We start from the raw sequence: 230,686 nt of genomic DNA on the forward strand, positions 1-230,686 counted from the left end.
GATTGGGAGCATTTTAAACCCCAAAACCGGTGGAGAATATTACGATAATAGACTCTACCAATCATTCCGGGAATTAAACCCCAGTAACATTGAAGTTATTACAGACAAATCTTTTTCAAAAAATAGATTAGAATTGTCAAAAGAATTGTACCGCAGAATTAATAATAGTGACAAAAATGACATTACAATATATAATACTGCAATTTTTCCTTATATAATATTTGCTCTTTTTAGAAATTCTTTATCGCGAAACAAAAAGGTCGTATTAGGGATACATCATCATTTTCGTTTTAAGGAACAAAGTGGATTTAAACGATTAATATTCTATATTTTAGAAAAGTTATGTTTGAAATTATCTACTGATATCATATGTCCCAATCCATATATTATAGATGGATTAAAAAAAATAGGGTGTAATAAGGTCACATATATCGGTCACCCATTTGAACATAAGGTACAATCTATATCAAATCACGAAAAATTTAAGTTCTTATATGTCGGTACTGTATATGAACGCAAAGGTCTTACTTATTTAATCGACGCAATAAATCTACTGCCGGACAAATTAAAAAAGGAAATAGAACTAAATATTGTAGGAGAGACCTCACATACACAATACGTTGACAATCTAAGAACCAAAATTAACGAATATAATCTTGACTCAACTATTTTTTTAAGAGGCAGAGTATCCAAAGATGACCTAAACAAATATTATTGTAACGCATATTGCTTTTTATTTCCCTCATTATATGAAGGATATGGGTTGGTTATTGAAGAAGCGATGTCATATGGCTTACCAGTAATAGCTTTTAATAATTCAGCGATTCCATACACTATCCATGATAAAGAAAATGGATTATTAGCGAATAATAGAGATTCACTTGATTTTGCTAGAAAAATTGAATTGGCAATTAATGACGAAACGTTATACGAAGTGATGTGCAAAGGAGCACTGCACTCTTATTCAAAATCACATTCTCTTACTGACTTCAAGAAGGAAATAAATACTTTATATACTAAATTACAGAAAACATATGAGTAAAATCGACATTATTAAAAGAGCGCTCATAGGAGAAAGCACTAAATTTAAGTGTAAGTTATTTTGGGACACAGAGCTCAATAAAATTCGTAAATCATCAACAAATAATATTATCCCCGTTTCTATTTCTTTAACGAGCTATGGAGAACGAGTTAATAAGGTTGTTCCATATACAATTATTTCCTTATTAAAACAGACAAAAAGACCAAAGCAAATAATTTTGTGGCTTGATGACGCTAATTGGAACAAAGATAATATTCCTTCCAAGTTGATCGATTTAGAAAAACTTGGTTTAAAAATCAATTTTTGTAAGGACATCCGTTCTTACAAAAAGTTAGTGCCTGCACTAACTTTTTGTAAGGGAGATACACTTATTACCGTTGATGATGACATATATTATTCACCAAAATTTTTAGAGGAAATTTATTCAGAGCACTTAAAGTCTCCAGATAAAATTATTACATTAAATTTTTGCTATCCAAAATTTGTAAACGGGACAATTGATACATACAGCAATTGGGATGAATATCATTATATTTCAGATGATAAAAAACTGTCTAAAATGTTAATATTTCCTCAAGGATTCGGAGGTGTACTTTATCCACCAAATTCATTGCATAAGGATGTAATAAATGAATCTCTATTTATGAAACTCGCACCCTATGCAGATGATATATGGTTTTATATTATGGGAATCCTTAATGGGACAAAAAAACAATGCGTCATTAACTCCAAGACACGATATTACTTTTTGGATTTATTTAGACAGATAAGAACACGAGACCGTCTACATGATTTAAATGTCGGAGAGTCTAAAAACGACCTACAATTAAAAGCATTACTGTTGCACTATAACCTATCACTCAAAGAACATGAATAAGATTGAGACTCTTGTTTACAATTTAGTAAGGAAAAATCCTGCTTTAAAACAGTTTGTAAGGAACTGTTATCAGTCTGTTTTTGATTTATTGCCAAGAGGTAACGAATTTTTCATCAACAAACCAGAGTATAAAAAAGGATATTTTTTTGGATTCCACGATGTATCACCCTTTTCACTTGATGAAACAAAACTTCTTGGTAACAAACTGGCATTTGATTTAAGAATGCCAAAGAAAAATGAACCGATTACTGTAGGATATTTTGATTTCAAAGAAGGTAAGATTGGCGAATTTCATGAAATTGGGAAATCTTATTCATGGAATTACCATAAAGGATGCCGTCTGCAATGGATTGATGAGTGCCGGGTAATTTATAACTCAGCCAAAGACGGCAAATTATGCTCAATTATCACAAATATTAACGACCACACTTCGACAGAAATTCCATTTCCAATAGACGCTGTGCATGGAAATCTCGCTACTACATTCAGCTATGAACGCTTAGAGCGATGTATGCCCGGATACGGATATCCATATAATGATGATGGTAAACTTGAACAGCCGGCACCGAAAGACACCGGGCTATTTCTTCTTAATCTCAAGAGCGGAGAGCGTACATTGCTTCTATCGCTAAATGAAATAGCCATAAAAGTAACTGGGACCATCGAGGATGAATATCTGCATTTTGTCACTCATACTGAATTTTCTAAAGATGGCAAATATATATCATTTCTTTACAGAAGAATCCCCAGGACCGGAGATTACATGAAACGAAGGAGCGTAATTGGTATTTATGATTTAGAGCAAAGGAAACTGCATATTCTTCCTTCTCAAGAATCTGGCTCACATTATGTCTGGAACAATAAAAACCAATTAATTGCCTCCTGCATCCTTAATGGTAAAAGTTGCCACGTCTTGTTTGACTCAAATAATCTTAATTTCGTTAAAGCGATAGCTCCTGAAAGATTAAATTCTGACGGTCATCAGTCATTCGTCACTGATGACAGTTTCATCACCGACACCTATCCAGACCGGCGACGATTGGCTCGGCTATATGCAGTGGACATCACAAATGGTGATGTAAAGCTGATAAGCAAGATATATTCTCCAAAGAAGTTCCAGACAAAAGATTTTAAATGCCATATTGCATGTGACTTACATCCTCGTGTCTCGCCATCAGGCAGATATGTCTGCTTTGATTCTCCACAAACAGGACAGCGGGGGCTATACGTCATGAAGATTAAATAAACCACTGTAATATAACTTTTATGAATGATTTAGGATTGGTGTCAATCATCACTCCCAGTTACAACTGTGCCAAATTTATATGTGACACGATTGAGTCCATTTTGGCTCAGACCTATCAAAACTGGGAATTACTGATTACTGATGACTGTTCGACCGACAATTCCCGCGATGTAATTTCAGAGTATTGTAAAAAAGATTCACGCATCCGTTTACTATGCCTTTCTGAAAATTCAGGCGCAGGCACTGCACGAAACAACTCCATAAAGGAGGCAAAAGGTAGATTCATTGCTTTCTGCGACAGCGATGACAGATGGTATCCCGAAAAACTTGAACGCCAATTGAAGTTCATGACAGAAAAAGACTGCGGGATGTCATACTCATCTTACATGACATGTGATGAGAACGGAGAGCCAATGGGTATAGTTGTGTGTAGGCATAGCGAAACATTGTCATCTCTAAGGCGTGATGACAAAATAGGGTGCCTTACAGTGATATATGATACAGAAAAAGTAGGGAAAATATATATGCCCACATTGAGAAAAAGACAAGATTGGGCAATGAAACTAAAGGTGCTACAAAAATGCAACGTAGCATTTGGTATCAAAGAACCTCTTGCCTACTACAGGCTAAGAGAAAATTCAATCTCTCACAATAAACGCGCACTCGTAAAATATAATATTGCTGTATACCAAGAAATTTTTGGATGGTCTAAAATAAAATCAACCCTATACTTCTTATTTGCATTCATGCCTACATATATTGTAAAAAAAGCCGGTCTAAAATACATCAATCAGTAAATTATCGGTCTATTCCCAATCCTATTTTAATTAATAGACCGATAAAAGAAAATGAGAAACAATTAATCGACATCCAAGCAACATTATGACTTTCTGGGGTTGACAATAATACACATCACAGGATAACAAATAGGCTGCTATTGTGAACTTGAACGATACAGCAAGCGCAGCGAGAAAAATGCCAAATGTGTCGCGTCGATTAAGCACGTATTGAACATTTCGCGCTGATTATTTGGATTTTACAACAAAAACACTTACTTTTGCGTTGTAACATTGAAACCATCAATTGCCTGAACATGAATACTTACATGAATTTACCGATTTGCAGCCCGGCTCTGGAGAAGGGGCATGGTGTGCTCAGTGAGCTTCACATGACGGCAGAAGAGATTAGAAGCCTTGAATTGCAGGGTTTTATAAAAAATGCGATTTCCGGCGACGAGTGTACTTGGGCTCTGACTCAGCATGGTAAAGATGTCAGAAACTATTTCCTTTCCAAGCGCTCCTTACTGACACGCATATACGACTGGGTTATGCATGACGTATTGCGCATGGACCTCACCATCTGATAAACGCTTAAACAAGAAAAAGATGATAACCAAGACATATAATCGAATAACTGATGTACCGGTTGATGAACTGGAGCGCATGATGGCTGAATACGGCCGGAGAAAGGCAAAGACGGTCAGGACATCACGCAATTATCTCCGCAGCATCGGTATGGTGATTAAAACTGATGGCACTGTGATTACATCTAAAACCACTGTTATTAAACCTTGATAACCGATTCCCGAAATTTAGTAATAGGCTATCATGGCTGTGAAAAAAGTGTTGCCGCCGATGTCATCTGCAACAGGACAAGCCTCGCGCCAAGTCAAAATGCTTATGACTGGCTGGGAAGTGGAATATATTTTTGGGAAAACGACCCGACAAGAGCATTAGAATTTGCTGCCGAAGTAAAACAATGTAATGAACCGTTTATTATCGGAGCGATTATTGATTTGGGATTCTGCCTTGACCTTACCTGCCGCAAATCGCTTAACGTGGTCAATATGATATGGGAAAAGGTAGTTAAAGAATCCTATGAACAAGGTAATCTTAGAGAGAATCTTCCCGGACGACGTGGTGAAACAGGGGAGCTTCTGCGCCGATATCTTGACTGCCATGTAATCGAGGCATTGCATAAATATAATGACGAAAACGGCTATGAACAATATGACTCGGTTAAAGCCGGTTTCTGGGAGGGAAATCCCATATATCCGACTGCGGGATTTTTTGATAAAAACCATATCCAGATATGTATCCGTAACTATGACTGTATTATAGGGTACTTTCTTCCACAGGGGAGCGAATTCAGTCTATGACAAGCGTATATCCCCGAGTGAATTATTAGTTGGAAAACATTACAACCGGTAATCGCCGGATTTTGATAGGTAAATTTATTTATTTCTCAATATTTATATTTAATGAAAGGAATTGTACTGGCCGGTGGGTCGGGTACACGGTTGTATCCGATCACGAAGGGGGTGTCGAAGCAGATGCTCCCGGTGTTTGACAAGCCGATGGTGTATTATCCGATTTCGACGCTGATGCTGGCGGGGATAAGGGATATACTGATTATCTCCACCCCGAGGGATCTGCCGATGTTTCGCGAGTTGCTCGGCGACGGCTCTGACTATGGAGTGAATTTCTCTTACGCCGTGCAGCCGAGTCCCGACGGGCTTGCCCAGGCGTTTATCATCGGCAGGGAGTTTATCGGCGACGACTCAGCGTGTCTTGTGCTCGGCGACAACATTTTTCATGGCGCGGGCTTCTCAGGCATCCTGAAGGAAGCTGTGAAGACCGCTGAGGATGATGGCAAGGCTACAGTGTTCGGCTACTGGGTCAACGACCCGGAGCGATATGGCGTGGCGGAGTTTGACCACGACGGCAACTGCCTTTCGATAGAGGAGAAGCCGGAGCATCCGAAGTCCAATTATGCTGTCGTAGGACTCTATTTTTATCCTAACAAGGTGGTTGACGTGGCGGCGACAATCAAGCCGTCGGCACGCGGCGAGCTGGAAATCACGACCGTCAACCAGGAGTTTCTGAAGGATGGCGAGCTGAAGGTGCAGACACTGCCGCGCGGCTTCGCATGGCTCGATACCGGCACCCACGACTCTCTCGCCGAGGCGTCGATCTATGTCGAGGTGCTTGAGAAGCGCCAGGGTCTGAAGATAGCGTGTCTTGAGGGCATAGCCTACCGCCAGGGCTGGATAAGCAAGGAGCGCATGAGAGAGCTTGCGCAGCCGATGCTCAAAAACCAGTATGGGCAATATCTTCTGAAAGTGGTGGAGGAGCTTGACCGCACCGGCGACAGCAATCTTGATTAGACAGTCACACCTCACCCTACAGTGAAATAGTATTTTTAAATCCTTACGTTTTCACGTTTTTACATTTTTATGTAAATTTGTAGAGACAACACCGTTTTTTTCCAAACGTCTTAAACCGACTGATATATGGAAGTGATAAAGACCGATATAGATGGCGTGGTTATAATCGAGCCACGCATATTCAAGGATTCGCGCGGATATTTCTTCGAGAGCTTCTCCAAGCGGGAGTTTGACGAGAAGGTGCGCCCTGTTGACTTCGTTCAGGACAACGAGTCGTGCTCGACCTACGGGGTCATGCGCGGGCTGCATTTCCAGCGACCGCCGTTCGCCCAGTCAAAGCTTGTGCGCTGCGTCAAGGGGCGTGTGCTTGACGTCGCTGTCGACATCCGCAAAGGCTCGCCGACCTACGGGAGGCATGTCGCCGTAGAGCTGACCGAGGACAATCACCGGCAGTTCTTCATCCCGCGCGGCTTTGCCCACGGCTTTGCCGTGCTTTCCGACATCGCCGTGTTCCAGTACAAGTGTGACAACTACTACCATCCCGAAGCCGACGGTGGCATCTCCATTCAGGACGCGTCGCTCGGCATCGACTGGATAATCGACCCCGCCAAGGCTGTGCTGTCTGACAAGGACCTCCGTCACGTCGTGCTCGCCGACTTCGACTCGCCCTTTGATTACGACACAGACCAGTATCAACAAAAGTGACCGTTTTTTGTTTAACCTACAAATAAGTCGTATATTTGCGGAATCAGATTAAATCCTTAAAGTCATGACCCAGCTTGTAATAAATATCGAAGACGCCTCAGTAAAGTCAGCACTCAAGCAAGCCCTTTTAAAAGTGATGAACAATTTTAAGGGGGTCACATTTGATGAGGAAGAGAATTACACGCTTGATGACGCCATTGAGGAAATCAGAAACGGAGACACCGTTACATACGAATCTGTCGACGATTTTTTATCAAGCATCCGCCGTGAAATACAGGATTGAAACACCGGCGTCATTTACAAAGGCGCTAAAGCGTTGCCTAAAAAGGGGCTTGAAATATGAAAATTTTGAGTATGTAGTAAAGATGCTCGCTAAAAGCGGGAATCTTCCCCCTAAGTACAGGCAACATAAACTATCCGGCAAATATGACGGACTGTGGGAATGCCACATACAGCCCGACTGGCTTCTGATATGGAGGCAGGATGATGAAAAGCTTGTATTAGTCATGATTAATACAGGCTCCCACAGCGACTTATTCTAAATTTCAGCTACTAATGAACATACTCGTAACCGGAGCCAACGGGCAACTTGGCAACTGCCTTCGCAAGGCTACATCCGGATCCAATGACAACTACATATTCACCGATGTCGCCGAGCTTGACATAACCGACGCGGGCGCAGTAAAAAAAATGGTCAGGGACAACGACGTGAACGTCATCGTCAACTGCGCAGCCTACACCAATGTGGAGAAAGCTGAGGACGACCGCGATTTTGCCGAGCTGCTCAACGCCACCGCAGTGCGCAACCTCGCCGAGGCCGCAAAAGCAAACGACGGGACACTCATTCATGTGTCGACCGACTACGTGTTTGGCAAGGAACCCTACAATGTCCCCTGCCGCGAAGACCAGAAAGGCACGCCCACAGGTGTCTACGGGCTCACAAAGCTCCACGGCGAGCAGGCGATTGCCGAGAGCGGCGTGAAAGCACTCATATTCCGCACGGCATGGCTATATAGCGAATACGGCAAGAACTTCGTCAAGACCATGCTCGACCTGACCTCGACAAAGCCGGAGCTGAAGGTCGTGTTTGACCAGACAGGCACCCCAACCTACGCGCAAGACCTCGCCGACGCCCTGTTTCATATCATCGATAACCGCCTTATGGACGGCAACGAGGGTGTCTACCACTACTCCGACGAGGGCGTATGCTCGTGGTTTGACTTCACAAAAATGATAGCCGAGATTGCCGGCAACACCTCCTGCGACATCCTGCCATGCCACTCCTCCGAGTTCCCCTCCAAGGTCATTCGCCCCTCATATTCTGTACTCGACAAGACAAAATTCAAGGAGACATTCGGCATAAAAGTCCCCTACTGGACCGACTCACTCAAAATCTGTATAAAAAACCTGAAAGAAAATGAAGCATAAGAATATCCTTATCACCGGCGGAGCCGGATTTATCGGCAGCCATGTCGTGCGCCTGTTTGTCAATAAATATCCTGACTATCACATAGTAAACCTTGACAAACTCACCTACGCCGGCAACCTCGCCAACCTAAAGGACATCGAGGACAAGCCCAACTACACCTTTGTCAAGGCCGACATCGCCGACCTTGACGAGATGCGCCGCATAATCAATGATTACAAAATTGACGGCATCATCCACCTCGCCGCCGAGAGCCATGTCGACCGCTCGATAAAAGACCCGTTCACATTCGCCCGCACCAACGTCATGGGCACCCTCGCACTGCTCCAGGCAGCAAAGGAATACTGGGAGTCGCTGCCTGAAAAATACGAGGGCAAGCGCTTCTACCACATCTCCACCGACGAAGTTTACGGTGCCCTTGAACTTACCAATCCCGAGGGCATCGAGTCACCATTCACCACAGCCGCGTCGTCGGAGCACCACCACGCCTATGGGACCGAGTTTTTCCTCGAGACCACCAACTATAACCCCCATAGCCCCTACTCGGCATCCAAGGCATCGTCAGATCACTTCGTGCGCGCCTACCATGACACCTACGGCATGCCCACCATCGTGACCAACTGCTCCAACAACTACGGTCCCTACCAGTTCCCCGAGAAACTGATACCGCTGTTCATCAACAACATCCGCCACCGCAAGCCGCTGCCGGTCTACGGCAAGGGCGAGAATGTGCGCGACTGGCTCTATGTCGTTGACCACGCCCGCGCCATCGACACCATCTTCCATGACGGAAAGATAGCGGAGACCTACAACATCGGCGGCTTCAACGAGTGGAAAAACATCGACATCATAAAAGTGGTCATCAAGACCGTCGACCGCCTGCTCGGCAATCCCGAAGGCTACTCCGACGAGCTGATAACCTACGTCACCGACCGCCTCGGCCACGACATGCGCTACGCCATAGACTCCCGCAAGCTCCAGCGCGAACTCGGGTGGGAGCCCTCCCTACAGTTTGAGGAAGGTATTGAAAAGACCGTGCGCTGGTATCTCGACAACCAGGAGTGGATGGACAACATCACCTCCGGCGACTACGAACGCTACTACGACGACATGTACAAAAACCGATAAGTACACAATAACCTCATAACCACTAAATGCCGGCTCAATCCATGACGCCGGCACTTTTTATTATGCAAGCAAACCATTCATCCGCAAATATCGTTGAATAACTATTAAAGCCCTACTGAATATGGTTGAAATTATAAATCTGTCATCACAACGGCTCAACACGCCGGAAGCATGTGCCGCCTCTGACATAGAAAATAAGGCATCCCGATACTTCTCTTCCCATCAGGGCATTAGCGGATTCTTGTTATTGATACCGTCAGTATACACATATAACGATATACATAATGACATAGATATTGCCATATTCGGAAAATTCAACGGACTCGAAACACCCGACGGCTACGCCATAGACTCATTTGCCGCAGCAATCGAAGTCAAGTCACATCCGGCAGAACGAATATACAAAGACCCGGGTCACCATTATCATGTGACATATTCCGACGGCGATACAGATGTTACCGTTCAGTCGCTGTCACAGGCTATAGCGTTAAAAAAGCACCTGAATAAGGAAGGCATAAAATGTGACTTTGTCGTCTCGACAATTTACTTCCGGTCAATAGGAGAGGATGCTCTTAATACCCTCAGAAACGGTATCAATGACTACTCCCTTTCTTATGATTTCACTTTTGAGCAAATTATTGAAATCATCAGGAAGCAACTGTCACCTAAAGCAAGCCACAATCCATTACACGCCAACAACCTAACGATTGACAACCTTACAGATGTGTTCAGCCACGTAACAGCACCTGTAACACTGCGAAACAAATTTGAGCTGATATGTTCAGAGAGCCTCGACCCGCTTCTTTCGGAAATTAAATCCAGAAATAAAGACATACTCATAAGCGGCAAAGCCGGAACCGGCAAAACCCTGTTATTGCTCAAGGCAGCAATGAATATCGTAGAGAATCCGGATTGCAATATCCTTTTTCTCACATACAACCACGCCCTGTTGACCGACATTAAAAAGCTTTTAAAGTATTTCCCGGGATGCCGATTGAAACCTGATGATTTCATGACTATCGAATCCTTCTTTCAAAGGCTTATGCGCAAAAATAAAATAATTTCAAGTTCCATAAATCCCACTCGCTCGGCCAATTACAACAAAGAGTATATAAAAGCGCTTGACAGGCTTATCAAAAAGGCAGAAGATAAAGAGATTATCTATTATCCCGCAACTCATTTTGTCCTTGACGAAGCACAGGACCTGCTCCAGCAGGAGGCGGATTTATTATATCAACTTTTTCCAGCGACCTCATTACTCCTCGCTGAAGGTATCGACCAGAAGATAAGAAACGAAAATCCGCCGGAATGGAAATCAGCTGAGACAATAAAGACACTGTCGTGCAAACGCATGTTCTCCAACGTGGCAATGTTTGTCAACCTGCTTGCAGAAAAGCTTGAAAGCGACTGGCATATCGACTGCACGGGAGCATTTCCAGGAGGTCGAATAATAATTCTTGACCACTACAGCCCTACGATTCATAAATCACTGTTACAGACACAACGACAACACGGATGCTGCAACTACGACATGCTGATGCTCGTTGACCCTAAACAAACATGTGAAAGCTTGGATGCAATCCTCGACAGCCTATATGATGGAAGAACATCTGAAAACAGAAAAAACGAGCCCGGCGATGACGAAGCCCGTTTATATTACTATCAATCATGCCGCGGAGTGGAAGGCTGGACTGTAGTATGCTTTGGGCTCGACCGTTACTACGAAGATGAGTATGACAAACGGAAATCAAAAATCGAACAGACCTACGATAGCGAAACACGAAACAACGCAATAAACGAAATCGCACTCAAAATGATGATTCCGCTTACACGGGCGATTGACAGTCTCGTGATAGTGTTGCAAAAAGAGCCAAATCACTTTAGCGACGCAATCCATACGGCAGCCTCCTTATGTAAAGACTTCACTGAATATGAGGTCAATGTTAATCAGCAAGATGCTGAAGCACATATGCGTCAACATAAGTCGAACAGCGTCTAAGCCACGACCTGAGCCTGCCACAGATTTTAAAGCCTGATTTCCTGAATACAGAAAGACTTGCACCATTATCTATTGCGACCACAGCCCATAATTGATGCATCTCGATAAACCGCCTGGCATACACGACCGCAAGATTCAATGCCCGGGAGCCATAACCCTTTCCCGAATGAGCCCGGTCAATCAGGATCCCAATCCCGGCACGCCTGTTGTCAGGATCGAAGTCATATAAATCAAGTGTGCCCACCGCCTCATCGGTCGATTTAAGCACAATCATGAGTCTCAACTGCTTGGCCGCATAAATATCAGGCGAATAATTTTCAATATAATCCCACAGTATTTTTCTGGAAAACGGAGCTATGCCACTCCCGGCTTCCCATAACTCAGTGTCATTCTCCCACTTGTAAAGCAGGTCAAGATCCTCGGGTTCAAGGGCCCGCAGGCGCAACACATCATCTTCAAGCAACCCTTTCATTGTACATCACGGTTAAAAGATTCACTGAAAAGAGTGCGATTGACAATAGATCTCCCCAAAGTAATCTCATCAGTATATTCAATCTCATTGCCGACCGACACACCACGTGCAAGTTGCGTTATCTTTACAGGCAGCGTGCCTAACTGACGATAAATATAGAAATTGGTCGTCTCACCCTCCATTGTCGCGCTAAGAGCAAGTATGACCTCACCTACCCCTTCCGTCTCCACCCGCTTTACAAGCGAAGCAATCTCCAATTGAGAAGGGCCTACACCATCCATAGGAGAAATCAGTCCGCCCAATACATGATACAGCCCGCGAAACTGTCCGGTATTCTCAATACTCAACACATCCTTCACACTCTCGACCACACATACGGTAGAAGAATCACGCATAGGGTTGGAGCAGATAGGACATCGCTCTTCCTCCGATATATTGTGGCATCTGACACAATAACGTATGCCCTTGCGAAGAGCCACGATTGACTCTCCGAGATCCACCCCCATCCGCTCTTCCTGACGCAATATGTGAAGTGCAAGTCTCAAAGCGGTCTTGCGACCTATACCGGGAAGACGTGAAAGCTGATTAACGGCATTTTCAAGAAGAGTAGAAGCATATTCCTGTTCCATAACAACCACATTTTCTACATGTAAAGTTACGCCAAAAGCATCATCCCTACAAGTTGCTTAACGCTATTTAATAAACGGCAAAACAAAGACAGGAGCCTACATTAGTGACTCCTGCCTTTGTTTTTGGTATCCTTCACAGCAAAAATGTTTTTTCATAAGATCGGAATTTTTCGCATGATAGCTATTGTTCATGTAGGTTTACTAGGCGAATTGTGCAAAAAAATGTATACCATTAAGTTTAATTTATGCAAACATAATCAATAAATTTAATATCTGCAAGTATTTTAAACGAAATATCAATTTTAACGCCCCTTTATCTCCTCAATATTCAGAAAAGCCCCGATTTATCCGAGACTTTCCAATACATGACGTATCTTCTCATAAGTAGTGATACGCGTCGGCACTAATGGCAGACGAAGCTCATTCTCGATGAATCCCATTGCATGCAACAGGCATTTTACTCCCGCAGGATTTCCGTCGACAAAAAGCAGGCTGAAAAGTTCCGTGAACCGATGATGAATCAGCAGCGCCCTCTCATAGTCACCATGCAGAGCCAGGCGCACCATACGGGAAAACTCCTTCGGAAAGGCGTTGCCTATGACCGAAATCACACCGACAGCGCCAAGCGTTATAAGAGGAAACGTAATACCGTCATCACCGGAAATCACCATAAAATCCTCTCGCTTGTTTTTTATGATGTCATCCATCTGCGATATATTACCCGATGCCTCCTTTACTCCAATTATATTGTCAAACTCTGCCGCAAGACGCAACGTGGTCTCCGCTGTCATGTTCACGCCCGTACGACCCGGCACATTATACAGAATGACCGGTATAGGCGAAGCCTCGGCGATAGCCTTGTAATGCTGATAAATACCCTCCTGAGAAGGCTTGTTATAATATGGCACTACAGAAAGCACTGCCTCAAACGGTGAAAGATCACTGCTTTTCAGCTCTTCAACAAGAGCCATCGTATTATTTCCTCCAATTCCGATTACAAGTGGCACACGCCCGCCCACCCGCTCAACGATAAAATCACGCACCGCGTGCTTTTCGTCGACCGACAGAGTCGCAGTCTCGGCAGTTGTGCCAAGCACCACCATGTAATCAACTCCATTCTTAATCTGATATTCCAACAAACGGGCAAGCGCATCAAAGTCAATCGACTTATCCTGCTTGAAAGGTGTGACCAGCGCCACACCCATACCCTTTAAATTAATACGTGCCATATAGGTATCGTTAGATGCTTTTGCTTCCACAAAGGTAGATATTATTCACAATACCGACAAAGAAAAAATCCAAATAAAACTCAATTGCCTTACAAACCTATTACCACATGTCAGCGTTATAAGATAAATATATAAAATATAATAGTGATGAGTGATTTTAATGATATTATCAAAGACAGCAAGCCGACACTGGTCGACTTCTTTGCAACATGGTGTGGACCATGTAAAATGATGCATCCGATTCTTGAACAAGTAAAGACAAAACTTGGCGACGAGGTGACAATAGTTAAAATAGATGTAGACAAGAATCAAGATCTATCCTCACAGTATCGCGTCCAGTCAGTGCCTACTCTCATCATCTTCAAAGACGGAGAGGTCAAATGGAGGGCTGCAGGCGTTCATTCTGCCGAAGACCTTGAAGCAAAGCTAAAAGAATTTGCCTAAAGAAATCGATTCACTTATTTGAATAATCAACGAAGACCGCCGACTAAAATTTAGCCGGCGGTCTTCTATGCTTAAATTGTCAATAGTCTAAAACTAAGCAAGACATAGCACCAATACCTGGGCGGCAACCACACGAAGGAACATCGTAAGCGGGTAAACCGTAGAATACGCTACGGCAGGCGCATCATTACCGGTGCTGTTATTAGCATAGGCAAGTGCAGGAGGATCGGTCATTCCGCCACCGAAGAGACCCATGATAGTGAGCAGATTTATCTTGTAAATACCGCGGGCGATGCAACCCACCACCAACAGAGGGATAAACGTAATCATAAATCCCCAGATAACCCACCACATACCTGTGCTGTTGAACACAGTGTCGGCAAATCCGGCTCCCGACGCAATTCCTACAGAGGCAAGGAACAGGCATATACCAATCTCTCTCATAAGAAGTGATGCGGAAGAGGATGTATAGGTCACCAGTTTTATCTTATATCCGAAACGGCTTATCAGAATAGCCACTACAAGCGGACCACCCGCAAGTCCGAGCTTCATCGGGACGCTTACCCCGGGGAATGCAATAGGAATAGAACCCACTAAAATACCAAGGAATATACCGACAAAGAGCGTAATCATGTTAGGCTCGTTAAGGCGCTTCATCGAGTTGCCGAGCTTTTCAGCAAGACGCTTGATATCAGCTTCCTGACCGACGACCGTCATGCGGTCGCCCACCTGAAGACGCAGACCGGGTGACGCAAGCAGGTCGACTCCGGCACGATTAACCCTTGTCGCATTAAGGCTGTAGCCCATGCGCAGACGAAGCTGTCCGATAGGCACTCCGTTAAACTCGCTCTTTGTCACAACTATGCGACGTGACACAACCGGACTCGGTGTCGCCTCCCAGTCCATATCCACCTCAGGACCGATTACCGCCTTAAAGCGCTCTTCATCCTGTGCCGACAATACGATATAAAGCATGTCGTCAAGATGGACAACTGTCTGAGAATTGGGGATTATAACATTGCCATCCTTGTCTTTAAGACGTGAGACCACAAAGTTACAAGAAATTATGTCATGCAGCTGTATAAGGTTTTTACCGTCAATAAGTACATTGGTCACCTTAAATGTCACGATATGAGGCTTCAACTGGCTGTTTGCCGTATCCTCTTCTATTTCCTGTATCTCTTTCTCTATCTTTACTCGGAAAATAGCACGGACAAGGAACATCGAGAGAATGATTCCGACAACACCGAGCGGGTAAGCGGCGGCATATCCCATAGCCATCTCCTCTGACTGCTGATAAGCACCCGGGTCCACCTGAAGTATAGCCTGCTGTGCCGCTCCGAGTCCGGGGGTATTGGTCACAGCTCCCGACATTATACCTACCAATGCAGTAATCGTAGTATTGCCATCGATATAAAAGATAGCAAGGACTATAGCCACATTAAGAGCAATGATAAGAACTGCCAATCCGTTAAGCAGCATGCCACCCTTCTTGAAAGAAGAGAAGAATCCGGGTCCTACTTGCAGACCGATTGAGAAAATAAACAGGATAAGTCCAAACTCACGGATAAAGTGAAGGACTTCAGGATTTACCTTATAGCCCAGATGTCCCATGACAAGACCTACGAAAAGGACAAATGTCACACCGAGCGACACACCGCCTATCCTGAGTTTACCAAGATAGACTCCTACAGCGATAACAAACGAATAGAGCAAAATGGTACTCGCCAATGCCATATTGCCCGGTGAAAGTAATTGTTGAATCCACTCCATACTGTTCAGCGTTAAAAACTGCCTTAGAAATTGAATTGCAAATTTACGACTTTTTACCGAACTCCCACCTTTACTCAGGCATTTTTCTCAATAAAAAATATCAACCTGTCGCAAAATAGTTTAAAGCCGATAAGAAAGCATGAGTATTATAATATTATAATTGTATCTCAGCTACGATATTCAATCCACAGCAATCGCAATATCCAGAATTGCATCGGTGGTATTGACGATATGGTCGGCATGATACGCTTTAAGTTCAGTCATCGGGCGAAATCCCCATGTAACACCTACAGAATCCACACATGCACGCCGGGCTGTCTCCATGTCGACGCCGGAATCCCCGACATAAAGCACCTCAGCCTTCGGAGTAGGCGACTTCGAGAGAATCTCAAATACGATTGAAGGATCAGGCTTTACCGGAATCCCCTCTTTCTGACCCTCCACGGCAGCCCAGTCTATGTCATGAAAATAAAAATCCACAAGTCTTTCCACCGCAGCCTGATACTTATTTGACGCGACAGCCACCTTTATGTCTCTTGCCCGCAATTCGGCAAGCAGACGAGGTATGCCGGGATAAGGCGCGGTGTGGTCGGTGCAATGGCTTTCATAATGCTCTTTGAAGAACACTCTCAGGCGCTCGACTTCCTCGTCGGTATCAAGCCCCGACGGCAGCGCCCTTTCAATAAGCTTCTTCACGCCGTTGCCGACCATCCCCGTATAAGCTGAAATAGGGTGAGACGGATACCCACATTTTTCAAGAGCATAGTTAGTCGCATGACCGAGGTCTTCTATCGAGTTAAGCAGTGTCCCGTCAAGATCAAAAATAACAAGTTTCTTCATTAGCTTAATAATAGTAATTTAAAAAGGATAACCCACAGAGAAATGAAAAGTTGCATCACGTCCCCATTTTGGATGTATCAGCGGCAGTCGCTCCTGATTGCGCGCAGGGTTGTAAGCTTTCATTCCCAAGTCAAATCGTAAAAGAAAATAATTGAAATCAAGGCGCAATCCGGCTCCGTAGGCCACAGCTATCTGCTTATAAAATTCACTGAACAGAAACTCTCCTCCGGGCTGATTCTCATATTTTCTTATTGTCCAGATATTACCGGCATCGATAAACAACGCGCCTTCAATCACCCAGAACAGCCGGGCGCGGTACTCCAGGTTTATATCCAGCCTGATGTCGCCACACTGGTTTATGAAATCAGTCACGGAATTTTTGGCATCATAGCTTCCCGGGCCGAGAGTGCGCACTCCCCATCCCCTCACACTGTTGGCACCTCCGGCATAAAAACGCTTCTCAAACGGCAGCATTGATGAATTACCGTATGGGACACCGATACCGGCTCCGACATGAAACGACAGAGAGTTGCGGAAATCAAAATTTTTGGTGTAAGAATAGTCGGCGTCAGCCTTTACATATTGCGCATATTGAATGCCAAACACCTTGTAAGCGCCCTCATCCTTATGCTGACCTATCGCCGATGATATTGCGTAAAGGAGATTACCGGCTGTCTCGACATTTGCACGGATTGTGTATATCGACGGCTGAAGCAGCGATTGCCGGAGCGAAGCTGCTGAAGGCACCCGCTTGTTGGTGTGGTAATAGCCATATCCGAGTCTCATTATAAAATGGTCCTCGTAGCTGTATCTCAACAGCGGGTTGGACGGTGCTATCTGATTGATAAAATCTATCGTGCTTTTAGGCAGATAGACATAATTGATGTCAATAAGGTCAAATCGGTGACGGCGGGTGTTGCCACGGTTTGCCCATCGGTATTTCCATCCTGCACCGGCGATTATACGTGTATACTCCGGACGCTCCTGATAGTTGAACGAAACGGCAAACTCCGTTGTCGCCCTCACTCGCTTTTTTAATCCTGAAGAAAGGAACGGAGCCTCAAATTCCGGAAATGTTATGCTCACTTCGCCGGCATATTCCATGTAACGGTTATTAATCAATCCGCTGAAATCACCGGAAAGGCTTTCATAGCTTGTACGCAATTTCGCCGTAAGCAATTCCGACCCGCGGGCAAGATTACGGTGCATATATGTCAGCCCTACACCAAATCCCAGGTCACCTTCCGAGTTAGTGCCTTCCAGTTCAAGCGAGACTCCTTGCTTTTTGCCCCTGGTAAGAAGGATATAAGCGTCAAGCCAATTCTTTCCGTCAACCGTCCCTACCCGCCTCATATCAATATTGACATACTTCAGGATGCCGAGACGCCCAAGCGCCTCGTAAGTCCTGTCGACCTGCCAGGCTTGATATTTTCCGCCTGCATGCATATAACAGGCATCAAACAGCACTTTCGGTCTAAGATACCGGTCATCGCCATAAAGGATAGTAACATCTTTATAGCGAACGGTGTCAGATGACCGATAATCATACGTGCCGTAATCTTCTCCGGGATTATAATCGGTGACAAAATATATGTTGCGAAGATAATATACCTTGTGGGCTACGGAATCAGAGAGCGTCTGCTGTCCACGCAGATGCGGCGGCCGAAGATTCATTGTCAGGTTCACCTCCCTTGAGCCCGCAGCCGTGTCGGCGGAAAATGTTATATATTCCTTATTAAACGTATAATAGCCATTGTTACGGAGCAGCTCTGTAATCCTCACCCTCTCTTCATCAAGCTTGTTTCGGTCAAGGAAATCACCCGGAGCGACCTGCAACACATTGTCATGGGAGTCAATAAGCGAGCGTATTGAATCGTCAGGAATATTATAGTCAAGCGTGGCTATGAAATGAGGCTTCCCGGTAGTCACATTATACGTTATATCTATCTTCTTCCCTTTACCGTGAATGACAGTGTCGGCAATGACACTTGCATCCATGTAACCACGGTTGACAAGAGCCTGCCTCAGCTGAAATTCCGACATGTCAGTAAGCTGGGGGTCATAAATGACCGGCGGCTGTCCGAGACGACGCACCCAGCGGTTAAACCACTTTGTCGTATCGGAGCCCGATATGTTGTAAGTGGCAAGCTGGAGTTTCATAAACCCAAGCACCTTATGGTTAGGTGTCTGACGCAGATAGTTGACAAGTTCCGACTCTTTTACTTCGGAATTGTCAACTATCTTTATGTTTACGTCATCGACAAGATATTTTCCCTGAGGCACATGCTTTGTCGAGCTACATCCCCATAAGGAGATAGCCAGACAAATCCCCGTCAGCCACAGGAGCAGCTTGTGACACGATACCGACATCAGGGAAAATGATAACCTGTTATGCATTCATCGAGCGGAGCAGCTCGTCGTTGTCACGAGTCTTCTCCATCTGGTCACGCATAAATTCCATCGCCTCTATCGATGTGCGGTCGCTCAGATAACGGCGCAATATCCACATTCGCTGCAATGTCTCCGGACGCAGGAGCAAGTCGTCGCGACGCGTGCTCGATGCCATGATGTCGACAGCAGGGAATATACGTTTGTTGGAAAGTTTGCGGTCGAGCTGCAGCTCCATGTTGCCGGTACCCTTGAACTCTTCAAAGATTACCTCGTCCATCTTGGAGCTTGTCTCGGTAAGCGCGGTGGCAATAATTGTCAGCGAACCGCCATTTTCGATATTACGTGCCGCACCGAAGAAGCGCTTGGGCTTCTGCAGGGCATTAGCGTCGACACCTCCGGAAAGAATCTTGCCCGATGCCGGCGACACTGTGTTGTAAGCGCGGGCAAGACGGGTTATGGAGTCAAGCAGAATGACAACATCATGACCACATTCAACCATTCGCTTGGCCTTCTCAAGAACTATGCTGGCAATCTTTACATGACGGTCGGCAGGCTCGTCAAAGGTCGATGCGATAACCTCAGCGTTTACGCTGCGGCTCATGTCGGTCACCTCTTCGGGACGCTCATCGATCAAAAGGATTATGATATATGTGTCGGGGTGGTTTTCGGCAATCGCATTGGCGATGTCCTTCAGAAGGATTGTCTTACCGGTCTTGGGAGGCGCGACAATAAGACCGCGCTGCCCTTTTCCTATCGGGGAGAACATGTCTACGACACGGGTCGAAAGATTGCAGGTGCGACCGCTGGTAAGGTCAAACTTCTCATCAGGGAAAAGCGGTGTAAGATGCTCGAAGTGCACGCGGTCACGGATAAACTCCGGTGAACGACCGTTAACCATCAGGACTTCACTCAGAGGGAAATATTTTTCACCTTCCTTCGGAGGACGGATATAGCCTTCAACGACATCTCCGGTCTTCAGCCCGTTAATCTTAATCTGCGATTGTGTAACATACACATCGTCGGGCGACGACAGATAATTATAGTCACTTGAACGCAGGAATCCATAACCGTCGGGCATAACTTCAAGCACACCTGAAGCGGTAAGCAGTCCGTCAAAATTATATTGAGGCATCTGAGGTTCTTGAACCGCAGGCTGCTGATTATTCTGATTGTTCTGGTTATTCTGATTATTGCGGTTTTTCTTATTCTTTTTCCCCTGACCCTGTTGCTGACGGTTATTGTTAGGTTGCTGCTGCGATTCCTGTCCGGGTTCCTGGATAATAATCGGAGCCGTGGCTGCCGCTTTTGCAGCTGCCGCTGCGGCTTCTTCCTTTTCACGCTGTGAGCGCGGCACAAACTTACGGTCGCTTCTGAAAAACGAGCCGAATGTCGAATCCTTGCCGGGACGGAAATCACGACGACGCTCTCCCTGATTAGGCTCTTCCTGTCGCTGACGGTCACCGGTGAGCGGCTCGTCAGACGGCTCACCTTGCTCGACCGCAGTATTGCTGTTTTCCGGGAGAAGACCCGCTACAGCTTCTTCTTTGTCAGCCAACGGCAGCGGAGCCATAAGTGTCAACTGGTCACGATGATCTTCCTCTTGCTCCTTAACCGGCAGCTCAGGCATGTCGTTGACAGCTTTGGGCTCGGAAACGTCAGCAGCCGCCTGCTCCCTATTTGCCGCCGCAGCCTCAGCCTCTTTCTGCTGCTTTGACGGGCGTCCGCGCTTGCGCCTTGGAGCCTCCGCCTTAGCCGGCTCTGCCACAGCCTCCGCCGCAGGGGCTTCCTGCTGAGATGGCTGAGCGCCTGAATCAACACTATCCTGAGTCTGTGCTTGAGGCTGCTTCTTTTTCTTCTTCTGCTGCTCAACCTGCTCGCCTTCACCTTTCTTCGCCTTGGGCTCTTTCACGCGACGCTTTTTTTCGCCTGCCGATGAAGCAAGGTCCTCGGCCTGCTTGTCAAGGATTTTATATACCAATTCTTCCAGAGGGAAAGAATCAGCTTTCTTAATGTTCATAGATTCAGCGACCGACTTCAATTGATTCTCGTCCATCGCATTAAGATCATCAAGCTTATACATTATTACTTTTGGGGTTATTATCATTTATTCATAGCATTGCCCCACTACAATATCACAAGATGCACAGGCATCACTGATGCAGGACAAGCCTTATTATTAATTATCAATATGGGAAATAATCGAAAACACGTAGTAAACTACCTAATTACGCATCGCTCGATTCAGATGTTGAAACTTTGCACAAAGATACATTCTTTATTCAATCCAAACAAACAAAAATATAAAAAGTTTACACGTATGTTGATAAAAAGCGATAAAAAAAGGACAAACAACCTATTACATTCCAAAGGTAAAGCCCATTATCTGACAAAAAGACAAAAAAGGGCGGGGCGACACAATGTCGCCCCGCCCTTTTAACATGACTTGCCAATGACCGTCATTGCATGCGGCGGAGTCCTTCCCAGCGCACATTCCATGTACCGTCGGAAGGAAATCCCGGATTACGTACCGTCTTGCAACCGTCCCAACCGGCACACATCATTGCCACTGCATTAAGCAGACTGCCGTTGCCGGGCAGATAAAGACGGAGACGCTTCGGCTCCTGATAATTATGTCCGCTTACAAGATATGTGTTTTTACCCTTGTCTATAAGCAACGCGTCGATAGCGGTATCAGCGCGTCCGAGACGCGCGGCACACATTGCGATCATGCCATAATCCCATCCCCAGGTAGTTTCCCAGTTCCAGTCAGCCATTACCCTGTCAAGGGTGCGTTCCATCATGTCACGGTCATAGTGACCCATGTCAGGGAGCAAGCCGCAGGCACCAAGCACTGCCGGATGGTCGCTTTTTGACTTCAGCAAGAAATCAGACTCGGAAATAGCAGAGCTACCCTTCTGCGCAGGTGACACATACGGGTCAAACACAACAGCACCACTCTTTTTATTGTCAAACTTTCCTACCGGTTCTCCCGATACGTATACTCCATCTTTTTCAGGCAGAGGCGACAGCCGGGCAATGATATTATCCCACTCCGCATTACGCTCAAGACCACGGCGCACACGCCACTGCTGTGCCACGTCAAGTCCATAACGCCAGTAAGCAAGTTCAAAAGGATGGTTACATGAAAAATCCTTTGACATGGATTCCTGCATCGCTGTGTGTCCAAACAGTTTTATGACTCCTTTCTTTCTTTTTGCCGGAGCGCATGCAAGCGCATAATCAGCCATGAATTCAGCTGTAGCCTCTACCTGCTCGCCATATCGTTCAAGAGTCTCACGAGAAGGGTTGGCTCGATACATCTCCTCGGCAAGATATATATAGTGAGGCTGCTGCCATATCAGGAATGAACCTGTATTGGAGGGAGCCTCGCCGGCAGCGGGATCGGTCATCTTCATCCATCTCACACCTGCAAATCCCTGGCGTGAAGCTATACGCCGCGCCTCCGGATAGGCTACGTCATTATACCAGTCGAGCATCTTGCCGACAACAGAAGGACGGTTCCAAAGCGCAAAATCCACAGCATGCCACCATGTCATCTCAAGATGAGGGCGACCAAACCATGAGTTTGTCGTAAGTCCGGTCTCCTGAGGAGGCATCGATCCTGCACAGTTGATTGCGGTAAGATACTGCGACAGCACTGTGCGGCGCTCAAGCTCCTTCGCCCTCGGGTCGGTACATTCCGAGAAATCGACTATCGCACCTTTTTTCCAAAATGCAGGCCAGCTTTTCATCACCGCTTTCAGCGCCTGGTCGTAAGAGAATGAAAATTCCCGCTTTTCAACAGGAACGGGAGCATACTCGACTGCAAATGTCAACACATTATCACTTGTCGACAGTGAAAAAAAATGAGGCGCCACTTCTTTAAATTCAGCGTCGCCCTCCCACTCTATCTTGACATAGTATTTTGTACTGTCCAGCGTTCGTTCGATTAGCGCACTGCGCGGATTCAATTCGATAATCTTGGAGTGATGGGCATCAGGACGGGAATAATCGCTTGCGTCATCAGCATGCACACCCGTCGGATATGGGAATCTAACCGTCACCGCCGCTTTACCGTCGGAAAGAAGCCGGCTTTTTATTCTGCCGAAAAGGCAGTCACGGTCCTGCATGCAGGAAGTGGTCACTTCCACACGTTCACCATCGGCATTAAATACCGACTCAATCTTGCCATCCCACAAAGCAAGCTCCTGACGGACTCCGGTAAGCTCCCCGAGTGTCAGCTGACGTCCTTTATCATCGGTTAGAAGAAGCCCTACATGTCCAAGGTTAAGACGATGGGGGTTGACACGGAAATATTCTGTAGCCTTTGCGTTACGGCTTCCGTCCTTGTACTCGACGGCATAGGCCTCCTTGCGGTTACGTCCGAGATCCATCACACGCTGCGACTCGGCAGGATTAAGCCCGTCGACATTGGGAAAGGAGTGCCACCCCCACTCCGACATAGCGGAGAGGGGCACACCGGCACTATATTCAACAGGATAGCTCTGCAGACCTGTCAGGTCGACAGTGGCAGCAAAGCTGCCATTGCCGACTGAAAGACTTGCAAGAGGATCATATTCACTTACCACAGGATTATTGCGCGTCACTACAGCCTGACGATCTATAGGCTGCATAACGTTGTCGGTAGTGAATCCCATATCTTCCATCTCAAGTGAAGCCCAGATGAACGGACCGATACCTTTGGCGTCATTGTCCCTCACAGGCTCGCTCAGATAATACTCATAAGAGCCGTCACGGCGACGGTTTTCCTTTACATTGGGAGCCGCTTTCTTAACCGACTCACTCATTCCCGGGCCGAGACCTGCCACAGCACAGCAATTGGTCAGCGAAATTGTGCTGTCGGGATTTACCTTAATGAAATTATTTATAATTCCACGATAAGCCTTTATTCCGGCATCACGGAAAGAGGCATCGACATAGCCCTTGTTATAAGACTTTAGCAGACCGTAGGCAAACATTGACGATGCCGTCGATTCAAGATAGTTGCCTTCACGACCGGGACTGTCCATCACCTGATACCACACCCCGGTATTCTTGTCCTGCCACTTGACAACATTGGCAAGCACCTTGTTAAGCAGTTCAATCGCCTCTCCGCGACGGGCATAATTCTCGGGCAGATTGTCAAGAAGCTCGACAATAGCCATTGTAAACCAGCCCTGTGCGCGCGCCCAGCAGTGCTGAGAAAGTCCGGTCTCGTCATCTGACCAGAACATGTCATGGTTCTCGTCCCAGGCATGGCGGTTAAGCCCTGTCTTGGGGTCAAGTGTACGCTCATAGGTTTTCTTCATCTGGTCAACGGCATCATCATATATCGCGGTAGCCTCTTTTTCCGGAAGAAACATTCCCGCCGTCAATGTCGACACCGGCAATCCCATGAATATACCGTCAAGCCACACCTGATAAGCGTAGATAGCCTTGTGCCAGTAGACACCTTCTTTTGTGCGCGGCTGGTTTTTCATCTGCTCCATGAGAGTATAAAGTGCCTTGCGGTTTTTCTCCTCCGGAAGAAGCTGATACATCTTGGCGACAAAATGACCCGTGCGCACATTGTCAAGATTATAGTCAGCGAGCTTATAATTGCGGATGGTTCCGTCAGGATTAATCATCGTGTCGGTATACATCTTGCAATAATCAAGAATCTCCTTGTTGCCATATTTCTTATATGTGTCAAGCATTCCGCCAAGCTCGATGCCCATCACGTAGCTCCAACGGGGCTTCTGGGCGAAATCAAGAAGAAACGACTTGGGAACACGCTTCATCTCCGAAGCAGTAATCCACTCGCTGTAGTGCTTGTAAGGATTCTTGGTAAGGCAGAGGCTGCCGTTGACATAGAAATTGTCATAATTGATGTCTCTCACCATTCCCTTGATGGAATTGCCGTCGGCAACACCGTTGAAATGACAATCCTTTACATTAATGTCATATACATTGACACAGGTGTCAAGCGCGATAATCTGAACGCCATACTTGCTCTTGTCGCAGGTCACGTTTTCAAGATTAACATTGCGCACTGTCGGCAGGAATCCTCTGCAACAGATTTCATTATGCTCATAGTCGAGATTAATCTTCAATACCGACTCGCCACACTGTCCTACCTTTATATTACGTGCATATATATTCTCAATGACACCTCCGCGGCATGTATTGGTCTTTATTCTTATTACACGGTCAAGATTCGGGCTGTCCATGATATTGTTTTCAGCAAAGACATTGCGGCAACCGCCGGAAATCTCGCTTCCTATCACGACTCCGCCATGACCGTTTTTCATTTCACAGTTGCGCACAATGATGTTTTCGCTCGGACGGTCCCAAAGCCTGCCGTCCATATTTCTGCCGCTCTTAATCGCGATGCAGTCATCACCTGTATTGAAGAAGCAATCTTCAATCAATACGCCGTCACATGATTCCGGGTCACAGCCGTCGCCATTAGGACCGTCGTTATTTATCTTGACACGTCTTACAATGACATTTTTTGACAGCAAAGGATGAATCACCCAGAACGGCGAACGAAGCAGAGTGACATCCTCGATAAGTATGCCGTCACAGAGATTGAAGTTAATCAACTGAGGGCGGAGTCCGTCTTCCGGGCCGAAACGACGGGCATCCATATCCACACCGTCTTCTGCCATCTTCAGGAGCTTGGCACGCGCTCCGTTACGCTGGCTGATAACGCCTTCCTTCCAGCCATAGCGCGGAGCTCCACACCACTTCCACCAGGTGTCGTTTGTTCCTCCGCCATCAATCACACCCTCTCCGGTGATAGCTACATCCGTAGCCTCATAGGCATATATACACGGAGAAAGATTCCAGCAGTCAAGCCCCTCCCATCGGGTCTTTACAATAGGATAAAGCTCAGGTTCAAATACAAACTCAAGTGTAGCGCCGCGCTCCACCACAAGATTCACGCCGCTCTTCAGGGTTATGGCGCCTGTAAGCCATGTCCCTTCAGGCACAACGACGCGACCACCGCCTTTTTTTGAACAAGCCTCAATAGCCTTATTAATTGCTTTTTGATTGACTGCGGCTGATGCCGTGGTCTTGGCTCCATACTTGGTAATAATGAATTCCCTTTCGGCAAACTTGGGTTGCCTGATGTTTTTTTCAATTTCCGGGTATTGCGTCGACCATCCGTCACCCCACGCAAGGAATGGCAACAGTATCGCCGCAATCAAAAGATAAAATTGCTTCATGGTTAGTAATAATGATTGTTATTTATGATTTTTATTATGCATGGCTTCAATCTGTACAAATTTAACACAAAATCTTGCAATGACAAAATCCGCCACCCTTCTAAACGACAAAAAAGACCAAACAACACAAATCAGGCATAAAAAGTTTGCACGAAATCATGTTTTAACAAAAATAAATTACCAAATTGTTGGTCACATGAAAAAAAGTGCCTAACTTTGCAGCGAATAGAGACATTTGTTGATTTTTCTTAGACTGAATAATTATTTTACGCAACATTTGATTTTACTCGGACTAAGGAAAAGGCAACAATTTTCAGCAAAGACGCTGGGAAGCGGACGAAGCTGGATAAAGTGAAGTAAGTAATACTTTCTCAACACTTTAAATCGCTATAAGACAACTATCTTTAGAATCACAGAATCATGCCTTTTGGCTTTAGTCCGGTTCCTCCCTGTTTGAAGGGAGGGGCGGGCAATTTTTTTATATCCACCGCTGTCGCTTACTCAAAATCATTTTTTCGCGACAATTGTTATCTATAATATAAATGAAATCTATCATGAAGAAATTAATTTTTTCACTGCTGTTCATTATGATAGCAAGCAGCGCGTTTGCTTTTTTCGACTCCTACACCATCAAGAGAGAAGAGTTGCCTGAAGAGGCAAGAGAGATGCTTGACAAGTATTTCCCTAAAGCGAAGATAGGAATGATAAAGGTTGACCGTCATCTGCTGAAGAAAACCGACTATGACGTAAGACTTGTAAACGGGACAACAATTGAATTTAAAAATTCAGGCAAATGGTCGTCGGTCGACTGCAAGTCGAGGGAGGTGCCTGAAGGACTCGTCACACGCCCGATAAGGAATTATGTCAAGAAAAATTTCCAAGGCGTCAAAATCGTCAAGATTGTGAAGAAATCTTCCGGCTACGAGATAGGGCTGTCGGATGGAGTCGAGCTTAAATTCAATCTGCTCGGACAGTTCAAAGGCGCAAAGATAGAAGAATGACACCCTACCCTGTCGACGCCCGGCGATAGAGCACTATCGCGATGATTATATATAAAAAGTTGGGAATCCACATCGCCACGAAAGGAGATGTGTAGCCGGAGACGGCAAAGGTGGACGTAACTGTCATGAACAGGATATAGCCGAAACTCAACACGAGCCCTACACCGATATTCACACCCATGCCTCCTTTTACCTTCTTTGACGATAGCGACATGCCTATTACCGTAAGGATAAACGCCGCGGCACACATGGCGTAGCGCCGCTCGTTCTCTATCTCAAATGCCTTGATATTGGCGACACCTCTCGCTTTCTGCCTGTCTATATACTCGCGCAGCTCGGCGGAGGTCATTGTCTCCTGGTCATTCTTGGAGATAAGGAAGTCGCGTGGCTCAAAGGGGATTATAGTGTCAAGGCGCTGCCCCTTTCTTATCGACTCTTTCATGCCCTCTATGTCGCGAATCATGTAGTCGCGCACCTGCCAGTGATACATCGAATCCCACCTGATGGTGGTAGCCGTAAGTCGCGACACAAGCTTCTTGCCGTCAAATTTATCAAGCGAGAACCGGTATCCCGTCTTGGTCGTATTGTCATATCGGCTCATGTAGGCTATCTCGCCGGGCGCAACCATCATCTGGATATTGTTGCCGTAGTCGACACGCTTGTTTTTGACATAGGTGTTTGTATATTCTATGCGCTTGACATTGGCGGGAGGGATTATATAGGCGCTGAGAATCCATGTAGAGGCGGCAATCACAGCGGCTGAAACCATATAGGGACGCATAAGCCTGCGGAAACTCACCCCCGATGACAGCATGGCGATAATCTCCGACTGGTCGGCAAGCTTTGAGGTGAAAAAGATGCAGGCAATGAAAGTGAAAAGCGGGCTGAACTGATTGGCAAAATAAGGAAGGAAGTTCAGGAAGTAGTCAAAAATGGTAGCCTTCAGCGGGGCTTTAAGAAAGGAGTCAAGTTTCTCATTGACATCAAACATGATTGTAATCGCCAGAATCAAGGCGATTGCAAACAGATAAGTGCCGAGAAACTTCTTAATTATGTACCTGTCAAGTATCTTGAACATCAATCCGATATTTAAAGACGCCGGGTGACCCGCTCAACCATTTCTGTTTTCCATGACTTGAAATCGCCGGCAATGATGTGACGGCGAGCCTCTCCCACAAGCCAAAGATAAAACGCGAGATTGTGAATCGAGGCAATCTGCATCGCCAGAATCTCATCAGCGACAAAAAGATGACGCACATAAGCTTTGGTATAGAACCTGTCGACATAGCTCGGTCCGTCTTCCTGCAACGGAGAGAAATCATCAGCCCATTTTTTATTACGCATGTTCATGATGCCGTGAGCGGTGAAAAGCATGCCGTTACGTCCGTTACGGGTAGGCATCACGCAGTCCATCATGTCCACACCGCGGTCTATCGCCTCAAGGATATTTGCCGGAGTTCCCACTCCCATCAGGTAACGAGGCTTGTCGGAAGGCAAAATCTCGTTAACCACTTCAATCATGTCATACATCACCTCGGCAGGCTCCCCTACGGCAAGTCCGCCAATCGCATTTCCATCGGCACCGAGATCGGCGACAAATTTTGCCGACTCCCGGCGAAGGTCAGGGTAAGTACAACCCTGAACTATCGGGAAATAAGCCTGGCTGTGTCCATAAAGACCTTCAGTCGATTTATACCGGTCCCAGCCGCGCTTTAGCCAGCGCAAAGTCAAGCCCAACGACTTCTTGGCGTAATCATAGTCTGACGTTCCGGGAGGACACTCGTCAAGAGCCATCATTATGTCAGAGCCGATTATACGCTGAATGTCAACTACATTTTCCGGAGTGAACAGATGCTTTGAGCCGTCTATATGGCTGCGAAACCACGCTCCTTCCTCTTTCAGTTTGCGGTTGGACGAAAGCGAAAACACCTGAAAGCCTCCGCTATCGGTAAGTATCGGCTTGTTCCATCCATTAAACTTATGAAGCCCGCCTGCCTTATGAATTATGTCAGTGCCCGGGCGCAGATAGAGATGGTAAGTATTGCCCAAGATAATCTGGGCATGTATATCATCGGCAAGTTCACGCTGATGTACAGCCTTAACAGTGCCGGCAGTTCCTACCGGCATGAAAATCGGGGTCTCAATCTCTCCATGATCGGTGGTGATGAGTCCCGCACGTGCATTGCTTGCCTTGTCAGTGGCTATAAGTTTAAAATCCATAATCTACCGCAAAGTTACCACTTTCGCCCCACAAAATAAAATCTGGCACTAATTATTCTCAACTCTCATTCCCGTTGATGTCGATTGTCCTTAATGTCATCACGCACCGGCGACAGCTATATTGAGCCGGTCAAGCGAAAGATAGCTACGTGCTACACGCACAAGTTCATCAGGGGTAAGCGACTTGACAGCCTCTACCTGCTGACGGAAATAACCTGACGGTATAAACGCTACAAGGAGGTTTATATAATAGTCCATAATGTCAAACGGTGAGTCAAGTGATGAGGCAAGCACTGACATCGCATGCTGCCTGAGTCTTGTCATCTCATCGGGAGTGAAATCGCCTGTCAAAAGACGTTTGATTTCAAGTATCGTCTCCTCGATAAGCGGATTGACTGTAGCGTTGTCGGTAGAACTGCTGATGCCTATTATACCACCTTCGGGATAACCGAGCAGATAAGAATTAATCCCATAGGTATAGCCCTTATCCTCACGGATGTTGCTCATGAGACGGCTGCCGAAGTATCCGCCGAGAGCCATCACAAGCAACCTTAACACAATATAATCGGGATGATTCCTGCCTATGGTCGGGATAAATATCCTTACCGCGCTCTGGAGCGCGCCCTCGACAGCCACCCGCTTTTCCGCTGCAGTGGCAGGCTTGAATTCGACTATATTAAAGGGCAGAGGCTCTGATTTAGTGACAGGCAATGCCCCAAACAGATTCTTAACAAGCCGCTCAATCTCCGGAGTGATTCGTCCGGCAAGGAATAAGGTCAGCGAGCTGTCGCCTGATTCACCCACAGCAATGTCGAACACCTTTTCATACCATGCCATAAGATCCTCTCTTCTGTAAGCGCGAATCTGCTCAGGAGTATCGGTACGGGCGAGCGGATGATTCTCCCCCATCACCATGCGGTTTATCTCGATTGAAGCCTGAGTCTCCACCTTGGCAAGCTTTATCTCTTCATTTTTTGCCACTTTCTCCCTCAACACCTCAAGATTTTTCTCCGGGAACACCGGGTCAAGCATCATCTCAGGCACAAGCGGAATCACCTCGGCGGCACGCGAATTTAGCGTGTAAAGCTTTAACGTGGAGAAATGAGAGTCGGCGGAAACAAACAGTTTAGCTCCGTTAAACTCAATAATATCGGCAATCTCCTCCCCGGAATGTACTGATGTGCCTTCTCTCATCATTGAAAGCACGAGCGCAGGTATAGCCTTCGCCTCTGATTCAGCCACGCCACCACGCCACACACATGTCAGACAGCAGGCTTCCTGACAACCGTGGTCAAGAAGATAGAGCGGGATGCCATTATCCAGCACAGTCTTTTTTACCTCAGGCATGTCAAGATCACCAAATTCTCTGATTGACGGAGCCTTTGTCCGGTCAAGATTCACTTCCGACATGGCTTCTATTCACTTAATGATTTACACAACGCGATAGCTCTTTCAAGGTCGGCAGGCGTATCTATCCCTATTGTCGGACAGTCGGTTATGCCCACCTTTATCTTATAGCCGTTTTCAAGCCATCTCAATTGCTCAAGCGATTCAGCGAGTTCGAGGCGACTCTGCGGAAGCGATGTGATGGCAGTAAGCGTAGCGGCACGGTAAGCATACATGCCTACATGGGTATAATACTGTATCCCTGCAAAAGGATCGGATGGAGTCCGATTTCTGGCATATGGTATTACCGAACGGCTGAAATAAAGCGCATTCATGTCATTATCAAACACTACCTTAGGGGAGTTTGGATCACTCAGCATATCATATCCGCATGACGGGTCAAAGGGACGCACCAGCGTTGCAAGCTCGGTAGAAGCATCATCAAAACACTGTTTTAGCGATGCTATCTGCCTCGGGTCGATAAACGGCTCGTCACCCTGGATGTTGATTATGACATCAGCATCCGACCCTACATTAACATAAGCCTCACGGCATCGGTCGGTACCGCTTCTATGGTCGACCGACGTCATGACAACATTGCCGCCAAAACCCTTAACCACAGCGGCAATACGCTCATCATCGGTTGCGACCCAAACCTCGTCGAGTTCCTTTGACGCCTGACGGTAGACGTGCTCAATCATTGTGATGCCGCATATGTCGGCAAGTGGTTTTCCGGGGAAGCGAGAAGACGCATATCGTGCCGGTATTATTCCTATAAATTTCATGACTTAGTCGATTTTTCTATTTTATTATTATTCTTTGGTGCAGTCAACATAGACGGGGCAAGAAACACCCCGACTATCAAATATACATAATATGTGATTATTCGCCAGAAAAGGGCTATTATAAGAGCGATACTGCCATTATGGAGCATGTCACCGTAATACTCGGTAAACAGCCATTCACTGACACCGCTTCCTCCCGGTGTAGGGCTTACCATAAGCACAACCCACACCACAAACTGACGCCCAAAGACGACAAGCTGGTCGGCGCCGGGCACAAAACCAAGAAACAGGGCATTCACGACAAGATAACGCGATGACCATGTTAACGCCGTGGCGCCAAACGCATCAAGCCACCACCGGAAAGAGCGGGTGCGCAATGTCTTGGATGTCGCGACCATGTTGTCGCCAAGCGCCGCCACGCTTGACTGCCATCTGCGTAACAGCCTCAACCGGAAGATAAACATAAGCGCCCGCCTGATGCCTTCCGGCTTGACAATTATACCGAGAAACAATATCGCTGTCCAGACACACAACACGGCATATACACACCAGAACACCCATCTCAGCCCCATCATGAACGAAGACGATGAATCAAATCCGAAAAGCTCGTCATAAGGGATTATTGCCACGATTATCGGACATGAAACAACGAAGAAAAGCTCGTCAAGAAACAAGGTTGTCATCATCAGCGTGGTAGCACGCCCGAGATTTATGCCTTCATGATGAAGAAAGATCATACCGAGCGACGACCCTCCCACTGCCGATGGTGTAATCGCCGAGGTAAACTCACACATGAAGTTTACCTTTATAGCCTGCCACCAGGTTATATCCTTGTCGGTAAGCGCCCGGAAACGCCATGTCAAGCCAAAATCACGACCCGCCATAAACAGCCATGCAAGCCCGATACACAATATTACATGAGGGTCAAAGTGAACCTGACGCCACACATCAGGATTAAACTCCTTGTGAAAAAGCCACGCAACGACACACAGCCCTATCACGACCGGAAGAGCCACGCGCCACCATATCGAACGGCGAGACTTGTTTTCTGTATTATCGACTTCTGCCATAGCGTTCAATTATTTCATCATATCTACCGACAACCTCCTCCATGACCTCGCGCCATGAGCGTGTCAGCGTCGACGACGCTCCGCGTGCCGCAGTTTCAACCGACTGCCGGTTTTCATAGAGGCTTCTTATCTTTGAGGCATAACTCTCCGGCGATTCTGTCACGAGAAATCCGTTATAGCCGTCAGTAACCACCTCTGCCGCAGTAGAGCCCTCAATAAGCAACGCCGGCACTCCCATCATCGCCGCCTCCCTTACTACGAGGGGCGCATTATCATAACGCGAAGGAAACAAGAACAAGTCGGCGGCGGCATAATAAGATTTAAGAATATCACGGTCACTTATGACCCCGTGCAGGGTTATCTTGTCGTCAAGGTGCAAGCTGCGTATCAACGCTTTCATCTCCTCTACAGCGTAACCTGTACCTACAAACTCCATACTTACAGGAAGGTCGCGCAATTTGTCAATCGCCCTGATTATCAGCATCACGCCCTTTTCCCTTATATGCTGCCCGACAAACAGCAGCACCATTTCATCAGGCGACATGCCGAGTTTCACCCGCTGTTCTTTTTTGAACCGCGTTATTTCATCAAAGTCGGACATCTCGATGTCGATGCCATTTTCAACGACCGTCAGTTTTCCTTTATACCCGTATTCCCTTACCGTCTCCTCAACCTTTGCCTGAGGAATCCACACCTCGTCAGCCGCATCAAAAAAGTCCATGACGCGACGCATGATACGTTTTACCATCCAAGGCGGAAGGGAGTGTTCGAGATCAGTCCTGTACTTTGAGTGAAACGTAGCGACAAGCGGCACATGCTGCTTGCGCGCCGCATATACCGCAAGTCGTCCTGAGGAAAAAGGACAATGGGAATGGACAAGCGCAAATGGCACAGTGCGCATTCTGCGCCATATAAACGGATCAAGTTTAGGATAACCGTAACGGTAAGGCTTGCGCGAGGCTATTGAAAGCGAGAAATACCTGTAAAGGTCAAAGCCATCGTGAGAAGGCATCACGGGATTCCAGGGGGTAACGACACATGCACGGTGTCCGAATGCAGTCAGCCAGCGTACATAGTTCTGCACCGTGAGCGTAACGCCGTCAAGCACCGGTGGAAAACTGTCGTTAAACAGCCCGTAAACTTTTTCAGATATTTTCATACGATGATATCTCTTCCATCAAAACATCTGCAAAGGTAGGTGGTTTAACGTAAATAGTAAAATTTATCGCCCTTTTAATTTTTAAGCGAAACCTTGAAACTCTTCATTGAGCCGTCGGCATATTTTACAGTTTTTATATAGATGCCTCTTCCCGGATCATTCACCACGCGACCCATAAGGTCAGTGTACACCTCACCGACAACATTGTCAGCAACCTCGGGAACATCAATCGAGGCAACTGCACCTTCTACGAGTCGCGACTCATAAACATTCCCGTTGACGACATTGTAGCTCTTGACGCCCACCGACTCTATGCCTTGACCAAAGAGGATGAACGTATGGAGCGAACCCTCAATCGTAATGTCTCCGTTACGACCATCACGAGCATCGGTAAAATCATATGGCAGGTCAGTTATCGGCTCATAAAGCATCTGATATTCATCAGGGTATAACGTGAATTTTTCACCGTCTACATAAATGTTGTAATACATGTTTTTCGTGTCAAGCACCATGCCGTCGACATTAAGCATCGGTATGTCAAACGATACATAACCAAATCCCATCGAGTCGTAGAAACGGAATGCCTTAATCGACGGATCGGCTGGTGTATAGTCGGTCAGACTGTTCTCTCGCAACACGGGATTCTGATACAGGTCCATATACCAGAAATACTCATTGTCAATATCCTTGAACGGAGTAAACAATGCCGCTGATTCAGAGTAATAGGCACCATCTTTACCAAGCGAGAATGTCAGGTTCTCTTCCCTGATAAACGAAGTTATATATTCATCATAGACTTCATCATATACACGATTGAGCTTCCCGGCATGGAAATATGTCAGATAAGAGTCTTCCTCATTTACTCCAAGATACTGACCTGACGGAAACGTAATCGTGTCACCTGATTTTACCCCAACGACAGGAGCCATTACACCGGCATCGGTGTGCATAAAGTCGCCAAGATAACACTTGTCTCCGTCGTAAGCCATGTGTACAGCATGTCCGAGACCGTCATATGTCATTATCCAGTCACCTGCATCCTCTGCATTATCAGGAATCACAGCCATTACATCGTCAACAGGGTCATAACGCATGTTCAATTCACCAAATCCCTGCCACATCTTGTCGTCAAGCGTAAGTCCAAGTATCGCATCACCCCTCATCACCCACGACTCTCCATCAAGTTCAAAAACCAGGGTCTGATCCTCAACGGGCGACAATCGAGTCCCGTCGTCAGAGAAGTCAAGAAGATAGGCATAGAGTTCAAAGACTTCACCCTCATCCTCCAGTGAAGCGAAGTTCTGAGGCAAATTTACCGTTATACGGTCATTGTCAATCTCTCCTTTAAGATATGTACCGGTCGGGAACTGTGAAAACGGGTTTTTGAGATAAACATCGCCTTCTTCGCCAAACAAAATGACTCCGGCAAAACCATAATCCTCAGTTTCCATAGGAAGATCGCCAAAGGGCGCTATCGCGATAGAACTCCGCGAGTAAACTCTTTCCTCCCCTATGGGGTCTTCATTAGCTGAAGGTGCAAGACATGTCTTGCCGGCAATATTTGACCGGTCAAGTATTTTTATAGCCGGCATCTCGACAGGCACACGTTTTACCGGACGCACGTCCCGATTATACGCGCCTGAAGAGAGCGGGATAATAGCTGCGAATGTAATAGCTGCAATCTGTGATAATCTAATTAATTTCATTAGCTTGGTTTCTAAGTGTATTGCAAATATACAGATTTAAAATTATTTTTCAAATATCAACACTATTAAATGATTTTACTACTTTTGCAAAATAAAAGCAAAAAAACTAATACCATGACCATAAATTCAATATTGCATTTTGTAACCGCAGGCTGCATCCTGATGTCGGCAAGCCATGCTGTCTCAGCGCCGAAAAACAAGATACTTAGAGAAACCGACAAGGAATTTTTCTTAACAGATGAAGCAAAACGAATCGGTGACCAGGTATTGTTGTACCAGCGCGTGACAGGCGGATGGGCTAAAAATATAGACATGGCTAAACCGCTTGAAAAACATCAGGTAGACAGCGTGATAGCTGAAAAACAGCGACGCGATGACTCTACAATTGACAACAATGCCACTGTCATGCAGATTTCTTATCTTGCGCGTCTTTATCAGGCAACCCATGATCAACGCTACAAAACAGCATTTGCCGACGGCATCGGCTATCTGCTGAGCGGTCAATATGACAACGGGGGATGGCCTCAGTTCTGGCCCGGCCCGACAGGCTATCAGACTCACATCACATTTAACGACTACGCAATCACAAATACGCTGAACCTGTTTCATGAAATAATAAACGGGAAATATCCCTACGATGGAAACCTTGTCGACCCGGCAACAACAGAGCTGGTCAGAACATCATTTGACAAGGGAATAGAATGTATACTTGCCACTCAGATTGTGGTTGACGGCAAGCCGACTGTGTGGTGTCAGCAACATGACCGTGACACATATGAGCCGGCCGGCGCACGCACTTATGAACTGCCGTCGTTCTGCTCCCAGGAAAGCGCGGCAATCGTGAAGCTGCTTATGGAAATCCCGTCACCTGACAAACGCATCAAAGATGCTGTCGACGGGGCGATGAAATGGTTTGACAGCAATAAGCTCACCGGAGTCAGGCTTGAACACAGAGGCACACGCGGCTCTGATGATTTCGACACATTCCTTGTTGAAGACGCGGAAGCCGGCCCGATATGGGCAAGATACTATGATCTTGTCAATTGCGAGCCCTATGTATGTGACCGCGACGGTGTGCCACGCAAGAATCTGCATGAGATAGGCAGAGAACGCCGCAACGGCTACAGTTGGTACAACTCCTATCCGGCAGAGCTTGTGCCACAATATGAATCATGGCTGTCGGAAAACAGCGACTGAACATTTCCTGCCTCAAGCCCAAGCAACATGCCCTTGGCGGAAATTCCTCCGGCATATCCGGTAAGCTGTCCGCCGGAACCTATTATGCGATGACACGGCACTATAACAGATATGGCATTTGCACCGACAGCATTTGCGACAGCACGCACCGATGTCTGACGCCCTATCATCCCGGATAGACCGCCATATGTCATCGAGTGCCCGTAACCAATGTGGCAAATAGCATTCCACACGATTTGCTGAAAGGCAGTGCCCGGCATCAATAACGGGAGGTCAAACACCTTGCGTCTTCCCGTAAAATACTCTTTAAGCTGAGCTATGGCATTGTCGACAACTTCGCTCTCAGCCTCTGTCATCACGGCGTCAAGGCTCCGTGAAAGACGGCTGATGACACTGTGCCGACCCCAGTCACACATACACAGTCTGTCACCAAATCCACCCAACACCAACTCGCCGCAAGGCGACTGCCACCGTTGTATCTTGATTACATTCATTACCGGATAATCTTTCTTACCGCAAATTTAGCAAATTATTTGTTATATTTGGGATGACGTATCCCTACCCTGAATGAAGATTATCCTTAACAATATAATCCCCTTTGGAAGTTTCGGCGCGATAAACCTGTTTGGAGTGCTGTTTGCCAAACCCAATATCCGGCTCACCGATGAGGTGATAAATCATGAGGAAATCCACACCCGACAGATGCGCGAACTTCTTTACCTGCCCTTCTACATCCTATATGTCTTCGAGTGGATGCTCAGGGTAATAAAAAATCGTGGCAACCTCCTGAGAAGTTACCACGAGATATCTTTTGAGCGGGAAGCATACACTTACGGGCACGACTTGCATTACCTGTCACGCAGAAAACCGTTTGCCCAGTGGAGAGCGCCTCATCACTCCAAAGTCCAGTAATCGAAATTGAAGAGTTCGCCTTCCTCTCCCTGAAACAGCATGTAAACGTCATGTACACCCGACACCGGCAAGTCTTCAGGATGGGCTATTTCCGCCGATTGAAGCTGCCAGTTTTCAACACCACCTGTAGGCTTGACCTCAATTGTCGCAAGAACAGGACCGGCAAGGGCGTCAAGTCGCAATTGAATGGCTCCGCCACTCTTCTCCGAGGCGACATTTGCCACAAACCTGCGAGCCTTCCTGTCACCAAAATCGACTGCACGCACTCGCAGCCAGTCACCGTTGTTGATTGATGTAAGGTAATGGTCATCACCTGCCTTGCGATCGGTTTTCAAGCCAAATCCGGCTGCCATAGTCTCAGCTTCGACTCGCTTGTAAGGGTCGAGATTAGTGACCGGTGTAACCACACCCTCTTTTGTAAACGGAATAAAAGGTATGGAGCCATCGTCATTAAACCGGAATTCCTCCACGCAGGTAGAGCGACGGAAGCCCCCGCCATTCGGCAGCAACCCATTATGATAAAACATGAAATCACGACCGGCAAAATTAATCGAACCTCCGTGAATAGTAAAACTATTTGGCGACTCATCCATGATTCTGCCCCGATATACCCACGGACCGTCGATATTGTCGGATGTAGAGTAAGCCATATGCTCCGGCACACCGCCGGCAGCATATACCAGATAATACGTGCCGTTACGCTTGAACACCCAGGGACCTTCCTCATAGTTGGTCTTGAGCATTTGCTTGTTAAGCTTATAGTCACGTTTCATGACAAGCTTTCCGAAGGCATTCTCGTCATTTAGCGATGTCACTTCAATAACATCGCTTGCAAGCGACACCATGTCATCGTTAAGACGTGCATACCAGAGCCCGTTGTTGCCCCAGAAAAGATAAGCCTGACCGTCATCGTCAATAAACACTGACGGGTCTATATATCCCCATCCCGCAGGCACAAGCGGCTTGCCGAGTACATCGCGGTAAGGACCTGACGGCGAGTCGGCAACTGCGACACCGATGGCATCAAGACCGCTCGCAGCTTCCTGGGCACATATGTACCAATACCATTTACCGTTACGTTCAACCGCCTGCGATGCCCAGGCCTTGTCGCCCTGCGTCGCCCACTTGAAGGTAGCAGTTGAAATCGGCGTGCCGCGATAAGTCCAGTTAACCATGTCGGTAGAGGAATACAGCATCCAGTCTTTCATCTTGAAATACTGTGCGTCATCCTCGTCATGGTCGACAAAAAGATACACGGTGTCATTATGCACATAGGGCGCCGGATCAGGAGTAAACCATGTTGAGATTATTGGGTTTTGAGCCATTGCACCGCTTAACGTGGCGGCGGCAAGAGTTGCGATAAGAATCTGTTTCATATACTGTGTTTTTTGGTATATGCAAAAGTACAAAATCGCCTCATCACAGCAACGCTGTCATGTAACACATATCACCATATTTCGTAACACGCCGGCACGCGGATGTAACATCATCCTCTTTTGGCGTAACAACAGCCGACGTCAATCTCCCGGTCAGATATTCTCGAAGATAATCATGTAGGATGCCTCAAACACCTTTCCGGGTGCAAGAGTGTTGACATATTCACGCTCAGAGAACTCGCCGTCAAATGCCACGCGGTCAGCCCTGCCATACCAAGGCTCGACACAGATGAACGGAGCCTCAGGCGACGGCGACCATATCCCTACTACAGGCGCGCTGAACAACAGCGACAGATAAGGATTGCGGTGCTTGTCAAGAACCGACACTCTTCTCACCTGACTGTCGGCAAGTATAATCGTGTTTATGTCAAATGTATCGGCGGTGACAGGCAGCATCACATTGTCATCCAAAGTCACGGGCATCACCTTCTCGCCTATACACCCTTTTTCCTCAATCAACTGAGAGATGAGTTCGTTACGGTCAAATGCGAGGTAAGCATGCACCGGATCGGTCGCTTTAAAATCGGGATAGTTGAAAGCCGGATGGGCTCCAATCTGAAATGACATCTCCTTATCACCGGTATTGGTCACACGCCACATGACACGCAGCCGTTCCCCGACGAGCTGATAGCCTATCTCAAGACGGAAGTCACGCGGGTAATTGCTACGGGTCTTTTCGCCTGACTCCAGCACAAACCACGCTTCATCCTCAGGAGCATCCTCCACTACGGAAAAGTCGCTGTCGCGGGCAAAACCATGCTGCCCCATTTCATACACTTTTCCGTCCATCTGAAACCTGCCGTTCCACACCGACCCTACAATCGGGAATAGCACCGGGGAACGCCGCCCCCAGAACGGGCTGTCGCCATGATAGAGGTAATCATGACGCGTGCGGTTGTCTACTATGCTCTGTAATTCAGCTCCGAGAGAGTCAATCTCTACCGTAAGCAGATTGTTTTTCAATGTCTGTTTCATATATCTAAATATATCAGGATATGCCTGACCGGTCACAAATTTACAAAAAATCAGCAAGTATAATCAGCCAAAACTCACTTTATGCATCAGTGTATCAATGTTAATAAATTTTTATTCACTTTTTTTGACCGCTCATGAGCGACAAATAACCATACGTTCTCATTTCCAATCAATTTTACTGACAGCACCGATAATCCCTGTTTTCACGCAAGCCACATTCTATGTATATTTGTATCTGTAACTAAATTTAACCTGCGGAGAGATATACCCCCTCCCTCTCCGAGAGATTAAAGTAATGGAAAAAGGCTTTGCCGCAGGAGGGGCGGAAAGGCGAACGATAATAATTATGAAAAAGTTCAAGAGTTTTTTTATGACAATGCTTGCAGTCGCAGTGTGTTGCGGATTCACTGCATGCGGTGACGATGACGATAATGACGAACCGGGAAACGACGAACCGGGATGGACTCCGGGCTCCACTGACATGACTGGCATACCTACTGCAGGCACCACCCCCAACGCCCTTCTTGGCGAGTGGGAGTTCTCGGAAATTGACGAAGACGGTGACCCGGTAACCATGACATTCCGGTTTAAGCACAATGGAGTATGCTCGGTAAATATGGATGACTCTTCATCAACACTTGCCTCATGCAACGCCTCTGGAAACAATCTCAGAATTGACATGGGCTATATGGTTTTTGACGGCTCATATTCAATCTCCGGCGACAAGCTTACCTACAATGTAAAAATGAGTTACATTGACGAACCAGGTTCTTTCACGACAAAGATTACTTTATATAAAGTATCTGATAACACCGGTTATGAACCTGCAAAGGTATCGGGAGCCATACTTGGCGCATGGTACAATTCCTTTGAAGAAAATCTCAATGGCGAGTATTACTATATAGGACATCGCATAACTTTCCTGTCAAACGGACTCGCACAGTATCTACAGACAGAGAAGCAAGGGAATGGCGATGAAGAATTGATTCCGTTCTATTTTGCATATTCGGCCGACAACGGCGTCATCTCTACTTACGATGCAAACGGCAACGAAACTAACATGTTCTTAAACGGAGCTTACTCAATAAGCGGCAACGAGCTGACCTTTGCTTCCTCCGGCTACACATTCACTCGCAAGTAATCAGCTTAATCGACATTAATAAACATGACAGCGGGACACCCTTCAGGGCATCCCGCTGTTTTTTTATCCTGAGCATGGAATTACCCGGCAAGCGGATTCCAGCCTTGTGCCTTCAACGGCATCTCGACATCATCACGGGTAATCATGGCACACCCAAGCTCAGGCTTGGTAATATGCCCTATCACCTTTACGCCCGGCAGTTTTGACACCTTCTCATGGTCGGTCAAAGGCACTGTAAACAACAGTTCATAATCTTCACCACCATTAAGAGCAGCCGTCACAAGATTCATGCCGAGTTCCTCAGCCATCACGGCAGTCTGATAGTCGATAGGAATGCGGTCCTCATATATGCGGCAGCCTGTATGACTCTGTTTGCATATATGAATAAGCTCGCTTGACAAGCCGTCAGACACATCCATCATCGCCGTCGGCTTAATTCCCGCCTCTGCAAGCTCACGGATTATATCCTTGCGCGCTTCCGGCTTCAGTTGTCGTTCGACAAGATACTCCTTGCCCTCGAAACGCGGCACAAAATCCTTTTGTCCGGCCGAGGCGACTTTCTCCCGTTCAAGCAGCTGCAACCCCATATATGCCGCACCAAGGTCACCGCTCACACATATCAAATCAGTGTCACGCGCACCGTCACGACATACAATACTGTCTTTAGGGGCGTCACCGATACAAGTTATCGATATTACAAGTCCCTGGCGCGACGATGTCGTGTCGCCGCCGACAAGGTCTACGCCATATATCTCACACGCCTTCCTGATTCCGGCATACAGCGACTCCATATGCTCGACAGTAAAACGCTTTGAAATGCCAAGCGACACGGTAATCTGGCGCGGGGTGCCGTTCATCGCATAAATGTCACTGAAATTCACTACCGCCGATTTGTAACCGAGATGCATCAACGGGACATAGGTGAGGTCAAAGTGTACTCCCTCAAGAAGCAGGTCGGTAGTCACAAGCACCTCTGTGTCCTTGTATTGAAGAATGGCGGCGTCATCACCCACACCTTTCAAGGTGGAGCTGTTTATATTGGAAAGTCCCTCGGTCAAGTGGTCTATAAGACCAAACTCGCCAAGCTCGGCAATTTCCCTGTGGTCACGCTCGTCCATGATTATTCCTCAAAACGGTTCACAAGCTCGGTCATAATCTCCATCATCTTGGGCTGAGCAGCCTGAGCAGCCTTCTGTACCTCTTCATGAGACACTTCCTCAACTATGCCCTCGACTCCAAGGTCAGTGATTACCGACACGCCAAACACTTCGATGCCGGAATGACGCGCAACGATAACCTCAGGCACCGTGGACATGCCTACGGCATCACCACCGATTATATGGAAATAACGATATTCCGCAGGCGTTTCAAATGTGGGACCCTGAGTTCCGACATACACGCCATGCATCACGCGTATGCCCTTTTCAGCGGCAATCTCGGTAGCCTGCTTTACAAGACGGCGTGAATAAGCCTCGCTCATGTCGGGGAAACGCGGTCCCAGCTCATTATAGTTCTTGCCGCGGAGCGGATGCTCGGGAAACAGGTTGATATGGTCAGTGATAATCATTATATCGCCTATCATAAACTCAGGATTCATGCCTCCCGCAGCGTTGCTGACAAAGAGAGTCTTGATGCCGAGAGCCTTCATCACCCTGATAGGGAACGTCACCTGCTTCATCTCGTAACCTTCATAATAGTGAAAACGTCCTTGCATCGCCATCACCCGCTTGTTGCCGAGCTTTCCGAATATAAGATTGCCGGAATGTCCCTCCACGGTCGACACCGGGAAATTAGGAATTTCCGAATACGGGATATATTGTTTATCTTCAATATGGTCGACAAGCGCACCAAGTCCTGTGCCAAGAATTATCGCAGTCTTAGGCATCTCACTCACTCGTGAACGGATATACTCTGCCGTCTGATTGATTTTTTCCAGCATATTTACTTGAATTTATTAAGATGTTAAGATATTATAGTAGTTAAAACACTTTACAATACAGCATAGTTGCCTAAGCCTTATCAGAATGTCTGTTTATAAGACTTCTCAACTCTTTTTCAAACGAGTCGGAGCCAAGCGGCATCTTGTGGGGCAGGAACTCCACTTTTATAGGAAGGTAAAACGTATTTGCCTTTAACTCGTGAGGATAATACGGACTGTTGGCTATGCGCACGGCATCTTTCTCCGTAGTGACAATATACTTGTTTCTACCCGACATCTGGGTGTAGGCTTTCCTTATTTCATCAAAATCCTTTCGTGAAAAGCTGTGGTGGTCGGGATAACGTTTCACCGAGACTTTTGCACCGAAATTACGCAGATACCTGACCAGCGGCTTAGGATTGGCAATCCCTGACACGACAAGCACGGAATCATCATCACCGAGCATGGCAAGATCAGGCATATACCTTACATCGTCGGGGAAAACACTTACAAGCCCACCGTACACATAATGGGAGAAATACACTTTCTGATATGCAAAAAGACCGAGATGCTCATATATAAGACGCACATCCAGCGAGCGAATCTCACCGGGACACTTAGTCACCACGACAATATCGCTCCTCAGCAATGCGCTCTGCGGTTCGCGCAGCCTGCCAAGCGGCATAAGGTCGTCATTGTAAACCGGACGGCTCCACTCAGTCAGCACAATCGCCGCCTTGGGAGCGACATAACGGTGCTGGAAAGCATCATCAAGCACAATGAGATCAATCATCGGATCGATACGCAGAAGCTCATCAATGCCCTTGCACCGGCTTTCACAGACCGCGACTCTCACATCGGCGCCATATTTCTGGAATATCTGATAAGGCTCATCTCCGATGTCCCACGGCGACGAGCGCCTGTTGGCAAGTACAAATCCCTTTGTGTGCCGCTTGTAGCCACGGCTGAGCACTCCGATATGATACTCGTTCTTCAGAAGCTCTATCACATACTCTGTGTGAGGGGTCTTGCCGGTACCGCCTACGGCAATATTGCCGACGACAACAACAGGCACGTCAAACCGACGCTGCTTCAATACGCCCCAATCAAAAAAGCGATTACGCACCCTTACCACCGCACCATATATCCAGGACATAGGGCGCAATAGTGCTGTATCGACAAATTTATTGTGGCGCATGGCTTTTATTGACTAAAAATTATTCAATAACAACCTCTTCCATGCGGCACTGGACATGTTCAAGCCGCTCCATCTTCTTCATCATGTTATAATAAGGATAGGCGTCTCCAAGCTCCGACTTGATTATACGCTCCTTGATAGTGGTCGATGAGAGCAATATCTCCTCCCACCATTCACCTCTCGGCTCAGGATATTCAGTAATCTTATAGTCGTCAAAGCCACACTCTTCGGCAAGGTCGGCAATACAACGGTCAAGATCGCCAAGCTGATCGACGAGTCCTATGCGCAGGGCTGTCTGACCGTCCCATACACGTCCCTCGGCAATCGCCTTTATAGAGTCGACGGGCAGGTCACGACCGGCGGCACAACGCCCCACAAATGTCTCATAGCCCCTGTCAATCATAGCCTGCATCGAGGCACGCTGTAACGGAGTCATCGGGTCGATAATTCCGATGTTGGCCTCCGGATTGGTGGCTATGGTAGCCACATTCACTCCGAGCTTGTCGGTAAGAAGCCCCTTGATGCTCGGGATAAGACCGAATATACCGATAGAACCGGTGATGGTGACCGGCTGACAATAGATGCGGTCAGCGCCACACGAGATGTAGTATCCGCCGGAAGCCGCTACATCACCCATCGATACATAAAATGTCTTTCCTGTAGCCTTGAACTGTTCAAGAGCCTCCCATATCTGTTCAGAAGCAAAAGCGCTTCCTCCTCCGGAATTCACTCGCAACACAAGCGCGTCGACATCATCGTCTTCAGCAAGGTCAAGGATAAGCGGCGCCATTTTTTCACCCACGATTCCCTCATTGCCACGGTCGACAATATCTCCTACCGCATAAAGCACGGCGATATTGTTTGACGATTTTTTCGGCTTGATTGTCTTTACATATTTTGAAACCGGGACAAGACCAAGACGGTCATCCTTGCCGGTCTTGCCGGTCTGCTCCTTCATCCAATCCTCCGCTTCATGACGGTAAAGCAAAGAAGTCACCACCCCGTCACGCAACAGGTATTCTTGGCTTCGTGTCATCAAAAGGCTGTCAGCCCACTGATTGACAGCCTCGGACCCTACTCCGCGAGAAGTGCCGATACCGTCACAGAAATAGTTCCATATGGGAGTTATGTAGCCTTTGATTTGCTCCTTGTTTGCCTCACTCGGAGCTGTGAGGATATAAGGCTCTACCGCACTTTTATAAGTACCCACCTTTATCACCTGCATCTCCACTCCAAGCTTATCAAGCAATCCTTTATAAAAAGGCAATGTCCCTCCAAGTCCGTGAATATCAACAACTCCCTGAGGATTAAGCCACACAGAGTCAGCCACCGAGGCAAGATAATAATTGGACTGGGTGTATGCGTCGCCATACGCCACAATCCATTTCCCGGAATCCTTGAAGCGCTCCAGGGCGTCTCTTAAATATGCCATTGTGGCGGCTCCTCCGCCACCACCCATGCAGTCAAGGTAGATGCCTTCTATTTTTGAGTCGTTTGCCGCATTATCTATCGACTTGATAAGGTCATTCAGGGCAATAGCGTTGTCGCCCATCCCCTGAATCTCGTCCATAAGACTTCTACCCTGCACACGCTCTTCAACAGGACCGTCAAGCGAAATGTGAAGTATTGAATGTGACGGCACCTTTGGCGCGGGCGATGCCATTCCGGCAAACATCATCATGAGTGACATCAGGAACATCCCTACTGTCGCAACCATCATTGTGATAAAAATTCCGACGATAGTCGCCAGGACATAAATAAGAAACTGCTTCATTATTGATTGTTCTATGTTAATTCTTTTTCCTTTTATAATCTACGCACCATAAACAAATTCTTTGGCACAATACAAAGTTACACCTTTGCAACCACAACTGCAAATAATTATTAAAAACTTTGTGTTCCGTTAACAAATCATCAAAATTTGACCGTATATTCCTCACGATGACATCCAAAATTCACGCAACCGCTTGCATAATAACGCAAGGCTGACTAACTTTGCCAAATATAACTCAGCTATTTATGAATAGACATCTGACATCACTTATTGCCTTGGGTGCATTTGTGTTCAGCGCCAACTGCGCACAGCTTACCCCCGAGGAAGCAATCAACCGCCTTGTATCGGAAGGAGGCGTCACACGTAAAGTAGTATCAACAGGGAAACTTAAACTTGCCTATACGGCATCTACGGGCGACATTAACCAGTTTTATGTGTTCAGCAACCCGGACGAAAAAGGGTTCTCCATAGTCGCAGCCGACGATTGCGTGGCTCCGTTGCTGGGATATTCCGCCGAATCTTCGTTTGAACCTGCCGACATGCCTGACAACATGAAAGCGTGGCTCGAAGGCTATCAGCGACAGATCGACTGGGCGATAGCCAACGGCATGACCACGACCCGCACAGCAGCAAAAGTAAAACGCGACGACATAAGCCCTCTTATCCAGACCCGCTGGGACCAAAGCGACCCCTATAACATGCTCTGCCCTACATATGGCGATAACGTAAAATGCGCGTCAGGATGTGTCGCAACGGCAATGGCTCAAATCATGAATTACCATGAATGGCCGGAAAAGGGCAAAGGATCCAACAGCTATTCTTGCTACAATCCAAGCATCAGCACTAATTTCGGAACGCTGGCAATGAATTTTGCCAACACGACATTTGACTGGGCAAACATGACCGACCGCTACAATTCATCCTCGACCGAGGCTCAGAAAAATGCGGTAGCCACACTGATGTATGCTTGCGGCATATCGGTCAACATGATTTACGGACCGTCAAGTGGAGCGCAATCCACCAAGGGAGCCGCCGCCTTTGTCAACTATTTTGACTATGACAAAGGGACGACTTACTACCTGCGCGACTATTTCAGCGGTTCGGAGTGGGAAAAGATGATTTATGACGAACTCGCAGCCAAGCGCCCTGTCATGTATGACGGAGTTACCGGCAACAATGAAGGACACGAATTTGTATGTGACGGCTACAGCGACGGATATTTCCATATAAATTGGGGCTGGGGCGGCATGAGCGACGGCTACTTCCTGCTGTCGGCTCTTGACCCCGGAATGCAGGGCACAGGAGGAGGATCGTCAGGATTCAACTTTCTTCAGGGCGCAACCCTCGGAATACAAAAGCCGGTAGCAGGCTCGGAAAACAAGTCCACCCTCGTAGGAGCCAAAGAGTTCTATACCGACAGGACAACATATACCCGCAGCGGAAGCATCCGCATACTGAACCGTCAATATATCTATTATCCTGCCGACGGGACTATCGATGTCAGACTGGGGCTCAAGCTTATCGACGCCGATGGCAATGAAAGATACATCTTCAGTCCTGCCGAAGCCTCTACCATAACAGGCATGTCCACTGCGATACAATCATACCCCATTGATGGTTCCAGCTTACCGCAAAGCGGCACTTACACAGCGAAGCCGGCATACTACAACACCGCGACTGAACGGTGGAGCGACATCCTTATCCCCATCAACTGCAGCCAGGGCTTCACTGTGACAATTGACGGAAACAGCATCACATTCACCCAGCTCCCCTATAATCCGCAGCTCACAATCAGCAATGTAAACATACTTACACCGCTGTATGGCAACGCCAATTTCCATGTAACCGCCACAGCGACTTCAAGCAACGATGAATATTACGGGACAATCAGAGCCGCACTATGCCGCCCCGGGACTAAATCCATCGTCAACAGAAGCTCCCAGATGCAGATTGACGTGGAGCCCGGCACACCCCTTGAAATAGACATGATCGGCGAATTTACCCGATCTACGACAGTAGGCGATTATGATTTCGTATTCATTGACGCATCAGACAACATTGTCAGCGAGCCTGTTTCTGTAAAGTATCTTGGCAACCTCACGTCAAAAGGCTCGATAGAAATAATCAGCTTTGAACCGGAGGCAAGCTCGATGCCACAGAATAACATCGTCCTTAACGGCACAATCAAATGCACATCGGGCTACCTTGATGAACCGCTCTATATATATCTTTTTGAACCGGGCAACAATTACTCGGTAACGACTTGGACAACCGAGACTTTATGGCTCGCCGAAGGAGAGTCGGCCGACTTCACAATCAAAGGAGAATATCTTGACGGAAAGACCGGTCTGTCACAATACACGGCGTGCATATCATATGACGGCGATCTGCTTGAACCGTATGCCCGCTTCCGTCTCAAGAAAGCGACAACCGGCATAGACGAGACCGCGGTCGCTACAGCGGCAATCACGCCTAATCCCGCCGACAATTACGTGACCGTCACAGCTGAATCCATTGACATGGTAAAGATTTACTCTCTTGCAGGAGTATGTGTATTATCGGCTGACGGTGACGGAAGTGACTCACTCGGCATAGATGTGTCACATCTTGCGCCCGGCAATTACATCGCCACAGTAAATGGCGCTGACAGAATAACAACCCTGAGACTTATCAAACGATGAAAGCAATAATGACGGCAATCGTGTCGTTTTCATGCATGCTCACCTTGGGCTGCGCTTCTTCCCGACAGGCAAAGGAAGCGCAGTCCGACGCTTTCTCTATCAAGAAAAGTGAAATGACGATAAACGACAAGATACTTGGAGGAAATCAGGCGGCAATGATACCCCTCGCCATTGTCTACAAGACCAACGGCAATTTTAACGACAATGTACCGGTTACGCTGAGCGCCGACCGCAAAGATATAGTGTCATTTCCCGCTCCCGGCGACATCAATCAGGAGTCGGCACCGCTTCCTTTGACCGAGGGATTCCTGCTCGACCGCAGAGGTATAAACGAGAACTCGGCATTTACCCGATATACATATGAAGAATACTCTGCGCTGCGTCAAGCCCCGTCAATAGAGATGCTGAAAAGCTCAATCATAGGAGGCGCGGAAGTGACAGAGATAATACAGTTGCCGATTACCGCGGCAGAAGCGGCAAATGACACCGCGAAGTGCAATAATTTTATCAGAAACGGCTTCCCCGACTGCAACATGCTGCTTCAACGCCGAGCAATCCAGATTACCCCGCAATGATACTCTTCCCTAACGCAAAAATAAATCTGGGACTCAATGTCGTAAGACGCCGTCCCGACGGGTATCATGACCTTGAGACCCTGTTCTATCCGGTGCCGTGGCGGGATATACTTGAAATTGTCCCGGGCAAAAATGACACCGCGACGCTCACTGTCACCGGAAGACATGTAGATTGCCCCCCGGAAAAGAATCTTGTCATGAAAGCCTACATGGCTCTCAACAAGATTTCACCACTGCCCCCGGTTGACATATATCTTCACAAAGTAATACCCGACGGTGCAGGACTCGGAGGGGGAAGCGCCGACGCGGCATTTACCCTTGCAGGACTTGACAGCATGTTCAATCTCGGACATTCCAGAGAGGAGCTTGCCGACATAGCCACCACGATAGGTGCCGACTGTCCGTTTTTTATCTACAACACGCCGATGCTCGCCACCGGAATAGGAAATATATTCACCCCTATGCCGCTTGACCTGTCATCAATGACGATAGCGATTGTCAAGCCCCGCGTGTCGGTTTCCACCAAAGAAGCCTACTCGGGGGTAAAGCCCATGATACCGGCAACCGACCTCCGCTCGACACTCCTCGACCCTGTTGAGTGCTGGAATGGAAATCTGAAAAATGACTTTGAGGAGTCGATATTTCCTCTTCATCCTGAAATTGACAGAGTTAAACAGACGCTGTATGCTACGGGGGCTGTCTACGCGGCAATGAGCGGATCGGGAGCGGCGGTGTTCGGATTATTTTCGGCAGACAGTGACATATTGGCAGACCGCATAAACTCTACATTCCCTGAATGTGACACATTCGTGGCGCCACTTACATTACAACGCGAAAAATGAACGATATACACCTCGGGTTGTTATTATAAATGAAATAATGAGGTCGAAAAGCTAATTTTGGCAGCATTTTTGCATTTATTGAAATGACAAAATAATTATAACCTGATATGAGCAACAAGCATAATCACAAAAACGATGTCAATAAAAAGCCGGAGGCTGTTGACAATAATGATATAGAGATTAACGACGTCGCTGACGAGGAAAACATCGATGCCGAAGCAGCAAAGGAGATGGCACAAGAGGAACTTGACGAAGTAGGGAAACTTCAGAAAGAGCTTGAGGAGACAAAGGCTCAACTTGAAAAGGAGAAGAAAGAATATCTTTTCCTGATGGCTGAGTTTGACAATTTCCGTAAACGCACCCTCAAAGAAAAAAGCGAGCTGATTAAAAACGGCGGTGAAAGCGCCATGAAGGGTCTGCTCCCTATTATCGATGATTTCGAGCGTTCAATCCAGGCGATAAACGACAGTTCCGACGCATCATCCATTAAAGAAGGCGTGGAGCTTATATACAACAAGTTTCTGAAATATCTTGAGCAAAACGGTGTAAGCGTAATCGAATCGGACAAAGGCACTGATTTTGACACAGAGCTACACGAAGCTGTGACCACTTTCCCCGCAGGTGACGACTCACTGAAAGGCAAGGTTATAGATACCGTGCAGAAAGGATATAAACTCCATGACAAAGTAATACGCCACGCAAAGGTTGTCGTTGGTCAGTAACAGTTAATCATCCAAAGATTCTACCGATGGATAATAAAAGAGATTATTACGAAGTGCTGGGTGTTGCCAAGACAGCCACCGCAGATGAGCTTAAAAAGGCTTATCGTAAGCTTGCCTTGAAGTATCACCCTGACAAGAATCCGGGCGACAAGGCCGCCGAAGAAAAATTCAAGGAGGCTGCTGAGGCATATGATGTGCTCAGTGATGCCGACAAGAGAGCCAAGTATGACCAGTGGGGTCATAACATGGGTCCGTCAGGATTTGGCGGTGGAGGCGGAGGCTTCCACGCAAGCGGAATGTCAATGGAAGACATATTCTCTCAGTTTGGCGATATATTCGGCGGTGGCAGCTTTGGCGGTTTCGGCGGCTTCGGCTCTGCAGCAGGCGGTTCGGCACGGCGTCGGCGCCAGCCTAAGGGCAGTGACCTGCGCATAAAGGTCAAGCTTACCTTGAAAGAGATTTCAGAGGGTGTCACCAAGAAACTGAAGATTCCGCGTTTCGTGCAGTGTCAGCACTGCGCAGGCACAGGCGCCAAAGACGGCACGGCATTCCACACTTGCAACAGATGTCATGGTTCGGGAGTAATCGAACATGTACAGCAGACCTTCCTCGGCCCGATGTCATCGACTGCAACTTGTCCGGAATGTAACGGTGAAGGCAAGACAATAACCCAGAAATGTACTTACTGCAACGGTGAGGGTATCGTAAAGCAGGAAGAGGTTGTCGAATTTACAATTCCGGCAGGAGTAAGCGACGGAATGATTCTTACACTAAAAGGCAAAGGTAACGCAGCGCGTCACGGCGGTATAAACGGCGACCTTCTTATTGTGGTGGAAGAGCTTCCTGACCAGGAATTGATAAGGGACGGCAACGACCTTATCTATAACCTGATGCTTGACATCCCTACCGCCGCCTTGGGTGGTTCGGTCGAGATTCCTACTGTCAACGGCAAGGCTCGCGTCAAGATTCCGGCAGGAACCCAGCCGGGCAAAGTGCTGAGACTACGCGGAAAGGGGTTGCCTTCAACCGAAGGATATGGCACAGGCGATGAGCTCGTGAATATAATGGTATATATTCCTGAAAATCTTAATGACAAGGAGAAAGAGGCTATAGAGTCGTTACGCGGTTCTGCCAACACTCAAGCCACAGAATCGGTCAAAAAGCGTATTTTCAGCCGTCTGAGACATATATTTGAATAAACAAATATAAATATACAGCGAGAGGGGAAAAGCTGAGCTTTTCCCCTCTCGCTGTATTGTAAAAATCATAACTCGAGATTAAAAAGAGAAGAGGCATTTGCCGTTGTAATGTCATGGACATCTTGCTGAGAAAGGCAAAGCACATTTGCCACATACGCCGCCGTATGCACGATAAATGCCGATTCGTTACGCTTGCCGCGGTGAGGCACCGGAGCAAGATAAGGAGAGTCGGTCTCCAGAAACAGCCTGTCAATGCCTATTGCCGGAAGCACGTCGCGCAGCGATGAATTCTTAAAGGTGACAATGCCATTGATTCCAAAATAGAAATCTCCTATCGAGCGTATTCTCTCGACATCAGCCACGCTTCCCCCGAAACTGTGAAATACTCCTGTCGGCAATCTTTCGACCGACGACAGCACGTCAAGCACATCATCAAGCCCCTCCCTGCAATGAATAATCACAGGAAGTCCACGGTCGGCAGCCCAATTAACCTGACGGCGAAACACTTCACGCTGCTGAAGGCGATAAGTCTTGTCCCAATAAAGGTCAATACCGATTTCTCCCACGGCGACAAACTTACACGTGGAATCAAACTCTGACTCAATCCTCGCGAGAACGCTCTCCCAATCGTCGCCAACCTCCGTGGGGTGAAGCCCCATCGCTACCGATGTATTGTCGGGATAAAGTTTATGAAGGGCAAGCATAGGCTCGATTGTTGATAAATCGACATTCGGAAACACCATGTGCCCTACCCCTGCGCCAATAGCCCTCTCAACCGCAGCCGACGGCGATTCAAATTCCGGCAGGTAAAGATGAGTGTGAGTGTCGACAATCATGATTTACGGTCAAGTGACTGTTCAGCGATATTTACAAAAAATTGACGGGCGTCAGAGGAAAGCCCGATTTTATCAAGACAATCTATCGCGCTCTTGACATAATCATTTATAAGACGGCGACATTCACTCTCGACATCAAGGGCTGCATACATAGTCATCACTTCAGCCACCTTACTCTCCGATCGAGTGCCAAACAATGACTCAATACGGGCTTTCTGTCCGGAATCGGCACGATTGAGCGCCGTAATCAACAATAGTGTCTTCTTGTCATTAAGGATGTCACCACCTATCTTTTTGCCAAATACCGAGGCGTCCCCGTATGTGTCAAGCCAGTCATCCTGAAGCTGGAACGCAAGACCGAGGTTGACGCCATAGTCATAAAAAGCAGTCTGCACGGTCATGTCGGCTCCGGCAAGGAGAGCCCCCATGCGACAGGCACAGCCGAGCAACACGGATGTCTTCAGCCTTATCATCTCTATGTATTCCTCCACGGTTACATCGGTGCGGGTCTCAAAATCCATATCATACTGCTGTCCCTCATAAATCTCCATTGCAGTGGCGTTGAACAGCGCCAGCACTTCAGCAAGACTGTCACCGCAGTCTTTTGCCATGAATTGCGATGCCATGGTAAGCATCGCGTCACCTGAAAGAATTGCTGTCGACTCATTCCATTTCACGTGTACAGTCGGTCGGCCGCGACGCAGATCCGCCCTGTCCATCACATCGTCATGCAACAGCGTAAAATTATGAAACATCTCCAAGCCCACAGCCTGGTTCAGCGCCACACTCTTGTCAGCGCCAAGCGCCTCGGCGACTGCAAGCATCAGCATAGGGCGTATGCGTTTGCCTCCGCAGTCAAGCGTGTAGGCAATCGGCTGATAAAGACCTGCCGGCTGTTCCGGATAACATATCTCTGAAAGCGCTTTATTTATATAAGTGATATATTCTTTTTCAGTAACCATAATCTAAATATCAGATAAGTAGCTTTATTTAAAAATAACATTTGCCAACGAGTCGGAATTTTCTCTTATATAATCCTCAAAACCCTTGATGTACAATTCGGCAGCCTTTTTATGACCGTTCTCGATATAATCATATTCAGTTGCCCTTATACCGAGTATGTATCCCTCAAGTTCAAGAGGCGTCATCGATGATGCGCTTTCAATAAGAGTCTGCGCGTCAGCCTTGCCGTAGTCGGTCGCCGCTTTATTTATTTTACGCTCCTCGCCTGAACATCCAGTGAGCGCAAGGACAAGAAATACTGACAATATAAAATGTTTCATAACAGTGTCATAGCTATTTTAGCACATGCCTCGGCATCAGCGAGGGCATTGTGATGATTATAAAATGGAATCCCCATAAAGTCACATACATAGGGAAGTGAGTAACTGCCGACAAGCTGCTTGGGAATCTTGCGACGCGCGGCAGTAAGCGTGCAATAAAACGGATTGTCGCCCCACGTCATGCCATAGGTTCTGTAAGCCGCCTTTATACACCGCTCGTCAAACATCTTGTTATGGGCAACAAACACCACACTGTCCATGTCGCCGCAACAGATTCCAAACTGACCGCACATCTCTTCCCATACACGGTCAAATGTAGGAGCCGAGTCAGTATCACTACGGCTAATGCCGTGAATACTTTCCGAAAAGTATCTTATATACCAGTTAGGCTCCGGCTTGACAAGCGAATAAAACCGGTCGACAATCATGCCATCCTCGACCTTTACAGCGCCGATTGCACATATGCTCGCAGGCTCGTTATTGGCTGTCTCTACATCTATCGCGATAAAATTATCCATTTTTTGCGCATAAACGTGTAATGTAATCTTTTACATCTTCCATGAGCCAACGAGGAGTAGATGTAGCACCACAGATTCCGACGCTCGAAATGCCATCAAGCCACTCGGGATTTATCTCTTCAGGATTAGATATCAGATGAGTGCGACTATTTACATCCTTGCACTCGCCATAAAGAATCTTGCCGTTGCTGCTCTTTTTACCGCTTACAAAAAGAATCATGTCATGGGCGGCGGCAAATTCCTTCAGGCGCGGAACACGGTTGGCAACCTGACGACAGATAGTGTCATAATATCTGAATTCCGTGTCAGCCGATTTCCTGCGCTTGATTTCCTCTATCATGTCCTGCAGCCCGTTGATTGATTTGGTTGTCTGTGAATACAGGATTATGTCACGCGAATAGTCAAGCTGCGCCAGCCCGTCACGATCCTCAATGACGATAGCGGTGCCGTCGGTCTGACCGACAAGCCCGTTTACCTCGGCATGTCCGCGCTTGCCATAGATTACAATCTGCTGGTCGGGACGACGTGACGCATACGCCTCCTTGATGCGTTTCTGCAGATGCAGAACCACGGGGCATGTCGCATCAATAATCTCGATTCCGTTTTCCTCAGCCTTTTTATAAGTCGAAGGCGGCTCTCCGTGAGCTCGCAGAAGCACCTTGACACCTTTCAGACTTGACAGTTCATCGTGGGTAATAGTGACAAGCCCGCGCTTTCTCAGACGCTCCACCTCGTCACTGTTATGCACGATGTCGCCAAGGCAATACAGGGTCCCGGTCGTGTCAAGCTCCGATTCAGCCTTGCAGATTGCCGACACGACACCGTTGCAAAATCCGGAACCGTTGTCAATCTCAATCCTCATTGCCGGATATTATCTTATTGAAAAGGTCAAGCAGCCAGCGGTCCTGCTCCTCCACCGTCATCTCCGAATTATCCAGCACCACGGCGTCATGAGCCTTACGGAGCGGACTCTCCTCGCGGGTCTCGTCAATATGGTCACGGCTCACTACATTGGCAAGCACGTCCTCATAGCTTGAATCAACACCCTTTGCCTTTAGCTCTTCATAGCGTCGGCGCGCGCGGGTCTCAGGCGAAGCCGTTACAAACACCTTCATTTCCGCGTCAGGAAAAACGGTAGTGCCTATATCCCTGCCATCCATCACAATCCCTTTTGCCACCCCCATTGACTGCTGGAGCGCTACAAGGCGATGACGCACAGCCGGAATTACAGAAACCTGCGACACATTATTTGACACCTCGAGCCGGCGGATTTCTTCCTCAACATCCTCTCGGTTAAGCAATGTGTGCTGTCTGCCGTCAGGCATAGGCTGAAAGTCGACAGAAATTTTATCAAGCGACGCGACCAGTACATCCACGTCCACAACACCCGAAGCGACCACACCGTTGCGCATAGCCCATAAGGTAACCGCACGGTACATTGCGCCGGAATCGATATAACGGTAGCCTATACGCGATGCAAGCGCACGCGCCATCGAACTTTTGCCCGATGAAGAGTATCCGTCAACTGCAATTATTATCTTCTTGTCAGTCATATTTCATCATTTGATACAACCACAAAGATACACTAAAATTCCGATAACTCCAATTGACAGTTACGGTCTAACGGGTCAGATGATGCCGAGACCGGCGAGGAACACGATGGCTATGCCGGTAGGGGCTACATACCGGAGAAGGAACACGATGGTGCGGAGCAGTCCTGTGCTGATAGTGCCGGTACCGCGCAATTGGGCGGTGACAATTTTACGGTCGAGAAACCAGCCTACAAAAATAGAGATCAACATTCCGCCAAGAGGCAGCAAGATATTGCTTGACACGTAGTCGAAGAGATCAAAAATAGTGAGCCCGAATATCTTCACTCCGCTCAGAGAGCTGAATGACAGCGCACACAGGGTGCCGAGCGTCATGGCGATACCGGCATTCAGTATCACCGACTTGCGGCGGCTCAGTCCAAGCTGCTCCATAAAAAACGCGATAGCAATCTCGCTCATCGAAATCGTGGACGTCAACGACGCGAGAAACAGCAGGAAGAAAAACAATGCCGACCATACAATGCCGAAAGGCAACTGATGGAAAATCTCAGGCAGGACCTCAAACACAAGTTTTGGACCTGCAGCAGGCTCCGTATTATAGGTAAACACGGCGGGAAAGATGATGACTCCCGCGAGCAATGCCACGCATGTGTCAAGCGTGGCTGTGATTGTAGCGCTCTTGACAAGCGGCGTCTTATCGGAAAAATAGCTTGAATATGTAAGCATTGTACCAAGACCGAGCGACAAAGAAAAGAAAGCTTGTCCGAGAGCCCCGATCAATACCGACGAGTCTACTTTAGAAAAGTCGGGACGGAAAAGAAACTCAAGCCCCTCCTTTGCTCCCGGCATGAGAAGTGAATTGACACAAAAGATTATCAGGATGACAAACAACACCGGCATCAATACGTTGGACACTTTCTCTATGCCTTTCTGGACGCCTCTCAGCAAAATCACAGCGTTGCAAAGCAAAAAAATCAGTGTCCACACAACGGGCATGTAACCGGTGGAAAAGCGGTCAAACACCTCATGCCGCGTCCCTGACTCAACAGCGTCGAGCGCACCGGTGACCGACTGCACAAAATACTCGATTGTCCATCCCGCGACTACGGAATAGAAGGAAAGTATCAGGATTGACGCAAGTATACCCATATAGCCCACCCACGCCCACTGTTTTACGCCGTGAAGCATGCGGAATGCACCGAAAATATTGCTGCGCGAACTGCGTCCCATTATAAACTCGGCACATATTACTGGAATACCGATTATAAATATAAAACCGATATAAATAAGCAGAAACGCACCACCCCCATGCACACCAGCCTCATAAGGGAAACGCCATATGTTACCGAGTCCTACCGCCGACCCTACCGTGGTGGCAATCACGCCGAGGCGTGTCGCAAACTGCGCGCGATTTTCTTTCATGACTATCAGCTAAATAACTTGGTACACAATATGACTGCAATAAGCACAGGAGCCAGATAACGCACGACAAAGAGCACAGGACGATACAACCTGACTGCAACAGAGCCGTTATTAGTGAGCTCGTTAAAGAAATATCCCTTGGGAGCAAACCATCCAAGATATATACAGGTGAATATCGCGACAAGAGGCAACAGTATATTAGTGGCAAAATTGTCCAGGAAGTCAAACAAGGTCATGCCTCCGATTGTAAGCGATGACATGCTACCCTGGGATAGCGAGCATAGAGAACTCAGCACAAACAGCGGCAGGATGACAGCGAGACAAGCCGAAGTGCGCTTCATCCCGAAGCGGTCCTGCATGAAAGCAATAGACACCTCGGCAAGCGATATTGTAGAGGTCAGCGCCGCCACAAGCAACAGGAGGAAGAACAGTATCGACCACAACTGAGACGCCGGCATCTGGACGAACACTTCAGGCAAGGTGACAAATACCAGTGTGGCACCCTCCAGCCCGTGACCGTCAAGGCCAAATGACTTGACGGCAGGAAAGATGATAAATCCCATCATCAAGGCGACAAGCAGGTCAAGCAGAGAGACGGTGACAGCTGTGCGCACCAGCTTCGTCTCCTTTGGGAAATAGCTTGAATAAGTAATCAGTATGCCCATACCAAGCGAAAGGGAGAAGAACGCCTGACCGAGAGCATTCACAGCCACTGCCGGCGTGATCTTTGAAAAGTCGGGGCTAAGGAAAAACATCAGACCCTCGTCAGCCTTGGGAAAAGTCATTGCTACGCCTGCAAACACAAGCAGCAGGACAAACAGCACAGGCATAAGTATATTGGACATCTTCTCAATGCCTTTCTGCACTCCCATAAGCAGAATGCCGAGATTAATGGCAAGCATTATGTAGGTCATGACAAGCGGCTTTATGTCCTGAACTATATATTCCTGCATTTTCGCATGAAACTGATAGTCCATCACGTCAATTGCCGATTGTCCATGATTACTGGCGACAGGAGCAAACAAATCTCCGGTGATAGACTGCCACATATACTCAAGGGTCCATCCGGCGACCACCATATAAAACGACAGAATCAGATAAGAAGCGATAATGGCGACACCACCTACTATCCACCACTTTTTTCCGGGAGCAAGTAGCTTGAACACCCCCGATGCATCGCTGCGCTTACCTCTGCCGAGCGAAAACTCGGCAAGCATGACAGGGATACCGAGAAGAAACACGCAACCTATATATAACAAAAGAAACGCAGCGCCACCGTTAGCCTGCGTCTCGGCAGGAAAGCGCCACACGTTTCCAAGTCCGACAGCCGACCCTACGGTTGCCGCAATCAATCCTATCTTACTGCCAAATTGTACCTTTGAAGCCATATTTTCTTATTTGTCGGCTGCAAAATTACACAAAAACTTACATTTTGCCACTCCGACAAGGTGATTTTTAAAGATTTTATGATTAATTTTGCAATGCTTATTTAAAATGAAAACAAAACAAATAATAAAAAGATTACCGCCATTCACCTTGAGCATCATTGTGACGCTTGCGGTCCTGTATCTGACATTAGTACCGAAACCGCTGCCCGACAATGACATAGAATGGTTTGAAGGCGCTGACAAAGTAGTACATGCAATAATGATGCTTGGCGTCACAGGCTGTCTCGGCATCGACTACCTGCGCAGATATGGCAAGCGGGAGACCAATGCTCCCGCTATGCTGATAATTGTGTTTGTTCTTTCTACAGGTGTGTTCGGAGGACTTATCGAAGTCGCTCAGGGATGGATGAACCTGGGCAGAGGAGAGGACTTGAACGACTTCATAGCCGATTGTATCGGAGCTCTCGCCGGTGGATTCCTCAGTCTTGTACTGTGGCAACCGGTTCACCGATGGTTTTGGGGGAAGAAAAAGCTGTCATAGCATTTGTGACAACCCGACGCAAAGAGTCGCCCTGCATGCCGCGTGCCACAATAACACCCTCCGGGTCGATAAGCATTATATGGGGGATGCCCGAAATGCCATAAAGGTCGGTAGGCACAGTCTGTGCATCAAGAATCTGTTGCCACGGCAACTCAAGCTGACTGATGGCTTTTTCTGAATCGGCAGGCTTGTCCCACACTGCAACACCAACGACATTAAGCCCACGAGAATTATATTTCTCATAAAGCTCCTTTATCACCGGCATTTCACGGCGGCAAGGACCACACCAGCTTGCCCAAAAGTCGACAAGTGTGTAGCATCCCGGCTTTACATAGTCGCTGAGCTTGACAACCGAGTCGCCTTTAATCGAGAAATCGACATAGCGGTTGCCGGGAGCGGTGGCAGCCTCACGCTGTTTTGCTGTCACAAGGTTACTTACCCTTTTATAATGTCCATAGGAGGGATACTGCTTCAATTTGGCGGAAAGTGCATCGAAGTCATATTCATAGGCTGCCTGAAGAAACGCAAGGTATCCTACAGGATTACCTGAATGGCGCTTAACATAATCATCAAGCAGACCGGAATATGCTTGGCTCACTGCCTTTCTTACCGAGTCATTCTCAGCCTTGTTGTAAAGCATGTCAAGTGAATCTGACTCGCTAATGAATTTGGCAAGCAACAGATTCATAGGGGTATTTTCAGATACACGCCCGCTGTCAATGGTTATGTCACCGGGTTCAAGGACGAAAGTGGCTGCGCGACGGTCACCGAGCAAAAGCCTCGCAAGCACTACACTGTCGGCGACCCCGGAAAACCGGGCATGGCTGTCGGCAACAAGCACACTGTCTATTTTATCGCCCGAATCGTAATTTACGATGTAGGCAGTCATTCCATTTGCACTCTCATCAAATGTGGCATCTACCGAATAGTCTTCGTCATGAGATGCTGTCTTGCACGATACGATAGCCACACAAGCAAGTGCAGCCATTATTGCATAATGTCTCATATATTTTGGTTAATAGGGATTACTTTCTGTACACAAGCTTATTGGACTTAGCCATCTCGATGATAAGCTTGTCAGGGATAATGTATATCTCGATGCGGCGGTTGCGGGCACGATTGGACTGGGAATTATTCTCCACAAGCGGGTCGGTCGCACCAAGCGCATAAGGAATCAGGTCAATTGTCGACAACTGGTCGCGCGACAGCCAGTCATACACGGCATTGACACGTGACTCACTCAGAGCGTCAGTATACTCCGCCGACCCGGTATCATCGGTGTGTCCGACAATAATCATCCTGTATAATCCCATCTGCCGCAGCAAGCCTGCATAAGGCTGCAGAAACTCTTTAGCCGATGGACGAAGCACTGTGTCATTGGGAGCAAACAGCTGATCAGTCCCGATTGTAGCGACAATGACCTCTCCGTCACGCCACTTCTCAATCGTCTCGCGGCGACGTGAAGAAAGATCTTTTGCAAGCTCATTCATGTAGGCGACGACCTGGTCATGCTGCTTTTCCGGCACCTGTGGCACAAGGAGATTATCATCAAGCGGCAAATCCTCCTCTGCCTCCCTGACAGCCGTTTTCTTATCGGAGTCCTGCCTTTTTTCTTCACCGCCGCCCATCAGCCGCTCCTTTATCGCCTTAAAAGGATTGGCTGCATAAGCGTCACCCTGCCAGGCAAATGAAGCAGCGATAATAGACAAGCCGATTGTCAAGCGTCGTAGCAACATCATTGATTCAATCCTCAAGACCTATGGATTTCTCATAGGCAAGTTCTCCTTCAACTATAAACCGCACATCATCCTTGTCAACGGCGGCAAGCTTATCTTTCGCAAGCATCTTGTTGACATAGTCAAGAATCTTTCCAAGCTCGGGCGACGCATCATCCTGCTCATATGACGAAGGTATCTCAAGAAGCCCGTTATCCTCGTAATAATCCCATATCATATCAAGGATATTGAGAATCTCATCATCGGAATAACGCTCGCTAATACCCTCCGGCATATACTGACGGATAAACTTTATAGCCTCCGACTCGTCATATTGCATATTATAGTCTGACATATCAAGAAATTTTAAGTAGTCGCTAAGTTAATGAAAATCCCATTAAATAGAATGACCCCATCACAATATTTCATAAATTTTAGGTGATTTTTAACAAGAGAAAACAAAAGAGGCGTGCAATCTTGCACGCCTCTTTCTATAGTGTAACTGATGATGTTGATTAAACACCCTGGAGTTTAAATGTGATCGGAAGGGTGTACCACACGTTCACTGCCTGTCCGTTCATCTTACCGGGGATGAAGTCAGGGAGAGTCTTCACAACTCGTACCGCTTCCTTATCCAGGTCGGGGTCCTTGCCGCGAACTACCTTAACCTCACCTACCTTACCGGTCTTGGTAACGACGAACTGTACTACGACACGACCCTGAATATTATTCTCCATAGCTACAGGAGGATATTTAAGATTCTTCTGGATGTGCTTCATAAGCTCAGCATCACCACCGGGGAACTGCGGCATCTGCTCCACGGCAGTAAACACCTTGTTTTCCTCAACCGGCTTCTTTTCTTCAACAACGATTTCGTTTATATGCTCGCGCACTACGTTACGGTCGTCAGTACCCTTGTCAAAGTCGCTCTGACCAAATGCAGTCGTTGTCTCTTTAAGTTCATCCTGAGTCTTGATTTCATCCTCAGCATTTACCTTGTCGTCATCAACGATTGCAAGCTCGGTAACCTTGACAGTGTTGAGCACTTCCTCGGGGAGAACCTCAGGCTGCTCCTCTTCGTAACGCTCCTGCACCTCTTCTTCTTCCTGCTGCTCATCTTCAGTAGCATCACCCAGATTCACCATAGCCTGTTCGGTAAGGTCCTCTGGCTTCTCTTCTGCCTTGGGAAGCACGGTATTTACGATAAGAGGTAACACGAAAGCCAACGCAAGTATAATCACTACCACAATCATCGCCTTGTTGTGGCGAACATCAGAGTTCTTACGCAATTCATATGCGCCAAACTCCTGGTTCTTGCCTTCAAAGACTATATCGCGCCATTCTTTTGATGAAAGGTCTACATCTTTTGCCATTTTTCTTCGTTTTTAAAGTTAAACATATAGACACTCATCATTATTTACGGGGATTCTTTGCAAGATAGTCAAAAATCAGGGCTGAGTCAACAGCGTTGATATTGTCTATCTGGTAGCGAGAAATCTGGTTAATCTGCATCTCGTCAAGAGCTGAGATCAGACTCTCCCAAGAGGCGTTTGGACCAGCCTTGATAATCACGACGGGACGGTCGGCGATAAGAGAGTCATTACGGATCTCTTTTGCACGCGCCTGATATTCATCGTCAGAGATTTTCTTGTTTTTCCAATCGTCCTTCAACACAGCGATCTTTGAGAGCACTGTCTTGTTCTTGTCGTGGAGAATCTTGCGGATACCCTGAGTCTCACCGTTCTGGTTTCCGATAAACTTCTCAACCTTCAGGTTAGAGTTATCGATAAGACCATCCTTGTTCTCATCAGCTATGTCGGGTTTACCGAAATAGTAATATACAAGGTGAGCGGGTTTTCCAGTCTCGGGATCAACCTTTACATTTCCATCTTGATCACGCTCGGTGTCGAGGATGAGTGTAACAGCCTGCGACTCCTTAGCTTTGTTTTGCTGCTCCTGCTCCACTTTCTCATTGGAAGGGAGTGAAATCTGCAAAGTCTGCGACTTAATCATCGTGGTACAAAGCATGAAGAACGTGATAAGAAGCATGTTCATATCCACCATAGGCGTGAAGTCCACGTGGATCGACATCTTTTTCTGGGCGCCTTTTTTCTTTTTGCCGCCGTCGGATTGTTCTATCTGTGCCATAATGATTAATCGTTTTCAGTTTTAAGCGCAGTCATCAAGCTGAACTTGTTCATCTTGAGTGTCTGCAGGTTATCAAGCACGTTATGAACAGTAGTATAAGGGGTGTCCTTGTCAGCCTTGATTGCTATACCCTCGCCGCTCTTGATTGATGACTCAAGATTGGGGTTGGAAGAGTTGTATATAGCACGCATCCAGATCTGGAATTCATTAGGCTTGTTAAGGTCCTTATTCTCGTCGATAGGAATACCGGTCGAGGGGTTTTCCATGTCAGAGAGCACCTCGTCCTGCTTAGTCTGCGGAAGGTCGAGAAAAGCGGGAAGGTCAGCGATTCTGACACCGAACATGTTCATCTTGGAGAACTTGTTGACCTGTTCCTTGGTGAGCTGTACTTGTTTACTATGGGTCTTGTTATATTCAGCCACAGCTGTCTGGATAAGCTCTGCCCTCACCTTTTCGCTTGAATAGGTTGAGTCAGCGTCACCTGATACAGAAAGGAACACCTTTCCTTCGGGTGATATCAATACAGTAGTGGTGTTGGTAACGGGCACCTTGATTTCAGAAACTGAAGACGGGGTGAGCACCGTGACCGGTTCCTTCTGCAAGAAGGTAGAAGTCAACATGAAGAAAGTAAGCAAAAGAACAGTCACGTCACTCATCGCGGTCATGTCGATGAGGGTACTCTTTCTTTTAATTTTTACTTTTCCCATTGTTTTTCGTTAAATAGATTATTAAATCGTTCTAATTTTCAGAAAGACAATGGATTAGTGAGTAGCGGCAAATGTCTGCACGATTGAGAAGCCAATCTCGTCGATAGCGTAGGTAAGATTGTCAATCTTGTTGGTGTAGAAGTTATATGAAATAACGGCGAATGCACCAGTCGCGATACCGAATGCAGTGTTGATAAGTGCCTCAGAGATACCGGTAGAAAGCTCGGTTGAGTCAGGAGCACCTGATGCTGCAAGAGCCTGGAATGACTTGATCATACCCATCACAGTACCGAGAAGTCCGACAAGTGTACCAAGAGTGGTAAGGGTTGCAACGATCGGGAGGTTCTGCTGAAGAGCGGGCATTTCAAGAGCGGTAGCCTCTTCAACTTCCTTCTGGAGAGTTGCAATCTTCTGCTCCTTAGAAAGGGTTGTGTTCTTGTCCATTTCCTCATAGCGAACGAGAGCTGCAGATACTACAGCGGCAACGCTACCCTTCTGCTTCTTGCAGAGAGCCTGAGCGCCTGCGATGTCGTTTTTCTTGAGGCAAGCCTTAACGCCGGCAACAAACTTAGAGATGCTGCCTTTGCCTTTTGCGCTTGAAAGGGCAATCCAACGCTCAACAGAAAGCACGATTACAGTAAGGAAGAGAGTCTGAAGGATAGGCACGATGAAACCACCTTTGTAGATAGTTCCCCAGAGATCCTGCGGGTGACCTGCTTCGTCAAAGTGCATGTCGTGGCCGAACCAGAAAATAAACAATAAAACTGCTACAATAAAGCATGCTACGATAACCAAGAATGCATTCTTGATACCGCGTACGTTAGAACCTTCGTTCTTCTGTTGCTTAGCTGGAGCGGCTCCAACATTGGGCTTTTGATTTTCCATAATTTTGAATAGAATAAATTAATAGTTATTAATGTGAATATTGATTTATGGTTAATAAATGTAATTGAGTCAATTTATCGATTTTCGGTATTTTTTACTTTACATAATTACATCCCCCTCATAGTGTACACCACGAAAGGATATGCAAATTTATTATTATATTTTTTACAAACCAAATTTTGCCCTGTGATTTTTATTAATTTATCAGCGCACGCCGCTTTGTTAAATATTTACTATGTTTCACAGCATAATTTAAGAAAACAATCTCCAATATGAGGCAAAATTCCCCACTTCATGACAGCCACGCCAAATTTTTCACAATTAAAGTTAATCCATATAAAAATTTATGGTAACTTTGCACAATATTATTATAAGGACACATCATTTTTTATTTCTACATGACAAAGATTGTAAACATAAAAAAGGGACTTGACATCAGTATCAGAGGTAATGCCGTAGAGTCGGCGCCCATAGATGTCACTCCCGCCACATGTGCTATTATTCCCGATGACTTTCCGGGTATAACACCAAAGGTTGATGTCAAGGAAGGTGATGAGGTTGTTGTTGGTTCTACTCTGTTTCACGACAAGGCGTACCCCGATGTAAAAGTGACTTCTCCGGTCGCTGGCAAAGTGACAGCCATCGTCAGAGGCGAACGCCGCAAGCTCGAACGGATTGTAATCACCCCGGGCACATCACCGTCGACATCGCTCGACTTTGAAGTGAATAACATCGACGACCGCACCCGCGCAAGCCGGCTGTTGCTCGATTCAGGACTATGGGCATGGATGCGCCAGCGGCCCTACGACATAGTGCCGAATCCGGGCGTCACTCCACGTGACATTTTCATCACCGGTTTCGACTCGGCTCCACTCGCCCCCGACTTCGAGATGATGCTCGACGGGAAGCAGAAAGAGCTTAGTGCGGCGGTAGCGTTGCTAAAGAAGTTTACCGACGGTGATATATATATAGGTATACACGAGGGAAGCTGCCTTGAGGCTATTGATGGTGTAGAAACCATCATCATGAACGGTCCCCATCCCGCAGGAAATGTAGGCGTGCAGATTTGCAACGTAAAGCCGGTCAACAAGGGTGAGACCGTATGGACAATGGATGCCCTCACCCTGCTCCGCATCGGCAAGCTCGCTACAAGCGGCTCACTTGACATGACCGTGACCGCGGCGCTGACCGGCTGCGAGGTGACCGAGCCCCACTATATCAACACCATCGCAGGCGCCGACATGAAAAGCGTGCTAAAGGGTGCCGTAAACAACGATGACATCCACCATCGCGTAATATCGGGCAATGTCCTCACCGGAATCCCGGTAGGAGAAGAGGGATATCTGCGTTTCCCCTACCGCCAGGTCACTGTCATCGCCGAGGGCGACGACTTCGCCGAGTTTATGGGCTGGGCTTCGCTGTCGCCTCAGAAGATGAGTGTCAACCGCTCGTTTCCGGGACACTTCTTCCGACACAAGTTCTGTCCTGACGCAAGAATACTCGGCGGACGCCGTGCAATGATAATGTCAGGCGTATATGAAAAAGTCATGCCGATGGACATCCTTCCGGAATATCTCATAAAAGCTATCATCGCACGCGACATCGACCGCATGGAGCAGCTCGGAATATATGAAGTGGCTCCTGAAGACTTCGCATTATGTGAATATGTCGACCCGTCAAAGCTTGAGCTGCAGAAAATCGTGCAGGAAGGACTTGACTATCTACGCAAAGAACTCAGTTGATAACCCCCCACTAAAAAAAATCATTGATTGTGAAATCTCTTAGAAAATATCTTGACCGGATAAAACCCGACTTCGAGCCGGGCGGAAAGTTTCACGCATTTCAGTCAGTATTCGACGGATTTGAGACTTTCCTCTTTACTCCGACCACGACTTCGCGCTCAGGAGTCAACATACACGACAGCCTCGACTCAAAACGAGTGATGATAATCGTCGTGCTCGCTCTCATTCCCTGCCTCCTCTTCGGCATGTATAATACCGGCTATCAGCATTGGCTAGCCATAGGCGCCACCTCGTTTCCATTCTGGCATCTTCTCGGCTACGGCTTTCTCGCTTTGCTGCCCCGACTGATAGTGTCCTACATAGTGGGACTCGGCATCGAATTTGTCGTGGCTCAGTGGCGCAAGGAGGAAATCCAGGAAGGATTCCTTGTCTCAGGAATATTGATTCCGCTTATATGCCCTATAGACATACCGCTTTGGATGCTTGCCATCGCGACCGCATTTTCCGTGGTATTTGTCAAGGAAGTTTTCGGCGGCACAGGCTACAATATATTTAATGTAGCATTGGTGACACGTGCATTCCTGTTTTTTGCCTACCCCTCTCAGATGAGCGGCGACAAGGTGTTTGTATCGACTGGCAGCATCTGCGGACTCGGCGAAGGCGCTGTGGTCGACGGTTTTTCAGGCGCGACACCCCTCGGACAGGTTGCCTCCAACGTAGGTGACACCATCACGCTTACCAATATCGTCGGCGACAAGCTCAGCTACTGGGACATGTTTTTAGGACTTATCCCGGGCTCGGTAGGCGAGACCTCCACTCTCTGCATACTCATCGGCGCGGCAATACTGCTCATCACAGGTATCGCAAGCTGGCGCATCATGTTCAGCGTGTTTGCCGGCGGACTTATCATGGGAGCCATAGCCCACGCCTTCCCCACCCCCGATTATCCCGCAACCATGCTCACCCCGCTTGAGCAGGTGACTCTCGGCGGATTTGCATTTGCGGCGGTGTACATGGCCACCGACCCTGTCACAGCATCGCGCACCAATCCCGGAAAGTATATCTACGGATTTCTTATCGGCGTGATTGCAATAATAATCCGCACATACAACAACGGTTATCCCGAAGGCGCGATGCTCGCGGTTCTTCTCATGAACTCGTTTGCACCGCTGATTGACTACACCGTCGTACAGTCCAACATACGTCGACGCATGCGTCGCTTAAAAGCTAAAGTGTGAAAAGATTATGAATAAGCAGAGTAATACTTACACCATTATATATATTATTGTATTGGTGATTTTGGTAGGAGCGGGACTCGCGTTTACAGCACTATCGCTCAAGCCACTCCAGACGGCAAACGCAGATGCCGACAAAATGAAGCAGATTCTTGCATCGGTACATATCACCCCGGCCAAAGCCGACGTCATCGCCGACTTCAACAAGTATATAACCGACAAGTTTATCATCAATGACAAAGGCGAGCGCCTTGAAGGAAACGCCTTTGATGTAAACACGGCAAACGAAAGCAAGGCAGCCCTTGACTCTCGCCGCATGCCGGTATATGAATGCACGCTCGCTCCCGGCGACGTGAAATATATACTGCCGGTCTACGGAGCCGGCCTATGGGGCCCGATATGGGGATATATCTCCGTTGACAGCGACGGCTCGACAATCTACGGAGCCTACTTCGCTCATCAGGGAGAGACTCCCGGACTCGGCGCTGAAATCGAGAAACCGGCTTTCAGCGACCAGTTTAACGGTCTGCACCTGTTTAAAGGCGGTGAATTTCACCCTGTCACTGTCATCAAGGCAGGACAGACACCGCTTAATGGCGAAGATGCCGTAGATGCAATATCGGGCGGCACAATCACCTCAAAGGGAGTCGCCTCAATGATTGACAACTGCCTTACCGGCTACAAGGCTTTTCTTGAATCTCTCTCATCAAAACAGAATTAATTATGGCGTCAAACAATAAAAACCTAAGCACACTGCTTAACCCGTTGTCCAAAGACAACCCGGTAATCGTGCAGATTCTCGGTATCTGCTCATGCCTTGCCGTGACCGCCAAGCTTGAACCCGCTTTTGTAATGGGTATTTCAGTAATCGCGGTACTTGCATTCTCCAATGTAATCATATCCCTGTTGCGCAACACGATTCCGACCAACATACGAATAATCGTACAGCTCGTAGTAGTCGCCGGTCTTGTGGTAATCGTCAACCAGCTTCTGATGGCTTACCAGTATGACGTAAGCAAGCAGCTGTCGGTATTCATAGGCCTCATCGTCACCAACTGTATACTCATGGGACGCCTTGAGGCATTTGCAATGGGCAACAAGCCCTGGCCGTCATTCCTTGACGGTATCGGCAACGGTATCGGATACACGATAATCCTTGTCATCGTGGCTTTTTTCCGCGAGCTTTTCGGCAGCGGAACGCTATGGGGATTCAGAGTAGTGCCCGAGAGCTGGTATGAACACGGTTATGCCAACAACGGACTGATGATACTCCCTCCGATGGCTCTTATCGTCACAGCATGTATCATATGGGTACACCGCACTTACAACAAAGACCTACAGGAATAATTGTCACACCCGGTAACGAATAAATCATAATGGAAAATTTCAATATTTTTATAAGGTCGATTTTTGTCGACAACATGATTTTTGCCTACTTTCTGGGCATGTGTTCATTTCTCGCCGTGTCTAAAAATGTAAAGACGGCACTCGGACTGGGCGCAGCAGTGACATTCATGCTTGTAATATCACTGCCTATCAACTATCTTCTTGAGACCTACGTGTTGCGTGAAGGCGCATTGACATGGCTCGGTCCTGAATATGCCGGCGTAGACCTGAGCTTCCTCTCTCTCATCATGTTTATCGCAGTAATCGCGTCGCTCACACAGCTTGTAGAGATGGCGGTCGAAAAATTCAGCCCCGCACTATACTCATCGCTCGGTATCTTCCTTCCGCTTATAGCAGTGAACTGTGCGATTCTCGGAGGCTCCCTGTTCATGCAGCAAAGAGACTTCCCTGACGTGTGGACAGCCTGCTGCGCAGGTGCCGGATGGGGTATCGGCTGGCTGCTTGCAATTGTCGCCATAGCTGCCATACGCGAGCGTCTGCAAGAATACAGCAACATACCCAAGCCTCTGCGCGGTGTAGGAATCACATTCATAATAACAGGCCTTATGGGAATCGCATTCATGAGCTTCCTTGGCATAAAACTCTAAACAACGACAATGGACACTATAGCAATGATAACTCTTGCCGACACCGGCACACTTACCATATGTACGGGAGTAATCATATTTCTCGCTATCACACTGCTCCTCGTGGCAGTGCTTCTGATTGCCAAGAAGTTTTTGGTACACACCGGTCAGGTTGACATCAAAATCAACAATGACAAGGATGTATTTGCAATGTCGGGAAAGACCCTTCTCTCCACGCTCGCTGACCAGAATGTGTTTCTTTCTTCAGCGTGCGGCGGTAAAGGCAGCTGCGGACAATGTAAAGTACAGGTGTTTGAGGGCGGAGGCGACATACTCCCTACCGAGACTGTCCACTTCACCAGAAAGCAGATGAAAGACCACTGGCGTCTCGGATGTCAGGTAAAGGTAAAGGAAGACATGTCAATCGGAGTTCCGGCATCAGTGCTTGATGTAAAGGAATGGGAATGTGAGGTAATCTCCAACAAGAATGTCGCCACATTCATCAAGGAATTCATCGTAGCGCTTCCTCCTGGCGAACACATGAACTTTATCCCCGGCTCATATGCCCAGATTAAGATTCCGGCTTACGAAATGGACTATGACAAGGACATCGACAAGTCGCTAATCGGTGACGAATATCTCCCTGCATGGAAAAATTTCGGACTTTTCGGGCTGAAGTGTAAGAACACCGAGGCGACAGTGAGAGCCTACTCTATGGCTAACTATCCTGCCGAGGGCGACCGCATAATGCTGACCGTCCGCATAGCCACCCCACCATTCAAGCCGAAACCTGAAGTAGGATTCCAGGATGTGATGCCCGGTATCGCATCATCCTATATATTCACGCTTAAACCCGGCGACAAGGTGATGATGAGCGGCCCTTACGGAGACTTCCACCCCATTTTCGACTCAAAAGCGGAAATGATGTGGGTCGGAGGTGGCGCAGGTATGGCTCCGCTTCGCGCACAAATCATGCACATGACACGCACGCTCAACTGCACTGACCGCGTGATGAATTACTTCTACGGGGCGCGTGCGCTCAACGAAGTGTTCTACCTTGAAGACTTCCTGCAGCTTGAAAAGGATTTCCCCAACTTCAAGTTCCATCTGGCGCTCGACCGTCCCGACCCTGCTGCCGACGCTGCCGGCGTGAAGTACACGGCGGGATTCGTTCATCAGGTCATCTACGAGACTTATCTGAAAAATCACCCGGCTCCGGAAGACATCGAATATTACATGTGCGGTCCCGGTCCGATGAGCAAGGCTGTCGAGAAGATGCTCTGGGATCTCGGTGTACCGTCAGAAAATCTCATGTATGACAACTTCGGAGGATAACCCCTCCCCCACCATTCATAACGAAAAGGCTGCCTGCGGGCAGCCTTTTCTCATACATGACATCGGACCAATCATAAACTGACATTGCGCATTTACATGCTCTACGACATCACTCCACTGCTTTGCTTTTATGAATAATCTTTGTATCTTTGCATAGATTAATACGACTTATGACAGGGTACACTATCTTCCGACTCGTATGCCTTACGGCTCTTTGGTTGATACTCTGCTACTTAATGATAGCAGGCAGAGGCTTTACGGCATGGACTTTATTTATCATTGTCATCTCGGGAGGAGTGGTGTTTATACCGCTGTATAAAAAATATATCAATGACGGCAATGGAAAACGAAAAAAATAGACATATTGCCCCATCTGCACTCTTAAACAAGATTGACTCCCCTTCCGACCTGCGAAAACTCCCTTTGGAAAAGCTGCCGGAAGTATGCTCTGATATACGCGCGTTTCTTATCAATTCACTGTCAAGCAATCCGGGGCACTTTGCATCAAGCATGGGTGCTGTCGAGCTTACCGTGGCGCTCCACTATGTATTCAATACCCCTTATGACAGAATAGTGTGGGATGTCGGTCATCAAGCCTATGGTCACAAACTTCTCACCGGACGACGCGACAAGTTTGATACCAACCGTAAATTCGGTGGTCTGAGCGGATTTCCCAATCCGGAAGAAAGCGAATATGACACCTTTACAGCCGGTCATGCATCCAACTCCATCTCGGCTGCACTTGGCATGGCTGTGGCATCGCAGTTGCAACATGATAGCCCGAAGCGCAATGTAGTCGCTGTAATCGGCGATGCGTCCATAAGCGGCGGTCTTGCATTTGAGGGACTGAACAACGCTACGATAACAAAAAACAATCTCCTCATAATCCTCAACGACAATGACATGTCGATTGACCGCAATGTAGGAGCGCTCAACTCTTACCTTGCCCACCTTACGACGACAAAAGCCTACAATGCATTCAGGTTTAAAGTTTACCGTCTGCTGAAAAAAATGCACCTTGTCAGTGAAAAGCAGAAAGATTTCATCCTGCGGTTTAACAACAGCCTCAAGTCACTGATAGGCAAGCAGCAAAACATATTTGAAGGGCTTAACATACGTTACTTCGGTCCGATTGACGGTCACGACGTGGAGCGCCTTGTCAGGGTTCTCAACGACATAAAAGACATGGAAGGACCGCGCCTGCTCCATATCCGCACTAAAAAAGGCAAAGGATACACTCCCGCTGAAAAGGATCCGGCATCATGGCATGCTCCGGGAAAGTTTGACCCCTCGACCGGAGAGCGCGCCACCGAACCGACAGAAGGTGTTCCCGCCAAATATCAGGACGTATTTGGAGAGACATTGCTTGAGCTCGCAAGAGTAGATGACCGGGTGGTAGGCATTACGGCAGCCATGCCTTCAGGCACGTCAATGAGCATCATGCAAGCCGAAATGCCGGGAAGAGTGTTTGATGTAGGTATCTCCGAAGGTCATGCCGTGACTTTTGCGGGAGGTCTTGCCAAAGATGGCATGCGCCCGTTCTGCGCAATATACTCATCCTTCATGCAACGAGCCTACGACCATGTCATCCACGATGTCGCGATACTCAAATTGCCTGTAACGCTATGTCTTGACCGCGCAGGTATTGTAGGAGAAGACGGTGTGACCCATCATGGTGTATTTGACCTGAGTTACCTCAGAGCCATCCCCAATATTATAATTTCTTCGCCACGCGATGAAGTGTCGCTCCGCAACCTGATGTTCACGTCGCTTAAAGGCAATCACGGGCCTTTTGCCATCCGCTATCCGAGAGGCAAGGGACATAACCCGATGTGGAAGCAGCCGATGAAGGAGCTGACTATAGGCAAAGGCGAAAAACTCGCTGACGGCGATGACGTAGCGGTGCTCACCATCGGGCCGATGGCATCAAAAGCAGCCGCTGCAATAAACCGTGCGGCGGAAGAGGGCATCAGCGTCTCTCACTACGACATGATATTTCTTAAACCGATTGATACAGAAATCCTGAAAGAAGTAGCCGAGAAAAACTGTCAGATAATAACAGTTGAAGACGGCATAAAGGATGGTGGTCTCGGATCGGCAGTAACCGAATGGCTTAATGACAATGGCTATGACCGTAAGGTGACACGCATCGGAGTGCCCGACAAGTTTGTCCCCCACGGCAAAGTTCCCGAACTGATGAAACTTTGCGGCATGGATGAAGACGCCATTTATGAAGCTATTGTCAACGCCCGTAAATCATCCCGCTCATGAAAATAGTTATTGCAGGTGCAGGAGAGGTAGGCAGCCATCTTGCGAAACTCCTATCGCGCGAGGAACAGGATATAATGGTGCTTGACGCCGACCAGGCAAAGCTGGCTTCACTTGACGCCAACTATAACCTCATGACCCTGCGCGGCAATCCTATATCGTTCAACTCTCTGCAAAATGCAGGAGTGGAGAAATGTGACCTGTTCATTGCCGTCACGCCCGACGAGACACAGAATGTGCTTGCTTGCTCGATGGCAAAAAGCATCGGAGCGCAACGCACAGTGGCGCGTATCGACAACTTTGAATTCATGTCACAGCAAAACCGCGACTACTTTACCCGTCTTGGAGTCAATGCCCTTATATATCCGGAACTGCTCGCGGCACAGGAGATTATAACAGCGCTGCGCAGGTCATGGGCGCGTCACTGGTTTGAACTTCACGACGGAGAGCTGATTATCGCCGGCGTAAAACTCCGCAGCAACGCGCGCATAATAGGCATGCAGCTGAAAGAGTTTGCAATGATGGAACATAACTTCCACGTAGCGGCAATCAAGCGCCACCACGACACTATTATACCGCGAGGCGACGACATAATAAAAGATAATGACATCCTTTATTTTGCCACGACACGCGACCATGTCGACGAGCTGCTTGACATCTGCGGCAAGACATCGAAAAAGATACGCAAGCTGCTCATCATGGGCGGCAGCCGCATCGCCATACGTCTTGCTGCACTTGCAGGTGATGAATTCAAAATCAAGATTATCGACACCAATATCAACACCTGCAGGATGCTGCCTGAAAAATGCCCCGACTGCAATATCGTGCATGGCGACGCACGCGACATTGATGTGTTAAGGGAAGAAGGCATAGATGACACTGACGCATTTGTCGCTCTCAGCAACAGCTCAGAGACCAACATCCTCGCCTGTCTTACTGCAAAGGAATTCGGTGTCCACAAAACCATAGCCGAAGTCGAAGACCTTCAGTTCATCTCTGAAGCCGAAGGACTGAACATCGGCACCGTAATCAACAAGAAGCTGCTTGCTTCAAGCAAGATATTCCAGCTTCTGCTCGACATGGACGTGTCATCGTCAAAGTGTCTTGCACTGACCGACGCCGAAGTAGCGGAGATTGAAGCAAAACCCGACAGCAAGATTACCCGTGACGCCGTAAAGAATCTGCGCCTGCCCCACGGAATGACGATAGCCGCGATGATACGCGACGGCAAAGGAATGCTTGTAAACGGTAACACCCACATACAGGCAGGCGACCATATAGTCGTGTTCTGCCTCTCAGGACTTATCCATAAAGTCGAAAAACTTTTCAATTAGCACTGACGGTCATGGGCATTTTTTCCAACACCCAACGCATCAACATTCCTATGCTCCTTCGTGTGCTGGGATGGCTTCTCATCATCGAGGCGATGTTCATGGTAGTGCCGTTGATTACATGTCTGCTCTACAAGGAGTCTGACTATCTGGTCTTTCTGTGTACCGCAGGAGTCACCTTGTTGTCGGGGCTACTGATGACATGCTGTATAAGGCCGCGACACACATCTATGGCAAAACGAGAGGGATTTCTACTTACGGCACTCGTATGGGTGGTATTCTCCCTGTTCGGAATGTTGCCTTTCATGTTTTGCAGCACACCGCTTGACATCTCCGACGCTTTTTTTGAAACAATGTCGGGCTTCTCGACCACAGGCGCGACGGTCTATCCCTCAGTCGACATCCTTTCCCACGGTATAAACATGTGGCGATGCCTCACACAATGGCTCGGTGGCATGGGAATCATACTTTTCACCCTTGCCGTGCTGCCTATGCTCAATCACTCGGGCGGAATGCAGATGTTTAATGCAGAAGTAACAGGAATCACCCATGAGAAGTTACGTCCGCGAATAAGCCAGACAGCCAAAAGCCTGTGGATGATATATTTCGTGCTGACCGTGATAATCTGCTTTCTGTTATGGTTAGGACCGATGGACTTTTTCGACAGCCTCTGCCACGCACTGTCGACAATGTCGACAGGCGGATTTTCTACGCGCAACAACAGTATCGCCTACTGGGACTCCAACTATATAAAGATAGTGGTAACGGTGTTCATGTTTCTTGGCGGTGTCAATTTCGCACTCATATTCCGCGCGTGGCACGGTGACTTCAAAAGCCTTACACGCAATGACACGTTTATGGCTTATGTGAAAATCGTGTTCCTCGCCTACATCTTTTTTGTCATAGCCATCTTTGCCAACGGAGAAGCCCACACTGTCGTAGACGTGACCATCGACCCGCTTTTCCAGATAATCACGACCATCTCTTCCACCGGGCTCACTGCAAGCAATTTTGAAAAGTGGGGACCATTTGTAATATCCATAACTTTCATACTGATGTTTTTCGGTGCGTGCGCCGGCTCTACAAGCGGAGGCGCCAAGATAGACCGTCTGCTGTTTCTGTTGAAAAACACGAACAACGAACTGTATCGCTCCGTTCATCCCAACGCCATAAGGTCAGTGCGCATAAACGGCAACATCATCTCGCCCGACATCGTAGAGAAAGTGATAGCCTTCCTTTGTATATATGTCATGATTATATCAGTGGGAGGTATCGTGCTTACGGCATTCGGTATTCCTATTATTGATGCATTTTTCAATTCATTCTCCTGTGTGTCCAACATAGGTCTCGGCATTGACTCGCAAAGCACAGGCGGCTTTGCGATGTTGCCCGACGCCGGTAAATGGATATTGTCATTTCTTATGCTCACCGGACGACTTGAGATATTCACGGTCCTGATAATCTTTACACCGGCTTTCTGGTCGAAATAATAGATAGAAGTCGTCAAATAGAGCTAAACAATACGGGCGAGTTTCCACTCTATGTCCCTCCCCCTACCCTGTAAGCCATATATCGTCATGCAATAAATTAAAGCAATGCGTATAAACGAAGAGAGTGTACCAAAAAGTTTTTTTGATACACCCTCCGCTATTTTTATATCAAGAGTATATAAGCTTAGTCGATAAGCGCATGACCGGTCATCTCTTCCGGCTGCGGGATACCCATGATTTTGAGGATTGTAGGAGCTACATCAGCAAGCTTTCCATCTTCCACCTTCGCGTCTTTACGCTCAGTCACATAAATACAGGGCACAGGGTTAAGCGAGTGTGCTGTGTTAGGGGTTCCGTCAGGGTTAATTGCATTGTCGGCATTTCCATGATCGGCAATGATAATCACCTCATAGTCGGCGGCCTTTGCAGCCTCTACGGTTTCCTTCACGCAATCGTCAACAGCCTTGACAGCTTTCTCGATAGCCTCATAAACGCCGGTGTGTCCCACCATGTCACCATTAGCATAGTTGACCACGATGAAGTCATATTCCTCGCTCTTTATAGCCTCAACAAGCTTGTCCTTTACTTCATATGCGCTCATTTCAGGCTTCAGGTCATAAGTAGCCACCTTGGGCGAAGCTACAAGTATGCGCTCCTCGCCTTCAAAAGGAGCCTCACGACCTCCGTTGAAGAAGAAAGTCACATGAGCATATTTTTCTGTCTCGGCAATGTGAAGCTGCTTCTTGTCAAGCGAAGAAAGATATTCGCCAAGTGTATTGCCTACATTTTCCTTGTCAAAGAGGATATGCACACCCTTGAACGACGCGTCATAAGGAGTCATGCAGTAATACTGCAACCCGGGAATAGTGTGCATCCCCGCCTCGGGCATATCATGCTGAGTGAGCACCATTGTAAGCTCCTTGGCGCGGTCATTGCGGTAATTAAAGAAAATCACTGCGTCACCGTCCTTTATCGTGCCGTCGACATTAGCGTTGACGATAGGCTTGATGAACTCGTCGGTCACATCCTCGTCGTAAGACTCCTGCATAGCCGCAACCATATCGGCAGCCTTTTTGCCCTCACCGTTTACGAGAAGGTCGTAAGCAATCTTCACGCGCTCCCAACGCTTGTCACGGTCCATTGCGTAATAGCGACCTATGATTGACGCAATCTTGCCTGCCGACTTGTCACAATGAGCCTGAAGCTCCTCTATGAAGCCCTTTCCGCTTCTGGGATCGGTGTCACGGCCGTCCATGAAACAGTGGATATATACCTTTTCAAGTCCATACTCCTTCGCAATGTCGCAAAGAGCATATAGATGGTCAAGAGAAGAGTGTACACCGCCATTGGAGGTAAGCCCCATGAAATGTATAGCCTTGCCGTTGTCGCGGGCATAGCTGAAAGCATTCACGATTTCCGGATTCTTCAGGATAGAGCCATCCTTACAAGCCTTGTTTATTTTCACAAGGTCCTGATATACTACACGACCTGCACCGATGTTCAGGTGTCCCACCTCAGAGTTTCCCATCTGACCGTCGGGCAGACCTACATTTTCACCGCTTGCCTGAAGCTTTGAGTGAGGATATGTGTTTACGAGATAGTCCCAATAAGGAGTTGGAGTAGAGAAAATCACGTCACCTTTGCCGTGGTTGCCGATTCCCCATCCATCGAGAATCATTAATAAAGCTTTCTTTGACATATCAATATATATTAAGATTGAATTTCGGGTTACAAAGTTACTATTTTTAAAGGCTTGTTCAAAGAGTAATTACATTATTTAATAGTTGCGGTAGTATTTGATAATCAAACATCCAGACAGAGACACCTGTGACTTATCCACAAAAAGGAATAAAAAATTATATCTTTGCGGGAACTATTGAATGAAAACTGCGTCTAACGAGTCAGAAAACAAAATTAAAATGACTACTGACAACGATATAAACCACCGTTACCGCCTCCTGATTGACCAATATGGCAAACTCATAAACAAAGTATGCTATATGTATGCCGATTGCATAGAAGACTTTGAGGATCTCAGGCAAGAGACGTTTATCAATCTGTGGAGAGGCATGGATTCTTTTCGCGGAGATGCCGAAATCACAACCTGGGTCTATCGTGTCGCGCTTAACAGCTGCGTGTCATTCTTCCGCAAGAACCGTAAACATAAAGACATCACTCCGCTCGACCATATCCTGGAACATGCAGCCGACGATATTGACCGCGACAGTCAGATTAACGAGATGCACCGTCTTATAAATCGCCTTGACAGGGTAGAGAAAGCGCTTATACTGCTCTGGCTGGATGAATATCCTTATGACACGATTGCTTCCATTCTTGGAATACCACGTAATACGGTAGCATCAAAACTACACCGCATAAAAGAGAAACTGATCAGATACTCCAACCAATAACAACTACAAAAAATGGATTTAGAACAAATGAAACAGCAACTCAATAACCTCAACCGTCGTCTTGACAGTCTTGAGGAACAGAATTCTTCCCTGATCAACCGCATCGAGTCAGGGCGCATCAACTCGGCTCAGCAACGCCTCATAAAGCAATATCGCATTTTTAGCTGCGTAGGCATGATGATGCCTTTAGTAATCATCATTTTCTATAAAGAGATTCTGCCATTACCTACAAGGGTGTGCGCCGCCACATATTTCCTCACAGCAGCGATAATGGACGCATATCTGGCAAGAGGCATAAAGAGCATCGATTACAACACCATGGGCGTAGCGACTGTGGCGAAGAAAGCCATATACTACAGGAAACGTCATCATATATTCATGGGCATACTGATAGCCATGTGCATACCGCTGATTGCAAGCTTCTTTTTCGCGATGGGCACAGAGCGATTTACAGTCTACGGCATGATAGCCGGACTAATAATAGGGCTCGCGATAGGAATCAAAGCATATCTCAACATAATGAAAAACTACCGCGAGCTAGCTATCTGCGATTAAGACCTCGCTATACATTCTTGTCAAACATCGCCTTAATGGAGCCGATGGAACTCAACACTCCGGAGGCTTCATAAGGAATGTAGACCGTCTTATTGTCCTGTCCTGATGTCATCTCGCCCAAAGTCTCTATATACTTCATGGCAAGCATATAAGTTGCGGGGTCAGTCTGAGATGCCTTTATCGCCTCGGCGACACGGGTTATCGCCTCAGCCTCAGCCTGCGCTGTAAGCACCTTGGCTCGGGCCTCACCCTCAGCGCGCAATATCTCGGCTTCCTTGACTGCCGTGGCACGGTTAATCTGCGACATCTTCTCACCCTCGGAAAGCAGGATGACCGAAGTCTTCTGGCCCTCGGCGTTAAGAATCTCCGCGCGACGGTTACGCTCAGCCTGCATCTGCTTCTCCATCGCCTCGCGCACACTCTTCGGCGGGGTAATGTCCTGAAGTTCCACTCGATTTACTTTGACTCCCCACTTGTTAGTCACCTCATCAAGTATAATCTGAAGCCGCGAGTTAATGGTGTCGCGAGAGGAAAGCGTCTGGTCGAGTTCAAGCTCACCTATCACATTACGCAAGGACGTCTGCGTGAGCTTCTCAAGAGCATTGGGCAGATTGTCAATCTCATACACCGCCTTTTTCGCATCCACAATCTGGAAATACAGCAGCGCGTTAATCTCAGTCGTCACATTATCCTTGGTGATGACCTGCTGCGACGGGAAGTCATATACCTGCTCGCGGAGATCGATAGCGGTGGAAGAGGTAATCCTGACGACTGTCTGCCCGTTGACCGACGACTCTACCCTGCGTGTATATACCATCTTAGGCTTATCGATAAAAGGCCATATGATATTTAGTCCGGGAGCGAGCACGCTGTGGAAACGCCCGAGACGCTCAACGACACGTGTCTCCGACTGAGGCACAATTTTTACTCCCGCCGACACGACGATTATCACTACAAGTACAAGTAATCCCAAGAAAATGTAAGTTCCCATGTCTTATAATATTCTGATGTTAGTTATTCTAATCTATTATGCCGGCTTGACTGTGAGTATAATGCTGTCGTAGCCGGTAACTCTTACTTTTGTGCCGTGGGCGAGCGGCAATCCGTCATGGCTGCGCACCTGCCAGTCATCACCGTCGATACGCAATCTGCCAAGCCCTCCATCGGCAGGAATCTCATGATTCAGAAATCCCTCCCTGCCTATAAGAGCCTCCATATTGCTGTTATAGTCAGTGCGGGTGGATTTCTTACCTTTCCTGATTCGGTTGACAAAAGGCACAAGAAATATAAACGAAAGGATGACGCCGACCGCCATGACAGCGAGCTGGGTCTCCATCCCGAAGCCGACAAGAGCCGCCACAAACGCAAAAAGGCAGCCCACTGCCACACATAATGTAGCGACAAGACCGGTAAGCAGCTCGATTACAAGCAGCACCGCGGCTGCTATAAGCCATATAATCCAAAGTGACATAGCCAAATTAATATTGATGGTTTTCTCAAAGATACAAAAAAGTCGCATATCTTCAAAACTATGCGACTTTTATTCATTAAAGTTTGCCTTTTCCTGACAAAAACAAAATTTTCTCAATCAAGATAACGCGAGGTAAGACCTCCATACTCGTCTATCCTGCGGTCACGCAGAAAAGGCCACCAACGCCTGACATTTTCCGAGCGCGAAAGGTCTATGTCAATTATCTCAGTCGCCTCGCAGTCGGAAGGCGCACGGAAAAGGAACTCACCCTGCGGACCGGCGACAAAACTGTTTCCCCAGAATAAAATGCCATTGGTCATCTTCGACGGGTCAGGCTCATGTCCCACACGGTTTACGGCAACGACAGGCAATCCGTTAGCCACAGCATGACCACGCTGCACCGTCACCCATGCATCAAGCTGTCGCGCCTGCTCCTCCGGAGTGTCACTGCTCTCCCATCCTATCGCGGTAGGATATATCAGCAACTCGGCACCGCGCAGCGCCATGAGTCGCGCAGCCTCCGGATACCACTGGTCCCAGCAGACGAGCACACCAAGCCGTCCTACCGAAGTGTCAATCGGTTCAAAGCCAAGGTCGCCCGGCGTAAAATAAAATTTTTCATAATAAGCGGGGTCGTCAGGGATGTGCATTTTGCGATACTTGCCCGCGATTGAGCCATCTTTTTCAAACACAACCGCAGTGTTGTGATAAAGTCCCGGGGCACGCCTTTCATATAACGACACGACAATTACCGTCGAGGTCTCGCGTGCAAGCGACGCATAGAAGTCAGTGACAGCCGACGGAATCGCAACTGCATAATCGCAGAGGTCGGTCGATTCTGTCTGGCAGAAATAGAGCGTGTCGTGCAGCTCCTGGTTTACAATCAGTTCGGCACCGTTTTCAGCGAGCGTCCTCACTTTGTCAGCTATACGCCGGCGGTTGTCTTCTGGCGAGTCACAGTTAGCCTGCTGTATTATTCCTATCTTTATATTTTTTTTCATATCGGCAATGTATCTTCAGGCAGCTGCATAGTCACGCAATGCAGCGACCCGTGTTGTTTTATAAGCGCCCGGCAATCAATCGGCTTGATTTCACGGTCGGGGAAAGCTATTTTCAAAATCTGAGATGCGAGAAAGTCTTTTTTAGGCTGACCGTAAGAGGGCATCAGCACAGACCTGTTTGTAATCAAAAAATTAGCATAGGTCGCAGGCAGCCTCAACCCGTCCTCATCATAGACAGCATCGGGCATCGGAAGTTCCACGAGGTTAAATCTGTCGCCGCAAGGTGTTGTCATCTCCATCAACTGACGCTTCATAGCCTGAAGACTCTCATAATGCTCATCAGAAGCATCATCACACCCCACATATATTATCGTATTATCAGGGGCAAGACGAGCAAGGGTATCAACATGGCTGTCGGTGTCATCTCCTGCAAGATAGCCATAATCAAGCCAAAGCACCTTTTTCAGGTTAAAACGGTCAATCAGATATGACTCAATATCTTCCTTTGACATCTCCCCGTTACGGTTAGGCGACAACAGACACTCGCTCGTTGTAAGAAGAGTGCCTGCACCGTCGCTCTCGATGGAGCCGCCCTCAAGCACAAATCCGAGACAATTACAATAACCGCCACGAATCACGCCCTTCTCAAAAAGGCGCCTTGTGATAAGATTATCTTTATCGGCGGCAAATTTAAGACCCCAGGCGTTAAACTTGAAATCGCAGAACGAAACAGTGTCTTCGCCAATAAGCGATATCGGTCCGAAATCACGCGCCCAAGTGTCATTAGTAGGAACTGTGACCAGAATCACGTTATCCATATCCACACCGGCATCCTCAAGACACCGGCGGGGAATCTCGACATCCGGAGCCGCCACAACGACCTTTTCCTCTTCGGCTATTGTCTTGACAATTTCGGTAAAACACGTCGTGACTTCGTCTATCATGTATGCCCAGTCAGTGTCCTCGTGAGGCCACGCAAGCAAGATGCCGTCTTGTTGTTCCCATTCAGCGGGAAGCCGTAAAACGGCACTGTCATCATTCATCATAATCATTCAACGTATCGTAAATAGAATCCTGCGATTCAAGATACTCGTCGCAGTAATCAATAAATCCCATTTTCTCTGAACTGCCTACTGAATCACACCACTCCCGGTATTGCTCATGCAGCTCTGCGTCTTCATGAATTAGTTTTTTAAACTCTGCCTCAGCGATGTCCACGCTCCTGTTATGGAGGATAAGCTGCTGAAACAGCTCTGTTATATCTTTCATATTTCAGTGTCGATAACTTAAATCGTTAGTTTTAGTTAAGGTCTGCAAAATTTTTCGTGTCCAAATTTACAACTCAAATCCTATTTCTACAAATCTTTTCACAATTTTAAAGAAATTATCTACCATTACGGCAAACATCGCTGAGCCAAACAGCGTTAGACCTCTATAATCACTATGAATATCACTATGAAAATACATCTTGTCATATTCGCTTTTATGATTATGTCACTAATGTCGTGCAGCTCTTTCTCATTAGTAAACAGTGAGGTTTATGACCACGACGCTCTTGCCAGCCACAAGACCTTCCATATTGTCGACCTTAAAATGGGCACTCTGCCGCCGCAGGTCGACAGCGAGACCTACGAGTGTATAGTTGAAGCCATACGCACCCAGATGCTTGAACGAGGATACCGTGAGTCAGCAAATTCACCGTTGCTGATAAATTTTGCCATAACGGTTCACAACGACACAGTGCTGACCCCTCCGGGAAGCAAAGAGACCGACGGTCCCCACTATTCAGGCACCTACCCCTGTTACATATATCCGCAAGAATATTACTGGGCAAGCCATTATCTCGACGCCGGTGTAATCGACGGAATATATGAAGACGGCGTATTGACAATCGACGTTGTAAACATAAAGAAGAAAGAGCCGCTTTTCACCTCATCGGTGGCATCAATTGTAGATATTGACGGCAATTACAGGAATGACAGCGAGATAGACAAAGCGGTAATATTGCTTTTCAGTGACTATCCGGTAGCTCCGATGCCCCAATATAGAGATTAAAAGATTGAAATTCCGCAGAATATTTCGTAACTTCGCAGAAAATTAACGAAATAATGGCAGAAAACAATCTCTTATCACGCCTTGACGGCATTGAGGCTCGTTTTGAGGAAGTAAGCACGCTCATCACCGACCCCTCCGTGATATCCGATATGAAACGATATGTGCGCCTGACCAAGGAGTACAAAGACCTTGAAAAGCTCACCAAGGCTACACGCAGTTACCGTAATCTTGTCGACAATATAAAAGAGGCGCGCGAAGTGCTTGAATCAGAAAACGAAGAAGAGCTACGCGCCATGGCAAAGGAGGAACTTGATGAAGCCACCGCCAAGATGCCCGGTCTTGAAGAGGAAATCAAGCTTCTGCTTATACCCGCCGACCCTGAAGACGGCAAAAATGCCATTGTAGAGATACGTGGAGGTACCGGCGGCGACGAAGCAGCGATTTTTGCAGGCGACCTATACAAGATGTATGTCAAATACTGCGAGTCAAAAGGCTGGAACGTCGCTGTCACAAGCTTCAATGAAGGCACAGCCGGAGGCTTTAAGGAAGTGGTATTTTCCGTATCGGGCGAGGGCGTCTATGGAATCCTGAAATATGAGAGCGGCGTACACCGTGTGCAGCGTGTGCCGGCCACCGAGACCCAGGGACGCGTACACACCTCCGCAGCTACGGTAGCAGTGCTTCCCGAGGCGGAAGAGTTTGACGTCGAAATCAATGAGGGTGAGATAAAATGGGACACATTCCGAAGCGGAGGTGCTGGCGGACAGAATGTCAACAAGGTTGAATCGGGCGTACGCCTTCGCTACATGTGGCGAAATCCCAACACGGGCGAGACCGAAGAGATACTTATCGAGTGTACCGAGACTCGCGACCAGCCAAAGAACAAAGAGCGCGCGTTAAGCCGACTGCGCACGTTCATATATGACAAAGAGCATCAGAAATATATCGACGACATCGCGTCACGACGTAAAACCATGGTGTCAACAGGCGACAGGTCGGCAAAGATACGCACCTACAACTATCCCCAAGGCCGTATAACCGACCATAGGATAAACTATACAATTTATAACCTTTCGGCATTCATGGACGGTGACATTCAGGACTGTATCGACCACCTGATTGTAGCTGAAAATGCTGAAAAGCTAAAAGAGTCAGAATTATGACGCCTCCCCCTGCCCCACATCGTCCACGGAAAAGCAAAGACAGCAGGAGTACCGGTCTGTCCACGATTGTGACATCCATAATCGCGGCAGGAGTAGTGCTGGCATTAGCGATTGCCATAGGGGTACCTGCGCTTTTCAGATATATGAAACGACGAGAGATTGACAGGCGCAATCAATTATCATATGAAGAGCGATCCAAAATGATAATCAACAACCTCAAAGCAGGGGTAGAATTTACGGTACATGACAGCAACCAGACATCAGGCGACAGCTACACCTTCCGGTTACAGGAAAATGACTTTGTCCCCGTTACCGACAATGCGGCATGGGTGCGCCCGTTTCTCCACAGGATAGACAGAATTGTGCCCGACTCGAAAGGGCGTGTGTCTATCGACACAGGTGATGACCGGCGTGTATCATTAGCGATTGACAGTCTTATCATCCACAACAGCGAAGCCCCCTACTCTCCTATAACGCTCCGGGTCGCCGACTCACCTTCCATGACTGCAGTGCTTACCTACATCGATGCCGATGTCTATAACCACTGTGAAAAAGACAGCTTCAACTATCATTCCTACGTAGGATTTGTGAAAGGTTATCTTTTTGAATCCGATCCCTCAGGCGTCAGCAACAAGACTATGCCCGGAGGCACGATTGACAGTGATGACGACATGGCTTATTATAGCTATACTCTTCATGCCGATGATTTTGCACCTGTGGCAAAAGGAGCCACGGGGCTGAAACAATTCGTGTGTCAAGTCGACAACAAGGTGCCCGATGCCTCAGGCAAAGTATTTGTGGGGACGGCTAACGCCCGCGGATGGCTAAATATCGACAGCCTTGTACACAAGGCTTCCCACAGGACATTCGAGCCGATACCGGTTAAAGTCAATAAAAGCAGCAACACCCTGCTATTGACCGAGTTGAGCGTCACCACAAAAAATCATAAAGACAAAACAAAAAACGAATATAAATCATATACCGCCACAATACACGGCTACGTATTCAGCAAAGACCCAATAATATCACAATAATGAAACGCGACCAATTAGTAGAAAACATCCGCAGAAAAGGCTCTTTTCTCTGCGTCGGACTTGACAGTGACATCAACAAGCTTCCGGCTCACTTACTTACGGCAGACGATCCTGTATTTGAATTTAACAAAGCGATAATCGACGCTACAGCGCCTTATTGCGTGGCCTATAAACCCAATCTTGCCTTCTATGAGGCAACCGGGGCTCAGGGCTGGATAACCCTTGAGAAAACTATCAATTACATAAAGGAAAACTATCCCGACCAATTTATAATCGCCGACGCCAAAAGAGGCGACATCGGCAACACGTCAAAGCTATATGCACGTAGCTTCTTCGAGCATCTTGACGTAGACTCCGTGACAGTAGCCCCCTACATGGGAGAAGACTCTGTGACACCGTTTCTCGGCTATGACGGCAAATGGGTGATTCTCCTCGCCCTTACCTCCAACAAAGGCTCACGCGACTTCCAGTTTATAGAAGACAAGGAGGGCAAACGCCTTTTTGAGCATGTAATCGAGACTTCATCAAAATGGGCGACTCCGGAAGAGATGATGTATGTAGTAGGAGCGACTCAGGGAGAAATGTTCAAAGACATCCGCAAGGTAGCTCCGGAAAGCTTCCTGCTTGTACCGGGCGTAGGAGCCCAGGGCGGCAGCCTGTCAGAAGTGGCACGCTACGGAATGATTAACGATTGCGGACTGCTCGTAAACTCTTCCCGCGGCATTATCTTCGCGTCATCGGGTGAAGACTTCGCTGAGACAGCGGCGAAAGAAGCGGCGAAACTACGCGATGAAATGACCACCCTTCTAAAGGAAGGCGGAGTCATCTAATAAATACCGACGACATTTTTATACAGGGATAAGGACATGGCAACACCGTGTCTTTGTCCCTGTATTGCATACACACACTTTGCGACAAGGCATAAACGGTAAAATAATAGGCTCAACCGTATAAAAATACGGCATATAATACATCACACCTCATTATAAATTTATTAACTTTGTATAACAACTTTTCATTAAAGCCACACATAAATCCTATGATTTTGAAGCGACATGGCGTATCGGGTCAAGCGATAGACAAGCTGAAGAGATTTCCGGCATATCTGTCCGGCATAATCCTGAGTGTCGCGGTGTTATCAGCCTGCAATTCGCGAGACAGCATCACTGACCACGACACAGCCGGAATAATAGCAGAAATCGACGACTCGATCAGCGCGGGTTCTACCAATACCATGACCCTTATCGAACAGCGTCTTTCAGAGACAAGCGACAGTAATCTATATTACGAAATATATCTCCGCAAGCTGCGGCTCCAGGCAACCACCTGCAACATCACCCCCGACAGCATGCAATGGAGCCGGCTTGAATCATATCTTGAAGGCAGTAACCCCACCCCACATATAAACAGCATGAAGGCGTCGCTCTATAACCTTATGGGATTTGCCTATCACAAATATCAATATGACCCCTATACAACCATAAGTTTCTACAACAAGGCTTATCAGGCATTGCAACATAGCGAATCAGACAAAAACATTCCCGACATATGCGCCAACATCGGCGACATTTACATCGACCTCAGCGACATGCCGATGGCGGCGCAGTGGTATCGACGCGCCCTTTTTCTTTCCGATTCACTCCGCCAGCCGGAAAGCGACAAACTTACCCTGATTACAGGTCTCGCCAGAATCAGCCAGAACATAGGCGACTACGAGAGCGCAAAAAGCAACTTTGAAAGAGTATATAAGCAGATCGACCGACTCGCCCCTAACATGCAGATATATTTTCTCAACAACTATGGCAATTTTCTCTATTACACCGGCGATTACCGGGCAGCGGAGAAAATGTTTGAACGTCTTGGGGAAATGCTTGAATCAAACGGGCTTGCCGACGGGATGGACATGATGGTGTGTCGCATCAATCTTGCCGACGTCTATCTAAACCTGCACAAACGCGACGAAGCGATCAAGAATCTTGAACAAGCAGAGGCATATTTCAAAGCCACCGGAAATGACACCGGGGTATATTATGCCAACACCATACGCATAGGACTCGCACTGCTTGACAATGACACCGAGACCGCCAGAAGAGTAATCGACAGCGAAAACATAACGACCCCTATCGACTTCAACCTCGTCAACATACGCCATCGATACCTTATCGAATATTTTGAAAAGCGAAACGACTTCAAGAGCGCGTTTTACGCTTTGAAAGCGCAGGAAAGCCACAATGAATCGCTACAGCACAACATAACCCACATGCGCACATCCGACATCATGATGCGCTACTCACAGGACACGCTTGCCTTGAACCATGCAATAGCCATGAAAGAGAAAGATGTCGTAATAAAACAGGCAAGATGGGCTATATATGCCAGCATTGTCACGATAATAATGATTGTGATAATGTCACTTTATATAATAACCCTTTTAAGAAAACGACGCCTCCAGGCCAACATGCAGCTTATCAACATGAAGCTGTCAAGCGTGAGAAACCTTATATCGCCTCACTTCATATTCAATATCCTGAACCACACCGTTGCCAAAGCGGATGTCAACGAAGCGGGAGAGCTTATGTCGCTCGTGACTCTCATTCGCGAAAACCTGAAAATGTCAGGACGGCTTTATGTGAGCCTTGCCGAAGAAATCGATTTTGTAAATTCCTATCTTGACGTAATAAGATATAACCTGCAACTTAACGTCATCGAAGAAATACCCGATAAAACCATTCTTGAAAATCTTGTCATCCCGTCGACTTTTATCCATACTCTTGTAGAAAATGCGATAAAACACGGGCTATCGGACAAGGAGGGCGAAAAACGTCTTGAAATCATCATCACCACCGGCAGCGACTTCTATACGGTTAAAGTCATTGACAACGGCAAAGGCTTTGACATAAGAAAAAACGCCGCGACTGAAGGCGGCACAGGACTTAAAGTGATAAGAAGCACCATCGCCATCCTGAACAGATACAATAGACAGAAAATATCATTTACCTTATCAAACATTACCGACAACGCCGGAACAATCAAAGGATGTGAGGCTACACTCATAATCCCGGTTACCCTGAAAAACAAAAGGTTACAGGGATAATAATACGGCTAAATTTATCAACTTATAATCATGAACGCTTTAATCATTGAAGACGACCAGGCGGCAATCAACGCTCTTAAAGAGAAGCTGGCGCAATATCCCGACATAACAATCGCCGCAACCGCCTCCAACGGCATAGATGGAATAGAGTCCATAATCAAGCATAAGCCCGACATACTTTTCCTTGACGTGATGCTGCCTGACACTAACGGCATAAGAATCCTTGACACGCTCAACGAAATGCCTGACATACCGGTATATGTCGTCATATACACCGCACACGATGACTATATCCTCCCGGCATTCCGCAATCACGCATGTGACTGCCTTCTCAAGCCTATCGACGATAAAGAGCTGAAGATTGTCATGGAGAGATTTTCCGACTATATAAACAACGGTCTTGACCGCTTCTCCACCCGAAGGGCGAAAAGCGCCAATGACAAGCTTATTTTCTACACTAACACCGAGGATTTCAGGATTGTCTCCATTCAAGACATCTGCACCTTCAGATACTCGGCGGAAAACAGATGCTGGCAAGCGATAGCGTCATCGTCCTCAAAACCGATGCCGCTGAAACGCAGTGTATCAAAAGACTCGATACTCAGCATTGACAACTGCTTTGTACAGGTCAGCAAACGCCATATAATAAACATCAACTACTTGATGGAAGTGAAAGACGGGTTGTGTCATTTTTATCCGCCGTTTGACAAAATCAACGATGTGAAAGTCGGACGTCTGTTCCGGAGAAAACTCATCAGCCGATGCTGCAACATCTAAGGAGGGTCTGAAGTGTGAAACAGCGGTCATTATTTTCACGAAAAAAATGACCGCTGCCACATAGTATAGATTAATATCTCTTAATCTCAAACATTACAAAGATACAAGTAATAATCCACTAAATAAAACGCCATAACGCTGCCCGACAAGCCAATATGCAGGTTTTATAGATTATCTTGCAGCATACGGTTAACAAGCGGTAAAATTATCTTGTCAAAAAAAGTCGCCGCCGACTGCCCCGTTAAGTAATTTTAGCGTATCAGAATGACATATTCACATCCGTAAGCGCTGTCAATTCATAAAATTACACTATATTTGCACTGCGTAAATGTAGATTGAAAAGACATTATTTGACTCTTAATATATTAACCAAGATGCAAAAGATTGACAATTACAATTTTGCCGGTAAGAAGGCAATAGTCAGAGTAGACTTCAATGTACCTCTGGATGAGAATGGCAAGATTACCGATGATACCCGTATCCGCGGTGCTCTCCCCACCCTCAAAAAAATTCTTGAAGATGGCGGAAGCCTGATCATCATGTCACACATGGGCAAGCCCAAAGGCAAGGTTAATCCGAAATTCTCTCTCGCTCAGATTAAAGATGACGTAGCTAAGGCTCTCGGTCGTGATGTTAAATTTGCGCCTGACTGCGCTAACGCAGAGGAAGCCGCAGCCAACCTGAAGCCGGGTGAAGTGCTTCTTCTCGAAAACCTCCGTTTCTATCCTGAAGAAGAAGGCAAGCCCGTAGGTATCGACAAAGAAGATCCCGCTTACGAAGCTGCCAAGAAAGAGATGAAAGAGCGTCAGAAGGAATTTGCCAAGAAGCTTGCAAGCTATGCTGACGTATATGTAAACGATGCATTCGGAACAGCTCACCGCAAACACGCCTCTACCGCTGTCATCGCCGACAACTTCGCTCCTGAAAACAAGATGCTCGGCTACCTGATGGAAAAGGAAGTACAGGCTGTCGACAACATCCTCAAAGATATCAAGCGTCCGTTCACCGCTATCATGGGCGGCTCTAAGGTTTCCACCAAAATCGGTATCATCGAGAACCTCATGGACAAGGTTGACAACCTAATCCTCTGTGGTGGCATGACCTACACATTTGCAAAAGCTCAGGGTGGCAAAATCGGCAAATCAATCGTTGAAGACGACAAGCTTGACCTTGCGCTTGACATCATCAAGAAAGCTAAGGAAAAGGGTGTAAATCTTATCCTCGGCACCGACTGTGTAGCAGCCAATGACTTCAGCAACGACGCAGAGACAATGATATGCCCCTGCAACGACATACCTGACGGCTGGGAAGGTCTTGACGCAGGTCCTGAAACCCGTAAGGCTTTTGCCGAGGCTATCCGTCCGTCAAAGACTATCCTCTGGAACGGTCCTGCAGGCGTATTTGAGTTTGACAACTTCACTGCCGGCTCACGCGCAATCGCAGAAGCAATCGTAGAAGCTACCAACAACGGAGCGTTCTCGCTTGTAGGCGGTGGTGACTCTGTAGCTTGCGTTAACAAGTTTGGTCTTGCCGACCAGGTTTCTTATGTTTCTACCGGCGGTGGCGCTCTTCTTGAGGCTATCGAAGGCAAGATTCTCCCCGGCGTAGCTGCAATCCAGGGCAAATAATAGGAAAATCAATTATAACGAGGATGCGTCGGTCTTTTTAATTGACGCATCCTCTTTCTTTTATACAGAAATCTTACAATGATAGGTCAAGACGATAAAGAAATGCTTGAATGGGTGGAGACGCATATCAATGAGGATCCCATAAAACTCAGGCTGAAATATAGCGGCAAACTGCCGTGGCTGGACATGGCTTTACTGCAGATCGAATGTCGCAGAAAAGCCAGAAAAAAGCTGCCTGACACCTTGAAATGTAAAGATTTCATATTTCCCACCCTACTTTCCGAGGAGCAATGCACAAGCGACATGCTTGCCGAATTTCACGCATCACTGATTGACGAGGGGACGACTGTGGCCGACCTCACCGGCGGACTTGGCATAGACACATTCCATATAGCAGCCCGCGCCTCGGCCGTGACCGTGACGGAGCAGAATCCGGTTGTCGCTGAAGCATTACGTCACAACGCCAAAGCCCTTGGCAAAGGGAATGTAGAGGTAATCAATGATGATTGCGGTAATTTCCTTGATTCTACCGACAGGCACTATGACATCATGTTCATAGATCCGGCACGAAGAGGAGCGGCAGGAGAAAGGGTCTACCGTCTTTCCGACTGTACCCCAGACGTGACAGCACTGCTCCCGCTGATTGCAAAGAAATCAGGCAGGCTCATACTAAAGGCGTCACCGATGCTTGACATAACGCAGGTATTGCGCGAGCTTCCGGCTACGACCGACCTGTATGTCGTAGGCACGGCTACCGAATGTAAAGAGATGGTTGCCGACATATCATTCGATGCCGGAAAAAAGACACCGGAGATACACCTGTGGACTCCGGATAAAAAATTTACATTCACTCAAGAAGAAGAGAGCGGAGCTACGGCAAACTATGACCTTCCGGCGGCCGGAGGATACCTGTATGAACCCGGAGCCACACTGATGAAAGCGGCGCCCTACAAATTATTGTCACAGCGTTTCGGCGTCAGCAAGCTACACCATAACACCCACCTGTATTACTCTCCGTCGCTAATCGACGGCTTTCCGGGAGAAGCGTGGCATATTGACCGTGTAGCCGAATTTTCCTCGGGAGAGCTGAAAAGACTCGCCAAAGAATATCCGAGGATAAATGTCGCAGTGCGCAACTTCGACTATACAGCCGACTGGCTCAGGAAGAAGCTAAAAGTAAAAGACGGTGACGACAGGCGCCTTATCGGCACAACGCTTTGCGACGGCAGCAAGGCAATGCTGATACTTTCACGTCCTTAGAGCCCTATTTTTCAAACATCCGCGCCATATTGCGCTTATCCTCACGCTCCTTTATCGACTGACGCTTGTCATACTCTTTCTTGCCTCGACCGATGCCTATCACCAGCTTGGCAAGACCTCGCTCATTTATAAACAGTCGCATCGGCACGATAGTAAAGCCTGACTCTTTGCCGTTTTTTTCAAGTTTGGCTATCTCTTTCTTATTAAGAAGAAGCTTGCGGTCGCGGCGCTCAGCATGATTATTGTATGTCCCGTAAAAATATTCGGCAATATACATGTTCTTAATCCAAACCTCACCGTTGTTTACGTAACAGAACGTGTCGACCAGACTTGCCTTTCCAAGCCTCAGTGACTTGATTTCAGTTCCGGTAAGCACGATGCCGGCTGTAAAAGTGTCGGATATGGCGTAATCAAATGTCGCCCTGCGGTTTTTTATATTGATATCTTTGCTGTTCATAATCAATTGGCATAAGGTATTACCTTATTAAACAAAATTTCGAGCACATATGGCATTACAAGTATAGCCACCGATGCAATAAAAATAAATGTGAAGCTCCGCTCTTCCATTACAGCCAGATAGCGCCGACCCATCCACATCACGACAATTGTGAACAACGGAAGAAACTGCACAATCGACAATTCTGTAGGAAGACAGTTGGATACTATTTTTATAAGCGCCAATAGAGAAATATTATATAATGCAAATGTATGATATTTCTTTTCATTAGGCTCTCCGTCCACCACCTTGCCGAGAAAAATCGCAAACAGGAACGAGGCGAGGAAATATGACACAAAATATTTCACAAACGTTATTATCGCTCCTTGAATCAGTGTGGCCATTCCAAGGTCGGCGTCATACAGCCGACATATGAAGACAGAACACGCCGTAACACCAAGCAAGGGATAAAAACCGTCGGAACATATCTTGCGCGGTTCTTCCCCGACAGCAGCTATATCCTCCCAGCCCTTTGCCGGAGAAATTATCAATTGTATAAGGCAAGTAAGAAACTTCAGCATCTCAATCTATTTTGGGATAGCAAAGTTAGCAATATATCTCCAAAAAATTGTAATTTTGTAATTGCGAAATATAAATTCAAAATATAAATAACGACAATGTTGAAGACAATTTTGGCAATTTCCGGAAAGCCCGGACTTTTCAAGCTTGTAAGCCAGGGAAAAAACATGCTTATCGTCGAGTCGCTCTCTACCGGTAAGCGCACTCCTGCATACGCTCATGACAAAGTAATCTCACTTGGCGACATCGCTATCTACACAGTAGACGAAGATGTTCCCCTTACCTCTGTCTTTGAGACTATCAAGGAGAAAAACGATGCTAAGCAGGTCGACGTGAAGTCATTTAAAGATGACCACGAGATTCGCAAATATTTCAAGGAGATACTTCCCGACTTTGATGAAGACCGCGTGTACACCAACGACATCAAGAAAGTATTTAACTGGTACAACCTTCTTGTAGCCGCAGGTATCACCGACTTTGCAGAAAAAGAAGAAGAAACAACTGCCGAAGAAAACAAAGACGCAGAATAAGCAACGCGCCATTAAAAAGCGATAGCCCCTGAGCCGGAAGCTCAGGGGCTATCGCTTTTTTGTATATCAAGTTAAAGTTCAAGAGCGTTGTTCACCTTTTCCGGGAGCAAGGCTATATCAAGCACCTCAAGCACAGTGTTGACATAATGGAAATTCACCCCGGCAACATATACCGCGTCAATATCGGCGATATCCTTCCGGTTTTCATTAGAGAGGATTATATCGGTAATGCCCGCACGCTTTGCCGCAAGAATCTTTTCCTTTATTCCGCCTACAGGAAGCACCTTTCCACGCAATGTAATCTCGCCCGTCATGGCGACACGCGGGCGAATCTTACGCTGGGTAAACGCCGATGCAATAGAAGTCGCCATTGTTATGCCTGCCGACGGTCCATCCTTAGGTATGGCTCCTTCGGGAACATGAAGATGGAGCTGATATTTTTCAAACACCTCTTCAGGAATACCGATTTCGGCAGCATGGCTTTTCACATACTGCAAAGCAATCGCCGCCGACTCCTTCATCACATTACCAAGATTTCCGGTAAGGGTCAGCTTGTCGCCCTTTATTCCGGAGAGTGACGACTCAATGAAAAGAATCTCTCCTCCCACGGCAGTCCATGCCAGTCCCGTCACCACACCGGCAAAATCATTTCCTTCATAGCGGTCCTTGCTGAATCGCTCGACACCGAGAAAATCTTTCAAGTGTTTAGGCTGTATCTTTGACGGCACTTTCTTCCCGAGCATCTTGGCAAGAATGACCTTGCGCACTATCGCCGAAAGCTCCTTTTCAAGCTGCCTTACACCGCTTTCCGAAGTGTATTTCTCGATAATGTCCACAATCGCCTCGGGAGTCACGTTGACATCCTTAGGCTTCAGATTATTCTCCTTGCGCAAAGTAGGAAGGATATGACGGAGCGCAATCTCTACTTTTTCCTCAAGTAGATAACCAGCGAGATTTATTATCTCCATTCGGTCAAGCAACGGCTGCGACAAAGTAGACAGAGTATTGGCAGTAGCGATAAACAGCACTTTTGACAAGTCGTAGTCTACATCTATATAATTGTCATGGAAACGACAATTCTGCTCCGGGTCAAGCACCTCAAGCAATGCAGCCGAGGGGTCGCCTTTAAAGTCACTGCCGATTTTATCGACTTCATCAAGCAATAAGACCGGGTTGGAATCGCCGGCACGCTTGATTGCGTCAATTATACGACCGGGCATCGCCCCTATGTAAGTGCGCCTGTGTCCGCGAATCTCCGCCTCATCATGCATGCCGCCAAGCGACACACGCTGATAAGAACGTCCGAGGGCCGCGGCAATAGAACGTCCGAGAGAAGTCTTTCCGACACCGGGAGGTCCGACAAGACATATTATCGGTGCCTTTCCCGACGGATTATTCATCAACACGGCTATCTGTTCGAGTATACGCTCCTTGACTTTGGCGAGACCGTAATGATCAACATCGAGAGTATCACGGGCAAGTCCGAGGTCGGTATTCAGTTCAGAGTATTTCTCCCACGGCAGATCGAGAAGAGTCTCAAGGTAGCTGAACTGAACTGCATAGTCGGGACTTTGCGGATTCAATCGCCCAAGCTTGTCAAGCTCCTTGTCAAATACCTTGCGCGCCGCCACGCTGAAAGCGACATTCTTCGACCTTTCACGCAATGAATCACGGTCATCATCGCTGTCACCGTAAAGCTCCTGTCTTATAGCCTCCATCTGCTGGTGCAGGAAAGCCTGACGCTGGTTCTGCTCAAAATTCTCGCGCGCGATTGACTGAATCTTTTGTGTCACCTGCTGCATCCGCTCAAATTCAGTGAGCTCGAGCAATAGCATGCGCGCACGCTCTTTGACCGAATTTTCAACAAGGAGCGCGCCTTTCTTTCCCGACGATATGGGAGCCTGGCTGCATATCAGGTTAATCAGCCCCACGGGTTCAGGATAATTCTGCACGTTATGGGCAAAGTCCTGCGCGCCATCGATATTTTCAAGCATCTTTAGCGTCATGTCTTTTACCGCCTTGACAATAGCGGCAAAAGTCTTGTCGTTGCTTCTTGGCTTTTGCTCCTTAATCAGCTCTACTCGCGCCATCAGCGTCGAGTCAAACGTTATCGTGTCAGACAGCCCGACAACCCTGAATTTCTCACGCGCACGTATAAGTGCGGTGTGCTGCCCGTCAGGCAAATCAAAAATCTTGAGAACATCGGCAACGACTCCATAGGGTTGCAGATTGTCAATACCCGGATTTTCATCCTCAGGATTAAGCTGACACACAACCCCAAGCGGAGTGCCTTTCTCAAAGGCAAGCTTAGCCACTTTCAGCGACTGCTCCCTTACCAGCGACAATGGAGTCGCCACTGTAGGGAAAAGGACAAGATTGCGTGTAGGCAGGATAGGCAATGCCTCCGTGTCAGGAGCGGCATTGAACTTGCCTGAATCAATCTCAATCTGTCCTAATGATATTATGCGTGGATTATCGTTATCTGAATTAGTCATTGTAAAAAGCTGATATTATCTGCATCACTCAATAGCAAAAGGTGTGCCAAAATCTCAGAGTGACATAAGATATTTCTTGAACGCAGGGAACTGCGCGCTCATTTTCACCGTCTCCTTTTTCCCTTTCATAAAGGCGGCAAGGCGGTCGGGCACATTTACAGGCTCACCTGTTATAGCCTCTACCGTTTCCTTGAACTTTGCAGGATGGGCTGTCTCAAGGAATATACCGGTCTCTCCGGGAGCCAGATACTCCGTCAGCGCACGATATGCCACCGCTCCATGAGGATCGAGCAGATAGCCGGTGCGGTCATATGTCTCTTTAAGAGTGGCACGTATCAGGTCATCATCATAGGTGCATCCGCTTATCTCCGCAGCTATGGCATCATGGGAATTACCGTACAGGTCAAGAATACGGGCAAAGTTGGACGGATCACCGACATCCATAGCATTGGCGATAGTAGCCACCGATTTACGCGGGTTATACTTTCCGGTGAGGAGATATTCATAGAACACATCATTACGGTTATTTGCCGCGATAAACCGTTTTATAGGGAGTCCCATGCGTTTTCCGATAAGACCGGCACATATATTGCCGAAATTTCCGCTCGGCACAGCCACAACCACATTGTCAGTCTTCTCCCCCATCCTTATCAACTGCGCATAAGCATGAAAATAATAAAACATCTGCGGGATAAAACGAGCCACATTGATTGAATTGGCGGAGGTAAGCTTCATCTTTTCATTAAGCTCCTTGTCCATGAATGCCGACTTGACAAGAGCCTGACAGTCATCAAAGGTCCCATCTACCTCGATAGCAGTGATATTTGAGCCGAGAGTCGTGAACTGAGCTTCCTGAATCTTGCTTACCTTATCTTTAGGATAGAGGACAAACACCTTTACCCCGGGGACATTGAGAAATCCGTTTGCCACGGCACTGCCTGTATCGCCTGATGTAGCCACAAGCACATTTACATCACCCTCGCTGTCGGCGGCATTAAAATGCCCGAGCAGACGGGCCATAAATCGAGCGCCCACATCTTTAAACGCGAGTGTAGGACCATGAAACAGCTCCAATGAATAGCGTCTGTCATCCACCTTAACCAGCGGAATCTCGAAATTCAGAGTGTCGTTGACTATTGTCTTTAGAGTTTCGGAATCTATGTCTTCGCCAAAAAGTGTATTAGCTACCACATAAGCGATGTCGGTAAGCGACATTTCCCCTATATGATTGAAAAAAGCCTTGGGGATAGTGGCTATGCGTTCAGGCATGTATAGCCCGCGGTCAGGGGCAAGCCCCCTCACTACGGCATCCTGAAGTGTTGTAAATTCTGATTGACGGTTAGTGCTGTAATATCTCATTGTATCATTTCATTAACAGGTTCATAAATTCATCACCGGACACTGTGCCATAAGCACCCTGCGACGCGCTGCGTTCAGAAAACGAAGTAACATCGTCAGGTGTCATACCCGGCTTGTAGATGAGAAACGGCACCGGCTCCGAAGTGTGGGTGCGCAGCCGGCATGGAGTAGGATGATCGGGCAGTACGGCAATAGCCAGAGGTTCGCCAAAAGACTCCGACGCCTCGACAATCGGTGACAATATACGCTTGTCAAGATACTCTATCGTGCGCTTTTTCAGCTCTATATCACCCTCATGTCCCGCCTCATCACTCGCCTCGACATGAAGAAACACGAAATCGGCGCCATTACGCAACGCGTCGATTGCAGCCTCCGCCTTGCCTTCATAATTAGTATCATAAAGCCCTGTGGCTCCTTCGACATCAATCCTTCGCAATCCCGCATAGGCACCGATGCCAAATATCAGGTCGACAGCCGAAATAACAACTCCGTCTTTAACAGGAAACTTTTCCGACAGCGGCTTCATCAATGGACGGTATCCGGGCGACCAGGGCCATATGCTGTTGGCGGGGTCTTTCCCTTCAGCCTGACGCTTTAGATTCACCGGATGACCGGCAAGAAATTTCTGTGATTTCAGAATCAGGTTGTTTATAAGCTCTGCCGTCGGTTCAGCCTCTGCCACGTCAGCCTTTACCATAACATCGGCAAACGGAGTGCCGGGGACATCGTGAGGCGGCGTGCATGTGACTCTTTTATCGCCATTCTTTATAAGCATGAGATGACGATAGGAAACTCCGGGATAAAATGTCACCACGTCATCACCAAGTTCTTTACCAAGATCGGCAATAAGCTGTGACGCTTCCTCTGTCGAGATGTGACCGCCGGAATGATTCTTTATCTTTCCGTCGGAAACGGTTATAAGATTACACCGCATAGCCATGTATCCTTCCGGCACATCAACGCCCATGCTTGCCGCCTCCAGGACACCACGTCCCTCAAACGAGGTAGTCACATCATAGCCGAGCACTGTCATATTGGCTACCTCGCTGCCGGGATGAAAGCCGGCAGGAACAGTTACAAACCTGCCTACACGACCCTCGCGCGCCAGGCGGTCCATGACAGGAGTCCCGGCAGCCTCAAGCGGCGTCTTGCCGCCAAGCTCAGCCAGCGGCTCATCAGCCATTCCGTCGCCTAATACTATTATATACTTCATAAGATATTCAACATTAGTCTGCTTAACTTGTCATCAACGGATATTGGCGATTCCGATAATGTCGGAAAACACTCCGGCAGCCGTAACTTCAGCACCGGCACCATACCCCTTGATTACCATAGGATACTCATTATAGCGTTCGGTAGTAATCAATATCACATTGTTACTTCCTTCAAGATGATAAAACGGATGTACCGAATCCACTTTCTGCAGCCCCACACTTGTAACGCCGTTGTCAAGCCGCGCTACAAAGCGGAAATGTTCGCCTGCGTCCTGCGCTTCAGCCCGCTGACGTTCAAAATCGGCATCTATCTCAGTGATATTGCGATAGAAATCCTCGATAGTGCCAAGGAAATATTTCTCAGGGATAAACAGATGAGCCTCAACGTCATCCTGCTCTACCTTGTAGCCTGCCTCACGGGCAAGAATTACAAGCTTGCGTATTACATCCTTGCCGCTGAGGTCAGTCCTTGGATCAGGCTCGCTGTAACCTGCCTCCTGCGCCATCTTTATCGCACGGCTCATAGGCACCTCGCGGCTAAGTACATTAAAGATGTAGTTTAACGTGCCGCTCACCACTGCTTCAATCTTCAGTATCCTGTCACCGGAATTGATAAGATTGTTAATCGTGTTTATTATCGGCAATCCCGCACCCACATTGGTTTCAAAAAGAAACTTGACATCTTTCTTATGGGTTATACGCTTCAGTCGCTCATAGTCCTCATATTTTCCGGAAGCGGCGATCTTGTTTGCCGCCACGACATTGACGTTATGGTCAAGCAGATCGGCATACAGGGATGCAATCTCAGGGCTTGACGTACAGTCGACAAACACCGAGTTGAATATATTCATCCCGATAACACCGTTACGGATATTTTCAGGAGTGGCGACTATATCGGAAGCCTCAAGACGTTCATTGTAATTTTCAGTATCTATACCCTCGCGGTCGAAGACACACTTGCGGGAATTGGCAATTCCGACAAGGCGCAAACGCAGAGCCTTGTTTTCAAGCAAGTTGGCTTGCTGGGCATGAATCTGCGACAATAGATTTCTACCTACATTTCCTATTCCGACAACAAACAGGTTTAAGACCTGAGTGTCAGAGAGGAAAAAACTGTCATGAATTACATTCAGAGCTTTACGCAGGTTGTTGTGCTCGATTACAAAAGAGATGTTGGTCTCCGATGCACCTTGCGCACACGCGATAACGCTTATACCGTTACGACCGAGAGTATTGAACAGCTTGCCGGCAATACCGGTGGTGTGCTTCATGTTTTCACCCACGATAGCGACAGTCGCGAGATTGGGCTCGGCAATTATATCGCTTAGCGAACCCGCCTGAAGCTCCGGGGCAAACTGCTCTCTAAGCACTTCAATAGCATGGTCGGCATCGGCATTGCGCACAGCAAACGAGGTGTTGTTTTCACTCGCCGCCTGGCTGACGAGAAATACCGATATGCCATTCTTGGCAAGAGTATTGAAAATTCGTGAGTTAATACCGATCACACCCACCATACCAAGACCCTGCACCGTTATGAGGCAGGTGTCGTTGATTGACGATATGCCCTTGATAGCCTTTCCTTCAGGTGAAGGATGCTGTTCACTTATACACGTGCCGGGAGCCGACGGGTTAAACGTGTTTTTAATCCAGATCGGTATATTTTTATGAAACACCGGATAAATCGTAGGCGGATAGATGACCTTGGCGCCGAAATTACAAAGCTCCATAGCCTCCGTAAACGACAGATGGTCGATGACGAGCGCTCCGTTGATGACACGCGGGTCAGCTGTCATAAAGCCGTCAACATCGGTCCAGATTTCAAGCACCGAGGCGTCAAGAGCAGCGGCAAGTATGGCGGCGGTATAATCAGAGCCTCCCCTGCCGAGATTGGTCACGTTTCCGTCTCGGTCACTTGCAATGAATCCGGGAACCAGCGCCACATTGAATTTAAGCTCGTCAAACACCTCATGCACCCGCTTCTGAGTCAAGTCATTGTCAAGCACATGCTTGTTCCACTGCTTTTCGGTCTTGATAAAATTACGGCTGTCAAGATGGATTGCCCCGTTGATTATGCGCGAAATTATCACTGACGACAACCGCTCGCCATAACTTACAATTATGTCAAGCGTGCGGTCACTCAAGTCCTTTATAAGGTTGACACCGCGATATATATTACCGAGTTCTTCAAGCAGCGGGTTAACAATCGACTGCACGTCAAGCCGGCTATGTTCAGGCACAATACCGTCTATCACCTTATGATGCCGGTCGACTATGCGGGCATAGCTTTCCAGATAGGAGATGTCGCCCTGAGCCGCAAGTCGCGCAGTGTTGATCAGCTGGTCAGTGATGCCTCCGAGAGCCGACACCACGACTATGACCGACTCAGTCTGTCCTTCGACAATCGATTTTACATTGCGAAGGCTCTCCACCGTTCCGACAGATGTGCCGCCAAATTTCAATACTTTCATTTCCAGTTACAATCTTTAATAATTACAAGCAATTATTAATTAGTTTTTAATGTCTTTTCAAGCAACCCGAAAAGCCGGTGAACACTCATCTGCCCTTAATCATGATTTCATTTCAGTCAATCAACAATTTTTGCAGGTTGCTTATCGTTTTGTCACGATTTTATTGATTATGCAAAGTTAATGTAAATTAGATTCTAAAAAAAGCTATCAATTAACTAAATGCACGATTAATCAGAATTTCCTTAATTCAAGATGGGCATAATCCGATTCCAAGGTCATATTTCCGCTTGTCAGGCGCAGTATCCTGAACGTGGTGACCGTGTTGTTCATGCCCCAGGGATTGAGTTCTGACGCAGTGGCATAAGGAGCCTCAAGTTTCAGCTCATCGCCTTCATATATCATGTTGCCGGCGATTCTATTGCCTGGACGCTGCAGATTGAATGTATGGAGAAAGAGGCAGTAATATGTCGACTCCGGATTAACCACAGTGCCATCGGCATATTCAATACTCATAACTTGCCACATTCCGTCAAGGTCCCCGTTAATCGAACGCTTACGACACGAGCTGACAGTCAAGGCGAACACCGCCGCCATTAACAATATCAATATTTTATTGGTCATTTTCATAGCCATCCTGTTTTTCTAATAGTTAACATCACTCCGAAGCTTCTTCCAAGCAGTCCTCCGGCATCACCGCCGACCGAGAGGATTCCCGCTCCGCCGTTAAACCATCGCGGATTATAGGTGACCTCAAGAAGACCGTTGTAATTATTCTTTACCTCCGGGTAGGGGTTGTCATATGTACCCCAATTTCGCGAGTAGCTCAGCAACACTCGATAGCCAAGCTCGGGCAGCGGCTGCCCCATGAAACCGACATGATGGGCAATGACACGGCTGTCCTTGAAAGCAATCGTGCCGTCACGATTATATATAGGCGACAGAAGCAACGGATTGCCGATGCCCATGCCCCAGTGCTGCCATCCTGTATAAATACCATGATTATAGTAGTTGTCCCTGCCGCTCACCTGCTCGGGGATTTTTGAGTCATGGTCCCAATATACCGAGCCACTCTGATCCTTGGTATATAGAAACTCATACACCAGCTGCGACACCACCGGATTACGCGGGAAATTAACCTCCAGTCCCCATAATCCGTCGCGCCACTCGTAGTCAAATGTCATCTGCGAATGATCCTCGAAGAAATGGTTATAGTAGAGCCCCACTCCCCACTCCGGAGAGATGTTCCATCCTATTTTCGCATCCCAGCTGCCTACATGATTGCCATACACATTGGTCTGCTCGGCAACGGGAGTGTCACTGCCTCCGGCCGACGGATAAAACACCTTTATTATATCCTTGAATCCGTTAGGCATGTCTATCACCTTGTCGCCGGTGATGGACTTACCGCCAAACTGCGCCGCCATTTCAAGTCCGCCCTCAAACCACACAGGGAATTTATCCGGATTGCCAACTTTTACAAAAAGAGCCTTGGAATGATACAGCACATGCTCTGTGCGCTTGCTCCCGGGTGCTGCAAACGATTTCTGCCAGCGGTCGTCGGCAAACATACCGTAGGCTACATATCCTTTGACGGCAAGCCAGTTTGCCGTTCCCGGAATCGCGGTATAACGAGGAATGCCGGCGCGTATCTGCGGTATCGGCCGCGCATTGCCTGAATAAAGCAGATTGCCGCTACCGAGCTGACGGTTATTGAATTCATAATTAAGATTTTCCTTACTGCCGACAGTGAGCCCGAGACACCGGTACTTGATTTCGGCATAAAGCTGCTGTATTATAAACGATGAGCTGAAATTGTAAGCGCCGGCAAGATCAACGCCCGCGCCCCACGAAAATCTCTTCTCAGGCTCTATCTCACGAAACATGCCTACACGCAGGTATCCGTTGTTTTTTTCAATCGACGCAAGCCCGTCACGGTTGTTCAAGAGCCAAAAGGGTGTGTTTTCACCGGTGCTGACACTGACCGCGCCCTCCACCTTGTAATAAAGTCCGTCAATAGCAAATGTCTCAGGCACACACGCAAACAGTGCGCACATGCTTAAAAACAATGATCTCGTCAATAATCTCATAAATAATTAAGTAACTCTTAAAAATTAGTTTATAGTCAATCATTTTAAGCAACCCTACCCGACTGAAATCACTCTGATTACGCGACCGGCAACAGAGAAATATCCCGGAAACAGACCATAACGACATATCAGCCTACTTTTTGCGAGCTACTTAATAATATATTCCGATGCAAAGTTACTACTTTTGCAAAAATATAATCTCCATTGTGCAACCTTTTTATCATTTGCCGCATCTAATAGGCAAACAACGCTAAAAATTAATAGTTTATTAATATGAAATTTTTTATTTTACCCCTCCTTGCAACGATGCTTATCTCTCTTGCCTCATGTGACAATTTTAATGACGACAGTGAGATGATGGCAAAAGAAATATCAGAGCAACTGACCGAAAGCCTGAAGTCACTCAACGACTCTTCTTTCAACGACATCGTGATCACGTCAGTAAACAATGGCAGCCAATCTGACATAAAGGTCAACACTTCTGAAGTGACAGCCGACGAAAAGGGCAACCTTTATATCAGTATCTCCGCAAATAAAGAACCTGACTATTCCGGTGAATGGTGGGTAAGCATCGTGGCAATACTGGCAGTAGCCTTGATGTTCGGCGGCCCGCTGTTTCTGGTATTTATCGTGTGCCACTTCATTTACAAGAGCAAGCGCGACCGAAACCGCGTCATAATGGAGTCAATAGCCTCAGGTCATACACTTCCCGACCGCTTCTACAACATCCCCGACCGAAAGCCACGCTTACAGCCGGCAGTCAACTATCTCACATGGAGCGCAGGATTTTTTGCCTTCTTCATCATTAACGGCAAGACTGCTGCGGCTATGCTTACTTTGATTCCGTTTATAATCGGAGTAGGCAAACTCGCATCCTATATAATCTCGACGCGTAAAAACAAAGACAGCGACAACGACTCAACCACTTTCTGCGATAATGCTGACTAAATGGGAAGAACTTCGCCTTATTGCCCGATGTGTCGCCGGCGATGACCGGCGCGCATTTGAGCAACTGGTGGAGGAGTACAATGACGGACTAAGGCGCTTTCTGCTCAACCTCACGCTGGGCGACGCCGCGCTTACCGACGACCTTGCCCAGGAGACATTTATAAAGGTGTATATCTCACTGCGCTCCTATCAAGGTATCGCCCGCTTCCGCACATGGCTCTACCGCATCGCCTATAATGAGTTTTACATGTACGTGAGGCGACGGCGGGAGTCAGGTGAGGATGAGCGCGGCTATGGCAACGTCGCCGACACGGTGTCGCCCTATGACGCCGACGACGCGTCGATGGACGTGGAGCGATGCCTTAAAGTGCTGTCGGAAGCCGAGCGCACAGCAGTGCTGCTCTTTTATCTTGACGACCGCCCTATCAAGGAAATCGCCGACATAATGCAGATGCCACAAGGCACAGTGAAATCTCATCTCTCGAGAGCCAAGGCAAAGATGGCAAAACTGTTTTAACTTCAAATTCTATCTTATTATGAAACATAACGACACCCTGTCAGACCGACATATCAAACAGATTTTTAAGGACAATCTGCCACAGGCACCACGCAACCCCTGGTTTGTGCGGAAAGTAATGAACCGCCTGCCGGCAAAATCAAGCCGCACATACATCTGGATAGAAAATATATCCTACATAATAGCGGCAATCGGGCTTGCCATAGGCTGGATCTATTGCGTGACCGGCATAAAGGAATCTGGAGTCTTTACCGGCGCCGACCTTAAAAATATGGTTGCACTCGGCATCGTAAGCGCAATTATCACCACAAGCTTTCTCGCGCCCCGTGTACGCCGTTGGCTCAACGAAGCCTGATACAGTTAACTACACATTTAACCAAAAAGAGTTAAATGCAATCATTTTATAACTTTCATTAGGTTTTATTCGTAAAAATCATTATCTTTACCGATAGTTGATTATAATTCATATATTTTTCCGAATGAACGACATGAATAATGCCATTGAAAGATTACTCACCGGCGTTTCGATTCTTTTACTTTCGGCAAACATATCTGCCATGTCACCTAAGAAGGTGATAAAGATGACTTAGGAGTATTGCTATGAATTTCCGCAGGAGAAGGCCTACGTGATGACCGACAAGGCAAACTATATCGGGGGCGACACCATATGGTTTCGCGGTTTTGTACTCGACGCGGCATCGCATCAGCCGGTCAATGTAAGCCGTTATCTTTATGTGGAGTTGTGCGACCCTTTCGGCGATGTCGCCCAAAGGGTGATGGTACGCGAAAAAGATGGCATATATTCGGGTTACCTGCCGCTTGACCTCGATATTGCCGACGGCGAATACCAGCTGTCGGCTTACACCAATTTTATGCGAAGCCAGCGTAATGACTATTTCCCGAAAAAATCGCTTCACATCAACAATCTGATGGCACTGAAAAATGAAATTAAAATTGACTGGAATTGCGATACACGAAAGCTTGCGCTTAATCTTATTGACCGCGCATCACAACAACCTGTCAAATATGAAAAGTTCACGCTTATCACTGATGGAGGCAAAGTGTTTACCCCACAGATAAAATCGGGTGACATCACTGTGAAAATAACCCCAAAAGACCTGACTCACGGGTACATAAAGATCTCTTACGATGGTTACAATCAGTTTATAAAGCTGAATGACAACGAAGGAGAAAACTACGACATTACGTTTCATCCTGAAGGGGGATATCTGATTCCGGGCAACGAATGTAATGTGGCATTCAAGGCGATTGGAAAAGACGGCTACGGTAAAGAGACTTCCGGTATTATCGTGGATACCCTTGACAATAAGGTAGCCAACTTCCAAACATTTCATGCAGGTATGGGCTCGACATCTTTTACCCCCGAGAAGGGACAGGTCTACACTGCCGTCAACAATGACGGCAGACGGTTTACTCTTCCTGCGCCTAACGAAACGGCAGCCGCAATTCATGTTGAACGTCTTGACAATGACACTCTGTTTATCGACCTGCTTGGTCAAGTGCCGCAGAATGGTCAGCTCGTGATTCAGCAACGAGGTATCGTGTTATGGTCCGAACCGATAAACGGCAATTACTCTTTCAAGTTTGCCCCATCGGGTGCTCTCTCGGGGATAATGCAGATACTCCTTCTTGATAAAGACATGAACCTATGGAGCGAGAGACTCGTATTTATCGACAATGAAAGAGTAGCCCGTGCAACAGTATCAACTGATAGGGAAAGTTACGGAAACCGCAAGATTGTATGGGCTAAAGCGCAGATTGACACCCTCAAATTAAAAAAAGGTAATTTTGCGGTCAGTGTCACTGACCGTCACTCGGCAATAATCGACACCATGCAGTCTATAAAGACTCAACTTCTATTGTCATCGGACCTGAAAGGGCACATAGAGAATCCCGGATTTTATTTTTCATCAGCCGACAGTGCATTTAAAACACAGGCACTTGACAATCTTATGCTGACCCAAGGATGGCGACGTTATGATCTTCCGGCAGTTCTTAAAGGTCATAAATTGAGTCCGGAATTTCCTATTGAAAAAAGCATGTCAATATCCGGAGCTGTAAAAAGCCGTTGGCGTGAAAAGCCGCTGAAGGGAATCTCCCTTGCCATGATTTCACCTACTACAGGCTATGGCGACATTACTGTTTCAGATAAAGACGGCAAATTTGAGTTTACTAACTTTGAATATCCCGACAGTGCTATATATTATATACAGGCGGTAAATACAAAAGGAGGATTTGAGGACAACATCGTACTTGACCAACCATCTTTCCCCGATATTCCTTATCTGGCGTCAGAACCACAACCTGAAGGAGCGGAGCACTTGATGGACAACCGCATGCGCGCTGAAATGAATCCGATACTGAAGAGCATACTTCTCTCGGAGGTCATTGTTACAGAAAACAAGCTTAAACGCTATAGCGTATGGTATGAAGCCGTGGCAAGAAGCCGATTTGACCCGGACGCACCTGAGAATATTGTAGTCACCACGCTTGAAGACGCAATCAGAAATATTCACGGCATACGCATCGACAACAACGGCAACATCACTCACCGTGGCGGAGTCGTCGGGGTGTTTATTGATGGATTCCAAATTATATCGCAGGATAACCTGACAACGGGGAGCATCTTACCCAATGCCCCGATGCCTAAATTGAGGAAACAAACATCCAAAGGCACAACGCCCGGGATGAAGAATTCATCGGCAAACAATTGGGATTTTCCCCTACCGACTAATGCTACATCCAATATGCTGGATGAAATCGAATTGATGTGTCCCTACTCTTCAATCGCAAGCATCTCGTTTCTTAATTCCGGAGAAGCTGTAGCACTTGGTCCGGGAGCAAGCAACGGAGCATTGATGATACGCACAAGGGATGGCAACGGATTAAATGCAATAAACGAGCATAACCCGCATATCGCGATTGCGAAGCCGCTCGGCTATCAGAAAGCAGCGGAATTTTACTCGCCCAAATATGAGGTGACCGACCGTCCTGACGGCACAGACCTGCGCAGCACCGTCTACTGGAATCCCTGTGTGAGATTTGGCGATGACGGGAAAGCCGATTTCGAGTTTTTCACCACCGACAATCCCAACACATCATATACTATATTTATAGAAGGCATAACCGACGACGGCAGAATCATCACCGGATCATCGCAAATAGAAATAAAATAACTTCAGGCGATTTTGTTCACCCGACATAATATGTTTTGTAACATATAGCAAAAAGTAGGATTTTTCGGAAATATTTAATAATTTGCGATTCGTTAATTAACAGTTAACGAATCGCACTTTTTTAATAACTCTAAAAACTCTCTAATAACATGAAGGTTTATCAAACTAACGAAATCAAGAACATCGCCTTGCTCGGTAGCAAAGGCTCGGGAAAAACCACACTCGCTGAAGCGATGCTTTACGAGTGTGGAGTTATAAAACGTCGCGGCAATGTAGAGTCAGGCAATACGGTCAGTGACTATTTCCCGGTGGAGAAAGAGTATGGTTACTCTGTGTTCTCTACCATTTTTTATGCCGAATTTCTGAACAAGAAGCTTAACGTCATCGACTGCCCGGGTAGCGATGACTTCGTAGGCAACGCTATCACCGCACTCAACGTGACCGATACCGGAGTCATACTCATCGACTCGCAGTATGGTGTAGAGGTGGGCACACAAAACATCTTCCGCACAACCGCTTCACTCAAGAAGCCGGTAATCTTCGCCCTCAATCAGCTTGACGGCGAGAAAGCCGACTATGAAAATGTAATCGAGCAGATGACCGAAATCTTCGGTCCTAAAGTGACGCCCATCCAGTATCCGCTAAATGTGGGCGCCGGCTTCAACGCCATGATCGACGTGCTGCTCATGAAGAAATACTCCTGGGGACCCGACGGCGGAGTGCCCGTAATAGAGGAGATACCCGCCGAAGAGATGGAACGCGCTCAGGAACTCCACCAGAAACTCGTAGAGGCAGCCGCTGAAAATGACGAGACCCTTATGGAGAAATTCTTCGACCAGGGACATCTCACCGAAGATGAAATGCGCGAAGGCATACGTAAAGGACTTGTCGACCGCTCTATATTCCCGGTATTCTGCGTAAGCGCTCTCAAGGACATGGGAGTGCGCCGCATGATGGAATTCCTCGGCAACGTAGTGCCTTTCGTGGAAGATATGCCCGCACCGGTAGATACAGAAGGCGAAGAGGTAAAGCCCGACAGCAACGGCCCGCTGTCACTGTTCATGTTCAAGACAACGGTAGAGCCGCATATTGGTGAGGTAAGTTACTTCAAGGTGATGAGCGGCACGCTCACCCCCGGAGTCGACCTCAACAATGTTGACCGCGAGGCAAAGGAGCGTATCGCGCAGATATTCTGTGTGTGCGGACAGATCAAGACTCCCGTCGACAAGCTTTGCGCAGGCGACATAGGCGCGACCGTGAAACTCAAAGACGCCCGCACCGGCAACACCCTTGATGAAAAAGGTTGTGAATATCGCTTTGACTTCATCAAATATCCCGCACCAAAATATCAGCGTGCCATACGCCCGGTGACTGAAAGCGATGCTGAAAAGCTGAGTGAAATCCTTACCCGCATGCACGAAGAAGACCCGACATGGGTAATCGAGCAATCCAAGGAACTTAAACAGACCATCCTTTCAGGTCAGGGTGAATTCCATCTGCGCACATTGAAATGGCGTGTCGAAAACAACGATAAACTACCCATCGTATTTGACGAGCCTAAAATACCTTATCGCGAGACTATCACCAAGGCGGCACGCGCCGATTATCGTCATAAGAAGCAATCGGGCGGCGCAGGACAGTTTGGCGAGGTTCATCTTATCATCGAGCCTTACACTGAAGGCATGCCAGCTCCCGACACCTACAAATTTGGCAGCCAGGAGTTCAAGATGAATGTGCGCGACACCCAGGAGATACCACTTGAATGGGGAGGCAAGCTGATTGTCCACAACTGTATCGTAGGCGGCGCTATTGACGCCAGGTTCATACCGGCAATCGTGAAAGGATTGATGGACCGCATGGAACAGGGACCGCTCACCGGCTCTTATGCACGCGATGTAAGAGTGTGCATCTATGACGGCAAGATGCATCCGGTTGACTCTAATGAAATATCATTCCGACTCGCCGGTAGAAACGCCTTCAGCGAAGCGTTCCGCAATGCCAACCCGAAGATTCTTGAACCGGTCTATGACGTTGAGGTCATGGTTCCCGCCGATGTGATGGGCGACGTGATGAGCGATCTTCAAGGACGCCGCGCGGTAATCATGGGCATGTCAAGCGAAAACGGCTTTGAAAAGATTCAGGCACGTGTTCCGCTGAAAGAGATGTCATCCTACTCTACCGCGTTAAGTTCGATAACCGGCGGACGGTCATCATTCACAATGAAATTCTCGGCATACGAGCTTGTTCCCGGTGATGTACAGGAAAAACTGCTCAAGGCATATGCCGAAACCAACGCTGACGAATAATTCCACGACACATACCCAAAACTACGAAAGCCGCCCCAAAAGGAGCGGCTTTCGCAATTCTTTATAAAACAGAAATCACAGCATCGACTTTACGGCTGCATAGATTATAGCAGCCACCATTCCGCCTATGAGCGGGCCAAACACCGGTACCCAGCTGTAGCCCCAGTCACTCGATCCCTTATCCCTGATAGGCAAAATCTGATGAGCAATACGCGGACCGAGGTCACGCGCGGGATTTATCGCATAGCCGGTAGTGCCGCCAAGCGACATTCCGATTACAACCACCAGCAGAGACACCGGCAACGCCCCGATAGAACCAAGCCCTACCTGGGAAGAATTGCTGTCGTCACCGATAAAGAGGATGACAAGCACCAGCACTAAAGTGCCCACAATCTCACACACGAGATTACGCCAGTGGTTACGGATAGCCGGAGCTGTCGCAAACACTCCGAGTTTCACCTCGCTGTCGTCGGTCGCATCGAAATGGTCTTTATAAAATATATAGACAAGCACGGCGCCGATAATGCCGCCGAGCATCTGGGACAAGACAAATGGCACCGTCCATGTCCACGGGAATTTCCCGGCTGCTGCAAGTCCTAACGTGACGGCGGGATTAAGGTGTGCCCCCGAGAAAGGGCCCGCGATAAACACGCCACACATCACGGCAAGACCCCATGCAAGGGTTACCACAATCCATCCGGCACCCTCGCCTTTGGACTTGCGCAGGCTGACACATGCACACACCCCGCAGCCAAGAAGAATCATCACCATAGTGCCGAGAAACTCAAACACACATTGCACTAATAACGAAGGAGGCTCCATGACGTTTATAATTTATCAGGGTAAGCTGAAAGTACACGGTTGACAGCATCATGCCATCCGGCAATCTCCCGCTCGACCTTTTCTGTATCACCACTCGGAGAAAACATTCTCTCTACCTGCCACTGGGCACGTATTTCATCTATGCTCTTCCAGTAACCGATGGCAAGACCGGCAAGATATGCCGCACCAAGCGCAGTGGTCTCGGTTATCTTAGGTCGCAGCACCTGTGTGTCAAGGATGTCGCTCTGGAATTGCATCAAGAGGTCATTTCGCGATGCTCCGCCATCCACTTTCAGATTGGTTATGGGCAATCCGGAGTCACGTTGCATCGCCTTTACTATGTCGTAGGTCTGGTAAGCTATACCTTCAAGTGCGGCGCGCGCTATATGGGCGGTAGTCGTGCCACGGCTTATCCCTGAGATGGAACCGCGGGCATACTGGTCCCAATAAGGCGCCCCAAGTCCCGTCAAGGCAGGCACAAAATACACACCGTCAGTGTCGGGCACCGATGCAGCCAGAGCTTCCACATCGGCAGAACTGTCGATACACTTCAATCCGTCGCGCAGCCACTGCACGACAGAACCGCCGACAAATATCGACCCCTCCAGCGCATAAGTGACTTCACTGCCTATCTTCCATGCGATGGTAGTCAAAAGCTTATTCTGCGACTCAATAGGCACATTACCGCTGTTCATAAGCAGGAAGCAGCCGGTACCGTAAGTATTTTTCACTGCACCCGGCTCGACACACATCTGCCCGAACAAAGCAGCCTGCTGGTCACCGGCAATACCGGAAATAGGCACTTTATGGGCGAAAAGTGTAGTTGTCGTATAGCCATATACCTCACTTGATGATTTTACGGTCGGCATCATGGATTCAGGAATGTCAAAAAGTTCAAGCAGCTCCTTGTCCCATTGAAGTGTGTGTATATTGAATAGCATTGTCCTTGACGCGTTGGTGACATCGGTCACATGCACCTCCCCTCGGGTAAGACGCCATATCAGCCAGCTGTCGACTGTGCCAAAACGCAATTTCCCCGCCTCGGCACGCGCCCTTGCCCCCGGCACATTGTCAAGAATCCATTTCACCTTGGTCCCGCTGAAATAAGCATCAAGTATAAGACCCGTCTTTTTACGGATCATCTCGACGAGACCTTCATCCCTCAGCTTGTCGCAATAATCGGCTGTACGGCGGTCCTGCCACACGATAGCATTGTAGACAGGCAAATCAGTGTCCACGTCCCACACGATAGTGGTCTCACGCTGATTTGTGATACCTATAGCCGCGATGTTTTTACCATTGATATCAATCTTTGATATTGCCTCGGCTATGACTGACGCCTGCGACGCCCATATCTGATGGGGGTCATGTTCCACCCACCCCGACTGGGGGAATATCTGTTCAAACTCCCGTTGGGCGACCGAGCATATAGTGCCGGTCTGATTGAAAACTATCGCACGGGAACTGCTTGTCCCCTGGTCGAGCGATAAAATATACTGTTCCATAACGTATCTGTCGCCATAATCATTTATGGCTTGATTTAAAGTAAAAGATACATTATAAACAACACGGGAGAGTAATTTGTTGGAAATCCGATGATTTCAAAACTATTAAAAAAGTTTTTCGCAAAACATTTTGCATATTCAAAAATTATATCTACCTTTGCACCGTTGAAACAACAATGACCCATGGCGGATTCGTCTAACGGTTAGGACGCCAGTTTCTCACACTGGAAATAGGGGTTCGATTCCCCTATCCGCTACGACCTCAAGGATGTGAAAGATTCACATCCTTTTTCTTTTTTAATAGACTCACGTGCAACTTGATTTTGCGTTGCGATGCAAAATTAGTAACTTTGCACTCTCTAAATCAAACGGGTTTACAGGATGAAGATATTAGTCACAGGTTGCAACGGCCAGCTCGGTAAAGAAATGTATGCCATACTTGAAAAAGAGCTGCCGGGAAAGACAATCTATACAGATATTGAACAGCTCGACCTCACTGACGCCGAAGCGGTAAAGACCTTTGTCATCGGCAACGAGTTTTCCCATATAGTGAACTGCGCGGCATATACCGCAGTAGACCGCGCCGAAGAAGACAAGGCATTATGTTCCAGGATAAACGTAGACGCGGTGTGCAACATCGCCAACGCGGCAAGCGCCATCGGCGCGAAAGTGCTGCACGTCTCGACCGACTACGTGTTTGACGGAAAAGCTTTCCGCCCCTACCTCGAAAGCGACAAAGTAAATCCCATATCTCAATACGGGACAACCAAACGCCAAGGTGAAACCGCGCTTATCGCGCTTGCACCCGACAGCATAATAGTGCGCACGGCATGGCTCTACTCTCCCTACGGAAACAATTTTGTAAAAACAATGCTTCGCCTCGGAAAGGAACGCGACGAGCTGAAAGTGGTCGACGACCAGATAGGCTCGCCCACCTATGCAGCCGACCTTGCATCGGCAATATACAAAATACTTGTCTCCCACCAATGGGTGCCGGGGATATATCACTTTACCAATTCCGGTGTAGCGTCATGGTATGACTTCACCAATGCCATCCACCGCCTTGGCGGCATAAAAGGATGCACCGTGAGACCGATACCTACCGAAGACTACCCCACAGCGGCAGCAAGACCATTTTACAGCGTGCTCAATACCTCCAAGATAAAGGCGACATTCAACGTGGAGACCCCCTACTGGATGGACAGCCTTGAAAAATGCATTAATATACTCAAAAATTCAGAAAACTAAAAAACTATATTGACGTGGCAACACTTAACGACGAAATCAGCCGCAGGCGCACATTTGCCATCATCTCCCACCCCGACGCCGGTAAGACAACACTCACCGAGAAATTGCTTCTTTTCGGTGGAGCCATTCATGTGGCAGGCGCAGTAAAATCAAATAAAATAAAGAAGACCGCAACATCCGACTGGATGGAAATCGAGAAACAGCGCGGTATTTCGGTTGCCACCTCAGTTATGGGATTCAACTATGGCGATTACAAGATAAACATTCTCGACACTCCCGGTCACCAGGATTTTGCGGAAGACACCTACCGCACACTGACCGCCGTAGACAGCGTCATAATAGTTGTTGACGTGGCTAAGGGCGTTGAGCAGCAGACACGAAAACTGATGGAGGTGTGCCGCATGCGCAATACGCCTGTCATTATTTTTGTCAACAAGCTTGACCGTGAAGGACGTGACCCGTTTGAGATACTTGACGAGCTTGAGGCTGAATTGAAGATTGCAGTGCGCCCGCTCTCATGGCCGATAAACATAGGCGCTAAATTCAAAGGCGTGTACAATATATATGAACACTCGCTTGACCTGTTTACACCCAGCAAGACTCAGGTGACAGAACGCGTGGAAATAGACTCTGTAGACGACCCGCGTATAGACGAGGCTGTAGGAGAAAAGGACGCGGCAAAACTCAGGGAGGACCTTGAGCTTATCGAAGGAGTGTATCCGGAACTGAATGTCGACGATTACCTCGCCGGCAAGGTGGCTCCGGTATTTTTCGGCTCCGCGCTTAACACATTCGGAGTAAAGGAGCTGCTTGACTGCTTTGTAAAGATTGCACCCGCACCGCGCCCTGTCACAGCCGAAGAGCGCACGGTCAACCCCGACGAGCCAAACTTTTCAGGCTTCGTGTTCAAGATACATGCCAACATGGACCCAAACCATCGCTCGTGTATCGCGTTTGTAAAAGTATGTTCAGGAAAATTTGAGCGCAACTATAACTATAAGCACATCCGCTCCGGTAAAATGATGCGCTTTGCCGCACCCACCGCCTTCATGGCACAGAAAAAGAATATTGTCGACGAAGCGTTTCCGGGCGACATCGTAGGTATTCCCGATACCGGCAACTTCAAGATTGGCGACACTCTTACAGAAGGCGAAAACCTCCACTACAAAGGACTCCCGAGCTTCTCGCCCGAGATGTTTAAATACATCGAAAACACCGACCCCATGAAAGCCAAACAGCTTGAAAAAGGCATCCAGCAGCTCATGGACGAAGGTGTGGCACAGTTGTTCACCAACCAGTTCAACGGGCGAAAAATCATCGGCACCGTCGGTCAGCTGCAATTTGAGGTGATACAATACCGCCTGCTTCATGAATATGGCGCCACAGTAAGATGGGAGCCTCTTTCCCTCTACAAGGCATGCTGGATTGAAAGCGATGACCCCGAGGCTCTTGCCGCATTCAAGAAGCGCAAACACCAGTTCATGGCAATCGACCGCGACGGCAGAGACGTATTTCTTGCCGACTCAAACTATGTGTTGCAGATGGCACAGAGTGACTTCCCCAAAATCCGGTTCCATTTCTCTTCAGAATTTTAGAGGAGGCGCAGTATCTGAGGCAACAAAGGGGCTATTTCATCGTTGACAATAGTCTTGACACAATGATGGGGGCGCATCGTGACATTACGCGATTGCGCCTCTATTCGTTCCATCACCTGCCGGCGGGTCATGGCATTGCGCGACATGACGCGCTTTACACGCAGCTCAACAGGAGCGGTGACCTCCCACACTTCATCGACCATGCTGTCGATACCGCTCTCGTAGACAATCGCGCTTTCCACCCACAGCGGACGCCCGGAGCGTGACGCCGCCCAACGCGCTATGTCGTCGCGCACAGCGGAGTGAACGATTCCATTGAGGCGGGAGAGCATAATTTCATCAGCAAACACTATCTCGGCAAGGCGCCGACGGTCAATGGACCGGTCATCAAGGATGACTTCAGCGGAAATCAGCTCAGCTATACGGCATTTCATTTCTTCGTCACGATCCATAAGCCGACGCGCCTCACGGTCACAGTCATATACCTCATGTCCCATGACACGCAATATCTGCGCCACCACTGATTTTCCGCTGCCTATTCCACCTGCGATTGCAATAAGTCCTGTCATTTCCAACTACCTGTGATTATCAATGTTTTTGCTCTACGATATATTCGACGCTGTCAGGCGACATCTCAGTGTTATGGTAAAGGTCGGGGAGCAATGACAGCGTAACCGGCAATTTTCCGTTGCCCCCGCTTGACACATCGTTATAATCGACATAAGCCTTTACATCAAACGGCTCACTGTTATAAGAACTCATTGGCACAAGATAACTTACCTCTACGCTCGATGGAAATGTTATCATATTAATAGTCTCAGGCAGATTCTTGACCACAACAGGCGCTTTCTGCTTACGTGATATAAGCGGCTCGACAGGTATCACAAGCCTTACATGGTCAGGGATTATACGCACACCCGGTATCGGGTCGATTCTCGCTTCTATGTAAGTAGTGTCGCTAAGACCGCCTCTCACCACTGGCACTGTCTCTACCGATGTCAGAGAGTGAGGCAGGTCGTTGACCGAATAGAGCCACACAGAGTCCACGTTGGAGCGTATGGGACCGTTGACGATATAGCCTATGGCGGGATGGATGTCGGCATTAACCCTCAACACCACCCTCCTGCCGGGCCCGGTCGTATAATTTATACGTATAGAGTCAGGGATAATGGTCACAATCTGACTTCCGCCGCCGAAATAATCTCTCAGACGCGCCGCAAGGTCAGCCTTGTTCAGCAGCAGCTTGTTGTCGCTCTCGGTGTAATCTTTCCAGTTAATCTTCATGACCTTTGAACTACCCCACTTGTAGCGCATCAACACCGACCCTTTGTCTCTGACGCTGACTTTCACGGCAGGAGGAATCTCGGTGATCAGCGTCACGCTGTCGGGCACGTCGGTTATTGCGACTGGCACCTCAAGATCTTCCTGCATCTCGTTGTTGAGTGTCAGAAGAAGCCAAAATATATAGGATATCAACAGAAACAGCAGGAACAGCAGCACTTCCTTTCCGCGCGCCGAAGTGATAATATCGTGCAGGCGACCGAGCTGATATCTAATCTGTGTCACTAACTTCATATACGGTAACTTTATTATATCGACAAAGCCCGTTCATAGCCGGGAGTTCCGGAATGCACGGGCTTATATAAGTTGTAGCCGGGTAGGATTGACCCGATTCTTTACTTCGCTGCGTTATCTGACTCTTTAGCCGCTTCCTGAGCCTGCGCTGCAGAGGGATATACTGAACCTTTGTCAATTGTGATACGCACTCCGTCGGCTATCTCAAGCACGATGGTAGTGTCTTTCACGCCGCGAATCTTTCCATAGATGCCACCGGCGGTTATCACTCGGTCACCCACGTTAAGCGCATCGCGGAATTTCTTGATTTCTTTCTGCTTCTTCTGCTGGGGACGAATCATGAAGAAGTAAAAGATGGCGATAAGCGCCACAATCATCACGAGATTCATCACTCCTGCGTTGCCGCCCTGCTGCAGGGCTATAAAGTTGTTGAGCATAATTTTTCTATGTTGTTCGGTTAGTTAATATTACTGCAAATATAACAAAGATTTTACTCTTTCACAAGCCTGCCGCTCTTTTTTAGATTATTAATAATCGCGTAGAGCATTCCGGTTATAAACTGCCCGCTCTTAGGGGTAGAGTAATAGTTGGCGATTTCCGTATACTCGTTAACTGTAACAAGTGTCGGTATCGACTCAAAATTAAGCAGCTCCGCAATCGCGGTGGTCAGTATCACGATGTCCATGAAGGCGAGACGCTCAGGATCCCAACGGCTCTCGACAAGACACTCGTCAATCAGCTCGCGGTAATCCTGACGGTCGGCAATCGCCTTTTCAAAGAGTCCGGGACCGAATCTCTCATCTTCCGCATCCTTGTATTTGGGCAGAAGCTTCACCGGCGCACCTTCCGAAGAAGCGAAGTTCCTGATTGTCTTCAACACAAACGAGCCCATGATGTTCAGGTCATCATTCCAGTAGACCGACTGCGATTCAAGAGCCTCGGCAAGGTCGTCGCTCTCAATTATCACATTTTTGAGCAACTGATACCACAGCTCGCAGTCAGCAGCATAGTCAGTGACCTTAGCGTCCATATACTTTTTGTATATGTCACTTTCAAGTATCTTGTCAAGCAGGCGTCGAAGCGTAACATCATCGTCGACCCATGAAATCGGGTTTTCTTTCAGATACTCCTGCATGTCCTCATTTTCCTCAAGCGACTTGATAAACTGGTTTTCAACAAAGCGCAGACGGGGATTAAGGTCATCATGGGTAGGCAGATATTTGTGTTTCGCCTCGTCAAGCTGAAGCTCGCGCAGGTGGGTCAGGTCAATCATTAGTTGGAACAGGCTGTGGTAAAGCTCATAGGCCTTGTCAAGCGACTGTTCAAGACCACGGCGGGCGTCCACGAGCGAACTTCTTACTGAAGAGTAGTCGCTCAGAGTGCTGTCAAACATGGCAAGCGCCTGCTCGTAACCGACATGAGTAAACTCCGGATTGCCCTTGATAAGCTCCTGAAGCTGGGCGTCACGAAGCAACACAGTAGAGAAGACAGCCTTCCACATAGCCACTTCTTCCTGAATCTCCGGGATATTCTTTTTACGGGAGTACTCCTTATAAATCGACGACTCGCGCACCTCGGTCTTGAGACGCAGACGCATCGGGGCAAGCGCGTCGTAAAATGACTTGTGGGCAAGCGCTATGTCAGCCATCTCATCATTTGAGGCAAGAGCCTGAGCTATGCGTGAACTGTCATTTTTCTGACGTTTCTCAACACGCTCTATGCGCGGGCGACCCTCAAAATTACTTACCTTGAACCCTGAAAGGTCCACAAGTAGCAGCAATAAGTCACAATAAAGGGAATAGGCATACCGCTTGTCGCGCGACTGCGCTTCAGGGGCGGGAAGAATATTGAAATCGCTACGGGTAAGCAGATAGGAATACAGCATCTGCACCACCTTCATTCTTATCAAAATTCGGTTTATCATAACTCAATGCACGTTTTTAAATTTAGCGCTGCAAAGTTAGCTATTTTCACACACTCCGCCAAACTTTTTTTCACGTGCCACTCCTGATTATCTCGAGGAGTATTTTTTATTTTGACTTCGATATTCAGTTCTGGCACGATACATTTGCTCCTTAATACCGCCGTTTCTTAGGAAGTCATTTTGAAGCCGGTCAAGGAGTTTTCTCAAAAACACATCGGTCTGATGTATAAGCGTAATCGCGATGTTGGCAATGGTTTCAGCTGAGCGTTCCTTTATCTTTTCGATATAAAAAGCAGAATCGTTATTACCGGCACATACGCGCCGGGTCACGATTGCTTTCTCACTATTCACATCCCATATACACAAATTCCTCACTCTCAGAAAATCCTCATAATCCAATAGTAATTCCTGAAGACTTGCCCGAGCCACATTAATTAGTTTTATCTCTGTCTCGGCAGAGGTTGCAGCAGCCGCAGATCCTTCTGCTATGTTTTGCCGACCACTGCGTGCTGCCTGAACCATCTGGTCAATAGTCCTGTCACCCTTCACCAGATATTTATGGGCGAAATAGTAGGTAATATCGTAAATGCATTGAGCTTTCTGAAAAGCAATCAGCTTACGATAGTTACCTTTTTGAGGGAGAAATGTGTCAGTCATGGTGGTGGATTTTTGTTAATTTTTTATTGGTCAAATTAGTCTAATTGGTCTAATTGGACTAATTAGACTAATAGTCGTAGTCGAGCGAAAGCTGGTCGACATAGAGTATTGCCCCTGTTCCGCCCGTGAAATAGTCGCCATATTTTGACGCGGCACAGGTAATCTGTATATATGTCGGCACTCTGTCGGTGTAACGGTAGTTCAGCCTGATTTCAAACTCCTCATAGCCGTTGGTGTTGCTGCCGCGTATCAACTCCCCGTAGGCAATCACTGATGGTGAAGAGGCGTCAAAGAGCTGACGGTTACGCGGGTTGGTACGTATCTCAAAAGGCGCGGTCCAGTCAGTAAGCGCTATATAGATATGGCATGAATCGGGTCGCCCCGCGAGGTCGGCAAGCTCTGTCGATGTATAATCAATCGGCGCCGTCGTGTATTGATAATAGCCTTTAAGCTTGGTAGGGCGCTGCTGCCAGGGACGCCCGAAATCGAGAATACCGTTGGTGCCGTCGACTTTTCTGAACGAGCCTGTGTATATCGAACCCGCAGCAAGCTTTCCTATACCGAAAAGACCGACGAACCGAGTCTCAAGCATCGCCGACTGTCCGCTGCCCATAGGCGTATGGTCAGATGGCTGCACATTGCTTTCGCCAAGCGTTGCCGCTCCGGTATTACCCGTATCCCAGAAGCGCTCTCCGTTTTCATCCCACGGACACCACACCTTGCCGTTTAGCCACCACTGGTCAAATGACCCGTCGGGCAACACGCGCGTAGACTCGGTGGTGACACGTATCTCATTGCCTGTGTCCTCGCCGCTGACTGCGGCTACCACATATTCGGTAAGCGGTTCAAGATGGGCTATCGCAGCAGAAAACGCGCCCTGGTTGTGGTTGACATCGGCAGCATCCACTGTAATCCACTCGTCACTGTCGGCACGTCTGTATCGGAACGTATTCACAGCGTCGGCAGGTCCTTCTCCATAAGCCCATATTACCTGCGCCCATGCATCGGCTCTCGAAGTGATGACCGTCAACTCGCTCTTTTCAGCATATATTGTCCACTCCTCCGAGCGCCCCCAGCAGTTTACCGTCACGTCAAGAGGACGCGACAGATCAATCGTGCCGGGCTGAAGGTCAGGAATCATCGTTGATATTCCGGCGGGACCGAGCTTTACCGCAGTGAGCTGAAGACCGGCGAGGTCGGCGGTCTCGGGCACACGCAGCATAACACGCTTGCCTACATCGTCAATCACCGTCTCCCCTATCTGTCCTTCCACCCGAAACCATCGCTCTATCGTCTGCTCTGCACTGACCACCCACTGATAGTCCTGATAGCGGCTGACAGTGACCACAACCGGACGTGTGAAGTCATGCACCCCCACTGCAAGATTAGGCGTGGCGGAAGCCTCCGGAGTGATTTCAAACAAGCTGAAATTGACAGCACGTATATCGACCAGCTCGCTCAGCGAGAGCGTCACCGTAAGATTGGCGGAGTCAATCACCGCGGGCTTCAGCTCGCCCACAGCCTCTATGGCGAGGATATTCTGCTGTATGCGCGGATAAGGCAGGTCGTTTTTAATACACCCGGCTATCGCGGCAAGCAGCAAGCCACATATACTTTTAAGGACTATATTTTTATATCGGTAAGTCATTGCTCTTTTTGACGGCATCAGAAGTGTGCCTCTATGCCGAAATTCATATTAAATATGTTGAAACGGAAATTTGCCCCCGACGTAAACCGGCTGCCGAGCGGCTCACCGTTGACCGCCTGCTTCTCACTCTTCATGTGGAAGCCAAAAATTCCGAATGAAAGGTTGAATGACACATTCTTGATTATAAACACATTCACTCCGGGCATGAAATTCAATTCAAGCTTGGTCATATCGGTATGGGTTGTCTTGAGCTCTCCGTCATACGGACGCGTAAAGTCACTGCTACCCGACCCTATCAGCAAGTCAACCTCGTTAAACACTCCGAAGCGCCCCTGGCGGGCAATACCGAAATATTGTCTCATGGCAATCGCCGCCGAGTAACTTTTGCTTTTATAGGAGATGTCATGGAGATTGAAATTCATGTCCTCGTCAATATCAATCTTGAAAGAGTTGATGTCACCCTTGGATGCAGCGTAGCCGATTTTTAGACCGAGCGACAGATTGTTACGAATAAAATATGCCACATAGGGATTCACTGAAAACATGTATCCCCCGAGGTCAATATCGTCCAAAAGGTCCAGTATCTGGAGATCTTTGGTTGAAAACTCACCATAGGACACCGTCAGCCCCACAGCCCACGACCCTTTAGGAATGAAAAGATAATTGGTAAGACCTCGGTCGAAACGTCCCAGGTTGCGGCTTTTAAGCACCATCGGGATAGTGTCACCTTTGTGAATCACCCTCTCGTCAAGTCCCGGATTGCCTTTAAGCACCGAATTCACCTTTGATGTCATCGAGTCAGGCACCCAGACAAACTTTCCGCCCACAATCTTTGCAAGCGAGTCAACCGGCACATCGGCACGCGCGGCAGGCGCGACAGTCCATCCTATCGTTGCCAGAAACAATAAAAAGAGTAATTTCCTTATCATAGCTTATAGATAGAATGTGACACCGAATGATATCGAAAACAGGTTGATTCTGAAATTTGCCGACTTGAATGTACGCGACGACTCATATATCTGGTCGTTGTAGGTATGGGTATCGGTCATACTGAATCCAAGCACTCCGACATTAACTTCCATGGCGGAATAATCATTGAGAAATATACACATACCCGGTGACAGACCTATCTCAGCTGAAAAATTACGTTCGTAATAACCGGAAAGCGTAGTTCCTACTCCGGTGGTGAACTTGGTCTGACCGCCGCCGAGCTGAATCTGCACCTCATTGAAAAAGCCAAATCGCTTCGACTTTCCGAGCGAGAAATAATTACGCATCATTACAGTGCCGTAATAATTGTGGCTCAGCCGATAGAGATGGTCAAAGGTGTAGCCCGTCTCCGGGTCAAGCACTATGTCGGCATTTTCAAGCTTGGTAAGCGAGCGCGTATAGGCAAAGCGTCCGCCAACGGCAAGGTCATTCTTGACGGCAAACATCAGCATAGGCGACACCTTGAATGTATAGGTGTCGCCGCTGAGATCTTCTATTATAAGAAACTGATACTTGTCCTGGTTGCTCTGCTGATATGACACCGACACTCCGGTGATCCACTGCCCCTTGGGCACAAACACCACCGACTCCTCGTCGCGCTGAAAATTGCTCAAGGCTATTTCTTCCTCGCCGGTCGACACATTGTCAAACACCTGCGCCGCCGCCGGAAAGGCGGCGGCGAGGAGCGACAGTATCATTAATATGCGGTTCATTCAGGCAATCAGGATATATCAATATACAAGCTCGAAGTCATCGAGACACATCACGCTACCCTTAGCTCCGGAGAAATAGTCACCGTATTTAGAGGCCGAAGCGACAATGACAAGATGGGTCGGGCGCACACTCTTCGCGCGGCTGTTATATTCAAGCGGTATCTCTACTTCCTGAAGAGTGCCGTCAGGTCCGAAATTACCTGTCCATGACACTTCACCATAGGCAATTACCTCACTTCCGTTCCTGTCAAAGAGCTTGCGGTTATCAGGATTGGTCCTTATCTCGACAGCCTCGGTAGTCAACGCTACATACACCTGTCCGTGGTCAGTCCCCCCCTTAAATCCGTCCGGTACAAAAGCCTCATTGCCCGATTTTACCGTCACTCCGGAAGCAGGGCGATAATTGGCATAAAACCTCAACGACACAGGATGACTTCCATTGTAAGGACGACCGACCGACAACACGCCGTTGGTAACATCGGTTTCAACATACTCCCCGACAAAGATATTTCCTGCGGCGATTATTCTCGCTGCCTCATCAGAAGCAAGACGGGCGCAATATGAACCCGAATTAACCATGTCGGCTGACTTATCTGTAAGGACTTTATTTGCAGTAGCCGCACCCTCGTTTCCTGAACCCCAGAATGAAGCAGACTTGTTGCCCTCAGCCCAGGGAATAATCACATTCTTTTGACCAAACATTGTCTTTGCAGAATAAGTATTCCATGACTCAAAGCTTGCATTAGGAATGACGAAAGCCTCTTCGGTAGTGAAATATTTTGACTCCGAGATAAAATCATCCACCGCAGCCTGATATTCATAGCGTGTGCCCGTCTTCAATCCGGTAAGCCTGAAGGTCATTACATTACCCGAAGCAGTGCCTTCAGCTGTAAGCCAGTCTTCAGTACCTTCCTCGCAATACCGCACCACAGGCACACCGGCATCCTGACTCACCACCTTGAGAGTGACAGTAGCGGAGGTTCCGGTTACGGCAAGCAGATTGTTGACATCAATGTCATCAAGCAACACAGGGTCAGCGTATACTATCGCGCTCTCTGTATTGGCGATGCTCAGCTCCTGTCTTACGATATTGTCGTTTTTGTCAACCGCCACGACAGGCACAATTATAGCTTCTTCCGACTTGGGAAGGGCGTTAAGCCACTTCGCGCGGAAATTGACATGATAGAGATGTACACCGGTTTTCTCTTCTACGATCTCGTCAAAATCAACGCCCTTTGACGCGAGGTTATTTCTTACCGCCTCGCTGATATGGATAAGATCTACTACATCGACTTCTGCCGCAGCCCTCGACATAGTGCCGGCGGGCAGAGAAAGCTCAAGACTCTTCAACGCGCCATAGGACGCAACCGACACCACTTCATCCTCGAAATTGCCTTCAAGGTTGACTTTCTGAGTCTCGGTTCCGGTAACCGTAGGAACGCCCTCGATTACAATCTCGTCATTTATCAGCTCGAGATCCTCAATCTCAATCGTAATGAATGCGCCTCCGCTTGTCTCACCGTTGTCGCCATATTTGAATGTAAGCCTGTACTCATGGGCACGCTTTACATTGGCTATGGTCCCGCTATAGCTGTGGGAATTTCCATCCATGTCGCTTGCCGAGATCTCATAGCGGATGTCGGTCTGGTTGACAGGCATCATGAAATATCCCATCTGCCCGTTGTCGACCTCAGCCTTTGTATATACAAGTGTCTTGTTGGTGTCACCGATGCCGAAAGTAACCGTGTAGTCATCAGCGATAACCGAGTTGTCCACACTGTTTTTGTCAACCGACACAGCGACATTGGCTATCTTGCAATCAATCTGAACCTCAGGATTTGGCTGCGAGGCACCTACATCAAAGGTAGTGTAACCGGTGTAATACTTCTTGTCCCATGAAGCAGGCACAGAGTCACCGGCATAAGCCTCGGCACGATATGCGCCGTAACGCAGCGCCACACTCGCAGGCACATTGCTGATTCCTGTCCATTTATGAAGCACGTTGCCAAAACCTTCGCCTGTAGTGATATAAATCTTACAGTTTTCAGCAAGTTCATCGGTATCGGCGTCGTCGGCTCGTGAAAGCCTGTCGTTGAGCACAACATGCATCTTTACCGCACCCTCACCCTCTCCGGCAAACGGAGCCTCGGCGGTGCATGCGCCTAACACACCAGCAAGCGATGTGCCTAACGCGATTAACGATATAATGGTTATGTTAGTTTTCATCGCTATTCAAATTTTAGAGTCAGCGTTTTAACCGTAGTTCCCGATTCATCGCCTACAGTCAGTACAAAAGAGTGCTGACCGGGACCAAATATGGCAAGCATCGGAAGGAAACCGGTAAGTGAGAAATCCGCGCTCTTAGCGCCTAAGTAGCTGCCGCCTTGAAGCAGGCCCAAGCCTTCCAGCGCATCGGCATATTCTCCGGGATAGCAGAGGTCAAGGTGACCTGACAAGCCTACACTCGCAAGCTCTTCCGGAGAAAGATTGGGCGATACGATGTCAGCCGTAAATTGAGTAAAGCCGGTAGCACTTGTGATTTTTATCACACACTCCATGCCTGAGGTCACAGTGACAGGAATCAGTGTTCCGCTTGCATCGCCATCAGACAGAGCAATCTTACCGCCATCAATTGCCGGGCCGGCGGCAGCCGGGGGATTGGGCACATCGGGAGTGTCGGGCACATCAGGCTCATCCTCGCCACCCTTGTTACGGTCATCTTCAAGATACTCGTCATCACCGCCGCCTTCAAGATTAGTGCCGTCGTTAATGTCGGTCACTGTCACCTGGGCGTTGACCTTTATGCCGCCTGTCGGGTCGATAGTTCCGTCGCCGGTCACGCCCGCAGCCTTGTAAACAAACAGTATGTGATAATGAGTACCCGGCTTGACGTCAGAGTATTTCTTGTCGGTCTGCGCCTGCTGACCGTTGACTGTACCGGTAAAGTTTGCAATCATAGTCGTACCCTCAGCCTTTAAGAAACCGCTTCTTGTCTCGTCTTTTGTAAAGGTAAGTACCGCACTGGCTACCATGTTGACATCAACCTTGGAGTCGGCCGACATAAGCTGTTTGAGTTCTTCGTTGTACTCGACAGTCACTTTTACATTCTGAAGCTTACACTTTATAGGCTTCTCAATTGTGGTAATCTTTTTAGCGGTGACAGTGACAGGGTCGGTAATGCCGTAGTAGTAGGGCGACTCCCAGTCAGCATCCACCTCTTTGCCATAATACGCCTTGACGCGATACATGCCTGCCGGCAGCGACACTACCTCGGGCATCTCGTTATACTTATATTCCACATAGGGGGTCTCATCAGAATTTTTACAGAAGGCAACCGTGAAATCAGCGAGATTGACATCGGTGCCGGCGCGTGACTGGAGATCCTCGTTTATAAACTCAAGTATAAGATTGGACGTGATCACCTGCCCCATCGTCGCTTCCTCACCTGAGAAAGGGGATTCCTTACTGCATGACTGCGACATGAAAAGAACCGCAGTACACATTATTATATATATAAGTTTTTTCATTGTCAGATTATTTGTCATAGTGAAGTTGAACATTGTCAATAGTCAATACCGATCCGGTAGCAAGCGATTTATACTGGTTAGGGTCAAAATTATTATCTTTTAATCCCCCCCCATCATTAAGAGCTTTACCGGTCGGAACAATGACCGCAGGATTAGCCAAAGTTGAAGAGAGGAAATTCACCCGCAATTTAGCAGCCTTGGAGCCAAATTCATATGAGGGGAGGACAACACTCTTTGACGTCATGGGTTCAACCTCGGCAAGCTCAATTTCTTTAGAAGCAATAACAGCATCGGAAGCATCCAACACCTCTATTATAAACTTGCCACTCTCACTATTTACGGCTGCATAAGAATAGTCAAATGAAATTGAAGAGGGGCGTGAACCATGACTTATTCCATTAACTCTGCTCTCACCACTTGCTGTGTAACTATAGCTTCCAAGGAATAATTCACCGGCAACCCTGTCACTTTCAGCAAAAGTCGGCACATTAGTGCAATAATGAGTTGTACTCCAGAAATCACCACTTTTGGAAGGTTCTACTCCATCATGATCAAAAGCCACACTTCTAACTATGCACATACCCTCCTCGACATAGGTAGAGGGAACTCTGAACCAGGTATTGTTTGTTGCATTAACATTGCAAGTTTTACTATTTATAGACATCCATCCATTCGCTTCCGAACATATAATAGAGGACGTATTTGAATAAGTAATCGCACCACATTGCCAATTACCACCCACTTTTACTTTGGTCATATTTATTGTTTGGGTAGTGAGCGAGAAGTCGCCGTTGGGAACATCGGTTGCGGCTTCAGTAGTGAACTTGTTGGTATAGACTCCATCCCTGACAAATATTGAATAATCAGTGGCAGGCTCCAGTCCTTCGTAGACAAACCACTTGTTTTCGCGGTCATATTCAGGATAGATATGATTATTATCGGATGTCACGATTTCAAGCCACTTGTTGTCAACAATCATGTTGAAGAAATTATCGGAGAAACCGGTAACCTTAACACGCGCCCACTTGGCAAACGCGTCAAACTCAAACTGAGGCTCAGCCCACACGACCTTAACATCTACAGCAGCCTTCTCCTTGTCTTTGTAATATACAGTCACCGACTGGCTCGCCCTTCTGTCAATCGGCAAGCGGAAGGTATAGAGATAATTGCCCTCGCCTTTGTCAACCGGCTGACCGACAACACATGAAACAAGCACTCCGTTTTCATCTCTCGTCTTGAACGAGACAGCCGACAGGTCTTCACCGTCGTAATTAACCATCAGTTCAACCTCTTCCCTGTCATAAGGCTTCTCCGGTGAATTTACCACTTTGAGGGTCACGGGAATCACGACAAATGTAAACTTCACGGCCTCGCTGACACGCGTCATCTCGTCTTTTACGATGAGCGATATTTCATGAGTACCCTCGGGAAGGCGGTTTACAAGTCCGGTCACGTCGACCATCGCAAGCTTGTCGGTATTGCCAAAAAGTCCCACGGCAGTCACTCCCTCGTCGCTCAGTCGCGCCTGAGTGGCGGCGTCGGCGTGGACGAGATTGACCGAAGTGCCAAATGCAGGAGCGTAGACAGTCTCTGTTCCGGAAGAGGTCACAGAGAGAATCACCTCTGAAATCTTACCCTCGGCACACACGTTGAAGCGGAGCGGATCGCCTGAATATGCGCCGGCACGGTAAGAGAGCGTCTCTCCGGAAGTAAATCCATCGGGGGTGATCTCCGGCTCGGATGCCGAGAAGAAGTCGTTGCTCAGGTCGACTTCCACAGTCTCCACCTCGTCAATGTTGTCGTCAAAAGTGATTGAAAGCGTCGGTGAGCCTACCTGTCCGGCATTGACATCATATTTCACGCGGTAAAGATAAGCCGCCTCGGCGCTGAAATTCTTTGGATTCAGATGAGCCTCCTTGCCGTTGATGTAAGTGGCGGCCATTGTGACATTGATAAAGCCCGGAGTCACGTAGCGGGTCGCGCCGTCGACGCCCGAGATCACAACGCTTTCACTGTTTTTATCGCTTTTAAGCGTGGTAGAGTAATTTTTGAAGTAACTCTTGAAAGCGTCGGTATAGGTCACCTCCACGAGAGAGTTGGCAAGCGTAGCTGTCATGTCAACGGTCGCCACCGACTGCTCGTTGACTCTCAGTGTCTGCATTCCATACACATAAGGCTTGTCGCCCTGGTCAAGCGGGTCGCCGTAATAGGCCTCGATGGTGTAGGCACCTGCCTTTACACCGGCTTCCATGTTTTCTTCAAACTCGGCTACAGTCTTATATTCAATCGGCGTCCCGCCAACGGGGGTGAGGCGTATACTGAATTGGTCTACAGTCGGAAAATTGGGAACGGTTGCCGACTGTTCGGCGCGTCCCTGAGCGGTGAGATTGTCCAGTTCGCCTGAAGCGGTAAGGTTAAGGACAATAGTGCCCTTTCCGCCGCCGTCTCCGCGCCATGGATCCTCGCCTGCACACGATGCCAGCAACATTGTCACCGGCAAAAGCATAGCATAACTTCTGAATCTCATTTCCATTATCAATTAATGATTAGTTTATATCTTACAAATAACCAAGTATAAAATGTCTGCACACCAACGCAGGCACAACTCTACCCGGAATTTACAAAATTACACATAATTTATTGTAATTAGAAAATTTCGGTCAAAATTCGCAAAAAATATTGAAATTTCATGCCCGACCTATGGCCGCCATACAAAAAAAATGTGTGGATGCCAAATTTTTGACACCCACACATTTCTGTAGTTATTTAATACAAATTACTTATTGCAACCTGACAACATTGATTCCGACCTCAATCGCCGTGGTCTTCTCGATAATCTCCGGAAGATCACGCAACACAGGCTCCATCATTGACGCCATCGAGCCGAATACCGGATCAGAGCTCATAGCCTCCATAACCATCTGTATAAATTCTTCATCAGAGAATATCGGCGATACGGCATTAAGGACCGGTTTAAGAAATTCAGTGCCAAGGGCAAAGTATTCCATATTTTCATAATAACCGGTCTTGTCGGTTCCATAAACCACAGGGAAACCGTTTACAAGACAAGGTACCACATCTTGTGCCACATTCATGAGTATCGACATAGTGTCGACGCTTCTTGACTTACCACCATGATTTATAACATTGGCGATAATAGCCGAAGGATTCAGGAAGAGACGAAGCTCTCCGGCACCTGTCACTACATACTGCGCAAGATTGACAGGAGAAGCGCTATACGCTCCTGTAGCTGTGTCAAGATAGGTAGCGGTGATGTTTCCGTCGGCAAGGAATGTGATATCCTTCAATGCCATACCGAGCAAATTATGGATTGAGGCGGGAGTGCCATCAGGACCCTCGATGCTTACAAAAGCCAGAGCAAGAGTAACAAGTTCGCCTATCTGCATTTCGGAGCCGGGAAACAATTCCACCTTCTTTTCCGACTCCCACAATACATGAACACCATTGTAGGTTACAGCCGCACCTGCCGAGGGGTCTTCAGGATCATACCAAGGATTAGGCTCATTGTAAATCTCCCATTTGGAGCCTGCCAATGAGCTGTCTTTCAGCGTAGCATCGGTTATATTAAATACAAGAGATTCTTCGGTGATCTTTCCGTCATAGCTGAAAGTGATAAATTCCGTCTCGCCCGAGCCGTTAAATTCATTGTCAGAATTTAGCTCTACAGTAAGCTCATTAGTCACAGAGCCCGGAATTACACCACAAGTGGGCAGGTTCATGAGCGCATCCATATCAGACTCGTCAGCCCTGCTTGACGGAATCATCCCCATTAACTCGGAAATATCCAGTGTCTCACCCGACATTACCAATTTCGCCGATGTCAGCCCCGGTTCAGTCACAACCACAACCTGCTTGCCAAGAAGCGGGTTACCGTTATAAGTCATGACCAGTCCTGAAGCATCGGTAAATGTTGCCTTGTAGCCGGGTATGTCGACATCCTTTATATTTATGTTGGTAAAATTCAGATACATCGATGACTGCTGGATGCTACCGTCATAATCAAAGGTACAATAGTCGGTCTCTCCGTTTCCTGAAAAAACAAACTTGTCCATAGCGTCTTCAAGCTCCACCGCAAAGGTAACCGAAGTTGAGCCGGGAAGGACCTGCAGACTTTCAGCACGTGCATTGTCAATCAATGCAACCGTAATTTCACCAAGATAATTGTTAACCTCATCAGGTATATATGTAACCTGAGCATTGTCTACAATCTCTCCATTACTCGTAAACATCAACCCTTCTCCCGATTTATAAGTTACCGGACCGGAAGGCACTGTAAACTGAGCATCATCATCATTTTCACATGCGGTAAACAAGCACATCGCACACGCAACTGAAAGCAGCGATAGAAGATTCTTTCTCATTTTCATTACTATATTTGATAATTAAAATGTCCCCCATCACACCATGGGCGAGACAATACAATCATTAAAATCGGGCACAAAGTTAAGCAAAAATTGTCTAATATATAAAAATATGAAAAATATCTCACCTTAATCGACTTCCGCTCCAACTAATCCTACATTTAATCAAATTAAATAGGTAACTTTGCCGACATAAATCAATGTTATAAGCAATGGCATCATTTAAATGGACATTATTTTTATTAATATCACTCTTCTTAAATTCATGCATAAGCAAGGAACCGCTTAATGCCGAGTGTGACATAACCGAAGCCTTCCTGCCGGGCGTAGACCTTACCCGCGAACCAATCATAACCAACGATAAAGTGACATTTATCGTAAAATCAGGCACAAATGTACGTAATATGTCGCCGGAATTTGAACTTACGCCGGGCGCCGAGATAAATCCGCCGAGCGGCACCGCTCTTGATTTTTCATCGCCTCAACGCTACGTTGTGACTTCGGAAGACCGCCAACAGCACAAAGTATATACCGTTGCAGTCCAAGCGGGTAATACGGTAAATCTCAACTACGATTTTGAGAATGTCAGGCTTGTCAGCAAAAGCAGCTATTCCTATGATGTATTTTATGAAATCAGTGCAAATGGCAGCGAAATATTTTCATGGGCAAGCGGAAATGCCGGATTTGCACTCACCGGACTGGGCAAAACGCCCGAGACATTCCCGACCTATCAAGGTGAAAATGGCGTGACCGGCAAATGTGCCGTAATGGAAACTCACACAACAGGCGCTTTTGGCAAAATCGGTAAAAAGCCCATGGCGGCAGGCAGTATTTTCATTGGAAAATTTGATGTGACCAACGCCCTGTCACGTCCACTCCAGGCAACACAGTTTGGAATGCCATTTTTCAACGAGCCCAAGATACTTGAAGGATATTTCAAATATACTCCGGGACCGGTCTACTATCAAGCCGACGGCGGCGACCTTATTGAAGTCCCCGATAAGAAAGACGCTTGCAGCATCCAGGCTGTATTTTTTGAAGTAACGCCAGGCATGGAAATGCTCGACGGCAGTAATTTGGCTTCAGAAGATAATCCTAACATAATAGCAACCGCGCGTCTGATAACCGAAGAACCGACAGAGGAATGGACCAAATTTTCCATACCTTTTGTCATCCGCTCCGGCAAATATATCGATAAGGACAAGCTAAGAGAAGGAGGCTACAGCATTACCATAGTATGCTCGTCAAGCGTTGACGGCGACTATTTCTCAGGAGCAATTGGCAGCAAGCTTCAGATTGACGAAATGAGTCTTGTATGTGATGACGTTGAAAACCAATAATAAGCCAGATTATGAAAATCGAGAGATACAGTGTTTTATTGTGCATATTGATTACATCAATTATATCAAAGGCTCAAAACAGCGAGCCTGACAATCTCAAATGGTCATCACTTCAAGGTTTTGAATATGAGATTTATGCGGCTGTCAATATCGGAGGGTCGGCACCGATTCCTGTCCCTGCGGAAATACGGCATATCGACGGCTACAATCCAAATCTAAATCTGCAGATAGGAACCACGGTAACAAAATGGTTTACCCCCTCCCGGCGTTGGGGAGTAGCCATAGGTTTACGCTTTGAAGAAAAAGGCATGAAGACCCGTGCTACGGTTAAAAACTACGGAATGGAGATTGCCATGGATGGAAGCAGCGTAAGCGGCAACTGGACAGGGAAAGTCCGCACGGTATATCATTCCAAGCAGATTGCGTTTCCGGTAACAGCCAACTTCCGTATCAACAAGCGCTGGAAGGTGAATTTCGGGCCCTATGTAGCACTTGCTCTTAACAACGACTTTAACGGAGAAGTCCATGACGGATATCTAAGAGAGGGAGGTCCGACCGGAAATAAAGTAACATTTGAAGGCGATGCTTATGCCACCTACGATTTTTCCAATGACATACGCCTGTTTCAATGGGGACTCCAGGCCGGAGGCTCTTGGCTGGCATTGAATCATCTCGTAATCAATGCAAATCTCACATGGGGACTGAATGACATCTTCAACTCCTCGTTCAATACGGTGACATTCAATCTTTATCCGATATATCTTAATTTCGGATTCGGATACGTGTTCTAAAGCTTACGCGTTGTATAGGTAGCGCTTTATAGAGCGTTTGGGAGTCTTTTCAAACTCATTGGCTATAAGCTGTATACGGTCAACGCGCTCATATGGGGCGACAAGTTTGTTGAGTCCGGCAAGCACCTTGTCCATCTCCTCGGGCAACTGCTCGTTGGTTACACCAAACTTATCCATAGCCTCATAGTCGGGATAGACCAGCGCGACAAGACGGTTATTTCGCTCAACGACAAGACTCTCGGCGACATACGGCATATTGTTTAGCTTTGCCTCTATCTCCTCAGGATAGATGTTTTGACCGTTGGACGACAGAATCATAGTCTTGTAACGCCCCTTGATAAAGATCGTGCCGTCATCGGAACGCGTCCCCATGTCACCTGTGTGCAGCCACCCTTCGGCATCAAGCACAGCCTCGGTCGCGGAGGCATTTTTGTAATAACCTTTCATGACATTGACCCCGCGCACACATATCTCCCCGGGGATATTGACCGGGTCATCGCTGACAATCTTGCTGTGCATGATATGAGGCAAAGTGCGACCCGACGAACCTACCACAAACTGCCGCCACGGCGTATAGCTGATGAGCGGTCCACACTCGGTCATGCCGTAGCCCACTGTAAACGGGAACTTGATGCGGTGAAGGAACTCCTCCACCTCGTGGTTGAGCGGGGCACCTCCCACTATCACCTCTTCAAACTCACCGCCAAACGCCTCTACAAGCTTACGGCGTATAATGGCATAGAACGCCTTGTCAACCCCCGGCACCTGCAACGCCCAGCGGACTCCCTTTTTGGTGAGCATAGGAAGTATCTGCTTGCGGTAAATCTTTTCCAGAATAAGCGGGACGCAGATTACAAGATTAGGCTTTACCTGAGCAAGCGCCTTTAAAAGGAGATTGGGCGACGGCAACTTGCCAAACACGGTGATGTGGGTTCCCACGGCGAGAGGCACAAGCATGTCAAACGCACAACCGTAAGCATGGGCAAGCGGCAAAAACGACAGACACCGTGACCCCTGGTAATGCAGCCTCGACTTAATGCCGAAGCTCACGTTGCCCCACAGGTTGCGGTAAGTAAGCATGACGCCTTTTGAAAACCCGGTAGTGCCTGATGTATAGTTCAACACAGCCACGTCATCATCGTCGGGGGTCACATATTTCACATATTCCGGCACAAACTCACCTTTATACTTACGCTTGAACCGGCGGTTTATGTTTTTAGACACATTGGTCAGCACCCCTCCGTTGCGAGAATCCTCGGCAAGCACCTTGCCTGTGTTAAGCGAGATGACCCCGCGCAGTCTCGACATCTTTTCCAGTTCAAACGACTCCCATATGTTATCGTCGGCAAAGAGCATCACACTCTCCGAGTGGTTGATGATATGTTGCGCGTCGGTAGGGTTGAATTCCTGCAATATCGGCACAATCGTGGCTCCATAGGTCACAGTGGCGATAAACACCATAATCCAGCCGGGAGAGTTCTTTCCGATAAGCGCCACTTTGTCACCGCGCTTTATGCCGCTCAGCTCAAAGGTCATGTGGATACGCGCAATCTCGTAGGATAGCGCCCCGTAAGTGAATGTCTTTCCGGTGCCGTAGTCGGTTATCGCCGGCAACGACCAGTTGTCACGGAAGCCGGAAGCATATATATCGTTGATATGTTCAGGAATAGTCATGATACATTAAATTACAAATGCAATGAGAAATAGTTTGAAACGAGGGATGCAAATGTAAGCATTAATTTCACAAAACCGCCAAATTATCTACCGCTATTTTATAAATTGTAGTAATTTTGCATTATGATTGACAATACGACATTCGGCAACGGCACCGCACTGTTTCACACATTCGGGTGCAAGCTCAATTTCGCGGAGACCTCCACCGTGGCACGCCTCTTCTCCGACAATGGGATAAGACGCGTGCAGGCGGGCGAGACCCCCGACTTTGTTGTAATCAACACATGCAGTGTCACGGAAATCGCCGACAAAAAATGCCGCCAGGCAATACACCGCTTCAACCGCCTTTATCCTGACGCGGCTATTGTGGTGACCGGCTGTTATGCCCAGCTCAAAAGCGAAGAGATAGCGGCGATACCGGGAGTGGCAATCGTCGCAGGCACCGACCGCAAGCTTGAACTGCCCGAGTATCTGAAAAATTGGCGCGAAAACCGTGAAAACGCGACATTCGTGACACCGACACGCGACATCACCGCCTTTAATCCCTCTTGCTCACGTGGCGACCGCACCCGCTATTTTCTGAAAGTACAGGACGGCTGCGACTACTGGTGCAGCTACTGCACCATCCCGATGGCGCGGGGAAGAAGCCGTTCGGGCACAATCGACGAGCTTGTAAGGCAAGCCGGAGAAGTGGCAGCCGAAGGCGGCAAAGAGATAGTGCTTACCGGAGTCAACATCGGTGATTTCGGCAAGGGACGCACCGACACCTTTCATGACCTCATCAAGGCTCTCGACGAGGTAGATGGCATCGAGCGCTACCGCATATCGTCAATCGAGCCCAACCTGCTCACTGAGGAGATAATCGAATGGGTGGCGCGGTCAAAGCGATTCATGCCTCATTTCCATGTGCCCCTGCAGGCAGGCAGCGATGAAGTGCTCAGGCTTATGCGCCGCCACTACGACACGTCACTGTTCCGCAGCCGCATGGAACACATACGCTCGGTAATGCCCCACGCGTTCATCGGCGTCGACCTCATCGCCGGAGCGCGCGGAGAGACCGACCTGCTCTTTGAGGCATCGCGCGACTTCGTGGAGTCGCTTGACATATCACGCCTGCATGTGTTCCCCTACTCCGAACGACCGCGCACCCGCGCGCTTGACATCGATTACGTGGTAGACCAGAAAGAGAAACACCGCCGCACCAATGTGATGCTCGGCATCTCGGAAAAGAAGCTCGCCGGATTCATGTCAAGATTCACCGGGACAGTAAGACCGGTGCTGCTTGAACACCCCCACGGGAAAAAGCCTATGAGCGGATTTACCGACAATTATATCAAAGTTGAAGTCGACGCCGACCCGTCGCTTGCCGGAACGATTGTCTCGGTAAGACTTGGAGAGACCGACCCGTCGGGCGAATATGTAAAAGGAGACATTGTATTATGAAACATGCCTGGTATTACACCCCGCTCGGGTGGCTGCTTGACGCGATTTCCCGACTGCCTTTCGGAATCCTTTATATAATCAGTGACCTGCTTTATGTAATAGTTTACCACATAGCGCGTTACCGCCGCGACGTGGTAAGCGGCAATATCCGTGACTCCTTCCCGGAGAAGACAGAGCCAGAGCGCAAGCAAATCATAAAAGAGTTTTACCGCCATTTCACCGACTACTTTGTAGAGACCATAAAACTCGCCCATGTGTCGGACAGCGAGATGAAACGCCGCATGGAATTTGTGGGCACCGACATGATTGACCGCTACTTTGACGAGGGGAGGTCGCTCGCCATGTATTTCTCTCATTGCGGCAACTGGGAGTGGGCACCGTCAATAACCCTGTGGACCAGACATAAGCCATCGGAACAGACCGTATTTGCACAGGTGTACCGTCCGCTCACCAATCCTTGGTTTGACGCCTACTTTCTGAAGCTCCGCAGCCGGTTTGGCTCTGTATCTTACGACAAGCGCCTCGTGTTTCGCGACCTTCTGCGTCTAAAGCGCGACGGCAAGCTGTCAATCACGGGCTTCATGAGCGACCAAAAGCCGAGCCACAACGACACCGTGCATGTTGTGAAGTTTCTGAACCACCCCACGGCAATCATAACCGGGACGGAGACAATCGTGCGCAAGCTTGATCTTGTGGCGATATACTGGGACATGGAAAAAGTGAAACGCGGACATTACCGCATCACGGCACGCCTTATCACCGACAACGCTGCCGCCATGCCACAATTCGAGATAACCGACACCTACACGCGAATGCTTGAGACGACCATCCTGCGCCAGCCGTCAATATGGCTATGGAGCCACAGGCGCTGGAAAAACAAGGTGCAATACAGCGATGACAACAGCCATAAGCCCGGAAACAATGAATAAGCCGGTAGCCGTAATAATACTGAACTGGAACGGACAGGAAATGCTGTCAAGATTCCTCCCGGAGGTCGTAAAAACCACCGACAATAATATCGCCGACATAATTGTCGCTGACAACGGAAGCACCGACGGCTCCTTGCAACTGATTGCCGAAAGATTCCCTGAGGTAAAAACAATCAGGCTTGACAGAAATTACGGTTTTGCCGAGGGCTACAACCGGGCGATAGCCATGACCGAATACCGGTATACCGTATTGCTCAACAGCGATGTGGCTACCTCTCAGGGATGGGTGAACTCACTGTTTGACTACATGGAAAGCCATCCTGAGACAGGCGCCGTACAGCCGAAAATACGCAGCGTGGACCATCCCGACAGTTTTGAGTATGCAGGTGCATCCGGCGGATATATCGACTGCAACGGCTACCCCTACTGCCGAGGCAGAATCTTTGACAATGTAGAGACCGACCACGGACAATATGATGACGTCGCCAAAGTATTCTGGGCTTCCGGAGCCGCGCTGATGGTAAGAAGCAGCCTATATGAAAAGACGGGAGGCCTTGACGCCGACTTTTTCGCCCACATGGAAGAGATAGACCTCTGCTGGCGCATACAGCTCGCAGGCTACAACATCGAGGTTGTGCCTCAAAGCATCGTCTACCATCTTGGCGGCGGCACATTGCCTGCATCCAATCCACGCAAGACATATCTGAACTTCCGCAACAACCTGCTCCTGCTGCACAAGAATCTGCCCGATTCATGCCGCAGGAAGCGTCTGGTCATACGCCGCTTGTATGACACGCTGGCATGGGCGAAATTCATTGTCTCGCTCGACTTCAAGAATGCCTCGGCGATATTACATGCCCACAGAGACTTCAGAAAGATGGCTCAAGCCTACACCTCTCACCCTGACAAGAATCTACTCCCGTCAAAGCCTAACATAATCTTTGACTACTTTCTGCGTCGACGGTCAACATTTTCGCAGCTAAAGCAAGATAGTTAACACATATTAACTATTGGGGGGGGTAACATGCAACCTTATCGCAAAAGCTGATGTTTTAATAAAAACATTACAAATATTTAAGGTTATGAGACTCCTTTTCACAATTACAGCACTGCTGGCATTTCCATATCTTTTCCAGGCAAGAGAAATCAAGGGCAAAGTATTGGACGAGACAGGCAGTCCGGTAGAATTTGTAAATGTCGTCATCATGAAGGATTCCACATATGTGGATGGAAAGACCACCGATGCAGCGGGAATGTTTATATTTGAAAATGCCGACTCCACTGCCGACATGGCAAGAATCACAATGACAGGCTACGACGCTATTACTACAGACATCCCTGCCGATGGCAACCTCTCCACTCTGACACTCAGCCCCTCTTCAGTAATGCTCGGAGAGATTGTGGTAAAAGCCAACCGCCCGCTTACAAGAGTAAAAGGAAACGCTCTCGTCACAAACGTTGAAAACAGTGTTCTTGCCACTGCCGGTTCAGCCGATGATGTGCTGAAAAATATACCTATGGTTACAGGCTCAAACGGTAATTTCAGTGTGTTCGGTAGAGGGGATGCTATCATATATATAAATGGCAGACTTGTCAGAAGTTCCGATGAAGTCGGGCAACTCTCATCGGGCGATATAAAGGAAATACGGGTCATCAACAACCCCGGTGCACAATATGGAGCAAATGTCAATGCTGTCATTCGTATCGTAACTAAGAAGCCGGTAGGCGAAGGATTCAGCGTTTCAGCATACACCGATAACATTTATAATAAGTGGTTCACAACAACGGAGCAGCTTAATCTAAAATATCGCACCGGTGGTCTTGAAATCTTCGGCATGGGTTATTTCAGTCATGGCAAGAATTATGACGATGAATATGCCGTTACTACAAGCTATGGCAAGTCCTTGCTTGAAATGATTTCTGATCAGTCTGTTTCTACAACACAGACAAACATCACGGGCAAGATAGGCTTTAATTATCAGTTCAACGAAAATCATAGTATTGGCGCATACTATCAACATGACTATAACAGAGGGCATCACTTCGGTCATTACCTTAATGATATAACGGAAAACAGCGAGCTGTCTGAATCAAGTGTTTCCGACCTTAAAGGTTGGTTCAAGGCTCTGCCTTGCAACAGTGCCAACATATACTATAACGGCACAGTTGGAAAGTTTACATTCGATTTCAACGGTGATTATATGCAGACCAAAGATAATGACCGTTCATATCAGTACGAACAAAACAAGTTTTCTGATGACCGGAATGTAACAACATTCAATACTACCCGCAACCGACTCTTTGCAGAGAAGGCATCTGTTTCATACGAACTTCCCAAAGGTAATATCCTTATTGGTGAAGAATATACCAATTCAAGGAGTCGCAATGACTTCCGCAATCCTGAAAACATACTAAATTCGGAACTTACAGATGTAAGAGAGAGCAATATGGGCATTTTTGCAGAAATCAGCCGGACTTTCGGGAAATTCAGTGCAACTGCCGGAGTCCGGTACGAACATGTCAAATCTGACTATTATTTGAATGATAAGTTGGTGGACGGACAGAGCAAAACGTATAACAACCTGTTCCCTTCTGCGAATATAACCTATTCGCCGGGAGATTTCAAGTTTTCCTTGTCATATAGCAACAGAATCTCGCGTCCGACCTATAATAATCTTACCGGCAACTATTTTTATGTAAATTCAATGCTATACACCCGCGGAAACCCTTATTTGAAACCCGCCAAACGTCAGGACTTCACGGCACAGGCATCTTGGAAATACATAACCCTTTCAGCCCAATACACTTATACAAAAGATGTCACAACTCAAATATACGAGCCATATGAGGGTAACGAAAAGATAAATGTATTCACGGTAACCAATACACCCAACCAAAAACTGTTTTCCATATACCTTAATGCCTCCCCGGTATTTGGAATATATCACCCATCGCTTTCTTTGGGGATGCAGAAGCAGTGGTTTGGAATAAACTATCGTGACCAATATTTGAAGTTAGGCAGTCCAATCTTCACAATACAGATGCAGAATACATTTACACTCCCGAAAGACTGGTTTATAGAAGCATCGTTTTGGTGGCGCAGTCGTGGAGACTGGAAAAACTGGTCTTACACACATACGCAATCTACAGTTAATCTCCGAGTATATAAAATGTTCCTCGATAAGTCTCTCTCGGTATATTTGGGCGTGAATGATATTTTCAACGGTATGCTTTATCATGCGGATATTTACAGCGGTAATGTCAAAATGCAATCCAATGTCAATAATCATGGAAGAAATGTCGAATTGACAATCCGCTATAACTTCAACACCACCAAGAGCCGGTATAAAGGAACCGGGGCGGGACTTTCGGAAAAAAACAGGTTCTGATTAAGCGTCTCGCAAAACCGACTTATTTTTTATGGATAAGATAATAATCATAGGATGTCCCGGAGCCGGGAAAAGCACCTTTGCAAAGAAACTGGCGGAAAAGACAGGCATTCCGCTCTACCATCTCGACATGATATGGCATCGTCACGACAGGACAACTATAAGCCGCGATGACTTTGACCGGCAGCTCCGGGAGATTATGAATAAAGAAAAATGGATAATCGACGGCATGTATCAGCGCACACTGCCTGAAAGGATGAGACGGTGTGACACCGTGTTTTTCTTTGACCTTCCGACCGAGACATGTCTTGCAGGCGCGGAAAACCGTGTAGGGAAAGCCCATAGCGACATGCCATGGACCGACGAGACTCTCGACAAAAATTTAAGACAATCTATCATTGACTATCCTGACCGGCAGCTTCCGGTCATAAGGCAACTGCTGCAGGGCTACACCGGAGAGATCATACGGTTCACGTCACGCCGACAAGCCGACGACTATATAGACCGATTGTGACACCCGTCCCCGACCCATTGAAAGCGCGACATATGTCATCCGGTTCACAATCAGCTTTCTTCTCCGACAAATAACCAAACCCAACAACTTTGTCACCGTGGTAATAATTACGACGGTAATAAAGCGTCTCTGCTTACCTCCATTGTTAAGCGCCGTCTGAGATCAAATCATTCAAATCATTATTCCAGATGTTGATGAAACTTGGATTAGAAATTCAGCCGACTTCTTTCGATTCTTGCATTGATTTACGGCATAGGCATTGACAATGTGTTTTTTATTTGTGGTTTTGAAATATTTGCGTAAATTTGCAGTCGTTTTTGCGCGATAGGGGAAATTGCGCCCTGTCAGCATGAAAATTAAATGAAATAAAATGATTACGATTACATTTCCCGACAAAAGCACAAGGCAGTATGAAGAGGGCACAACCCCGCTCCAGATTGCTGAAAGCATAAGCACCCGTCTGGCGCAGGATATACTTGCCGCCACAGTCAACGGTGAGGATTGGGACATAAGCCGCCCCATAAACGCAGACGCAGAGATTAAACTTTTCAAGTGGGACGACCCGGAAGGCAAGCACGCTTTCTGGCACAGTTCAGCCCACCTTCTCGCCGAAGCGTTGCAGGAGCTTTATCCCGGAGTGAAGTTCGGTATAGGGCCGGCGATTGAAAACGGTTTCTACTACGACATCGACACCAATGGACACTCCATCACAGCCGCCGACTTCCCCGCTATCGAGAAGAAGATGCTTGAGCTTGCCCAGAAAAAGGAGCCAATCGTAAGAGCTGACATATCAAAGACTGACGCGCTCAAACTATTTGGCGACAGAAACGAAGAATACAAATGTGAGCTTATCAGCGAGCTTGAAGACGGTCACATCACTACCTACACCCAGGGACAGTTTACCGACCTCTGCCGCGGACCTCACATCCCTAACACCGCCCCGATAAAAGCGGTAAAGATAACCTCGCTTGCCGGTGCCTACTGGCGTGGCGATGAAAAGCGCAACCAGCTTGTGCGCGTCTACGGCATAACCTTCCCCAAGAAGAAGATGCTTGACGAGTATCTGGTGTTGCTTGAAGAGGCCAAGAAGCGCGACCACCGTAAACTCGGAAAAGAGATGGAACTCTTTGCCTTCTCATCCAATGTAGGTGCCGGACTTCCCCTCTGGCTTCCCAAGGGCGCTGCATTGCGCGACCGTCTTGAGCAGTTCCTGCGCAAGATTCAGAAGCAGTATGGCTACCTTCAGGTAATCACTCCGCATATCGGTAACAAGAATCTGTATGTGACCTCAGGTCACTATGCAAAATATGGCAAGGACTCCTTCCAGCCTATTCACACACCGGAAGAAGGTGAAGAATATCTGCTGAAACCGATGAACTGCCCCCACCACTGCGAGATATTTAAGGCATACCCGCGTTCTTACCGCGACCTGCCTATGAGACTCGCCGAGTTTGGTACCGTGTACCGCTACGAACAGAGCGGTGAGCTCCACGGTCTGACACGTGTGCGCGGCTTCACTCAAGATGACGCCCACATATTCTGCGCGCCCGACCAGATTAAGGATGAATTCCTCAAGGTAATGGACATCATCCTTTATATCTTCAAGACTCTTGACTTCAACAACTACGAAGCACAGATATCGCTCCGCGACCCGAAGCATAAAGAAAAGTATATCGGCTCTGACGAAAACTGGCACCTTGCCGAGCAGGCAATCATCGACGCCTGTGCGGAAAAGGGACTTAACGCACGCACCGAACTCGGTGAAGCAGCATTCTACGGACCGAAACTCGACTTCATGGTTAAAGACGCCATCGGTCGCCGTTGGCAGCTCGGAACAATTCAGGTTGACTACAACCTGCCCGAACGTTTCCAGCTCGAATACACCGGAGCCGACAACCAGAAACACCGTCCGGTCATGATTCACCGCGCACCGTTCGGATCGCTCGAACGCTTTGTCGCTGTGCTTCTGGAGCATACGGCAGGTAAATTCCCGTTGTGGCTTGTACCCGACCAGGCGGTTGTGCTTCCTATCAGCGAGAAGTTTAACGACTACGCCCACAAGGTTGCACGCGAGCTGAACATCGCTGATGTCCGCACGATTGTCGATGACAGAAACGAGAAAATCGGAAAGAAAATCCGCGACAACGAGCTCAAACGCATACCCTATCTTCTGATTGTAGGAGAAAAAGAAGCAGAAAATGATGAAGTTTCTGTAAGAAAACAGGGTGAAGGTGATAAAGGTACAATGAAAATTACTACCTTTGCAGAATATTTGACTGACGAGGTCAACAAATTGATAAATCAATAACACTACTGAATGGACAACAGACCCGGTAATCAGGGGCCGCAACGCGGCAATCAGCGGAGAGGACCGCAGAAAGAAAAAGATCCTTATGCAATAAATGAGCGCATACGCGCCCGCGAGGTACGACTTGTGGGCGACAATGTGGAGCCAGGCATATACTCAATCCACGATGCACTCAAGCTTGCCGAAGAGCAGGAACTTGACTTGATCGAGATTTCGCCCAATGCAGCTCCGCCTGTCTGCAAGATACTTGACTATCAGAAATTCCTGTACCAGCAGAAGAAGCGACTGAAGGAACAGAAAGCCAAGTCTACCAAGGTAGTGGTAAAAGAGATTCGTTTCGGACCTCAGACCGATGACCACGATTACAACTTCAAGCTGAAGCATGCCCAAGGATTCCTGTCGGAAGGAGCAAAAGTAAAAGCCTACGTGTTCTTCCGCGGACGTTCAATCCTCTTCAAGGAGCAAGGAGAAGTATTGCTGCTTCGCTTTGCCAACGACCTCGAAGAGCTTGGAAAGCTTGAACAGATGCCGGTGCTTGAAGGCAAGAGAATGACAATCATGCTCTCGCCCAAAAAGAAATAAATCGATTGGCTTGCCAATCACACAATTATATAACTCGAATTAATTAAAAATTAAAACAATGCCAAAGGTTAAGACTAATTCCGGTGCCAAAAAGAGGTTCGCCCTTACCGGATCAGGAAAAATCAAAAGAAAACATGCCTTTAAAAGTCACATCTTGACAAAGAAGACCAAGAAGCAAAAGAGAAACCTCACCCACTTCGGCACAGTAGCCAAGGTTGACGAACGCGAAGTAAGAGATTTGCTCGCACTGTAACGTAAAGGTTTCACTGTTTTTTAATTCGTGATTTTATAATCTTTTTATTAACCGAATGCACAGCAAAAAAGAGCAAAAACGCCGCTGACATTCAAAAATCATTACTAAAATGCCAAGATCAGTAAATCATGTTGCTTCAAGAGCACGCAGAAAGAAAATCTTAAAACTCACCCGTGGTTACTATGGCGCACGTAAGAATGTGTGGACCGTTGCCAAAAACACTTGGGAAAAGGGTCTTACCTATGCTTATCGTGACCGTAAAGATAAGAAGCACAACTTCCGCGCATTGTGGATTCAGCGTATCAACGCTGCCGCTCGCGAGGAAAACCTCTCCTACTCTAAGCTTATGGGACTTATCCACAAGTCAGGCATAGAGATCAACCGTAAGGTGCTTGCCGACCTCGCTCTCAACAACCCCGCCGCTTTCAAGGCAGTTGTAGAGAAGGTTAAGAACGCATAAATTGGTTCTCATAAATATTACAGGCGGAGTTATGTCGTGCGACATGGCTCCGCCGCTTTTTATCCCCTCCCCAATAAAAAAGACACGCAGCGCGGCGACAGAAACATTTAATTGCGATACAATAACGACACGAAAAAGGGCCATGCCGGAGCATGACCCTAAATAGAAATTATCAATATTTTACGGGTTAATCGGTTGGATTCCGCCGGTTAACGATAATCCTTGAGTGTCTGCTGAAGACGCTGACGGGCAAAAAAGATACGACTCTTTACAGTGCCAAGGGGGAGATTCATTTTTTCAGCAATCTCATTATACTTATATCCTGCCACATGCATTGAGAAAGGTATGCGATAGTCATCGCTGAAAGAGTCGATAGCGGCAGTGATTTCTTTTGCTGCGACAGAGCCCTCGGGAGTCTCAAACCCGGAATCTTGTGGAAGATTCAGATGATAGAGGTCTTCGGTCTGGTCAATAATCGTAGCAGAGCGAACCACCTTACGATAGTTGTTGATAAAGATGTTGCGCATGATGGTAAACACCCATCCTTTGAAGTTTACATTGTCGACATACTTGTCCTCATTGTCGAGAGCCTTCAGAGTGGTGTCCTGGAGCAAATCATAGGCATCGTCACGGTTGGACGTGAGAAGATAAGCGAAATTTAAAAGATTGCTTTGCAATCCTAAAAGCTTTGTTTGAAAATTAGAAGAACCCATAATAGATAATTTAATGTAAATAGTTGTCGTTACTTATTGCAATTGATTCACAAACTTGTTACAAATCAATTACAGCGCAAATATAATAATACTTTTCATACTGACAATGCATTTTTGTAAATATTTTAGTTTTACCAAGTTAATTAACTATAGTTAATACATAATTACTTATGTTACTTAGCATTACAAAACAATCAAAGCATTTCATCTTTATTACATTATAGAATACATTCTGTTACATCCATCTTTTTAACGCAATTTTTAACAGAAAAACGCCACTATCTACAGGAAATAGAGATTTATTGTAGCTATATTTGCAAAAAAATATGTGTTATGAGAGAATGGACTACTATAAAGGAATATGAGGACATCCTGTTCCAGCAATATGGCGGCATCGCCAAGATAACGATTAACCGCCCCGAAGTGTACAACGCATTCCGCCCGCAAACCAATTTCGAGATGCTTGACGCAATGTCAATCTGCCGCGAACGCCCCGACATAGGTGTTGTCGTGTTGACCGGCACCGGCGACAAAGCTTTCTGCTCCGGAGGCGACCAGAAGGTAAAAGGAATCGGAGGATACATTGACCAAAACGGTGTACCCAGGCTTAATGTGCTTGACCTGCACAAGGCAATACGCTCAATCCACAAGCCAGTAATCGCCATGGTCAACGGCTACGCAATCGGCGGAGGAAATGTATTACAGGTTGTATGCGACCTTACGATAGCGTCAGAAAACGCAAGATTCGGACAGACAGGGCCCAAAGTCGGAAGTTTCGATGCCGGATTCGGCTCATCTTATCTTGCGAGATGTATAGGACAGAAAAAAGCACGTGAAATATGGTTTCTTTGCCGCCAATACACAGCCAAAGAAGCTGAGGAAATGGGCATGGTAAACAAAGTAGTGCCGCTTGAACGCCTTGAGGATGAAACCGTGGAATGGTGTGAAACCATCCTGAAGCGCAGCCCGATGGCAATCAGAATGATCAAGAGAGCCATGAATGCCGAACTTGACGGACAGCGCGGCATGATGGAGTTTGCCGGCGACGCGACTTTGATGTATTATCTCATGGAAGAAGCGCAGGAAGGCAAAAACGCGTTCCTTGAAAAGCGCGACCCCGATTTCTCGCAGTTCCCCAAATTTCCGGGATAACCGATGAAAGCCGAATACGCCACTTATACCCTGCATTTCAAAAACAAAGCGGTGACTTCGCGTGACACACTCACCGAACGCGCCACTTACTATATACGCATCCGGGACGATTCAGGCAAAAATTTCGGCGTAGGCGAATGTGCCCTGTTCAAAGGTCTTGGTGATGACGACCTCCCTGACTATGAAGAGAGGCTGAGAGAAACGTGTCGGGCAATAAATGCCGCGAAGTGCCGCGAAGAGATACAGTTGCCGCCTATGACGTCACTGCGTTTCGGTGTTGAGACAGCACTCGCCGACCTTGACAACGGCGGCACGCGTCACCCGTTTCCGTCACAATGGAGCCTGGGGAAAAGTGAAATACCCATCAACGGACTTATCTGGATGGGCTCAGCAGAAGAGATGCTGTCACGAATCGACGAAAAACTCAATGCCGGATTCAGGTGTGTCAAACTCAAAATCGGTGGCATCGATTTCAATGAGGAGCTTAGGCTCCTGCAATATATAAGGAATCGCTTTGCCCCCGACCGGCTTGAATTGCGCCTTGATGCCAACGGGGCTTTCACGCCCGGCAATGCGCTGCAGAGGCTTGAGATGCTGTCACCCTTTTCCATCCACTCCATCGAGCAGCCCATCCTTCAGGGACAATGGAAGGAAATGGAGCGCATATGTCGCGAAAGCCCGATACCTGTAGCCCTTGACGAGGAACTTATCGGATGCACAGATGCACAAGAAAAGGAGTCGCTGCTATCGGCAATCCGTCCCCACTACATCATCCTGAAGCCTTCGCTGTGCGGAGGGTTTGCCTCAGCCGACGAATGGATTTCGACCGCAGAGAGACACGGCATAAAATGGTGGGCTACATCGGCGCTTGAATCTGACATAGGGCTCAACGCCATAGCACAGTGGGTATCCGTAAAGCAGCCGGTCATGCCCCAGGGACTCGGCACAGGACAACTGTATCTCAACAACATCTCTTCACCTCTCGTGCAGACACGGGATGTGCTGCGATATAACCCTGACAGAAAATGGGAACTCCCGCAACTCGACTGGCGCTAATGATTGACGACCCTAAAGGTCTCGCCGATGAATTTCTGAAAGAATGGTTTGCCCCGGAGCCATATGTGACAGCCCACACTTCCGGGTCGACCGGTGAGCCTAAGGAAATAAAGCTCCTTAAAAGCGACATGCTGAAATCAGCGGAAGCCACATGCCGCTTTTTCAATATAGACTCCGGCAGCAACATGCTGCTTCCTTTGTCGCCATCCTATATAGCCGGGAAAATGATGATTGTAAGGGCTATCGTAAGCGGTGCCCGTCTACATGTCGAGCCTCCCTCATCTCATCCTATGGCTTCCGACTACGGCACTCTCGACCTTGTACCTATTGTCCCGGCACAGCTTGCCGGCATATTGTCCAATAGGCTTTCCGGCAATATCAAGAACCTGCTTATCGGGGGCGCCCCGCTATCGTCGGCAGAAGAAAGCCTCATTGCCGAGTCAGGGATAAAAGCGTGGGCTTCATATGGGATGACCGAAACCTGCAGCCATGTCGCGCTACGTGACATCACCTCGCGCAGTGACATATACGACATGCTTCCCGGCATAACGGCTTCAACCGACGACCGAGGCTGCCTTATTATCAATGCACCGGAATTTTCATTCCGGCAACTTGTCACCAACGACATCGCCAAGGTCATAAGCCCATCCCGTTTCCGATGGATAGGCAGGCATGACAATGTAATAATCTCAGGCGGCATAAAACTTCACCCCGAACTAATCGAGCGACAGCTGGCAGGACTTATCAATGAGCCGTTTTATATCATCGGCAGACATAGCGAACGCTGGGGACAGGAAGCTGTTTTATACATCGAGGCGACATCAGTCGACACAGACCGGCTGATGCCGGAAATCCGCAAGCGGCTTGACCGCTACAGTGTCCCCAAAGAGATTATCGCAGTGACCCGCTTTGACCGTACCGACAGCGGAAAAATAAAGCGACGCATACTCTGAGACCCCGTTCCCCAATATTTGTTAAGGCCGGGGCGGTCAAGCGTTGTGCAGATGTGTTCACGCAGTGAGGGAGCAATGCGGTTGCATTGTGACCGAAACAAGCGGACGCAGATGCACGGCGATTGGCCGAGGCGAATGTAACTTTTGCCTCGGATAATTGAGAATACATCTGTTTGTGATGAAATCGGAACGGTTTAGAACTATACGAACCGCAACATGAACATTGCGCACGCCACCATCGCAATACCTTTTGCGGTGTGCAGAAATTGCCCGTAATTCTTGTTTAAACGTCTGAAGGATTCAAGCCACTAAAATGTTCGCTCCACAACCCGTCTGCCGTCAACCGGTTTGAATTCCGATGTGCCGAAATTCGATTTTACGCACTCCGGATTCATAGACAATCCTTCTTTCAAGCGTCCGACCAATGGACCACGACATCCGTAGCGAACTCCTTGCGACATAAATCAATGCCACGTTCATCCGGTCGAAAAATCCGGTAGTGAGCCATTTGCGGTAAAATTCATATACGGTACGCCATTTGGGTAAGCCATGGGGTAGAAGTTTCCACCGGCACCCTGTCCCGGTCAGATATAACCATATTTGCTCATGTAGATTACTGATGGTTAAAATAATATAACCGAATTTATGTGTGATAAATTGTGCGGCAATCAATAAAAACACCTTACCATCGCATCTCTCTGGCGTTTTTTGCCTTGTTCCTCTGTCACGTAGCAAAAGCTACGCTCCTTCATCACAAGACAAAAACCACTCAGAGATATGCGACCCCAGCGTTAACAAATATCGGGGAACGGGGTCTGAATGCGACCGACAGAGGTAGATATACGATGATTCAGCGTGTACAAAAATGGAAAGGACCGCGACAATAGCCGCAGCCCTTTCAATACATTGTGTTGCCTGTGCTTATAATGTAAAGGCGATGTAAACCCTGAACGAAGAGAAGTCGCGCTTTATCTTGGGCCGGCTGTCTTCATCGTCAGAACTGTTTAACACAGCAATCTGGGAATACTTTCCCGAACCCCAGCGGCTTTCCACGCCGAGCGCCACACGCCTATACTGTATCTTTCCTCCGAAGTCAAATATATTGCAATAAGCCATCGATGAGTTTAAGTCACCCTCGTCGCTGACGAGGTGTAGCCCGAAAGTAGGCTGATAGTGGAAGTACAATGTGGCACGAAGATATTTTGCGGCATTATCCATCATCGAGAAAGGTGCCACCGATACGACAGGACCTATGCCGAAAGCCCCGATATGCAAATCCCATACTCCGAGATTATTGAATTTTGACAGAATGTCGCCATAGTCGTCATCACCTCCGGTGTTACCTCCGTCAGTATTCCAGTTATCAGAGGTCACAAAGTTACGCTTCTTGTATTTTGTAACCTGAATATCGGTCCAGCGCACATCAAAACCCACCTTGAGCAAGCCGGCGATAGGGCGTTTCGGGAAGAAATAACTGTTTCCTTTAGTTATGGCAAATGAAAAACTTGCCTTCTCCTTCAATCCCTCAGCCTTCACGTTGGCGGTCGGAGCATAAGAAAGCATCGTATATTTGCCCTTGCCCCATATTGAGTTCCAGTTCTTCTCGCGGTTCAGCCTCTCTATTTCAAGATCCTTTTCCGCAAGTTCAGCATTTGCCGCATCAAGTTCGTCACGAAGATAATCAAGGCTGTCAACCGGCTCTTGCGCCCTCACTCCGGCAACAGAAGCTACTGCCAGTAACAAAAAAAGTATATGTCTCATAGTCTTTATTTTTTACGTTTAAACAATGATTTGAAGCGGTTTTTAGAGCCCTGCAAAGAGGTTACATCACAGGCATCACCTGCCCTGCTTCCGGCATAATTATATGACATGGTTATCGTAATATCGTCTATCGTGACCTGTTCGGCGGATATTGTACCGTCAGGATTCAATCGATAAGCAAACTCTGTCACATCATACAACACAGGATTGTACATAGTCATGGGGAAATTCTTGGACACTTTGCCAAACAGACCGGTCATGGAAAACGGGCCGAGAGGATCCCATAACGGACTGCAAACTCCAGCCTTATTCTCAAGAGTCGAATAGGTATAGAGTATATCGTCTCCATCATAAGCCACACTCATCAGATTGCCGTCTTTCCAATTAAAAAAATCAGTATCTCCATCTGTGGTCATGCTTGTAAGGTGCCCGGCAGAATCATAGGTAAGCGACACCTTCCATGAATCACCTAATTCCGAAACAATAGCTTCAGTCATGTAACCGCGGGAATTGGTAGAGATATTGGAGAGCGTTAAATTATCTTCATCGTCACGAGACTTAATGGTGAGCGGATTATACGAAAGCGTTATTTCCATTTCATCCATTTTCATCCTTGAAATGCGACCGGAACTATCATAGCTCACATTGAATACAGGGATACCGGCAACAGTAATCGATGACAGCTTGTTGCCTGTCGCCACAGGTGAGTCGCCACCACCGGCTTCATCGTCATCATCTCCACACGAAACAAGGGGCAAAACCATCATTGATGACAATGCCCATAGTAAAAAAGTAAAGGTTTTCCTCATAGTTTATTAATGATTGGTTATATCAACAGTTGCAAATATAGATGAATTATTTACCCCCCCCCCAAGTTAAAATATGTTAATACGCAAACAAAAAAATATCGTGCCGACTACGACACGATATTGGTTTATTCTATATCTACCCGACTGAACCTACACCCCGCTATCCGAATTTGCTTATCTTACGGAGTGCCGATTCATTTATAATCTTAATACGTCTTCCGTCGACGATGAGAATTTTCTCATTGACAAAACCGGAAAGTGTGCGTATGGCATTTGAAGTCGTCATATTGGATAGATTGGCGAGATCTTCACGCGCCATATAAATTTTTAGAGTCGCGTTATCATCTTCAAATCCGTAACTCTCCCTCAGCGCAATCAAAGCTTCGGCAAGGCGACCGCGTATGTGCTTTTGTGTAAGATTGACAATCTTCGTGTCGGAGCCGCCGAGATTGCGCGACAGCTCGCGTATAAAGAACCAGGCAAGCTTTATATTGTTTTGAATAAGCTCCTTTACGACAGTCATGGGGACAGAGCCAAGCACAGAAGGCTCAAAAGCCGCAGCCGTCGACACGTATGCCTCCTCGGCAAAACATGCACGGTAGCCGAAGTATTGCACGGGGCGTATCAGGCGCAGTATCTGTTGCCTGCCTCCTATTCCGTCCTTATACAGCTTTACCTTGCCTTTAAGCAGACACCACAGAAACTCAGGCTCCTCGCCCTCGGCATATATTATCTGATTCTTTTTAAATGTATGGGTAGTAAAATTCTCGACGATGCGACGTTTTTCATCGCCGTCAAGAATTGACCATATTTCTGACAGGTCTTCCTGGATTACCTTTTCTAAAGTGCTTTTTTTAATCATCTCAAGTGCCGTGTAGCAATGTTATAAAACATACGACAAAGTTACACAATTTTACTAATACACAAAAAAATTAGGCTCCATTAATAAATAATTCTGACAATATGATTAATTTTGCAACACAACCAGAAAACATCACCGATTATGGCAGACAAGAATGAACGTATATTTGGACTGATAGGTTATCCCCTGTCCCACTCCTTTTCCAAAAATTACTTCAACCAGAAGTTTCAGTCGGAAGGCATCAATGCCCGTTACCTCAACTTCGAGTTGCCCGACATCGGTGATTTAATGGAGGTAGTAGCCGAGTATCCCAATCTATGCGGACTCAATGTCACCATCCCCTATAAGGAGCAGGTGCTGCCCTATCTTGATTCAATTGACGACAACGCCAAAAAGATAGGCGCGGTAAATGTAATCAAGATTGTTCACGACAACAACAACCTGAAGTTCAAAGGCTACAACTCTGACATAATCGGGTTCATGGACTCGATACGCTCACTGCTCACCCCGGAGCGCAAAAAAGCGCTTGTGCTCGGCACAGGCGGAGCCGCGAAGGCTGTGTTCCAGGGGCTGATAAATCTCGGGATAGAACCGACCTATGTGTCACGCAAGGCAGGAGAAGGCATACTGACATACAAAGACCTGTCGCCTGAAATAATGGAGTCACACACAGTGATTGTCAACACCACGCCGCTTGGCATGTATCCCCATGTCGAAGAGTGCCCCGATATTCCTTACAATCTGCTGACTCCGCTTCACCTATGCTACGACGTCGTCTACAATCCGGAGGAGACTATGTTCATGAAAAAAGCGGCGGAACATGGCGCCGAAACAAAAAACGGACTTGAGATGCTCCTTCTACAGGCTTTTGCCGCGTGGAAAATATGGAATGAATAAACCGCCTGGGCTATAAAAATTGCGACCTCCCCTCTCCTACATCCCGCTACTCCCTGTAACAATAATCCTTGTCACGGCGATACTTATAATCAACCCGGTCGGCAAGGATTATCCCGACATTTTTCATGCCGATTCACAAAAGGCAATCGTAGAGAGCAACCTGACCAACGAATCTGGGCAACATATTGTCGTGGCGTTCAACACCCTTGAATATGGCGACATCAAAGCCCGCCTTACAGTCCCCTCGACAGGAACGATGCTATCAATAGGCGACAGCGTTAAACTCAACGGCAAGCTGCAAAAACCGCGTCCCCGCACAAGCAAGGCTAACGACAACACATTCAGGCTAAGGACACAGGGGATAATATACCGTGGATTCACACCTCCCGACAGCATCTCAATAACAGGAGCATCACACAACCTTTATTGGGAAATACGCCGCCTGCGACCTCTTGCCGGCGACATTTTTAAACGAAGCTCGCTATCTCCCCAGGCTTGTGAATTTCTTACCGCCACAATCACAGGCGACACTTCCATACTCGCCGAAGACACCCGCCGGCTGTATTCCTCGGCAGGCGTGGCTCATATACTTGCCCTCAGCGGACTACATGTAGGCATCCTGGCTATCATAATCTCCATCGTGTTATTTCCGTTGCATCTATTCAGATTGCGCGACCTGAGGCTGACATTCACCATTGTGGCGCTTTGGGCATATGCCATCTTTACCGGCCTGTCCCCGTCGGTCACTCGCGCAGTAATCATGGCGACAGCCATAAGCGGAGGAGTGATGCTTCAGCGACGCTATTTCGGATTTAACGGACTCCTGCTCGCCGCTTGCGTGATCATCGTCTGCGACCCGCTCCAGATGTATCAGCCCGGATTTCAGATGTCATTTTTGGCAGCAGCCTCGATACTCGCCATAGCCCCCGCTGTCAACCGCATCAGTCGCAAAAACAAAGTGCTGTTTTATCTCGCGTCAACGGCAAGCGTCAGTGTGGCGGCGACCATAGGCACAGGCATAGTGTCAGCCTACTATTTCCATTCATTTCCCCTCTATTTCCTCTTCGCCAACATCCCTGTGTTGATATTATTGCCGTTTCTTATGGGTGCGGGCGTCATGCTGCTTGTCGCCGGGGCAGCAGGCGCCGACCCCTCGTGGCTATGCGCTTTCATCGACTTGCTCTATTCGGCAATACATTCATTTGTATCATTCATCTCCAATCTCCCTAATGCAACCATCAACCACATCTATTTCCCGGCATGGGTAGCTGTGCCTTACTTTCTTACCGTCGCTTCGCTTATCTCGGCGATATATCTGCGTAAACGCATATTCCGATACATCTGCCTGTCAATCGCGACAGCCACTTGCCTATGCTTCACTGTATCACAGCCGGCACATGCCGATGAAGAGATGTTTCTTACCTACGAGACATATTCCACCTCATGCCTTTACCGTCACCACGACAAAGCCTACCTGCTGACAACGGCAAAACCGCAGAACGCCAAAAACCTTGTCGAAAACTATATGCTGACCTACAGCGACTACCTCGGCATCCATCACATCGACTCAATAATCATAGCACCCGATTCAGCAGTATTCGGCTCGGTGACAAGAATGTGCAGCCTGACTTTAATCGGAGAGAACCGCTATCTCACCGTAGCAGACAATGAGCTGCCCGACCCTGCCTGCGAGCCTCGCCCCACCCATGCCGTGATATGCCGTGGATTCAGAGGAGATGTCATTGACATCTACAGCCGGTATAGCCCCGACTCAATAATACTAAGCAATGACTTGCACCCGCGACGCCACAACCGCTATGCCGACTCTCTTGCCCTGCACGACATCCCGTTTCGCTCTCTGAAAGAATTGTAGTATATTTGCATGCGGCATGCGCCTAAACGCTTGCCGGAACACTCGCAAAAGACACAAACACATACTCTCAATATATGGATGAGCTATATTACCAGGCAATCGACTTGTTGAAAGAACTTATTTCCACCCCCTCGTTAAGCAGGGAAGAAGTGCATGCCGCCGATATAATCCAGCGTCACCTAATGACAAACGGACACTCGCCAAACCGTCACGGCAACAACGTATGGGCTGTAGCTCCCGGCTACGACCCGTCACTTCCCACATTGCTTCTCAACTCCCATATTGACACTGTAAAACCGGCGGCAGGATGGACGTGCGACCCGTTCAAACCGGAAGAGGATGAAGAAGGACGCATATACGGGCTCGGCAGCAACGACGCCGGAGCCTCATTGGTCTCGCTAATCTCGACATTCCTTTACATGTCGGAAATGCCGCGGTCCTACAACCTTATAATGCTCGCCTCGGCAGAAGAGGAGATAAGCGGCAAAAACGGCATCGAGTCAGTCATCCCGCTACTCCCCCGCGTAGACCTCGCAATCGTGGGCGAACCGACAGGCATGAACCCGGCAATCGCCGAAAAAGGGCTTATGGTGCTTGACGCCGAAGTCTATGGCGTAGCCGGCCACGCAGCCCGCGATGAAGGCGACAATGCCATATACCATGCCGCCGACGCCATATACACGCTCAAGAACCTGCGCCTGCCGGTAGTGTCGGAACTGCTCGGACATGTAAAAATCAGCGTCACGCAAATCAATGCCGGAACCCAGCACAATGTCGTGCCCGACCTGTGCAAGATGGTGGTTGACGTGCGCACAACCGACGCCTATACCAATGCAGAGACACTTGAGCTGATACGCGCTGCCGTGCCGGAATGTAGGTTCACGCCACGCTCGACGCGCCTTAACCCCTCACACATATCACCCGACCACGTGATTGTCCGGCGCCTCAAGATGCTCGGATATGTCCCATTCGGCTCCCCGACATTAAGCGACCAGGCTCTCATGCCCTGGACGTCAGTAAAAATAGGTCCCGGACAGTCATCCCGCTCCCACACCGCCGATGAATTTATCTTCACGTCAGAAATACGCGAAGCTATTGCCACCTATACCCGCATACTCTCAGGGCTAAATCTTTAGATTTGCATTATTTGTCACTTTTGTGTAACTTTGTAAGAATAATCTTAAAAGCCTTGACTACGCGACATGAGTGACACCAGCGACATCACATTACAGGAAGAAGAAAACGAAAACAAGCCGGTCAACTATTCCGGCGACGACATAAAGACGCTCGACTGGAAAGAGCATATACGCCTGCGACCCGGTATGTATATCGGCAAGCTCGGTGACGGCTCTCAGAATGACGACGGCATATATGTGCTTCTCAAAGAAGTGCTTGACAACGCCATTGACGAATACATGATGGGGTTTGGCAAGCAGGTAGATGTCACAGTCACCGATGCAACCGTGTCAGTAAGAGACTACGGCAGGGGCATCCCGCTCGACAAGCTCATAGACGTATCGTCGAAAATGAACACCGGTGCGAAATATGATTCCAAGGCGTTCAAGAAATCGGTAGGTCTAAACGGTGTCGGCATAAAGGCGGTCAATGCATTGTCGACCGACTTCATAATAACAAGCGCACGCGACGGTCAGGCGCGCACCATCGAATACAGCTGCGGAAATGTAATCAACGACAGCGGCATAGTGGCAAGTGACGAGCCGAGCGGGACATTGGTCAGGTTCACCCCCGACAACTCGATATTCCGCGACTATCACTACCACGAAGAGTATATCGTGCAGCTTGTAAAAAACTATACATTCCTGAACACCGGGCTGTCGATATATCTCAACGGCAAGCGCTATTACTCGCGCAACGGCCTGCTCGACCTGCTAAGGGAGAACCTCACGACCGAGCCGCTCTACCCCATCATTCACCTGAAAGGCGATGATATCGAGGCTGTAATCACCCACACAAAGCAGTTTGGCGAAGAATACTATTCTTTTGTCAACGGGCAGCACACAACTCAGGGAGGCACCCACCTCACAGCGTTCCGTGAATCTGTGTCACGTACAATCAAGGAATATTTCGGCAAAAACTTTGAATATTCCGACATTCGCGGCGGAATGGTCGCTGCAATCTCGATAAAAGTCGAGGAGCCGGTATTTGAATCTCAGACAAAGACCAAACTGGGCTCACGCGACATGGGACCTAACGGGCCTACCGTGGCAAAATTCATAGGCGACTTTATCAAGAAAGAGCTTGACAATTATCTTCACATAGACCTCACCACAGCCGACATCCTGCTGAAAAAGATACAGGAAAACGAACGCGAGCGCAAAGCAATGGCAGGCGTCACCAAAGCAGTGAGGGAAAAAGCGAAGAAATTTGCCATCCACAACAAAAAACTTCTTGACTGCCGCACCCACCTCTGTGACGTGAAAGGCGATGAAGACAAAAAACTCGCTTCGTCAATATTCATCACCGAGGGTGACTCGGCTGCAGGGTCAATCACTAAAATTCGTGATGTCGACACACAAGCCGTGTTCTCTCTCCGCGGAAAACCGCTGAACACCTACGGAATGCCGCTTGTGGATGTCTACAAAAACGATGAGTTCGCGCTCCTTCGCGCGGCACTGAACATCGAGGAAAGCATCGACGACCTGCGCTATAACAAGGTGATAATCGCGACCGATGCCGACGTTGACGGAATGCATATCAGGCTTCTGCTTCTCACATACTTCCTTCAGTTTTTCCCCGACCTGATAAAAAAAGGACATGTCTACGTGCTTCAGACTCCTCTTTTCAGAGTGAGAAACGGAAAAACGACAAGGCGCATAGGGAAAAAAGCGGCAAAGGGCGCAACCGACGAGACTTATTATTGTTATAATGACGAAGAGCGTATCGAAGCAATCAACAAGCTCGGAGCCAACGCCGAAATCACCCGATTCAAGGGTCTCGGTGAAATCTCGCCCGAAGAGTTCCGCGGATTCATCGGTCCCGACATCAGGCTTGACCGCGTGACCCTACGCAAAGAAGATGCCGTAGCCGAGCTACTGGAGTTTTACATGGGTAAAAACACAGTCGAACGCCAAAACTTTATTATTGACAATCTCGTAATCGAAGATGACTCACAAATCTCTTGAACGCATAGCCATATACCCGGGCACATTCGACCCCTTCACCATAGGACACCTGTCGATTGTGGAGCGCGGGTTGCAGATATTTGATAAAATAATCATTGCCGTCGGCATCAATGACGCAAAAAGGTGTTACAAACCGACGGAAGTGCGTGTGCGCCACATCAAGAAAGCCATGGCGAGAGAACCGCGCGTAGAAGTGGTAAGCTACGACGGATTGACCGTCGACATAGCTCGCAGGCATAATGCCGGGTTTATACTCCGCGGCGTCAGGACTGTCGCCGACTACGAGTATGAGCGCAATCTCGCCTATGCCAACCGACGCATCTCCGGAATAGAGACCGTGCTGCTGTACACGCTGCCCGAGTTGCAATATGTCAGCTCCACCATGGTGCGCGACCTTGACCGGTGTGGCTACGACATAAGCCAGTTTGTCCCTGAATCAGAATCACTATAACACACCGATAAATGAAAAAGTCACTATACCTGATTATATCGCTCCTGGGCGTGGCGTTTACACTTAAAGCAGCGGGATTTGAGCTTACCGCCGACCGCAAGCTGCAATATGCCGAGGGGATAATATCCACCTACTATGTCGATGATGTAAACCGCGACACGATTGTTGACGAGGCAATCAAGGCTATGCTTAAAACCCTTGACCCGCACTCGCTCTATACCTCACCCGAGGAGACACGGGAATTCACCGAACCGCTGACCGGAAATTTCAGCGGAATAGGCATCCAGTTCAATATTGCCACGACCGACACGCTTTATGTCATCCAGACCATTGCCGGCGGTCCGTCAGAAAAGGTCGGCATCCTTCCGGGCGACAGAATAATCGAGGTCAACGACACCCTCATCGCCGGAGTAAAGATGAAAAACTCGGAAGTAATGAAGCGATTGCGCGGTCCGAAAGGCACGACAGTCAATGTCAAGGTGCTGCGCCACGGTGTCGACAAACTCATTGACTTCAGCATAACCCGTGACGACATACCCATTTACAGCATTGACGCGGCATATATGGCTGACCCTGAGACAGGCTATATCAGGATCTCTCAGTTTGCAGAAAAGACGCCGAAGGAATTTGACGAAGCGCTTGACAAACTGCGCAAACAAGGCATGAAGAACCTGATTATCGACCTGCAGGATAATGGAGGCGGATACTTGAATGCGGCAACCGAGCTTGCCAACCATTTTCTAAAAAAAGGCGACCTCATCGTCTACACCGAAGCCCTGCGCACACCAAGTTTCAGCCATAAGGCGGAAAAAGACGGTGATTTCACCAAAGGCAGGGTCGTAGTCCTGGTCAATAACTATTCAGCCTCGGCAAGCGAAATCCTTTCCGGAGCGCTTCAAGACCATGACCGCGGTGTCATAGTCGGACGCCGCACCTTTGGCAAGGGACTTGTACAGCGCCCGTTCCCCTTCCCCGACGGGTCAATGATACGCCTGACAATCTCGCGCTATCACACACCCTCCGGAAGATGCATACAGAAGCCTTACACAAAAGGCGATCTTGACGATTACCACAGCGACATGAAGCATCGTTTCGAGTCAGGAGAACTCATGCACTCCGACTCTATACACCTTCCCGACTCGTTAAAATTCATAACATTAAAGACTCACCGTCCAGTATATGGCGGAGGAGGCATAATGCCCGACAAGTTTGTACCGCTTGACACCATGTGGTACACCCCCTACTACCGCGATGTCCTTGCCAAAGGCATCATCTATAAATGGGCGCTATCATATATGGATGCTCACCGCGGAGAACTTTCCGCGACATATCCTACGGAGGTGGAGTTTGCGGAAAAATTTGAGGTGTCGCCGGAAATTATGCAGCAGGTCATCGACAGAGCCACCGACGAGGGCATTACGTATGATGAAGAGCAATATGCCAAAAGCAGCACCTACATGAAGTCGCTGCTGAAAGCACTGCTTGCGCGCGACCTGTTTGAAAACGGTTCCTACTTCCGCATAATGAATGAGCTGAACCCCATCTATGTGGAAGGGCTGAGGCTCATCAACCAACCAAAAGAATATAACGAACTATTGAACCGATGAAAGAAAATATCATAAGCAAAGAGACTTCAGAAAAGACAGTTCTTGTAGGTCTCATAACCCCTCGGCAGAACGAGGCAAAAGCCAATGAATATCTCGACGAGCTTGAATTTCTCGCCGACACCGCCGGCGCGGTAACCGAGAAAAAATTTCTCCAGCGCGTCGAATACCCCAACCCGCGCACATTTGTCGGGAAAGGCAAGCTGGATGAAATAAAGGAATATGTCGAAAACAATGACATAGGGCTCGTCATTTTTGACGATGACCTCTCGACAAAGCAGGTGGCAAATCTTGAACGCGAACTACAGGTAAAGATTCTTGACCGCACAAGCCTTATCCTCGACATATTTGCAAAACGCGCACAGACGGCAAACGCCAAGACTCAGGTAGAGCTTGCCCAGTATCAGTATCTGCTTCCGCGACTGACTCGAATGTGGACCCACCTCGAACGCCAGCGCGGAGGTATCGGTATGCGTGGTCCCGGTGAAACTCAGATTGAGACCGACCGACGCATAATCCTTGACAAAATCTCCCGACTGAAAGACGAGCTGGAGAGCATTGACAGGCAGAAATCAATACAGCGCAAAAATAGAGGCAAGCTGACCCGCGTGGCTCTCGTAGGCTACACCAATGTCGGCAAGTCAACCCTGATGAACCTGCTGAGCAAGAGCGACGTGTTTGCCGAAAACAAGCTTTTCGCCACTCTTGACACTACTGTAAGGAAAGTGATTATCGACAATCTGCCGTTTCTTCTCACCGACACCGTAGGCTTTATCCGCAAACTCCCCACCCATCTTGTCAATTCCTTTAAGTCGACCCTTGACGAGGTGAGAGACGCTGACATTCTTGTCCATGTCGTCGACATCAGTCACCCACAGTTTGAGGAGCAGATTGAAGTTGTGGAAAAGACTCTCAATGAAATATGTGGAGAGCATAACGACAAGAAACATATCCTTGTATTCAACAAGGTCGACGCATTCACCTATAAGCCGAAGGATGACGATGACCTTACGCCTGCCACTCGTGAAAACCTTTCTCTCGACGACTTAAAAGCCTCGTGGATGGCTAAGATGAATGACAATTGTGTGTTCATCTCGGCAAAAAAGCAGATAAACATCGACGAATTGAAGGCTATGCTTTACGAGAAGGCTAAAGAGGTACATCTGACCCGCTTCCCCTATAATGACTTCCTTTTCCAGAAATATGACGAGGAAGATGATGCCACACCCGACGATACAAAATAAATAACCGACTTATAACCAATCATCATGTGCTATCGTGACATAACACCCGGCGAGATAGCGACACTCCGTGGCAACGGCTGCCGTGCCGCCGATTGGAACTCTATTAAAGTAAAGGATGGATTCAATCCTGACTGCTATGCCCGCGTAGACTTCTCGGGTGAGATATTTCTTGGTCTTACCGACGAGCAGGTAATCGGCACTGCCGGATTCATAGCCCAGTCGGGCATATATGACGCGACTCTACAGAATTGTACCGTAGGCGACAACGTACACATCTCTCATGTAGCCGAGTGCATCATGAACTATCACATAGATGACCACGCCTACATATCTAACGTAGGGTCGGTGATATGCACCGGCTCACGCTCATTCGGGAATGGCACTGAAGTCAATGTGCTTGACGAGACCGGAGGCAGGAGTGTGCCGATATATGACAAGCTGACCGCGCAGATTGCCTACATCATCGCAATGTATCGCCATAACGAGGCTCTTGTCGGGAAGCTGAAGAAAATGATTGGTGATTATGCCTCTGAAAAGAAACAGTCGTCAGGCATAATAGGGAAATATGCGAAGCTTACCAATATAGGGTCGGTAACCGACGTGAATTTTGAAAAAGAGTCCTATGCCAACGGTTCTTCCCTTTTATGGGACGGAACTGTAGGACAGAAAGCATTTGTAGGACCAAACGTCGTTGCAGAGCATTTTATTCTCGCTTCAGAAGCACGGCTCGACAAGAGCGCCATCGTAAAAAATACATTTATCGGACAGGCAAGCACCGTAAGCAACGGATTTGTCGCCCACGACTCTCTTATATTCAGCAACTGTGTGCTTGAATGTGGTGAAGCGGCGGCCGTTTTTGCCGGGCCTCACACTGTCTCGATGCACAAGTCGACGCTGCTTATCGGCGGCATGTTCTCCTTCTTCAATGCCGGGTCAGGCACCAACCAGAGCAATCACCACTACAAGACCGGACCTATACACTGCGGCATAATGGCACGCGGATGCAAGACCGGCAGCAACGCTTATGTCATGTGGCCTGCGCGCTTCGGATATTTCTCCGCTGTGTTAGGCAGCCATTATGACCACCCCGACACTTCAGTGTTGCCCTATTCCTATGTGATAGGAGCCGACAAAAAATCTATTGTCATACCGGCGGCAAACCTCTCGACGTCAGGCACCATACGCGACATCATGAAATGGGCAAGCCGCGATTGCCGGAGTGAAGAGCTCGAGCGCCTCGACATAGTAAACTACAATGCGCTTAACCCGTTGACTACCTCGCTGATGTACCACGCCATCAGTTTTCTCAATGACTATGAGCGAAACCCCGAGACAGCCGGGTCGCGTAACATATCAATCAAATCATCGGCTATAGCCCGCGGCAGACAGATGTATGCTCTTGGAGTAGACTATTTCATGGGATGGGCGGTAGTGCGTAAAGTCCTGTCACTGAAGCCGGGCAATACTCAGGAATTGTTACAGCAACTGAAACCCGGGGGAAAGACTGACGTCAGGGAGTGGATCGACGCAGCCGGCATGATTGTCCCGAAATCAGAGATTGAGACAATCTGCGCCGGAATCACTGATGGAAAGCTTGACACTCTTGAATCGGTAGCATCGGCACTAAAGGAAATAGATGACCGGTATTCCGACATGGCATGGGATTTTGTCGTCAATAACTTTGACAAATGTTACAGCCAGTCAATTGAAGATATGACGCCACGAGATATTGAGGCGATAATACAGCGCTGGACAGAGACCGTGGCGGCACTTGACCGCATGAGAAAGACCGACGCGCTGAAGGATTTCGGGGCGAAAGTCATGGTAGGATTCGGTATTGACGGAGACAAAGAATGTGCCCGCGCCGACTTTGATGCTGTAAGAGGCGAGCCGGAAGACAATCCGCAGATACGCAGTATCCACAATCACTATGTCGATGCTATCCAAAGCGGACTGGCAGCCGTACGTCATCTCGAACAATTGATTAAATTGACCGAAGAAACGAAAAGTTAAATATATTTATAACAATAAATGACATTTTAATATTATATTTGCACACACAACAAAAAGGCTACACATTATGAGGAAATTACTTATCATATCACTTGCTTCAACCGGACTGATGTTTTTCTCTTGTAACTCTGAGAAAAAGTGGAATCTTGAAGGAAATGTTGAAAATGCGCCAAAAACCATGTTAATCGTACAGGCCTCAGACAATGGACGATGGTACACGCTCGACACTGTGATGACCGACGATAAAGGCGCTTTCAAATTTGAACATGCGGCTGCAGGCTATCCTGACATATACAGGCTCAATCTTGGCGACAAAAGCATATATTTCCCTATTGACAGCACCGAGACTGTGTCAGTGACCGCTGACGCCGACAACTTTGACACAGGCTACACAATCTCAGGAAGCACCGCCGCCGACATGCTTATGGCGGTTGACTCGCGTATCAGAGAAATCGCAAAGCAGAAAGGCTATACAGCCGCCGCAAGTGACTCGCTGCTAAAGCGCGAACTTGGAGGAATGATTATCGGCGACCCTGCCGGTATCGTGTCTTACTACATCATAAACAAGCAGATAAACGGACAACGCATATTCAATCCCGACAACCGCCGCGACAATAAGGTAATCGGAGCTGTCGCCAACGCATTTGACCAATACCGCCCGACCGACCCGCGCACAAGGTATCTGCGCGCGCTATATCTCGCCCACCGTCCGTCAACCCGCCACACAGAGCAGCTTGACACCGTACACGCAACCGAAATCGGATTTTTCGATATAGCACTGACCGACAATACCGGTGCGACCCACACGCTGTCGGACGTCGTAAGCCGCAACAAGGTAGTGGTGCTGAATTTCACCGCATATCTTGCCGACTGGTCGCCGGCTTACAATCTTGAACTCGCCAAGGCATATGAAAAATATCATAACAGCGGGCTCGAAATCTACCAGATCGGTCTTGATGAAGATGAGTTCCAGTGGAAACAGTCGGCAAAAAATCTGCCCTGGATCACTGTCTACAATCCATCAGCTACCGGTACCGACCTGCTGATGAAGTATAATGTACAGGCTCTTCCGGCTACATTCATTATCGCAAACGGCGAACTTGCAAAACGTGTCATTGACGTGACAAACATCGGCAATGACATTGCGGCTCACCTGTAACCGACCTGCATGCCGAGTAATTTAGTGCTCATAACTACGGCATACCCTTCAAGTTCGGTGACCGAAGAAGTATTCGTCTCACCCGAACTTGAAGCCCTGAGCCGGGAATTTGACCGCGTGATAATAGTCCCGCTCCACCGATATGGCGCAGCCTCTGAGGTTAAAGGTCCGGGCATAATAATCGACTGGAGTATCGCTGACAGTCTTAGCTCACGATGCAAGATATTCAAGCTGCCGGCACTTTGCAGCAGGTACGTGCGGCGCAACTATGCGAAATTGCTAAAAAGCAACGACAATCTCAGACAATTTATATCCCAATCGTTCTACTGCATGAACGTAGAGATATGCAGGCGCAAATTAAAAAGGATTATCAGCAAATACGGTCTTGACACTAAATCCACGGTTTTCTATACATTCTGGTTTGATTATCAGGCAATATCTCTTTACGAATTATCTAAAGAGATGCCACTGACATTTGTATCCAGAGCTCACGGATATGACATCTTTGACCATGCCGCGCCAAATCGTCCGTCCTATCTTAGGGCACTTGCCATGACCGGAATGAAAGCCCTTTATCCCGCATCGCGCGAAGGCGAACGTTACCTTAAAGACAGATACCCCGGCAATGACCACAAAATCCACACAAGGATACTTGGTTCTGACAAAGATAATCCGGACTATAAAGCCAAGTGCCACGATGAAGAGAGCGGAATGATTACTTTTCTGTCGGTGGCGCGTGTGTCACCGGAAAAAGGGGTGACAAGAAATCTGGAATTTGTAATCCAATACGCAAAGGTCCACAAGGACAAAACCGTCAAATGGATTCATGTAGGCGATGGACCGGAAATGAATACACTCACTCAATCATGCGGCAAAGAGGCTATTCCGGTCAATCTTGAGATAGAATTACGCGGCTCGCTCCACAACAGCGCCGTACACATGATATATCACACTGAACCGATCGACTGGGTAATGCTGTTCAGCGACTACGAGGGAGGATGTCCGATTGCTGTTAGCGAGGCAATCTCCTATGCAGTCCCGGTAATCGGCAATGCAGTGGGCGGCATACCGGAAATCATAACCCCCGATTGCGGTATCACCGTAGCTCACGGCACTCCCCCTGCCGAAATTGTCAAGAAGATAGACGAAATGATGTCGGACCGCAATGCCTACTTGTCGATGAGAGAAACCGCACATAATCGCTGGAAAGAAAAGTTCAGTGCCGGAAAACTACGTGCTGAATTTGCCTCTGAACTGGCTGACCTTATAAAGTGATTAATCTATTTATGACACCGAAGGTTTCGATAATAGTGCTTACATATAATCAGGAGAAGCTTATCGGGCGTACTCTCGACTCGATACTCGCGCAGCAGTGTGACTTCCCGTTTGAGATAATCGTAGGAGAAGACTGCTCGACCGACGGCACCCTTGACGTGTGCAGGAGCTATGCAGAGCGTTATCCCGACATAATTCGCCTCTTCGCCAACAAGCCCAACAAGGGGCTTGTCGACAACTACTACGACTGCATACTTGAGGCAAAAGGGGAATACATCGCCGACTGTGGCGGCGATGACTTCTGGGTTGACCGGTTTAAGTTGCAGAAGGAGGCTGACCTGCTTGACGGCGACCCGGAAATAACCATAGTACACACCGGATGGCAATATTATGACGAGCCGACAGGCACCGTGCACCCCTCAGGTTCGGAAATACACCACTACAGCTATCTGAAACCGGTATCGGAGAAAGGAGAACTCTTTTTACCTATACTTAGCGACACCCACGGACCGCTCATACACCTTTGTACGGCTATGTTCCGCCGCGACGCCTTGATGAAGTGTTATAACGCTGACACCCGTCTGTTTCGCGACAAGCAGTTTCCCTGTGAGGATTTCCAGATTGTCACCTCGCTTGCCAGAGACGGAAAAGTCGCCTACCTGCCTGAGGTCACTCTTTCCTACAGCGTCGGAAAGCCGTCAATAATGTCGCTTGAAAACCTGGAGAAAAATTATCGTTTCTACATAGCGTCGATAAAACTGCTGCACTACATCATGATTAAAAACGGGATTTCACCCGACAAGCTCGCGACTCAATACTCCAACCGGCTGCATTTCACCCTTACCCAGGCATTCCGGTTATATAACCGCGACATGAGAGAAGAGGTGCTGGCATGGTATGGCAAAACCGGTGCGCCCCAAAACATGAAGACACGATTGCTGCGCCTGCTGTCAAGCAACAGAGTGACGTGGAGATTAGCTTTAAGACTGTTGAACAAGATAAAGCCCTACCGGCATGAATGACAAGAAGCCCGACATCACCATAGTGCTGCCCGTACACAACCGTGCGAGGATAGTCACCGACACATTGCGCTCCATAAGTTTACAGCAGGAACGTCCGCTATCGCTTATAATCGTTGACAATAATTCCACCGACGGCACCTTAGATGTCGTAAACCGATGGGCAAAGTCCAACGAAGGCAACGGACTGGACATAACCGTGATGACCGAAACCACTCCCGGTGCTGCCGCCGCACGAAACAAGGGTCTCGAAGCCGTCACCACCCCCTACGTGATGTTTTTTGATTCTGACGACTACATGTTTTCCGGTCATGTAAAAGCATTTGCCGACGCGTTCCGTGCCGACCCTCAGCTTGACATCGTAGGTCGCGACGTATTGTCGACCGGACTCGACGGAAAAGACAGGATTCTGACATTTTCCGACAGCGACACGATGTTTCGTCACTCTTTCAACGCAATCCTGTCTACGCAGCGCTACGCCGTCAGGACCTCATTTATCCGCAATGCGGGAGGATGGGAGCCGTCAGCATTGGGTTGGAACGATTTTGAACTCGGTTTCCGGCTGCTCGTCAAACGACCGAAATGTAAGAAAATCGGCAACGATATAACCGTTATCGTGCGCCGTCTTGAAGAGTCAATCACCGGGACATCATTCTCGGCGACGCCGGAGAAATGGGAACACTCGCTTGATTTATGTGACAACACGCTTACCCGAGCCGGCTATGGCAATGTCGCAATAGAAATGCGCCGCGTAGTGCTTGCCGCGCTGTATAGCCGCGAAGGCTCACCCTCCGGCGACAGGCTGCTCAAAGAGGTGCTTCGGCGCCAGAACGCCGTGAGCCGCAGGATAATGTACCGGTTTGCCTACCGGTACACAGTAATTGGAGGCAGAGGCATTCACCATCTGTTAAGACCTTTTCTGAAATTTTTTAAAGATGTTTAAAAACATGTCTTGATTAAGCCTCATGATAAAAATATTCACTATCTTTGCAGCATAAACATTACAAGGAATTTTATTAAGGGGTCTCGCCCAATGGTCGAGATTCTTTATTTTTTACTCATTTACAAAAACAAAAAAACAGAACAATAATCATGGCGATTACTTACATGACCCGCGAAGGGTATAAGAAGAAAATGGATGAAATCGCTTATCTTGAAACAGTTAAGCGTCCGGAAATATCACGTGCCATAGCTGAGGCACGCGACAAGGGTGACTTGTCGGAAAATGCTGAATATGATGCCGCAAAAGAAGCGCAGGGCCTGTTGGAAATGAAAATCTCGCAGCTGAAGGACCTCGTGGCAAACGCACGCATACTTGATGAAAGTCAGCTCAACACCGAGATTGTACAGATTCTGAACAAAGTAAAAATCAAGAATCTTGCCAACAATATGGTAGTGGAATACACTATCGTGGCCGACAGCGAGGCAAACCTGAAAGAGAAAAAGCTCGCGTCAAGCACCCCGGTTGCACAGGCGCTGCTCGGACACAAGCTCGGCGACATCGTGGAAGTGAAGATTCCCGCGGGTCTTGCCAAGTTTGAGATTATGGAAATATCATTCTGACAACCGTTACCTCATCACATCTGTCATGTCAACAATATTCAGCAAAATAGTCGCCGGCGAGATTCCATGCTATAAAATCGCCGAGGATGACAAGCATTTCGCATTTCTTGACATCAACCCTGTAGCACCGGGTCACACCCTGGTCATACCGAAAAAAGAAGTAAGCTATATCTTCGACCTAACCGACGAAGAATACACTGCTCTTCAGCTTTTTGCAAAGAAAGTGGCGCTTGCCTTGAAAAAGGCGATGCCCTGTGAGCGCATAGGAGTGACTGTCATAGGACTTGAAGTGCCCCATACCCACATTCATCTCATCCCGATTACAAAGGAAAGCGACATGAACTTCTCAAAGCCAAAGCTGACTGTCGCGCCTGAAGAAATGACTGAAATCGCGAACAAAATCGCTAAATATATCGACTGATGAAATATCTCATCGTAGGAACAGGAGGAGTAGGCGGCAGCATTGCCGCCTTCCTTCATTTATCAGGATGCGACGTCGACTGCATAGCTCGCGGAGCGGCTCTTGACGCGATAAATGAGCGCGGACTCATATTTCACTCCGACAAGAAAGGCGACCACACTCTTCCCATCCCGGCTTACAGCGCCGACAGTTATCCCCATAAGGCCGACGTAATATTTGTGACCGTAAAGGGATATTCAATTGACGAGACTGGCCCTGTCATAATGAAGTGTGCCCACGGCAACTCCGTGGTCATCCCGGTGCTTAATGTCTACGGCACAGGCGCCCGGATAGCTGCACAGGCGCCCGGAGTCAATGTGCTTGACGGGTGCATATATATCGTAGGATTCAAGTCGGGCATTGGCGAAATCACTCAAATGGGTGATATTTTCCATCTTGTCTACGGTGTGCCTAAAGGCAAAAATGTAGATGCCGACACTCTCCGTCAGATAAATGACGACCTGACAAACGCGGGTATAAAAGTCACATTGAGCGACGACATCAACCGCGACACCTTCATCAAGTGGTCCTACATATCTGCAATGGCACTCACAGGCGCATATTATGACATCCCTATGGGCCCCATACAGCTCCCCGGAAAGGAACGCGACACATTCATCGGTCTTACACAAGAGAGCAAAACCATCGGCGAGAAACTTGGAATCGACTTCGGATGTGACCTCGTAAACCATCACCTCGCCGTCATGGACAGCCTTGACCCCCACAGCACTGCCTCGCTGCAGAAAGACCTCAAGGCAGGACACGAGAGCGAACTACAGGGACAGCTCTACGACATGATTGACCTCGCGCGATCACTCGGCATCCCCACCCTCACCTACGACCTCGTAGCCTCCCGCCTTACAAGGTAAACGACTTTGCAAAATGGCTTTGCGGAAAAACATCCGTAAAAAAACGCGCAAATAATTGTGAGAGTTAAAATTATGTCTTAACTTTGCACGCTAAGAGCGGTTAGTGTCCGCCCTGTAATTAATTAACATATTTATTAACCCATTAAATGAACAAAGAATTGAACAATTCTCCTATCGAAGACTTCGATTGGGATGCCTATGAAAAAGGCGAAACCGCAGGTGAAAAGAGCCGCGAAGAACTCACCAAGACTTACGATGAGTCGCTCAACACCGTTAAAGACAAAGAAGTAATCGAAGGTACCATCATCGCCCTCAACAAGCGCGAAGCGGTGGTTAACATCGGCTACAAAAGCGACGGTATCATCCCCGTCAACGAATTCCGCTACAATCCCGACATCAAGGTCGGTGACGTTGTGGAAGTTTTCATCGAAAATCAGGAAGACAAGAAAGGTCAGCTGATCCTTTCTCACCGCAAGGCTCGCATGTCACGCTCTTGGGAGCGCGTCAACCAGGCTCTTGAAAACGATGAAATCATCAAGGGTTACATCAAGTGCCGCACAAAGGGTGGTATGATTGTCGATGTATTTGGCATCGAGGCATTCCTTCCCGGCTCTCAGATTGATGTTAAGCCTATCCGTGACTACGACCTCTTTGTGGGCAAGACCATGGAGTTCAAGGTCGTTAAGATCAATCAGGAATTCAAGAATGTTGTTGTTTCTCACAAGGCTCTTATCGAAGCCGAGCTTGAACAGCAGAAGAAAGAAATCATATCCAAGCTTGAGCGCGGTCAGGTGCTCAAGGGTGTGGTTAAGAATATCACCACTTATGGTGTATTCATCGACCTCGGCGGTGTTGACGGTCTTATCCACATCACCGACCTCTCTTGGGGCCGTGTCAACCACCCCGAAGAAGTGGTTAAGCTTGACCAGGAACTCGACGTCGTTATCATCGACTTCGATGACGAGCGCAAGCGTATCGCTCTCGGCTTGAAGCAGCTCCAGCCCCATCCCTGGGATGCCATCGACGCCAACCTCAAGGTAGGTGACAAGGTTAAGGGTAAAGTTGTTGTCATGACCGACTACGGCGCATTTGTTGAAATCGCTCCCGGCGTTGAAGGTCTTATCCACGTGTCAGAGATGTCATGGTCACAGCACCTCCGCTCTGCTCAGGACTTCATGAAGGTAGGCGACGAAGTAGAGGCTGTAATCCTTACCCTCGACCGCGACGAGCGCAAGATGTCACTCGGCATCAAGCAGCTCAAGAACGATCCCTGGGAAAACATCGAGACCAAATATCCGATCGGAAGCAAGCACACTGCAAAGGTGCGCAACTTCACCAACTTCGGTGTATTTGTTGAAATCGAAGAAGGCGTTGACGGCCTTATCCACATCAGCGACCTTTCTTGGACCAAGAAGATCAAGCACCCCTCTGAATTCACTCATGTAGGTGCCGACATCGACGTTCAGGTTCTCGAAATCGACAAGGACAACCGTCGTCTCAGCCTCGGTCACAAGCAGCTTGAAGACAACCCCTGGGACGAGCTTGAATCAGTGTTCACTGTAGGAAGCATCCACCCCGGAACCATCGTTGAGATGCAGGACAAGGGCGGTGTAGTAGCTCTCCCCTACGGAGTTGAAGGCTTCGCCACTCCCAAGCACCTCGTGAAGGAAGACGGTTCTCAGGCTCAGGTTAACGAGAAGCTCGACTTCAAGGTAATCGAGTTCAACAAGGACAACAAGCGCATATTCCTCTCTCACAGCCGCATCTTCGAAGACGAGGCTAAGGCTGAGAAGAACGAAGTGCGCAAGGCTCGCCGCGCAAGCAAGAAAGAGGAGCAGCCCGTAGTCAACACTCCTATCGAGCGCACTACCCTCGGTGACCTTGAAGAGCTTGCAGCACTCAAGGAGAAGCTTTCAGGCAAGAAGTAATCAACGACGATTACAGTTTTTTGACTGTCAACCGATAAGAAAGGTATGGTGCATGGTTTTGCGCCATACCTTTCCTCTTTTTATCCCTGTCACCAATCTACTTATTTCAACAATTACCTATGAGCGAGATATTACAATCATGGCACATGCTCGGACTGACAATCGGCATATGCACCTTTCTTGTAATCGGGCTGTTTCATCCCGTAGTCGTAAAATGTGAATATTACTTCGGCACACGCTGCTGGTGGTGGTTTCTACTGCTTGGCGCTCTGGCAGTGATAGCGTCGATTATAGTAAGCGACATCTTCTGGTCGGCACTTCTGGGTGTGGTAGGATTCTCTTCATTCTGGACCATCAAGGAGATATTCGAGCAGGAAGAGCGCGTAAAAAAGGGGTGGTTTCCGCGCAATCCGCGCCGCACCTACCCCTGGGATTAAGCCTATATAATGTCAGGTGAACACAGAGCGGCTTCACCAGCCGCCTGACGCACCGCCGCCGCCGGTCATGCCGCCGCCAAACGAACCTCCTGAAAAGCCGCCGCCGCCAAAACCGCCGCCTCTGCCTCCACCCGGAGGCATAATGATTACCGGAGGCACTGCAACCTTAGGAATGTTGTAATAGCGCATGTCCTCGTAGCCGCAGTTTCGGCAACCGTAGATTTTCACGCCCTTGCCCTCGCTGCTTGTCGTGGCGCGCGCCACTATACGGTCGGCTCTGAGCGATGACGCACGCGCCCCGCAACGTGGACACACCTGATAGCTCGACGCCTGGTTGACAAAAGGCAATATGTCGGTCTCGCCGCAGTTGTCACAGAGCCACACATCATAATCAACCGAGTTAAGACGCTCCTCGACATCCTGCTGCGGCGTAAGATAGGCGTTATCCTTATCCTCGGGCAGACGGTGCATCTTATGATGACAGTTGGGACACACCCTCCGGCGCACCCTCATATAGCGAATTGTCAACCACATCACGAGCAGAACCACAAAAGGAATGCCAAGACCTATGAACCCGATAAACAGCCCCGGAGTCATCAAATTACGGAGCGCATGGTAACGATGGTAACGGTCATCCCTCCTGGTGCGTGAGAGCGTGATGAAAAACAACAGCAGCAGCACTCCCGAAAGCACTCCTCCCATAATAAGCCAATACTTGAATATCTCCTCGCCATCCGACTCGCGGTTTATCCTGTCATTCTCATATTTTGACATCAGTTCCTCGGTGGCGCCGGGCGTAGTGGCAAGACGGTCAATCTCGCCGACAGCCGCAATCACGCCCCCGTCATAATCGCCCTGCTTGAATTCGGGCGCGGCGAAGTTGCGTATTATTCTTCCGGCAATAATGTCGGGCACTACACCCTCCATTCCGTAGCCTGTGCGGATAGCCATCCGCCGGTCATCCTTGCTCACAAGAAAGAGCAGACCGTTGTCCTTGTCCTTCTTGCCTATCCCCCACTCCGTAAACAGCTCCGTGGCAAAGTCGTCGATGTCGCCGCCCTCAATGGCGTCGACCACCACCACTACCACCTCAGCCGATGTCTGCTGCCAGAGGTCGGCAAGCTGCGCGTTAAGGCGCGCTTCGGCGTCAGCGCTGAGGATGCCGTCGGGGTTGCTCACATAGCGCGTGCGGTCGGCCACATGCACGTTGGGTATATCCTTGACGCCATAGGTCGCAGCCTCCGCGGCAACCATGACTATAATTGTAATCAGCGATAGCAATACACGTCTCATAATCTAACTTTTATAATATAACATATCACACAGCGGGAAGGCTCATCCCGTGAAGCTTGCGGTAAAGGTCGAGCGCATAGACGTCGGTCATGCCCGAGATATGGTCGAGCACCGCCTGCACCTTACCGTAAAGAGTGTCGGCAGCGGTGTCATACTGTGCCGGCACCTTGCTCAACAGCAGCGACGAATAGTTAAGCTCCGGAAATCTCACCGCGTGAATCAGCTTCTCCATCAGAAACGATATGATGCGGCTACCGGCAAGCTCGACATCCACGACATCGCCCGCCCGGTAAATCTTGTCCCAGGCAAGCGCCGAACACCGCCTGTAGCCGTCGCGTTCAAGCGGGTCGACATGGTCGAGCAGACAACCCTTGAACTCTCCGGCAAGTATCTCCTCCTCATGCGTCACAAACGCCCTTGCACACTGCTTCACGAGAGCGCCTATGACGCAACTGCGCAGATAGGCTATCTTCTCGTTGGGGTCCTCCACGTGGTTCATCGCCCTGTGCATGCGCTCACGCTGCGTCTCGCTGAAAAATCCCATGAAAAGGTCGATGACCTCGGCAGTTGTCAGCACCCTCAGCTTGTGGGCGTCCTCTATATCCATTACCTGATAGCATATGTCGTCGGAAGCCTCGACGATATAGACCAGCGGATGACGCGCGTAACACATCTCTCCCCGCTCGCCATAACGCGGCAACAGTCCGAGCTCGTCGGCGATGCGCCTGAATGTCTCGCGCTCAGAGCTGAAAAAGCCAAACTTGCTCTTCTGCCCCGCCAGGCGCGACTCATAGGGATACTTCACTATCGAGGCGAGCATCGAGTAGGTCATGGCAAAGCCGCCGGGACGCCGCCCCTTGAACTGATGGGTGAGCAGGCGCAGTGAATTGGCGTTGCCTTCGAAATGGGTGAGGTCACACCACTCCGCCTCGCTCAACTCACTCTCCAGCACAGCCCCGGGACCCTCGCTGAAAAAGGTGGAGATCGCTTTCTCGCCCGAATGTCCGAAAGGCGGATTACCAAGGTCGTGGGCGAGACATGCCGCCCCCACTATCTCGTCGAGCGCGTCAAGCTTATCCACCCATGACTCTGAGGCATATTTCAGCTTCAGGGCCGAGCTCACCTCATTGGCGAGCGAACGCCCCACTGAAGCCACCTCCATCGAGTGGGTCAATCGGTTATGCACAAAAATGCTTCCCGGGAGCGGAAACACCTGGGTCTTGTTTTGCAGCCGCCTGAAAGGCGATGAAAACACAAGACGGTCAAAGTCGCGCTGAAAGTCGCTGCGCGTTCCGGGCTTGGACTCGTGGTAGTCCTCAAGACCGAAGCGCTTGTCACATATCAGCCTGTCCCAGTTCATCAGGTCAATTGTATTATTCATAATTCAATACACCGAAATTACCACTTTTTTCTCAATCGGCAAAGACAAGAGAAAAAATTAATCGTCATAGCGCGGCGCGACGCTGTCAAAGCGCTACCCGCCCTCTCCCGACTCGCTTAGATAGGGATTTTTCACTATCTTTGCACCTCAAGATTGCCTTTTTATGAGAAATATCATTCTGCTCTATATAGTCCTTATAATAGCCTCTGCCACGGGTTGCTCGCGCCATAGCGCCGCCGACTCTACCCTTGACCGTGCCGACTCGCTGATGGAAAGCCGCCCCGACTCGGATCTCACCCTGCTGCGCGCCATCGACAGCTCTTCCCTGTCACGCCGCGCGACCTGCGCCCGCTACGCCCTGCTCATGTCGCAGGCTCTTGACAAAAACTATATCGACGTCACCTCCGATTCCCTGATTTCAATCGCCACAGCCTACTATGCCGACCGCTCCGACTCCCCCGAGCTGATGAAGTCGCTATTCTACCGGGCAAGGACATATTATAACGACAGTCGATTTGACCGCGCCACTATAGACGCAACCCATGCCTACGAGATTGCCGTCAAACTCGACGACCCCTTCTGGACAGGCAAAACCGCCGACCTCTTAGCCGACATATTTTGCGAGACTTATAATAAAGAAGAATGCATAAATTTCAGAAAAACAGCGGTTTCATCATATGCATCGGCTTCAAACAATTATTTTCACGACTGGGCACTTACTAATCTCGCGATAGACTATATTAATAATGAGAAGCCAGAGAAAGCTTTATCCATTACTGACTCTTTAATGCAAAATTCAGCTTTTGCTTTTCAAGATTCATCTTTTACTGCACAGTGCCTTAATATAATGTTTCAATCACATTTTGACAAAAATCAATTAAACGATGCTAAGGAATTTATATATAAGATGTCCCAATATTCATCCAAACAATTTACAGCTGCAAATTACAGCGACATGGCAATCATCGAAATTCAACTTGGAAACTTATCAACAGCCAAATCTTACATCGATTCTGCCGTAATATTGTGTGACACACTTAAAATCCAAGACATTATCGCCATTGAAACAGCAAAACTGGAATTTGCTCGTAAAACGGGAGATATATACGGACAATCGGAGCTAACTGAAAAGATCTTCAGCATCCAAAACAACGAAATAAGAAAAATCCTTAAGCAATCAGCTATAGGTGTCCAACGTGATTTCTATAACCATCAGTTGATGCTTACATTACAAAAAGAAAACCGCATAAAAAAATCCATTATTACATGGAGCATTCTTTCCTTAATTATATTTGTCGCGTTATTGCTCCTTTTCATTACCATAATTAAACTGAAAAACAGGAATCTCGAATTAAAAATGAACGAAGTAGCACTTCTCTCTGCTGAAATCAACAAGAGAGACAGTGAGACAGATAGCGTTAATGACAACCGTTTGCGTAACATGGTAGACAAACTGCTATCAGAGAGATTCACTTTAATAAACAAGTTTTTTGATGAGTATTATGAAAATGGAGACTCACCAGTTGGTAAAACAGCCATATTTAACCGAGTAGAAAAGGAGATTAAGAATCTATCCTCAAAGAAAAATCTAAATGAAATTGAGTGTTTAGTCAACGAGACTCTTGATGACATTATATTTCGCTTTAGAAAAGAATTCCCTGAGTTAAGCTCGGACGATGTAACTTTTTTCATGCTTAATGTTGCTGGCTTATCACCACGAGCCATAGGTCTTTTCTTAAAAATAAAGTTAAAAACAGTCTATACAAAAAAGGCCCGCCTAAAAGATCGAATTTTGAATTCAACCTCAACTGATACAGACGAATTCCTTGCAAAACTATCATAAACAACTAATTAACAAGTAATTACGTCAATTTCTTCACAACTCAAGTCAATCCCCTGAAACACAATACATTACGCGTTGAAGAAAAATTAATTTTTCTTCAACGCGTAATATTCTATTCGTCAATAGATTACGTTAGCTGGTGAAGAATATTTAAAAGTGGGAAAAATTCAGATATTATAAAAATCCACATACATTTGCGGTTAATTCAAATCAAACAGACAATGAAAAATTTTACAATTATTATCTTATTATTAATCTCATTTGTATTTGGAACGTCTTTCAGTACATATGCTCAACAGACGAGTTCCAATAAACTGGAACGAATTCCCATGAAAAAAAACAAAGGAGAAAGACCTCGTATGCCAGCTATGATAACTGTTGACTGCTGGTATGGAAATGGAGAACTCAGCATCGAGTTTCGCGATCCGGAAGGAGAATGTGATATCACAGTAACCGACACTGCAACCGGTTTTACCGTGACTGACACTTTTGACTCGACTCTACCCTATACCATATATATAGGTACTCCACAATCGGCTACCATCACCCTCTCCACCGAAGAGGGCAACACCTACTATGGTGAAATCCATTGACAAAAAACTGAAATTTATTTGCGCGAATAAATTATATTTATTAACTTTAAAAAATTAAATCATGTCAAAGTTCAAAATGACTGTATTTTCAGAAATACCGGTTCATCCAATCACATTGGATGAAATAAAAGGAGGCGTAAGTCAACCGAAAGGATTGTGCTGTATGGTAAACAGTGCCAAATGCAACACAAATTCATGTACAGGCAATAAAGTATCTTGTAAAACTGACCAATGCAACGGAAATTCTGTTGTCTGTAAAACTCTTGGGGTCGGACCATGGAATTGCCCTTCACTATGCCCTAAGTATGATCCAACTTGCCTAACATACGGATATTAATCCCATTTCAATTATTTTGCTTACCTGCGAAAGTAAAACTTGCAGGTAAGCATTTCAAACAATCAACAAAAATGTTAGATACATCACAATACACGCATTTATTTTGCAAAGGACCGCATAAATTTATATATAACACCACAAACAATTTCTTTGCAGAGCTACCGGATGAATTATATGACATAATCCAAAATAAGGATTTCTATAAACTTGAAAATGATGACATAAATGAGTTAAAGTCTAAAGGTATTTTAATTGATTCTGTCAATAAATACGACTATTATAATGATGAAAAAATAAGATTTTTAGCATCAGCATATGATAAAGAAAGTCTTGGATTGGTATTAGTTCCAAGTACTGCATGTAATTTTGCATGTCCTTATTGTTTTGAAGAGAAAAAGAATCCTAAAATAATCTCTGAAGAGATCGAAACAGAGATAATTAAATTTATTAAAGGGCATAAAGCAGCTAAAACCATCAGTCTTACTTGGTATGGAGGTGAACCTCTCTTGGCTTTTAAGCAAATAAAGAGACTTTATCAAAAGATTAACAATATTAATGGAAAAAAAATAGTCGACCACTCGATCATAACTAATGGTTATCTAATTGATGATGAAATAATCGAATTCTTTAAAAGCAGCAATACCAGTAGTATTCAAATTACACTTGACGGCAAAAAAGAGAGACATAATTCAACACGTTTCTTAAAATCGGACAAAAGTGGCACTTACGACATCGTAAAAGAAAACATAATAAAAACAGCACAAAGCTTACCCAATTGCAATATATCTATAAGGGTGAACATCAATAAAGAGAATATGCAAGATTTCATTTTTCTAAATCATGAATTCGAATCGTTACATCTAAAAAACCTAAATTGTTATCCCGGCATAATACGCGAATCTACACCAGACCAAAAGCATATGTCAAATCGTTGTATCAACGGAGATGAATTAGGGAAATTTCTTAATAGCATAAAAGATAAAGGTTGCAATCACAATATTTATCCAACGACCGGAGCTAAAGGGTGTATGATAAATCGTCTTAACTCCTACATTATTGGGCCAGAAGGCGAAATCTACAAATGTTGGAATGATGTAAGCAACGAGGATAAAATCGTGGGATATATCACTCAAAAAGAATTAACAAATAAACCGTTATTTTATCGTTATCTCAATGATACAACTCCATTTTCCGATGAAAAATGTAAAGATTGCAAATTATTTCCGGTTTGCAGTGGCGGATGCGGACATTATAGATATAAAAATCTATATAAAGGAGGTTGTTTTAATATCTGTCACGAATATCAGGATTTAACGGATTTAGAAACTGCATTAGTAAACTCAATTAAATCATAAATCAATCACTTAATAATGAGAATTCTAATTTGCTTGTTTGCTTGGGTTATAATCTTTGCCGGGACTGTCTATGCGGGGACAGTCAGCGGCAAAGTGCTATCACAAGACGCAGAGCCCCTCGCCTTTGCCAATGTCACAATCACCAAATATAATACAACAGAACTAATTACCGGCGACATGACCGACATTGATGGAAAATTTGACATCAACATCGGAAACTATGACGATAAAATAACCGTCACAATTTCTTATGTCGGCTATGAAACCACAAGCATCCTCGCCGAAAAAGCATCTGACTTAGGAGAAATCATATTACAGCGTAGCGACAACACACTCAAAGAAGTTGAAGTAAAAGGGAAAAGACAAAACACCCAAATAACGGGCAGAGGCTTGCTTACAAGAGTCGCCAACACACAACTCAGCCAACTTGGCACAGCGCAGGAAGTATTGCAGTATATACCTCTAATGGAAAAAGATGGCGATTCATGGAAAGTGACGGGTCACGGCAGTCCAATGTTTTACATAAACGGACGACTCGTGCGCGACCTCACCGAGCTGAAGCGCCTGCAGTCGACCGACATCATAAATATAGAGGTCATAACCAATCCCGGAGCAAAATATCCGGCAGCGACGGGCTCTGTAGTAAAAATAAAGACTCGCCGGCCGCAAGGAGAAGGACTAAGCGGCATCGCGTTATCAAGCTATACACAACAACATAGACCGAGCCTTACCGAGTATCTTTCTCTAAACTACCGTTACCGCCAATTGGACTTTTTCTCGACAGTAGCCTACAGCCGGTCGACATCACGCAATGAGAATTACGGTGTACACAATCTCAACACCCCCGTTGCCCACCGATATGACAACTCGGAACTTCTCTACGGCATCTCGGAAAATCTTAATGTGACCGGCGGCTTCACCTACACCCGTTCAATAGATTCGTCATTGGGAGTAAGATACAACTTCTCGTTAACTCCTTATGGAAAGAGCTGGGGACACCACAATACAGATATATATGACCAAGACATATTACGCGACCAAATACACACCGAAATGGCCGACTATCAGAAGAAGTCGCCTGTCAACATGATAAATGCCTATTATATAAATAAAATAGGACGTACTTCTGTCGACCTGAACATTGACTATATGGGAACCAACGGAGGTTCACGCCGATACACCTCCGAGGCAAGCAAAAATGAAGAAAACCGCTCTCTTACATCGTTCAGCGACATGTCAAGCGATCTTGTAGCAGCCAAACTGGTGCTTGGCAACAGTCTTTTAAACGGCACAATCGAATGGGGAGCGGAATACACCCACACCTCCTGGCGTGGCTCTTACCGTAATCCGGAAGAAATCATAGGTGCGTCACATTCAAAATTGCGCGAGGACAATATCGCTCCGTTTGTCGAATATTCCATCACGCTCCCCATCGGATACCTGTCGGCAGGAGTGCGCTATGAACATGTCGCCTCCGACTATTTTGAAAACGGCATACGCGTCGACAACCTCAGCCGTAACTATGACAATCTTTTCCCATCATTTTCATGGGCGGCTCAAATAAAGGCGATGCAGCTACAACTCAGCTACAATGCTGTCACCCAACGTCCTTCCTACAGTCAACTTGACAACAATGTATCGTATGGCGACCGGTTTCAGTATCAGAGCGGCAATCCATATCTTAAATCATCACTTACCCACGACGTGTCACTGCTTGCCATATGGAATTTTATCTTAGGAGAAATAAGCTATAATGATGACCGTAATGCAGTGATAATGTGGAGTGAACAGTATGCCCCCAATCCTGACGTGACATTACTGACCCTAAAGAATGTAAATTCAATCAAAAGCCTGACCGCTACGGTCACTGCGTCACCGGAATTTGGATGCTATAATCCGCGACTCACTCTGACTCTTGTAAAACCATGGTTCAAGATGCCGATAAACGACGTAATGACAAAATTTAACCGCCCGTCATATGTGATAAGATTAAATAATATTTTCACTTTGCCTGATGACTGGATGTTGACCGCGACATGCAATCTATCAATAAACGGGGATTATGAAAACAACCATAGCAATAAAAGAAGTAATTTTATAATGTCGGCAACCGCCTATAAATGGTTTATGAATCGGAGCCTGCAACTAAGCGCAAGTGTATCTGACATATTCGACTCATCAGACAATCACGTTACACTATACACCGGAATCTCGACAATCTCGCAGTATTCCATCTCTGATACAAGAAGCGTAAATATCACAGCCCGCTATTTCTTTAATTTGCCTTATAATCAAAACAGAAAATACAAGGGTAGCGGAGCCGGTGAAAATGAGAAAAAACGCATCGGAATAAATCAATAAGAGTAGTGATTTAAACTTATCTCAAGTTCTTAAACAATAGAATTATAAAATCAATAGGATTATGAAAAATTTGCTATGTTGCACTATTTGTTTGTTAACAGGATTCTGCGCCATGACGGCGCGGAATCTTTCGGGGCGTATAATCACTGCCGACAGCGGTCAACCGCTCGCTTTTGCCAATGTGGTGACGCTGAGTGTCGCTGACTCATCGCTCATAGCCGGAAGCGTGTCGGATGAAAACGGATTATTTAAAATCATGATACCCGACGATGAGAAAAAAGAGATGTTTCTGCGCGTCACCTATGTAGGCTACAACAATGTAGAAAAGCGCTTAGACGCGTCCGCCGAAATGGGCGACATAGCCATGACCCCATCAAGCAACGAGCTTGGCGAAGTGACCGTGACCGCCCCGAAACCGTCGACCAAGCTTACCGGCACAGGACTTGTCACCAATGTGGCAAACACTACCCTCAGCAGCATAGGGTCGGCAAAAGACCTGCTCCGCTTCATCCCTCTGCTTGTCAATGTAGGCGACGACTGGACGGTATTGACCAAGGGCACTCCGATATTTTATATCAACGGCAGAAAAATGCGTAATAAAAACGAGCTTGAGACATTGCGCTCCACCGACATTGTAAGCGTAGAGGTAATAACAGACCCCGGAGCGCAATATCCGCCCGAGACCTCTGCAATTGTAAAAATCAAGACGCGCCGTCCTCATGGCGAGGGATTGAGCGGCATGCTCTCCGCCAATGGCGGACATGCCGACAACGCGTTATTCATAGGAAACGCCAACCTGAATTTCCGGCATAAACAGTTAGACATATTTGTCAACAGCCACTACAATATATATACAAGCCGCCAGGAAATCAGCTCCCTCTCCAATCTACTCACTGACCCGGCTGTCGAGCTAAGTCAATACACAAAAAATAATATCAAAAACAGCGGCTTGTATGTCAACACCGGAGCGAGCTACACGATAAATGAAAACAGCTCTTTCGGAGCAAGCTACAGCATCTCAGGCAACCTGAAAAGAGAAGCGACATCAACCGGATGGCAAGACGTCACTATCGCGGGCATAAACGATGAAAATATAATCACTGAAAATTTTTCCAAAAAAAAGTTTTCCCCCTATCAGACAGTCAACGCTTATTATATCGGCAGAATAGGCAAAACTACGGTCAACCTTGATGCCGACTACATAAATTACGACCAGAAATCAAACCAAATCATTAAGGAGACATCGCAGACTCTGGCTTCGGAAGTGACATCAACCGACAAAAACATCACTGACATGGTATCGGCAAAACTTACCATTGAAAACACCCTATGGGGCGGCAAAGTGGAATATGGCGCGGAATATGTTTTCGCCGACAGCCGCTCGACCTATCAGGAGACCAACGCCGGCACTACCGATTACAACTCGCGGATGGTGGAATATAACCTCTCACCGTATATCGAGTATTCACGCAGATTTCCTTTCGGATATATCATCGCCGGGCTGAGATATGGACACACCGGTCAGACAGAATATAGAAACGGCATAAAAAGGGATAGCCGGAGCTATTACAACCTCTATCCTGCGCTGACGTGGTCTAAAGAGTTCGGGCAAGTACAGATGCAGCTTAATTACCGGTCATATTCAAACCATGCCCCGCTTTCCGAATATAGCGACGAGATTCATTATGTCAACCGGTTTCAGCGAAATGCCGGCAACCCGTTTCTAAAGGAAGCCGACATTCACACTCTGTCGTTAATGGGCATGTGGAAATTTCTGATAATAGGAGCCCGCTATATAAATATTAAAGGAAGTCTGGTGGAACAATCATATATCGAGCCCGACAATCCCTTGGTAGAAATCATGAAAACCGTCAACGCAACAGAACGGGATCAGACCCTGTCGGCAAGCGTTACGGCACAACCTCAGTTTGGATGCTATAGCCCCTCCCTTACTTTTTCTTTCTCAAAGCCATGGTATTCAATGCAGCAAGATGATCAAAGACTTTCATTCGGCAAGCCGGCTTTCGGTATATATTTTTTCAATTCGATAAATCTGCCGAAAGACTGGATGATAATATTGCAGATGCAATACCAAAGCAAGGGAGATGACGCGGCATCGCGGATGTTGCGTGATTCTTTTGATGTCACAGGCGTCATCTACAAGTGGTTATTTAACCGTAGACTACAGCTGTCGCTTATCGCCAATGACATATTTCACACATCGAAACGCGGAATTTTGACCTATTATGGAGCAAGTACGCGCACGTCATGGATAACCTCCGATTCACGCTCGGTATGGCTTGGAGTGACCTATACATTCAACGCCACCAACAGCAAATACCGCGGCAATACCTCTAAGGGAAAAAATGAAAACCTCATCAAGGGGAGCATGTAAACCTGAAACAGGTTCATTGCCCCGGCGTGACATACAGCAACAATCAATCACTTAATAATGAAAATTCTAATCAGCTTGTTTGCTTGACCTTATGGAGATGTGTCAGGGTGGATGAGCTATCAAAGTCCTGACACCTCTTCATATATTTTTTCACCTGACTATTTCTAATAAAATGTTTTCCGGATTTCCATTTGTAGCACAACATGACTCTATGCAATGCGGTCTTGCCTGCCTGGCAATGATATGCCGACATTACGGCAGATACCAAAGCCTGTCGGGACTCGCTCATCTGTGTCACGCCACGAAAGAAGGCGTATCGATGCTTGGAATCTCGGAAGCGGCAGAAAATCTCGGTTTCATGGTTCGCGCCGGAAAAATCTCGGTTTCCGACCTCTGCCATTCACCACTACCGGCTATACTTCATTGGAATCAGAATCATTTTGTGGTCTTGTACAAGGTCACACGCAAAGGAAAATACTATATAGCCGACCCCGGAAAAGGATTAGTCAAATATTCTGCTGAAGAATTTCTGTCACACTGGGCACCCCTTCAACCCGACGGCAACCCGACGGGAATAGCAATGTTTCTGAAGCCCGACTCTGCCTTTTTTACAGGAGAGCAGGGTAAAAAAGGGAGAGAGTCACGCTCTCTGAAATTTCTTGCCGGATATGTAATTAAACATAAGAAATACTTTTTCCATATCATTGCAGGAATGGCTTTGGGCTGCATACTACAGCTTATCATGCCATTTATGACCCAAGGGATTGTTGACCTCGGAATAAAGCATAAAGACATAGGACTCATATGGCTTATACTTCTTGGTGAAGTAATGATAATAGCAGGAAGCACAGTCACCGACTTCATAAGAAGATGGCTATTGCTTCACATCTCGATGAGAATAAACATCTCGCTTGTAAGCGACTTTCTGATAAAGCTGCTGAAACTGCCTATGGCTTACTTTGATACAAAACTTATCGGCGACATCATGCAGCGTATAGGCGACCATGAACGAGTGGAAAGCTTTCTTACATCGCAGCTCCTGTCGATATTGTTTACGATGATAAGCTTTTTAGTATTCGGGGTTGTATTACTTATATATGACCACACTATATTTATAGTATTTCTACTTGGCAGCATTGCTTACGGGTCATGGATGGCAGCCTTCCTAAAGCGAAGAAAAATACTTGATTACGAAATCTTTGAATGTGAAGCAATCAACAGAGACAAGACCTATAACTTTCTTTCGGCAATACAGGAAGTAAAGCTACAGGACTGCAAGCAACGCAGACGTTGGGAATGGGAAGATATACAAGCCGACTTGTTTACCATCAGAATGAAATCGCTGAAGCTGCAACAGACCCAAGAAGCAGGGAGCATATTTATAAACGAGATTAAAAATGTAGTGATTACGGTGCTTGCAGCCACAGCGGTAATAAACGGTGACATGACTCTCGGAGGCATGCTTGCGATACAATATATAATCGGACAGCTCAATTCTCCGGTCGAACAGCTGATGGGATTTATTTACTCCATACAAGATGTAAAAATATCATTGGAGCGCATTAATGAGATACACGATGAACGCAACGAAAGCGAAAGGACAGGAGGCATAAAAGATTTCAGCGAGGGAAAAAGCATAACTTTCACCGGAGTTGAATTTAAGTATGACCCCCACTCACCGAAACCGACACTTAAAGACATCTCAATCAACATTCCGGCAGGCAAGATAACCGCCATTGTCGGTGCCTCCGGATCGGGCAAGACCACGTTGATAAAATTAATGCTTGGATATTACGACGTAAAGGAAGGAAATCTGTCAATAGCAGGGCGTGACATAAACGACTATGACCTTGAATGGCTAAGACGTCACTACGGAGTCGTGATGCAGGATGGAGTGATATTTTCAGAAACAATCAGACGGAATATTGCGGTTGACGACGGAGATGTCGACAATGACCGGCTCATAATGGCAGCCCGCATTGCAAATATACATGACTATGTAGAATCGTTGCCCCTACAATATGAAACAAAAATAGGAGCTGACGGAACAGGACTTAGCCAGGGGCAGAAACAAAGGATATTGATAGCCCGTGCAGTATACAAAAATCCTGATTTTATATTTCTTGATGAAGCGACTAACGCGCTTGATGCAAAAAACGAAAGAGAAATAGTAGAGAATCTTTCGCAATTTTACCAAGGGCGCACTGTTGTCATCGTGGCTCACCGCTTGTCAACAGTAAAAAATGCAGATAAAATCATCGTTCTTGACAATGGGAAGGTAGCCGAAAGCGGAAACCACCATTCACTGACCGAAAAGAAAGGCATATATTACAACCTTGTGAAAAACCAACTTGAACTTGGCAACTGAAATGGCTGACAACAATATTGAAAATATGGATTTGCGCTCAGAAAAAATAAAGCGTCTACTATGTGAAATACCGCAAAGACCATTGTGGATAGGAACTTTCGTTATTGTCACTATTCTTTTGATTATTATTTTATCCCTGATATTCTTACCATACCCGTATTCTGACGGAGAAACCATTATCATGCACATCTTACGACAACATTAGGCAAGCTCTGCACCTGACAGGCAGCTTGTCGCTTTTGCACCCTATAATCAAGCAGCGGGTATCATTTGGCCTCAGAGGGGGTATTTAACATCATTTACGGGGTTGTCACGCGATGCTAAATTCATGGCAGTTATCCGTGGCTATCAACACATTACGTAATCGCAGCATAGGATTTAGCAGTCGCCGGGCAGATAAAATAAATAAGTTACACATATATTTATAGGAAATATGCACAAAATTGCCTATCTTTGTGCGATTTTTTGTACAAGAAAAATAACTGACTAACACTTTTTATGGCAAAACCAATTAAAAAAACCATCGAGCTCGGTGACGGACGTACGATCACCCTTGAGACGGGCAAGCTCGCCAAGCAAGCCGATGGAGCGGTAGAACTGCGCATGGGCAACACAATGCTCCTCGCGACAGTAGTGTCAGCCAAGGAGGCTGGCGAAGGGGTCGACTTCATGCCCCTGCAGGTAGAATACAAAGAGAAGTTTTCATCCAACGGTCGCTTTCCCGGCGGCTTCTTGAAACGCGAGGGCCGCGCTTCGGATTATGAAATCCTTACCGCACGTCTTGTTGACCGTGTGCTCCGCCCTCTTTTCCCGGACAATTATCACGCCGACACATTTGTAAACATCATCATGTTCTCAGCCGACGGCGAGGACATGCCCGACGCTCTTGCCGGACTTGCAGCATCGGCTGCACTCGCAGTGAGCGACATCCCCTTCAACGGACCTATCTCTGAAGTGCGCGTAGCCCGCGTCAACGGAGAGTTTGTAATCGACCCGACATTTGAACAGCTGAAGAGCGCCGACATGGAGCTTATGGTAGGCGCTACCTACGACAATATCATGATGGTCGAGGGCGAGATGAGCGAAGTGTCGGAAGCCGACCTGCTTGCCGCGCTCAAAGCAGCCCACGATGCCATCAAGGTGCAGTGTGTAGCCCAGATGGAGCTTGCCAAAGAGGCGGGCGCCACTGTAAAGCGCGAATACTGCCACGAGGTCAACGACGAGGATCTGCGCAAGGATGTCCATGACAAGTGCTATGACAAGGCTTATGCCATAGCAAAGGCAGGATGTGCCGACAAGCACTGGCGCCAGGACTCTTTTGACGCCATCTGCGACGAATATATCGAATCACTCCCTGAAGAAGAACGCGACGAGAAGGCTCCTCTTGTAAAGCGCTACTACCACGATGTAGAGCGTGAGGCTGTGCGCCGTTGCATCCTTGACGAGGGCATCCGTCTTGACGGACGTAAGACAACCGACATACGCCCCATCTGGATTGAGACCGACTATGTTCCGGGTCCTCACGGATCGGCTGTGTTCACCCGTGGAGAGACTCAGGCTCTCGCCACCGTAACCCTCGGCACCAAGCTTGACGAGAAGATACTTGACGACGTGCTTAACCAGGGCAAGGAGCGCTTCCTGCTTCACTATAACTTCCCCCCGTTCTCAACAGGCGAGGCAAAACCTCAGCGTGGCGTAGGCCGCCGCGAGGTAGGTCACGGCAACCTTGCCCACAGAGCGCTGAAGGGCATGTTCCCCGACGGATTCCCCTACGTATGCCGCATCGTGAGCGACATCCTTGAATCAAACGGCTCTTCTTCAATGGCTACCGTATGTGCCGGCACACTTGCGCTTCTTGACGCAGGCGTGAAGATGAAAAAGCCCGTCAGCGGTATCGCCATGGGTCTTATCACCGACACTGACGGAGCGAAATATGCAGTGCTTTCCGACATCCTCGGCGATGAGGACCACCTCGGCGACATGGACTTCAAGGTGACAGGAACCCGCGACGGTATCACCGCCACCCAGATGGACATCAAGGTTGACGGTCTTTCTTACGAAATCCTTGAGAAGGCTCTTCTTCAGGCTCGCGAGGGCAGAATGCACATTCTTGACAAAATCGAGGAGGCAATCCCCGCTCCGCGTGAAGACTACAAGCCTAACGTGCCGCGTATTGTCACCATGACTATACCTAAGGAACTTATCGGAGCCGTGATAGGCCCGGGCGGAAAGATAATCCAGGGCATCCAGGAAGCAAGCGGCGCTACTGTGTCAATCGACGAGATAGACAACGAAGGCTATATCGAGATTGCAGCTACCAACAAGACTTCAATGGACAAGGCTCTCGAGATGATCAACGCTATCGTAGAGCTACCTGAAGAGGGCAAGGTCTACACCGGAAAAGTGCGTTCAATCCTTGATTTCGGTGCATTTGTTGAGTTCATGCCTAATCGCGACGGTCTGCTCCACATTTCGGAGATAAGCTGGGACCGTCTCGAAAACATGGAGGCTGCCGGACTTAAAGAAGGCGACACCGTAGAGGTGAAGCTCATCGAAATCGACAAGAAGACCGGTAAATACCGTCTCTCGATGCGCGCGCTTCTCCCCAAGCCCGAAGGATGGGTTGAGCCGCAACGCGCACCCCGCGGTGACCGCGGCCCGCGCAACGACCGTCCGCGCCGCGATGGCGACCGCAACCGCAATGACCGCGGACCCCGCCGTGACGGCGACCGTGGACCGCGTCGCGACCGCAATGAAGATTAATCATTTGCCATAAATAATGACAAGGCATCCTCGACGAGGGTGCCTTGTTTTTTTATAATTCCGCCTGCCTGATTGTCATTTTGTCAGTTTTATTCACTTTTTATAGCCAAAATTTCATTAATCCAACTATAAATTGCTATATTTGCGCATAAACCATCATTATTAAGTAATTTTTATGAACAGAATTCTACTATTATCCACAGCCGTGGCATGCTGCTGGCAGGTAGCGACTGCACAAAGCGCAATACCGGCAGAGCCGACGACCTTCACAGGTAAATTCGAGCTTGTTGAAAATGTACCGGTAATCAACTTTGAGCTTACAGCTCCAACAGAAACACAAGATTTCTTAGACCCACAACCTCTGACTGAAAATATCGCGAAAATCAAAGTCACCCGCTCCTGCTATGAACAGAAAGAATATGACGAGCCGGTTGCTGAGTTTACCGATGTAGAGCCGGGAACGGTGCTTACTTTTTCTGACGATGATTTTGAAACGGGTTACAGCTATTCTTACACCGCAAAATCGTATAACAGCGCAGAAGCGGCAAGCTATGGCAAGTATCTGACTATTTTTGCCGGCATACGCCCCGAGAAACCTGAATTTGTCTCCATAACCACAGGTGAAAAAGGAAGTTCACCGGTTAAGTTTACAGTAAAAGCTCCGACTAAAGAAGAGTCGGGAGATGAACTCTCTGTGCCCCTGACCGCACTCACTCTCACGCAATATGTAAGCTATAATCAGGAAGACAAACTCAAGACAATCGAGAATCCCGAACCAGGCAAAGAATATACCTTCTCTCTCGACTTTGAGGACGGCTCACAAGTGTCGCTTCGCCTGTATGCTTCGACAGCCTATGGCACAGGCAGCTACGCAACCGCCAGCCTCTTTGTAGGAAATGACGTGCCGGGAATGCCGACCGAGCTTACCGCTACCGTTAAGGGCACCGGTGTAGAACTTACATGGGCCGCGCCCACCGCCGGTTTAAAAGGAGGATATATCGATGAGAGCGCAACGCTGTACAAAGTAGAACGCGTCACTACCAACGACCGCACCGAGATAGCAAGAGAGCTTACCGAATGTACTTATACCGATAACTGCGACGACATCACAGCTCCCACCGAACTCACATATATCGTGACCGCCTACAATGCACAAGGCGACGGAGGATACGCGCAATACCGCCCTACCCTCGTAGTAGGACCCGCAATACAATTGCCTTTCGTTGAAAACTTCAACAAAGTGATTTCCGGCTCATGGAATGATTCCTATGTTCCTGAAAATCTCTGGTCGACGGAAACATCGGAAGATTTTGGCGGCACAAACTGGACTTACAACGCCAATACTTACCTGCTTCAGGATTTCACCGGTGTACACGGTGATCTTGATGCCGAAATTTTAGACGGTTTCGCCTCTTGCTCCCACAAGTACAATTCACCCGGCGATTACGACGCGCTCGTGTCATCAAAAATAAACATCTCCGACGCTAAATGCCCTGTGCTTACATTCCATTATGCGGCAATCGCCGACATGTCCAACCGTCTCTCAGTCAGATTCCGCGCCGGTGACGAGGAGACAGAGATTGCCGACCTCGGCATAAGCGAGGAAGCGTCGCTGGAAAAAGAAGCTGCATGGGTAAAGAAGGTTGTAGCCCTCGAAAGCACATCGGAGGAGGAAATCAATCTTGTATTCCGTGCTTATATCCCGGAAAACCTGGAATCGGAAAACCTTGGACAGCACAACGTGTATATCGACGGAATCTACCTTGACGACTATCCTCCTGTAGAGACAGTGACCGTGGAAAACGAGACCACAGGCATCACCATCACATGGGAAGCGCCGTCAAACAGCACCGTGACAGCCGACGCCTATGATGTGGTGGTAAACGGTAAGGATGCTGTAAGAGTGACCGAGCCAAAGTTTGAAATCACTCCCGAGCCTGACACCGACTATATTGTGACAATCCTCGCCCACTACGGAGAAATCGCGTCAATAAATTCGGAAGAAATCAAGTTTAGCAGCAAGCTGTCGTCAATCCTCTCCATCAGCGCTGACGGAGCCGCATTTGTAGAATATTTCGACGTAAACGGTAGAAAAGTCACAGCTCCCGAAGAGGGAATGTTGCTTATCAAGCACTCGACATTGACAAGTGGCGAGCGCAAGGCAGAAAAAGTGATATACAAAAACCGCTAACCTTATTACCGACCGGCAACAGGCTGATTCAAGAGCCTGTTCCGGTCTTTTTTATTACTTTATATGACTAAAAAGCTATTATCGGCACTATGTCCTGCATTAATCTGTGCAGGCACAATCAGCTCTCATGAAACAGTGCAGTTTTCTACTGAGAGATCAGGAAAAATAATTACAGGGACGCCGGCAACAATATTTTCCGGTGAAAAGTCAATACTGCACAACTACATCGAGCCCGAAACCTCCGGAATGAACAAGGTGGGAGCCACCGGCTCCACCATTTACGGCTATCAGTCTTATGCCGACATTGACGGTTTCACAGGCGGCATGTATGAGATTGAGCCCGACGGAACCATGACAAGACTGTGGGATTATGAATACTCGACCATAGGCGCCTCGATTAACAACGGATGGCTGCGCAACGGGCTCCTTTGCGGACTTGGAGTGTACACATTGGGCTCCGACGACCTCATAGGCGATTATGCCTACCATGAATTTAATATATCAACCGGTAAAATGGTCACGATGAGGCGCATCGAGGTCTACGATGAGTATCTGCCCTATTTCTATACGGCAGCTTATGTACCCGACGATGACCGTATATATGGATTTGGCAGAATAGGTGACATCTCAGCTGACACCAGACACATATTCAAGTCGGCACCTGCCGACAAGCCGGAAGAAGCAGTCATGATTTCAGAAATAAAGCCAGGCGAACGCTGCTACTCGTTTTGCTGGCATCCGGTAGACAAATGCTTTTATGGCGTCAACACATGGGGCACGCTTGTAAAAATCGAACGTGACGGAACATACACGGAAATTTGCAAACTTCCGTTTGACAACCTCGCCAATTCGCCAAGCGCACTCATGTATAGCCCCTATGACGGGTATATTTTATGGAATCCTACTGTCAATGAGGCAAAATCAAGGCTGTATGCGCTTTATCCATCCGAAAAAAGAGTTGAAGAGCTATACACATTTGACGTAGACCGACAGTTTACATTCTTCACCACCTCCGATTTCAAGGCTGATGAAGCGTCGCCCGCAGCAGCTACTTATCTCGGCTGCAACTTTAAGGACGCTGACCACCACGGCACTCTCAGCTTCCGTCTTCCGTCAAAGACGCTTGGAGGAAATGACCTGTCAGGCAAACTGACCTATACGCTTTACATCAATGGAGCCAAGACAGAGTCAGGAAGTTCCGACGCCGGCAGCGAGATAACCGTAACAGTCGCCAATCTCAATGACGCATATTACACATTCCGTCTTGAGGCGGAATCAAATGGCAAAACCGGTGTGCCGTGTGTCGCTCACATATATGTAGGCAACGACACTCCGAAAAGCCCGGCAAATGTAACTCTTACCGAGAATGCAATTAGCTGGGAGGCTGTTACAGAAGGCATACATAACGGCTACCTCGACCTGTCAGCCATAGAATATAAGATCTACCTTAATGAAAAACTGATAGGCACCACCAAAACCACATCACTGGCCTACAACCTTGACAGCAACCAGGAGCTTGACACTTTCAGGGCTAAGGTCGTGGCGACATGCAACGGCATGGATTCGGAAGAAGGAATTTCCGATAAAGTGATTCTCGGACAACCGTTGTCTCTGCCTGTCCAAATTATACCTACAGAGAAGCAAGCGGAACTTTGCACATACATCAACCGCGATGGAAGCCCCGAATATGGCACATGGCGACTTTCCGACCAGTGGGGCGACCTTTGCTTTGCCTCAGGCTGGAGCTATGAACACCCCGACGACTGGTTAATCATGCCCGTCACCATGCTTCCCGATGCCGACAAAGTCTACTCTGTCACTATCTCTGCCGCACGCGGAGGCATGACAAGCTCTCATGAATATTTTGAGGTATGGGCAGGAAATGCACCTGATCCGGAAGCGATGACAATACCGGTCATCGAGAAGACCCGTGCAAGAAAGTTCAACGAATGGGTCGACTATTCGGGCATATTTGCCATCCCCGAAGCCGGGACATATTACATCGCCGTACATGGCGTGTCAGACCCCGACCAGAAAGACCTTATCGTCAAAAACATACGTATTCAAGCGACCGATTTCAGCATCAATTCGCCCGAAGCGGTAAGCTCGCTAAAGGTGGTGTCATCAAGTGATGCCGACCTTACAGCGACAATAAGCATGACCCTCCCGACGAAATATATCAGCGGAGCCGACATCGAAAGCGACAAAATAATCACCGTCAAGGCTACCGGAGCAAGCGAAGTGTCGACTCAGGGCAAAGCCGGTGAGTCAATCACGATAACCGTGCCTACCGCACAAGGCGACAACTATATCTCTGTCGTGGCAGAAATCGATGGTGCGACAGGTCGCACAAATGAGGTTTCGGTATTTACCGGAATGGACATGCTGAGCTGGGTCGAAAATCTCAGCTCCCGGATTAGCGAAGACAACATGAGCGTGGAACTAAAGTGGTCGGCACCCAAAGAGTCACTAAACGGAGGCTATTTCGAGACCACAGGCATTCATTATCTCATAGGTGAAGTTGAACCGGACGGTTCATTTATCTACGAGCCGTTCCGCACCGAAATGGATGTCACTGAACACACGGTAGTGTTCCCCAAGGGCACTCCACAGAAATTCACCCGCATAGCAGTCGTAGCAGAAAACGCGGCAGGTGCATCAAAGGCAGTGTACTTCGTAAGCGAGATTGTCGGAACACCCTACTCTCTTCCCATTCTTGACCGTTTTGACAATCTACAGCCTCAATATCAGCCCATGAGTGCCAGCGCCCCAACATCAGAGTACAGCAACGGAGCATGGTCAATCGGACAGCCTGAACTTGTTCATCCCGATTTCACCGGCAATCAGTCCACATTTGCCATTATTGGCTACACTGATGAGCCGTCAGCCAAAGTAAGGATGCGTCTGCCCAAAGTATCTACAAGCAGCCTTACAGAAGCATATGCCACATTTGAAGTGTGGACAGGCCACCACTGTGCCGACCCGATTGACATCTATGCTATCACATACGGCATGAGCAGCCCCGAAAAGATTGCTTCCCTGCCCCTTGGCAACGGATGGCAGTTCATCACCGTGGCAATTCCGGAAAAGTATCTCAACCGCCCCTGGATGAATCTATACATTGACGGCAAGCTCAATTCATCGGAACACTATCTGATAATGTCAAGCTATTCTATCGACAAGTCGGCGGGCATGACGGACGTAGCTGAAGTGACAGGTTCAATAAATCCGCAAGATGGAAAAATCGTCATCTCAGGATTTGAAGGCGAAAGCTACACTATAGTGCGTGCCGACGGCATCGTGGCATCGTCAGGCATCTGTGACGGACTCACAGCCATAGCAGTAAACTCCGGCATATACATTGTAAAAGCAGGATCACATACCGTAAGAGTTATCGTGAAATAAGAACCTGCCACTGTTTCCCTCAAGAGGGTGTACCAAACGTCTTAATTTTGGTACACCCTCTTTTTCATATCCACACATCCGGGAGAGCCTCCTGTCACCCGTCTTAAAAAAAACATGCCAAAGCATCTATTTTCCAACTGTTGCCAAAACCGAAGCAAATGATTATATTTATGTTATAAAATTCTGATTTCAATAAAAATACAACTACTGACATGGCGAAACTGATAGTAAAAGATACAGAGGTCAATATCCTCAAAGTTAACGGCGAGGATTATATCTGCCTCACTGATATGCTACGGACTAAAGATGGAGATTTCTTCATCACTGACTGGCTGCGTAATCGTAATACCTTGGAGTTTATTGGAATCTGGGAGAAAGTGTATAACCCTGATTTTAATTATGGCGAATTCGCCATAATTAAAAATCAGTCCGGACTTAATAGTTTCAAGATAAGTGTAAGGAATTTGTAGCACGAACTAATGCCATATCAGTACAGGCAAAAGCCGGACGCTATGGAGGCACATATGCTCATAAGGACATTGCATTTGAGTTTGCGATGTGGATTAGCCCCGAGTTCAAGATTTACATCGTAAAGGAGTTTCAGCGGCTAAAGGAAGAGGAACAGAAACAGCTCGGTTGGTCGGCTAAGCGTGAGTTGTCCAGGATAAACTATCGAATCCACACAGATGCCATTAAGCACAATCTCATACCCGCCGAGATTACAAAGGCCCAGGCAAGTATCATATATGCCAATGAAGCCGATGTCCTGAATGTGGCTATGTTCGGCATGACGGCTAAACAGTGGCGTGACACCAATCCCGACCTCAAGGGTAATATCCGCGACTATGCATCAATCAATGAACTTATATGCCTCTCCAATATGGAAAACCTAAATGCCGTGTTTATTGAACAAGGGATGCCACAGCCGGAACGACTGATCAAGCTCAATCAGATTGCCATTCACCAGATGAGCGTACTTGAAAGCGGTGATAACAATAGAGAACTGTTGAAATAGCCCTTCAAACAGCAGCGTAAACACTCATTTACAAAAATTACACGATTCAATGCGTATAAGCAATGCCCGACGAATGGAAGCCCTACCTTGTTTAAAACATAACATGCCAAGGCATCTATTTTCCAGCTGTTGCCCAAACCGAAGCAAATGATTATATTTGTGTTATAAAAAACTAAACCCAATAGCTTGGCGACTCAGGTACAACCGGGAGTCAACATGGCAAAAGTAATACATTGAATTGACTCCAACAAATATCGAGACATCTATATGGCAAAAATAACCGTTCTCAACACCGACATAACCATTGTTCAGTACAATGAAGAGGATTACATCAGTCTGACCGACATGGCTCGAAGTCAGATGCAGGAGCATATCATCTTTCGTTGGCTAAGTCTCAAAAGCACGTTAGAGTATCTTGGAGAATGGGAGATGCTGTATAATCCGGATTTTAATTGTACCGAATTCGGTACAATTAAAAATGCTGCCGGCAGCAACAATTTTGTCCTTTCAGTGAAAACTTGGATAGAAAGGACTAATGCTATTGGTATCCGTTCAAAAGCAGGACGATACGGTGGTACTTATGCACATCGTGATATTGCATACCATTTTGGCATGTGGATTGCGCCTAAGTTCCAGTTGCTTTTAGTTAAGGAATATCAGAGACTTAAATCAGAGGAACAGAAACAGCTCGGTTGGTCGGCCAAGCGTGAGTTGTCCAGGATAAACTATCGAATCCACACAGATGCCATTAAGCACAATCTTATACCCGCCGAGATTACAAAGGCCCAGGCAAGTATCATATATGCCAATGAAGCCGATGTCCTGAATGTGGCTATGTTCGGCATGACGGCAAAGCAGTGGCGAGACGCCAATCCCGACCTCAAGGGTAATATCCGCGACTATGCATCAATCAATGAACTTATATGCCTCTCCAATATGGAAAATCTAAATGCCGTGTTTATTGAACAAAGGATGCCACAGCCGGAACGACTGATCAAGCTCAATCAGATTGCCATTCACCAGATGAGCGTACTTGAAAGCGGTGATAACAATAGAGAACTGTTGAAATAGCCCTTCAAACAGCAGCGTAAACACTCTTTTACAAACATTACACGATTCAATGCGTATAAGCAATGCCCGACGAGTGGAAGCCCTACCTTGTTTAAAACATATAAAAAACATGCCAAGGCATCTATTTTCCAGCCGTTGCCCAAACCGAAGCAAATGATTATATTTGTGTTATAAAAAACTAAACCCAATAGCTTGGCTACTCAGGAGCAACCGGGAGTCAACATGGCAAAGTGTTGTGCTTTTTTATTCATTCTTAAAACATCAAATTCCGTTTATGGCCAAGATTATCGTTCAAAACACAGATATAACAGTTCTCGGAGTTGAGGGACAGGACTATATCTCCCTCACTGACATGGCGTCAGCAAAAGACGGAGACAGCAGAGCCGCCGATGTGATAAAGAACTGGATAAGGACACGATATACAATTGAGTTCCTTGGGACATGGGAGATTATTCATAATCCTAATTTCAAAGTGGTCGAATTTGACCACTTTAGAATGAGTGCCGGATTGCCATCGTTTGTGCTTAGTGCATCAGAGTGGGTTGAAAAGACCAATGCAATAGGAATAATTGTAAAAAAAGGTCGCTATGGTGGCACATATGCCCACAAGGATATTGCTTTTGAATTCGGTTCAGCAATAAGCGTTCCCTTTAAACTATATCTGATTGAAGAGTTTCAGAGACTTAAATCAGAGGAACAGAAACAGCTCGGTTGGTCGGTTAAGCGTGAGTTGTCCAGGATAAACTATCGAATCCACACAGATGCCATTAAGCACAATCTCATACCCGCGGAGATTACAAAGGCTCAGGCAAGTATCATATATGCCAATGAAGCCGATGTCCTGAACGTGGCTATGTTCGGCATGACGGCAAAACAGTGGCGTGACGCCAATCCCGACCTCAAGGGCAATATCCGCGACTATGCATCAATCAATGAACTTATATGCCTCTCCAATATGGAAAATCTAAATGCCGTGTTTATTGAACAAGGGATGCCACAGCCGGAACGACTGATTAAGCTCAATCAGATTGCCATTCACCAGATGAGCGTACTTGAAAGCGGTGATAACAATAGAGAACTGTTGAAATAGCCCTTCAAACAGCAGCGTAAACACTCATTTACAAATAATTGCATAGTACAATATGTATAAGCAATGCCCGGACGAGTGAAAACCAGCCCGCGTGTAAAAGCTGACAAGTCCAAACAAACAGCATGACAAAATATGTTATATATATGAAAGCCACCGCTTTGTGATAGTATCAACAAATTATAGTATCTTTGCGGCGGTAATTAAACGATTTGGATATGTCACAACTGAATAGTACACGAGCCTTTGCGGCTGCAATCATAGGATTAGCCACGCTGTCGGCATGCAGCAATGCCCACACGGCAAAAAGCGTAGACACAGATGAAACCTCAGAGTCATTCATGACCGATTCGATTCACGTCAACGACACTCTGGTAATGGGGGGATGTAATGCAACTGCAAAAATCTCGGGCCTGTATCCCACCGGCGACGATTGCCTGTCAGACAGTGTAAGAAAATGGATTGCTGACCGGCTGAGATATGGATTAAGTGAGACAGGCACACCGTTGTTTGAACTCCACGACGGGGTATATGACAACGGCGACAGCCTTATCAGACTGGAGTGTGACTTGCTGCTTGCCGACGCACGACAGGATTTTTCATCATTTATCGCCGACAGCATATCGGTCTCTTATGAATATGACTTCCGCTTCAGCCCTGCATACACCACCGACAGCATCCTGACCTACTCGTTTGGCTCATATGTATATCTCGGGGGCGCACATGGAGGGGCAACCGGCTGCGGACAGACATTTGCAAGAAGCACGGGCGACATGCTCGACAGTGGCAACATGTTTCTCCCCGACTCCCTGCCCGCCCTGCTATCTATGGTTAAAAGCGGATTGTGGAACCAGTATTTCAAGGATGACATTGACGGCTCCGACATGACCCTGCGTGATGTGTTGCTTATCAATCCCGACACCCTCCACCTGCCGGCATTTCCACCCGTATATCTTCAGGAAGGCATCAACTTCACATACCAGCAATATGAAATAGCATGTTATGCCGCAGGCATGCCTTCGTGTACAATAAGCTATGACTCAATAAGACCGTTACTAACCCCAAAGGCCGCGGCGCTTATCCCGAAACCCTGAGCAACAGCAGCCAATCCATATACCGACAGCCATGAACGCCTGTATACTTGTCATTGAAGATGATGAAACCCTGTGTGAGGCATTGCGCTTCAACCTTGAGGCAGAGGGATATGACGTTGATGTAGCCCACAGTGCCGAAGAGGCGCTGACGCTCGATCTGTCATCCTACAGCCTCTTTCTGCTTGACATCATGATGGGTGAAATCTCCGGCATTCAGCTTGCAGGCATCATAAGGTCAAATCCCGCCACACGCTCCATTCCACTCATCTTCTGTACGGCAAAAGACACTGAAGACGACATGATAAAGGGATTTGAAATCGGTGCCGACGACTATATCGCCAAACCCTACACTCTGCGAAATGTGCTCGCGCGCGTAAAAGCCGTATTACGCCGCTCCGAGGGGCATGCCGGAAAACAAACCCGTGGCTCGGCTGAAATAGTCTATAAGGGACTGAAAATCGATTCCGATAGAAAGATTTGCACCGTCGACGGGCAGGATATAAAACTGCCCAAAAAAGAATTTGAGATACTCATGAAACTAATGTCGGACAGGGGGCGCATATTTTCGCGCGAAGAACTACTGCGGGATATATGGTCGGGAGAAGTCATCGTGCTCGACCGCGTAGTGGATGTCAACATCACGCGCATAAGGCAGAAAATCGGAAACTATGCAAAAAACATAATCTCACGCTCCGGATATGGCTACGGATTTGTCGAAGACTAAACTATCTTATCACCGACGCCTTTTTATATGGCTTGCCGGCTACTCCATCCTGCTTGTGGGTTGTGTTGTGATATTTCAGTATCACCGCGAAAAAGAGTTCAAAGCCGACAATATAAACACTCAACTGCAAATCATAAACAACTATCTGCTCAACGAGATTGAAAAAGGGATGCAAGTTGGAGATATTGACCTCAACGACTTTCATTCATTCAAAGACATGCGCATAAGCATTATTGACGAGAGGGGCAATGTGGAATATGACAACTCTCTCGACATGATTCCCGGCACCAACCATCTTGACCGTAAAGAGATTTCGGAAGCTATGCGTTTCGGCTCGGGATATATGGTGCGCCGACACAGCGAAAGCACCGGTCAAACCTACTTTTATTCCGCGACAAAAGGCGCCGATGGCTCAATAGTGCGCACAGCCGTCCCTTATACAGTCTCACTTAGCGGACTGCTACGCGCCGATTATGGCTTTCTGTGGTTTATGGGAGGCATTACTTTTATAATGTGTGTAATCGGATATTTCGCCACGCGACGTCTTGGACAGAATATCTCCCGACTTAGCACATTTGCACGGAAAGCGGAAAACGGAGAGCGTATCTCTGACACGGAGCCGTTTCCCCACGATGAACTGGGCGAAATCTCAAGCAACATCGTTAAAATGTATTCTCGCTTGCAAAAAGCGTTATGGGAACGTGACCGCGAACACTCGGCTGCCCTCCACCAGCAGAAAGAGAAAGAGCGCATAAAAAAACAGCTCACCAACAATATCAACCACGAGCTGAAGACACCTGTCTCCGCAATACAGGTGTGTCTTGAGACATTGAAAGAGCATGACGACCTGCCTCCCGAAAAACGCATGGAATTTATTGACAGGTGTCTCGTGAACTCCGGGCGTCTGAGAAAACTCCTTGCCGACGTGTCGCTAATCACACGCATTGAAGACGGAAGCACCTCAATCGAGATGTCGACGGTAAATCTTGCCGACATCATAGCCGAGGTCACGGAAGAGACAAGGACGACGGCCCAATCAAAAGGCTTTATCATCGACAACAAGGTAAGCGTCCCGCTACTGATTGACGGCAACCGAGGAATGCTCGAATCAATATTTCACAACCTAATTGAAAACGCTGTCTCCTACAGCGGAGGCAGCAAAATCACCATCAACTGCCGAATCGACAACAGCCGCATAACTGTCATAGTAGCCGACGACGGCAAAGGAGTAGATGAAGAGCATCTGCCACGGCTCTTTGAGCGCTTTTATCGCGTGGACAAAGGGAGGTCGCGTGCGGCAGGAGGGACAGGGCTCGGACTGTCGATAGCCAAAAACGCAGTCCTGCTCCACCGGGGGACGATAAAGGTAGAAAACAGGCGCACCGGCGGCCTCATCTTCACCATGACATTTCCCACCTCAAAAAAGCAGTCAACCGGAGGTTAATAATAGCTTAAATTTTTTGAAACATTTTTGAAATGTTTTCTGTGTTATTTTGTTTTAGCAATAAAACTCAATAATAATTTGAATATATGGACATAATGTTTCTATGCGTTATCGTATTCCTGTTTTTGCTTGCCATATTTGACTTGTCGATAGGAGTAAGCAACGATGCGGTAAATTTTCTTAATTCGGCAGTAGGCACCAAGGCTGCATCTTTCAAGCGCATACTTATTGTAGCGTCAATCGGTGTGTTTATCGGCGCAGCAATGAGCAATGGAATGATGGACATTGCCCGACACGGAATATTCCGCCCTGAACACTTCTCTTTCTACGACCTGATCTGCATATTCATGGCAGTAATGGTCACGGATATAATATTGATTGACGTGTTCAATTCATTAGGCATGCCTACATCGACCACTGTCTCGATGGTATTTGAACTGCTGGGCGCAACATTTGTCGTGGCCCTCATAAAGATTGCCGGAGGCAGCGACATGGGCTTCAATGAACTGCTCAATACCGAAAAAGCCTTGTCGGTAATCTTAGGTATATTCCTGTCGGTGGCTATCGCATTTTTTTTCGGCACTGTCGTCCAGTTCCTTTCAAGAGTAATCTTCTCATTTAACTACAAGAGCAATCTTAAATGGAAAATCGGCATATTCGGAGGTGTATGTGCCACAGCCATAATCTACTTCATGCTAATAAAAGGAGTCAAAGACCTCTCCTTCATGACTCCGGAAGTGAAAGCCTGGGTCAACCAATATACAGGGATGATTCTTATAGGGTGCATGGTATTTTTCACTTTGCTCATGCAGCTGCTCCACGCATTGAAGGTAAATGTGCTTAAAGTGATTGTAATGATGGGAACATTTTCCCTTGCCGTAGCGTTTGCGGGAAATGACCTGGTCAACTTTATCGGCGTACCGCTGAGCGGACTGTCGGCCTACCAGGATTATGCCGCCAATGGAGCCGGCGACTCGACGGGCTACCTGATGCAATCGCTTAATTCCCCGTCAGACACTCCGCTATATTTCCTGATAGGCGCCGGATTGATAATGGTCGTATCGCTTGCCACGTCAAAAAAGGCGCGCAATGTCTCAAAAACCGAAATCGGACTCAGCAGCCAGCAGGTAGGCGACGAGATGTTTGGCTCATCGCGCATAGCACGCCGACTTGTAAGATGGTCGCTTAATATAATCGAATGGTTCCGCCGTATTACTCCTGTCAGGGTTAGAAAATGGTTCAACACCCGCTTTAACACTGACGAGACAATAATGGAACAAGGTGCCGCATTTGACCTTATACGCGGCTCTGTAAATCTTGTGCTTGCCGGAACACTCATAGCCCTCGGAACGTCGCTCAAACTCCCTCTTTCGACGACATTCGTGACATTCATGGTCGCAATGGGTACATCGCTTGCCGACAGGGCATGGAGCAGGGAAAGTGCCGTATTCCGAATCACCGGAGTCATCTCGGTAATAGGAGGATGGTTTCTTACTGCCGGCGCAGCGTTCATCGGCGCAGGAATCATCGTTACAGCAATGCATTTCGGAGGACAATGGGTGATGTTTGCACTCGGAGTGTTGACGATAGTGCTTATAATAAGAAGCAACCGCCGCTTCCGCAAGCGCAATAAGGAAGAAAATGGCGATGCAATGTTCAGCGCCATCCTGTCGACCGACGACCAAAAGGAGGCATGGAACATGCTGCTTGTCTACATCTTTGACCAACAGCACAAATTTCTCACCTACGCCAATGAATCATATCAGGCTATAACAAAGGCTTTCATCTCTGAAAACTCCAAGGTGTTAAGCAAGGCTGAAGCAAGCCTTATACAGCGGAAAAATATCCTGAAAAATGCACGCAGGAAAGAGACGCTCTGCCTGCGTCATGTCGACCGTAAGACGGCTATCGAGAAAAGCACGTGGTTTCACCTGAGCAATAATTGCTGTATGGGTATTCTGTACAATCTAAGAGGCATAACGGAAGTGAGCAAAGAGCATGTCGAAAATAATTTCCTTCCCTTGCCGCAGCAATACAAAGAGGATTACGAATTAATCCGCACACGCGTAAGCACTCTGTTCAATGACACCCTCGACCTTATGGAGACAGGTGCTGAAGAAACGGTGCCGGTACTGCGACGTCACTGCGATGAGATAAAAGACACAATCTCCGACACCTATCACCGACTTCATGACCAGCTGAGGGAAGGCGACACAGCCTCGATGACTGTAGTATATGTTTACCTCAACATGCTTCAGGAAACCCAGGAAATGGTATCGTCAATCAGGAAGTATCTGCGTGCCATTGCCAAGCTGCGTGACAGCGATTTCCGCTCTCGCCAGACAAGCCGTCAGCCGTCGATGAGCTGACAGTAAAAATGTGCTGACAAGACACTTACAAAGCTTTGATTACTAACAACGGGGACGAGCATAGACTCGTCCCCGTTGCCTTTATGCATTATTGTTTTGTAATCATCTATGAACCACCGCGTAGCTATATAAATTACTATGCAATGAATTATTTTACCCAGACCGAGGGGTTCAGTTTTTCCTTTTCCTTGCGAAGCTCAAAGTGGAGTATCGACCTGTTGTCGTCATCGGGGTCGGAATAGACACGTCCTATTGTCTGTCCCTGCTTCAATTTATCTCCGTTCTTAACCATTATATCGCTCAAATTAGCATAAATGGTAAGGTAATTGCCGTGACGCACCATCACGATTGTATTGAATCCCGGCTGACGGAATATGGCAGAGACTGTACCCTCATAAACCGCACGCGCATTTCCTCCCGGAGCCACCTCGATATCGATACCACCGTTGTCGGTCGTTACATGAGGGAGGTCAGGATGCTGATGACGTCCAAACGGACGGACAATCTTATATCGGCCGCTTACAGGAAACAGCAATCTGCCTTTGTTGCTTTCAAAGCTACCGGTCAGCTTACGGGAATCCTCAGCCTTGTTAAATCCTGCCGACGTGGCGCCGCTCTTTTTCTCCGACGGCGCCGGTGTCGGTTTTGCCTCGGCAACAGTCTTGTCGGGGGCTGTGGTCACAGGTTTCTTGCTGTCAACTTTCTTACCTGATTTATCATCCTTCTTTTTCTGCTGCTTTTTGTCTTTTTTCTTAGAAGCGGCAGCCGTCTCCTCCGCCTTCTTTTGTTCGGCAAGAATACGTTCCTGTTCAAGACGTTGCTCCTCAGCCTTGCGACGTTCTTCAGCAATACGCCGCTCCTCGGCTTTCCGGCGTTCCTCGGCAAGACGACGCTCTTCTTCCTCCCTGCGACGCTGCTCTTCAGCAATCAGCCTGTCAAGTTCCTGATCCAAAGCCCTCGCCTGCTCTTCCTTCTCACGCAACACCCTGCGCAGAGATGTATTCTCCTTTTTAAGTTCTTCGACAAGAATCGAGGTAGCCTGCTGCTTGCTTGCAAGCTGACTACGCGCTACACTCATCTTTTTAAGCGACTCGCCCTTCTGTTCCTGCAATCGGGCAAGCTCGCTCTTTCTCATTGTCAACGAGTCCTGAACCACCTTTATCTCACCGCTCTTGCGGTCACGCCACTTTGAAAACTCCCTCAGATAGCGCATTCTGCGATAAGCCTGAAAAAATGAATCAGACGAAAAAATAAACGCGAGTTTTGACATCGAGCCTTCCCGCGCCGCGTTAACCCTCTTCACAGAGACGGCATAACTGTCGCGCATCAAGGCAAGCTTATCATCAAGCTTGTCAATCGAGTCACTTAACGAAGAAATCTTTCCGTTAATGGCGTTGACCTGTGAGGCGAGCGTATTTATGGAACGTTCATGCTCGCTGATTTCAGCATTGAGCGCGTTAAGTTGGTTAAGCGTATGGTTAGTCTTGCGGGTATTTGCCTCAATCTGTTCGGCAGTAAGCTTTATCGCCTTTTCAGTGGCACGCTGCTCTTTCTTTATGCTGTTAAGATTGCGCTGCGGCTGCTTTGCCTCTGAGACAGGCACACACAACATTACAGCGGCAAGAAACAGAAAATAAAGATTTCGGCTCATGTCACTGACTTTTTTAGTTTATACTCTTCATAAGTTCCGATGCCTTGACACGCTTGTAGCCTTTCGGTGTCGACCACGATGACGTCACGCCCTGATTCCAGTTTGCGTCATTCCACCGCCAGGCTATAGAAGCATCAATCCTGTTGCGGGGAATCTCGGCTTTTACGGTAAGTCCATTCATCAGAACGCCCGTCTTTTTGTCAGCATAGGCATTGCCATAGTCACACTGCGCCACCGTGCCTGTCTTAGTCACAGCTACCACAAGTGAGCGCAACACGTCATCAAGCGACACGGTGAATCCATATTCAATCCCCTTGGGGTGAGTCTTCGGGACAAGAATCCAGTTAAAATCAGTCAACTCCGCGTCAAACTTGCCAAAGCTGCCGTCAAGCGATGTGTCACTACCCATAAGAAAGACACGCCCCATAAGCATATCCTGAAGATTGCCTATCGTAAAAGGCATACCGGGAAATATCTCCGCAAGACTTTCAGCCATATAGGTCTTGCCGACCTTGACCATGCCATATATGGAATCGGCATTGGCATATATCCTCCCCACCTCAAAGCCAAGCATGCGGAGGCTGATATCAACCGACTTGCCGCGCACCATCTTAGCCCTTCCCGAGATAGAGAAACTTTTGGGCGACACGATGTCGACACTAAGCGGTACCGAGACATCATTCCACGACCCGCAAGACCCGACAAGAGCATTGTATCTCTCCGGCACGGAAGCAGCCGGTAATTCAGGGACAGTCTTGGTAGCGGTATGAGACGAACGACATGACGCCAGCACGACGACACACAGCAAAATCGTTAATATACGCGGGATTCTCATTAAAATCAAAATATATTATTCATAAAAATAAGTCTTGTGGCTTACCTTCTTCTGAAGCAACTCATTTTCAGGTTCAAGCTCAAGAGCTTTCTCCCAGAAATCAAGCGCCGCCTCAGGCTCGGCATTCATGAAGTATATGTCACCTGCATGATGAAACAGCTCACACGACGGCTCCTCAGTGTTTTCAAGCGCCTTGTCTATATAGACCATAGCCTGCACATAGTCCTTTTTCTTGAACATAATCCAGGCATATGTGTCGAGCGAAGTGGCGTTGTCGGGCTGGTCCTTCAATGTCAGCGCACTCATATGCTCGGCGCGGTCAAGATCTCTCCCCTCCACGGCAAGATAATAGGCGCAGTTATTAAGCGCAAGCATGTTTTGCGGATTAGCCTCTATAGCCTTGTTGTAATAGTCAAAAGCTTCATCAGTGTCACCCTTGGCATAATGTATGTCACCGATAGTGGAATATACTGATGATAATTCTTCCTGATTGTAAGGGTCGGTAAGAGCGAGCGACCGGTCAAGCGCCCCGAGAGCCTTATCGTATTCCTTCATCTGGCTGTATACCGTGCCGAGCACAAGATTTATCATAGGGCTCTCCGGGTGATATTTAAGAGCCGTCTCGCCTGCCTTGGCGGCAGCGGCGAAGTCACGTTGCTGGATATAGAGCCCCATAAGAGTGCGCCACCTGTCCTCGACCGAAGGGTCGACATCAAGGGCATAGCTCATCTGCTCCGCAGCCCCCGCATAATCGCTTATCGCAATCAGATAGGAACAGTAAAGGTCATGGATGGCAACTTCATGAGGATGCTGCTCGATAAGAGTCGCAAACAGCTCCTGAATGCGCGGCTGCTGCGCCGGGTCCTCATACAGGGCACGTATATAGCCGGTAAGCAGTTCAAGCTTCGTGTCAAGCTCAAGGCTCTCCTGCTTCAATGCCTGAAACACCTCGCGGTCATAGCCCACGCTATCGTCAATCGACTTGTAATAATTGGCGCGTGAGTAATAGGCAAGACCGAATGTAGGGTCAATCTCACACGCTCGGTTATAGTAATATAATGCAGAGTCAGGCTCTGAAAACATCGCGTAAATGTCACCTGCAAACACACTGTTTTCAGGACTTCGGGGCGATGACTTTATAAGCTCCTGCACCTCATTGAATATAGACGCGGTGTCCTGCGATATAAAATAAGCCCTGATTTTACGAGTTGACACGGGAATATTCTTTCCTTGCGACTTTTCTATGCGTTCATATACATCTATGGATTTCGCTACGTTTGCCGAATCCTGAGAAGAGGCAAGCGCCTCGGCAAGCTTAAATGCGACCTCCGTCTTTGTCGGGAAAGCCCGGTCAAGCGAAGTCCACACTCTCAACGCCTCGTCACGCTCTCCAAGCTGGTCATTGATCGAGCCATAGACGAAGCTGCAATAAAAGTCGTCGGGCTTCTCGTCAAAATGACGCTTCATCATGGCATACCCCTTTTCAAAGGTAGCGGAGTCTTCACGTGACACCATCAGATCATAGTATCCACGGTAAAACGCCACTTCACTATTGGTCGTGTCAAGTTCATATGCCCTCCCGAGGAGTTCATAGTAGGCATCTTCATTTTCAAGGGCATGCTGCCGCATGGCTTCCATAAACACATAATCAGCCTTGCGGGAATCAGCCATAGCCCCTGCCTCACTTTTTCTTGCCGAATGACCGGCAACCGGCAGGCAAAATACAGCCAACCCGGCAAAACCGAAAAATAAGTTACGGAAGTAATGCTTCATAAGTCAACGAGATTATCAGTTTACCCCGGTGTGACCGAACCCTCCGTCACCACGCTTGGTTTCATCAAGCCTGTCGACCGGCTCCCAGTCAACACGCGTATACTCTTTTATAACCATCTGACATATACGCTCCCCGTCGTTGACGACAAACGGCGTGTCAGACAGATTTATCAATATCACCCCTATCTCCCCGCGATAATCGGCATCCACTGTGCCGGGGGTGTTGACAAGTGAAATACCATGTTTCAGGGCAAGACCGGAACGCGGTCTAATCTGACATTCATAACCGTGAGGCAACTGTATATATAGTCCGGTGGGAATCAATGCGCGCTGTAACGGAGCAAGAGTAACAGGCTCTTTAAGACATGCCCTTACATCCATTCCTGCCGAAGAGGGAGTCTCATAAGCCGGCAGTTCATGTCCTGACCTGTTGATAATCTTTACTTTGATACGTTCCATATTCTCTCTAAATAAATCGTTACGCGAAAATAGTTAAAAAGTGGCATTAAACCGCCACGTTTTTACTATTTTTAAATAAAACATGTCATCAATACCTTATGTTCAGGCTAAAAAAAGGATTCCTCACGACAATTATAGGCCGTAAGGAATCCTTTTTATGTTACAGACCGGATAGTAATATCCCGATTACTTCTCGCTGACTTTGTTATAGCGGGCATTTAGACCCTTAATCACTTCCTCGGTGATGTCAAGGTCGGGGTTGAAATATACTCCGGCAGCCTTATACAAGATAGCGTCATAATGCTTCTTGGCATTATAATCTTTGATAAATGACTCGATAGAGTCGGTAAGCTGCATCTGCTGCTGAATCATCTCCTGCTCAGCCTCGCGCTGAAGACTTGCTATATAATTTTCCGCGTCTGACTGCTTCTTGTTGAAATTGTCGACATCAGCCTTATAGCTTTCCTGTGAAAGATATCCGTTAGAATTCATTTTCTGCTGGATGGAGTTGCCGAGTTTCTGAAGTTCGGCACCACGGGTGCGCTGAGCATTGTCAATCTTGCTGAAAGAGCGTATCTGCGCTTCCTTGAAATCTTTGGCAAGATTATAGTGGGCTGCTATCGAGTCGGCATCGATATAGCGGATGTTGATAGAAGTTACTTTATCAGCGGTTGATTCTTTAGCCGGAGCGGCAGATGACGAAGCATCATTGTTAGTACAAGAAATGGCAACGAAAGCCATCATTAGCATAAGTGACTTGGCACAAAGTGCGAGCTTTTTCATTACAGTGTAAGGTATGATTATTTATTTTATTATTTTCTTTTCCCACGCAATGCAGCTATATCATGAGCATGTCCGGAGGGGAATTTACCTCCCTTCACAAAAAACACTTTCACCCCCAGAAGAAGGACCGCGAAAGCAATCAGGATTATTGACAATATCACGATTTTCACTGCCTCGTCTTGTTTTTGCAGTGCAAATATAAGAAAGGAAAATAAATTTTGGTAATATCTAAATTTTATTTTGTAACTTAGAGTGCGAAATGTATCGAATTTAACAATTTTATACATATAATCATTCTTTTTAAACTCAATTACACATAAATAAAAGCATTGAAAAATGACTATTAAAGAACTTAAACCCGAACTAATCTGGGGCATCTTTGACCGGATAACCAAAGTTCCCCGTCCTTCAAAAAAAGAGGAAAAAATCCGTCAGTTTCTTCTTGACTTTGCCAAGGAGCATAACATCTCGGTAAAGACCGACGAAGTAGGCAACGTGGTAATGAGCAAGCCGGCGACTCCGGGAAAAGAGAATGCCCCGACCGTCATACTTCAGGGCCACATGGACATGGTGTGTGAGTCCAATGACAAAAACTTTGACTTTGACAACAATCCTATCACCACGATAATCGATGGCGAATGGGTACACGCCGACGGCACCACCCTCGGAGCCGACAACGGAATAGGCATGGCAGCGTCGCTCGCCGTCATGGTCGACGATTCACTCGTACACGGTCCTGTGGAGGCTCTGTTTACTGTCGATGAAGAGACCGGAATGACCGGTGCCAACAATCTCGGCAAAGACATGATGAACGGCTCGATTCTTCTCAATCTTGACTCAGAGGATGACGGAGAGATATTCATCGGATGTGCAGGCGGCGTCGACACAACCATAACATTTGACTACAAGCGCGAAATGGCTCCCGCCGACAATCACTGGTTCAAGATTGACCTTTCCAACCTCAGCGGAGGTCATTCGGGAGGCGACATCCATGAAGGACGCGCCAATTCCAACAAGCTGCTTGCCCGATTCCTCTTCAACCTGTCGCTCAAGCATGTTGTAAAGCTCAGTGAGATAAGCGGCGGCAACCTGCGTAATGCCATCCCGCGTGCCGCCCACGCTGTGTTTGGTGTCAGCTCGGAAAGCAAGGAGAAGGTAATGGTCGCATTCAACGAGTATGTAGCTGCAGTCGAGAAGGAATATGCCCACACTGACCCCAACATGACAATCACCATCGAAAGCGTGGAAAAACCTGAATACGCAATCGACACCGACACCTCCGACCGTCTTATCAGGTCACTGTATGCATGTCCTCACGGAGTAATCTCAATGAGCCATGACCTCGAGGGTCTTGTAGAGACATCGACCAACCTCGCTGCCGTAAAGATGCAGGACAACTCCACCATACTCATCACCACCAGCCAGCGCAGCTCGGTCGAGTCACGCAAGTGGGACATCGCCCGCCAGATTGAAGCGCTGTTTGTCCTTGCTGGAGCACATGTGACCCACGGTGACGGATATCCCGGATGGGCACCCGACATGAATTCAACCATAATGAAGATAGCAAGCGACGCTTATGAAGAACTTTACAATGTCAAGCCGGCAATCAAGGCTATCCACGCCGGACTTGAATGTGGACTGTTCCTCACCAAGTATCCGCATCTTGACATGGTATCATTCGGTCCCACCTTGCGCGGTGTTCACTCTCCTTCCGAGAAGATGCACATACCGGCTGTGGAAAAATTCTGGAATCAGCTCACTTTGATTCTTAAAAAAGTAGCCGACCTTAAAAAGTAAACAGGCTAAACCACACTGATACTTATATATAGGCATGGAAAATGTCCATGCCTATATATTTTATTCAAATATCTTAATTCTGATGTCAACCATGCTGCTCTCATCAATAATCATAGCCGGATTGATAACACTATCATCGGCGCCGGTCATCCCCGACTCCACTTTGACCGACTCGCTAATCGTAGAAGAAGTCACGGCTCCTGTCGACCCTAACAATCACGGGACGATACAACGTCTTACAGAAGAAGACTTCACTCAAGCCGCTGAGCAACTTGGCATCGACGTGGCTACAATAAAAGCGGTGATAAGCATTGAGGCAGGCGCAGGACATCAAGGATTTCACGCTCCCGGAAAGCCGATTATCAATTTTGACCTGGCTATGTTCAGGCGCGCGGCGTCAAAACGGGGCATCAATCTTAACAAATACAAGAAGAGCCACAAAATAGTGTTCAACCGTGCCAACACTCAAAAATACGGTTCCTATCAGGCTGCACAACATGAAAGGCTCAGGTCGGCGATGACAATAGATTCAATAGCGGCTATCGACGGGACATTCTGGGGAATGTTCCAGATAGGAGGATTCAACTGGAAAAAATGTGGTGCAAAATCCCGAGGAGAGTTTGTCGAACGCATGAGCGACTCTGAACATGAGCAGTTGGAACTCTTTATCAACTTTATCAAGACCAACGGCATGGACAAGTATCTAAAGAAAAAAGACTGGGCGGGGTTTGCCCGCTGCTACAACGGACCGTCATATGCCCGGCGAGGCTATCACACCCGTCTTGCCAAAGCCTATAAGAAATACAAAAAGCAATCCGCCCGATAGGCGGCTGCCCCTTTGTCATCGGGGCAGAAACCGTTCAAGCGATCTTACATCGACAGACTTACGAGCCGCATAATCGGCAAGCTGATCATCACCGGGACGACCGACCGCGAAATAACGGCTCGCGGGATGGGTCAATATCAATCCCGACGTAGACGACACAGGCGCCATTGCTCCGCTTTCAGTCAACGAGACTCCAATTGAGCCGTAGTCAAGAATCCTGTCCAAATCAAATATCAGCGACTGATCGGGAAGCGAGGGATAACCGACAGCAGGGCGCACTCCTTTATGTCCACTGCACCACAGGCGCTCATGAACCACGCGATGCATCTGCTCAGTCGCAGCCTCGGCAAGCCGGTCGGCAAGGGTCTGATACAGAATCGACTTGTAATCATCACCTGAATCTTTATAGCGCGAGGCTATATCATCGACTCCACCCGCAGTGACAACAAACACGCCTATATAATCACTGAGCGAGCCGTCGTCGCCCACAGGCGCCACGTAATCGGAAAGTGAAAGACACTCTCCGTTGACACTCCCTGACTGCTGCCGCAAGGTTGAAATCACGCCACGCGAGCCTCCATGCTCATATATTATATCGCCGCCACGCGAGCCTGCTTTCAGAAGCGCCACACGCGCTTTTAATGTTACGCCGTCGCGTTCAAGACGTTCAAGCGCGTTATTAGCCTCTTTTACAAGCTGCATCGCCTCGGTGGCATCAGCAATCTTGCCTGCCGGGACTGCGGCGAGCCACTGAGCGCGGCAATGGTCACACCCGGTAATTTCAGCCACGGAAGCAAGCGAGGGGTCAAGTCGCCATGCAGCAAGGAAAGCTCGCCAGTTTATCAGACCGGCAACATCACTTACCTTAAATTCCAAATCATTAACCCCGACAGATGCAGGCGTGACAGGCGAGTAATCGAGACGCGGCGCACGTTCACACGCCTCCTTATAGGACAAAGTGTCTGCCGTAGAGCCTTCATATTCACGGCGCAGACGCTCCTGCTCCTGCCGCAACGCGTCAACTGCAGCGTCATAAGTGGCGCTGTTACCAAATTTCTGTGCGACCGACGGCAACATTGCCGCGTCGCGGGTATATATGACCGGTCCGCTATAACACGGGGCTATCTTTACCGCAGTGTGAAGCGCCGAAGTAGTAGCACCGCCGATCAGAAGCGGAATCTTCATTCCCCGGTCCTCCATGAGACGTGCGACGTGACACATTTCCTCAAGCGAAGGAGTGATAAGTCCGCTAAGACCGATAAATCCGGCACCTGACTCAACAGCCTTCTCCACAATATCCTCACCGGGCACCATTACACCCATGTCAATAACGTCATATCCGTTACAATTCAGGATGACTCCCACGATATTTTTACCGATGTCGTGTACATCACCCTTCACTGTGGCAATCACCATGCGCCCGTTTGCTGACGATTGTCCCGAGCCGCGTTTTTCTTCTTCTATATAAGGAGTAAGCCACGACACTGCGAGCTTCATAACCCGCGCACTCTTGACCACCTGAGGCAAAAACAGTTTTCCTTCACCAAAAAGATCGCCGACACGGTTCATCCCTGACATAAGCGGACCATCAATCACCGCCACAGCCGATCCGAGCGTAGCCCTCGCCTCTTCAAGAATATCGGGAAGATTGTCGGAATGTCCTTTCACAAGCATCAGCTCAAGCCGCTCGACAGCCGGCAAAGCATCATCGTGTCCGGAATCAGTCGCGCCACCTTGACCGGTCTTCATCTCTTTCATCTCGGCGGCAAGCATGACAAGGCGGTCGGTGGCATCATCGCGTCTCACAAGCAACACGTCGTCAATCGCCTCTCTCAGATTATCCGGAATCTCATCGACAGGCATCATCGCCGCCGCATTCACGATTCCCATGTCGAGTCCTTTGGCAATGGCATGATACAAGAAAAGGGCATGCATCGACTCGCGCACATAGTTATTGCCCCTGAATGAAAACGACAGATTGCTTATGCCTCCACTGACTTTTGCTCCCGGGAGGTGGGTCTTGATCCATTCAACACTGCGGATAAAGTCAAGGGCATAGTCACGATGCTCCTCAATTCCCGTTGCGACAGCAAGCACATTAGGGTCAAAAACGATGTCACATCCTTTGAACCCGGCCTTACCGACGAGCAGGTCATATGCACGTCCACACACTTCTATCCTCCGCTCAAACGTGTCGGCCTGACCGCACTCGTCAAATGCCATGACCACCACGGCAGCACCCATCTCCCGGATATAACGTGCATGTTCAAGAAATATCTCCTCACCCTCTTTCAGGCTTATCGAGTTGACGAAAGGACGACCCTGCACTCGCTTCAGTCCTGCCTTTATTGTAGGCCAATGGGAAGAGTCGATCATGAACGGCACTGTTGCCGTCTCCGGCTCAGAGCCGAGACGGCTTAAAAACGCGGTCATCTCACTCTCCGAGTCAAGCATCGCGTCATCCATATTTATATCGACAATCTGCGCACCCGACTCGACCTGTTTACGGGCTATCTCTATAGCCTCGCCATAACTATGCTCTTTGATAAGACGCAGAAACTTGCGGCTTCCGGCTACATTACACCGCTCGCCGACATTGACAAAATTGCGTTGGCGGTTTACCACAAGAGGCTCAAGACCGGCAAGCACCATTTCATCATTTGGCAAAGGGATAATCCGTGGAGCGAGTCCGGCAGAAATGGATGATATGGCTGCTATATGTTCCGGAGTCGTGCCGCAGCATCCTCCTATTATATTTACCATGCCACGCTCAAGCATCGGCCTCACTTTTGATGCCATCAACTCCGGCGTCTCGTCATACTCGCCCATCGCATTTGGCAAGCCGGCATTGGGATAGACACTGACTGCATAAGGGTAGCCCTGAAGCGCCTCAACATACTTTACCATCTCATCAGCGCCAAAAGAGCAGTTAAGCCCTATAGCAAGAGGATTGCAATGACTCACAGTGGCGACAAACGCCTCGAGAGTCTGCCCGGCAAGAGTGCGCCCCGACTCCGTGAGTGTCACCGACAAGATGACGGGCACTCTCTTCCCTACACTTTCCATCGCCCGGCGCGCGCCCCATATTGCCGCTTTTGCATTCAATGAGTCATATATTGTCTCTATCAGGAATAAATCCACTCCACCCTCAAGCAGCGACTTACACTGAAGATAAAAAGTGTCGGCAAGAAAATCCCAGTCAACCTGCGCGTTGTTGTCGTCATCAAGGTCCTGCGACATAGAAAGTGACTTGCCGGAAGGTCCTACACTGCCCGCAACCCAACACATCTCTCCGTCATGGCGGCTCATGAAACTGTCGGCAGCGTCACGTGCCACTCTCGCCGCGGCAAGGTTTATCTCAGCGACAAAATCGGAAAGACCATAATCGGCAAGCGACACGGCATTGGCATTGAACGAATCGGTCTCTATGATTCTCGCGCCAGCCTCAAGGTAGCGGAGGTGAATGTCGCGTATGACATCAGGCCGCGTAATTGTCAGCAGGTCGTTACATCCTTTAAGTCTGTGACTCCAGCCGGCAAACTTTCCGCTGCTGAAATCGTCCTCGGAAAGACCGGCTCGCTGTATCATGGTGCCCATCGCACCGTCAAGCACCACTATACCCTGATGAAGCGCATCGGCAAGACACCGTCCCGCCACATCATAATCCATATCGTCAATACATTTCATTGTCATATCGTAACTTTCCAAATACAAAATTAGCCAATACGTCGCAACAATCAACGCTTGGAGCAAAAAAACTTACGCATCAGCGAAGAACACTCTTCTTCAAGCACCCCGGACACGACTACAGCCTTGGGGTGAAACGGTGACCGCGATGTCTGGCATACATAGCCTCGCTTTACATCGGGCGCGCCAAACACCACACGCCGCAGCTGGCTCCATCCTATCGCGCCGGCACACATAAGACACGGCTCCACCGTGACATAAAGGGTGCAGTCGACGAGATACTTTCCGCCAAGCGTATTTGCCGCAGCAGTAATCGCCTGCATCTCGGCATGGGCAGTGACGTCGCCGAGTTGTTCGGTAAGGTTATGTCCCCTGCCTACAATAACGCCGCCACACACGACCACCGCACCTATCGGCACTTCATCGGCATCATAAGCAGCCTGCGCCTCGACAAGAGCCTGACGCATAAAATATATGTCATCGTTCAATTCCTTATTCATAGCAAATCGATAGCAAGTCCTTCATAAGCCGTCACAGTATTGGGAAATATCGCCTGAGCCTCACGCAAGTGCTGACGCTCATCGGCATAACGCTTTGAAAAGTGTCCGAGCACAAGCTGCGTCGCCCCTGCCGCACGGGCTATCCTTGCCGCCTCCGAAGCCGTCGAATGACCGCGCTTGCGGGCCTTATCACTATAATCGTCGGTATAAGTTGCTTCATGATATAGTGTATGGACTCCTTCTACCGAACGCGCCACTCGCTCATCATACACCGTATCGGAACAGTAAGCGTAACTTACGGCAGCATCGGCAGGCGATGTCAACACAGCGTTAGGTATCACCCTGCCCTCTTCAGTCACCCAGTCGTCGCCGCTTTTTATACGCGCATAATCCCTGACAGGCACATTATAGAACCTGACGACATCACCTTTAAGATGACGCAGCTTCTGCTTTTCCGCAAACATGAAGCCTGTACACGGCACCCTGTGATAGAGTGGAAATGTAGTGACCGTCAGCGCGTCACTCTCGAAGATTGTCGACGTAGCCTTAGGGTCGAAGATTTCATAACGGACATCAAACGGAGTCTCACGGCAAAAAAAGCCAAGAATGCGACGGAATATGTCAGCGCCGTCAGCAGTGGTGTGTATCGTCACCACTCCACCTTCCTTTCCGGTGAGGGCAAGGGTGGAGATAAGTCCCGGCAGACCGAGGCAATGGTCGCCATGAAGATGAGATATAAATATGTGTCCGAGACGGGAATATTTAAGTCTCTGACGTCTCATCGACAACTGGGCACACTCCCCGCAGTCAACCATAAAAAGGTTGTCACGGTAATCGATTACCTGACAACTCGGCAGATGACGCAATGTAGGCGTTGCCGACCCGCATCCGAGATAGTTTACTTTAAACTGCGACATAGGGCAAAGATAATAATTCTTTCCTAATATAGGGGTCTTGCACACCCGACAAAATGACAACTAAATGCGATTTTCTTGCTAATCGTGTCGGGAGATGAGCTTTTTGCCCTCCCTTATTAACAGTTTTATGGTTAAATTATGACAAAAAAGCAACCGGATATTTGTGTTATAACAATTTTAGCAGTATCTTTGAAATGTTTTTTCATAGGATTAGATTTTTAAGGTTTACAAAGGTGCAGTCATCGTGAGATGGGGGCACCTTTCATTGTTTATTTTTAGTTAAATAACAAGGCTTAACCACTTTTTATCACAAAACGGGTGTCATTATTTTTGGCATTTAACAGATTAATAATTAAATTTGTCGGCAAAATAAAAACCTGAAAAACGAAATACGTATATTTCCTATAAAATAGATTACACGATTATGAGTAAAGAAAAGAAATTCTTGACCTGTGATGGTAATCAGGCTGCAGCACATGTGAGCTACATGTTCTCTGAAGTAGCAGCTATTTACCCCATCACCCCCTCTTCCACAATGGCAGAGTATGTAGATGAATGGGCTGCCGCAGGTCGTAAAAACATCTTTGGCGAGACCGTTCTTGTGCAGGAGATGCAATCAGAAGGCGGAGCTGCCGGTGCCGTTCACGGTTCACTTCAGGCAGGTGCCCTCACCACCACCTACACAGCTTCTCAGGGTCTTCTCCTGATGATTCCCAATATGTATAAGATAGCAGGTGAATTGCTCCCTTGCGTGTTCCACGTATCGGCTCGTACACTTGCTTCTCACGCATTAAGCATCTTCGGCGACCACCAGGACGTAATGTCTGTGCGTCAGACCGGTTTTGCAATGCTTGCCGAAGGTTCTGTACAGGAAGTAATGGACCTCTCAGGCGTAGCTCATCTTGCAACTATCAAGTCACGTGTGCCTTTCGTCAACTTCTTCGACGGATTCCGCACATCTCATGAGATACAGAAAATCGAGGCTCTTGAAAACGATGACCTCGCTCCCCTCTTGGACCGCGAGGCGCTTGCCGATTTCCGCAACCGCGCCCTTAACCCCAACAACCCCGTAGCACGCGGTATGGCAGAAAACGGCGACGTATTCTTCCAGCACCGTGAGGCATGCAACAAGTATTACGAGGCTGTTCCCGAGATTGTAGAAGACTACATGAACAAGATTTCCGAGATTACCGGCCGCAAATACGGCTTGTTCAACTACTACGGAGATCCCGAGGCTGAGCGCGTGATTATCGCCATGGGTTCAGTGACCCAGGCTGCTCAGGAGGCTATCGACTACCTGCTGTCACAGGGCGAGAAGGTAGGTCTTGTATCAGTTCACCTCTACCGTCCCTTCTCTGCTAAACACTTCCTTGCAGCAGTTCCCAAGACCGCCAAGAAGATTGCAGTCCTTGACCGCACCAAAGAACCCGGAGCCAACGGCGAGCCCCTTTACCTTGACGTTGTCGAGTGTTACCGCGGCGTAGAAAACGCTCCGCTTATCGTAGGCGGTCGCTACGGTCTTGCTTCAAAGGACACTACTCCCGCACAGATTCTTTCAGTATACGAAAACCTTTCTCTTCCCACTCCCAAGAACCAGTTCACTCTTGGTATCGTAGACGACGTGACCTTCATGTCTCTCCCGATGAAGGAAGAGGTTGCTCTCGGTGACCCCAGCACATATGAGGCTAAGTTCTTCGGTCTTGGTGCTGACGGAACCGTAGGTGCCAACAAGAACTCTGTAAAGATTATCGGAGAAAACACCAACAAGTATTGCCAGGCTTACTTCGCTTACGACTCAAAGAAGTCAGGCGGTTTCACCTGCTCTCACCTCCGTTTCGGCGACAAGCCCATCCGCTCTACTTACCTGGTGACCACTCCCAACTTCGTGGCATGCCACGTACAGGCTTACCTTCACATGTATGACGTGACCCGCGGTCTCCGCGACAACGGTACATTCCTTCTCAACACAATCTGGGAAGGCGAGGAGCTTGCAAAGAATCTCCCCAACAAGGTTAAGCGTTACTTTGCTGAACACAACATCAGCATCTACTATATCAACGCGACCAAGATTGCACAGGAGATAGGTCTCGGCAACCGCACCAACACCATTCTTCAGTCAGCATTCTTCCGCATCACCGAAGTAATCCCCGTTGACCTTGCAATCGAGCAGATGAAGAAGTTCATCGTCAAGAGCTACGGCAAGAAGGGTCAGGATGTGGTTGACAAGAACTACGCTGCAGTTGACCGTGGCGGTGAATACAAGAAGCTTGAAATCGATCCGGCATGGAAGAACCTTCAGGACGAACCGGCTGTAGCCAACAACGATCCTGAATTTATCAACAAGGTAGTGCGCCCCATCAACGCTCAGGACGGCGACCTCCTTCCCGTATCGGCATTTGTAAACGAGCCCGACGGCACCTGGTATCAGGGTACCGCGAAGTATGAGAAGCGCGGCGTTGCAGCTTTCGTTCCCGAGTGGGTTGAAGAAAACTGTATCCAGTGTAACAAGTGTGCTTACGTTTGTCCTCACGCTGCTATCCGTCCCTTCGTAATCACTCCGGAAGAGATGGCAAAGGCTCCGTTTGGAGAAGACGCCACTATCCCCGCTATCGGCAAGACATTCACCGGCATGCGCTTCATGCAGGCTGTAGACGTGCTTGACTGTCTCGGTTGCAGCAACTGTGTTGATGTATGTCCGGGCAAGAAGGGCGAAAAGGCTCTCGTCATGAAGCCTCTTGAAACTCAGCTTGACATCCAGAAGAACTGGGATTACTGCGTTGCCGACGTTAAGTCAAAGGCAAGCCTCGTTGACGTAAAGGCCAACGTTAAGAACTCTCAGTTTGCAACTCCGCTGTTTGAATTCTCCGGCGCATGCTCAGGCTGCGGTGAGACTCCTTATGTAAAACTTATCACCCAGCTCTTCGGTGACCGCGAAATCGTGGCAAACGCTACCGGATGTAGCTCAATCTACTCAGGCTCAGTGCCTTCTACTCCTTACACCAAGGACGAGAACGGTCGTGGTCCGGCGTGGGCTAACTCACTCTTCGAGGACTTCTGCGAGTTTGGTCTCGGTATGACACTTGCCAACGAGAAGATGCGTGAGCGCCTCGACGCTGATGTACGTGCCCTCCTCGACTGCCCCAAGTGCAGCGACGAAATCAAGGCGCTCGCTACCCAGTGGCTCGACGAGAAAGACAACGCTGACCGCAGCCGCGAAATCTCTGACAAGCTTGTTCCCCTTATGGAAGCTTGCGGATGTGACGCATGCAAGAAGGTTCTTGAGCTCAAGCACTTCCTCATCAAGCGCAGCCAGTGGATCATCGGTGGTGACGGTGCATCTTACGACATAGGCTTCGGCGGTCTTGACCACGTTATCGCATCAGGCAAGGATGTCAACATCCTCGTACTCGATACCGAGGTTTACTCTAACACCGGTGGTCAGTCATCAAAGGCAACCCCGCTTGGAGCAATCGCCAAGTTTGCCGCTTCAGGTAAGCGCATCCGTAAAAAAGACCTCGGTCTTATCGCCACTACCTACGGCTATGTATATGTAGCTCAGATCGCAATGGGTGCCGACCAGGCTCAGACCCTCAAGGCTATCCGCGAGGCAGAAGCTTACGACGGTCCTTCATTGATCATCGCTTACGCTCCCTGTATCAACCACGGTATCAAGGCAGGTATGGGCAAGGCTCAGCAGGAAGAAGCCAACGCAGTTGCTTGCGGTTACTGGCACCTCTGGCGCTACAACCCCGCTGCAGAGCTTGAAGGCAAGAACCCCTTCACCCTCGACAGCAAGCAGCCTAACTGGGATGAGTTTGAAAACTTCCTCAAGGGCGAGGTTCGTTACGCATCAGTAATGAAGCAGTATCCCGCAGAAGCAGCCGAACTCTTCGCTGAAGCCAAGGCTAACGCACAGTGGCGCTACAACAACTACCGTCGTCTCTCTCAGCAGCAGTGGGGAGTTGACCCGGAAGTTGAGACCCTCGAAAACAAGTAATCCAAAACTTACTTAAATAACCGGCGGGGTTGTGTCGCTCGACACAACCCCGCTTCTTTTTACCCCGACCTCAACATCTTATCGCATATCATCTACGGCAAAAATCATGCGCCCTGACGGCAAGATTATATATACGGGCAACGACACTTCTGTAAATTCGTTAGCAACAGGCTGCTATTTTGTCATCATTGACAATGTATCGACATTTAAAGTCATAGTCCATTAACGGCAGTATTATTCTAATGGGAATGGCGCTCAAAAGGTCTTTAAGTCCTTTTTGAGCGCCATTTATTAGAGTAATGCAGCTGCACTTGGAGCCGGCTCTTACTGCCAGGTGACAGCGAGGGAGCGCAGGAGGGTTGCGCTTGCGCCCCAGGAACCGGTATGCTGCACGCCGATACCGCCGAAATCATTGGGTGAGATGGTAGCGGAGAGAGCCACATCCTTTACCAATCCGGGACGGTGGGGCTCCGGCACGTCAAGCGTGTTATTGACCGATGCAATCAGACGGTCACCCTTGACATCAAGTCTTATCCTGCAACCTTTGCGATAGCACACTGCCGAGACCGGCTCGCTGATAGGCGTCGCCACACCATGCTCATATTTCATAAGCACGAAGTCGACAGCCTTGTCATTTTTGACCGTGCGGATTATGCGAAGCGCATAGCCTGTGAGCGTGGCGGCATCAAATTTCACATACACATCCATGTACTGCCCTGTGGCGCTGCCAAAGCCTTGCCCGGCAGTCTTGCAGGGATCCACGTCAAGCGTCAGCGACATGTCGCCATACTTAGCTCCGACAGGATGATAAAGCAGACGCGCCCCGCGGGTGTTCTGCATCAGACCTTCTGATTTTGCCGCACCGTCGATTCCATTGCCGTAATACCAACTGTTACGCGGATCGGGCACCCACTCAAACTCCGCGGTATCAAGCGGTTTAAACGCATCGACAGTCCAGAAGCCGGGAATCACCAATGGCTGGCAGTCAGTGACAAAATCATGGAAATCAGTCATCAGTGTGCGTGATTCGCCCACTCCCTCCACCGGATTGGGGGTAACCGCGCTCACAGGCTCGCCGTAATCAGAACGTACATGTCTCGGCGCCGCAGCGGCTATGACATAATATCCATTGTCGGCGGCAGTGAGGGTATACTCAAGTTTGGGGAGATCATGACGCGACACCGCCACGGGTATGGCGTCACTGCCATCAGCCGACTTGGCGCGATACCATGTCACTGACGACATATCCTTCCTGCCGCCAAGGTCAAGCCCGTATGCCACGCGAAGTTTATTGCCATCGGCTACTATCACCGGCTCAGAGGTAAATGAAGGAGAAGGCAACAACGGAGGACACACCGTGACTTCACACTCCGCCTCAAGCCCTTCCTTTGTCAAAGCCTTGATGTTGACTTTTTGTGGCATCTCGCCGCTATTCCGCCCTATAACGGTAAGCTCGCCGGGATTATAAATCCGCATGTCGACACACATGTCACACCCCTCAACGGCCTCCCACCAGGTAAAATACTTGTCACTCTTAATCACCAGCGTATCCTTTCCGGTCTCCAGCCGCGCGACGCGCTTATCGATTGACAGCATGGTCGGTTGCGATGCAAGATTAGTAGTGTCCCGGTTTAACGGATTCCACCCGTCATCTCCCTTCACAAGATTATATACATTGTAGGTATCACCACATTTATAAGCCTCAAGGAGGGGTTTGCCGGTCATGACTACCGTCTGTCGCGGATGCTCCTTACCTATCACTACCTGCTTGCCGTTGAGCGTGACATTATGCTGATAGCAACGCAGGTCGGGAGTCGGGTCCTGCGTCCAGCCGAGATACAGCCCGGGGTCGTCGGATGTCCAGCGGCAGTCGACCATAGCCACATGGCTTCCAGCCTTTACAAGATACTGGCGTCCGCGTGTCTTGGAATGGATGTCGCAATCAAGAAAGCATGCACCCTGTGCATAGGTATTGTAAAACGGCTTTCCGCTGAAAAAAGTAAAGCGGCAGCCAAGATAGACGCCTGTGCCACACAAAGCGTCATCAGTACATTCAAAGTAACACCGGTCAAACAGGATACGCTTTGCCCCGGCGAAAGGACACAGGTTCAACCGGCTTATAAAGCGGCAGTTGCGCGCCACGTAGCGGTCACCGTCACATATCACCAGCTGAGCCTGCACGATTGCATCCTCCCTCTTTTTCCTGTTGAGCGAGGGGTCACGCGGATACACCAAATCTACGTTACAGTAATTGCCAAATGTAAGGTTTTCCACCAGTATGTCGCTGCCGGTTATATGCAGCATAGTAAAATTACCCACGGCACCCTGGGTCTGCCCGCGATTGCAGGCGAGCACCACATCTTCAGGGTTGTCACTCAACCCGACGAGGCGAAGATGGCTCAGATTCACCTTCATTCCAAACGGCGTCGAGCCTCCCTTCTCCGGGCGTCTCACCTCCGGATCGTCAGGGTCATCAATCCAGTACACACCGGGGGCTATCTTTATCACAAGCGGATTTTCTTCGGTATACGCGTATTGCCGCTGCATGTTTTCAGCCTCGACAAGCGCGTCGCGCAACGAATTGAAATAGGTATCGTCGGCACAAGCCTCATCATCGTCAAGCGAAGAGTCAACGTAAAGCTCATGATGCTGCGCCGACGCGGGCAGCAAGGCAAATAGAGCCAGCAGCAGGGTAAACATAGTGTTCTTATTCATGGTCAAGGTATTTTTTTCAAAATTAATATATTTTCCCGACTATACACCCACCAATTATTCAAATTTATTTACATATATTTGCAGACCATCTTAAAAAAACTGGAATGACATGAAAAGAATCAGATACCGCCGCAACAATATATACAGCTACTGGTACTATGCCATATTTTTCCTGACCATATTCATAGTAGCAATCATTGCAGGAGAGCTCACACTGTCGCTTATCTATTTCGGTCTGCTCGCAGTATTGTCGTTTATATACATATTTGGCGAAGGCTACTCAGTGGAGGACGACAATCTTATAGTGTACACGTTTTTTCACGGCACACGTTACCCGATAAGAAAAATCACGCGCATACGCTATATCGAGAAGCAGATTCCGCTGCTCGGCAAGCGCACGCATCTCGCAGTCAGTTTCAGCGACCGGTCGGTATTGAAAAGCACGTCACCGATGAGCATTTCCGTAAAAGACAGCGACAGCCTTGTAAGCGAGCTGCTAAACGTCAATCCCGACATACAGGTAATACGCCCGTAAGCATCAGCGCAAAACCTTTACGCAACTGTCGCGGCTCACAGAGTCAGTGACCACAATCTCATTGGCGCCCTTGCCCAGTGGCACTCCGCGCCATGTCATGACATTTACCTCGTCAGGCTCCGCCACGCCATATGAGACACCATTGACAGTAAGCCCGGCAGCGCCACGGTTGCCAAACGCCATAATGTCAACTGTCGGTGACTCGACATTACGGTTACGGCGTCCGGCGATATACAGCACCGGCTCATCCCTATTCCAGTTAGCCTTATAGAAATAATACGCATCCTTTTTAATCGTGCGGTCATAAGTCACGAGTCCCTTGTCATTACGCCCGAAAGTATCTCCTTCCTTTCTGCCTGCCGATGAAAAGTCGGCAAGACACCATATAAAATTACACCACAGGAAATCCCGGCGGCTCAATATCTTCCAGTTTTCTATGTGATAATAGGTCTGCCAATTTTCAGGATGCCATTGTCCCCACGGTTCAGGATGCACCAGTGAATCAGATTGCTGAAACACACTTGCACCCGCTCCATATTCGCTTATTCCCATAGCCCGGTCAGGATGAGCGGCATGCTCCGCGTCAATCCAGTCAGCCATATCGGCGGGATTATCCCCGTACCATCCGAAATATTTATTAAAGGCGATATATGACGGTATTGAATTAAATGAGTCGTTCTGGTTACTTGCCCCTATAGTAGGGCGTGTAGGGTCGATAGCCCTCGCAAGCGAATCCAGCGATGCAATCATGCCGCCAACCGGCTCCATCCATCCTGAATTTGCCTCGTTGAAGAGCCCCCAGGCAAGTACACACGGATGATTAAACTTCTGATAGACCAACTCCTTCAGCTGCATCTTCAGATTTTCTTCATATGCAGGATTGGAAATATAAATGTTGACAAACGGCAGCTCCGTCCATGCGACAAGACCGGCTAAATCCATCCGGTCATACATCTCTTCCGAGTGAGGATAGTGAGCAAGACGGAGCGCATTACATCCCAGGTCAAGTGCCATATCAACCGTTTCGTCAAAATCCTCAGCCCTGTATGCCGCGCCTCTCTCGGCGCGGTCCTGATGCACATTGGCGCCTACAAGGCGGCAACGCTCTCCATTCAGGTAAAAGCCCTTGTCAGCGTCAGCTCCGTAATAACGCAGCCCGACATTGACACTCCGGCTGTCAACCGTCATTCCATCCTTTTCAAGCCTGACAATCCCTTTATACATAAACGGATCAGCGACACCATTCCAAAGACGAGGATTGGCAACCGACATCTTCATTGCCACAACACCGTCGGAAGCGACTGCGGCAGACCGCGCAGCAGCAACGGTGTCATCACCGTCCGTCAGTTCGGCAACCACAGTATAGTCTTTGTAGCCTTGTCCGGTATCGGAAAGATGAACTTCCACATCTATTTCGGCAGCATCGGCAGAGACAAAGCGCTGAGCGAAAAACACCCCGTCGGAAGCATAAAAATCAGGAGCAATACAAACGGGAGCCGTAACCAGAAGTTCGACGCCGCGTGTAAGTCCGCCGAATATGTTGAAATCACCGCTTATAGGAGCCACATCAGACACCGGCGAATTATTGACCACAATATCCAGTTTATGACTTTTCCCGGGAGTGACATGTCGTGACAGCTCGACGACAAAAGCCGTATAGCCACCACGGTGCTGACCGATCCAGCGGTTGTCGACAAAGATGTCGGCGACGGTCTGTGCGGCATTAACTTTCAGGAAATACCGACTTTCTTCACCCGTGACCGGAATATCCAACATTTTAGTATAAGTAGCCGATCCACGATAATAATCACCGCCAAACATACCGTCAGCTGTATTCCAGGAATGAGGCAGGTCGACAGTCTCGCCATCATTGGCATTACCGAAACCGGAACCCTTCTTGAACTTCCACCCTGTGTCGAGACTCACCTGCTCCATAGCGGAAGATGCGACCGACATGACCAATGCAATCCCGAAAGCGACTATATTTTTAATTGCCATATATTTAAGGTTAACATGTTTAAAGACAAATATAGTCATTATTTTTTACAAAAGCAAAGCGAGACCGCTGTCTTCCCAGACCGGCAGTCCCGCTGTATAAAACAATAGCTTTAAGAATAAAATAGACTACTCCGTTAAAAACTGTCTGTAGTTATTGAGTAAGCTTCTTTTATCGTTTATTCGTATAATTATCCGAATGCAAAGTTACTACACCCGTGCAAACTTCACCATACCTAAATTTAGGTAATATTCACTTGCTTTCAGCCCAGTAATAATCAAAATTGATTAGCTGACGCGCACAATCTTGAATTCCGTGCTGGTATAAACGAAGTCAATGACACCAACGGCATACAGTTTCACCACTATATCCTCAGCTGCGGCACGGCTTATATGGGTGCCGGTCATATAATCCTCAACCGTCGTCATTCCCCACTCGTCAAGATAGTCAAGGAGGGCAGTCTCCTTTTCAGAAAGAGAAAACACCATCCCCTCCTCCGCTTCCTCGACGTGACGCCAAGCCTTGACCATGACAGGATGTGCGACAATGTTCTCGTCCTTTACACGGTAGTAGGCGCGCCATGTCCCGTCGACACTTTTTGAATATACCGGACGACGGTCAGCCTTCAGAATATCGGCGCGTAGCACCACCGCACCGTTATCAACCCTGAACGCAGTAATCTTGACTTCCTGAGGCGGATTGCAGAACATCTGCGCTGCCTGTTCAATGACATAGATGTCTTCATCGCTGCGCACACCGGCTATATTACCGTTGTCCTTAACCCCGACAAGCAGCCTGCCACCGTCATTGTTGGCAAACGCGGAGATGGAATGGGCTATCTTGGCGGCATCAGTTATGGCAAACTTAAAGTCCTGATGCTCATGCTCTCCCTCCATTATAAGCGAATGGATGTAATACTTCCCTTTTATAGGTTGTAAATCCTTCATTGTCGTCGGGCGGCTTTATTCAGGATATACGAGCTGAGAAGGCGTGATGCAGTCAAGCACCTCGTCAAGAAAACGACGCGCCTCTTTCCTCGCCCCAACCTGATCCATATAGCTGTAGTTGCCGCAGTCTCTCGGTGTGGCTCCCGGTATCTCGCCCTCATAATCAGCGATAAAGCGGAATGTCTCACGCATAAGTTCGACGACATCGCGACTGTCGTAGTCGCCACTCAGCAGCAGATAGTTGCCCGTGCGACACCCCATCGGACCCCAGTACACCACCCTGTCGCGCCACTCTGCATGATTGCGGAGATAAGTGGCGGCAAGATGTTCTATGGCGTGGAGCACCTCGCCCGGTAAAGCCTCCTGACGGTTAGGCTCGGTCATGCGTATGTCAAATGTGGTTATCACATCGCCGCTTGGCGTGATGTCCTTGCGAGACACATATATTCCTCTTTGCAAAGTAAGGTGATTGACCGTAAAACTCGCTATTTTATCCATGAGATTCAAAGAGTTTCAAGTAATGATACAAGCACGTCAAATGTGTGACGCGGCGCGTCATCCCAGAATGTGGCATACTGAGCCGCATTATCGGCGGCACCGGGGGTGTCACTTATTACACGTATACTGAGAAACGGCACTTTTTTCAGATAACAAGCCTGCGCGATAGCCGCCGACTCCATGTCAACCGCCATGACGTCGGGATATATCTCCTTTATCGCGGCAAGCCCCTCTACGCTGTCGACAAACTGGTCGCCGCTCGCTATCAGACCTCGCTTCACGCCGTCACGGTCAAACACCGGAGATGCAAGCACGCCTGCCGGCGCCTCAAAATATTGAGGCAACCCCTGCACACATCCTCGAGGGGCGCCACACGGACCACACCACACGTCATGATATGCCACCCTGTCGCCTACCACCACGTCAAGTATTTTGGCTCCGTAGCCTGTGCCGCCGGCAACACCGGAGTTTATCACAAGACCGGGAGCAGCAGCCCCGATAAGCGTCAATGCGCCTATAGCCGCGTTGACCTTGCCTATGCCACACTGCATCACCGTCACCTCATGGTTGCCGAGACGCCCTTCATAAAGCGCGATGTCATTGACAGTGTTGTCGTTATATTCATTCAAGAGAGGCAGCAAAAGGTCAAGTTCCTTCTGCATAGCCACTATTATACCTATTTTCATGATTTCCAAGTTGTGATTCAGAGTGCTAAATTACGAATTTTTTAGATGGTACACAATCGGAAAAATCTTACCTTTGTATCTGATTAACCAAAACAGCCTATGAATTTAGTTATTGAGGAGTGTGTGGGCGACATTGCCCCCGACCTTCAAGTCATAATGATAGAGGCAGATGTAACCAACGAGCCTACGACTCCCGCGCTCAAAGAAGAGCTTGAGCAAACAGCCGCCGACATTGCCGGCAAATACACGATGCCCGACATCAACAAGCGAAAAGGCATTGCCGCTACAAGGGCGGCATACAAGGCTCTCGGCAAAGAGCCCAACCGCTATCGCCCGTCGTGTGAGGCAATGTGCCGACGCGTTGTAAAAGGGACCGGATTATATTACATCAATAATCTTGTCGACCTCATAAATGTGTTGTCGATGGCGTCAGGTTACTCTATCGGAGGCTTCGACCTTGCAAAAATTGACGGCGACACATTGAGTCTCGGCGCCGGACGCGATGGCGAGCCCTTTGAAGGAATAGGGCGCGGTCAACTTAACATCCACTGCCTGCCCGTCTATCGTGACGCCACCGGAGGCATCGGTACTCCCACAAGCGACAACGAGCGCACAAAAATCGACCTTGACACGACTCGCCTGCTGATGTGTATCAACATCTACGGTGAAGAGATGCCGGTTGACGAGACCGAGGCCTATGCCGTCGACCTGCTTAAACGCCACGCAGCGGCACGCAACATAAAAGTGACCCGTCACTCTGTTAAATGACATTTTTAAACAACATATAACCGTAACAAAATGAGACATCTTCTATTAACCCTGACCATACTCTTCTCTTCTGTTGCCCTCAGCGCGGCTACTGCCCAGTTCAAGCGCATCTGGATTGAAACCAATGTGGAAAAAGACGGCGAAAGAGGACTGATGATACATGCCGACTTCGACCTGAACGGAGCAAAAGACAAAATCGTGCAGTGTCAGGCTATATTTTACGCCACTCCCGGAGGCCGCGCGCTGCGCGACATAAACGACCGCTACCGCCTGTCGCCTTCGTTGAACTATGTATCGTCGTCAGCCTACATGAAAGCCAAGACCAACGCCATGGACATCGAGGACATGGAGGTATTCATCCCTGCCGACGAGCTTCACCTTAAAAACCAAAGAAAATATCGCATCTATGTCAAGATGTCGATATACACCGACCCGGGAAAGACAGGCGAATTTCTTGCCGAGAGCGACTACATCCCGTTTCTCATTGACATGAGCGACCTGCAAGGTTCAGGCGAGCGATTTGACTATGACCCGACCAAGCCCGTAGTCATCCCCGAGCTTCCCAAGGTAAAACAGGAAGAAAAACCGGCAGTAAAGAAAGAGCAGCAAGCCGACAACGACGAGCCTAAACGCGACAAGAAAGGCAGAATCAAGCCGAAGAAGGGCAAGGTGTTTATCTCATAACACCAGCTCTTCAAAAAGGCGGTCAAATGTCGCGTCAAGATTATCGGTCTTGCCGGGATGGGGGCGCGATGTCTGTATACATGCGCTCCTCACCGCTGTAAGCCATCTGAAGCGTTCCTCGACAGGATTAGCCGCCATCGGTCCCGCCGACGGCTTTCCTTCCGCGACGGCAATCACTCCGTCAAGCTGACGGAGTATCTCTCCATGACTCAATTCGTTATCAAACACGCTCATGCGCTTTGCGTCAACATTGACTGCGGCGCGTATCCAGCGTCGGCGCTTACTCATCATGATAAGCCCCACGTTGATAAACTCATCGCGCTCCACCCTTGGCAGATAGCGCAACACGGCATATTCATATAAGTGACTTTCTTGCATTGACCGCTTCGTTTACAAATACACTTGAATTTTTCAGCCTCGTGGAGAGAAACTGCTTATAGACATCACGCAACTCATCCGGGGTCACGTCCCCACCCTCCCGGTCAAGCCATTCGTCAGGTATAAGGTCGACAATCCGGTCAAGGGTGCGCGGAGTGATTTTCTGACGCAACAACTTGTCGGCTTCCTCAATCCTTGACGCCTTACGGAGCAGCGCATGGTCCTTTA

Annotated in this window: 193 protein-coding genes, 1 tRNA gene and 1 pseudogene (1 of these 195 cut by a window edge); 107 read left to right on the forward strand and 88 right to left on the reverse strand. The window is 48.0% G+C overall.

The window, feature by feature from the left end:
* From E4T81_RS01900 to E4T81_RS01960, 14 genes are all read left to right on the forward strand, one after another.
* A partial coding sequence (locus E4T81_RS01900) for a glycosyltransferase (protein ID WP_167761580.1) occupies positions 1–1,042 on the forward strand: 1,042 nt, incomplete at its 5' end.
* Positions 1,035–1,919: a glycosyltransferase family A protein gene (locus E4T81_RS01905; protein ID WP_135040869.1), complete on the forward strand. Its 885-nt coding sequence runs from the start codon at positions 1,035–1,037 to the stop codon at positions 1,917–1,919. The genes E4T81_RS01900 and E4T81_RS01905, both read left to right, overlap by 8 nt.
* Positions 1,912–3,165, forward strand: coding sequence for a hypothetical protein (locus tag E4T81_RS01910; protein WP_135040871.1), 1,254 nt, complete (start codon positions 1,912–1,914; stop codon positions 3,163–3,165). Before E4T81_RS01905 ends, E4T81_RS01910 begins: the two co-directional genes overlap by 8 nt.
* A 20-nt stretch (positions 3,166–3,185) precedes the next feature.
* Positions 3,186–3,962 carry a glycosyltransferase family 2 protein gene (locus E4T81_RS01915; protein ID WP_135040873.1) on the forward strand — a complete coding sequence of 259 codons (777 nt, stop codon included), beginning with the start codon at positions 3,186–3,188 and terminating at the stop codon, positions 3,960–3,962.
* Positions 3,963–4,270: 308 nt separating this feature from the next.
* The gene (locus E4T81_RS01920) at positions 4,271–4,528 is read left to right on the forward strand and encodes a hypothetical protein (protein ID WP_135040875.1); all 258 of its coding nucleotides are present in this window, start codon (positions 4,271–4,273) and stop codon (positions 4,526–4,528) included.
* Between the two features lie 22 nt (positions 4,529–4,550).
* Positions 4,551–4,739: a hypothetical protein gene (locus E4T81_RS01925; RefSeq protein WP_135040877.1), complete on the forward strand. Its 189-nt coding sequence runs from the start codon at positions 4,551–4,553 to the stop codon at positions 4,737–4,739.
* Positions 4,736–5,323, forward strand: coding sequence for a hypothetical protein (locus E4T81_RS01930; RefSeq protein ID WP_135040879.1), 588 nt, complete (start codon positions 4,736–4,738; stop codon positions 5,321–5,323). Before E4T81_RS01925 ends, E4T81_RS01930 begins: the two co-directional genes overlap by 4 nt.
* Before the next feature lie 102 nt (positions 5,324–5,425).
* Entirely contained in the window at positions 5,426–6,331 is a 906-nt protein-coding gene (rfbA, locus tag E4T81_RS01935; protein ID WP_135040881.1) for a glucose-1-phosphate thymidylyltransferase RfbA, read from the forward strand.
* 126 nt (positions 6,332–6,457) lie between these two features.
* Positions 6,458–7,036, forward strand: coding sequence for a dTDP-4-dehydrorhamnose 3,5-epimerase (gene rfbC, locus E4T81_RS01940; RefSeq protein WP_135040883.1), 579 nt, complete (start codon positions 6,458–6,460; stop codon positions 7,034–7,036).
* Positions 7,037–7,100: 64 nt separating this feature from the next.
* Positions 7,101–7,319, forward strand: a complete 219-nt coding sequence (locus tag E4T81_RS15555; RefSeq protein ID WP_167761578.1) for a hypothetical protein — start codon at positions 7,101–7,103, stop codon at positions 7,317–7,319.
* A complete protein-coding gene (locus E4T81_RS01945) occupies positions 7,303–7,578 on the forward strand; it encodes a type II toxin-antitoxin system YafQ family toxin (protein WP_245206984.1) in 276 nt (91 codons plus the stop codon). Before E4T81_RS15555 ends, E4T81_RS01945 begins: the two co-directional genes overlap by 17 nt.
* Positions 7,579–7,591: 13 nt before the next feature.
* Positions 7,592–8,464 (forward strand): dTDP-4-dehydrorhamnose reductase, encoded by an 873-nt coding sequence (gene rfbD, locus E4T81_RS01950; RefSeq protein WP_135040885.1) that lies wholly within the window; start codon positions 7,592–7,594, stop codon positions 8,462–8,464.
* Complete coding sequence (locus E4T81_RS01955; RefSeq protein ID WP_135040886.1) at positions 8,454–9,590, forward strand: dTDP-glucose 4,6-dehydratase; 1,137 nt, start codon at positions 8,454–8,456, stop codon at positions 9,588–9,590. Before rfbD (E4T81_RS01950) ends, E4T81_RS01955 begins: the two co-directional genes overlap by 11 nt.
* A gap of 121 nt (positions 9,591–9,711) precedes the next feature.
* Positions 9,712–11,589 carry a DEAD/DEAH box helicase family protein gene (locus tag E4T81_RS01960; protein WP_135040888.1) on the forward strand — a complete coding sequence of 626 codons (1,878 nt, stop codon included), beginning with the start codon at positions 9,712–9,714 and terminating at the stop codon, positions 11,587–11,589.
* Here the strand turns inward: E4T81_RS01960 and E4T81_RS01965 are convergent.
* The 3 genes from E4T81_RS01965 to dapA form a co-directional block, all read right to left on the reverse strand.
* Positions 11,534–12,061: a GNAT family N-acetyltransferase gene (locus E4T81_RS01965; protein WP_135040890.1), complete on the reverse strand. Its 528-nt coding sequence runs from the start codon at positions 12,059–12,061 to the stop codon at positions 11,534–11,536. The two genes, E4T81_RS01960 and E4T81_RS01965, sit on opposite strands and share 56 nt — an antisense overlap.
* The gene (gene recR, locus E4T81_RS01970; RefSeq protein ID WP_135040892.1) at positions 12,058–12,690 is read right to left on the reverse strand and encodes a recombination mediator RecR; all 633 of its coding nucleotides are present in this window, start codon (positions 12,688–12,690) and stop codon (positions 12,058–12,060) included. Before recR ends, E4T81_RS01965 begins: the two co-directional genes overlap by 4 nt.
* A 344-nt stretch (positions 12,691–13,034) precedes the next feature.
* Entirely contained in the window at positions 13,035–13,919 is an 885-nt protein-coding gene (dapA, locus tag E4T81_RS01975) for a 4-hydroxy-tetrahydrodipicolinate synthase (protein ID WP_135040894.1), read from the reverse strand.
* A 147-nt stretch (positions 13,920–14,066) separates the two neighbouring features.
* Here dapA and trxA point away from each other — a divergent pair, with 147 nt between their 5' ends.
* Positions 14,067–14,363 carry a thioredoxin gene (gene trxA, locus E4T81_RS01980; protein WP_135040896.1) on the forward strand — a complete coding sequence of 99 codons (297 nt, stop codon included), beginning with the start codon at positions 14,067–14,069 and terminating at the stop codon, positions 14,361–14,363.
* Between the two features lie 93 nt (positions 14,364–14,456).
* Here the strand turns inward: trxA and E4T81_RS01985 are convergent, their stop codons facing one another.
* The 5 genes from E4T81_RS01985 to E4T81_RS15855 form a co-directional block, all read right to left on the reverse strand.
* The gene (locus E4T81_RS01985) at positions 14,457–16,136 is read right to left on the reverse strand and encodes a putative transporter (RefSeq protein WP_135040898.1); all 1,680 of its coding nucleotides are present in this window, start codon (positions 16,134–16,136) and stop codon (positions 14,457–14,459) included.
* 180 nt (positions 16,137–16,316) lie between these two features.
* Positions 16,317–16,976, reverse strand: coding sequence for an HAD family hydrolase (locus tag E4T81_RS01990; protein WP_135040900.1), 660 nt, complete (start codon positions 16,974–16,976; stop codon positions 16,317–16,319).
* A gap of 18 nt (positions 16,977–16,994) precedes the next feature.
* Positions 16,995–19,346, reverse strand: coding sequence for a BamA/TamA family outer membrane protein (locus E4T81_RS01995; protein WP_135040902.1), 2,352 nt, complete (start codon positions 19,344–19,346; stop codon positions 16,995–16,997).
* A gap of 19 nt (positions 19,347–19,365) precedes the next feature.
* Positions 19,366–21,447 carry a transcription termination factor Rho gene (rho, locus tag E4T81_RS02000; protein ID WP_135040904.1) on the reverse strand — a complete coding sequence of 694 codons (2,082 nt, stop codon included), beginning with the start codon at positions 21,445–21,447 and terminating at the stop codon, positions 19,366–19,368.
* A 376-nt stretch (positions 21,448–21,823) separates the two neighbouring features.
* Complete coding sequence (locus E4T81_RS15855; protein ID WP_245206985.1) at positions 21,824–26,578, reverse strand: glycoside hydrolase family 88 protein; 4,755 nt, start codon at positions 26,576–26,578, stop codon at positions 21,824–21,826.
* A gap of 554 nt (positions 26,579–27,132) precedes the next feature.
* On the opposite strand from E4T81_RS15855, the gene E4T81_RS02010 reads away from it, so the two are divergent.
* Entirely contained in the window at positions 27,133–27,579 is a 447-nt protein-coding gene (locus tag E4T81_RS02010; RefSeq protein WP_167761582.1) for a PepSY-like domain-containing protein, read from the forward strand.
* Positions 27,580–27,583: 4 nt separating this feature from the next.
* On the opposite strand, the gene E4T81_RS02015 is transcribed toward E4T81_RS02010, so the two are convergent.
* The 7 genes from E4T81_RS02015 to E4T81_RS02045 all read right to left on the reverse strand — a co-directional run bounded on the left by E4T81_RS02015 (position 27,584) and on the right by E4T81_RS02045 (position 35,905).
* Positions 27,584–28,657 (reverse strand): LptF/LptG family permease, encoded by a 1,074-nt coding sequence (locus E4T81_RS02015; protein WP_135040908.1) that lies wholly within the window; start codon positions 28,655–28,657, stop codon positions 27,584–27,586.
* Between the two features lie 11 nt (positions 28,658–28,668).
* Entirely contained in the window at positions 28,669–29,799 is a 1,131-nt protein-coding gene (gene tgt / locus E4T81_RS02020) for a tRNA guanosine(34) transglycosylase Tgt (RefSeq protein WP_135040910.1), read from the reverse strand.
* Between the two features lie 99 nt (positions 29,800–29,898).
* Positions 29,899–31,209: a pitrilysin family protein gene (locus E4T81_RS02025; protein WP_135040912.1), complete on the reverse strand. Its 1,311-nt coding sequence runs from the start codon at positions 31,207–31,209 to the stop codon at positions 29,899–29,901.
* A gap of 5 nt (positions 31,210–31,214) precedes the next feature.
* Entirely contained in the window at positions 31,215–31,970 is a 756-nt protein-coding gene (gene kdsB / locus E4T81_RS02030; protein ID WP_135040914.1) for a 3-deoxy-manno-octulosonate cytidylyltransferase, read from the reverse strand.
* On the reverse strand, positions 31,967–33,040 hold the full coding sequence (locus tag E4T81_RS02035) for a lysylphosphatidylglycerol synthase transmembrane domain-containing protein (RefSeq protein ID WP_135040916.1): 1,074 nt from the start codon (positions 33,038–33,040) through the stop codon (positions 31,967–31,969). Before E4T81_RS02035 ends, kdsB begins: the two co-directional genes overlap by 4 nt.
* Positions 33,024–34,199: a glycosyltransferase gene (locus tag E4T81_RS02040; RefSeq protein ID WP_135040918.1), complete on the reverse strand. Its 1,176-nt coding sequence runs from the start codon at positions 34,197–34,199 to the stop codon at positions 33,024–33,026. Before E4T81_RS02040 ends, E4T81_RS02035 begins: the two co-directional genes overlap by 17 nt.
* Before the next feature lie 74 nt (positions 34,200–34,273).
* The gene (locus E4T81_RS02045; RefSeq protein WP_135040920.1) at positions 34,274–35,905 is read right to left on the reverse strand and encodes a hypothetical protein; all 1,632 of its coding nucleotides are present in this window, start codon (positions 35,903–35,905) and stop codon (positions 34,274–34,276) included.
* Positions 35,906–36,019: 114 nt separating this feature from the next.
* Between E4T81_RS02045 and pelA the strand changes: the two genes are divergently transcribed.
* The gene (gene pelA, locus E4T81_RS02050) at positions 36,020–37,102 is read left to right on the forward strand and encodes a pectate lyase (protein WP_135040922.1); all 1,083 of its coding nucleotides are present in this window, start codon (positions 36,020–36,022) and stop codon (positions 37,100–37,102) included.
* Here pelA and E4T81_RS02055 read toward each other — a convergent pair.
* Positions 37,045–37,596 (reverse strand): methylated-DNA--[protein]-cysteine S-methyltransferase, encoded by a 552-nt coding sequence (locus E4T81_RS02055; RefSeq protein WP_135040924.1) that lies wholly within the window; start codon positions 37,594–37,596, stop codon positions 37,045–37,047. The genes pelA and E4T81_RS02055 overlap by 58 nt on opposite strands.
* A gap of 73 nt (positions 37,597–37,669) precedes the next feature.
* Between E4T81_RS02055 and E4T81_RS02060 the strand changes: the two genes are divergently transcribed.
* Complete coding sequence (locus E4T81_RS02060; protein ID WP_135040926.1) at positions 37,670–38,014, forward strand: hypothetical protein; 345 nt, start codon at positions 37,670–37,672, stop codon at positions 38,012–38,014.
* Here the strand turns inward: E4T81_RS02060 and E4T81_RS02065 are convergent.
* Both E4T81_RS02065 and E4T81_RS02070 read right to left on the reverse strand, forming a co-directional pair.
* The gene (locus tag E4T81_RS02065) at positions 37,996–39,390 is read right to left on the reverse strand and encodes a glycoside hydrolase family 43 protein (RefSeq protein ID WP_135040928.1); all 1,395 of its coding nucleotides are present in this window, start codon (positions 39,388–39,390) and stop codon (positions 37,996–37,998) included. The two genes, E4T81_RS02060 and E4T81_RS02065, sit on opposite strands and share 19 nt — an antisense overlap.
* A 153-nt stretch (positions 39,391–39,543) precedes the next feature.
* Positions 39,544–40,425 (reverse strand): aldose 1-epimerase family protein, encoded by an 882-nt coding sequence (locus E4T81_RS02070; RefSeq protein WP_135040930.1) that lies wholly within the window; start codon positions 40,423–40,425, stop codon positions 39,544–39,546.
* A gap of 346 nt (positions 40,426–40,771) precedes the next feature.
* Here E4T81_RS02070 and E4T81_RS02075 point away from each other — a divergent pair, with 346 nt between their 5' ends.
* The gene (locus tag E4T81_RS02075; protein ID WP_135040932.1) at positions 40,772–41,566 is read left to right on the forward strand and encodes a lipocalin family protein; all 795 of its coding nucleotides are present in this window, start codon (positions 40,772–40,774) and stop codon (positions 41,564–41,566) included.
* Positions 41,567–41,646: 80 nt separating this feature from the next.
* Here the strand turns inward: E4T81_RS02075 and thiL are convergent, their stop codons facing one another.
* The 4 genes from thiL to sppA all read right to left on the reverse strand — a co-directional run bounded on the left by thiL (position 41,647) and on the right by sppA (position 46,456).
* Complete coding sequence (gene thiL / locus E4T81_RS02080) at positions 41,647–42,684, reverse strand: thiamine-phosphate kinase (protein ID WP_135040934.1); 1,038 nt, start codon at positions 42,682–42,684, stop codon at positions 41,647–41,649.
* Between the two features lie 2 nt (positions 42,685–42,686).
* The gene (locus E4T81_RS02085; RefSeq protein WP_135040936.1) at positions 42,687–43,505 is read right to left on the reverse strand and encodes a purine-nucleoside phosphorylase; all 819 of its coding nucleotides are present in this window, start codon (positions 43,503–43,505) and stop codon (positions 42,687–42,689) included.
* Between the two features lie 70 nt (positions 43,506–43,575).
* Positions 43,576–44,682, reverse strand: coding sequence for a tetraacyldisaccharide 4'-kinase (gene lpxK / locus E4T81_RS02090; protein ID WP_135040938.1), 1,107 nt, complete (start codon positions 44,680–44,682; stop codon positions 43,576–43,578).
* A 19-nt stretch (positions 44,683–44,701) separates the two neighbouring features.
* The gene (gene sppA / locus E4T81_RS02095; RefSeq protein ID WP_135040940.1) at positions 44,702–46,456 is read right to left on the reverse strand and encodes a signal peptide peptidase SppA; all 1,755 of its coding nucleotides are present in this window, start codon (positions 46,454–46,456) and stop codon (positions 44,702–44,704) included.
* 245 nt (positions 46,457–46,701) lie between these two features.
* Here sppA and E4T81_RS02100 point away from each other — a divergent pair, with 245 nt between their 5' ends.
* The 5 genes from E4T81_RS02100 (at position 46,702) to dnaJ (ending at position 52,475) form a co-directional block, all read left to right on the forward strand.
* Positions 46,702–49,137 carry a thiol protease/hemagglutinin PrtT gene (locus E4T81_RS02100; RefSeq protein WP_135040942.1) on the forward strand — a complete coding sequence of 812 codons (2,436 nt, stop codon included), beginning with the start codon at positions 46,702–46,704 and terminating at the stop codon, positions 49,135–49,137.
* Entirely contained in the window at positions 49,134–49,712 is a 579-nt protein-coding gene (locus E4T81_RS02105; RefSeq protein WP_135040944.1) for a hypothetical protein, read from the forward strand. Before E4T81_RS02100 ends, E4T81_RS02105 begins: the two co-directional genes overlap by 4 nt.
* Positions 49,709–50,554, forward strand: coding sequence for a 4-(cytidine 5'-diphospho)-2-C-methyl-D-erythritol kinase (ispE, locus tag E4T81_RS02110; RefSeq protein WP_135040946.1), 846 nt, complete (start codon positions 49,709–49,711; stop codon positions 50,552–50,554). The genes E4T81_RS02105 and ispE overlap by 4 nt, the downstream gene beginning before the upstream one ends.
* Before the next feature lie 107 nt (positions 50,555–50,661).
* Complete coding sequence (gene grpE / locus E4T81_RS02115; RefSeq protein ID WP_135040948.1) at positions 50,662–51,276, forward strand: nucleotide exchange factor GrpE; 615 nt, start codon at positions 50,662–50,664, stop codon at positions 51,274–51,276.
* Positions 51,277–51,302: 26 nt separating this feature from the next.
* Positions 51,303–52,475, forward strand: coding sequence for a molecular chaperone DnaJ (gene dnaJ / locus E4T81_RS02120; RefSeq protein WP_135040950.1), 1,173 nt, complete (start codon positions 51,303–51,305; stop codon positions 52,473–52,475).
* A gap of 65 nt (positions 52,476–52,540) precedes the next feature.
* Here dnaJ and E4T81_RS02125 read toward each other — a convergent pair whose 3' ends face one another.
* From E4T81_RS02125 to E4T81_RS02160, 8 genes are all read right to left on the reverse strand, one after another.
* Positions 52,541–53,311 (reverse strand): TatD family hydrolase, encoded by a 771-nt coding sequence (locus E4T81_RS02125; protein WP_245206986.1) that lies wholly within the window; start codon positions 53,309–53,311, stop codon positions 52,541–52,543.
* A complete protein-coding gene (locus tag E4T81_RS02130) occupies positions 53,308–54,273 on the reverse strand; it encodes a polyprenyl synthetase family protein (protein WP_135040952.1) in 966 nt (321 codons plus the stop codon). Before E4T81_RS02130 ends, E4T81_RS02125 begins: the two co-directional genes overlap by 4 nt.
* Positions 54,274–54,297: 24 nt before the next feature.
* Entirely contained in the window at positions 54,298–54,594 is a 297-nt protein-coding gene (locus E4T81_RS02135; protein WP_135040953.1) for a hypothetical protein, read from the reverse strand.
* The gene (locus E4T81_RS02140; RefSeq protein ID WP_135040955.1) at positions 54,591–55,112 is read right to left on the reverse strand and encodes a 3'-5' exonuclease; all 522 of its coding nucleotides are present in this window, start codon (positions 55,110–55,112) and stop codon (positions 54,591–54,593) included. The genes E4T81_RS02135 and E4T81_RS02140 overlap by 4 nt, the downstream gene beginning before the upstream one ends.
* Entirely contained in the window at positions 55,105–55,974 is an 870-nt protein-coding gene (locus E4T81_RS02145) for a 4-hydroxy-3-methylbut-2-enyl diphosphate reductase (RefSeq protein WP_135040957.1), read from the reverse strand. Before E4T81_RS02145 ends, E4T81_RS02140 begins: the two co-directional genes overlap by 8 nt.
* Complete coding sequence (cmk, locus tag E4T81_RS02150) at positions 55,964–56,665, reverse strand: (d)CMP kinase (RefSeq protein ID WP_135040959.1); 702 nt, start codon at positions 56,663–56,665, stop codon at positions 55,964–55,966. Before cmk ends, E4T81_RS02145 begins: the two co-directional genes overlap by 11 nt.
* Positions 56,666–56,740: 75 nt before the next feature.
* On the reverse strand, positions 56,741–58,084 hold the full coding sequence (locus tag E4T81_RS02155) for a sodium-dependent transporter (RefSeq protein ID WP_135040961.1): 1,344 nt from the start codon (positions 58,082–58,084) through the stop codon (positions 56,741–56,743).
* Positions 58,085–58,089: 5 nt separating this feature from the next.
* Positions 58,090–59,472: a sodium-dependent transporter gene (locus E4T81_RS02160; protein ID WP_135040963.1), complete on the reverse strand. Its 1,383-nt coding sequence runs from the start codon at positions 59,470–59,472 to the stop codon at positions 58,090–58,092.
* A gap of 106 nt (positions 59,473–59,578) precedes the next feature.
* On the opposite strand from E4T81_RS02160, the gene E4T81_RS02165 reads away from it, so the two are divergent.
* Positions 59,579–60,013, forward strand: coding sequence for a hypothetical protein (locus tag E4T81_RS02165; RefSeq protein ID WP_135040965.1), 435 nt, complete (start codon positions 59,579–59,581; stop codon positions 60,011–60,013).
* Here the strand turns inward: E4T81_RS02165 and E4T81_RS02170 are convergent.
* The 7 genes from E4T81_RS02170 to E4T81_RS02200 all read right to left on the reverse strand — a co-directional run bounded on the left by E4T81_RS02170 (position 59,952) and on the right by E4T81_RS02200 (position 65,468).
* Entirely contained in the window at positions 59,952–61,019 is a 1,068-nt protein-coding gene (locus E4T81_RS02170; protein WP_135040967.1) for a TlpA disulfide reductase family protein, read from the reverse strand. The two genes, E4T81_RS02165 and E4T81_RS02170, sit on opposite strands and share 62 nt — an antisense overlap.
* Before the next feature lie 19 nt (positions 61,020–61,038).
* Positions 61,039–61,767, reverse strand: coding sequence for an OmpA family protein (locus tag E4T81_RS02175; RefSeq protein ID WP_135040969.1), 729 nt, complete (start codon positions 61,765–61,767; stop codon positions 61,039–61,041).
* Positions 61,757–62,083 carry a hypothetical protein gene (locus E4T81_RS02180; RefSeq protein ID WP_135040971.1) on the reverse strand — a complete coding sequence of 109 codons (327 nt, stop codon included), beginning with the start codon at positions 62,081–62,083 and terminating at the stop codon, positions 61,757–61,759. The genes E4T81_RS02175 and E4T81_RS02180 overlap by 11 nt, the downstream gene beginning before the upstream one ends.
* Positions 62,084–62,243: 160 nt before the next feature.
* Positions 62,244–63,101, reverse strand: coding sequence for an energy transducer TonB (locus E4T81_RS02185; RefSeq protein WP_135040973.1), 858 nt, complete (start codon positions 63,099–63,101; stop codon positions 62,244–62,246).
* 40 nt (positions 63,102–63,141) lie between these two features.
* Positions 63,142–63,876: a biopolymer transporter ExbD gene (locus tag E4T81_RS02190; RefSeq protein ID WP_135040975.1), complete on the reverse strand. Its 735-nt coding sequence runs from the start codon at positions 63,874–63,876 to the stop codon at positions 63,142–63,144.
* A 5-nt stretch (positions 63,877–63,881) separates the two neighbouring features.
* Positions 63,882–64,583 (reverse strand): biopolymer transporter ExbD, encoded by a 702-nt coding sequence (locus tag E4T81_RS02195; RefSeq protein WP_135040977.1) that lies wholly within the window; start codon positions 64,581–64,583, stop codon positions 63,882–63,884.
* A gap of 54 nt (positions 64,584–64,637) precedes the next feature.
* A complete protein-coding gene (locus E4T81_RS02200) occupies positions 64,638–65,468 on the reverse strand; it encodes a MotA/TolQ/ExbB proton channel family protein (protein ID WP_135040979.1) in 831 nt (276 codons plus the stop codon).
* 398 nt (positions 65,469–65,866) lie between these two features.
* On the opposite strand from E4T81_RS02200, the gene E4T81_RS02205 reads away from it, so the two are divergent.
* The 9 genes from E4T81_RS02205 to E4T81_RS02245 all read left to right on the forward strand — a co-directional run bounded on the left by E4T81_RS02205 (position 65,867) and on the right by E4T81_RS02245 (position 76,842).
* Entirely contained in the window at positions 65,867–67,210 is a 1,344-nt protein-coding gene (locus E4T81_RS02205) for a Na(+)-translocating NADH-quinone reductase subunit A (RefSeq protein WP_135040981.1), read from the forward strand.
* Positions 67,211–67,239: 29 nt separating this feature from the next.
* On the forward strand, positions 67,240–68,448 hold the full coding sequence (locus E4T81_RS02210) for an NADH:ubiquinone reductase (Na(+)-transporting) subunit B (RefSeq protein WP_135040983.1): 1,209 nt from the start codon (positions 67,240–67,242) through the stop codon (positions 68,446–68,448).
* Positions 68,449–68,455: 7 nt separating this feature from the next.
* The gene (gene nqrC / locus E4T81_RS02215) at positions 68,456–69,166 is read left to right on the forward strand and encodes an NADH:ubiquinone reductase (Na(+)-transporting) subunit C (protein WP_135040985.1); all 711 of its coding nucleotides are present in this window, start codon (positions 68,456–68,458) and stop codon (positions 69,164–69,166) included.
* Positions 69,167–69,168: 2 nt separating this feature from the next.
* Entirely contained in the window at positions 69,169–69,792 is a 624-nt protein-coding gene (locus E4T81_RS02220; RefSeq protein ID WP_135040987.1) for an NADH:ubiquinone reductase (Na(+)-transporting) subunit D, read from the forward strand.
* A 29-nt stretch (positions 69,793–69,821) separates the two neighbouring features.
* A complete protein-coding gene (gene nqrE, locus E4T81_RS02225; protein ID WP_135040989.1) occupies positions 69,822–70,439 on the forward strand; it encodes an NADH:ubiquinone reductase (Na(+)-transporting) subunit E in 618 nt (205 codons plus the stop codon).
* Between the two features lie 24 nt (positions 70,440–70,463).
* Positions 70,464–71,753 carry an NADH:ubiquinone reductase (Na(+)-transporting) subunit F gene (nqrF, locus tag E4T81_RS02230; RefSeq protein ID WP_135041316.1) on the forward strand — a complete coding sequence of 430 codons (1,290 nt, stop codon included), beginning with the start codon at positions 70,464–70,466 and terminating at the stop codon, positions 71,751–71,753.
* Positions 71,754–72,092: 339 nt separating this feature from the next.
* Positions 72,093–74,024 carry a 1-deoxy-D-xylulose-5-phosphate synthase gene (dxs, locus tag E4T81_RS02235; RefSeq protein ID WP_135040991.1) on the forward strand — a complete coding sequence of 644 codons (1,932 nt, stop codon included), beginning with the start codon at positions 72,093–72,095 and terminating at the stop codon, positions 74,022–74,024.
* Positions 74,021–75,355 (forward strand): Trk system potassium transporter TrkA, encoded by a 1,335-nt coding sequence (gene trkA / locus E4T81_RS02240; RefSeq protein ID WP_135040993.1) that lies wholly within the window; start codon positions 74,021–74,023, stop codon positions 75,353–75,355. Before dxs ends, trkA begins: the two co-directional genes overlap by 4 nt.
* An 11-nt stretch (positions 75,356–75,366) precedes the next feature.
* Positions 75,367–76,842 carry a TrkH family potassium uptake protein gene (locus E4T81_RS02245; RefSeq protein ID WP_135040995.1) on the forward strand — a complete coding sequence of 492 codons (1,476 nt, stop codon included), beginning with the start codon at positions 75,367–75,369 and terminating at the stop codon, positions 76,840–76,842.
* Positions 76,843–77,026: 184 nt separating this feature from the next.
* Here E4T81_RS02245 and gpmI read toward each other — a convergent pair whose 3' ends face one another.
* Positions 77,027–78,541 carry a 2,3-bisphosphoglycerate-independent phosphoglycerate mutase gene (gene gpmI, locus E4T81_RS02250; RefSeq protein ID WP_135040997.1) on the reverse strand — a complete coding sequence of 505 codons (1,515 nt, stop codon included), beginning with the start codon at positions 78,539–78,541 and terminating at the stop codon, positions 77,027–77,029.
* Positions 78,542–78,761: 220 nt separating this feature from the next.
* Here gpmI and E4T81_RS02255 point away from each other — a divergent pair, with 220 nt between their 5' ends.
* Together E4T81_RS02255 and E4T81_RS02260 are read left to right on the forward strand one after the other, a co-directional pair.
* Positions 78,762–79,253, forward strand: a complete 492-nt coding sequence (locus E4T81_RS02255; protein ID WP_135040999.1) for an RNA polymerase sigma factor — start codon at positions 78,762–78,764, stop codon at positions 79,251–79,253.
* Between the two features lie 12 nt (positions 79,254–79,265).
* The gene (locus tag E4T81_RS02260) at positions 79,266–79,808 is read left to right on the forward strand and encodes a hypothetical protein (RefSeq protein ID WP_135041001.1); all 543 of its coding nucleotides are present in this window, start codon (positions 79,266–79,268) and stop codon (positions 79,806–79,808) included.
* A 7-nt stretch (positions 79,809–79,815) separates the two neighbouring features.
* Here E4T81_RS02260 and E4T81_RS02265 read toward each other — a convergent pair whose 3' ends face one another.
* From E4T81_RS02265 to E4T81_RS02285, 5 genes are all read right to left on the reverse strand, one after another.
* Positions 79,816–80,799 carry an SPFH domain-containing protein gene (locus E4T81_RS02265; protein WP_135041003.1) on the reverse strand — a complete coding sequence of 328 codons (984 nt, stop codon included), beginning with the start codon at positions 80,797–80,799 and terminating at the stop codon, positions 79,816–79,818.
* Between the two features lie 36 nt (positions 80,800–80,835).
* Positions 80,836–81,279, reverse strand: coding sequence for an NfeD family protein (locus E4T81_RS02270; protein ID WP_167761586.1), 444 nt, complete (start codon positions 81,277–81,279; stop codon positions 80,836–80,838).
* Between the two features lie 113 nt (positions 81,280–81,392).
* Positions 81,393–82,280 (reverse strand): carbon-nitrogen hydrolase, encoded by an 888-nt coding sequence (locus E4T81_RS02275; protein ID WP_135041007.1) that lies wholly within the window; start codon positions 82,278–82,280, stop codon positions 81,393–81,395.
* Complete coding sequence (locus E4T81_RS02280) at positions 82,277–83,323, reverse strand: agmatine deiminase family protein (protein ID WP_371683029.1); 1,047 nt, start codon at positions 83,321–83,323, stop codon at positions 82,277–82,279. The genes E4T81_RS02275 and E4T81_RS02280 overlap by 4 nt, the downstream gene beginning before the upstream one ends.
* Complete coding sequence (locus tag E4T81_RS02285) at positions 83,316–83,549, reverse strand: hypothetical protein (RefSeq protein ID WP_135041011.1); 234 nt, start codon at positions 83,547–83,549, stop codon at positions 83,316–83,318. The genes E4T81_RS02280 and E4T81_RS02285 overlap by 8 nt, the downstream gene beginning before the upstream one ends.
* 186 nt (positions 83,550–83,735) lie before the next feature.
* Between E4T81_RS02285 and E4T81_RS02290 the strand changes: the two genes are divergently transcribed.
* The 8 genes from E4T81_RS02290 to E4T81_RS02325 all read left to right on the forward strand — a co-directional run bounded on the left by E4T81_RS02290 (position 83,736) and on the right by E4T81_RS02325 (position 93,291).
* The gene (locus E4T81_RS02290; protein ID WP_167761589.1) at positions 83,736–84,335 is read left to right on the forward strand and encodes a DUF4136 domain-containing protein; all 600 of its coding nucleotides are present in this window, start codon (positions 83,736–83,738) and stop codon (positions 84,333–84,335) included.
* Positions 84,336–84,388: 53 nt separating this feature from the next.
* Positions 84,389–85,498 (forward strand): peptide chain release factor 1, encoded by a 1,110-nt coding sequence (gene prfA / locus E4T81_RS02295; protein ID WP_135041015.1) that lies wholly within the window; start codon positions 84,389–84,391, stop codon positions 85,496–85,498.
* The gene (locus E4T81_RS02300; protein ID WP_135041017.1) at positions 85,495–86,532 is read left to right on the forward strand and encodes a hypothetical protein; all 1,038 of its coding nucleotides are present in this window, start codon (positions 85,495–85,497) and stop codon (positions 86,530–86,532) included. The genes prfA and E4T81_RS02300 overlap by 4 nt, the downstream gene beginning before the upstream one ends.
* Entirely contained in the window at positions 86,532–87,362 is an 831-nt protein-coding gene (gene pyrF / locus E4T81_RS02305; protein ID WP_135041019.1) for an orotidine-5'-phosphate decarboxylase, read from the forward strand. The genes E4T81_RS02300 and pyrF overlap by 1 nt, the downstream gene beginning before the upstream one ends.
* Before the next feature lie 209 nt (positions 87,363–87,571).
* Positions 87,572–89,626 (forward strand): tetratricopeptide repeat protein, encoded by a 2,055-nt coding sequence (locus E4T81_RS02310; RefSeq protein ID WP_135041021.1) that lies wholly within the window; start codon positions 87,572–87,574, stop codon positions 89,624–89,626.
* 30 nt (positions 89,627–89,656) lie between these two features.
* Positions 89,657–90,403, forward strand: coding sequence for a LytTR family DNA-binding domain-containing protein (locus E4T81_RS02315; protein ID WP_135041024.1), 747 nt, complete (start codon positions 89,657–89,659; stop codon positions 90,401–90,403).
* 374 nt (positions 90,404–90,777) lie between these two features.
* Positions 90,778–92,031, forward strand: a complete 1,254-nt coding sequence (gene pgk / locus E4T81_RS02320; protein ID WP_135041026.1) for a phosphoglycerate kinase — start codon at positions 90,778–90,780, stop codon at positions 92,029–92,031.
* 78 nt (positions 92,032–92,109) lie between these two features.
* Complete coding sequence (locus E4T81_RS02325; RefSeq protein WP_135041028.1) at positions 92,110–93,291, forward strand: RsmD family RNA methyltransferase; 1,182 nt, start codon at positions 92,110–92,112, stop codon at positions 93,289–93,291.
* A gap of 4 nt (positions 93,292–93,295) precedes the next feature.
* Here the strand turns inward: E4T81_RS02325 and smpB are convergent, their stop codons facing one another.
* Both smpB and E4T81_RS02335 read right to left on the reverse strand, forming a co-directional pair.
* Positions 93,296–93,748: an SsrA-binding protein SmpB gene (gene smpB / locus E4T81_RS02330; RefSeq protein WP_135041030.1), complete on the reverse strand. Its 453-nt coding sequence runs from the start codon at positions 93,746–93,748 to the stop codon at positions 93,296–93,298.
* Between the two features lie 2 nt (positions 93,749–93,750).
* A complete protein-coding gene (locus E4T81_RS02335) occupies positions 93,751–94,308 on the reverse strand; it encodes a hypothetical protein (RefSeq protein WP_135041032.1) in 558 nt (185 codons plus the stop codon).
* A 96-nt stretch (positions 94,309–94,404) separates the two neighbouring features.
* On the opposite strand from E4T81_RS02335, the gene E4T81_RS02340 reads away from it, so the two are divergent.
* Positions 94,405–94,836, forward strand: a complete 432-nt coding sequence (locus E4T81_RS02340) for a DUF5606 domain-containing protein (RefSeq protein ID WP_135041034.1) — start codon at positions 94,405–94,407, stop codon at positions 94,834–94,836.
* Between the two features lie 71 nt (positions 94,837–94,907).
* Here E4T81_RS02340 and lon read toward each other — a convergent pair whose 3' ends face one another.
* The 6 genes from lon to E4T81_RS02370 all read right to left on the reverse strand — a co-directional run bounded on the left by lon (position 94,908) and on the right by E4T81_RS02370 (position 104,426).
* On the reverse strand, positions 94,908–97,331 hold the full coding sequence (gene lon, locus E4T81_RS02345) for an endopeptidase La (protein WP_135041036.1): 2,424 nt from the start codon (positions 97,329–97,331) through the stop codon (positions 94,908–94,910).
* Positions 97,332–97,385: 54 nt separating this feature from the next.
* The gene (gene thrC, locus E4T81_RS02350) at positions 97,386–98,690 is read right to left on the reverse strand and encodes a threonine synthase (protein WP_135041038.1); all 1,305 of its coding nucleotides are present in this window, start codon (positions 98,688–98,690) and stop codon (positions 97,386–97,388) included.
* A gap of 4 nt (positions 98,691–98,694) precedes the next feature.
* Positions 98,695–99,903 carry a cofactor-independent phosphoglycerate mutase gene (locus E4T81_RS02355; protein WP_135041040.1) on the reverse strand — a complete coding sequence of 403 codons (1,209 nt, stop codon included), beginning with the start codon at positions 99,901–99,903 and terminating at the stop codon, positions 98,695–98,697.
* A gap of 33 nt (positions 99,904–99,936) precedes the next feature.
* Complete coding sequence (thrA, locus tag E4T81_RS02360) at positions 99,937–102,372, reverse strand: bifunctional aspartate kinase/homoserine dehydrogenase I (RefSeq protein WP_135041042.1); 2,436 nt, start codon at positions 102,370–102,372, stop codon at positions 99,937–99,939.
* 231 nt (positions 102,373–102,603) lie between these two features.
* A complete protein-coding gene (locus E4T81_RS02365; protein ID WP_167761591.1) occupies positions 102,604–102,999 on the reverse strand; it encodes a lipocalin-like domain-containing protein in 396 nt (131 codons plus the stop codon).
* Positions 102,996–104,426: a capsule assembly Wzi family protein gene (locus E4T81_RS02370; RefSeq protein WP_245206988.1), complete on the reverse strand. Its 1,431-nt coding sequence runs from the start codon at positions 104,424–104,426 to the stop codon at positions 102,996–102,998. Before E4T81_RS02370 ends, E4T81_RS02365 begins: the two co-directional genes overlap by 4 nt.
* A gap of 306 nt (positions 104,427–104,732) precedes the next feature.
* Between E4T81_RS02370 and E4T81_RS02375 the strand changes: the two genes are divergently transcribed.
* The 5 genes from E4T81_RS02375 (at position 104,733) to E4T81_RS02395 (ending at position 111,427) form a co-directional block, all read left to right on the forward strand.
* The gene (locus E4T81_RS02375) at positions 104,733–105,407 is read left to right on the forward strand and encodes a DUF6249 domain-containing protein (protein WP_135041048.1); all 675 of its coding nucleotides are present in this window, start codon (positions 104,733–104,735) and stop codon (positions 105,405–105,407) included.
* Positions 105,397–105,924: an RNA polymerase sigma factor gene (locus E4T81_RS02380; protein ID WP_245206989.1), complete on the forward strand. Its 528-nt coding sequence runs from the start codon at positions 105,397–105,399 to the stop codon at positions 105,922–105,924. Before E4T81_RS02375 ends, E4T81_RS02380 begins: the two co-directional genes overlap by 11 nt.
* 19 nt (positions 105,925–105,943) lie before the next feature.
* On the forward strand, positions 105,944–106,279 hold the full coding sequence (locus E4T81_RS02385; protein ID WP_135041050.1) for a hypothetical protein: 336 nt from the start codon (positions 105,944–105,946) through the stop codon (positions 106,277–106,279).
* 274 nt (positions 106,280–106,553) lie between these two features.
* Positions 106,554–109,121, forward strand: a complete 2,568-nt coding sequence (locus E4T81_RS02390; RefSeq protein ID WP_135041052.1) for a hypothetical protein — start codon at positions 106,554–106,556, stop codon at positions 109,119–109,121.
* A 149-nt stretch (positions 109,122–109,270) separates the two neighbouring features.
* Complete coding sequence (locus E4T81_RS02395; protein ID WP_135041054.1) at positions 109,271–111,427, forward strand: translation factor GTPase family protein; 2,157 nt, start codon at positions 109,271–109,273, stop codon at positions 111,425–111,427.
* A 75-nt stretch (positions 111,428–111,502) separates the two neighbouring features.
* On the opposite strand, the gene E4T81_RS02400 is transcribed toward E4T81_RS02395, so the two are convergent.
* Both E4T81_RS02400 and glpK read right to left on the reverse strand, forming a co-directional pair.
* Positions 111,503–112,249 (reverse strand): MIP/aquaporin family protein, encoded by a 747-nt coding sequence (locus tag E4T81_RS02400; protein ID WP_135041056.1) that lies wholly within the window; start codon positions 112,247–112,249, stop codon positions 111,503–111,505.
* A gap of 5 nt (positions 112,250–112,254) precedes the next feature.
* Positions 112,255–113,754 carry a glycerol kinase GlpK gene (gene glpK, locus E4T81_RS02405; protein ID WP_135041058.1) on the reverse strand — a complete coding sequence of 500 codons (1,500 nt, stop codon included), beginning with the start codon at positions 113,752–113,754 and terminating at the stop codon, positions 112,255–112,257.
* Positions 113,755–113,939: 185 nt separating this feature from the next.
* On the opposite strand from glpK, the gene E4T81_RS02410 reads away from it, so the two are divergent.
* The 3 genes from E4T81_RS02410 (at position 113,940) to E4T81_RS02420 (ending at position 116,597) form a co-directional block, all read left to right on the forward strand.
* Positions 113,940–114,011: transfer RNA gene (locus E4T81_RS02410), tRNA-Glu, on the forward strand.
* A gap of 124 nt (positions 114,012–114,135) precedes the next feature.
* Entirely contained in the window at positions 114,136–115,002 is an 867-nt protein-coding gene (rfbD, locus tag E4T81_RS02415) for a dTDP-4-dehydrorhamnose reductase (RefSeq protein ID WP_135041060.1), read from the forward strand.
* 14 nt (positions 115,003–115,016) lie between these two features.
* Positions 115,017–116,597, forward strand: coding sequence for a peptide chain release factor 3 (locus E4T81_RS02420; protein WP_135041062.1), 1,581 nt, complete (start codon positions 115,017–115,019; stop codon positions 116,595–116,597).
* Here E4T81_RS02420 and coaE read toward each other — a convergent pair.
* The 12 genes from coaE to E4T81_RS02480 form a co-directional block, all read right to left on the reverse strand.
* Entirely contained in the window at positions 116,594–117,166 is a 573-nt protein-coding gene (gene coaE, locus E4T81_RS02425) for a dephospho-CoA kinase (RefSeq protein WP_135041063.1), read from the reverse strand. The genes E4T81_RS02420 and coaE overlap by 4 nt on opposite strands.
* Before the next feature lie 19 nt (positions 117,167–117,185).
* The gene (locus tag E4T81_RS02430) at positions 117,186–118,172 is read right to left on the reverse strand and encodes a hypothetical protein (protein ID WP_135041065.1); all 987 of its coding nucleotides are present in this window, start codon (positions 118,170–118,172) and stop codon (positions 117,186–117,188) included.
* Between the two features lie 101 nt (positions 118,173–118,273).
* Entirely contained in the window at positions 118,274–118,609 is a 336-nt protein-coding gene (yajC, locus tag E4T81_RS02435; protein WP_135041067.1) for a preprotein translocase subunit YajC, read from the reverse strand.
* A 53-nt stretch (positions 118,610–118,662) separates the two neighbouring features.
* Entirely contained in the window at positions 118,663–120,096 is a 1,434-nt protein-coding gene (locus E4T81_RS02440; RefSeq protein WP_135041069.1) for a transcription antitermination factor NusB, read from the reverse strand.
* A gap of 87 nt (positions 120,097–120,183) precedes the next feature.
* The gene (locus tag E4T81_RS02445; protein ID WP_135041071.1) at positions 120,184–120,753 is read right to left on the reverse strand and encodes a four helix bundle suffix domain-containing protein; all 570 of its coding nucleotides are present in this window, start codon (positions 120,751–120,753) and stop codon (positions 120,184–120,186) included.
* Between the two features lie 67 nt (positions 120,754–120,820).
* Positions 120,821–122,401, reverse strand: coding sequence for a PCMD domain-containing protein (locus E4T81_RS02450; protein WP_167761593.1), 1,581 nt, complete (start codon positions 122,399–122,401; stop codon positions 120,821–120,823).
* Between the two features lie 17 nt (positions 122,402–122,418).
* On the reverse strand, positions 122,419–123,330 hold the full coding sequence (locus E4T81_RS02455) for a hypothetical protein (RefSeq protein WP_135041075.1): 912 nt from the start codon (positions 123,328–123,330) through the stop codon (positions 122,419–122,421).
* 3 nt (positions 123,331–123,333) lie between these two features.
* A complete protein-coding gene (locus E4T81_RS02460) occupies positions 123,334–124,104 on the reverse strand; it encodes a hypothetical protein (protein ID WP_245206990.1) in 771 nt (256 codons plus the stop codon).
* A gap of 18 nt (positions 124,105–124,122) precedes the next feature.
* On the reverse strand, positions 124,123–126,330 hold the full coding sequence (locus E4T81_RS02465; protein ID WP_135041077.1) for a PCMD domain-containing protein: 2,208 nt from the start codon (positions 126,328–126,330) through the stop codon (positions 124,123–124,125).
* 2 nt (positions 126,331–126,332) lie between these two features.
* Positions 126,333–127,631 carry a DUF4493 domain-containing protein gene (locus E4T81_RS02470; RefSeq protein ID WP_167761595.1) on the reverse strand — a complete coding sequence of 433 codons (1,299 nt, stop codon included), beginning with the start codon at positions 127,629–127,631 and terminating at the stop codon, positions 126,333–126,335.
* Positions 127,632–127,638: 7 nt separating this feature from the next.
* Positions 127,639–130,164, reverse strand: coding sequence for a DUF4493 domain-containing protein (locus E4T81_RS02475; protein ID WP_135041082.1), 2,526 nt, complete (start codon positions 130,162–130,164; stop codon positions 127,639–127,641).
* A 247-nt stretch (positions 130,165–130,411) separates the two neighbouring features.
* Positions 130,412–132,013, reverse strand: coding sequence for a DUF4925 domain-containing protein (locus tag E4T81_RS02480; protein WP_135041084.1), 1,602 nt, complete (start codon positions 132,011–132,013; stop codon positions 130,412–130,414).
* Between the two features lie 212 nt (positions 132,014–132,225).
* On the opposite strand from E4T81_RS02480, the gene E4T81_RS02485 reads away from it, so the two are divergent.
* Both E4T81_RS02485 and E4T81_RS02490 read left to right on the forward strand, forming a co-directional pair.
* Positions 132,226–133,353, forward strand: a complete 1,128-nt coding sequence (locus E4T81_RS02485; RefSeq protein WP_135041086.1) for a PCMD domain-containing protein — start codon at positions 132,226–132,228, stop codon at positions 133,351–133,353.
* Between the two features lie 17 nt (positions 133,354–133,370).
* Positions 133,371–134,144: a porin family protein gene (locus E4T81_RS02490; RefSeq protein ID WP_135041322.1), complete on the forward strand. Its 774-nt coding sequence runs from the start codon at positions 133,371–133,373 to the stop codon at positions 134,142–134,144.
* Positions 134,145–134,147: 3 nt separating this feature from the next.
* Here the strand turns inward: E4T81_RS02490 and E4T81_RS02495 are convergent, their stop codons facing one another.
* On the reverse strand, positions 134,148–135,818 hold the full coding sequence (locus E4T81_RS02495; RefSeq protein WP_135041088.1) for an AMP-binding protein: 1,671 nt from the start codon (positions 135,816–135,818) through the stop codon (positions 134,148–134,150).
* A 123-nt stretch (positions 135,819–135,941) separates the two neighbouring features.
* Between E4T81_RS02495 and mtaB the strand changes: the two genes are divergently transcribed.
* The 9 genes from mtaB to rplT all read left to right on the forward strand — a co-directional run bounded on the left by mtaB (position 135,942) and on the right by rplT (position 145,696).
* The gene (gene mtaB / locus E4T81_RS02500; protein ID WP_135041090.1) at positions 135,942–137,261 is read left to right on the forward strand and encodes a tRNA (N(6)-L-threonylcarbamoyladenosine(37)-C(2))-methylthiotransferase MtaB; all 1,320 of its coding nucleotides are present in this window, start codon (positions 135,942–135,944) and stop codon (positions 137,259–137,261) included.
* Complete coding sequence (locus tag E4T81_RS02505; RefSeq protein WP_135041092.1) at positions 137,258–138,190, forward strand: lysophospholipid acyltransferase family protein; 933 nt, start codon at positions 137,258–137,260, stop codon at positions 138,188–138,190. Before mtaB ends, E4T81_RS02505 begins: the two co-directional genes overlap by 4 nt.
* On the forward strand, positions 138,183–139,187 hold the full coding sequence (locus E4T81_RS02510) for a glycosyltransferase family 2 protein (RefSeq protein ID WP_135041094.1): 1,005 nt from the start codon (positions 138,183–138,185) through the stop codon (positions 139,185–139,187). Before E4T81_RS02505 ends, E4T81_RS02510 begins: the two co-directional genes overlap by 8 nt.
* 85 nt (positions 139,188–139,272) lie before the next feature.
* Complete coding sequence (locus E4T81_RS02515) at positions 139,273–141,579, forward strand: TonB-dependent receptor domain-containing protein (protein ID WP_135041096.1); 2,307 nt, start codon at positions 139,273–139,275, stop codon at positions 141,577–141,579.
* Between the two features lie 31 nt (positions 141,580–141,610).
* Positions 141,611–142,093 carry an AAA family ATPase gene (locus E4T81_RS02520; protein WP_135041098.1) on the forward strand — a complete coding sequence of 161 codons (483 nt, stop codon included), beginning with the start codon at positions 141,611–141,613 and terminating at the stop codon, positions 142,091–142,093.
* 370 nt (positions 142,094–142,463) lie between these two features.
* A complete protein-coding gene (gene thrS, locus E4T81_RS02525; RefSeq protein ID WP_135041100.1) occupies positions 142,464–144,401 on the forward strand; it encodes a threonine--tRNA ligase in 1,938 nt (645 codons plus the stop codon).
* 9 nt (positions 144,402–144,410) lie between these two features.
* Positions 144,411–144,983 (forward strand): translation initiation factor IF-3, encoded by a 573-nt coding sequence (gene infC, locus E4T81_RS02530; protein ID WP_135041102.1) that lies wholly within the window; start codon positions 144,411–144,413, stop codon positions 144,981–144,983.
* Positions 144,984–145,041: 58 nt separating this feature from the next.
* Entirely contained in the window at positions 145,042–145,236 is a 195-nt protein-coding gene (rpmI, locus tag E4T81_RS02535) for a 50S ribosomal protein L35 (RefSeq protein ID WP_135041104.1), read from the forward strand.
* A gap of 109 nt (positions 145,237–145,345) precedes the next feature.
* On the forward strand, positions 145,346–145,696 hold the full coding sequence (rplT, locus tag E4T81_RS02540) for a 50S ribosomal protein L20 (RefSeq protein WP_135041106.1): 351 nt from the start codon (positions 145,346–145,348) through the stop codon (positions 145,694–145,696).
* 209 nt (positions 145,697–145,905) lie between these two features.
* On the opposite strand, the gene E4T81_RS02545 is transcribed toward rplT, so the two are convergent.
* Positions 145,906–146,409 carry an RNA polymerase sigma factor gene (locus tag E4T81_RS02545; protein WP_135041108.1) on the reverse strand — a complete coding sequence of 168 codons (504 nt, stop codon included), beginning with the start codon at positions 146,407–146,409 and terminating at the stop codon, positions 145,906–145,908.
* 333 nt (positions 146,410–146,742) lie between these two features.
* On the opposite strand from E4T81_RS02545, the gene menB reads away from it, so the two are divergent.
* From menB to E4T81_RS02560, 3 genes are read left to right on the forward strand one after another with little or no spacing between them, the layout of a single operon-like run.
* Positions 146,743–147,561 carry a 1,4-dihydroxy-2-naphthoyl-CoA synthase gene (gene menB / locus E4T81_RS02550; protein ID WP_135041110.1) on the forward strand — a complete coding sequence of 273 codons (819 nt, stop codon included), beginning with the start codon at positions 146,743–146,745 and terminating at the stop codon, positions 147,559–147,561.
* A gap of 3 nt (positions 147,562–147,564) precedes the next feature.
* Complete coding sequence (gene menC / locus E4T81_RS02555) at positions 147,565–148,617, forward strand: o-succinylbenzoate synthase (RefSeq protein WP_135041112.1); 1,053 nt, start codon at positions 147,565–147,567, stop codon at positions 148,615–148,617.
* Positions 148,617–149,570, forward strand: a complete 954-nt coding sequence (locus E4T81_RS02560) for an AMP-binding protein (RefSeq protein ID WP_167761597.1) — start codon at positions 148,617–148,619, stop codon at positions 149,568–149,570. Before menC ends, E4T81_RS02560 begins: the two co-directional genes overlap by 1 nt.
* A 339-nt stretch (positions 149,571–149,909) precedes the next feature.
* On the opposite strand, the gene E4T81_RS16055 is transcribed toward E4T81_RS02560, so the two are convergent.
* The 4 genes from E4T81_RS16055 to E4T81_RS02580 all read right to left on the reverse strand — a co-directional run bounded on the left by E4T81_RS16055 (position 149,910) and on the right by E4T81_RS02580 (position 153,002).
* Complete coding sequence (locus tag E4T81_RS16055) at positions 149,910–150,251, reverse strand: transposase (RefSeq protein WP_371683030.1); 342 nt, start codon at positions 150,249–150,251, stop codon at positions 149,910–149,912.
* Positions 150,252–150,491: 240 nt separating this feature from the next.
* Positions 150,492–151,331, reverse strand: a complete 840-nt coding sequence (locus E4T81_RS02570) for a hypothetical protein (RefSeq protein WP_135041120.1) — start codon at positions 151,329–151,331, stop codon at positions 150,492–150,494.
* A 5-nt stretch (positions 151,332–151,336) separates the two neighbouring features.
* Positions 151,337–152,140 carry a DUF4595 domain-containing protein gene (locus E4T81_RS02575; protein WP_135041122.1) on the reverse strand — a complete coding sequence of 268 codons (804 nt, stop codon included), beginning with the start codon at positions 152,138–152,140 and terminating at the stop codon, positions 151,337–151,339.
* 160 nt (positions 152,141–152,300) lie between these two features.
* The gene (locus E4T81_RS02580) at positions 152,301–153,002 is read right to left on the reverse strand and encodes a Crp/Fnr family transcriptional regulator (RefSeq protein ID WP_135041124.1); all 702 of its coding nucleotides are present in this window, start codon (positions 153,000–153,002) and stop codon (positions 152,301–152,303) included.
* Positions 153,003–153,143: 141 nt separating this feature from the next.
* On the opposite strand from E4T81_RS02580, the gene E4T81_RS02585 reads away from it, so the two are divergent.
* From E4T81_RS02585 to E4T81_RS02665, 17 genes are all read left to right on the forward strand, one after another.
* Positions 153,144–153,899, forward strand: coding sequence for a shikimate dehydrogenase (locus tag E4T81_RS02585; RefSeq protein ID WP_135041126.1), 756 nt, complete (start codon positions 153,144–153,146; stop codon positions 153,897–153,899).
* 19 nt (positions 153,900–153,918) lie between these two features.
* Positions 153,919–155,772: a ComEC/Rec2 family competence protein gene (locus E4T81_RS02590; RefSeq protein WP_135041128.1), complete on the forward strand. Its 1,854-nt coding sequence runs from the start codon at positions 153,919–153,921 to the stop codon at positions 155,770–155,772.
* 74 nt (positions 155,773–155,846) lie between these two features.
* Positions 155,847–156,908, forward strand: coding sequence for a M20 family metallo-hydrolase (locus E4T81_RS02595; RefSeq protein ID WP_135041129.1), 1,062 nt, complete (start codon positions 155,847–155,849; stop codon positions 156,906–156,908).
* A gap of 66 nt (positions 156,909–156,974) precedes the next feature.
* A complete protein-coding gene (locus E4T81_RS02600; RefSeq protein ID WP_135041130.1) occupies positions 156,975–158,915 on the forward strand; it encodes a DNA topoisomerase IV subunit B in 1,941 nt (646 codons plus the stop codon).
* The gene (gene coaD, locus E4T81_RS02605; RefSeq protein ID WP_135041131.1) at positions 158,896–159,366 is read left to right on the forward strand and encodes a pantetheine-phosphate adenylyltransferase; all 471 of its coding nucleotides are present in this window, start codon (positions 158,896–158,898) and stop codon (positions 159,364–159,366) included. Before E4T81_RS02600 ends, coaD begins: the two co-directional genes overlap by 20 nt.
* Before the next feature lie 11 nt (positions 159,367–159,377).
* Positions 159,378–160,973, forward strand: a complete 1,596-nt coding sequence (locus E4T81_RS02610) for a S41 family peptidase (protein ID WP_135041132.1) — start codon at positions 159,378–159,380, stop codon at positions 160,971–160,973.
* On the forward strand, positions 160,970–162,214 hold the full coding sequence (gene hflX / locus E4T81_RS02615) for a GTPase HflX (protein WP_135041133.1): 1,245 nt from the start codon (positions 160,970–160,972) through the stop codon (positions 162,212–162,214). The genes E4T81_RS02610 and hflX overlap by 4 nt, the downstream gene beginning before the upstream one ends.
* A 24-nt stretch (positions 162,215–162,238) precedes the next feature.
* The gene (locus tag E4T81_RS02620; protein ID WP_135041134.1) at positions 162,239–164,227 is read left to right on the forward strand and encodes a DUF4954 family protein; all 1,989 of its coding nucleotides are present in this window, start codon (positions 162,239–162,241) and stop codon (positions 164,225–164,227) included.
* Between the two features lie 67 nt (positions 164,228–164,294).
* Positions 164,295–165,386, forward strand: a complete 1,092-nt coding sequence (locus E4T81_RS02625) for a TlpA disulfide reductase family protein (protein ID WP_135041135.1) — start codon at positions 164,295–164,297, stop codon at positions 165,384–165,386.
* A 9-nt stretch (positions 165,387–165,395) separates the two neighbouring features.
* Entirely contained in the window at positions 165,396–166,661 is a 1,266-nt protein-coding gene (locus tag E4T81_RS02630) for a glycosyltransferase (protein WP_135041136.1), read from the forward strand.
* A gap of 11 nt (positions 166,662–166,672) precedes the next feature.
* Complete coding sequence (locus E4T81_RS02635) at positions 166,673–167,683, forward strand: glycosyltransferase (RefSeq protein ID WP_135041137.1); 1,011 nt, start codon at positions 166,673–166,675, stop codon at positions 167,681–167,683.
* Entirely contained in the window at positions 167,676–168,623 is a 948-nt protein-coding gene (locus tag E4T81_RS02640; protein ID WP_135041138.1) for a glycosyltransferase family A protein, read from the forward strand. The genes E4T81_RS02635 and E4T81_RS02640 overlap by 8 nt, the downstream gene beginning before the upstream one ends.
* A gap of 149 nt (positions 168,624–168,772) precedes the next feature.
* Positions 168,773–169,243 (forward strand): transcription elongation factor GreA, encoded by a 471-nt coding sequence (greA, locus tag E4T81_RS02645; RefSeq protein ID WP_135041139.1) that lies wholly within the window; start codon positions 168,773–168,775, stop codon positions 169,241–169,243.
* A gap of 25 nt (positions 169,244–169,268) precedes the next feature.
* On the forward strand, positions 169,269–169,664 hold the full coding sequence (locus tag E4T81_RS02650; RefSeq protein ID WP_135041140.1) for an HIT family protein: 396 nt from the start codon (positions 169,269–169,271) through the stop codon (positions 169,662–169,664).
* Complete coding sequence (locus E4T81_RS02655; RefSeq protein WP_135041141.1) at positions 169,664–170,572, forward strand: ketopantoate reductase family protein; 909 nt, start codon at positions 169,664–169,666, stop codon at positions 170,570–170,572. The genes E4T81_RS02650 and E4T81_RS02655 overlap by 1 nt, the downstream gene beginning before the upstream one ends.
* A 146-nt stretch (positions 170,573–170,718) precedes the next feature.
* Positions 170,719–172,500, forward strand: coding sequence for a 30S ribosomal protein S1 (gene rpsA, locus E4T81_RS02660; protein WP_135041142.1), 1,782 nt, complete (start codon positions 170,719–170,721; stop codon positions 172,498–172,500).
* Positions 172,501–172,619: 119 nt separating this feature from the next.
* Positions 172,620–172,937: a DUF4491 family protein gene (locus tag E4T81_RS02665; RefSeq protein ID WP_245206991.1), complete on the forward strand. Its 318-nt coding sequence runs from the start codon at positions 172,620–172,622 to the stop codon at positions 172,935–172,937.
* Between the two features lie 33 nt (positions 172,938–172,970).
* Here the strand turns inward: E4T81_RS02665 and E4T81_RS15745 are convergent, their stop codons facing one another.
* Positions 172,971–174,230 (reverse strand): TPM domain-containing protein, encoded by a 1,260-nt coding sequence (locus E4T81_RS15745; RefSeq protein ID WP_209308141.1) that lies wholly within the window; start codon positions 174,228–174,230, stop codon positions 172,971–172,973.
* Between the two features lie 25 nt (positions 174,231–174,255).
* Entirely contained in the window at positions 174,256–175,590 is a 1,335-nt protein-coding gene (dgt, locus tag E4T81_RS02675) for a dGTP triphosphohydrolase (RefSeq protein WP_135041326.1), read from the reverse strand.
* Between the two features lie 184 nt (positions 175,591–175,774).
* Here dgt and E4T81_RS02680 point away from each other — a divergent pair, with 184 nt between their 5' ends.
* From E4T81_RS02680 to E4T81_RS02755, 16 genes and pseudogenes are all read left to right on the forward strand, one after another.
* Entirely contained in the window at positions 175,775–177,454 is a 1,680-nt protein-coding gene (locus E4T81_RS02680; protein WP_209308142.1) for a hypothetical protein, read from the forward strand.
* Positions 177,455–177,783: 329 nt separating this feature from the next.
* A complete protein-coding gene (locus E4T81_RS02685) occupies positions 177,784–178,047 on the forward strand; it encodes a hypothetical protein (RefSeq protein WP_135041144.1) in 264 nt (87 codons plus the stop codon).
* Positions 178,048–178,455: 408 nt separating this feature from the next.
* Complete coding sequence (locus E4T81_RS02690; protein ID WP_135041145.1) at positions 178,456–179,739, forward strand: radical SAM/SPASM domain-containing protein; 1,284 nt, start codon at positions 178,456–178,458, stop codon at positions 179,737–179,739.
* 15 nt (positions 179,740–179,754) lie between these two features.
* Positions 179,755–182,100 carry an outer membrane beta-barrel family protein gene (locus tag E4T81_RS02695; RefSeq protein ID WP_135041146.1) on the forward strand — a complete coding sequence of 782 codons (2,346 nt, stop codon included), beginning with the start codon at positions 179,755–179,757 and terminating at the stop codon, positions 182,098–182,100.
* A 61-nt stretch (positions 182,101–182,161) separates the two neighbouring features.
* The gene (locus E4T81_RS02700) at positions 182,162–184,495 is read left to right on the forward strand and encodes an outer membrane beta-barrel protein (RefSeq protein ID WP_135041147.1); all 2,334 of its coding nucleotides are present in this window, start codon (positions 182,162–182,164) and stop codon (positions 184,493–184,495) included.
* 172 nt (positions 184,496–184,667) lie between these two features.
* Positions 184,668–186,863 carry a peptidase domain-containing ABC transporter gene (locus E4T81_RS02705; protein ID WP_135041148.1) on the forward strand — a complete coding sequence of 732 codons (2,196 nt, stop codon included), beginning with the start codon at positions 184,668–184,670 and terminating at the stop codon, positions 186,861–186,863.
* 498 nt (positions 186,864–187,361) lie between these two features.
* Positions 187,362–189,626 carry a polyribonucleotide nucleotidyltransferase gene (gene pnp / locus E4T81_RS02710; protein WP_135041149.1) on the forward strand — a complete coding sequence of 755 codons (2,265 nt, stop codon included), beginning with the start codon at positions 187,362–187,364 and terminating at the stop codon, positions 189,624–189,626.
* 175 nt (positions 189,627–189,801) lie between these two features.
* Positions 189,802–191,817 carry a fibronectin type III domain-containing protein gene (locus E4T81_RS02715; protein WP_135041150.1) on the forward strand — a complete coding sequence of 672 codons (2,016 nt, stop codon included), beginning with the start codon at positions 189,802–189,804 and terminating at the stop codon, positions 191,815–191,817.
* Between the two features lie 63 nt (positions 191,818–191,880).
* Positions 191,881–195,222 carry a hypothetical protein gene (locus E4T81_RS02720; RefSeq protein ID WP_135041151.1) on the forward strand — a complete coding sequence of 1,114 codons (3,342 nt, stop codon included), beginning with the start codon at positions 191,881–191,883 and terminating at the stop codon, positions 195,220–195,222.
* A 212-nt stretch (positions 195,223–195,434) separates the two neighbouring features.
* Positions 195,435–196,237 (forward strand): annotated as a pseudogene (locus E4T81_RS02725) (KilA-N domain-containing protein).
* 267 nt (positions 196,238–196,504) lie between these two features.
* Positions 196,505–197,308 carry a KilA-N domain-containing protein gene (locus tag E4T81_RS02730; RefSeq protein ID WP_135041152.1) on the forward strand — a complete coding sequence of 268 codons (804 nt, stop codon included), beginning with the start codon at positions 196,505–196,507 and terminating at the stop codon, positions 197,306–197,308.
* Between the two features lie 274 nt (positions 197,309–197,582).
* Entirely contained in the window at positions 197,583–198,398 is an 816-nt protein-coding gene (locus tag E4T81_RS02735; protein ID WP_135041153.1) for a KilA-N domain-containing protein, read from the forward strand.
* Positions 198,399–198,613: 215 nt separating this feature from the next.
* The gene (locus tag E4T81_RS02740) at positions 198,614–199,489 is read left to right on the forward strand and encodes a DUF3298 and DUF4163 domain-containing protein (RefSeq protein WP_135041154.1); all 876 of its coding nucleotides are present in this window, start codon (positions 198,614–198,616) and stop codon (positions 199,487–199,489) included.
* A 31-nt stretch (positions 199,490–199,520) separates the two neighbouring features.
* Positions 199,521–200,213, forward strand: coding sequence for a response regulator transcription factor (locus E4T81_RS02745; protein ID WP_135041155.1), 693 nt, complete (start codon positions 199,521–199,523; stop codon positions 200,211–200,213).
* Positions 200,188–201,657 (forward strand): cell wall metabolism sensor histidine kinase WalK, encoded by a 1,470-nt coding sequence (locus E4T81_RS02750; RefSeq protein ID WP_135041156.1) that lies wholly within the window; start codon positions 200,188–200,190, stop codon positions 201,655–201,657. The genes E4T81_RS02745 and E4T81_RS02750 overlap by 26 nt, the downstream gene beginning before the upstream one ends.
* Positions 201,658–201,743: 86 nt before the next feature.
* Positions 201,744–204,026 (forward strand): inorganic phosphate transporter, encoded by a 2,283-nt coding sequence (locus E4T81_RS02755; protein ID WP_135041157.1) that lies wholly within the window; start codon positions 201,744–201,746, stop codon positions 204,024–204,026.
* Between the two features lie 148 nt (positions 204,027–204,174).
* On the opposite strand, the gene E4T81_RS02760 is transcribed toward E4T81_RS02755, so the two are convergent.
* From E4T81_RS02760 to E4T81_RS02780, 5 genes are all read right to left on the reverse strand, one after another.
* A complete protein-coding gene (locus E4T81_RS02760; protein ID WP_135041158.1) occupies positions 204,175–205,677 on the reverse strand; it encodes a murein hydrolase activator EnvC in 1,503 nt (500 codons plus the stop codon).
* 13 nt (positions 205,678–205,690) lie between these two features.
* Positions 205,691–206,512, reverse strand: coding sequence for a DUF4292 domain-containing protein (locus tag E4T81_RS02765; protein ID WP_135041159.1), 822 nt, complete (start codon positions 206,510–206,512; stop codon positions 205,691–205,693).
* A 15-nt stretch (positions 206,513–206,527) separates the two neighbouring features.
* The gene (locus tag E4T81_RS02770; protein WP_135041161.1) at positions 206,528–208,285 is read right to left on the reverse strand and encodes a tetratricopeptide repeat protein; all 1,758 of its coding nucleotides are present in this window, start codon (positions 208,283–208,285) and stop codon (positions 206,528–206,530) included.
* A gap of 15 nt (positions 208,286–208,300) precedes the next feature.
* Positions 208,301–208,735, reverse strand: a complete 435-nt coding sequence (gene dut, locus E4T81_RS02775) for a dUTP diphosphatase (RefSeq protein WP_135041328.1) — start codon at positions 208,733–208,735, stop codon at positions 208,301–208,303.
* Positions 208,736–208,930: 195 nt separating this feature from the next.
* Entirely contained in the window at positions 208,931–209,527 is a 597-nt protein-coding gene (locus tag E4T81_RS02780) for an OmpH family outer membrane protein (protein ID WP_135041163.1), read from the reverse strand.
* Positions 209,528–209,863: 336 nt separating this feature from the next.
* Here E4T81_RS02780 and E4T81_RS02785 point away from each other — a divergent pair, with 336 nt between their 5' ends.
* Both E4T81_RS02785 and E4T81_RS02790 read left to right on the forward strand, forming a co-directional pair.
* The gene (locus E4T81_RS02785; RefSeq protein ID WP_135041165.1) at positions 209,864–211,324 is read left to right on the forward strand and encodes an aminoacyl-histidine dipeptidase; all 1,461 of its coding nucleotides are present in this window, start codon (positions 209,864–209,866) and stop codon (positions 211,322–211,324) included.
* Between the two features lie 91 nt (positions 211,325–211,415).
* A complete protein-coding gene (locus tag E4T81_RS02790) occupies positions 211,416–212,150 on the forward strand; it encodes an N-acetylmuramidase family protein (protein ID WP_209308143.1) in 735 nt (244 codons plus the stop codon).
* A gap of 15 nt (positions 212,151–212,165) precedes the next feature.
* Here E4T81_RS02790 and metH read toward each other — a convergent pair whose 3' ends face one another.
* The 3 genes from metH to E4T81_RS02805 are packed head-to-tail and all read right to left on the reverse strand — an operon-like array spanning position 212,166 to position 217,254.
* The gene (gene metH / locus E4T81_RS02795; protein WP_245206993.1) at positions 212,166–215,837 is read right to left on the reverse strand and encodes a methionine synthase; all 3,672 of its coding nucleotides are present in this window, start codon (positions 215,835–215,837) and stop codon (positions 212,166–212,168) included.
* Between the two features lie 50 nt (positions 215,838–215,887).
* Positions 215,888–216,337 (reverse strand): nucleoside deaminase, encoded by a 450-nt coding sequence (locus E4T81_RS02800; protein WP_167761604.1) that lies wholly within the window; start codon positions 216,335–216,337, stop codon positions 215,888–215,890.
* Positions 216,334–217,254: a ribonuclease Z gene (locus E4T81_RS02805; RefSeq protein WP_135041169.1), complete on the reverse strand. Its 921-nt coding sequence runs from the start codon at positions 217,252–217,254 to the stop codon at positions 216,334–216,336. Before E4T81_RS02805 ends, E4T81_RS02800 begins: the two co-directional genes overlap by 4 nt.
* Positions 217,255–217,741: 487 nt before the next feature.
* Between E4T81_RS02805 and nifJ the strand changes: the two genes are divergently transcribed.
* Both nifJ and E4T81_RS02815 read left to right on the forward strand, forming a co-directional pair.
* Positions 217,742–221,251, forward strand: coding sequence for a pyruvate:ferredoxin (flavodoxin) oxidoreductase (gene nifJ / locus E4T81_RS02810; RefSeq protein ID WP_371683031.1), 3,510 nt, complete (start codon positions 217,742–217,744; stop codon positions 221,249–221,251).
* A gap of 31 nt (positions 221,252–221,282) precedes the next feature.
* The gene (locus E4T81_RS02815; protein ID WP_135041173.1) at positions 221,283–221,477 is read left to right on the forward strand and encodes a hypothetical protein; all 195 of its coding nucleotides are present in this window, start codon (positions 221,283–221,285) and stop codon (positions 221,475–221,477) included.
* Positions 221,478–221,575: 98 nt separating this feature from the next.
* Here the strand turns inward: E4T81_RS02815 and E4T81_RS02820 are convergent, their stop codons facing one another.
* Positions 221,576–223,966: a hypothetical protein gene (locus tag E4T81_RS02820; protein ID WP_135041175.1), complete on the reverse strand. Its 2,391-nt coding sequence runs from the start codon at positions 223,964–223,966 to the stop codon at positions 221,576–221,578.
* Between the two features lie 109 nt (positions 223,967–224,075).
* On the opposite strand from E4T81_RS02820, the gene E4T81_RS02825 reads away from it, so the two are divergent.
* Positions 224,076–224,501 (forward strand): hypothetical protein, encoded by a 426-nt coding sequence (locus E4T81_RS02825; protein ID WP_135041177.1) that lies wholly within the window; start codon positions 224,076–224,078, stop codon positions 224,499–224,501.
* A gap of 3 nt (positions 224,502–224,504) precedes the next feature.
* Here E4T81_RS02825 and E4T81_RS02830 read toward each other — a convergent pair whose 3' ends face one another.
* The 4 genes from E4T81_RS02830 to E4T81_RS02845 form a co-directional block, all read right to left on the reverse strand.
* The gene (locus E4T81_RS02830; protein ID WP_167761606.1) at positions 224,505–226,499 is read right to left on the reverse strand and encodes a glycoside hydrolase family 2 protein; all 1,995 of its coding nucleotides are present in this window, start codon (positions 226,497–226,499) and stop codon (positions 224,505–224,507) included.
* A gap of 285 nt (positions 226,500–226,784) precedes the next feature.
* The gene (locus E4T81_RS02835; RefSeq protein WP_135041181.1) at positions 226,785–227,444 is read right to left on the reverse strand and encodes a helix-turn-helix domain-containing protein; all 660 of its coding nucleotides are present in this window, start codon (positions 227,442–227,444) and stop codon (positions 226,785–226,787) included.
* Positions 227,445–227,459: 15 nt separating this feature from the next.
* Entirely contained in the window at positions 227,460–227,942 is a 483-nt protein-coding gene (locus E4T81_RS02840) for an S-ribosylhomocysteine lyase (RefSeq protein WP_135041183.1), read from the reverse strand.
* 5 nt (positions 227,943–227,947) lie between these two features.
* A complete protein-coding gene (locus E4T81_RS02845; protein ID WP_135041185.1) occupies positions 227,948–228,628 on the reverse strand; it encodes a 5'-methylthioadenosine/adenosylhomocysteine nucleosidase in 681 nt (226 codons plus the stop codon).
* A 99-nt stretch (positions 228,629–228,727) separates the two neighbouring features.
* Here E4T81_RS02845 and E4T81_RS02850 point away from each other — a divergent pair, with 99 nt between their 5' ends.
* On the forward strand, positions 228,728–229,396 hold the full coding sequence (locus tag E4T81_RS02850) for a B3/4 domain-containing protein (RefSeq protein ID WP_135041187.1): 669 nt from the start codon (positions 228,728–228,730) through the stop codon (positions 229,394–229,396).
* A gap of 30 nt (positions 229,397–229,426) precedes the next feature.
* Positions 229,427–230,080, forward strand: a complete 654-nt coding sequence (locus E4T81_RS02855; protein WP_135041189.1) for a hypothetical protein — start codon at positions 229,427–229,429, stop codon at positions 230,078–230,080.
* On the opposite strand, the gene E4T81_RS02860 is transcribed toward E4T81_RS02855, so the two are convergent.
* Together E4T81_RS02860 and E4T81_RS02865 are read right to left on the reverse strand one after the other, a co-directional pair.
* Positions 230,075–230,458, reverse strand: coding sequence for a DUF3037 domain-containing protein (locus E4T81_RS02860; RefSeq protein ID WP_135041191.1), 384 nt, complete (start codon positions 230,456–230,458; stop codon positions 230,075–230,077). The two genes, E4T81_RS02855 and E4T81_RS02860, sit on opposite strands and share 6 nt — an antisense overlap.
* Positions 230,436–230,686: the 3' portion of a HipA family kinase gene (locus E4T81_RS02865; protein ID WP_135041334.1), read on the reverse strand. 532 nt of this gene lie beyond the right edge of the window; the window shows 251 of its 783 coding nt (coding positions 533–783); the start codon falls outside the window, past its right edge; it ends in the stop codon at positions 230,436–230,438. Before E4T81_RS02865 ends, E4T81_RS02860 begins: the two co-directional genes overlap by 23 nt.

Origin of the sequence: Barnesiella sp. WM24 (assembly GCF_004570975.1) — a bacterium.
Taxonomy (GTDB): domain Bacteria; phylum Bacteroidota; class Bacteroidia; order Bacteroidales; family Muribaculaceae; genus Muribaculum.

Excerpts from the sequence above, each read along its gene's own strand:
- E4T81_RS01905 (WP_135040869.1), top strand. The coding sequence starts at position 1,035 with ATGAGTAAAATCGACATTATTAAAAGAGCGCTCATAGGAGAAAGCACT.
- E4T81_RS01910 (WP_135040871.1), top strand. The coding sequence starts at position 1,912 with ATGAATAAGATTGAGACTCTTGTTTACAATTTAGTAAGGAAAAATCCT.
- E4T81_RS01915 (WP_135040873.1), top strand. The coding sequence starts at position 3,186 with ATGAATGATTTAGGATTGGTGTCAATCATCACTCCCAGTTACAACTGT.
- E4T81_RS01920 (WP_135040875.1), top strand. The coding sequence starts at position 4,271 with ATGAATTTACCGATTTGCAGCCCGGCTCTGGAGAAGGGGCATGGTGTG.
- E4T81_RS01925 (WP_135040877.1), top strand. The coding sequence starts at position 4,551 with ATGATAACCAAGACATATAATCGAATAACTGATGTACCGGTTGATGAA.
- rfbA (WP_135040881.1), top strand. The coding sequence starts at position 5,426 with ATGAAAGGAATTGTACTGGCCGGTGGGTCGGGTACACGGTTGTATCCG.
- rfbC (WP_135040883.1), top strand. The coding sequence starts at position 6,458 with ATGGAAGTGATAAAGACCGATATAGATGGCGTGGTTATAATCGAGCCA.
- E4T81_RS15555 (WP_167761578.1), top strand. The coding sequence starts at position 7,101 with ATGACCCAGCTTGTAATAAATATCGAAGACGCCTCAGTAAAGTCAGCA.
- rfbD (WP_135040885.1), top strand. The coding sequence starts at position 7,592 with ATGAACATACTCGTAACCGGAGCCAACGGGCAACTTGGCAACTGCCTT.
- E4T81_RS01955 (WP_135040886.1), top strand. The coding sequence starts at position 8,454 with ATGAAGCATAAGAATATCCTTATCACCGGCGGAGCCGGATTTATCGGC.
- E4T81_RS01960 (WP_135040888.1), top strand. The coding sequence starts at position 9,712 with ATGGTTGAAATTATAAATCTGTCATCACAACGGCTCAACACGCCGGAA.
- E4T81_RS01965 (WP_135040890.1), bottom strand. The coding sequence starts at position 12,061 with ATGAAAGGGTTGCTTGAAGATGATGTGTTGCGCCTGCGGGCCCTTGAA.
- recR (WP_135040892.1), bottom strand. The coding sequence starts at position 12,690 with ATGGAACAGGAATATGCTTCTACTCTTCTTGAAAATGCCGTTAATCAG.
- dapA (WP_135040894.1), bottom strand. The coding sequence starts at position 13,919 with ATGGCACGTATTAATTTAAAGGGTATGGGTGTGGCGCTGGTCACACCT.
- trxA (WP_135040896.1), top strand. The coding sequence starts at position 14,067 with ATGAGTGATTTTAATGATATTATCAAAGACAGCAAGCCGACACTGGTC.
- E4T81_RS01985 (WP_135040898.1), bottom strand. The coding sequence starts at position 16,136 with ATGGAGTGGATTCAACAATTACTTTCACCGGGCAATATGGCATTGGCG.
- E4T81_RS01990 (WP_135040900.1), bottom strand. The coding sequence starts at position 16,976 with ATGAAGAAACTTGTTATTTTTGATCTTGACGGGACACTGCTTAACTCG.
- E4T81_RS01995 (WP_135040902.1), bottom strand. The coding sequence starts at position 19,346 with ATGTCGGTATCGTGTCACAAGCTGCTCCTGTGGCTGACGGGGATTTGT.
- rho (WP_135040904.1), bottom strand. The coding sequence starts at position 21,447 with ATGTATAAGCTTGATGATCTTAATGCGATGGACGAGAATCAATTGAAG.
- E4T81_RS15855 (WP_245206985.1), bottom strand. The coding sequence starts at position 26,578 with ATGAAGCAATTTTATCTTTTGATTGCGGCGATACTGTTGCCATTCCTT.
- E4T81_RS02010 (WP_167761582.1), top strand. The coding sequence starts at position 27,133 with ATGAAGAAATTAATTTTTTCACTGCTGTTCATTATGATAGCAAGCAGC.
- E4T81_RS02015 (WP_135040908.1), bottom strand. The coding sequence starts at position 28,657 with ATGTTCAAGATACTTGACAGGTACATAATTAAGAAGTTTCTCGGCACT.
- tgt (WP_135040910.1), bottom strand. The coding sequence starts at position 29,799 with ATGGATTTTAAACTTATAGCCACTGACAAGGCAAGCAATGCACGTGCG.
- E4T81_RS02025 (WP_135040912.1), bottom strand. The coding sequence starts at position 31,209 with ATGTCGGAAGTGAATCTTGACCGGACAAAGGCTCCGTCAATCAGAGAA.
- kdsB (WP_135040914.1), bottom strand. The coding sequence starts at position 31,970 with ATGAAATTTATAGGAATAATACCGGCACGATATGCGTCTTCTCGCTTC.
- E4T81_RS02035 (WP_135040916.1), bottom strand. The coding sequence starts at position 33,040 with ATGGCAGAAGTCGATAATACAGAAAACAAGTCTCGCCGTTCGATATGG.
- E4T81_RS02040 (WP_135040918.1), bottom strand. The coding sequence starts at position 34,199 with ATGAAAATATCTGAAAAAGTTTACGGGCTGTTTAACGACAGTTTTCCA.
- E4T81_RS02045 (WP_135040920.1), bottom strand. The coding sequence starts at position 35,905 with ATGAAATTAATTAGATTATCACAGATTGCAGCTATTACATTCGCAGCT.
- pelA (WP_135040922.1), top strand. The coding sequence starts at position 36,020 with ATGACCATAAATTCAATATTGCATTTTGTAACCGCAGGCTGCATCCTG.
- E4T81_RS02055 (WP_135040924.1), bottom strand. The coding sequence starts at position 37,596 with ATGAATGTAATCAAGATACAACGGTGGCAGTCGCCTTGCGGCGAGTTG.
- E4T81_RS02060 (WP_135040926.1), top strand. The coding sequence starts at position 37,670 with ATGAAGATTATCCTTAACAATATAATCCCCTTTGGAAGTTTCGGCGCG.
- E4T81_RS02065 (WP_135040928.1), bottom strand. The coding sequence starts at position 39,390 with ATGAAACAGATTCTTATCGCAACTCTTGCCGCCGCCACGTTAAGCGGT.
- E4T81_RS02070 (WP_135040930.1), bottom strand. The coding sequence starts at position 40,425 with ATGAAACAGACATTGAAAAACAATCTGCTTACGGTAGAGATTGACTCT.
- E4T81_RS02075 (WP_135040932.1), top strand. The coding sequence starts at position 40,772 with ATGAAAAAGTTCAAGAGTTTTTTTATGACAATGCTTGCAGTCGCAGTG.
- thiL (WP_135040934.1), bottom strand. The coding sequence starts at position 42,684 with ATGGACGAGCGTGACCACAGGGAAATTGCCGAGCTTGGCGAGTTTGGT.
- E4T81_RS02085 (WP_135040936.1), bottom strand. The coding sequence starts at position 43,505 with ATGCTGGAAAAAATCAATCAGACGGCAGAGTATATCCGTTCACGAGTG.
- lpxK (WP_135040938.1), bottom strand. The coding sequence starts at position 44,682 with ATGCGCCACAATAAATTTGTCGATACAGCACTATTGCGCCCTATGTCC.
- sppA (WP_135040940.1), bottom strand. The coding sequence starts at position 46,456 with ATGAAGCAGTTTCTTATTTATGTCCTGGCGACTATCGTCGGAATTTTT.
- E4T81_RS02100 (WP_135040942.1), top strand. The coding sequence starts at position 46,702 with ATGAATAGACATCTGACATCACTTATTGCCTTGGGTGCATTTGTGTTC.
- E4T81_RS02105 (WP_135040944.1), top strand. The coding sequence starts at position 49,134 with ATGAAAGCAATAATGACGGCAATCGTGTCGTTTTCATGCATGCTCACC.
- ispE (WP_135040946.1), top strand. The coding sequence starts at position 49,709 with ATGATACTCTTCCCTAACGCAAAAATAAATCTGGGACTCAATGTCGTA.
- grpE (WP_135040948.1), top strand. The coding sequence starts at position 50,662 with ATGAGCAACAAGCATAATCACAAAAACGATGTCAATAAAAAGCCGGAG.
- dnaJ (WP_135040950.1), top strand. The coding sequence starts at position 51,303 with ATGGATAATAAAAGAGATTATTACGAAGTGCTGGGTGTTGCCAAGACA.
- E4T81_RS02125 (WP_245206986.1), bottom strand. The coding sequence starts at position 53,311 with ATGATTGTCGACACTCACACTCATCTTTACCTGCCGGAATTTGAATCG.
- E4T81_RS02130 (WP_135040952.1), bottom strand. The coding sequence starts at position 54,273 with ATGGTTACTGAAAAAGAATATATCACTTATATAAATAAAGCGCTTTCA.
- E4T81_RS02135 (WP_135040953.1), bottom strand. The coding sequence starts at position 54,594 with ATGAAACATTTTATATTGTCAGTATTTCTTGTCCTTGCGCTCACTGGA.
- E4T81_RS02140 (WP_135040955.1), bottom strand. The coding sequence starts at position 55,112 with ATGGATAATTTTATCGCGATAGATGTAGAGACAGCCAATAACGAGCCT.
- E4T81_RS02145 (WP_135040957.1), bottom strand. The coding sequence starts at position 55,974 with ATGAGGATTGAGATTGACAACGGTTCCGGATTTTGCAACGGTGTCGTG.
- cmk (WP_135040959.1), bottom strand. The coding sequence starts at position 56,665 with ATGACTGACAAGAAGATAATAATTGCAGTTGACGGATACTCTTCATCG.
- E4T81_RS02155 (WP_135040961.1), bottom strand. The coding sequence starts at position 58,084 with ATGAAAGAAAATCGCGCGCAGTTTGCGACACGCCTCGGCGTGATTGCC.
- E4T81_RS02160 (WP_135040963.1), bottom strand. The coding sequence starts at position 59,472 with ATGGCTTCAAAGGTACAATTTGGCAGTAAGATAGGATTGATTGCGGCA.
- E4T81_RS02165 (WP_135040965.1), top strand. The coding sequence starts at position 59,579 with ATGAAAACAAAACAAATAATAAAAAGATTACCGCCATTCACCTTGAGC.
- E4T81_RS02170 (WP_135040967.1), bottom strand. The coding sequence starts at position 61,019 with ATGAGACATTATGCAATAATGGCTGCACTTGCTTGTGTGGCTATCGTA.
- E4T81_RS02180 (WP_135040971.1), bottom strand. The coding sequence starts at position 62,083 with ATGTCAGACTATAATATGCAATATGACGAGTCGGAGGCTATAAAGTTT.
- E4T81_RS02185 (WP_135040973.1), bottom strand. The coding sequence starts at position 63,101 with ATGGCAAAAGATGTAGACCTTTCATCAAAAGAATGGCGCGATATAGTC.
- E4T81_RS02190 (WP_135040975.1), bottom strand. The coding sequence starts at position 63,876 with ATGGCACAGATAGAACAATCCGACGGCGGCAAAAAGAAAAAAGGCGCC.
- E4T81_RS02195 (WP_135040977.1), bottom strand. The coding sequence starts at position 64,583 with ATGGGAAAAGTAAAAATTAAAAGAAAGAGTACCCTCATCGACATGACC.
- E4T81_RS02200 (WP_135040979.1), bottom strand. The coding sequence starts at position 65,468 with ATGGAAAATCAAAAGCCCAATGTTGGAGCCGCTCCAGCTAAGCAACAG.
- E4T81_RS02205 (WP_135040981.1), top strand. The coding sequence starts at position 65,867 with ATGACAAAGATTGTAAACATAAAAAAGGGACTTGACATCAGTATCAGA.
- nqrC (WP_135040985.1), top strand. The coding sequence starts at position 68,456 with ATGAATAAGCAGAGTAATACTTACACCATTATATATATTATTGTATTG.
- E4T81_RS02220 (WP_135040987.1), top strand. The coding sequence starts at position 69,169 with ATGGCGTCAAACAATAAAAACCTAAGCACACTGCTTAACCCGTTGTCC.
- nqrE (WP_135040989.1), top strand. The coding sequence starts at position 69,822 with ATGGAAAATTTCAATATTTTTATAAGGTCGATTTTTGTCGACAACATG.
- nqrF (WP_135041316.1), top strand. The coding sequence starts at position 70,464 with ATGATAACTCTTGCCGACACCGGCACACTTACCATATGTACGGGAGTA.
- dxs (WP_135040991.1), top strand. The coding sequence starts at position 72,093 with ATGGAAAACGAAAAAAATAGACATATTGCCCCATCTGCACTCTTAAAC.
- trkA (WP_135040993.1), top strand. The coding sequence starts at position 74,021 with ATGAAAATAGTTATTGCAGGTGCAGGAGAGGTAGGCAGCCATCTTGCG.
- E4T81_RS02245 (WP_135040995.1), top strand. The coding sequence starts at position 75,367 with ATGGGCATTTTTTCCAACACCCAACGCATCAACATTCCTATGCTCCTT.
- gpmI (WP_135040997.1), bottom strand. The coding sequence starts at position 78,541 with ATGTCAAAGAAAGCTTTATTAATGATTCTCGATGGATGGGGAATCGGC.
- E4T81_RS02255 (WP_135040999.1), top strand. The coding sequence starts at position 78,762 with ATGACTACTGACAACGATATAAACCACCGTTACCGCCTCCTGATTGAC.
- E4T81_RS02260 (WP_135041001.1), top strand. The coding sequence starts at position 79,266 with ATGGATTTAGAACAAATGAAACAGCAACTCAATAACCTCAACCGTCGT.
- E4T81_RS02265 (WP_135041003.1), bottom strand. The coding sequence starts at position 80,799 with ATGGGAACTTACATTTTCTTGGGATTACTTGTACTTGTAGTGATAATC.
- E4T81_RS02270 (WP_167761586.1), bottom strand. The coding sequence starts at position 81,279 with ATGTCACTTTGGATTATATGGCTTATAGCAGCCGCGGTGCTGCTTGTA.
- E4T81_RS02275 (WP_135041007.1), bottom strand. The coding sequence starts at position 82,280 with ATGAAAAAAAATATAAAGATAGGAATAATACAGCAGGCTAACTGTGAC.
- E4T81_RS02280 (WP_371683029.1), bottom strand. The coding sequence starts at position 83,323 with ATGAATGATGACAGTGCCGTTTTACGGCTTCCCGCTGAATGGGAACAA.
- E4T81_RS02285 (WP_135041011.1), bottom strand. The coding sequence starts at position 83,549 with ATGAAAGATATAACAGAGCTGTTTCAGCAGCTTATCCTCCATAACAGG.
- E4T81_RS02290 (WP_167761589.1), top strand. The coding sequence starts at position 83,736 with ATGAAAATACATCTTGTCATATTCGCTTTTATGATTATGTCACTAATG.
- prfA (WP_135041015.1), top strand. The coding sequence starts at position 84,389 with ATGGCAGAAAACAATCTCTTATCACGCCTTGACGGCATTGAGGCTCGT.
- E4T81_RS02300 (WP_135041017.1), top strand. The coding sequence starts at position 85,495 with ATGACGCCTCCCCCTGCCCCACATCGTCCACGGAAAAGCAAAGACAGC.
- pyrF (WP_135041019.1), top strand. The coding sequence starts at position 86,532 with ATGAAACGCGACCAATTAGTAGAAAACATCCGCAGAAAAGGCTCTTTT.
- E4T81_RS02310 (WP_135041021.1), top strand. The coding sequence starts at position 87,572 with ATGATTTTGAAGCGACATGGCGTATCGGGTCAAGCGATAGACAAGCTG.
- E4T81_RS02315 (WP_135041024.1), top strand. The coding sequence starts at position 89,657 with ATGAACGCTTTAATCATTGAAGACGACCAGGCGGCAATCAACGCTCTT.
- pgk (WP_135041026.1), top strand. The coding sequence starts at position 90,778 with ATGCAAAAGATTGACAATTACAATTTTGCCGGTAAGAAGGCAATAGTC.
- E4T81_RS02325 (WP_135041028.1), top strand. The coding sequence starts at position 92,110 with ATGATAGGTCAAGACGATAAAGAAATGCTTGAATGGGTGGAGACGCAT.
- smpB (WP_135041030.1), bottom strand. The coding sequence starts at position 93,748 with ATGAACAGCAAAGATATCAATATAAAAAACCGCAGGGCGACATTTGAT.
- E4T81_RS02335 (WP_135041032.1), bottom strand. The coding sequence starts at position 94,308 with ATGCTGAAGTTTCTTACTTGCCTTATACAATTGATAATTTCTCCGGCA.
- E4T81_RS02340 (WP_135041034.1), top strand. The coding sequence starts at position 94,405 with ATGTTGAAGACAATTTTGGCAATTTCCGGAAAGCCCGGACTTTTCAAG.
- lon (WP_135041036.1), bottom strand. The coding sequence starts at position 97,331 with ATGACTAATTCAGATAACGATAATCCACGCATAATATCATTAGGACAG.
- thrC (WP_135041038.1), bottom strand. The coding sequence starts at position 98,690 with ATGAGATATTACAGCACTAACCGTCAATCAGAATTTACAACACTTCAG.
- E4T81_RS02355 (WP_135041040.1), bottom strand. The coding sequence starts at position 99,903 with ATGAAGTATATAATAGTATTAGGCGACGGAATGGCTGATGAGCCGCTG.
- thrA (WP_135041042.1), bottom strand. The coding sequence starts at position 102,372 with ATGAAAGTATTGAAATTTGGCGGCACATCTGTCGGAACGGTGGAGAGC.
- E4T81_RS02365 (WP_167761591.1), bottom strand. The coding sequence starts at position 102,999 with ATGAAAATGACCAATAAAATATTGATATTGTTAATGGCGGCGGTGTTC.
- E4T81_RS02370 (WP_245206988.1), bottom strand. The coding sequence starts at position 104,426 with ATGTGCGCACTGTTTGCGTGTGTGCCTGAGACATTTGCTATTGACGGA.
- E4T81_RS02375 (WP_135041048.1), top strand. The coding sequence starts at position 104,733 with ATGAAATTTTTTATTTTACCCCTCCTTGCAACGATGCTTATCTCTCTT.
- E4T81_RS02380 (WP_245206989.1), top strand. The coding sequence starts at position 105,397 with ATGCTGACTAAATGGGAAGAACTTCGCCTTATTGCCCGATGTGTCGCC.
- E4T81_RS02385 (WP_135041050.1), top strand. The coding sequence starts at position 105,944 with ATGAAACATAACGACACCCTGTCAGACCGACATATCAAACAGATTTTT.
- E4T81_RS02390 (WP_135041052.1), top strand. The coding sequence starts at position 106,554 with ATGACCGACAAGGCAAACTATATCGGGGGCGACACCATATGGTTTCGC.
- E4T81_RS02395 (WP_135041054.1), top strand. The coding sequence starts at position 109,271 with ATGAAGGTTTATCAAACTAACGAAATCAAGAACATCGCCTTGCTCGGT.
- E4T81_RS02400 (WP_135041056.1), bottom strand. The coding sequence starts at position 112,249 with ATGGAGCCTCCTTCGTTATTAGTGCAATGTGTGTTTGAGTTTCTCGGC.
- glpK (WP_135041058.1), bottom strand. The coding sequence starts at position 113,754 with ATGGAACAGTATATTTTATCGCTCGACCAGGGGACAAGCAGTTCCCGT.
- rfbD (WP_135041060.1), top strand. The coding sequence starts at position 114,136 with ATGAAGATATTAGTCACAGGTTGCAACGGCCAGCTCGGTAAAGAAATG.
- coaE (WP_135041063.1), bottom strand. The coding sequence starts at position 117,166 with ATGACAGGACTTATTGCAATCGCAGGTGGAATAGGCAGCGGAAAATCA.
- E4T81_RS02430 (WP_135041065.1), bottom strand. The coding sequence starts at position 118,172 with ATGAAGTTAGTGACACAGATTAGATATCAGCTCGGTCGCCTGCACGAT.
- yajC (WP_135041067.1), bottom strand. The coding sequence starts at position 118,609 with ATGCTCAACAACTTTATAGCCCTGCAGCAGGGCGGCAACGCAGGAGTG.
- E4T81_RS02440 (WP_135041069.1), bottom strand. The coding sequence starts at position 120,096 with ATGATAAACCGAATTTTGATAAGAATGAAGGTGGTGCAGATGCTGTAT.
- E4T81_RS02445 (WP_135041071.1), bottom strand. The coding sequence starts at position 120,753 with ATGACTGACACATTTCTCCCTCAAAAAGGTAACTATCGTAAGCTGATT.
- E4T81_RS02450 (WP_167761593.1), bottom strand. The coding sequence starts at position 122,401 with ATGACTTACCGATATAAAAATATAGTCCTTAAAAGTATATGTGGCTTG.
- E4T81_RS02455 (WP_135041075.1), bottom strand. The coding sequence starts at position 123,330 with ATGATAAGGAAATTACTCTTTTTATTGTTTCTGGCAACGATAGGATGG.
- E4T81_RS02460 (WP_245206990.1), bottom strand. The coding sequence starts at position 124,104 with ATGAACCGCATATTAATGATACTGTCGCTCCTCGCCGCCGCCTTTCCG.
- E4T81_RS02465 (WP_135041077.1), bottom strand. The coding sequence starts at position 126,330 with ATGAAAACTAACATAACCATTATATCGTTAATCGCGTTAGGCACATCG.
- E4T81_RS02470 (WP_167761595.1), bottom strand. The coding sequence starts at position 127,631 with ATGAAAAAACTTATATATATAATAATGTGTACTGCGGTTCTTTTCATG.
- E4T81_RS02475 (WP_135041082.1), bottom strand. The coding sequence starts at position 130,164 with ATGGAAATGAGATTCAGAAGTTATGCTATGCTTTTGCCGGTGACAATG.
- E4T81_RS02480 (WP_135041084.1), bottom strand. The coding sequence starts at position 132,013 with ATGAGAAAGAATCTTCTATCGCTGCTTTCAGTTGCGTGTGCGATGTGC.
- E4T81_RS02485 (WP_135041086.1), top strand. The coding sequence starts at position 132,226 with ATGGCATCATTTAAATGGACATTATTTTTATTAATATCACTCTTCTTA.
- E4T81_RS02495 (WP_135041088.1), bottom strand. The coding sequence starts at position 135,818 with ATGACTATTCCTGAACATATCAACGATATATATGCTTCCGGCTTCCGT.
- mtaB (WP_135041090.1), top strand. The coding sequence starts at position 135,942 with ATGATTGACAATACGACATTCGGCAACGGCACCGCACTGTTTCACACA.
- E4T81_RS02505 (WP_135041092.1), top strand. The coding sequence starts at position 137,258 with ATGAAACATGCCTGGTATTACACCCCGCTCGGGTGGCTGCTTGACGCG.
- E4T81_RS02510 (WP_135041094.1), top strand. The coding sequence starts at position 138,183 with ATGAATAAGCCGGTAGCCGTAATAATACTGAACTGGAACGGACAGGAA.
- E4T81_RS02515 (WP_135041096.1), top strand. The coding sequence starts at position 139,273 with ATGAGACTCCTTTTCACAATTACAGCACTGCTGGCATTTCCATATCTT.
- E4T81_RS02520 (WP_135041098.1), top strand. The coding sequence starts at position 141,611 with ATGGATAAGATAATAATCATAGGATGTCCCGGAGCCGGGAAAAGCACC.
- thrS (WP_135041100.1), top strand. The coding sequence starts at position 142,464 with ATGATTACGATTACATTTCCCGACAAAAGCACAAGGCAGTATGAAGAG.
- infC (WP_135041102.1), top strand. The coding sequence starts at position 144,411 with ATGGACAACAGACCCGGTAATCAGGGGCCGCAACGCGGCAATCAGCGG.
- rpmI (WP_135041104.1), top strand. The coding sequence starts at position 145,042 with ATGCCAAAGGTTAAGACTAATTCCGGTGCCAAAAAGAGGTTCGCCCTT.
- rplT (WP_135041106.1), top strand. The coding sequence starts at position 145,346 with ATGCCAAGATCAGTAAATCATGTTGCTTCAAGAGCACGCAGAAAGAAA.
- E4T81_RS02545 (WP_135041108.1), bottom strand. The coding sequence starts at position 146,409 with ATGGGTTCTTCTAATTTTCAAACAAAGCTTTTAGGATTGCAAAGCAAT.
- menB (WP_135041110.1), top strand. The coding sequence starts at position 146,743 with ATGAGAGAATGGACTACTATAAAGGAATATGAGGACATCCTGTTCCAG.
- menC (WP_135041112.1), top strand. The coding sequence starts at position 147,565 with ATGAAAGCCGAATACGCCACTTATACCCTGCATTTCAAAAACAAAGCG.
- E4T81_RS02560 (WP_167761597.1), top strand. The coding sequence starts at position 148,617 with ATGATTGACGACCCTAAAGGTCTCGCCGATGAATTTCTGAAAGAATGG.
- E4T81_RS02570 (WP_135041120.1), bottom strand. The coding sequence starts at position 151,331 with ATGAGACATATACTTTTTTTGTTACTGGCAGTAGCTTCTGTTGCCGGA.
- E4T81_RS02575 (WP_135041122.1), bottom strand. The coding sequence starts at position 152,140 with ATGAGGAAAACCTTTACTTTTTTACTATGGGCATTGTCATCAATGATG.
- E4T81_RS02580 (WP_135041124.1), bottom strand. The coding sequence starts at position 153,002 with ATGATTAAAAAAAGCACTTTAGAAAAGGTAATCCAGGAAGACCTGTCA.
- E4T81_RS02585 (WP_135041126.1), top strand. The coding sequence starts at position 153,144 with ATGGCAGACAAGAATGAACGTATATTTGGACTGATAGGTTATCCCCTG.
- E4T81_RS02595 (WP_135041129.1), top strand. The coding sequence starts at position 155,847 with ATGGATGAGCTATATTACCAGGCAATCGACTTGTTGAAAGAACTTATT.
- E4T81_RS02600 (WP_135041130.1), top strand. The coding sequence starts at position 156,975 with ATGAGTGACACCAGCGACATCACATTACAGGAAGAAGAAAACGAAAAC.
- coaD (WP_135041131.1), top strand. The coding sequence starts at position 158,896 with ATGACTCACAAATCTCTTGAACGCATAGCCATATACCCGGGCACATTC.
- E4T81_RS02610 (WP_135041132.1), top strand. The coding sequence starts at position 159,378 with ATGAAAAAGTCACTATACCTGATTATATCGCTCCTGGGCGTGGCGTTT.
- hflX (WP_135041133.1), top strand. The coding sequence starts at position 160,970 with ATGAAAGAAAATATCATAAGCAAAGAGACTTCAGAAAAGACAGTTCTT.
- E4T81_RS02620 (WP_135041134.1), top strand. The coding sequence starts at position 162,239 with ATGTGCTATCGTGACATAACACCCGGCGAGATAGCGACACTCCGTGGC.
- E4T81_RS02625 (WP_135041135.1), top strand. The coding sequence starts at position 164,295 with ATGAGGAAATTACTTATCATATCACTTGCTTCAACCGGACTGATGTTT.
- E4T81_RS02630 (WP_135041136.1), top strand. The coding sequence starts at position 165,396 with ATGCCGAGTAATTTAGTGCTCATAACTACGGCATACCCTTCAAGTTCG.
- E4T81_RS02635 (WP_135041137.1), top strand. The coding sequence starts at position 166,673 with ATGACACCGAAGGTTTCGATAATAGTGCTTACATATAATCAGGAGAAG.
- E4T81_RS02640 (WP_135041138.1), top strand. The coding sequence starts at position 167,676 with ATGAATGACAAGAAGCCCGACATCACCATAGTGCTGCCCGTACACAAC.
- greA (WP_135041139.1), top strand. The coding sequence starts at position 168,773 with ATGGCGATTACTTACATGACCCGCGAAGGGTATAAGAAGAAAATGGAT.
- E4T81_RS02650 (WP_135041140.1), top strand. The coding sequence starts at position 169,269 with ATGTCAACAATATTCAGCAAAATAGTCGCCGGCGAGATTCCATGCTAT.
- E4T81_RS02655 (WP_135041141.1), top strand. The coding sequence starts at position 169,664 with ATGAAATATCTCATCGTAGGAACAGGAGGAGTAGGCGGCAGCATTGCC.
- rpsA (WP_135041142.1), top strand. The coding sequence starts at position 170,719 with ATGAACAAAGAATTGAACAATTCTCCTATCGAAGACTTCGATTGGGAT.
- E4T81_RS02665 (WP_245206991.1), top strand. The coding sequence starts at position 172,620 with ATGAGCGAGATATTACAATCATGGCACATGCTCGGACTGACAATCGGC.
- E4T81_RS15745 (WP_209308141.1), bottom strand. The coding sequence starts at position 174,230 with ATGAGACGTGTATTGCTATCGCTGATTACAATTATAGTCATGGTTGCC.
- dgt (WP_135041326.1), bottom strand. The coding sequence starts at position 175,590 with ATGAACTGGGACAGGCTGATATGTGACAAGCGCTTCGGTCTTGAGGAC.
- E4T81_RS02680 (WP_209308142.1), top strand. The coding sequence starts at position 175,775 with ATGAGAAATATCATTCTGCTCTATATAGTCCTTATAATAGCCTCTGCC.
- E4T81_RS02685 (WP_135041144.1), top strand. The coding sequence starts at position 177,784 with ATGAAAAAAAACAAAGGAGAAAGACCTCGTATGCCAGCTATGATAACT.
- E4T81_RS02690 (WP_135041145.1), top strand. The coding sequence starts at position 178,456 with ATGTTAGATACATCACAATACACGCATTTATTTTGCAAAGGACCGCAT.
- E4T81_RS02695 (WP_135041146.1), top strand. The coding sequence starts at position 179,755 with ATGAGAATTCTAATTTGCTTGTTTGCTTGGGTTATAATCTTTGCCGGG.
- E4T81_RS02700 (WP_135041147.1), top strand. The coding sequence starts at position 182,162 with ATGAAAAATTTGCTATGTTGCACTATTTGTTTGTTAACAGGATTCTGC.
- E4T81_RS02705 (WP_135041148.1), top strand. The coding sequence starts at position 184,668 with ATGTTTTCCGGATTTCCATTTGTAGCACAACATGACTCTATGCAATGC.
- pnp (WP_135041149.1), top strand. The coding sequence starts at position 187,362 with ATGGCAAAACCAATTAAAAAAACCATCGAGCTCGGTGACGGACGTACG.
- E4T81_RS02715 (WP_135041150.1), top strand. The coding sequence starts at position 189,802 with ATGAACAGAATTCTACTATTATCCACAGCCGTGGCATGCTGCTGGCAG.
- E4T81_RS02720 (WP_135041151.1), top strand. The coding sequence starts at position 191,881 with ATGACTAAAAAGCTATTATCGGCACTATGTCCTGCATTAATCTGTGCA.
- E4T81_RS02730 (WP_135041152.1), top strand. The coding sequence starts at position 196,505 with ATGGCAAAAATAACCGTTCTCAACACCGACATAACCATTGTTCAGTAC.
- E4T81_RS02735 (WP_135041153.1), top strand. The coding sequence starts at position 197,583 with ATGGCCAAGATTATCGTTCAAAACACAGATATAACAGTTCTCGGAGTT.
- E4T81_RS02740 (WP_135041154.1), top strand. The coding sequence starts at position 198,614 with ATGTCACAACTGAATAGTACACGAGCCTTTGCGGCTGCAATCATAGGA.
- E4T81_RS02745 (WP_135041155.1), top strand. The coding sequence starts at position 199,521 with ATGAACGCCTGTATACTTGTCATTGAAGATGATGAAACCCTGTGTGAG.
- E4T81_RS02750 (WP_135041156.1), top strand. The coding sequence starts at position 200,188 with ATGGCTACGGATTTGTCGAAGACTAAACTATCTTATCACCGACGCCTT.
- E4T81_RS02755 (WP_135041157.1), top strand. The coding sequence starts at position 201,744 with ATGGACATAATGTTTCTATGCGTTATCGTATTCCTGTTTTTGCTTGCC.
- E4T81_RS02760 (WP_135041158.1), bottom strand. The coding sequence starts at position 205,677 with ATGAGCCGAAATCTTTATTTTCTGTTTCTTGCCGCTGTAATGTTGTGT.
- E4T81_RS02765 (WP_135041159.1), bottom strand. The coding sequence starts at position 206,512 with ATGAGAATCCCGCGTATATTAACGATTTTGCTGTGTGTCGTCGTGCTG.
- E4T81_RS02770 (WP_135041161.1), bottom strand. The coding sequence starts at position 208,285 with ATGAAGCATTACTTCCGTAACTTATTTTTCGGTTTTGCCGGGTTGGCT.
- E4T81_RS02780 (WP_135041163.1), bottom strand. The coding sequence starts at position 209,527 with ATGAAAAAGCTCGCACTTTGTGCCAAGTCACTTATGCTAATGATGGCT.
- E4T81_RS02785 (WP_135041165.1), top strand. The coding sequence starts at position 209,864 with ATGACTATTAAAGAACTTAAACCCGAACTAATCTGGGGCATCTTTGAC.
- E4T81_RS02790 (WP_209308143.1), top strand. The coding sequence starts at position 211,416 with ATGCTGCTCTCATCAATAATCATAGCCGGATTGATAACACTATCATCG.
- metH (WP_245206993.1), bottom strand. The coding sequence starts at position 215,837 with ATGAAATGTATTGACGATATGGATTATGATGTGGCGGGACGGTGTCTT.
- E4T81_RS02800 (WP_167761604.1), bottom strand. The coding sequence starts at position 216,337 with ATGAATAAGGAATTGAACGATGACATATATTTTATGCGTCAGGCTCTT.
- E4T81_RS02805 (WP_135041169.1), bottom strand. The coding sequence starts at position 217,254 with ATGTCGCAGTTTAAAGTAAACTATCTCGGATGCGGGTCGGCAACGCCT.
- nifJ (WP_371683031.1), top strand. The coding sequence starts at position 217,742 with ATGTTCTCTGAAGTAGCAGCTATTTACCCCATCACCCCCTCTTCCACA.
- E4T81_RS02820 (WP_135041175.1), bottom strand. The coding sequence starts at position 223,966 with ATGAATAAGAACACTATGTTTACCCTGCTGCTGGCTCTATTTGCCTTG.
- E4T81_RS02825 (WP_135041177.1), top strand. The coding sequence starts at position 224,076 with ATGAAAAGAATCAGATACCGCCGCAACAATATATACAGCTACTGGTAC.
- E4T81_RS02830 (WP_167761606.1), bottom strand. The coding sequence starts at position 226,499 with ATGGCAATTAAAAATATAGTCGCTTTCGGGATTGCATTGGTCATGTCG.
- E4T81_RS02835 (WP_135041181.1), bottom strand. The coding sequence starts at position 227,444 with ATGAAGGATTTACAACCTATAAAAGGGAAGTATTACATCCATTCGCTT.
- E4T81_RS02840 (WP_135041183.1), bottom strand. The coding sequence starts at position 227,942 with ATGGATAAAATAGCGAGTTTTACGGTCAATCACCTTACTTTGCAAAGA.
- E4T81_RS02845 (WP_135041185.1), bottom strand. The coding sequence starts at position 228,628 with ATGAAAATAGGTATAATAGTGGCTATGCAGAAGGAACTTGACCTTTTG.
- E4T81_RS02850 (WP_135041187.1), top strand. The coding sequence starts at position 228,728 with ATGAATTTAGTTATTGAGGAGTGTGTGGGCGACATTGCCCCCGACCTT.
- E4T81_RS02855 (WP_135041189.1), top strand. The coding sequence starts at position 229,427 with ATGAGACATCTTCTATTAACCCTGACCATACTCTTCTCTTCTGTTGCC.
- E4T81_RS02860 (WP_135041191.1), bottom strand. The coding sequence starts at position 230,458 with ATGCAAGAAAGTCACTTATATGAATATGCCGTGTTGCGCTATCTGCCA.